Annotated in this window: 189 protein-coding genes, 1 tRNA gene, 3 pseudogenes and 3 riboswitches (2 of these 196 only partly in view); of the genes and pseudogenes, 113 read left to right on the forward strand and 80 right to left on the reverse strand. The window is 64.9% G+C overall.

The window, feature by feature from the left end; translation table 11 throughout:
- Positions 1–1258, forward strand: partial view of an AMP-binding protein gene (locus BLV92_RS01270; RefSeq protein ID WP_090541540.1) — the 3' portion only. 494 nt of this gene lie to the left of the window's left edge; the window shows 1258 of its 1752 coding nt (coding positions 495–1752); its start codon lies beyond the left edge, outside the window; its stop codon occupies positions 1256–1258.
- A 694-nt stretch (positions 1259–1952) separates the two neighbouring features.
- Here BLV92_RS01270 and BLV92_RS01280 read toward each other — a convergent pair.
- Positions 1953–2765, reverse strand: coding sequence for a transporter substrate-binding domain-containing protein (locus BLV92_RS01280; protein WP_090541542.1), 813 nt, complete (start codon positions 2763–2765; stop codon positions 1953–1955).
- A gap of 200 nt (positions 2766–2965) precedes the next feature.
- On the opposite strand from BLV92_RS01280, the gene hemE reads away from it, so the two are divergent.
- The 4 genes from hemE (at position 2966) to BLV92_RS01300 (ending at position 8809) form a co-directional block, all read left to right on the forward strand.
- Positions 2966–4057, forward strand: coding sequence for a uroporphyrinogen decarboxylase (gene hemE, locus BLV92_RS01285; RefSeq protein WP_090541544.1), 1092 nt, complete (start codon positions 2966–2968; stop codon positions 4055–4057).
- A gap of 418 nt (positions 4058–4475) precedes the next feature.
- Complete coding sequence (locus BLV92_RS01290) at positions 4476–6749, forward strand: primosomal protein N' (RefSeq protein WP_090546743.1); 2274 nt, start codon at positions 4476–4478, stop codon at positions 6747–6749.
- Between the two features lie 372 nt (positions 6750–7121).
- Positions 7122–8549, forward strand: coding sequence for a YeiH family protein (locus BLV92_RS01295; RefSeq protein ID WP_090541546.1), 1428 nt, complete (start codon positions 7122–7124; stop codon positions 8547–8549).
- Positions 8549–8809 (forward strand): hypothetical protein, encoded by a 261-nt coding sequence (locus BLV92_RS01300; RefSeq protein WP_090541548.1) that lies wholly within the window; start codon positions 8549–8551, stop codon positions 8807–8809. Before BLV92_RS01295 ends, BLV92_RS01300 begins: the two co-directional genes overlap by 1 nt.
- Before the next feature lie 80 nt (positions 8810–8889).
- On the opposite strand, the gene BLV92_RS31955 is transcribed toward BLV92_RS01300, so the two are convergent.
- The gene (locus BLV92_RS31955) at positions 8890–9045 is read right to left on the reverse strand and encodes a hypothetical protein (protein ID WP_166676666.1); all 156 of its coding nucleotides are present in this window, start codon (positions 9043–9045) and stop codon (positions 8890–8892) included.
- A 285-nt stretch (positions 9046–9330) separates the two neighbouring features.
- Between BLV92_RS31955 and putA the strand changes: the two genes are divergently transcribed.
- Both putA and BLV92_RS01310 read left to right on the forward strand, forming a co-directional pair.
- Entirely contained in the window at positions 9331–13260 is a 3930-nt protein-coding gene (gene putA, locus BLV92_RS01305; RefSeq protein WP_090541550.1) for a trifunctional transcriptional regulator/proline dehydrogenase/L-glutamate gamma-semialdehyde dehydrogenase, read from the forward strand.
- Between the two features lie 87 nt (positions 13261–13347).
- The gene (locus BLV92_RS01310; RefSeq protein WP_090541552.1) at positions 13348–14496 is read left to right on the forward strand and encodes a branched-chain amino acid ABC transporter substrate-binding protein; all 1149 of its coding nucleotides are present in this window, start codon (positions 13348–13350) and stop codon (positions 14494–14496) included.
- A gap of 163 nt (positions 14497–14659) precedes the next feature.
- Here the strand turns inward: BLV92_RS01310 and BLV92_RS01315 are convergent, their stop codons facing one another.
- The 6 genes from BLV92_RS01315 to gcvT form a co-directional block, all read right to left on the reverse strand.
- On the reverse strand, positions 14660–16402 hold the full coding sequence (locus tag BLV92_RS01315; protein WP_090541554.1) for a thiamine pyrophosphate-binding protein: 1743 nt from the start codon (positions 16400–16402) through the stop codon (positions 14660–14662).
- A 58-nt stretch (positions 16403–16460) separates the two neighbouring features.
- The gene (locus tag BLV92_RS01320) at positions 16461–17849 is read right to left on the reverse strand and encodes an L-serine ammonia-lyase (RefSeq protein ID WP_090541556.1); all 1389 of its coding nucleotides are present in this window, start codon (positions 17847–17849) and stop codon (positions 16461–16463) included.
- Positions 17850–17884: 35 nt separating this feature from the next.
- Entirely contained in the window at positions 17885–19027 is a 1143-nt protein-coding gene (locus BLV92_RS01325) for an alginate lyase family protein (protein ID WP_244283728.1), read from the reverse strand.
- Positions 19028–19139: 112 nt separating this feature from the next.
- Positions 19140–22076: an aminomethyl-transferring glycine dehydrogenase gene (gcvP, locus tag BLV92_RS01330; protein ID WP_090541558.1), complete on the reverse strand. Its 2937-nt coding sequence runs from the start codon at positions 22074–22076 to the stop codon at positions 19140–19142.
- 67 nt (positions 22077–22143) lie between these two features.
- Positions 22144–22524, reverse strand: a complete 381-nt coding sequence (gcvH, locus tag BLV92_RS01335; RefSeq protein ID WP_090541560.1) for a glycine cleavage system protein GcvH — start codon at positions 22522–22524, stop codon at positions 22144–22146.
- A 60-nt stretch (positions 22525–22584) separates the two neighbouring features.
- Positions 22585–23703, reverse strand: coding sequence for a glycine cleavage system aminomethyltransferase GcvT (gcvT, locus tag BLV92_RS01340; RefSeq protein ID WP_090541562.1), 1119 nt, complete (start codon positions 23701–23703; stop codon positions 22585–22587).
- Positions 23704–23793: 90 nt separating this feature from the next.
- Positions 23794–23942, reverse strand: a riboswitch (glycine riboswitch).
- A 59-nt stretch (positions 23943–24001) separates the two neighbouring features.
- Positions 24002–24087, reverse strand: a riboswitch (glycine riboswitch).
- Positions 24088–24488: 401 nt separating this feature from the next.
- Between gcvT and BLV92_RS31315 the strand changes: the two genes are divergently transcribed.
- Positions 24489–24731, forward strand: a complete 243-nt coding sequence (locus tag BLV92_RS31315; RefSeq protein WP_143040630.1) for a hypothetical protein — start codon at positions 24489–24491, stop codon at positions 24729–24731.
- On the opposite strand, the gene BLV92_RS01345 is transcribed toward BLV92_RS31315, so the two are convergent.
- The 4 genes from BLV92_RS01345 to BLV92_RS01360 all read right to left on the reverse strand — a co-directional run bounded on the left by BLV92_RS01345 (position 24712) and on the right by BLV92_RS01360 (position 27878).
- Positions 24712–24942 carry a hypothetical protein gene (locus tag BLV92_RS01345; protein WP_090541564.1) on the reverse strand — a complete coding sequence of 77 codons (231 nt, stop codon included), beginning with the start codon at positions 24940–24942 and terminating at the stop codon, positions 24712–24714. The genes BLV92_RS31315 and BLV92_RS01345 overlap by 20 nt on opposite strands.
- Before the next feature lie 11 nt (positions 24943–24953).
- A complete protein-coding gene (locus BLV92_RS01350; protein ID WP_090541566.1) occupies positions 24954–25901 on the reverse strand; it encodes a hypothetical protein in 948 nt (315 codons plus the stop codon).
- Positions 25902–26298: 397 nt separating this feature from the next.
- Entirely contained in the window at positions 26299–26640 is a 342-nt protein-coding gene (locus tag BLV92_RS01355; protein ID WP_090546746.1) for a hypothetical protein, read from the reverse strand.
- Positions 26641–26828: 188 nt separating this feature from the next.
- Positions 26829–27878 (reverse strand): oxidoreductase, encoded by a 1050-nt coding sequence (locus tag BLV92_RS01360; protein WP_090541568.1) that lies wholly within the window; start codon positions 27876–27878, stop codon positions 26829–26831.
- 316 nt (positions 27879–28194) lie between these two features.
- Between BLV92_RS01360 and BLV92_RS01365 the strand changes: the two genes are divergently transcribed.
- Positions 28195–30285 (forward strand): UvrD-helicase domain-containing protein, encoded by a 2091-nt coding sequence (locus BLV92_RS01365; protein ID WP_090541570.1) that lies wholly within the window; start codon positions 28195–28197, stop codon positions 30283–30285.
- A 28-nt stretch (positions 30286–30313) separates the two neighbouring features.
- Here the strand turns inward: BLV92_RS01365 and BLV92_RS01370 are convergent, their stop codons facing one another.
- Entirely contained in the window at positions 30314–31216 is a 903-nt protein-coding gene (locus BLV92_RS01370) for a c-type cytochrome (protein ID WP_090541572.1), read from the reverse strand.
- A 329-nt stretch (positions 31217–31545) separates the two neighbouring features.
- Between BLV92_RS01370 and BLV92_RS01375 the strand changes: the two genes are divergently transcribed.
- A tRNA-Arg gene (locus BLV92_RS01375) sits at positions 31546–31621 on the forward strand.
- A gap of 444 nt (positions 31622–32065) precedes the next feature.
- On the opposite strand, the gene BLV92_RS01380 is transcribed toward BLV92_RS01375, so the two are convergent.
- From BLV92_RS01380 to BLV92_RS31320, 4 genes are all read right to left on the reverse strand, one after another.
- Complete coding sequence (locus BLV92_RS01380) at positions 32066–33172, reverse strand: CBS domain-containing anti-phage protein (protein ID WP_090541574.1); 1107 nt, start codon at positions 33170–33172, stop codon at positions 32066–32068.
- A 227-nt stretch (positions 33173–33399) separates the two neighbouring features.
- On the reverse strand, positions 33400–34497 hold the full coding sequence (locus BLV92_RS01385; RefSeq protein ID WP_143040631.1) for an OmpA family protein: 1098 nt from the start codon (positions 34495–34497) through the stop codon (positions 33400–33402).
- 14 nt (positions 34498–34511) lie between these two features.
- Positions 34512–35051: a hypothetical protein gene (locus BLV92_RS01390; protein ID WP_090541580.1), complete on the reverse strand. Its 540-nt coding sequence runs from the start codon at positions 35049–35051 to the stop codon at positions 34512–34514.
- A gap of 164 nt (positions 35052–35215) precedes the next feature.
- Positions 35216–36226, reverse strand: coding sequence for a hypothetical protein (locus tag BLV92_RS31320; protein ID WP_143040632.1), 1011 nt, complete (start codon positions 36224–36226; stop codon positions 35216–35218).
- Between the two features lie 165 nt (positions 36227–36391).
- Between BLV92_RS31320 and BLV92_RS01395 the strand changes: the two genes are divergently transcribed.
- The gene (locus BLV92_RS01395) at positions 36392–36958 is read left to right on the forward strand and encodes a papain-like cysteine protease family protein (protein ID WP_090541581.1); all 567 of its coding nucleotides are present in this window, start codon (positions 36392–36394) and stop codon (positions 36956–36958) included.
- 11 nt (positions 36959–36969) lie between these two features.
- Complete coding sequence (locus BLV92_RS31325; RefSeq protein WP_143040633.1) at positions 36970–37515, forward strand: hypothetical protein; 546 nt, start codon at positions 36970–36972, stop codon at positions 37513–37515.
- 298 nt (positions 37516–37813) lie between these two features.
- Here the strand turns inward: BLV92_RS31325 and BLV92_RS31330 are convergent, their stop codons facing one another.
- On the reverse strand, positions 37814–38383 hold the full coding sequence (locus BLV92_RS31330) for a hypothetical protein (protein WP_143040634.1): 570 nt from the start codon (positions 38381–38383) through the stop codon (positions 37814–37816).
- Between the two features lie 440 nt (positions 38384–38823).
- Positions 38824–40275: pseudogene (locus tag BLV92_RS01400) on the reverse strand (IS1182 family transposase).
- 977 nt (positions 40276–41252) lie between these two features.
- On the opposite strand from BLV92_RS01400, the gene BLV92_RS01410 reads away from it, so the two are divergent.
- From BLV92_RS01410 to BLV92_RS31340, 5 genes are all read left to right on the forward strand, one after another.
- Positions 41253–41567 (forward strand): helix-turn-helix transcriptional regulator, encoded by a 315-nt coding sequence (locus BLV92_RS01410; protein ID WP_208862113.1) that lies wholly within the window; start codon positions 41253–41255, stop codon positions 41565–41567.
- 367 nt (positions 41568–41934) lie between these two features.
- Positions 41935–42309, forward strand: a complete 375-nt coding sequence (locus BLV92_RS31335; protein WP_143040635.1) for a hypothetical protein — start codon at positions 41935–41937, stop codon at positions 42307–42309.
- Positions 42306–42680, forward strand: a complete 375-nt coding sequence (locus BLV92_RS01415) for a hypothetical protein (protein ID WP_090541585.1) — start codon at positions 42306–42308, stop codon at positions 42678–42680. Before BLV92_RS31335 ends, BLV92_RS01415 begins: the two co-directional genes overlap by 4 nt.
- A complete protein-coding gene (locus tag BLV92_RS01420) occupies positions 42677–44413 on the forward strand; it encodes a YfjI family protein (protein WP_090541587.1) in 1737 nt (578 codons plus the stop codon). The genes BLV92_RS01415 and BLV92_RS01420 overlap by 4 nt, the downstream gene beginning before the upstream one ends.
- A 738-nt stretch (positions 44414–45151) precedes the next feature.
- Positions 45152–45781: a hypothetical protein gene (locus tag BLV92_RS31340; protein WP_143040636.1), complete on the forward strand. Its 630-nt coding sequence runs from the start codon at positions 45152–45154 to the stop codon at positions 45779–45781.
- A 257-nt stretch (positions 45782–46038) separates the two neighbouring features.
- On the opposite strand, the gene BLV92_RS33050 is transcribed toward BLV92_RS31340, so the two are convergent.
- Positions 46039–46206, reverse strand: coding sequence for a transporter substrate-binding domain-containing protein (locus tag BLV92_RS33050; protein ID WP_090541589.1), 168 nt, complete (start codon positions 46204–46206; stop codon positions 46039–46041).
- Between the two features lie 16 nt (positions 46207–46222).
- On the opposite strand from BLV92_RS33050, the gene BLV92_RS01430 reads away from it, so the two are divergent.
- Positions 46223–47524, forward strand: coding sequence for a hypothetical protein (locus BLV92_RS01430; protein WP_090541591.1), 1302 nt, complete (start codon positions 46223–46225; stop codon positions 47522–47524).
- A gap of 181 nt (positions 47525–47705) precedes the next feature.
- Here the strand turns inward: BLV92_RS01430 and BLV92_RS01435 are convergent, their stop codons facing one another.
- Both BLV92_RS01435 and BLV92_RS01440 read right to left on the reverse strand, forming a co-directional pair.
- Positions 47706–48545, reverse strand: a complete 840-nt coding sequence (locus tag BLV92_RS01435) for a hypothetical protein (RefSeq protein ID WP_090541593.1) — start codon at positions 48543–48545, stop codon at positions 47706–47708.
- A 149-nt stretch (positions 48546–48694) separates the two neighbouring features.
- Complete coding sequence (locus BLV92_RS01440) at positions 48695–50038, reverse strand: hypothetical protein (protein ID WP_090729882.1); 1344 nt, start codon at positions 50036–50038, stop codon at positions 48695–48697.
- A gap of 172 nt (positions 50039–50210) precedes the next feature.
- Here BLV92_RS01440 and BLV92_RS01450 point away from each other — a divergent pair, with 172 nt between their 5' ends.
- Complete coding sequence (locus BLV92_RS01450) at positions 50211–50552, forward strand: helix-turn-helix domain-containing protein (protein WP_090541598.1); 342 nt, start codon at positions 50211–50213, stop codon at positions 50550–50552.
- Positions 50553–50608: 56 nt separating this feature from the next.
- On the opposite strand, the gene BLV92_RS01455 is transcribed toward BLV92_RS01450, so the two are convergent.
- The 7 genes from BLV92_RS01455 to BLV92_RS01485 form a co-directional block, all read right to left on the reverse strand.
- Positions 50609–50899, reverse strand: coding sequence for a hypothetical protein (locus BLV92_RS01455; RefSeq protein WP_090541600.1), 291 nt, complete (start codon positions 50897–50899; stop codon positions 50609–50611).
- Complete coding sequence (locus BLV92_RS01460; RefSeq protein WP_090541602.1) at positions 50896–51279, reverse strand: hypothetical protein; 384 nt, start codon at positions 51277–51279, stop codon at positions 50896–50898. Before BLV92_RS01460 ends, BLV92_RS01455 begins: the two co-directional genes overlap by 4 nt.
- 262 nt (positions 51280–51541) lie before the next feature.
- Entirely contained in the window at positions 51542–52609 is a 1068-nt protein-coding gene (locus BLV92_RS01465) for a hypothetical protein (RefSeq protein ID WP_090541604.1), read from the reverse strand.
- On the reverse strand, positions 52606–53529 hold the full coding sequence (locus BLV92_RS01470; protein ID WP_090541605.1) for a recombination directionality factor: 924 nt from the start codon (positions 53527–53529) through the stop codon (positions 52606–52608). Before BLV92_RS01470 ends, BLV92_RS01465 begins: the two co-directional genes overlap by 4 nt.
- 42 nt (positions 53530–53571) lie before the next feature.
- On the reverse strand, positions 53572–54567 hold the full coding sequence (locus tag BLV92_RS01475) for a YqaJ viral recombinase family nuclease (protein WP_090541607.1): 996 nt from the start codon (positions 54565–54567) through the stop codon (positions 53572–53574).
- 74 nt (positions 54568–54641) lie between these two features.
- Entirely contained in the window at positions 54642–55607 is a 966-nt protein-coding gene (locus BLV92_RS01480; protein WP_090541609.1) for a DUF932 domain-containing protein, read from the reverse strand.
- Positions 55608–55716: 109 nt separating this feature from the next.
- On the reverse strand, positions 55717–56058 hold the full coding sequence (locus BLV92_RS01485; RefSeq protein ID WP_090541611.1) for a hypothetical protein: 342 nt from the start codon (positions 56056–56058) through the stop codon (positions 55717–55719).
- A gap of 275 nt (positions 56059–56333) precedes the next feature.
- On the opposite strand from BLV92_RS01485, the gene BLV92_RS32455 reads away from it, so the two are divergent.
- Positions 56334–57047 (forward strand): hypothetical protein, encoded by a 714-nt coding sequence (locus tag BLV92_RS32455; RefSeq protein WP_244283729.1) that lies wholly within the window; start codon positions 56334–56336, stop codon positions 57045–57047.
- 202 nt (positions 57048–57249) lie between these two features.
- Here the strand turns inward: BLV92_RS32455 and BLV92_RS01495 are convergent, their stop codons facing one another.
- The 3 genes from BLV92_RS01495 to BLV92_RS01505 all read right to left on the reverse strand — a co-directional run bounded on the left by BLV92_RS01495 (position 57250) and on the right by BLV92_RS01505 (position 60444).
- Complete coding sequence (locus tag BLV92_RS01495; protein WP_090541613.1) at positions 57250–58071, reverse strand: hypothetical protein; 822 nt, start codon at positions 58069–58071, stop codon at positions 57250–57252.
- A gap of 328 nt (positions 58072–58399) precedes the next feature.
- Positions 58400–59191 carry a DUF6602 domain-containing protein gene (locus tag BLV92_RS01500; protein ID WP_143040637.1) on the reverse strand — a complete coding sequence of 264 codons (792 nt, stop codon included), beginning with the start codon at positions 59189–59191 and terminating at the stop codon, positions 58400–58402.
- 200 nt (positions 59192–59391) lie between these two features.
- Positions 59392–60444: a hypothetical protein gene (locus tag BLV92_RS01505; protein WP_208862114.1), complete on the reverse strand. Its 1053-nt coding sequence runs from the start codon at positions 60442–60444 to the stop codon at positions 59392–59394.
- A 775-nt stretch (positions 60445–61219) separates the two neighbouring features.
- On the opposite strand from BLV92_RS01505, the gene zorA (BLV92_RS01510) reads away from it, so the two are divergent.
- The 6 genes from zorA (BLV92_RS01510) (at position 61220) to BLV92_RS01535 (ending at position 72893) form a co-directional block, all read left to right on the forward strand.
- Positions 61220–63223 carry an anti-phage ZorAB system protein ZorA gene (zorA, locus tag BLV92_RS01510; RefSeq protein WP_090541619.1) on the forward strand — a complete coding sequence of 668 codons (2004 nt, stop codon included), beginning with the start codon at positions 61220–61222 and terminating at the stop codon, positions 63221–63223.
- Between the two features lie 6 nt (positions 63224–63229).
- Positions 63230–63949 carry a flagellar motor protein MotB gene (locus tag BLV92_RS01515; protein WP_090541621.1) on the forward strand — a complete coding sequence of 240 codons (720 nt, stop codon included), beginning with the start codon at positions 63230–63232 and terminating at the stop codon, positions 63947–63949.
- On the forward strand, positions 63946–65580 hold the full coding sequence (locus BLV92_RS01520) for an EH signature domain-containing protein (protein ID WP_167626993.1): 1635 nt from the start codon (positions 63946–63948) through the stop codon (positions 65578–65580). The genes BLV92_RS01515 and BLV92_RS01520 overlap by 4 nt, the downstream gene beginning before the upstream one ends.
- A 3-nt stretch (positions 65581–65583) precedes the next feature.
- Complete coding sequence (locus tag BLV92_RS01525) at positions 65584–69357, forward strand: SNF2-related protein (protein WP_244283730.1); 3774 nt, start codon at positions 65584–65586, stop codon at positions 69355–69357.
- 183 nt (positions 69358–69540) lie between these two features.
- Positions 69541–70539: an AAA family ATPase gene (locus tag BLV92_RS01530; protein WP_090541625.1), complete on the forward strand. Its 999-nt coding sequence runs from the start codon at positions 69541–69543 to the stop codon at positions 70537–70539.
- Positions 70540–70553: 14 nt separating this feature from the next.
- Entirely contained in the window at positions 70554–72893 is a 2340-nt protein-coding gene (locus BLV92_RS01535) for a S8 family peptidase (protein ID WP_090541627.1), read from the forward strand.
- Between the two features lie 10 nt (positions 72894–72903).
- On the opposite strand, the gene BLV92_RS01540 is transcribed toward BLV92_RS01535, so the two are convergent.
- Both BLV92_RS01540 and BLV92_RS31350 read right to left on the reverse strand, forming a co-directional pair.
- Entirely contained in the window at positions 72904–74043 is a 1140-nt protein-coding gene (locus tag BLV92_RS01540; protein ID WP_090541629.1) for a tyrosine-type recombinase/integrase, read from the reverse strand.
- 41 nt (positions 74044–74084) lie between these two features.
- A complete protein-coding gene (locus tag BLV92_RS31350) occupies positions 74085–74339 on the reverse strand; it encodes a hypothetical protein (protein WP_143040638.1) in 255 nt (84 codons plus the stop codon).
- A gap of 57 nt (positions 74340–74396) precedes the next feature.
- Here BLV92_RS31350 and BLV92_RS01545 point away from each other — a divergent pair, with 57 nt between their 5' ends.
- From BLV92_RS01545 to BLV92_RS01560, 3 genes are all read left to right on the forward strand, one after another.
- Positions 74397–74849, forward strand: coding sequence for a tyrosine-type recombinase/integrase (locus tag BLV92_RS01545; protein WP_090541631.1), 453 nt, complete (start codon positions 74397–74399; stop codon positions 74847–74849).
- A 30-nt stretch (positions 74850–74879) separates the two neighbouring features.
- A protein-coding gene (locus BLV92_RS01550) for an IS3 family transposase (protein WP_090541632.1) occupies positions 74880–75991 on the forward strand; the annotation gives its coding sequence in 2 pieces (ribosomal slippage) (positions 74880–75129 and positions 75129–75991; 1113 coding nt in all).
- Between the two features lie 872 nt (positions 75992–76863).
- Positions 76864–77619, forward strand: a complete 756-nt coding sequence (locus BLV92_RS01560; protein WP_090541635.1) for an FkbM family methyltransferase — start codon at positions 76864–76866, stop codon at positions 77617–77619.
- A gap of 187 nt (positions 77620–77806) precedes the next feature.
- Here BLV92_RS01560 and BLV92_RS01565 read toward each other — a convergent pair whose 3' ends face one another.
- From BLV92_RS01565 to BLV92_RS01575, 3 genes are all read right to left on the reverse strand, one after another.
- Complete coding sequence (locus tag BLV92_RS01565; protein WP_090541637.1) at positions 77807–79867, reverse strand: tetratricopeptide repeat protein; 2061 nt, start codon at positions 79865–79867, stop codon at positions 77807–77809.
- Positions 79868–80005: 138 nt separating this feature from the next.
- Entirely contained in the window at positions 80006–80722 is a 717-nt protein-coding gene (locus BLV92_RS01570; protein ID WP_090541639.1) for a glycosyltransferase family 32 protein, read from the reverse strand.
- Positions 80723–80792: 70 nt separating this feature from the next.
- Positions 80793–81596 carry a glycosyltransferase family 2 protein gene (locus tag BLV92_RS01575; RefSeq protein ID WP_090541641.1) on the reverse strand — a complete coding sequence of 268 codons (804 nt, stop codon included), beginning with the start codon at positions 81594–81596 and terminating at the stop codon, positions 80793–80795.
- A 327-nt stretch (positions 81597–81923) separates the two neighbouring features.
- Here BLV92_RS01575 and BLV92_RS01580 point away from each other — a divergent pair, with 327 nt between their 5' ends.
- Positions 81924–86519, forward strand: a complete 4596-nt coding sequence (locus BLV92_RS01580) for a beta strand repeat-containing protein (RefSeq protein ID WP_110332504.1) — start codon at positions 81924–81926, stop codon at positions 86517–86519.
- 221 nt (positions 86520–86740) lie between these two features.
- A complete protein-coding gene (locus BLV92_RS01585) occupies positions 86741–88558 on the forward strand; it encodes an O-linked N-acetylglucosamine transferase, SPINDLY family protein (RefSeq protein ID WP_090541645.1) in 1818 nt (605 codons plus the stop codon).
- A 134-nt stretch (positions 88559–88692) separates the two neighbouring features.
- Here the strand turns inward: BLV92_RS01585 and BLV92_RS01590 are convergent, their stop codons facing one another.
- Both BLV92_RS01590 and BLV92_RS01595 read right to left on the reverse strand, forming a co-directional pair.
- Positions 88693–89562 carry an FkbM family methyltransferase gene (locus BLV92_RS01590; protein WP_090541647.1) on the reverse strand — a complete coding sequence of 290 codons (870 nt, stop codon included), beginning with the start codon at positions 89560–89562 and terminating at the stop codon, positions 88693–88695.
- A 30-nt stretch (positions 89563–89592) separates the two neighbouring features.
- Positions 89593–90906, reverse strand: coding sequence for a glycosyltransferase domain-containing protein (locus BLV92_RS01595; protein ID WP_090730049.1), 1314 nt, complete (start codon positions 90904–90906; stop codon positions 89593–89595).
- A 471-nt stretch (positions 90907–91377) separates the two neighbouring features.
- On the opposite strand from BLV92_RS01595, the gene BLV92_RS01600 reads away from it, so the two are divergent.
- Positions 91378–93195 (forward strand): O-linked N-acetylglucosamine transferase, SPINDLY family protein, encoded by a 1818-nt coding sequence (locus BLV92_RS01600; RefSeq protein WP_090541651.1) that lies wholly within the window; start codon positions 91378–91380, stop codon positions 93193–93195.
- A gap of 4 nt (positions 93196–93199) precedes the next feature.
- Positions 93200–95692: a tetratricopeptide repeat protein gene (locus BLV92_RS01605; RefSeq protein ID WP_090541653.1), complete on the forward strand. Its 2493-nt coding sequence runs from the start codon at positions 93200–93202 to the stop codon at positions 95690–95692.
- Between the two features lie 111 nt (positions 95693–95803).
- Here the strand turns inward: BLV92_RS01605 and fliT are convergent, their stop codons facing one another.
- From fliT to BLV92_RS01620, 3 genes are all read right to left on the reverse strand, one after another.
- Positions 95804–96106 (reverse strand): flagellar protein FliT, encoded by a 303-nt coding sequence (gene fliT, locus BLV92_RS01610; protein WP_090541655.1) that lies wholly within the window; start codon positions 96104–96106, stop codon positions 95804–95806.
- 31 nt (positions 96107–96137) lie between these two features.
- Positions 96138–97589: a flagellar filament capping protein FliD gene (gene fliD / locus BLV92_RS01615; protein ID WP_090541657.1), complete on the reverse strand. Its 1452-nt coding sequence runs from the start codon at positions 97587–97589 to the stop codon at positions 96138–96140.
- 165 nt (positions 97590–97754) lie between these two features.
- A complete protein-coding gene (locus tag BLV92_RS01620) occupies positions 97755–98573 on the reverse strand; it encodes a flagellin domain-containing protein (protein WP_090541659.1) in 819 nt (272 codons plus the stop codon).
- A gap of 762 nt (positions 98574–99335) precedes the next feature.
- Here BLV92_RS01620 and rpsU point away from each other — a divergent pair.
- Complete coding sequence (rpsU, locus tag BLV92_RS01625) at positions 99336–99548, forward strand: 30S ribosomal protein S21 (RefSeq protein WP_006401410.1); 213 nt, start codon at positions 99336–99338, stop codon at positions 99546–99548.
- Between the two features lie 135 nt (positions 99549–99683).
- Here the strand turns inward: rpsU and BLV92_RS01630 are convergent, their stop codons facing one another.
- Both BLV92_RS01630 and BLV92_RS01635 read right to left on the reverse strand, forming a co-directional pair.
- Positions 99684–100124: a hypothetical protein gene (locus BLV92_RS01630; protein ID WP_090541661.1), complete on the reverse strand. Its 441-nt coding sequence runs from the start codon at positions 100122–100124 to the stop codon at positions 99684–99686.
- Positions 100125–100476: 352 nt separating this feature from the next.
- Positions 100477–101073 (reverse strand): DNA-3-methyladenine glycosylase I, encoded by a 597-nt coding sequence (locus tag BLV92_RS01635; RefSeq protein ID WP_090541663.1) that lies wholly within the window; start codon positions 101071–101073, stop codon positions 100477–100479.
- 154 nt (positions 101074–101227) lie between these two features.
- On the opposite strand from BLV92_RS01635, the gene BLV92_RS01640 reads away from it, so the two are divergent.
- Both BLV92_RS01640 and BLV92_RS01645 read left to right on the forward strand, forming a co-directional pair.
- Positions 101228–102127 (forward strand): glucosamine kinase nucleotide-binding domain-containing protein, encoded by a 900-nt coding sequence (locus BLV92_RS01640; protein WP_090541665.1) that lies wholly within the window; start codon positions 101228–101230, stop codon positions 102125–102127.
- A gap of 87 nt (positions 102128–102214) precedes the next feature.
- Positions 102215–103039 carry a Cof-type HAD-IIB family hydrolase gene (locus BLV92_RS01645; protein WP_090541666.1) on the forward strand — a complete coding sequence of 275 codons (825 nt, stop codon included), beginning with the start codon at positions 102215–102217 and terminating at the stop codon, positions 103037–103039.
- Between the two features lie 41 nt (positions 103040–103080).
- On the opposite strand, the gene BLV92_RS01650 is transcribed toward BLV92_RS01645, so the two are convergent.
- Both BLV92_RS01650 and aqpZ read right to left on the reverse strand, forming a co-directional pair.
- The gene (locus BLV92_RS01650; protein ID WP_243844025.1) at positions 103081–103689 is read right to left on the reverse strand and encodes a histidine phosphatase family protein; all 609 of its coding nucleotides are present in this window, start codon (positions 103687–103689) and stop codon (positions 103081–103083) included.
- Between the two features lie 198 nt (positions 103690–103887).
- The gene (aqpZ, locus tag BLV92_RS01655; RefSeq protein WP_090541668.1) at positions 103888–104598 is read right to left on the reverse strand and encodes an aquaporin Z; all 711 of its coding nucleotides are present in this window, start codon (positions 104596–104598) and stop codon (positions 103888–103890) included.
- 285 nt (positions 104599–104883) lie between these two features.
- Here aqpZ and BLV92_RS01660 point away from each other — a divergent pair, with 285 nt between their 5' ends.
- Entirely contained in the window at positions 104884–105180 is a 297-nt protein-coding gene (locus BLV92_RS01660; protein ID WP_090541670.1) for an H-NS histone family protein, read from the forward strand.
- Between the two features lie 214 nt (positions 105181–105394).
- On the opposite strand, the gene BLV92_RS01665 is transcribed toward BLV92_RS01660, so the two are convergent.
- A complete protein-coding gene (locus tag BLV92_RS01665; protein ID WP_090541672.1) occupies positions 105395–106459 on the reverse strand; it encodes a glycosyltransferase family 4 protein in 1065 nt (354 codons plus the stop codon).
- Between the two features lie 590 nt (positions 106460–107049).
- Here BLV92_RS01665 and flhD point away from each other — a divergent pair.
- The 20 genes and pseudogenes from flhD to BLV92_RS01765 all read left to right on the forward strand — a co-directional run bounded on the left by flhD (position 107050) and on the right by BLV92_RS01765 (position 129990).
- Entirely contained in the window at positions 107050–107376 is a 327-nt protein-coding gene (gene flhD, locus BLV92_RS01670; RefSeq protein ID WP_090541674.1) for a flagellar transcriptional regulator FlhD, read from the forward strand.
- A gap of 140 nt (positions 107377–107516) precedes the next feature.
- Positions 107517–108089: a flagellar transcriptional regulator FlhC gene (gene flhC, locus BLV92_RS01675; RefSeq protein ID WP_090541676.1), complete on the forward strand. Its 573-nt coding sequence runs from the start codon at positions 107517–107519 to the stop codon at positions 108087–108089.
- A gap of 309 nt (positions 108090–108398) precedes the next feature.
- Positions 108399–109259 carry a flagellar motor stator protein MotA gene (motA, locus tag BLV92_RS01680; RefSeq protein ID WP_090541678.1) on the forward strand — a complete coding sequence of 287 codons (861 nt, stop codon included), beginning with the start codon at positions 108399–108401 and terminating at the stop codon, positions 109257–109259.
- A 31-nt stretch (positions 109260–109290) separates the two neighbouring features.
- A complete protein-coding gene (gene motB, locus BLV92_RS01685; RefSeq protein ID WP_090541680.1) occupies positions 109291–110331 on the forward strand; it encodes a flagellar motor protein MotB in 1041 nt (346 codons plus the stop codon).
- 41 nt (positions 110332–110372) lie between these two features.
- The gene (locus BLV92_RS01690; protein WP_090541681.1) at positions 110373–110747 is read left to right on the forward strand and encodes a response regulator; all 375 of its coding nucleotides are present in this window, start codon (positions 110373–110375) and stop codon (positions 110745–110747) included.
- A gap of 70 nt (positions 110748–110817) precedes the next feature.
- Positions 110818–113088, forward strand: coding sequence for a chemotaxis protein CheA (gene cheA, locus BLV92_RS01695; protein ID WP_090541683.1), 2271 nt, complete (start codon positions 110818–110820; stop codon positions 113086–113088).
- A gap of 57 nt (positions 113089–113145) precedes the next feature.
- The gene (locus BLV92_RS01700; RefSeq protein WP_090541685.1) at positions 113146–113685 is read left to right on the forward strand and encodes a chemotaxis protein CheW; all 540 of its coding nucleotides are present in this window, start codon (positions 113146–113148) and stop codon (positions 113683–113685) included.
- Positions 113686–113938: 253 nt separating this feature from the next.
- Positions 113939–115876 (forward strand): methyl-accepting chemotaxis protein, encoded by a 1938-nt coding sequence (locus tag BLV92_RS01705; RefSeq protein WP_090541687.1) that lies wholly within the window; start codon positions 113939–113941, stop codon positions 115874–115876.
- Positions 115877–116058: 182 nt separating this feature from the next.
- Positions 116059–117000, forward strand: a complete 942-nt coding sequence (locus BLV92_RS01710) for a CheR family methyltransferase (RefSeq protein WP_167626994.1) — start codon at positions 116059–116061, stop codon at positions 116998–117000.
- On the forward strand, positions 116997–117782 hold the full coding sequence (cheD, locus tag BLV92_RS01715; RefSeq protein WP_090541691.1) for a chemoreceptor glutamine deamidase CheD: 786 nt from the start codon (positions 116997–116999) through the stop codon (positions 117780–117782). The genes BLV92_RS01710 and cheD overlap by 4 nt, the downstream gene beginning before the upstream one ends.
- A 5-nt stretch (positions 117783–117787) precedes the next feature.
- Complete coding sequence (locus BLV92_RS01720) at positions 117788–118900, forward strand: protein-glutamate methylesterase/protein-glutamine glutaminase (protein WP_166676714.1); 1113 nt, start codon at positions 117788–117790, stop codon at positions 118898–118900.
- Between the two features lie 98 nt (positions 118901–118998).
- Positions 118999–119394 carry a chemotaxis response regulator CheY gene (cheY, locus tag BLV92_RS01725; protein ID WP_090541695.1) on the forward strand — a complete coding sequence of 132 codons (396 nt, stop codon included), beginning with the start codon at positions 118999–119001 and terminating at the stop codon, positions 119392–119394.
- A 67-nt stretch (positions 119395–119461) separates the two neighbouring features.
- Positions 119462–120127, forward strand: coding sequence for a protein phosphatase CheZ (cheZ, locus tag BLV92_RS01730; protein WP_090546754.1), 666 nt, complete (start codon positions 119462–119464; stop codon positions 120125–120127).
- 222 nt (positions 120128–120349) lie between these two features.
- The gene (locus BLV92_RS01735) at positions 120350–120946 is read left to right on the forward strand and encodes a DUF2844 domain-containing protein (RefSeq protein WP_090541697.1); all 597 of its coding nucleotides are present in this window, start codon (positions 120350–120352) and stop codon (positions 120944–120946) included.
- Positions 120947–120963: 17 nt separating this feature from the next.
- Positions 120964–122229, forward strand: a complete 1266-nt coding sequence (locus BLV92_RS01740) for a DUF3443 domain-containing protein (RefSeq protein WP_090541699.1) — start codon at positions 120964–120966, stop codon at positions 122227–122229.
- Between the two features lie 335 nt (positions 122230–122564).
- Complete coding sequence (gene flhB / locus BLV92_RS01745; RefSeq protein ID WP_090541702.1) at positions 122565–123791, forward strand: flagellar biosynthesis protein FlhB; 1227 nt, start codon at positions 122565–122567, stop codon at positions 123789–123791.
- Positions 123788–125884, forward strand: coding sequence for a flagellar biosynthesis protein FlhA (gene flhA, locus BLV92_RS01750; RefSeq protein ID WP_090541704.1), 2097 nt, complete (start codon positions 123788–123790; stop codon positions 125882–125884). Before flhB ends, flhA begins: the two co-directional genes overlap by 4 nt.
- A 436-nt stretch (positions 125885–126320) precedes the next feature.
- Positions 126321–128213: a flagellar biosynthesis GTPase FlhF gene (gene flhF, locus BLV92_RS01755; protein WP_090541706.1), complete on the forward strand. Its 1893-nt coding sequence runs from the start codon at positions 126321–126323 to the stop codon at positions 128211–128213.
- Positions 128206–129042 (forward strand): annotated as a pseudogene (locus BLV92_RS01760) (MinD/ParA family ATP-binding protein); the annotation flags it as partial. The gene flhF and the pseudogene BLV92_RS01760, both read left to right, overlap by 8 nt.
- A 216-nt stretch (positions 129043–129258) precedes the next feature.
- A complete protein-coding gene (locus BLV92_RS01765; RefSeq protein WP_090541708.1) occupies positions 129259–129990 on the forward strand; it encodes an RNA polymerase sigma factor FliA in 732 nt (243 codons plus the stop codon).
- A 139-nt stretch (positions 129991–130129) separates the two neighbouring features.
- Here BLV92_RS01765 and BLV92_RS01770 read toward each other — a convergent pair whose 3' ends face one another.
- The 3 genes from BLV92_RS01770 to flgA all read right to left on the reverse strand — a co-directional run bounded on the left by BLV92_RS01770 (position 130130) and on the right by flgA (position 132411).
- Positions 130130–130579 (reverse strand): flagella synthesis protein FlgN, encoded by a 450-nt coding sequence (locus BLV92_RS01770; RefSeq protein ID WP_090541710.1) that lies wholly within the window; start codon positions 130577–130579, stop codon positions 130130–130132.
- A gap of 43 nt (positions 130580–130622) precedes the next feature.
- Positions 130623–130955, reverse strand: a complete 333-nt coding sequence (gene flgM, locus BLV92_RS01775) for a flagellar biosynthesis anti-sigma factor FlgM (protein WP_090541712.1) — start codon at positions 130953–130955, stop codon at positions 130623–130625.
- 100 nt (positions 130956–131055) lie between these two features.
- The gene (gene flgA, locus BLV92_RS01780; protein ID WP_090541714.1) at positions 131056–132411 is read right to left on the reverse strand and encodes a flagellar basal body P-ring formation chaperone FlgA; all 1356 of its coding nucleotides are present in this window, start codon (positions 132409–132411) and stop codon (positions 131056–131058) included.
- Positions 132412–132627: 216 nt separating this feature from the next.
- Here flgA and BLV92_RS01785 point away from each other — a divergent pair, with 216 nt between their 5' ends.
- From BLV92_RS01785 to flgL, 12 genes are all read left to right on the forward strand, one after another.
- Positions 132628–133131 carry a flagellar basal body protein gene (locus tag BLV92_RS01785; protein WP_090541716.1) on the forward strand — a complete coding sequence of 168 codons (504 nt, stop codon included), beginning with the start codon at positions 132628–132630 and terminating at the stop codon, positions 133129–133131.
- A gap of 98 nt (positions 133132–133229) precedes the next feature.
- Complete coding sequence (gene flgC, locus BLV92_RS01790; RefSeq protein WP_090541717.1) at positions 133230–133655, forward strand: flagellar basal body rod protein FlgC; 426 nt, start codon at positions 133230–133232, stop codon at positions 133653–133655.
- A 21-nt stretch (positions 133656–133676) separates the two neighbouring features.
- Positions 133677–134381, forward strand: a complete 705-nt coding sequence (locus BLV92_RS01795; RefSeq protein WP_090541719.1) for a flagellar hook assembly protein FlgD — start codon at positions 133677–133679, stop codon at positions 134379–134381.
- 19 nt (positions 134382–134400) lie between these two features.
- On the forward strand, positions 134401–135609 hold the full coding sequence (gene flgE / locus BLV92_RS01800; RefSeq protein WP_090541721.1) for a flagellar hook protein FlgE: 1209 nt from the start codon (positions 134401–134403) through the stop codon (positions 135607–135609).
- A gap of 26 nt (positions 135610–135635) precedes the next feature.
- Positions 135636–136394, forward strand: a complete 759-nt coding sequence (flgF, locus tag BLV92_RS01805) for a flagellar basal-body rod protein FlgF (RefSeq protein ID WP_090541723.1) — start codon at positions 135636–135638, stop codon at positions 136392–136394.
- A gap of 57 nt (positions 136395–136451) precedes the next feature.
- On the forward strand, positions 136452–137240 hold the full coding sequence (gene flgG, locus BLV92_RS01810; protein WP_090541725.1) for a flagellar basal-body rod protein FlgG: 789 nt from the start codon (positions 136452–136454) through the stop codon (positions 137238–137240).
- Between the two features lie 39 nt (positions 137241–137279).
- Entirely contained in the window at positions 137280–137984 is a 705-nt protein-coding gene (gene flgH / locus BLV92_RS01815; protein WP_090541727.1) for a flagellar basal body L-ring protein FlgH, read from the forward strand.
- Positions 137978–139180, forward strand: coding sequence for a flagellar basal body P-ring protein FlgI (locus BLV92_RS01820; RefSeq protein ID WP_090541729.1), 1203 nt, complete (start codon positions 137978–137980; stop codon positions 139178–139180). Before flgH ends, BLV92_RS01820 begins: the two co-directional genes overlap by 7 nt.
- Positions 139181–139192: 12 nt before the next feature.
- Positions 139193–140134, forward strand: coding sequence for a flagellar assembly peptidoglycan hydrolase FlgJ (gene flgJ / locus BLV92_RS01825; protein WP_090541731.1), 942 nt, complete (start codon positions 139193–139195; stop codon positions 140132–140134).
- Between the two features lie 221 nt (positions 140135–140355).
- Positions 140356–141111: a flagellar brake protein gene (locus BLV92_RS01830; RefSeq protein WP_090541734.1), complete on the forward strand. Its 756-nt coding sequence runs from the start codon at positions 140356–140358 to the stop codon at positions 141109–141111.
- Between the two features lie 190 nt (positions 141112–141301).
- Positions 141302–143311, forward strand: a complete 2010-nt coding sequence (gene flgK, locus BLV92_RS01835; RefSeq protein ID WP_090541736.1) for a flagellar hook-associated protein FlgK — start codon at positions 141302–141304, stop codon at positions 143309–143311.
- Positions 143312–143322: 11 nt separating this feature from the next.
- Positions 143323–144564, forward strand: coding sequence for a flagellar hook-associated protein FlgL (gene flgL, locus BLV92_RS01840; RefSeq protein WP_090541738.1), 1242 nt, complete (start codon positions 143323–143325; stop codon positions 144562–144564).
- Positions 144565–144636: 72 nt separating this feature from the next.
- Here flgL and fliR read toward each other — a convergent pair whose 3' ends face one another.
- The 12 genes from fliR to fliF all read right to left on the reverse strand — a co-directional run bounded on the left by fliR (position 144637) and on the right by fliF (position 155914).
- The gene (gene fliR / locus BLV92_RS01845; protein ID WP_090541740.1) at positions 144637–145428 is read right to left on the reverse strand and encodes a flagellar biosynthetic protein FliR; all 792 of its coding nucleotides are present in this window, start codon (positions 145426–145428) and stop codon (positions 144637–144639) included.
- Positions 145429–145480: 52 nt separating this feature from the next.
- A complete protein-coding gene (fliQ, locus tag BLV92_RS01850; protein WP_090541742.1) occupies positions 145481–145750 on the reverse strand; it encodes a flagellar biosynthesis protein FliQ in 270 nt (89 codons plus the stop codon).
- Positions 145751–145778: 28 nt separating this feature from the next.
- Positions 145779–146603: a flagellar type III secretion system pore protein FliP gene (gene fliP / locus BLV92_RS01855; protein ID WP_090541744.1), complete on the reverse strand. Its 825-nt coding sequence runs from the start codon at positions 146601–146603 to the stop codon at positions 145779–145781.
- A gap of 2 nt (positions 146604–146605) precedes the next feature.
- Entirely contained in the window at positions 146606–147220 is a 615-nt protein-coding gene (fliO, locus tag BLV92_RS01860; protein WP_090541747.1) for a flagellar biosynthetic protein FliO, read from the reverse strand.
- Complete coding sequence (fliN, locus tag BLV92_RS01865; RefSeq protein WP_090541749.1) at positions 147217–147681, reverse strand: flagellar motor switch protein FliN; 465 nt, start codon at positions 147679–147681, stop codon at positions 147217–147219. The genes fliO and fliN overlap by 4 nt, the downstream gene beginning before the upstream one ends.
- Positions 147674–148672: a flagellar motor switch protein FliM gene (gene fliM, locus BLV92_RS01870; protein WP_090541751.1), complete on the reverse strand. Its 999-nt coding sequence runs from the start codon at positions 148670–148672 to the stop codon at positions 147674–147676. Before fliM ends, fliN begins: the two co-directional genes overlap by 8 nt.
- A 61-nt stretch (positions 148673–148733) precedes the next feature.
- Positions 148734–149240 carry a flagellar basal body-associated protein FliL gene (gene fliL / locus BLV92_RS01875; protein WP_090541753.1) on the reverse strand — a complete coding sequence of 169 codons (507 nt, stop codon included), beginning with the start codon at positions 149238–149240 and terminating at the stop codon, positions 148734–148736.
- A 376-nt stretch (positions 149241–149616) separates the two neighbouring features.
- The gene (locus BLV92_RS01880; RefSeq protein WP_090541755.1) at positions 149617–151131 is read right to left on the reverse strand and encodes a flagellar hook-length control protein FliK; all 1515 of its coding nucleotides are present in this window, start codon (positions 151129–151131) and stop codon (positions 149617–149619) included.
- A 25-nt stretch (positions 151132–151156) separates the two neighbouring features.
- A complete protein-coding gene (fliJ, locus tag BLV92_RS01885; protein ID WP_090541757.1) occupies positions 151157–151606 on the reverse strand; it encodes a flagellar export protein FliJ in 450 nt (149 codons plus the stop codon).
- Positions 151603–153375 (reverse strand): flagellar protein export ATPase FliI, encoded by a 1773-nt coding sequence (gene fliI, locus BLV92_RS01890; RefSeq protein WP_090541759.1) that lies wholly within the window; start codon positions 153373–153375, stop codon positions 151603–151605. The genes fliJ and fliI overlap by 4 nt, the downstream gene beginning before the upstream one ends.
- A complete protein-coding gene (gene fliH / locus BLV92_RS01895; RefSeq protein WP_090541761.1) occupies positions 153369–154052 on the reverse strand; it encodes a flagellar assembly protein FliH in 684 nt (227 codons plus the stop codon). The genes fliI and fliH overlap by 7 nt, the downstream gene beginning before the upstream one ends.
- A 92-nt stretch (positions 154053–154144) precedes the next feature.
- On the reverse strand, positions 154145–155914 hold the full coding sequence (gene fliF / locus BLV92_RS01900) for a flagellar basal-body MS-ring/collar protein FliF (RefSeq protein ID WP_090541763.1): 1770 nt from the start codon (positions 155912–155914) through the stop codon (positions 154145–154147).
- A 404-nt stretch (positions 155915–156318) separates the two neighbouring features.
- On the opposite strand from fliF, the gene fliE reads away from it, so the two are divergent.
- The 5 genes from fliE (at position 156319) to BLV92_RS01925 (ending at position 159458) form a co-directional block, all read left to right on the forward strand.
- Positions 156319–156654: a flagellar hook-basal body complex protein FliE gene (fliE, locus tag BLV92_RS01905; protein WP_090541765.1), complete on the forward strand. Its 336-nt coding sequence runs from the start codon at positions 156319–156321 to the stop codon at positions 156652–156654.
- A 146-nt stretch (positions 156655–156800) separates the two neighbouring features.
- The gene (gene fliS / locus BLV92_RS01910) at positions 156801–157247 is read left to right on the forward strand and encodes a flagellar export chaperone FliS (protein ID WP_090541767.1); all 447 of its coding nucleotides are present in this window, start codon (positions 156801–156803) and stop codon (positions 157245–157247) included.
- A complete protein-coding gene (locus tag BLV92_RS01915; RefSeq protein ID WP_090541769.1) occupies positions 157244–157576 on the forward strand; it encodes a flagellar protein FliT in 333 nt (110 codons plus the stop codon). The genes fliS and BLV92_RS01915 overlap by 4 nt, the downstream gene beginning before the upstream one ends.
- A 74-nt stretch (positions 157577–157650) precedes the next feature.
- Positions 157651–159123, forward strand: coding sequence for a flagellar hook-length control protein FliK (gene fliK, locus BLV92_RS01920; protein WP_090541771.1), 1473 nt, complete (start codon positions 157651–157653; stop codon positions 159121–159123).
- On the forward strand, positions 159120–159458 hold the full coding sequence (locus BLV92_RS01925; RefSeq protein ID WP_090541773.1) for an EscU/YscU/HrcU family type III secretion system export apparatus switch protein: 339 nt from the start codon (positions 159120–159122) through the stop codon (positions 159456–159458). The genes fliK and BLV92_RS01925 overlap by 4 nt, the downstream gene beginning before the upstream one ends.
- Here the strand turns inward: BLV92_RS01925 and BLV92_RS01930 are convergent.
- On the reverse strand, positions 159436–160854 hold the full coding sequence (locus BLV92_RS01930; protein ID WP_090541775.1) for a coniferyl aldehyde dehydrogenase: 1419 nt from the start codon (positions 160852–160854) through the stop codon (positions 159436–159438). The genes BLV92_RS01925 and BLV92_RS01930 overlap by 23 nt on opposite strands.
- A gap of 184 nt (positions 160855–161038) precedes the next feature.
- A complete protein-coding gene (locus tag BLV92_RS01935) occupies positions 161039–162727 on the reverse strand; it encodes an isovaleryl-CoA dehydrogenase (RefSeq protein ID WP_090541777.1) in 1689 nt (562 codons plus the stop codon).
- A gap of 450 nt (positions 162728–163177) precedes the next feature.
- Between BLV92_RS01935 and BLV92_RS01940 the strand changes: the two genes are divergently transcribed.
- Positions 163178–164821, forward strand: coding sequence for a GMC family oxidoreductase (locus BLV92_RS01940; RefSeq protein WP_090546756.1), 1644 nt, complete (start codon positions 163178–163180; stop codon positions 164819–164821).
- Positions 164822–164944: 123 nt separating this feature from the next.
- Here BLV92_RS01940 and BLV92_RS01945 read toward each other — a convergent pair whose 3' ends face one another.
- Positions 164945–165883 carry a LysR family transcriptional regulator gene (locus BLV92_RS01945; protein WP_090541779.1) on the reverse strand — a complete coding sequence of 313 codons (939 nt, stop codon included), beginning with the start codon at positions 165881–165883 and terminating at the stop codon, positions 164945–164947.
- Between the two features lie 110 nt (positions 165884–165993).
- Here BLV92_RS01945 and BLV92_RS01950 point away from each other — a divergent pair, with 110 nt between their 5' ends.
- From BLV92_RS01950 to BLV92_RS02005, 12 genes are all read left to right on the forward strand, one after another.
- The gene (locus BLV92_RS01950; RefSeq protein WP_090541781.1) at positions 165994–166428 is read left to right on the forward strand and encodes a CidA/LrgA family protein; all 435 of its coding nucleotides are present in this window, start codon (positions 165994–165996) and stop codon (positions 166426–166428) included.
- Positions 166429–166553: 125 nt separating this feature from the next.
- Positions 166554–167276 carry an LrgB family protein gene (locus BLV92_RS01955; RefSeq protein ID WP_090541783.1) on the forward strand — a complete coding sequence of 241 codons (723 nt, stop codon included), beginning with the start codon at positions 166554–166556 and terminating at the stop codon, positions 167274–167276.
- 250 nt (positions 167277–167526) lie between these two features.
- Positions 167527–167652: riboswitch (S-adenosyl-L-homocysteine riboswitch) on the forward strand.
- A 30-nt stretch (positions 167653–167682) separates the two neighbouring features.
- Positions 167683–169104, forward strand: coding sequence for an adenosylhomocysteinase (gene ahcY, locus BLV92_RS01960; protein WP_090541785.1), 1422 nt, complete (start codon positions 167683–167685; stop codon positions 169102–169104).
- Positions 169105–169253: 149 nt separating this feature from the next.
- A complete protein-coding gene (locus BLV92_RS01965) occupies positions 169254–169607 on the forward strand; it encodes a phage holin family protein (RefSeq protein ID WP_090541787.1) in 354 nt (117 codons plus the stop codon).
- Positions 169608–169623: 16 nt separating this feature from the next.
- Positions 169624–170454 (forward strand): methylenetetrahydrofolate reductase [NAD(P)H], encoded by an 831-nt coding sequence (gene metF / locus BLV92_RS01970; RefSeq protein ID WP_090541789.1) that lies wholly within the window; start codon positions 169624–169626, stop codon positions 170452–170454.
- Between the two features lie 377 nt (positions 170455–170831).
- Entirely contained in the window at positions 170832–172619 is a 1788-nt protein-coding gene (locus BLV92_RS01975) for a methyl-accepting chemotaxis protein (protein WP_090541791.1), read from the forward strand.
- Positions 172620–173138: 519 nt separating this feature from the next.
- Positions 173139–174773, forward strand: a complete 1635-nt coding sequence (locus BLV92_RS01980) for an ABC transporter substrate-binding protein (RefSeq protein ID WP_090541793.1) — start codon at positions 173139–173141, stop codon at positions 174771–174773.
- A 116-nt stretch (positions 174774–174889) separates the two neighbouring features.
- Positions 174890–175903: an ABC transporter permease subunit gene (locus tag BLV92_RS01985; protein ID WP_090546758.1), complete on the forward strand. Its 1014-nt coding sequence runs from the start codon at positions 174890–174892 to the stop codon at positions 175901–175903.
- Between the two features lie 43 nt (positions 175904–175946).
- Complete coding sequence (locus BLV92_RS01990) at positions 175947–176864, forward strand: ABC transporter permease subunit (RefSeq protein ID WP_090541795.1); 918 nt, start codon at positions 175947–175949, stop codon at positions 176862–176864.
- A gap of 1 nt (position 176865) precedes the next feature.
- Positions 176866–177861 carry an ABC transporter ATP-binding protein gene (locus BLV92_RS01995; RefSeq protein ID WP_090541797.1) on the forward strand — a complete coding sequence of 332 codons (996 nt, stop codon included), beginning with the start codon at positions 176866–176868 and terminating at the stop codon, positions 177859–177861.
- Positions 177858–178871: a peptide ABC transporter ATP-binding protein gene (locus BLV92_RS02000; RefSeq protein ID WP_090541799.1), complete on the forward strand. Its 1014-nt coding sequence runs from the start codon at positions 177858–177860 to the stop codon at positions 178869–178871. Before BLV92_RS01995 ends, BLV92_RS02000 begins: the two co-directional genes overlap by 4 nt.
- Complete coding sequence (locus BLV92_RS02005) at positions 178864–180105, forward strand: TraB/GumN family protein (RefSeq protein WP_090541801.1); 1242 nt, start codon at positions 178864–178866, stop codon at positions 180103–180105. Before BLV92_RS02000 ends, BLV92_RS02005 begins: the two co-directional genes overlap by 8 nt.
- A 198-nt stretch (positions 180106–180303) precedes the next feature.
- Here BLV92_RS02005 and BLV92_RS02010 read toward each other — a convergent pair whose 3' ends face one another.
- The 5 genes from BLV92_RS02010 to pxpB form a co-directional block, all read right to left on the reverse strand.
- The gene (locus BLV92_RS02010) at positions 180304–181257 is read right to left on the reverse strand and encodes a DUF979 domain-containing protein (RefSeq protein ID WP_090541803.1); all 954 of its coding nucleotides are present in this window, start codon (positions 181255–181257) and stop codon (positions 180304–180306) included.
- Positions 181254–182006, reverse strand: a complete 753-nt coding sequence (locus BLV92_RS02015; RefSeq protein WP_090541805.1) for a DUF969 domain-containing protein — start codon at positions 182004–182006, stop codon at positions 181254–181256. Before BLV92_RS02015 ends, BLV92_RS02010 begins: the two co-directional genes overlap by 4 nt.
- Before the next feature lie 442 nt (positions 182007–182448).
- Positions 182449–183201, reverse strand: coding sequence for a 5-oxoprolinase subunit PxpA (pxpA, locus tag BLV92_RS02020; protein ID WP_090541807.1), 753 nt, complete (start codon positions 183199–183201; stop codon positions 182449–182451).
- A gap of 44 nt (positions 183202–183245) precedes the next feature.
- On the reverse strand, positions 183246–184301 hold the full coding sequence (locus tag BLV92_RS02025; protein WP_090541809.1) for a 5-oxoprolinase subunit C family protein: 1056 nt from the start codon (positions 184299–184301) through the stop codon (positions 183246–183248).
- On the reverse strand, positions 184298–184957 hold the full coding sequence (pxpB, locus tag BLV92_RS02030; RefSeq protein WP_090541811.1) for a 5-oxoprolinase subunit PxpB: 660 nt from the start codon (positions 184955–184957) through the stop codon (positions 184298–184300). Before pxpB ends, BLV92_RS02025 begins: the two co-directional genes overlap by 4 nt.
- Before the next feature lie 179 nt (positions 184958–185136).
- Between pxpB and BLV92_RS02035 the strand changes: the two genes are divergently transcribed.
- Positions 185137–185649, forward strand: coding sequence for a winged helix DNA-binding protein (locus BLV92_RS02035; protein WP_090541813.1), 513 nt, complete (start codon positions 185137–185139; stop codon positions 185647–185649).
- Between the two features lie 69 nt (positions 185650–185718).
- Here the strand turns inward: BLV92_RS02035 and BLV92_RS02040 are convergent, their stop codons facing one another.
- On the reverse strand, positions 185719–186342 hold the full coding sequence (locus BLV92_RS02040; RefSeq protein ID WP_373681889.1) for a 5-formyltetrahydrofolate cyclo-ligase: 624 nt from the start codon (positions 186340–186342) through the stop codon (positions 185719–185721).
- 20 nt (positions 186343–186362) lie between these two features.
- Between BLV92_RS02040 and BLV92_RS02045 the strand changes: the two genes are divergently transcribed.
- The 4 genes from BLV92_RS02045 (at position 186363) to BLV92_RS02060 (ending at position 191348) form a co-directional block, all read left to right on the forward strand.
- Positions 186363–188339, forward strand: a complete 1977-nt coding sequence (locus BLV92_RS02045) for a lytic transglycosylase domain-containing protein (protein WP_090541815.1) — start codon at positions 186363–186365, stop codon at positions 188337–188339.
- 109 nt (positions 188340–188448) lie between these two features.
- A complete protein-coding gene (locus BLV92_RS02050) occupies positions 188449–189405 on the forward strand; it encodes a complex I NDUFA9 subunit family protein (RefSeq protein ID WP_090541817.1) in 957 nt (318 codons plus the stop codon).
- Between the two features lie 60 nt (positions 189406–189465).
- Positions 189466–190113 carry a glutathione S-transferase family protein gene (locus BLV92_RS02055; RefSeq protein ID WP_090541819.1) on the forward strand — a complete coding sequence of 216 codons (648 nt, stop codon included), beginning with the start codon at positions 189466–189468 and terminating at the stop codon, positions 190111–190113.
- Positions 190110–191348, forward strand: coding sequence for a multifunctional CCA addition/repair protein (locus BLV92_RS02060; RefSeq protein ID WP_090541821.1), 1239 nt, complete (start codon positions 190110–190112; stop codon positions 191346–191348). Before BLV92_RS02055 ends, BLV92_RS02060 begins: the two co-directional genes overlap by 4 nt.
- Before the next feature lie 42 nt (positions 191349–191390).
- On the opposite strand, the gene BLV92_RS02065 is transcribed toward BLV92_RS02060, so the two are convergent.
- Both BLV92_RS02065 and BLV92_RS02070 read right to left on the reverse strand, forming a co-directional pair.
- Complete coding sequence (locus tag BLV92_RS02065; protein ID WP_090541823.1) at positions 191391–191585, reverse strand: DUF2905 domain-containing protein; 195 nt, start codon at positions 191583–191585, stop codon at positions 191391–191393.
- Positions 191585–192796, reverse strand: coding sequence for a class I SAM-dependent methyltransferase (locus BLV92_RS02070; RefSeq protein WP_090546761.1), 1212 nt, complete (start codon positions 192794–192796; stop codon positions 191585–191587). The genes BLV92_RS02065 and BLV92_RS02070 overlap by 1 nt, the downstream gene beginning before the upstream one ends.
- 13 nt (positions 192797–192809) lie before the next feature.
- Here BLV92_RS02070 and BLV92_RS02075 point away from each other — a divergent pair, with 13 nt between their 5' ends.
- The 5 genes from BLV92_RS02075 to glmS all read left to right on the forward strand — a co-directional run bounded on the left by BLV92_RS02075 (position 192810) and on the right by glmS (position 198791).
- Positions 192810–193685 carry an SDR family oxidoreductase gene (locus BLV92_RS02075; protein WP_090541824.1) on the forward strand — a complete coding sequence of 292 codons (876 nt, stop codon included), beginning with the start codon at positions 192810–192812 and terminating at the stop codon, positions 193683–193685.
- A 174-nt stretch (positions 193686–193859) separates the two neighbouring features.
- A complete protein-coding gene (locus BLV92_RS02080; protein WP_090541826.1) occupies positions 193860–194255 on the forward strand; it encodes a dihydroneopterin aldolase in 396 nt (131 codons plus the stop codon).
- 3 nt (positions 194256–194258) lie between these two features.
- On the forward strand, positions 194259–195302 hold the full coding sequence (ttcA, locus tag BLV92_RS02085; RefSeq protein WP_090541828.1) for a tRNA 2-thiocytidine(32) synthetase TtcA: 1044 nt from the start codon (positions 194259–194261) through the stop codon (positions 195300–195302).
- A 231-nt stretch (positions 195303–195533) separates the two neighbouring features.
- Positions 195534–196895, forward strand: coding sequence for a bifunctional UDP-N-acetylglucosamine diphosphorylase/glucosamine-1-phosphate N-acetyltransferase GlmU (glmU, locus tag BLV92_RS02090; protein ID WP_090541830.1), 1362 nt, complete (start codon positions 195534–195536; stop codon positions 196893–196895).
- A 78-nt stretch (positions 196896–196973) separates the two neighbouring features.
- A complete protein-coding gene (gene glmS, locus BLV92_RS02095) occupies positions 196974–198791 on the forward strand; it encodes a glutamine--fructose-6-phosphate transaminase (isomerizing) (RefSeq protein WP_090541832.1) in 1818 nt (605 codons plus the stop codon).
- A 490-nt stretch (positions 198792–199281) separates the two neighbouring features.
- Here glmS and BLV92_RS32460 read toward each other — a convergent pair whose 3' ends face one another.
- Positions 199282–200256 carry an HNH endonuclease gene (locus BLV92_RS32460; RefSeq protein WP_244283731.1) on the reverse strand — a complete coding sequence of 325 codons (975 nt, stop codon included), beginning with the start codon at positions 200254–200256 and terminating at the stop codon, positions 199282–199284.
- Between the two features lie 197 nt (positions 200257–200453).
- On the opposite strand from BLV92_RS32460, the gene BLV92_RS02105 reads away from it, so the two are divergent.
- The 4 genes from BLV92_RS02105 (at position 200454) to BLV92_RS02120 (ending at position 206591) form a co-directional block, all read left to right on the forward strand.
- Complete coding sequence (locus tag BLV92_RS02105; protein ID WP_090546763.1) at positions 200454–201383, forward strand: sce7726 family protein; 930 nt, start codon at positions 200454–200456, stop codon at positions 201381–201383.
- A 26-nt stretch (positions 201384–201409) separates the two neighbouring features.
- Entirely contained in the window at positions 201410–202375 is a 966-nt protein-coding gene (locus BLV92_RS02110; protein WP_090541837.1) for a sce7725 family protein, read from the forward strand.
- A 344-nt stretch (positions 202376–202719) separates the two neighbouring features.
- A complete protein-coding gene (locus tag BLV92_RS02115; RefSeq protein ID WP_090541839.1) occupies positions 202720–204705 on the forward strand; it encodes an ATP-dependent nuclease in 1986 nt (661 codons plus the stop codon).
- On the forward strand, positions 204702–206591 hold the full coding sequence (locus BLV92_RS02120; protein ID WP_167626995.1) for a UvrD-helicase domain-containing protein: 1890 nt from the start codon (positions 204702–204704) through the stop codon (positions 206589–206591). Before BLV92_RS02115 ends, BLV92_RS02120 begins: the two co-directional genes overlap by 4 nt.
- Positions 206592–206699: 108 nt before the next feature.
- On the opposite strand, the gene BLV92_RS32465 is transcribed toward BLV92_RS02120, so the two are convergent.
- The 3 genes from BLV92_RS32465 to BLV92_RS02130 form a co-directional block, all read right to left on the reverse strand.
- Positions 206700–206918 carry a hypothetical protein gene (locus tag BLV92_RS32465; protein WP_090541843.1) on the reverse strand — a complete coding sequence of 73 codons (219 nt, stop codon included), beginning with the start codon at positions 206916–206918 and terminating at the stop codon, positions 206700–206702.
- A 34-nt stretch (positions 206919–206952) separates the two neighbouring features.
- The gene (locus BLV92_RS31355; protein WP_134169760.1) at positions 206953–207231 is read right to left on the reverse strand and encodes a hypothetical protein; all 279 of its coding nucleotides are present in this window, start codon (positions 207229–207231) and stop codon (positions 206953–206955) included.
- Between the two features lie 130 nt (positions 207232–207361).
- Positions 207362–207583 carry a hypothetical protein gene (locus tag BLV92_RS02130; RefSeq protein WP_243844022.1) on the reverse strand — a complete coding sequence of 74 codons (222 nt, stop codon included), beginning with the start codon at positions 207581–207583 and terminating at the stop codon, positions 207362–207364.
- Positions 207584–208240: 657 nt separating this feature from the next.
- On the opposite strand from BLV92_RS02130, the gene zorA (BLV92_RS02145) reads away from it, so the two are divergent.
- From zorA (BLV92_RS02145) to BLV92_RS02170, 6 genes and pseudogenes are all read left to right on the forward strand, one after another.
- Positions 208241–210244, forward strand: coding sequence for an anti-phage ZorAB system protein ZorA (gene zorA / locus BLV92_RS02145; protein ID WP_090541850.1), 2004 nt, complete (start codon positions 208241–208243; stop codon positions 210242–210244).
- 1 nt (position 210245) lies between these two features.
- Entirely contained in the window at positions 210246–210950 is a 705-nt protein-coding gene (locus BLV92_RS02150; protein ID WP_090541852.1) for an OmpA/MotB family protein, read from the forward strand.
- A gap of 329 nt (positions 210951–211279) precedes the next feature.
- A pseudogene (locus tag BLV92_RS02155) lies at positions 211280–212665 on the forward strand (EH signature domain-containing protein); the annotation flags it as partial.
- Positions 212665–216525, forward strand: coding sequence for an SNF2-related protein (locus BLV92_RS02160; protein WP_090541854.1), 3861 nt, complete (start codon positions 212665–212667; stop codon positions 216523–216525). The pseudogene BLV92_RS02155 and the gene BLV92_RS02160, both read left to right, overlap by 1 nt.
- A 127-nt stretch (positions 216526–216652) precedes the next feature.
- Positions 216653–217909, forward strand: a complete 1257-nt coding sequence (locus BLV92_RS02165; protein WP_090541856.1) for a metallophosphoesterase family protein — start codon at positions 216653–216655, stop codon at positions 217907–217909.
- A gap of 5 nt (positions 217910–217914) precedes the next feature.
- Positions 217915–221373 (forward strand): YhaN family protein, encoded by a 3459-nt coding sequence (locus BLV92_RS02170; RefSeq protein WP_090541858.1) that lies wholly within the window; start codon positions 217915–217917, stop codon positions 221371–221373.
- A gap of 210 nt (positions 221374–221583) precedes the next feature.
- On the opposite strand, the gene BLV92_RS02175 is transcribed toward BLV92_RS02170, so the two are convergent.
- The 3 genes from BLV92_RS02175 to BLV92_RS02195 all read right to left on the reverse strand — a co-directional run bounded on the left by BLV92_RS02175 (position 221584) and on the right by BLV92_RS02195 (position 223976).
- The gene (locus BLV92_RS02175; protein WP_090541860.1) at positions 221584–222246 is read right to left on the reverse strand and encodes a hypothetical protein; all 663 of its coding nucleotides are present in this window, start codon (positions 222244–222246) and stop codon (positions 221584–221586) included.
- Positions 222247–222266: 20 nt separating this feature from the next.
- The gene (locus BLV92_RS33005; protein ID WP_342029103.1) at positions 222267–222539 is read right to left on the reverse strand and encodes a BPSL0761 family protein; all 273 of its coding nucleotides are present in this window, start codon (positions 222537–222539) and stop codon (positions 222267–222269) included.
- 921 nt (positions 222540–223460) lie between these two features.
- Positions 223461–223976, reverse strand: a complete 516-nt coding sequence (locus tag BLV92_RS02195) for a DUF6471 domain-containing protein (protein ID WP_090541862.1) — start codon at positions 223974–223976, stop codon at positions 223461–223463.
- Between the two features lie 265 nt (positions 223977–224241).
- Here BLV92_RS02195 and BLV92_RS31960 point away from each other — a divergent pair, with 265 nt between their 5' ends.
- The 6 genes from BLV92_RS31960 to BLV92_RS02220 all read left to right on the forward strand — a co-directional run.
- A complete protein-coding gene (locus tag BLV92_RS31960) occupies positions 224242–224385 on the forward strand; it encodes a hypothetical protein (RefSeq protein ID WP_167626996.1) in 144 nt (47 codons plus the stop codon).
- 519 nt (positions 224386–224904) lie between these two features.
- Positions 224905–226311 (forward strand): hypothetical protein, encoded by a 1407-nt coding sequence (locus BLV92_RS02200; RefSeq protein WP_090541864.1) that lies wholly within the window; start codon positions 224905–224907, stop codon positions 226309–226311.
- A complete protein-coding gene (locus BLV92_RS02205; RefSeq protein WP_090541866.1) occupies positions 226308–227717 on the forward strand; it encodes a TnsD family Tn7-like transposition protein in 1410 nt (469 codons plus the stop codon). Before BLV92_RS02200 ends, BLV92_RS02205 begins: the two co-directional genes overlap by 4 nt.
- A 22-nt stretch (positions 227718–227739) precedes the next feature.
- A complete protein-coding gene (locus tag BLV92_RS31365) occupies positions 227740–229335 on the forward strand; it encodes a hypothetical protein (protein ID WP_143040639.1) in 1596 nt (531 codons plus the stop codon).
- Positions 229336–229346: 11 nt separating this feature from the next.
- Positions 229347–230333, forward strand: coding sequence for a PDDEXK family nuclease (locus BLV92_RS02215; RefSeq protein ID WP_134169751.1), 987 nt, complete (start codon positions 229347–229349; stop codon positions 230331–230333).
- 51 nt (positions 230334–230384) lie between these two features.
- Positions 230385–230686: the start of a hypothetical protein gene (locus BLV92_RS02220; RefSeq protein ID WP_090730043.1), read on the forward strand. Its footprint extends 2107 nt past the window's final position; only the first 302 of its 2409 coding nucleotides appear in the window; the start codon lies at positions 230385–230387; the stop codon falls past the right edge of the window.

Below are 230686 nucleotides of genomic sequence, written 5' to 3' on the forward strand. Positions count from 1 at the left end.
GCCGGGCGATCTGCACGCGGCGCGGCTGCCCGCGCTGCGCAGCGTGATCCGCATGTGCGATACGCCGACGCCCGGCATGCTGACGTTCTCCGATGTGATCGAGATGGGCCGCGCATGGCTCGAACGGCACGGCCCCGCGGCGCTGGACGAGATCGCGTCCACGCTCGCGGCCGACGAGCCGATCAACATCCAGTTCACCAGCGGCACGACCGGCAACCCGAAGGGCGCGACGCTCACGCATCGCAACGTGCTGAACAACGGCCGCTTCATTGCAATGGCGATGCGGTTGTCGGAGCAGGACTCGCTGTGCATTCCGGTGCCGCTCTATCACTGCTTCGGGATGGTGCTGGCGGTGCTCGCGTGCGTGTCGGTCGGCGCGACGATGGTGTTCCCCGGCGAAGCGTTCGATCCGCGCGCGACGCTCGCCGCGGTTGCCGAGGAACGCTGCACCGCGCTGCACGGCGTGCCGACGATGTTCATCGCGGAACTCGATCATCCTGACTTCGCGAGCTTCGACCTGTCGCGGCTGCGCACCGGCATCATGGCGGGTTCGCCGTGCCCGATCGAGACGATGAAGCGCGTCGTGTCGAAGATGCATCTGTCCGAGATCACGATTGCGTATGGGATGACGGAAACGAGCCCGGTGTCGTTCCAGAGTTCGACGGCCGATCCGCTCGACAAGCGCACGACGACGGTCGGCCGCATCCAGCCGCATCTCGAAGTGAAGATCGTCGATGCGCTCGGCAACGTCGTGCCGGTCGGCGAGACCGGCGAACTGTGCACGAAGGGCTACTCGGTGATGCGCGGCTACTGGGACGACGATGCGAAGACCGCCGAGTCGATCGTCGATGGCTGGATGCATACCGGCGACCTCGCGACAATCGATGCGGAGGGTTACTGCAACATCGTCGGCCGCCTGAAGGACATGCTGATTCGCGGCGGCGAGAACATCTATCCGCGCGAGATCGAGGAATTCCTGTTTCGGCATCCGAAGATCCAGAGCGTGCAGGTGTTCGGCGTGCCGGATGCGAAATACGGCGAGGAAGTGTGCGCGTGGGTCGTGCTGCGTCCGGGCGAGCAGGCGACGGCGGAGGACATTCAGGCGTTCTGCAACGGGCAGATTGCGCACTACAAGGTGCCGAAGTACATCCGCTTCGTCGACGAACTGCCGATGACGGTGACCGGCAAGGTGCAGAAGTTCGTGATGCGCGCGAGGATGATCGAGGAACTGCGCGTCAACGAGCAAAAGACCGCGTGATGCAAACGAAGGGGGACCGGTTCGCGAAGCGGGCCGGTGAGAGGCGGCTCGCGCCCGACGCATCGCATATCGAACAGCGAATGCGAGCGTCGAGAGGGGTGCCAGTGGAGTCGCGCGGCAGGAAGGCCAAACGACAGACGAAAAAAAAGCGGGCCTGGAGCCCGCTAAAAACCACACGCTACGGGGTTAGCGCGAGGAGACCAAAGGAGGAGCCGGGTGTGATGACGTCCACAGCGCCGGTTACGGCTCCAGCAAGGATGCCCCTGCGAAGGGCTTCGGCATGAAGCCGACCGGCCGGTGTTTAGTGTCCGCTCACACTCGATACCGAACCACATCCGTGTTGAAACCGTTGAACGCATTGTGGGCGAATTGAGATAGGTGCGCGGTAACAAAGTGTTTCAGGTTGTAACGCCCGCCAGACAAGGCTCCGGGGGATTTTTTGCCATCCTGATCATTAAATGAAAGTCAGATTTACCGTATTCGTTCGACCATTGAAGCGTTAAAAGCCGCGTCGCAATTCGCATTGCATCGACGGAATACGCTGCATCAGGGACCTGCGTAAAACGCCAGTCGGCCGGACGGCCAGTCGAACGTGCGATGCGGTCCGCATCGCACGCCGCATCGCTTGCATGCAGTGCAACACCGGCGGATACATCTGCGGCCGGTTACCGCTGTAATGGGCGGTGAGCCGCGCTCACTTCAGCCACTTGTCCGAGATCGTCTGGTACTCGCCGGTGGCCCGCGCGAGATGCAGCCATTGATCGACGTACTGCTGGAACACCACGTCGCCGCGCGGCACCATCCATGCCTTCTCGCCGTACTGGAACGGCTGCTCCGGATGAACCGCGCATAGACCCGGATTCAGCTTCTGCTGAAGCAGTGTTTCCGATGCGTCGGTCACCATCACGTCGGCGTTGCCGGTGAGGATCTGCTTGAACACCGTCACGTTGTCCGGGTACACGGTGAGATTCGCGTGCGGGAAATACTGGCGCGCGAAGCGTTCGTTCGTGCCGCCGGGATTCACGATCACGCGCGTCGACGGCTGGTCGATCTGCGCGACCGTCTGATATTTGCCGACATCCGTGCAACGCACGATCGGCGTCTTGCCGTCCACCTGATACGCGTCGGTGAAGAACGCGCGCTTTTGCCGGTCGAGCGTCGTCGAGACGCCGCCGACCGCGACGTCGCACTTCGCGACGAAGTCGTTCAGCAGATTCGACCACGACGTCTTCACGAACTCGGCCTTCACGCCGAGCGACTTCGCGAGCGACTCGGTCATGTCGATGTCGATGCCTTCGAATCCGCCGTCGCGGTAATACGAGTACGGCTTGTAGTCGCCGGTCGTGCACGCGCGCAGCGTGCCGCGCGCGATCACTTCGTCGAGCCGCGACGGCGTCGCGGCGGGTTGCGTCGCCGCGGCGGCTGCCTGCGCGGTTTGCGCCGACGCGGCGCCCGCCGCCCCCAGCATGCCGGCTACGGCGATTGCGACGGTTACGGCCTTCTTCATCGAGTCTCCTCCGTGATGTGTCATTGGTTTGCAAACGGAACGGCAAACGCCGTCGATGATAGCCCGCGCATGCTGCGCGGTTAACGCGCATCGACCCCAATCCGTGCGCGCGCATGCATCGACGGCGCCCGCCGCGCGGCTTCGCGCGCCCGCTCCGGTAAAATGCCGCTTTGCCCTGACGCGCCTTCGCGACCCAGAACGTGGCTCACACTCTCCTGAACGACACCTTCCTGCGCGCGCTGCTGCGCGAGCCGACCGAGTACACGCCGATCTGGCTGATGCGCCAGGCCGGGCGTTATCTGCCCGAGTACAACGCGACGCGCAGCCGTGCCGGCAGTTTTCTCGGTCTCGCGAAGAATCCGGACTACGCGACCGAAGTCACGTTGCAGCCGCTCGACCGCTTCCCGCTCGACGCCGCGATCCTGTTCTCGGACATCCTGACGGTGCCCGATGCGATGGGGCTCGGCCTCGATTTCGTGGCCGGCGAAGGGCCCAAATTCGCGCGCCCGGTGCGCACCGAAGAGGACGTTGCACGCCTCGCGGTGCCGGACATCGACGCGACGCTGCGCTACGTGACCGACGCGGTGCGGCAGATCCGCCGCGCGCTGACCGATGGCGAAGGCCGCCAGCGCGTGCCGCTGATCGGCTTCTCGGGCAGCCCGTGGACGCTCGCGTGCTACATGGTCGAAGGCGGCGGCTCGGACGACTTCCGCACGGTGAAGTCGATGCTGTACGCGCGCCCCGATCTGATGGAGCGGATTCTCGACGTGAACGCGCAGTCGGTCGCCGCGTACCTGAACGCGCAGATCGACGCGGGCGCGCAGGCGGTGATGATCTTCGACACGTGGGGCGGCGCGCTCGCGGACGGCGCGTACCAGCGTTTCTCGCTGCGCTACACCGCGCAGGTCGTCGCGGCGCTGAAGCGCGAGCACGACGGCGTGCGCGTGCCGGTGATCACGTTCACGAAGGGCGGCGGACTGTGGCTGGACGAGATCGCGGCGACCGGCGTCGACGCGGTGGGTGTCGACTGGACCGTGAACCTGTCGAAAGCGCGTGAGCGAGTCGGCGGCCGCGTCGCATTGCAGGGCAATCTGGATCCGACCGTGCTGTTCGCGCCGCAGGACGCGATCCGCGCGGAAGCGCGCGCGGTGCTCGACAGCTTCGGCCCGCATCCGGGCCACGTATTCAACCTTGGCCACGGCATTTCGCAGTTCACGCCGCCCGATAGCGTCGCCGCGCTCGTGGATGAAGTGCACCGTTACAGCCGTGTGTTGCGCGCCCCCGGAGCGTGACAGTCTTGTTGCAATGCAGCGGACTGGGCTCTGCGCATCAGGGTCCGGACAGGCCTTCAAGGCCATCCAGACGCCATCCCACGGTTGTCAAGACTTGACTTATGCACACTTGTCTCGTTGCGGCGCGCAAGACCGATTTTTGTCCGCAACCCGGTTCCGGAATTGACTTCGAATCAATCGGACCCTTGACAGGTAAGGCTTTCGCCGCTCCAGCCCGCAGTGTGCGGTATCCCACGAAGCGCCGCCGCGCCGCCGTTTGCGGCGCGTCTGGCGGAAGTTCTCAACAAAGTTATCCACAGAGGGACAGGTTGAGGGACGGATTGTTCTGCGGAATCCAAAACTTAGCGGCGAAAGTGAAGTTTTACTTTAAGTGCGCGCGTATGAGGTATACCGCACCGACCCGACGATGGACGCGCGCATGACCGGCCTGTTCGTGCGGGTCGCGCTCGACCATCCGCTGCCCGCCCTCTACGACTACCGCTACCCGGCCGACGCCGCGCCGCCGTCGCCCGGCATGCTGGTGCGCGTGCCATTCGGCCGGCGCGACGCGGTAGGGCTGATCTGCGAAGTGACCGCTCACAGCGACGTGCCGGCCGAACGGCTGAAGTCGGTCGAGGCGGTGTGCACCGCGTGTCCGCCGTTGTCCGAACCCTGGCTCGCGCTCGCGGCGTTCGCGGCCGACTACTACCAGCGCGGGCTCGGCGAAGTCGCGTTGCCCGCGTTGCCGCAGGCGCTGCGCGATCCGTCGCGCTGGGCGCGGCTGCTCGCGCCGCAGGAGCGCTACCGGCTGCTCGCGGCGGGCCGCGACGCGCTGCCCGACGCGCTGCCGGCGCGCGCGCAGGCGCTGCGGCGTCTCGCGGCGGCGCTCGTGGAAACCGGCGAACTTGATCTCGCGGACGCGCGCGCGCTGCATCCGAAAGCAGTCGCGACGCTCGACGCGTGGCGCGAAGCGGGCTGGGTCGAGCATCGAGTGATCGAATTCGGCGCGGCGGCGGGCTCGCCAGCCGCCAATGCAGCCGGTGCGGCCGACGACGCTGACGGCATCGCCGTCAGCGTGCCGACGCTCAGCGACGAACAGGCGGACGCCGTCGAGGCGATCGCCGCCGCGCGCGGCTTCGCGCCGTTCCTGCTGCACGGCGTGACCGGCAGCGGCAAGACCGAGGTGTATCTGCGCGCGCTGGCCCGGCTGCTCGATCGCGAGCCGGATGCGCAGGCGCTGGTGCTCGTCCCCGAAATCAACCTGACGCCGCAGTTCGAAGCCGCGTTCCGCGCGCGCTTCGCGTCGCTCGCCGACGACACGATCGTCACGCTGCACAGTGGCCTCGCGGAAGGCGAGCGCGCGCGCAGCTGGCTTGCCGCGCACACCGGGCGCGCGCGGATCGTGCTCGGCACGCGGCTCGCGGTGCTCGCGTCGCTGCCGCGCCTCGCGATGATCGTCGTCGACGAGGAGCACGACCCCGCGTACAAGCAGCAGGAAGGGCTGCGCTATTCGGCGCGGGACCTCGCGGTGTGGCGCGCGAAGCAACTCGGCCTGCCGGTCGTGCTCGGCTCCGCGACACCGTCGCTCGAAAGCTGGTGGCAGTCCGAGCAGGGCCGTTACCGGCGGCTCACGCTGTCGCGCCGCGCGGTCGCGGATGCCGTGCTGCCGGCCGTGCGGCTGATCGATCTCGAAGAGGAACGGCGGCGCGGCCGCGCGTCGTTCGAAGGGTTGTCCGGACCGCTGGTCGCCGCGTTGAAGGCGCGCGTCGAGCGCGGCGAGCAGAGTCTCGTGTTCCTGAACCGGCGCGGTTACGCGCCGGTGCTGTCGTGCGACGCGTGCGGCTGGGTCGCCGGCTGCCCGCGATGCAGCGCGTACGTGGTGCTGCACAAGCCCGAACGCACGCTGCGCTGCCACCACTGCGGATGGGAGTCGCGGATTCCGCGCGCGTGTCCGGATTGCGGCAATGTCGATATCGCGCCGATGGGGCGCGGCACCCAGCGCGTCGAGGAGGCGCTCGCGACCGCGGTGCCGGGCGCGCGGGTGCTGCGCATCGACGCGGACAGCACGCGCCGCAAGGGCAGCGCGCAGGCGCTGTTCTCCGACGTGCATGCGGGCGAGGTCGATATCCTGGTCGGCACGCAGATGATCGCGAAAGGACACGACTTCCAGCGCGTGTCGCTGGTCGGCGTGCTGAACGCCGACAACGCGCTGTTCTCGCACGACTTCCGCGCGGGCGAGCGGCTGTTCGCGCAGTTGATGCAGGTGAGCGGCCGCGCGGGCCGCGCCGGGCTGCCGGGCGAGGTGCTGGTGCAGACGCGTTATCCGCGTCATGCGCTGTATCACGCGCTCGCGCGGCACGACTACATCGGCTTCGCGAACGCGCAACTGGCCGAGCGGCGCGACGCGCACCTGCCGCCGTTCGTCTATCAGGCGCTGCTGCGCGCCGAGGGACGCACGCTGGAAGCGGCGCTCGCGTTTCTGCAGCAGGCCGCCGACGCGCTGGCGGGCATTCCCGCGGCGGAGCGCGTCACCGCCTACGACGCGGTGCCGATGACGATCGTGAAGGTGATGAACGTGCATCGCGCGCAACTGCTGGTTGAAAGCGCGTCGCGCGCCGCGTTGCAGGCGACGCTGCGCGAATGGCAGCCTGCCTTGCGCGCGCTGCGCGGCGTGCTGCGCTGGAACCTCGAAGTCGATCCGCTCGACATCTAGCCGGCTTTTGCGGCGAACCGCGCGCAACCTGCGGCGATATGGGCGGTTCGGCCGGCCTGTGCCCGGCATGACGCGACGACCTGCGGCCCGCCGCCCCGCGCTGTCCAACCGGCTCGGAATACGATGCCCGCGCAACGTACTGCGTGCGGCCGCCGAAGCCCGCTCGCACTCGTTTTCGCAGCTTCAGTCAGCAACCTGAGTCCAACCCGCCACGAATTCCCGCCAAATCCGCCGCATCACTTTCGGTCATATTGATAGAGCGAAAGATCGTTTCGCGTCGCAAAGTCACTCGACTATATTTCGCCGGATCGGCGCACACCCAACAACAATCTCCGTGCGCCGGCATTTCAACCTCTCGGGGGGGCTTCTGCGATGAGCGACACCAACCACAGCCTGCCGGCGGGCGCCGCACCGGCCAATGCTCCGACGACGCGCACCACGCGCGGCGGCGGACTCTTTTCCACCGAAGACTGGTGGGCCGTCTGGATCGGCCTCTTCGTGATCGTCGTCGCGTGGGCGTTGTTCGCGTCGGGCAGCAGCATCAAATGGCTCGCGGTCGCGCCCGCGAAATGGACCACGCCCGGCGAAGCCGGCGCGAACCTCGCCGCGCATCTGCCGGCGTATGCCGCGCTTTTCGTCGTGTTCGCGGTGCTGTTCGGCGTCAGCGTCGTCGCGCTCGGCCAGCGGCTCGCGCACTTCCTGCCCGCGTTCCTGATCCTGTTCGTCGGCTCTGCGCTGATCTTCACCGTCGGCGCATGGGCGCAGGCGTCGCGCTTCAACCTGGAGCCGCCGCTCGTCGCGCTCGCGGTCGGCCTCGTGATCTCGAACGTGTTCCGCCTGCCCGAATGGTTCCACGCGGGATTGCGCGTCGAGTTTTACATCAAGGTCGGCATCGTGCTGCTCGGCGCGACGCTGCCGTTCACGCTGCTTGTCTGGGCGGGGCCGGTCGCGGTCGGCCAGGCGACCATCGTGTCGCTCGTCACGTTCTTCGTGATCTTCTTCGCCGGCCGCGCGCTCGGGCTCGACAAACGGTTCGCCGCGGTGCTCGGCGTCGGCGGCGCGGTGTGCGGCGTGTCGGCGGCGATCGCGATCGCCGGCGCGGTGCGCGCGAAGCGCGAGCAGGCGTCGGTCGCAATCTCGCTCGTCGTGCTGTGGGCGATCGTGATGATCTTCGCGCTGCCGTTCGTGTCGCGCTCGCTCGGCTTGTCCACCGGCGTCGCCGGCGCGTGGATCGGCACGTCCGAATTCGCGGACGCCGCCGGCATCGCGGCCGCGCAGGCGTTCGGCGACCTGGCGCGGCACGCGAACGGCGCGATCGCCGGCGCGCCGGACGCGTCGCTTCAGGCGTTCACGTTGATGAAGGTGGTCGGCCGCGACATCTGGATCGGCATCTGGGCGTTCCTGCTCGCGATCGTCGCGACGACGCGCTGGGAGCGCGACGAAAGCGGCGTGACGGCGAAGAAGGCGGACGTCGGCGAAATCTGGGCGCGTTTCCCGAAGTTCGTGATCGGCTTTGTGATCGCGTCGGCGCTCGTCACGTGGATCGCGAGCCACTATTCGCTCGCGGACTACCGCAAGGTCGTGACGCCGGAATTCGTCGCGCCGATCACCGTGCTGCGCACGTGGGCGTTCACGTTCTGCTTCTTCAGCATCGGGCTGACGACGCGCGTGCGGTCGTTGTCCGCGACCGGCGCGAAGCCGTTCCTCGCGTTCACGGCCGGCGTGGTCGTGAACGTCGTGCTCGGCTACGTGCTGTCCGCGCACGTGTTCGCGCACTACTGGGACAGCCTGGGTTCGTGATGAGCAAGGTGGCGCGGCGGCGCGCGATGGGGGACGAGGCCGCTTCGGCGGCTTCGTTCGCGTTACCGGAGCAGGCGGCGTGCGAGCATTGCGCGCACCGCGCGGACGACCGGCAGACGCTGGAGCAGCGCGTCGCCGGCCTGATCGTGTTCAGTTCGGGATTCGGTGCGAGCGTCGCGCACAGCCGGCTGTGCACGCTGCACGACCAGCTGGTCTCGCCGGGCGATTCATGCAGCGCGTTTCGCCCGCGCCAACGCTGACCGGCCACGCGCGCCGGCCGGCATCTTCAGCATGACCTCGAAGCGGGCGGCGGCGCACCCGGTCTTTGCGCACGCGGGCCTCACTCGGCGCGCTGCGTGACGCTCAACTCTTCGTCGCGGGCCTGATGGCCCGCCGGCAGGCGCCGTTGCGCCGGCCCCGTCGCGCCGCGGATGAACAGCACCGCGCACAGCGCGCACATCGTCCAGATCCCCGCGATCACCACCATCTTTTCCATTTTCGGCCTCCTTCCCAACCGGCGTCGCCGGCGAACTTCCATGGGCTGTATAACGGCGCGCCGCGCATTTCGATAAGGGCTGTCAAAAAAGATTCTTCCCAGGGAAAACACCGAGTACAACCGCTGCCCCGACGGCGCGGCGCGACCCGCCGCAAACCCGCACGATACAAGGCTCGACGCGTGGTGCAACCAAGGCTCCCGGGAGGTTGCACCTTTTTATTTGGAGGGGTAGGATTCGCCAACTTTTTAGTCAAGGCCGCGCTCATTGCCGGCATGGAAGGAACCATGGCTAGCACCACCCTCGGCGTCAAGGTCGACGACCTGTTGCGCTCCCGGCTGAAAGAAGCCGCCGCGCGCCTCGAACGCACCCCGCACTGGCTGATCAAGCAGGCGATCTTCGCGTACCTCGAAAAGATCGAGCACGGCCAGCTGCCGCCGGAACTCGCCGGCCACGCCGGCACAACCGAGTTCGCGGACGCCGCGGTCGAAAGCGACGACGAAGCCGTCTCGCACCCGTTCCTCGAATTCGCGCAGAACGTGCAGCCCCAGTCGGTGCTGCGCGCGGCGATCACCGCCGCGTACCGGCGGCCCGAGCCGGAATGCGTGCCGTTCCTGATCGGCGAGGCGCGGCTGCCCGCGAACCTCGCGGCCGACGTCGAGAAGATGGCAGCCGGCCTCGTGACCACGCTGCGCACGAAGCGCACCGGCGGCGGCGTCGACGGGCTGATCCACGAGTTTTCGCTGTCGAGCCAGGAAGGCGTCGCGCTGATGTGCCTCGCGGAGGCGCTGCTGCGCATTCCGGACCGCGCGACCCGCGACGCGCTGATCCGCGACAAGATCAGCAAGGGCGACTGGAAATCGCACGTCGGCCACGCGCCGTCGCTGTTCGTGAACGCGGCGACCTGGGGCTTGATGATTACCGGCAAGCTCGTGACGACGAACAGCGAGACCGGCCTGTCGTCGGCGCTGACGCGCCTGATCGGCAAGGGCGGCGAGCCGCTGATCCGCAAGGGCGTCGACATGGCGATGCGCCTGATGGGCGAGCAGTTCGTGACCGGCGAGAACATCTCCGAGGCGCTCGCGAACAGCCGCAAGTTCGAGGCGCGCGGCTTTCGCTACTCGTACGACATGCTCGGCGAGGCGGCGACCACCGAGGCCGATGCGCTGCGCTACTACGCGTCGTACGAACAGGCGATCCACGCGATCGGCAAGGCCGCGGGCGGGCGCGGCATCTACGAAGGGCCGGGCATCTCGATCAAGCTGTCCGCGCTGCACCCGCGCTACTCGCGCGCGCAGCAGGAACGCACGATGAACGAACTGCTGCCGCGCGTGCGCGCGCTCGCGATCCTCGCGCGCCGCTACGACATCGGCCTGAACATCGACGCCGAGGAAGCGGACCGCCTCGAACTGTCGCTCGACCTGCTCGAAGCGCTGTGCTTCGATCCGGAGCTGGCGGGCTGGAACGGCATCGGCTTCGTCGTGCAGGGTTACCAGAAGCGCTGCCCGTTCGTGATCGACTACCTGATCGACCTCGCGCGCCGCAGCCGTCACCGCATCATGGTGCGGCTCGTGAAGGGCGCGTACTGGGACAGCGAAATCAAGCGCGCGCAGGTGGACGGCCTCGAAGGTTATCCGGTGTACACGCGCAAGATCTACACCGACGTGTCGTACCTCGCGTGCGCGAAGAAGCTGCTCGGCGCGCCGGACGCGGTGTATCCGCAGTTCGCGACCCACAACGCGTACACGCTGTCGGCGATCTATCACCTCGCGGGCCAGAACTACTATCCGGGCCAGTACGAGTTCCAGTGCCTGCACGGGATGGGCGAGCCGCTGTACGAGGAAGTGACCGGTCGTGACAAGCTGAACCGTCCGTGCCGCGTGTACGCGCCGGTCGGCACGCACGAAACGCTGCTCGCGTACCTCGTGCGCCGGCTGCTGGAGAACGGCGCGAACACGTCGTTCGTGAACCGCATCGCGGATGAAAGCGTGCCGGTCAGCGAACTGGTCGCAAGCCCGGTCGACGAGGCCGCGAAGGTCGTGCCGCCGGGCGCGCCGCATCCGAAGATTCCGCTGCCGCGCGACCTGTACGGCAAGGAGCGGCTCAACTCGATGGGCCTCGACCTGTCGAACGAGCACCGGCTCGCGTCGCTGTCGTCGGCGCTGCTCGCGAGCGCGCATCATCCGTGGCGCGCCGCGCCGATGCTGGAGAGCACCGACGCCGTCGAAGGCGCCGCGCGCGATGTGCGCAACCCGTCCGATCATCGCGACATCGTGGGCACGGTGGTCGAGGCGACGCCGGAGCACGTGAGCACCGCGCTGATGAACGCGGTCGCCGCCGCGCCGATCTGGCAGGCGACGCCGGTCGACGCGCGCGCGGACTGCCTCGCGCGCGCCGCCGACCTGCTCGAAGCGCAGATGCACACGCTGATGGGCCTGATCGTGCGCGAGGCGGGCAAGTCGCTGCCGAACGCGGTGTCGGAGATCCGCGAGGCGATCGACTTCCTGCGCTACTACTCGCAGCAGATCCGCGACGAGTTCTCGAACGACACGCATCGCCCGCTCGGGCCGGTGGTCTGCATCAGCCCGTGGAACTTCCCGCTCGCGATCTTCATGGGCCAGGTGGCCGCCGCGCTCGCGGCCGGCAACACGGTGCTCGCGAAACCCGCCGAGCAGACCCCGCTGATTGCCGCGCAGGCGGTGCGCATCCTGCGCGAGGCCGGCGTGCCGGCCGGCGCGGTGCAACTGCTGCCGGGCGACGGCGAGACGGTCGGCGCGGCGCTCGTCGCCGATGCGCGCACGCGCGCGGTGATGTTCACCGGCTCGACCGAGGTCGCGCGCCTGATCAACCGCACGCTGTCCGAACGGCTCGACTCGGACGGCCGGCCGATTCCGCTGATCGCGGAGACCGGCGGCCAGAACGCGATGATCGTCGATTCGTCGGCGCTCGCCGAACAGGTGGTCGCGGACGTGCTGCAGTCGGCGTTCGATTCCGCCGGCCAGCGCTGCTCGGCGCTGCGCGTGCTGTGCCTGCAGGACGACGTCGCGGAGCGCACGCTCGACATGCTGACCGGCGCGATGAAGGAACTGTCGGTCGGCAATCCGGACCGCCTGTCGACCGACGTCGGCCCGGTGATCGACGCGGACGCGAAGCGCGGCATCGACGCGCACGTCGCGGCGATGCGCGAGAAGGGCCGCAAGGTCGTGCAGATGCCGCTGCCGGACGGCGCCGCGCAGGGCACCTTCGTGCCGCCGACGCTGATCGAGATCGACAGCCTCGACGAACTGAAGCGCGAAGTGTTCGGCCCGGTGCTGCATGTGGTCCGCTATCGCCGCAGCCAGCTTGACCGCCTGCTCGACCAGATCCGGGCGACCGGCTACGGCCTGACGCTCGGCATTCACACGCGGATCGACGAGACGATCGCGCACGTGATCGGTCGCGCGCACGTCGGCAACATCTACGTGAACCGCAACGTGATCGGCGCGGTGGTCGGCGTGCAGCCGTTCGGCGGCGAAGGGCTGTCCGGCACGGGTCCGAAGGCGGGCGGCGCGCTGTATCTGTCGCGTCTGCTCGCGAAGCGGCCGGCCGGTTTGCCGAAGTCGCTCGCGCAGTCGCTGATAGTGGATGCGCCGGCCGAAAAGGGCGACAATCCGCAGTCCGCCCAGGCTGCGCTGACCGCGCTGCGCGACTGGCTGATCGCTGAGCGCGAGCCGGCGCTCGCCGCGCGCTGCGACGGTTATCTGGAGCACGTGCTGGCCGGCGCGACCGCGGTGCTGCCCGGCCCGACCGGCGAGCGCAACACGTACTCGCTGTCCGCGCGCGGCACGGTGCTGTGCGTGCCGGCGACGGCGACCGGCGCGCGCGCGCAGTTCGCGGCCGCGCTCGCGACCGGCAACCGCGCGCTGTTCTCCGGCCCGGCCGGCGAGCAGCTGGTCGGCGCGCTGCCGGCGTCGCTGAAGCCGTATGCGGCGCTGAAAAAGGGTGCGGATGCGGCGTTCGACGCGGTGCTGTTCGAAGGCGACAGCGACGAACTGCTCGCGCTCGTGAAGGAGGTCGCGAAGCGGCCCGGGCCGATCGTGTCGGTGCAGGGCGTCGCGGCGCACGCGCTGGCGAACGGCGACGAGGATTACGCACCCGAACGGCTGCTGACGGAACGTTCGGTGAGCGTGAACACCGCGGCGGCGGGCGGCAACGCGAATTTGATGACGATCGGCTGAGCCATCCTTCCGGTCGGCTCAATAAAGGAAGCGGCAGGGCCTTTCTCGCCGAAGCCGCTCCATTCATACCTGTACCAAGGAGAAGCTATGCAACACACGATGAAACAGTTGGCAGGCGCGACGCTCGTCGCGGCCATGTCGCTGGCGGGGGCCGCGCACGCGCAGCAGGCGGAGGACGTGAAGATCGGTTTCGCCGGTCCGATGACGGGTGCGCAGGCGCACTACGGCAAGGATTTCCAGAACGGCATCGTGCTCGCGGTCGAGGAGACGAACGCGGCGAAGCCGGTGATCGGCGGCAAGCCGGTTCATTTCGTGCTCGATTCGGCCGACGACCAGGCCGACCCGCGCACCGGCACGACCGTCGCGCAGAAGCTTGTCGACGACGGCATCAAGGGCATGCTCGGCCACTTCAATTCGGGCACGACGATTCCGGCTTCGCGCATCTACGCGAACGCGGGCATCCCGCAGATCGCGATGGCGACCGCGCCGGAATACACGCAGCAGGGCTTCAAGACGACGTTCCGCATGATGACGTCGGACACGCAGCAGGGTTCGGTCGCGGGTACGTTCGCGGTGAAGAACCTCGGCATGAAGAAGATCGCGATCGTCGATGACCGCACGGCCTACGGCCAGGGTCTCGCCGACCAGTTCGAGAAGGCCGCGAAGGCGGCGGGCGGCACGATCGTCGACCGCGAGTTCACGAACGACAAGGCGGTGGACTTCAAGTCGATCCTGACGAAGCTGAAGGCCGCGAACCCGGACCTGATCTACTACGGCGGCGCGGATTCGCAGGCGGCGCCGATGGTCAAGCAGATGAAGACGCTCGGCGTGAAGGCGCCGCTGATGGGCGGCGAAATGGTGCACACGCCGACGTTCCTGAAGCTCGCCGGCGACGCGGCGAACGGCACGGTCGCGTCGCTCGCGGGCCTGCCGCTCGAACAGATGCCGGGCGGCAAGGACTACGTCGCGCGCTACAAGAAGCGTTTCGGCGAAGACGTGCAGACGTACTCGCCGTACGCGTACGACGGCGCGATGGCGATGTTCGCGGCGATGAAGGCGGCGAACTCGACCGACCCGGCGAAGTACCTGCCGTACCTCGCGAAGACCAGCATGCCGGCCGTCACGACGAAGGACCTCGCGTACGACTCGCGCGGCGACCTGAAGAACGGCGGCATCACGCTGTACAAGGTGGTCGACGGTCAATGGGCGACGCTCGAAAGCATCGGCGGCAAGTAAGCCGAACGCTGTTCGTTGTCCCGAAGTAAAAAGCCCCACGGCCTCGCGGCCGTGGGGCTTTTTTGTCGAGGCGTCCGGGGCGTGTTGCGGCTCGTGTTGCGGCGGGTGCTGCTGCGTAATCTGTTTGAACGAAGCGCCCACGGCCACGGCGCCGCGCGGTGCGTTACGCCTCGCCGCGCAGCTTGCGCCCTTGCTCCTGAACCTGCGCGAGCGTCGCGGCCGGCGTGCTCGCTTCCTTCGGCACGCGCAGTTCGATCAGCGCCGGACCGCCGGCCGCGAGCGCGCGGTCGAGCGCGGGCAGGAAACCGGCAGTCTGCGTGACCGTTTCGCCGTGCGCGCCGAACGCCCGCGCGAACGCGGCGAAGTCCGGATTGGTCAGTTGGGTGCCGTGCACGCGGCCCGGATAGTGGCGTTCCTGATGCATCCGGATCGTGCCGTAGTGGCCGTTGTTCACGACGATGAACACGACTGCGAGCCCGTACTGCACGGCGGTCGCGATCTCCTGGCCGGACATCAGGAAACAGCCGTCGCCGGCGAGTGCGACCACCGCGCGCTGCGGATACAGCGACTTCGCGGCGATCGCGGCCGGCACGCCGTAGCCCATCGCGCCGCTCGTCGGCGCGAGTTGCGAGCGGAAGCCGCGATACGCGAAGTGGCGGTGCAGCCATGTCGCGTAGTTGCCCGCGCCGTTCGCGACGATCGCGTCGTCGGGTAGCCGCGCGCGCAGTTGTTCGATGATTTCGCCAAGCTGAACGTCGCCGGGCATCGGGCGCGGCTTGCGCCATTCGAGATACGCGCGATGCGCTTCGTCGGCCGTGCCGGTCCACGCGAACGAAGCGAACGCAGCGGACGAAGCGGGCGGCGCAAGCGCGGCCAGTTGCGCGGCGAACTCCGGCAGGCCCGACACGATCGGCAGGTCGGCCGCATACACGCGGCCCAGTTCCTCCGCGCCCTGGTGCACGTGGATCAGCGTCTGCTTCGTCTTCGGGATGTCGAGCAGCGTGTAGCCGGCGGTCGTCGCCTCGCCGAGACGCGGCCCGAGCGCGAGCAGCACGTCCGCGTCGCGGATGCGTGCTCCAAGCGCCGGATTGATGCCGAGCCCGACGTCGCCCGCATAGTTCGGATGCTCGTTGTCGAACGTGTCCTGGAAGCGGAACGCGACGCCGACCGGCAGTTGCCAGTTCTCCGCGAAGCGCCGCAGGTCGTCGCACGCGGCGCGCGTCCAGCCGCTGCCGCCCGCGATCACGAACGGTTTTTGCGCGCCGGCCAGCAGTTCGCGCACGCGCTCCATCTGCGCGGCGGACGGCGACGCCTGCACGCGCTGCGCCGCCGGCGCGACCGGCATCGGCTCGCATGCGTCGCTCAGCACGTCCTCGGGCAGCGCGAGCACGACCGGCCCCGGACGGCCGGACATCGCGAGGTGGAACGCATGGCTCAGGTATTCGGGCACGCGGCGCGGATCGTCGATCTGCGCGACCCACTTCGCCATCTGCCCGAACATGCGCCGGTAATCGACTTCCTGGAACGCCTCGCGGTCCATCTGGTCGCGCGCGACCTGGCCGATCAGCAGGATCATCGGCGTCGAATCCTGGAACGCGGTGTGCACGCCGATCGACGCGTGCGTCGCGCCCGGCCCGCGCGTGACGATCGCGACGCCGGGACGGCCGGTCAGCTTGCCGGTCGCCTCGGCCATGTTCGCGGCGGCCGCCTCGTGGCGGCACACGATCGTCTCGATGCGCGCGGTTTCGTCGTGCAGCGCGTCGAGCACGGCGAGAAAACTCTCGCCGGGCACGCAGTACACGCGCTCGACGCCCTGTGCGACGAGCGTATCGACGACGAGCCGCGCGCCGGTGGTCGCGTGCTTCGCGCGGTCGGCGGCGTTGGCGGATTCGTTCGGATGCGGCATTGCGTTCAAGTCTCCAGTCGGTTGTTTCGTTGCGAGCGACGCGCGCACGGCGCGGACCTCAGCACTCGACGATGTTCACCGCGAGGCCGCCGCGCGACGTCTCCTTGTACTTCGTCTTCATGTCCGCGCCGGTCTCGCGCATCGTCTTGATGACCGAATCGAGCGACACGTAGTGCGCGCCGTCGCCGCGCAGCGCCATGCGCGCCGCGTTGACGGCCTTCACCGACGCCATCGCGTTGCGCTCGATGCACGGGATCTGCACCATCCCGCCGACCGGGTCGCAGGTGAGGCCGAGGTTGTGCTCCATGCCGATCTCGGCCGCGTTTTCGACCTGCTGCGGCGTGCCGCCCATCACGGCGGCGAGCGCGCCGGCCGCCATCGAGCACGCGACGCCGACCTCGCCCTGGCAGCCGACCTCCGCGCCGGAGATCGACGCGTTCAGCTTGTACAGGATGCCGATCGCGGCGGCGGTCAGCAGGAAGTCGATCACGCCCTGTTCGTTCGCGCCGGGCGTGAAGCGCGTGTAGTAGTGCAGCACGGCGGGCACGATGCCGGCCGCGCCGTTCGTCGGCGCGGTGACGACCCGGCCGCCGGCCGCGTTTTCCTCGTTGACCGCGATCGCGTACAGGTTGATCCAGTCGATCATCGACAGCGGGTCCTGCAACGCGCGCTCCGGGTTGCCGGTCAGCGCGCGATACAGCTGCGGCGCGCGGCGCTTCACGTTGAACGGGCCGGGCAGCGTGCCGTCGGCGGACGGGTTGCCGATCCCGCAGCCGCGCGCGACGCACGACTGCATCACGTCCCAGATCCGCAGCAGGCCCGAGCGGATCGCATCGTCGTCGCGCCATACGCGTTCGTTGTCGAGCATCAGCTGCGCGATCGACTTGCCGGTCGCCGCGCACGTCGCGAGCAGTTCCGCGCCGGTGCTGAACGGATGCGGCAACTGTTCCACCGCCGCGAGCACCTTCGTGTTCGGCGCGCCGGCGGTCACGACGAACCCGCCGCCGACCGACAGATACGTCGATTCGCGCAGCGTCGCGCTGTTGCTGTCGAGCGCGCGCAGCTTCATCCCGTTCGGATGCTCGGGCAGCGCCTGCCGATAGAACGCGATGTGCTCCTTCGGCACGAACGGCACCGGATGGCGGCCGAGCAGCGCGAGCGTGCGCGTCGTGCGGATCGCGTCGAGCCGTTCAGCGATCGTGTCCGGGTTCACGGTGTCCGGCGCGTCGCCGAGCAGGCCGAGCATCACGCCGCGATCCGTGCCGTGACCCTTGCCGGTCGCGCCGAGCGAGCCGTACAGCTCGACCTTCACCGCTGTCGTCGAAGCGAGCAGGCCGTCGCGTTCGAGTCCTTCCGCGAACATCAGCGCCGCGCGCATCGGTCCGACCGTGTGCGAACTCGACGGCCCGATGCCGATCTTGAAAAGGTCGAAGACGCTGACTGCCATGAGAAGCTTGCTCCTGAGGGAACGGGGGGAACGGATCAGCGCGCCGGCAGCGGCAGGCACACCGCGAGCCATGCGGGCGGCGTCGGGGCGAGCTTCAGCGCGACGGGCATATAACGGCCGTCGAGGCGCGCGGCGAGGTGGAACAGTTCGGCGGCGTTCTTCGGGTCCCATGCGCCGGTGTAGCCGGGCAGGCCCGCTTCGCGCCGCCGCACGTCGAACGGCTCGGTCGAGCGCACGAATTCGTCGTGCGTCTTCTGGCCGAGCGCATAAGGCGTGAGCCAGTCGAGCGCGCGCGCGAGCGTCGCGCCGTTGCGCGCGCGTTCGTTCAGCCAGTTGCGGTTGTGGCGGCGCGCGGCGAGCGCGGCCGTCACGAGCGGCTGAAGGTCGTACGTCACGTAGTGCAGCGCGTCGCGTTCGGTGAAGTCGAGCGTCGAGCCGTCCGGCGCGATGTTGTCGCCGATGTGCTCGACGAACAGGCGCTGCGCGGTCGCGATCATCCGCCGGTTGTCGAGCGTGAACGCGGCCATCGCGATCAGCTTGATCCGGTGGCTCTGCCAGTTGTTCGCGAACGTGCCGGTGAGCGGGCGCGGCTGCCCGTCGATCGCCGCGATGTAGCCGTTCGCGAGCTTGTTGATGAACGTCATCGCCGCGTTGCGCGTCTTCACCGGCAGCGCGCTGGCGGTCATGTCGTACGCGAGGATCAGCCCTTCGAAACGCGTTTCGTCGATCGGATTGAAGCTCGGCTGATAGGTGGTGACCCACGCGTACAGGAACCGGTCGACGAGCCGCAGGTAACGGTCGTCGCTCGTCGCGCGCCAGGCGAGCGCCGCGTTGCGCATCAGGTCGAGGTCTTTCTGCGCATCCACGCTCTGGTCGTAGATGCCTTCGTGCGGCAGCGTGCCTTCGGTGTGCAGCCGCGCGAGCGGACGCGGCGCGTCGTTCAGCCGGGCCTGCACCTCGGCGACCAGCGCCTTCACGCCGGGATCGGCGTTCGTGCGCTCGCTCGATTGCAGCGCGGGCGCCGCGCAGAAGTTCATCGCCGCGTGAGCGGCGGGCAGCGCCGCGAGCCATGCGCCCGCCGCGACCAGCGCCGCCGCGAGCGTCGCGCCGGCGGGGCGCGCGCGGCCGTCCCTCGCGGACGCCGCTTCGATTGTTTCCGTTCGCACCATCCGCACCATGCGGGACTCCTTGGTCAGGGCTGACAGGTGTGTGATGGTAACGGTTTGCGGCAGCCCGCGTGAAGCGGATGCCTGCCGCACGGCCGGGTGCGGCAGGACTCAGTGCCGGGACTCAGTGTGACTCGTACTCGGACACCGGCACGCACGAACAGAACAGGTTCCGGTCGCCGTACACGTTGTCCGCGCGGCCGACGGGGGGCCAGTACTTGCGCGCGACGAGCGACGGCAGCGGATACGCGGCCGCCTCGCGCGAGTACGCATGCTTCCAGTCGTTTGCGACGACCACGGCCGCGGTGTGCGGCGCGTGCTTCAGCGGGTTGTCGTCGCGGTCGGCGCGGCCTTCCTCGACCGCGCGGATCTCGTCGCGGATCGCGATCATCGCGTCGATGAAGCGGTCGAGTTCTTCCTTCGGCTCCGACTCGGTCGGCTCGACCATCAGCGTGCCCGGCACCGGGAAGCTCATCGTCGGCGCGTGGAAGCCGAAGTCGATCAGGCGCTTCGCGACGTCGTCGACGGTGATGCCGCTCGCGTCCTTCAGCGGACGCAGATCGAGAATGCACTCGTGCGCGACGAGGCCGCCGGGGCCGCTGTACAGCACCGGATAGTGCGGCGCGAGTTTCTTCGCGATGTAGTTCGCGTTCAGGATCGCCGCCTCGGTCGCGGCCGTGAGGTTCGCCGCGCCCATCATCGCGATGTACATCCACGAGATCGGCAGGATCGCGGCCGAGCCGTAAGGCGCCGCGCTGACCGCGCCGATGCCGTGCGGGTCGCGCTCGTAGCCGGACGAGGTCTGGTTCGGCAGGAACTGCGCGAGGTGCGCGCCGACCGCGACCGGACCGACGCCCGGTCCGCCGCCGCCGTGCGGAATGCAGAAGGTCTTGTGCAGGTTCAGGTGCGAGACGTCGCCGCCGAACTGGCCCGGCGCGGCGAGGCCGACCATCGCGTTCATGTTCGCGCCGTCCACGTACACCTGGCCGCCGTGCGCGTGCACGATCTCGCAGACTTCGCGGACGTTCTGCTCGAACACGCCATGCGTCGACGGATAGGTAATCATGATCGCGGCGAGCTTGTCCGCATGCTGCGCGGCCTTCGCCTTCAGGTCCGCGAGATCGACGTTGCCCTGCGCGTCGCACGCGACGACGACCACCTGCATGCCGGCCATCTGCGCGGACGCCGGGTTCGTGCCGTGCGCGGACGCCGGGATCAGGCACACGTTGCGATGCGCTTCGCCGCGCGACGCGTGATACGCGTGAATGATCAGGAGGCCCGCGTACTCGCCCTGCGAGCCCGCGTTCGGTTGCAGCGACACGGCCGCATAGCCGGTCGCGGCGACCAGCATCTGTTCGAGCTGGTCGATCATCTCGCGATAACCGACGGTCTGGTCGGCCGGCGCGAACGGGTGGATCTGGCCGAACTCGGGCCACGTGACCGGCAGCATTTCCGACGTCGCGTTCAGTTTCATCGTGCACGAGCCGAGCGGGATCATCGAGCGGTCGAGCGCGAGGTCCTTGTCGGCCAGGCTGCGCAGGTAGCGCAGCATTTCCGTTTCCGAGTGATGGCGGTTGAACACCGGATGCGTGAGGTACGCGCTTTCGCGCAGCAGCGCGGAAGGCAGCGTTGCGTCGGCGGGCAGCGCCGCGTCGAGCGCGTCGATCGACGGCACGTCGCTCGCGGACGCGACTTCCGCGAAGATCGCGAGCAGGTCCGCGAGGTCCGCGCGGGTCGTCGTTTCGTCGATCGAGATGCCGACCCGCGTCGGGCTCACGCGGCGCAGGTTGATGCGGCGCGCGGCGGCCGCTTCGTGCAATGCCGGCGTGCGGGTGCCGGTTTCGAACGTCAGCGTGTCGAAGAACGTGTCGTTCACGAGCGCGTAACCGAGCTGCTTCGCGCCGGCCGCGAGCAGCGCCGCGATCCGGTTCGTGCGTTGCGCGATCGTCTTGAGGCCGTGCGGGCCGTGATAAACCGCGTACATGCTCGCCATGATCGCGAGCAGCGCCTGCGCGGTGCACACGTTCGACGTCGCCTTCTCGCGGCGGATGTGCTGTTCGCGCGTTTGCAGCGCGAGCCGCAGCGCCGGGTTGCCCTGCGCGTCGACGGTCACGCCGACCAGCCGGCCCGGCATCTGCCGCTTGAATTCGTCGCGCACCGCGAGGTACGCGGCGTGCGGGCCGCCGAAGCCCATCGGCACGCCGAAGCGCTGCGAGTTGCCGACCGCGACGTCCGCGCCCCATTCGCCAGGGGGCGTCAGCACGGTCAGCGCGAGCAGGTCCGCCGCGACGACGACGTGGCCGCCCGCCGCGTGGATCGCTTCGGTCAGCGCGCGGTAGTCGCGCACGTCGCCGTTCACGCCCGGATATTGCAGCAGCACGCCGAACGCGTCCGCGTTCGCGGCGTCCGCGGCCGGGCCGACCCGCACGTCGATGCCGGCCGGCTTCGCGCGGGTTTTCACGACTTCGATCGTCTGCGGCAGCACGTCGTCGGCGACGTAGAACACGTTCGACTTCGGCTTGCCGATGCGTTGCAGCAGCGTCATCGCCTCGGCGGCGGCGGTCGCCTCGTCGAGCAGCGACGCGTTCGAGATCGCGAGGCCGGTCAGGTCGACGATCATCTGCTGGAAGTTCAGCAGCGCCTCCAGGCGGCCCTGCGAGATTTCCGGCTGATACGGCGTGTACGCGGTGTACCACGCCGGGTTTTCGAGCACGTTGCGCAGGATGACGGCCGGCGTATGCGTGTCGTAATAGCCCTGCCCGATGTACGAGCGGAAAACCTGGTTCTTGTCCGCGAGCTTGCGCAGTTCGGCGAGCGCTTCCGCCTCCGAGCGCGGCTGGGCGAACGGGCCGAGCGGCAGCGCGTCGTCGCGGCGGATCGCGGGCGGAATCACCGCGTCGATCAGCGCGGCGCGCGACGCGAAGCCGAGCGCCCCGAGCATCGCCTGCTGGTCGGCCGTATCGGGACCGATGTGGCGGGCGGCGAAGGCGTCGTGCGCTTCGAGCGCGGCGAGCGAAAGAGGGGTGCGGTTCATCAAGTGTTCCGGGTGTTCGGGCTTCATGGAATTTCCTGCCGGCGCGCGCGGGCCTGTCTCGGACGACGGCCGCGCGGCGCGCCTGTGATGGGGATCAGGCGCCGATCGCCTTTTCGTAGCCGGCGGCGTCGAGCAGCTTGTCGAGCGACGCGTCCGCAGCCGGTTTGATCTTGAATAGCCACGACGTGTACGGCGCGCCGTTCACCTGGTCGGGCGTATCGACGAGCGACGCGTTCGATTCGACGATCTCGCCGCTGACCGGCGCGTAGATGTCGGACGCGGCCTTCACCGATTCGATCACCGCGACCGCGTCGCCGGCCGTCACGGTCTTGCCCGCCGCGGGCAGTTCGAGGAAGACGATGTCGCCGAGGGCTTCCTGCGCGTGGTCGGTGATGCCGACGGTCAGCGTGCCGTCGGCTTCGGTGCGGACCCATTCGTGCGATTCGGTGTATTTCAGATCTGCCGGGATGCTCATTGGATGCTCCTGTGCGTGGTTCGGTGTGGCTTCAGGGAAAGGGCGTGCGCGACGCGCGAATCAGGCGGCGAGCACCTTGCCGTTGCGCACGAACGGCAGTTTTACCACGCTTGCGGGAAGGGCCTTGTCACGGATCTGCACCTGCACGACGTCGCCCGGCTGGACGCCCTGCGGCACGCGCGCGAACGCGATCGACTCCTGCATCGTCGGCGAGAACGTGCCGCTCGTGATCTCGCCTTCGCCGTGCGGGGTCAGCACCTTCTGGTGCGCGCGCAGCACGCCGCCCGCCTTGCCGTTTTCCTTCTGCAGGATCAGGCCGACGAACGCGGCGCGGCAGCCGTTCGCTTCCAGCGCGGCGCGGCCGACGAAGTCGCGCGGCTCCTTCAGGTCGACGGTCCATGCGAGGCCGGCGTCGAGCGGCGACACCGTGTCGTCCATGTCCTGGCCGTACAGGTTCATGCCGGCTTCGAGGCGCAGCGTGTCGCGCGCGCCGAGGCCGCACGGCTTCACGCCCTGGCGTTGCAGCGCGTCCCAGAATTCGCCGACCGCGATGGCCGGCAGCACGACTTCGAAGCCGTCCTCGCCGGTGTAGCCGGTGCGCGCGATCATCAATTCGCCGAACGGCGTCGCGTCGATCTTCGCTGCGTTGAACGGCTTCAGCGTTTCGCTCGCGCTGCGAGTGGACGGCGCGACCTGCCACACGCGGTCGCGCGCGTTCGGGCCTTGCACCGCGACGATCGCGAGGTCGCGGCGCGGCGTGATCGCGAGGCCGAAGCCGCCTTCGTCGTTCAGCTTCTGGAACCACGCGATGTCTTTCTCGGCGGTGCCCGCGTTGACGACCGCGCGGAAGCTGTCTTCCGCGAAGTAATAGACGATCAGGTCGTCGATCACGCCGCCTTGCGGGTTCAGCATGCAGCTGTACAGCGCGCGGCCGGGCGTTTGCAGCTTCGCGACGTTGTTCGCGACCACGTGCGAGAAGAACGCGCGCGCGTTCGCGCCGCTGAAGTCGACGACGCACATGTGCGACACGTCGAACATGCCGGCGTCGGTGCGGACCGCGCGGTGCTCGTCGATCTGCGAGCCGTAGTTGACGGGCATGTCCCAGCCGCCGAAATCGACCATGCGCGCGTTGAGCGCCTGGTGAGCGGCGTGGAGCGGGGTTTTCCTGAGTTCGGTCATGGGGCCTCGGCATCTCCGGAACAGGTCCGGCGAAAACAAAAAGGGCCATGCAGGACGCGCCGCAGGCGGGATGCCTGTGGACGCCTCGTGCATGGCCCCTCTGTCCTCGGTACCTGAGAGATTGCGCCGCGGTTCGCTCGAACCGGACGACGCGCGCCCCTTCGGTGGGCAGCCTGCGTGCCGCGTGGTTCGTTTGGACCGCGCCGGGTACGCTACTGCCGCTCTCCAGAGTGCGGACCTTCGCGCGTTTCCGTCCGCATCCTGTGGATGCATGGGCAGATCAGCGGTCCGGCGCGCACGGTCCTTTTGCCTGAGAGTTTGTGGGTTGCCCCTTCGGCGGCGCCGGCGGGATGCGCTGTGCGCATCGGCCGGCGCGCTCTCCCGGCGCGCGTGGCGATTGTGCGCGACGCCCGGGGGCTGTGTCAATGCGAGAAAAAACGGGAGGGGTGGGGTGGGGCTGTTGCAGGGCGTGTGCTGGGGGGTATGAGGTCGGCGTGCAGAAGGACGCGGCGGGCCGTGGGCGATGGCTGGCCACCCGGCCGAATGAAGCGTGTGCTGAATGCGCGAGGCGGGAAAGAGGCCGCTTCGAGTCGTGTGTCGCGTCGGCCGGGCAGCGGAATCGCGACGGAGATGAGGCTGCACCGGAAAACCTGGTGGGTTCGCGTGTTGCTGTACCACCCCGGGGCGGCGTGGAGAATAAGAACGCAGTTCAAAAAGGCTCATCGGAGCGTTGAAGAGTGAGCCAGCAAATCAGGCAACAGGCCAGCTTGAGGAGCCCTTCGTGAATGTCGGCTCGTCGTTGCGGTGTGGCGTTCGACACCGCGCATGAGCACAATGCTGAGGATACGGTCAGCGGCGCACAGATCGTTCCGGGCGAGTGCGCAGGAAGTCGAACAGGGCATGCGATGGAGCCGGAATGGGACGGTTATGGCTTCGATCCCATGCTGCCGCTGGTGTGGCAAACGCGAACCGGTCTGACGCCGACCACAGCGGGCATTCATCTGGAAATCAGGCTCCGGGAGCGATGATGGAATCGATCAATTCCGCTCCCCCCTCGATGTCTTCGTTGCCAACGAAGCGGGATACATCCATGTGACCATCGGCAAACACATCGATCTCAATGCGCTGTCCGACAATGGTGATCAGAACCTGAACCGTTTCGGGGCGATGGCGCGAAAGGGTATAACTGATCTTCGCTTCGTCGAGTCGTGCCAGAAGGTCAAACAGTGGGTGATTCATCACCGAGGCCCCTATTTTTTAAATCGGTTGTCGTTGAGGAGTTTCAACGCTTTCCGAGCGTCTTTCATGCCGCTCTGCGCATCCCCCTGGATTTCATTTAACGTCGAATTCAGATACTGGCTGGGGAACTCACGTAGTACCGAGCCCTTGCATTCCGCCGACAGGATGTCGCAAGCATATATGCCGCCCCGGTCGTTTGCAGCCAGGTCAAACACGCCGCCGCTGATCGGATCCGGATGATACTCAAACGGATGCGCGTCCCCGAAAGACATTGATTCGCCGGGGGTGCTCGCGCCATGCGTCAAGCTATCGGCCATACCCAGTGTCCTGCCGCCGCGTAACGCGCCCATCACCTCTTCGACCGCGTGAGGCCAGTCAGTCCCACTGCTGGAACGAGTGGCGTTTTTCAAGGATGCCACAACCGGTACGTATGGCGTGTGGTCGATAAAGTACCCATTGTCATCGAGCGGTACGAACTCACCGTTACGCACACCGTAGACGGTCGGCTTCGGTTCTGGTGCTCGCTTCGGCCAGCTCTGTGGCGCGTAGAATCGGATGACCTGTCGGCCACCTCGCCAGGCTCGGTCAATCGCGGGAACGAGCCAGCCATCGCGTACCGCGTTGTGAAGTATGCGCGTCACGCTTTCACCGTCGACCGGCGTATCCCATCCCGAGATGCGCAGATGTTCTCCGATGAACGCGGCATAAGCGGCGAAGTCGCGGCAGGTGCGCGCATCGCGTCGACCGATGGAAACCCGGAACAGCCGGGCGAAGTCTCGCCGGTCCTGCTCAATCTGTTTCTGGCGCTCCCTGCGCGCCTCCTGGCGCTCCTCGTAAGAGAGCGTCAAGCCACGGTCAACGTCTTGCACATCGCGGACAGGCACAAGCGAGCATTGCCAGTCGTTCGTCAGTGGCACGTACAGCGCGTTGTATGAATTCCCCCATTCGGGAAACGACATCTCCCCTCCGCATCGGTCCGAGGCGGTATACCTAACACGCCGGCCATGCCGTGCGCCTTGCGCTGCGTTAACCACGAAAACGGTGATGCGGAGCGCATTGGGGACATGCGCCAGGGTTCTCCCGCGACCGCCACGAAGGCCGATTTGCGGTCGAAGCGTGGCGTCGTTGCAATGGGCGCCCGCCGGGATGACTGCGGCCGGCGTGCCGTTGGCATCGGTGGCGACGGGGTGTTTGGACCCGGTCGCGCACGATCCGTGCGGTTTGGGCCTGTTTTTCACCTGCCAGAGCGGCCCGAACCGAAGAGGCAGTTCAGCCTTTTGAAACATCCTTTTCGACGATGGCGGTCGCGGTGAACGACCGGCGGCGCGGTGTCCCGTGCCGCCAGCATTACGACGATTACTCGATCGCGTGCGCGGCCGTATCGAGTTCCTCGTTCAGCACGCGCTGTTCGTCCGGCGACAGCCCGCCGCCGTGCTGCGCGGCCATGTTGTGCGCCTCGCCGCGGATCACGTCGAGTCGGTGGTGCAGCGCGTCGCCTTGCGGCGGCGGATAGCGGCCGTCTGCGACGTGCGCGTCGACGCGGCGGCTCAGGTTCCCGATCCGGCCGTCCACCTGATGCAGCCGCTGCGCGGCGATCTCGTGCGGACTCGGGCCGGGACGTTCCGGCGGGGTGACGACGCAGGCGGCGAGCGTCGAAAGCAGCGCGCCGGCCACCAGCGCGCGAGTGATGCGGGACATCGGAAACTCCTTGTTGTCGTTGTCGCTTTTTTGCGTTGTACCGTCGGCAAACGCTTCGTCCGCGCAGCGCGATGACCGCGCGCCCGGACGCACTTGTAACAGTTCGTTTGCGCCTTTCGGCGCCGTCGGCGAAAGGCAGGCGCGCGCGTAACCGGACGGTCAGGCGCGCGCCGCGTGACGGCGGTTCGTCAGGACGCGTGCGCGAACGCGAGCGTGCGGCCCGACGCGGCGCTCTGCATCGCCAGCTCGATCACGGTCATCACGTCGATCGCGTCTTGCGGACTGACCGGGAACGGCACGCCAGCGCGGATCGACGCGGCCAGCGCGCGGTAGAAACCGGTGTAGTCGCCGTCGGCGGTCGGCAGCGTGCGTTCGGTTTCGTGCCCGTCGTCGAGCAGCACATGCAGACGTCCCGGCTCGTTGCCGCCGCCGAAGCCGGCGTCGCCGGGACGCAGGCCGGCCTTCAACTGGTCCTCCTGCGTGTCGAGCCCGTTCTTCAGATAACTGCCGCGCGTGCCGTGGATCACGAAGCGCGGCGCGAACGCGGCGAGCGCGCTCGCGTGCAACACCGCTTCGTGCTGCGGATAACCGAGCACCAGATGCGCGTAGTCCGGCGCGCTGCCGTCGTCGCGGCGCGTGTGCACGAACGCGGTGACGGTGTCCGGCGCGCCGAACAGCGCGAGCGCCTGGTCGATCAGGTGCGGGCCGAGGTCGTACAGCAGGCCGCCGCCGCGCGCGGCGTCCTCGCGCCAGCGTTGGCGCACGAGCGGCCGGAAGCGGTCGAAGTGCGATTCGAAATGCGTGACGCGGCCGAGCGTGCCCGCGTCCAGCAGTTCGCGGACCGTCGCGAAGTCGCCGTCCCAGCGGCGGTTGTGAAACGGCGCGAACACCAGCCCGCGCTGCTGCGCGAGGTCCGCGAGCGTGCGGGCTTCGGCGGCGGTCAGCGTGACCGGCTTGTCGACGACCACGTGCTTGCCGCTGGCGAGCGTGCGGCGCGCGAGGTCGAAGTGCGTGTCGTTTGGCGTCGCGATCACGACGCATTCGACGTCCGTGAGCGCGACGAGCGCGTCGAGGTCGGCGACGAGCGTCGCGTCCGGATAGTCGGCGCGCGCGCGGTCGGGCTGGCCGGTCGCGATCGCGGCGACCACGGCGTGGCCGCAGTGCGCGATCACCGGCGCGTGAAACGTCTGGCCGGCAAAGCCGTAGCCCATCAAGCCGATTTTCAGCGGCGAGGTCATCTGCAAACTTCCTCCATGTGGCGCGCCGCGAGTCGCGGCGGCGGTGGGCCGGAACACAGGATTCTGGCACAGCGGCTGGTGTCGGCGCGAGGGCCGCCTGCGCCGCGCGATCGTCGGGTCGCCGCCGGCTCTTCGTCGGGTCGTCGTCGGGTCGTCGTGTTAACATCGCAGCTCCCGCGCGCTGGCGGCCGAACGGATTGCCCGGAAATTGCATCCCGGAGCGATACCCCGCCGCCGCCTCGCGCCGTGCCGGCCGCCGTGATGCGCGGCCGCACGCCTTCCAGTCGTATCACCTGTTTTTTCCCATCCAGCAACGATGTCCGCAGGTCTGAATCCCGCCCAAAGCGAAGCGGTGCGCTATCTCGACGGTCCGTGTCTCGTGCTCGCCGGCGCGGGCAGCGGCAAGACGCGCGTGATCACGCAGAAAATCGCGCACCTGATCGAGGCGAAAGGCTTCGAGCCGCGCCACATCGCGGCCGTCACGTTCACGAACAAGGCCGCCGCCGAAATGCGCGAGCGCGTCGGCAAGCTGCTCGAAGGCAAGACGCTCACCACGCCCGGCAAGGAAGGCCGCAAGGTGCCGGTGAACCAGTTGACCGTCTGCACGTTCCACTCGCTCGGCGTGCAGATCCTGCGCCAGGAGGCCGAGCACGTCGGGCTGAAGCCGCAGTTCTCGATCATGGATTCGGACGACTGCTTCGCGATGATCCAGGAGCAGGTCGGCTCGACCGACAAGGGTTTCATCCGCAAGATCCAGTCGATCATTTCGCTGTGGAAGAACGGCCTCGTGATGCCCGAGGAGGCGATGGCGATCGCGTCGAACGAGGACGAGCACCAGGCCGCGATCGTCTATCGCAACTACGTCGCGACGCTGCACGCTTACCAGGCGGTCGATTTCGACGACCTGATCCGCCTGCCGGCCGAACTGTTCGCGAACAACGAGCCAGTGCGCGACAAGTGGCAGAACCGGCTGCGCTACCTGCTGATCGACGAGTACCAGGACACCAACGCGTGCCAGTACGAACTGCTGAAGCGGCTGGCCGGCCCGCGCGCGGCGTTCACCGCGGTCGGCGACGACGACCAGGCGATCTACGGCTGGCGCGGCGCGACGCTCGAAAACCTCGCGCAGCTCGGCAAGGACTTCCCGAAGCTGCACGTGGTCAAGCTCGAACAGAACTACCGTTCGACGGTGCGGATCCTGACCGCCGCGAACAACGTGATCGCGAATAACCCGAAGCTGTTCGAGAAGAAGCTGTGGTCCGAACACGGGATGGGCGACACGATCACCGTGACGCCGTGCAACGACGAGGAGCACGAGGCCGAGTCGGTCGTGTTTCGCCTCTCCGCGCACAAGTTCGAGCGGCGCGCGCAGTTCCGCGACTACGCGATCCTGTATCGCGGCAACTTTCAGGCGCGGATCTTCGAGCAGGTGCTGCGGCGCGAGCGGATTCCGTACGTGCTGTCCGGCGGCCAGTCGTTTTTCGACAAGGCCGAGATCAAGGACCTGTGCGCGTACCTGCGGCTGATCGCGAACCCGGACGACGACCCCGCGTTCATCCGCGCGATCACGACGCCGCGGCGCGGCATCGGCAACACGACGCTGGAGGCGCTCGGTGCGTTCGCGGGGCAGGCGAAGGTGTCGCTGTTCGAGGCGGTGTACATGGGCGGCATCGAGGCGCGGCTGTCCGCGCGGCAGATCGAGCCGATGCGCACGTTCTGCGATTTCATGCAGCGGCTGACCGAGCGCGCGGACAAGGACCCGGCGACCACCGTGCTTGACGACCTGATGGAAGCGATCCACTACGAGGCGTACCTGTACGACGCGTTCGACGAACGCCAGGCGCAGACGAAGTGGCAGAACGTGCTCGAATTCCTCGAATGGCTGAAGCGCAAGGGCACGAAGCCGGAGAAGGAGATTAGCGAGGACAGCGAGGCCACCGGCTACGACAACGCGGATGGCCTCGGCGACACCGGCAAGAACCTGCTCGGCCTCATTCAGACCGTCGCGCTGATGTCGATGCTCGAAGGCAAGGAGGAGGACCCGGACGCCGTGCGGCTGTCGACCGTGCATGCGTCGAAGGGACTCGAATATCCGCACGTGTTTCTCGTCGGCGTCGAGGAGGGGATCATGCCGCACCGCGGCGGCGCGGACGACGAACCGGTCGACGACGCGCGGATCGAGGAAGAGCGCCGGCTGATGTACGTCGCGATCACGCGCGCGCAGCGCAGCCTGCATCTGAACTGGTGCAAGAAGCGCAAGCGCGCGCGGGAGACGGTCGTCTGCGAAGCGTCGCGCTTCATCAAGGAGATGAGCCTCGAAGACGCGCCGCCGCCGACCGCCGACGAAGCGCCGATGTCGCCGAAAGACCGGCTCGCGAGCCTGAAGGCGCTGCTGCAGAAGGGGTGACGGCGCGCCTTCGCGTTTTGCCCGTTAGTTATCTGGCCGCGCCGACCATGTAGTCGACCGCGGCCTTCACGTCCGCGTCCGACGCGTTCGAGCCGCCTTTCGGCGGCATCGCGCCCTTGCCGTGCAGCGCGTAGTTGTAGACCGTGTCGATCGGATCTTTCAGGCGCGGCGCCCAGTCGTCCTTGTTGCCGAACTTCGGCGCGCCGAGCACGCCCGCCGCGTGACACGCCTGACACACCTGCTGATACAGCGCCTTGCCGGCCTGCGACGCGTCCGCGCTCGGCTGCGCGCCGCCGCCCGCAGCGGGCGCGGCGGCCTGTTGCGGTGCGCTTGCGATCGCGGCGATGGCCGCCGCGGCCTGGGTGGCGGCGGCCTGCGCGGACGTATCGGCGCCGGAGGCCGGCGCGGCGCCCGCCGGCGGGTTCGCGGCCGGCTGCGGCGGGTCCTGGAACTGCGCGCCGCCGTGATTCGCCATGTACGCGACCGCGAGGCCGATTTCGTAGTCGCTGTAGTCGTCGGGGCTGGTGCCGCCGCGCGCGGGCATCGCGCCTTTGCCGGTCAGCGCGGTGTGCCACAGCGTGTCGAAACCCTGGGAGATGCGCGGCGCCCAGTCGGCCGCGTTGCCGAACTTCGGCGCGCCGGCTGCGCCGCTCGCATGGCACGCTGAGCAGACCGCCTGGAATACCTGCTCGCCGGTCTTGTACGCGCGCGGCGCGTTCGCGTCGCGGATGGTGACCTGCGCGATCGGCGCGATGCGGGCGGAAACCGCCGCGCTGGACAACTCGTCGGTGCCGGCGCCGGTGCGCGTCGTGTTGTCGACGTAATACGCGAGCAGCACGATGATCGCGATGGGGACGGCGAACCCGGCGATGATCGCCGCGATGAGCTGGCCGGGTGTCTTGATCGGGGCTCCGTGGGGGGCTTCGCTCATGCTTGTCTCGTCTCCGTTGGTCTTGTGAGCCGCTACGGCAGGACGGTAACGATCGGGGGAAAGTCGGACAGGGACGATTATAGACGGAAGGTTTTGCGCCGACAGCGCGTCGGCGGCGGTGTTCAGCGGACGTTTACCCTTAGCTGGCGTGGCGTTGGGACCCGGCCCTGATTGTTGCGGGTGGTTGGAGTGGGGTTCGGATAGGGTTCGGCGGGCGGGTTGCCGGAGCGAGCCGCCGCGCGGTGGACGGCACCGGCGAAACCGGGTATTCTCTCGGTCTCACTGCGGCGCTGCTATCCGGTACGGTGGCAGCGCTTTCGCGTTGTGAAGCGCCCGTAGCTCAATGGATAGAGTACTGCCCTCCGAAGGCAGGGGTTGCTGGTTCGATCCCAGCCGGGCGCACCAAGAATATGATAAAAATCAAGGGGTTGGTGTCGCGCCGTTAGCGCTAGGCAAGTTCGTACGGAAATCATACGGAAATGCGCGGTGCACCAAGGCGCGTCAGTCGAGGTCCTCTGCCTTGCTCCCTGTTCTCTACAGCTGCTACGCGTTATCCTGCCGAAATTCTCCCGGCTCTAAACTGGCGACTCCCGATGTTCGTAGCAAGGCGGCTGCTCGTAGACAATCTCCCCCTTTTTCGCGGCTCTGAGCGATCTGATCTGACGACGTCCAACGTTGGAAAATGGCATCCGGCGGTCGGCTCTTTCCGGACCCTGAAGCGACGTTCGGTATTCGATCTCGAAGGGGCTCTTATTGAATTACAGCAGCCGCTCATTCGCGGCTTTGCGACGGTAATCTACACGATCCGGTAGCCCAATAGCATCTATCAGAACAGGCGGCCTGTGATTGCTAGTTCAATCGCTGAATCTGATGCAGAAATTGGACAAAGGCTCGTAACGATTGATGATCTTCGGCTGAGATAGGGTCTGGGTCAAAGTGCATCACGTCGTTTCTAATTAGTCGCACCCGGTCCAGCTCCTTCTTGAAAATCACACGGTCGATTTGCAGCCCAATTCGCTGCCAACGCTCTGGATTTTCCATCAATCTTATAATTTCCCCTAGGGTCAAATCTGCGACCGAATCTACCGGACGCCCCTCATCGGCCCCATCGCGAACCTCCAGAAGCTGCTCACCCGTGAACTTTCCATCAATCAACGATCGCACGAAATTTTCGATTTCGCCTAACAGTAAAAAAGGCTCAGAAAGTTGCTGAAACTGCAAGTTCAGATCTGTCGATGTAACAATACCTTTGATGCGATTGTCTGCCGCTCGAACCAGTACATACGACTCGGCGGCAATCAACCGAATCACATCGAATAGGGAATCCGATTCCTTTACTTCCACTCCTTGGTCCATGCACTGTCTCACGGTGGTGGGGCGTTCCGCGTCAAACTGCAAATGCCGAGCTATCGATTCCCAACTCACAACGCCCTTAAGATCGCGCTCGTTCGTCATGACAGGAAGCTGGGAGAAGTCACGCAAGAGCATAGTCGTCACAGCTTCTGCGAGACTGCAGTCGGGACGAACGCTTAGCGGCTGCTTATTTGCAGCGTCAAGACGGCTAATCCGAAAAGCCGGTTCCAATGGGGCGCCGCCGAGATACGGCGGCTGCTCGGCGACACCCTCAGCAGCCGCGACCGGCCGTGCCTGAACCGCGTCGCCGGCGCCGACGATCGGCGCGGGTTCGGCGTCAGCCGGAACAACGTTGTCCGGCGGAACTGGCAGATCTAGTCGAAAAGCCAACTCAGTATCGAGGCTCGCATGATTGAAGTTGGGATCGGTATCAACTCCTGCATTGCGAAGCGTTTGTCGGATTGCGTAAGCGACGTTCGAGCCGCGTCGCTCCGCACCACCCCAGCGTAGCAACTCCCGAACTGATATTCGAGTAGGCTGCTCGCCCGCATTCAGTTCCTCGCGAACGCGACCTAGTTGTTCTTGCAATGCAGCAAGGTTCATGTGTGTGGTTCAGCCGGGGGAAAGTCCGATTATAAATCGGAGGGGCGAAAGTCGACCCGTTGCTGTCAGTCGAACCGGCGCAGTTCTAAGGACGGTACCGTGACACCAAACCCGATACGATCGAAGCGGAAGGGACGGAATCATCGGCTATGCAGGCTTAGGCCTGCTGCAGATGCGGATGATGCAGCCTATCTCGGCGACCAGAGACAACCGCGCCCTTCACCGGCTCAGCGTCCGCGCACGGGCAGCGTCAGCAGCATGAGATGCACGCTGCGGTTGCTCTGGCTGTCAACGGCCTGACCCGTAAGCGTCGGGAGGTCGGTCTGTGGCAACTCAGCGACGAAGAGGCGCGAAGCGGCAATCCCACCTTCGGCAATCAGGGCACTGCGTACTGCCTCAGCACGCCGCGCCGCGAGCGCGCGATTGAACATGCGGCCGCCGCGCGTGTCTGTGTAGGCAAGGGCCAACAATCCCGTTTCGGGATGGCCGCGCAGGTAGTCGCGCGCCTTCGCGAGCTCTGCCAAACCATCGACTAACAACTCTGCCTTGCCAGTTTCGAAGAGGATCGGTCGCAGGTCCGGCAGCGCCGCTACGGGTGGCAAAACCGGAGGCGATGGCGGTGGCACAGGAACTGGCGGAACGACAAATATTTGTGGTGGAGCGTCTTTCTTTTGTCCGATCGCCCAAGAGAAGACGCCGATAGCGAGCAACGCGAGAAAACCCAATACAAATGCTTCATTACAGCCCTTGACGACCCGATAGTGCATGCGGGTGAACGCCGCCCAGTCGTTCACACTCTGGAGGCTACTCGCTCTATCATCGTAAGCTTGCCGGTCGCCGGCGACCCGGCCATCGATGTTGGCCGGTGCATTATCCTGGCGTTGCACCTCGCGCGAATTCTCCCATTTGTTATATGCGCTATCGGCCTTCTTCTCGAGATCGTCAAGGGTCGGCGCGTCGTCCGGCAGCACATCCTTGCGGTGGAGTTTGAATTCGGCGCGAAGCCACCCGACCTCTTCGAGATCGGCAGGAGCATAACCCGTCAGGTCAACATGCTCGCGAAGTACGCTCGCGTAAACCAGGTCAGGCTTCAACAGGCGCAAAAGGAGAACCATCGACCTGCCGATGAGAAGGACAGCTGCGATAAGCCCCACGGTCGCGATCAGCCAGCGGATAGGAGCTCGCGTGGGGTCTAGGCTGCCGTAGCCGTTGAATGGCGTACCGGCGAGCAGCAAGCCGGCGATACCGCCGAAGACTCCGAGCAGCGTCTTGACATTGTCACGCAGGCTCGCCTTCGGGGTCGCGTATGAGTCGGTCGAGTCCACCTCGCACACCCGACTTAATTGCTGTCGGGAAGCCGGAAAAGTCGCACCGCATCTACGGGGATCGAGGGGTCCTCGACGATGCTGCGCAAGTTTTCCAGTTGCTCTGGAGTCGTTCCGCTCCAAGGCTTCACGCCAACGTCGACGAATTTCAGCTTGTCGCCTGCGTTACCGGTGAACGTCTCGAATACACGCTGCGAAAGGTGCCGCGCCAGCTCATCTTTGGACATGTTAGCGTTGCCGTCCAGACTGAGCATTGACTCCGACAAATCCATCTGGGTCCAGTCGAAAGTAACGCCTGTCCTGGTGATAAGCCCCATCGCCCGCGTGACCTGCTTGGGACGCCCTGATGATGGTTGCGGGCCCGACGCGATCACGCCGCCGCGAGCCCCTTCCGACTTCGACGACGAAGAACCCATAGTCGTTCCGTCAACGTCGACATTCCCACTTGCCGCGTCCCCGGACGAAACGGAAGTCGGCAAGGGGACTTCGATTACATCGAAGTCGCATGCGATTCGGATGGTATCGCGCCCGGTGAATTCGTACTGGATCGACATGTCACCTCCTCTGTTCGCTGTAGACGGTTCGCGACTGGCCGGCAAGTGCCGGCGCGGCAGGACTCGTAGAAGCGTCGTGGTTTCGTCACCACGTAGTCGCTTGGGTTCCCCACTCACTGGGTTATATCGCGTTGCTTGTAAATTGGTTTGTGTGGCCTGATTCGCTATTTGGCAGGCTTCGTATGCGAAGCGTCGTATGCGCTCTTTGCTTGCTTAATAACGTCCGCCGCCACTTCCCATCCACTCGAAGTGCCCGCAGGCTGACTTGTAACTTCGGCGCCACAGTCGCTCCTTAACGAAACGGTCCCTTTGTCTGGCAGCATAGTTGATTCGAGAAAATTCGGATCCGCCACTCGGACCGTCATAGACATTGACGCGCGCGAGACCGCAGGTCTGGACGGCATGATTGGGGCCATTGGCGGCGGTGGATTATCAATCGGCTTTGGGGTATTCGCTGCAACCTTCAACATGGCGGAGTTCCGATATAGTTCGGGCGCACGACTCAACGTAGGAATTGTCTCGTCACGTTTGCTCATGCCAATCTCGTTCATACCAAGATTCGATTCGGCTTGCGCGCCGATCGGAGAAAATCTCACCATTGCCTCTCGGCATGAAGAGTAAAAAACGGCTGTTTCGTTCGATCCCAAGTGGTTAGCTGCAAATTCGCTGAAAGAAATGGCGCCCGGCGACGGAGGGTAAAACGTGATTGAGATACGCCACTGTGGAGTCTCAGATCCTGCCGGGCCATCGTATTGACAAACGCGGACGTCATCTGATTCCTGACAAACAGTTGGAATGCTTGCAGACAGAAATTGATCAACCGCAATTGAAATGGGAAACTGGATAGGACCCGGCGTCGGAGGGGCGCTGCCTCCTTTTATCAAGGAGCCGACAATACCCGCTGCTGCGTCAATGTACTTTATGCGGTTGTCTTCGACCGAGACGTCGACAGAATCCATCAACATCGTACCGGGTTTGTACTTCATTGACAGGTGCGTCTTCACACCCCAAAACATGCTTGAACCAACGGCCGTGAAGAAGGGATCGGCCGCCCCATCAACAAGAACAGAGGTAGCGGTATAGCCGGAGTCCTTGGCATCAATATTGATAACGGTGTGCGCGAATTTGAATTTTGGAGCGCTTGCCGACATCGAGGTATCGCCTTTCTTGAGCATCGAATAGTTTATCGTCGGCGACGCACATCCTGCCAACGCACAAAGAAATGAGGCTGCGACCAATCGAGTCAGCACCATGGTATACCCTCTCTGCGGTTCTACTCTGTTGATCTATTTTGGAGAATAGTGGGAAACCTTCTAAGTTCAACGCCAATTGAGCCCCTTATGCCGCCATTCGACGATCTGCCACATTTGACAGTCAGCCTGGGCAGTGGAGGTTTCGCCGCGCTGAGGCAAGTTCCAAACGTCGGAATTCAGTTTCCACTGGTTACGCAACAGAAGGAATTCTGGTGTTGGGCCGCTGTGAGTTTAAGTATGCGAATTTTCTACCAGCGCAACGGCGACGGTATGCAGCAATGTCAACTTGCCCAAGCGGTTTTTCCAGGGAAGGCCTGCTGCTCTCCAGGATATGCGTGCGATGAGCCAGCAGAACTTGAAGTCGCCATGGAGCGCGCGGGAATAAACGCAACCAGGCTCGATAGGGCCCTCAACCAAGCGGAGATTACAGAACAGATTAATAACTCGCGGCCGGTCGGCGTGCGCGTCGCTTGGGACCCGCTCCACGGCCACTTCGTTTCTATTTACGGGATATATGGGGGATCAGCCGGTGACGTTTGGATTGAAGTCGCGGACCCTGACCCAGATGTTGGCGAAAAATCGACATTACTGACGTCGCTAACTTCTTGTTATCGAGGGACGGGGTATTGGAGTAATAGCTATCTTACCGGCTAGCAGATACGGCCATGAAACTGACTTTCGAAACGGCACCTGACGCGGTCAATCACGTTTTATGCAGCAAGATACCAGACGTTCTAAGAAAATCTAGCGCCGGCAGGAACGCATTTGATGTGTCTGCTGTCTCTATCGGCGCCCTGGGACCGTTTCCGCTTTATGTCGCGGATATCTCTGCGAGCGGGGCAATGTCAAAGCCGAAATTTTTTGCGTGGCGATTCTTGCTCCTGAATGGAGAGTTCGCGATCAGCGCCGCTGACGTCTCAAATGTGGAAAAAGATCACTTGGTGCTGTCGTCCGTTCATTTTGGGCGCGGAGCTAGAAAAACTCAAGAGGGCATCCGATTCGCTCAATCGGTCGCAGGCGGATCCGCCAGGATGAGGCTTCTTTCGATTCCAAGGATGCATATGCTTGTCATCTGGCTGTTAGCAAGAAAAACTATCTTCGTTATAACTGACGCTTCCGAAAATATAATTAAGCTTTCGAGATCAGAATTTATCGCAAATTTATCTGAAAGGCACGAAAATCAGCGCCGTCGGCGACGGCTTACGAACTAGCGGTATGACCGTGGGCCAACGATGGACGGTGGTTGCTCGCGCGCTGTCTAACCTTGAAGACGTGGAGTGGCGGCTGAAAATCTACTCCCAAGGAAACGTTGTGGCTCAACTATCGCACCGATGTGTGAATATATTCGCAGACAACTCAATGCCGTGGCGAGACAATTGAACGAGCGTCCGAGAGAGACCCCGGACTACCAAACTCAAGCCGATCGGTTCCGGCAAACTATTGCATCCACCGGTCGAATCCGCCACTTTACGTGTCAGTCGCTAGCCTCGCATTTGAGGGCCGTTTTTGTCATCGACGCGGGGCGACGTCTTCGGATCGAAGCAGGTCGACGTAAACCGCGTCACTTAGGTTCGCAATGGAATACTTATGCGTTACTACTTCACCGCCTAGCGAGAAATTGAATTGTTCTGATATGCCATCGGGACGAAAGTAAAGCCTGTTCGTTACGACGGTTAGAAGAGCTAAAAGCGCGGTCGCGACAAACAACCCCACTTTGATCCACGAATCCACTCGTGGTTTCTTCTCGTCGAACATGCTCGCTTCAATGAAACGATCAAACTTGCTCAGCGCATATCCGGAGATAAATACGGACGCCAGTTGTCCCATCTGTGCGAAGGCGGTTTGATCCTGAGCCCCGTACGGTGCCAAAAACATTCCTAATCCCCATCCAAGTAACGCCCCCAAACAAAAAATCAAGTAGTTTTGAAATCTGGAGTTCAAATCAGGTGCGAGCTTTGAGCACAATCTAATTAGTAGTGCGGCGAACAACGCAGCGAAAAAATTAGTGAAAAGTACCGTTGCCGCGTTTTTCCCGAAGTTACTTTCCATCCAGGGCCAGAACCAGCTGATCGACTCCATATACAGTTCTCCCTTTTATCCGCACAGTGGGCCTATCAGCCACCGCGATTTCGCTGCAAGTGGCATTCATGCCTCTTGAATGCAAGCTATAAGACGCGGTTGCAGTATAGGATCGCTTAGACGATAGCCAGCAGCCACCTATCCTTGTACGTGTGCTGACGAACACGGCCACACTCAGAGGCATAGCCAACTGATAATAGACCAGTGAACGGGCATTCGTCTTATAACAATCGGGGGGCCGGTCATGCGGCGGTGCCGACGTCTGAATGTCCGATCGACGACGTATGTCAACGGCCGCTTGTGGCCGAGGCCGTGTAAAAACGCGTGAGCCGGCGGTCTGTCGAGCGACTGGTGAGGCCGCGCCTTCGCAGCTTCCTGTCTTCCTGTTGTCTACGACTGAACTGATTTCGCCACGCCAACAAGCAAAGGCAGGCGTGAGATTACGCGCCTGCGAGCTTCATCGCTCGCAGTGTCTTTGCAAATCCGAGGATCTTCATGACGCGTTTGAGGTTGTACGCCAGCACATGCAAGCTCATTTCAGTCGAAACGTTCCCAAGCCTGCGCATCTGGAAGTGGGTTGAGCCCATCCAGTGCTTCAGCGTGCCAAACACGTGTTCGACCGTTCGTCGCCGTATTGTCATCGCGTCAAGCTGACGATCCAGTCTGCGTTGCATTCTGTCGAGTACCGCTTCGTGTTCCCATCGGCGAATGCGCCGATACGGCGCCGGCGTGCACTGCTTTCTGAGCGGACAGTGTGGGCAGGCAGTGCTCCAGTAGGTCCGCAGTTTCAGCAGATTGGCACTCTCCAACGAGGTGTAGCGGTATATCGCGCGTTGCCCTGCCGGACACAGATACTGGTCGTCTCTGGCGATTTAAATGAAGTCGGCCCGGTCGAAGCGACCGTCAGCCTTTGCACCGGAGGTTTGTGATTTGGGCACCAATGCCGTAATGCCCGCGTCGTCGCATGCCTTGATCTCTGGTGCGCTGAAGTATCCACGGTCTGCCAGTGCCTTGATTTTCTTCTTGCCCATCGCGTCGCGCGCCGCTTTGGCCATTGGGCTCAACTGCGTCCGGTCGTTGCCGACATTCGTGACTTCGTGGGTAACGATGAGATGGTGCCGGGCGTCGACGGCGACCTGAACGTTATAGCCAACCACGCCCGTACCCTTGGCTTGAGAGACCATTGAGCGTGAGTCGGGACCGGTCAGCGAGACCTGCTTTTCCGGCAGGTCGTTTAGAAGCTCCGCTGCGCGATCCAGATCGCGCATCTGTTCACGCAGCGTCTCAATCTTCTCCCGTAGGCGTTCAGTCTTCGCTTCTACCTCGGCTGGTTGAGTGCGATCGGCGGTCTCCAGTGCGTCCAGATAACGCTGGATGCTTTGCTCGATCTGCTCCTGACGTCGTGCAATCTTGTTGGGCGTGAAGTTGTTGTCGCGGCTGTTGACCGCCTTGAACTTGCTACCGTCGATGGCTACGACCGCTTGTGTGAACAGCTTCAGCTCCCGGCTTATCATCACGAAGCGACGGCACACGTTGCGAATGCCCTCACCATTGTTCCGCCTGAACTCGGCAATCGTCTTGAAGTCTGGCGCAAGCCGGCCGGTCAGCCACATCAATTCGACATTGCGCTGGCACTCCCGCTCCAGGCGTCGGCTAGACTGCACGCGATTGAGATAGCCGTAGATATAGATCTTGAGCAGCACGGCCGGGTGGTAAGAAGGTCGCCCGGTGCTTGCCGGCGTGGTGCCTTCGAATCCGAGGGATGCCAGTTCGAGTTCTTCGACGAAGGCGTCGACAATCCGCACAGGATTATCTTCAGCGATAAAGTCATCGAGACACTCCGGCAGGAGTGTCGTCTGACTGCGTTCCGCACCTTCGATAAATCGCCCCATCTGCGCCTCTTGTTTCAGCGGGTTGATTTAGTCTAGGTGATCACGCGCGTTTTTACACGGCCTCGGCCGCTAACGGCAGCGGTTCGGCTGACCTACTCGTATTCCTTGCCGGCGATAAGCATGTCGGCGAAACGGCGCCACGGGTTCGATGGGACATCGTAGAAGCGGAGTCCGTTTTTGGACGTTTCGGCCCACGTGGCAACCGCATCGAGGAACGCGCCAATCGACCCATTTTCCTAGCCTGGCGTGCTAGACGCCGCGGACCAGTCGCAAGCAAGGGCATGCAAGAAACTAATAAGCGACCGTTCATCGACAACGCGATCCAACGCCTCGCGTAAGTCGCTGGTTTTCTTCTCTTCTCGGTTGCCGCTCATCTTTCGCCGTCGACAGGATGTCATTTGCTTCGATTGTCAGCTATCCAAGCGACGTCGTCGACCGGCCGTTGATGGCCGACTTGAGGCAGATGGACATCCTCAATGGCGGCGCCGTCCGCGAGGCCCGCACCGGCCTTGCACTAGGTGACGGCCACTAAAGATTTGCGGTTGCGACTGGACCCGCGGTCGTCTTTGCGAAAACCTGGCCTGGAAGCGGAAGCCGCTGAGGCCTGTTCTGCTCCAGGACCGAATCCGCAAGCGGTGTTGGGCAAAAATCGATTGATTTTTCGTGTCGCTGATGATCCAATAGCGTCCATCGTAGGGTATGACTCCACTTTCCTGCGGTGGTTTGACTTGGTGCCCCGTAGTGGCGCACCCTCCAAAAGACGTAGCCCACCTACGTTGTGAGTATCCCCATCGAGGGACACTCCATATAAGCCCATCACGGGTAATACACAAAGACTTCCAGTTCAGACGCAACCTGTTTCGATCAACGATCGAAGGTTCCGCTCTGCCTAATCGCGCCGTGTTTTTTGGCCGCGCGAATTTCACTTTCCAAACATCTAGTGTTCAACGATTCCGCAATGGCGGAAGGGAGTGGGCGTGAATCACGTATCTTCAGGGCTGTCTGCTGCCCAATTGAAAGCAGAAGCCGGTGTTGTATCAATTTGTAGTCCTATTGACTGCCGCTGCGATCGCCTTATCGATATCAACGAGTTGATCAAGCTCACGGGGGATAGTCGCAGCGGTGCGTATGAAAAAATGAACCAGACATCCATCGCCTATGACGCGGAGCACCCGGTGGGTGTTCGGCTGGGACGGAAGTCGGTACGCTACCGGCTCAGTGAGGTTTTGGCCTATATCGCATCGCGTCCTCGCGTGCGAGACACAAGCGGCTTTAAGCGGGAGGGCGAATAATGGTTCTCCGCGCATCCTCGCCATCTGCTTTACCGAAAAGAGACGTTCCGCTGCTCTGGCAGGCGATGACGGACGAACTTTCGCCCGGCGGCGCGCGCTATCAGGCCGGTTCCCGAGAATCGCGACTTCCTCTCCACGGAAGAGTGCGCGGCGGTGAAACGCAGCTGCGCACAGGGTTGTCGCGAAGTTCGGTGTATGCCCGCATGAATTCCGCCGACGCTGCGTATGCCAGCAGTTTTCCCTTGCCCGCCGCTGTTTCCGCAAAGGGCAGTTCCGTGAGCAACCGGTGGATTGGGGCTGAGGTAGATCCGTGGATTGCCAATCGTCCTCGCACCCGCGCGATTGTCGGCCTGAAGGGAGACCAGGAATGAATGTTCGTACTCGAAAAATCTTGTCGCCTCATGATCGACTCGCGCTTATCAACCTGGAATCGCTTTCTCTGACGAAACGATGCGTGCGTGACGACAAGGGCTGTGTATTCACAACCGGCGTGGTTGCACATTCCTTGGGCGTTGACGAAGCGCAGGTTCGAGCCTTCACTGACAAGCGAAGCGCGGATTACGATCCCGAGTTCCCTACCCCGCGTGGTGGTTCTTTCAAATATCGCGGCAAGGTTCATCACTTCTGGTTCGCGCGAGATCTATTGGATTACTGCCAGTCGCTCATGAACGGCCTTAGCGAGGTGCAGACCAAGCCCAATTTTGATGTGCGCTGCTGGTCTGAAAAGGGGGCGCGGTCATGATTGGCAAAATACACAGCGATAAGAAAAGAGTAATCGTGTTCGATGAGCAGGCGGCATTGGCCGCGCTCGCGCACGTGAAAAGTGCTGATGACGAAAAGCGTGAGGCTTTCCCGCCGTGCGTCAACTTCGTCCAGAAGGCCCGTGAGAAGGAGGTCTCGTGGGACAAGATCGCCAAAGCGATATTCGAGCACGGGGGGCCGAAGCTCACGGGCATCGAGGTCAGTAGATTTTTTCAGGAGGATGGCCGGGTGGATCCGTCATCGCGTGCAATACGCAAGGCCAAAAAACGCAAACCGGACAGCCTTGTGCAAGCAGCTCTTGCAACGCTCTCCGCGCAGTCACCGCAGAAGCCGCAGGGAGGTGGCGCATGAGCGACAATATCGACTTCAATGTGCCGCTTTTGCTCGCACCCGAACCTGTTGCCGGGCATTGTGAGAAACCGCCGTTCCCTGATTTTGACCCCGAAGACGAAACCTATCCTTGGGAAGCCTTGCCGCAGACCATGAGAGGTGCCGTTATCGAAATTTGCAAGAATGACGGACTGGCGGTGCCCATTGCGGCACAGGCAGTGTTGTCTGCCATTTCGGTGGCATGCCAAGACCTGATTTGGATGAATCGCGGCATAGCGAACGACCACAAATCGGTTTGTTCGCTTTTCCTCCTGACCGTGGCGGATACGGGGGCGCGCAAGTCCCGCGCGGACCAACTGGTTGTCAAACCGATTGAGGCATACGACCTTATCAGGCGCTCGGTGTTCGAGGCGGAGACGACTGCCTACGAACTCGACCGGGCCGCATCGCAACGAAAAATCCGTGAACTGGAAAAGGCCGAAGGGCAACTGCTTCGCAAATCCAAAACGCTGTCTATAAGTGAAGACGCAGAGACAAAGAGACTCGCGAAGAAGGCGGGCGACAAGGCAGAGGAGGTGACGCGGGAGCTTGCCGAACTCAACCGGGAAGTAATCCAACGCCGTCCGCCGCGATTGCAGCGGGTCTTGTATTCGAAAATTCCGATACGCCAGCTTGAACAGAGCCTAGCGCAGAATTGGCCGGCTGTCGGACTGTTTTCGGACGAAGCCGCCGGGATTCTCAATTCGAAAGGCGAATCCGACATGGCGAGCCTAGATCGCCTGTGGGATGGCGGCTCGATTGATGTCGTCGGCCGCACGAAACAGGAAAGCTTTTTCGTCCATGACCCGCGGCTAACCCTATCGCTCATGGTGCAGCCAATCGTATTTGACCGCTTCGTGGAGCAAAAAGGGGAGCTCGCAAAAGGCATCGGGTTAATGTCCAGAGTACTTTTATCGAGGCCGGATACGCCCTATGGAACGCGCATTTTTAAAAGGCCAGAAGACCGTTCGACTGTGTGGATCGACCGCTTTAATAAGCGGGTTCAGGCGTTTCTTTCGCACTCCCACGCGAGCATCGAAGAGCGGGCGGAAAACAGAGAGACGTTGTACTTCGAGCCTGATGCTCAAAAATTCTGGGAGGAGATGTACAACGGTATTGAAGTTGGTATGGCAACGAAAGGGAAATTTGAAAATGAGCGAGAGTTTGCCAATCGTTTCGCTGAGCACGTCGCAAGATTGTCAGCACTCTTTCACTTTTTCGAATGTGGTGATATGGACAACCCGGCTGGCGCTGGCTTGGCAATTCCGAAGTCAACGGTCGAAGCAGCCTTCAAGGTAGCGGAATGGTATCTCAATGAATTCAGGCGGGTGTTCAACCAGGAAACCCGGATGCGCGAGATGGCCGGGTACGTGCTAACGAAGTTCAGGGACATGCTGGAAAGCGTAAATGGTGGCCCTCTGGAGGATCTGCCTGGCGATGTCAGGATGGTTTGTGACGTGCCCGTGCAAGATCTGCGCGCCAATTGTTCACGATATGGACTGAAGAAGATCGAGAATTTCAGGCCGGTGCTGGACTGGCTTCACGCTAGAGGAAATGTGCTCGTCCGGGAAGCCGAATCCCGCGCGACAAGCAGGGCGTCTGCCCCGCCGAAGAGGAAGCCAGAGTCGGTCGAAATTAGGTACCGCGTGGGCGGCGACAAGTACGAGTTCTTTTTTGATCTAGATAACCGTTGGCTCCGTTCCCGCTCCCGGTAGTGGATTGAAGATCTTTTTTTGAATCAGAACGCACGAAAACATCGCCTTTTTCGCCTTTCCGGGGTGAGAAAGGCGATTTTCTATGCCATGCGGCCTCGAATTTTTCGGGAGCGCCCCGTCACGGCATTGCACTCGACTATCGGTCGGGCCACCTGCATGGGTGCGGAACGGACGGCTTTCTTCAGGCGCTTGCTCATGCATCACACTGTTTGAAGGCCAAGAGTTGCCTCGAAAGTTGCTCAGGAAATGCCTTGACTGTTGCTGCTCGCGACGAAATTATCCGATCTGGAAGTTGGTGTGCATGGCGATATTGATGCTGCGCGGTGCGACACAGCTCCCTTCTTTTTTGCTCTCGACTTGTTGCACATTTGGCGGAGTGGAAAATCAGACTGAATCGCTTTGTTTATCGGTGATGCGAATGTTGTCCATGCAAAAAGTATTGCTCGTGCATCCATGTCGCCGTTCATCTGAAATTGCAGTGCCTATGTAATAGGGTTTTAAAAGGAAATAGCTTTTAAAAGAAATTCCGCAGACTAAAAAAAATATATTCGATACACCGTCTGCAAGCAACATTCATCGACAGCAAAAATATTTACAAAAAAAGACCATCTATCAAGAGAAAAGTTAATTAATGCATGTTGCATGCGGCATCGAGTATCATTAATTCGGAAAAAACTAAATCAATAATTTTCTACCATATGGCTTGATCAGTTGATGTAACAACCAACGAGGTCAACCATGTCTGATAGAACGAAAAAATATTGGCTCGATAGAGACGATGATTCCAATACCCAGAGACGCAAGAAGCAACGCTTCGATAGATGCAGAATCAGGAACTTGAATTTTGAGTTGGAGATGCTTGATCGCCGTAAGAGCTATCAGATCCTATTCATCACGCTGGTTGTCAAGAAATATCTTCGTGACGATGTAAACTTCGAAACGATGCAGATACTTCGTCGTAAATTGTTTCAGCGTATCAAGGATGCGACTCGTGGAATCCTGTCTGAGATTCATGGTCTGATATGGCGGCAGGAGAGCGGTGGTAACGGCGATGAAAATCATCACCTACATCTGGTCGTTTTCGTTTCAGCCAGTCGTCGTGACCACGTAACGGCTTGCGATGAGTTGGGAGAGTATTGGGTAGCGTTCACGCGTGGCTGGGGCGACTACGACAACGGCAATCGCTATGCGCATTCCTACAAGAACAAATGGGGCGTAGCTGTGGGCTATCTTCACCGCGATGACGAGGAAAAGCGTGAATCGCTGCGTAAGGTCATTGGTCTGTACATGAGCAAGGTGACGCAGGCTCCTCTGGATCGAGACGAGGACGACAAATTGAGTGGGAGACGGAAGTTCGGTGCTGACTGAGGGGAGTCTGTGACCTTGACTGGATTGTCCTGCCCAATGTAGTTGTCGACGCATTCGGGCAGTAGTGCAACCTGCTTGCGGTCATCACCTTCAGCGAATCGCTTGATGTGTAGAGGTCGGGGCTCGATATGACAGTCACCGTCAGATCAGGTCCCGCGCAACCGAGGCAAGGGGCGGTATCCGACCCCGATGCGGACATCTGAAGTTGCGAGGAGCGGGCACTCACGTATTGCCTGTAGGCCAGGAATGATGCCGCCCTACGCCTGCGCGGTGATTTGGCAGGTCATCTTCATTTCAGCGCACAGTGCGCTTGCAATATCGATGTCGAAGCCGTTCAGTTGGCCAGATGCGTCCTTGAACGATCCCGGAGGATGCTTTCGTTCGGTTGGTGTTTGGTAGAATTCTCGGTCCAATTGTGGGCGCAACCGTCAACGTGAAATCATGAGCAGAACCGTTTTTTGGTCGTGGCAGAGCGACCTTCCCGCAGCAACTACCAAAGACTTCATCAAGGATGCGCTCGCTCAGGCCATAGAAAAGGTTGCCGAGGAGCTTCAGCTAGAGGTGGCGGACCGTCTCGAGTTAGACCATGACACCAAGGGCGAAGCAGGACTGGTTGAAATCGTGGCCACGATTTTCCGGAAGATAGACGACTGTCAAATATTTGTTGCCGATGTCACTCCGGTTGCCGAGGTCAAGAAAGATACGGCGACGAAGAAGATTCCAAATCCCAATGTCATGATTGAGCTGGGCTATGCCATCCGTGAAGTAGGCCCGCAGCGCGTTATTACCGTTGCTAACCTAGCGTTTGGCGGCAAACCAGAGGAACTGCCGTTCGACTTGCGGCACAGGCGTGGGGCTATCACCTATCACCTCGACAGTAAAAAGAACCCTGCTATCGAAAAGATTCGAAATGGTCTTGTTGGACAGCTTGTTGCAGCGCTTAGGACGAATTTGGCAGCGCCGAGAGAAGACCAGTTGATTCGCAATCCAATGCCGTCGCTGTCGGTTGAGGTAGCCGACGATATCCCGAAAGTCTTTGTCGTTCGGCAAGATGTACAACTGACCGATGTGCCGTCGCTAGCTGACGTCATGGCCAAGACACCGTTGAGAACAAAGGCTCAACAGGATGAGCCCGAGTCGCCGTTTGAAATGCTTCGTTCGGGGGCGTTGATTCCGTTCGGGGGGCCGCGCGTTAAGCGATTTGGAGAATGGACAGAGGAGGAACTCGAGGGATACAACATGCGCGTGAAATGGTACTACAACAGCTATGGGAAGTACCTCGATAAGCTCAAGGAGCACAGGTTGCTTCTACAGCGCACCGTGCATATCCAGCTCGCTGTTGTAAACCGAGGAACACGGCCTGCAACAGATGTATGGGCAGGAGTTACATTCCCGGACGGTGTTCTGGTCTACGAAGACGATGATTTACCAAAGGGCCCAGAACTACCGGAACCTCCGCCTCTGGCGCCCCATGGATTCATAAGCTCGACGACAGTACACTCCCCGCAGCTCGATAGTTCGTATTTGAGGGAAGGGCCACGGATCGGCGACGACCATAAAGCCATCGCTTTCCGAGCGGGAAAGATTCAACATGGGTTTCGGAAGATTTTCAAATCGTTCACGATTGTGATGAGCACCCAGGCGGATATCCATTCGTTCGAGGTTGGCTATCGAGTCGGAGCAGATGAACTGCCACGGCAAACAACTGGCAATTTGTACTTCGAAGTGCAACAAGCCGAGTAGGCCCCGTCGCCTCACACTCCAAGATATACAGGAAGAGCGGACTGCCACCGACATGAAGCCTCGCTGATTGGTGCGCTCTTGGCCGACTCCAGCCGGTATTGCCCCCACGGGAATCCGCGAAGAACCAAAAAAAATGCCGCCTATACTGGCGCGGCACGTTGTTCTGGTTCAGCCGGTTTGATCAGGATGCCGACGGCTGCTGACCGGGGACGATGTTGTCCGGGATGTTGAGCACGGCGTGAACGTGATCGTTGCCACGGTGGCTGAGCAAATCGCCCATCGTCTGGTTCCAGTTTCGGTCAAGACGCGAGGTGCTGCCGTCCTGCTTCGCCAGCTCGACGCCCGACCACGCGGGCACGACGTCATCGTCACGCACGTACCACTGGAACACTTCGCTCACCCCGGTTACGCCGCCGTATGTTTTGTCGATCTGCGCGAGCGTATCCTTTTCCTGCTGCTCGAAACGAGCGCGCTCCTGCTGCACTCCGGTCTGGTTGCTCCTAGCATCGTCTAGTTCCCGCTGCGCCCGCTCGACGGCGGACTGAGCCGCGTCCATTTCGCTTGCGCGATTGACGAGCCCCTGTTTTAGCGCTTCCGGCGTATCTGCCGGCGGCGTGCCGTTGGCCTGCAACCGCGCGAGTTGGCTCTGAGTGTCGGCAAGCTGTTTCTCTAGAGCCTCGGGATTCTGGATGCTCCCGGCGGTCTGATCCAGACCGTTGTAATAACCCTGGAAATCGTGCTGCGTATCGCCGATCTTCTGCTGACGGAATGCAGCAAGCAGCGCCGCGCCGTTCTTCAGCTCACAGCGGTATTCCACGACCGTGCGGTTCGTGTCGTCCTTGAACTTGCGCCAGTTCTCCTTTTCGCAAGAGGCCCGGTTCGAGAGCGCTGTCTTGTAGGTATGGGTTGAGTCCTGCGGAATGGTTGTTGCGTTGACTGTATCGATCTCGGAATGACCGCAACCGGCCAGGGCCGCGCTCAGGCACGCCGCCGCAGCAAGCGTGGTGAAATTCGTTTTCATCGGTAAATGTGAAGAGAAAATGAAGAGCGCGGCTCATGGAATCGCGTTCGTCAGATAGAGAAAAGCGCAGCAGGCTCGAACAAGCAGCCGCTGCGCCGGGAAGATGCCGCCGTACCCGCCGAAACATCGGAGCACGGCTAACCAAAGGCTTATTGCGATATGCTCAAAATGACGTTGTTGAGGTCTTTGGTCGGGTCGTAGGCCAGATCGGTCGAATCCTTATCGCTGCTGGTTTCTACGGTGGCGTAAGTCGTTTTGCGGCTGTTCGGGTCGGTGTATTTGTAGAGCCTGCTACGGGCGACGGAAGTGCCAATTGCGACGCCGCTGGCAGTCTGGCGAGCTTCTACATTGCCGGCCTCGCTAAAATCTGCGTCGGCAACAGCGTCGCTTGATCCATCGCTATAGGTCACGATGAGGCCGGTCGCGGTTGTCGTGTAGGTGATGCTGTCCTTCGTGCAATCCTCGTAGGTCTCCCAGCTGTTGTTCAGCAGCGCGCTCTTGATTTCTGCGAGATCGGTGACTTGCGTGAAGTCCGGCGACACGTAGATGTAGAGCGAGTGCTGCGCGTTGCTGGCCTGCCCCTTGCCCGACACGCAAAGCGTGCCGACGCGATTGCCGAGCAGACTGACGATGCCGGTGAACGGCGTAGTGCCAACCAGTGTGAGATTGCCGGTCGTCGCGTCGGCGCTGACCTCCGCCGACAATGCGCCGCGCAGCGGATCGGGGATCGACAGCACCGTTTTGCCGTCGAGATTATTCGACCAGCCGGCACTGAAGGACGTATAAGGCGTGGTGAACGCCGTGGTGCTAAAGGCTGCTAGCGTCAGTTCTTGGCCACCGGCGGTGTGCGTGACCGCATCGGCTTGCGTCAAGCCGGCAGCATTCAGCGCCGCCGCATACTGGTCAAGCAGCGCGTCATTGGCATCGCCCACGCCGAATTGCGAGTTCAGCGGATTGAAGCCGCTCGCAATCGTCAGCTTGCCCGGCAGCGTTGCAATTGCCGTCTGGACCTTCGTGAGTGCGCTCGCCAGATTTTCGGCCGTGATCGTGCTCGACAGCGTGCTCGACGTAGCGCCATCTAGCGCCGCTGCATTGCCATTCCCCAGCACGCCGACAATCAGATCAGTCAGCGGGGTAACGTTTGTTGTGCCGGGAGCGGAGGCGACGGAGTGCAGCGCCGACGCGAGTGCTGCACCGTTCGCCTGCCCGCCCGACACCTGGGCGACGCACGGGTAGTCTGCCGACTTCAAGGTAACGGAATATGTGCCATCAGCGGCGGTCGTCGCCGACGCCGTTGCACCCGACGCGCATTTGAGCGAAACGGTGCCTCCAACGATCGCCGAGCCGACCGCGGCCGTACCGTTCGTTGTGACGCTTGGGCTACTGGTGCCCGAATTGCTGCTGTTGCCCCCGCCACAGGCGACGAGCGCCGCGCACATGGACGCGCCGAGCGCGAATTTCGTGATCCCCGTATTGAGCTTGTTTTTCTGCACGGCGTAGCTTCCTCAAGTGGTTAAATGTAGTGTTTACTCGACAAAGATGGGTGCGGGATAGCTTGGATGCGAGCCCACAACCCTCAGTATCGGCTATATGCGGAAAAAATGAAGTGTATACACGACATTAAGTGTAGAGTTTAGAGCGTCGTGAATCAGTCGACGGGCGGGCATCCTGCACGCCATGACTGCGAAGCGCCCAACTCCTCCTGTAGCCCGGCCCGCCCCGATCTCGATTGCCCTCGGCAGGCGGGTCAAGGAATGCCGGCATGCGGCCGGGAAGTCGCAGGAAACGCTTGCCTTTGAAGCGCACGTTGATCGGACATACATCTCGGCGATCGAGAGGGGTATTGCCAATCCGTCCGTCGAGACCCTGGCGAACATCTGCCATTCATTGAACGTCACGCTGGCGTCGCTGTTTGCGCCGCTGGACGGTGTGTCGCTGGCACCGACCGGCGAACGCCGGGCGAATGCGGCGACGCCGCCAGAGATCAAGCGCAGCAGGCTCCGGTAAGCATTAGCCGCTTTTCCGGGATGCAGCCGGGCCCAGTTTCTGGACGAGGACAGGCGTCAATAGTCCTCCGGTAGCAGTATCGTCGTGACCGAACGGTCGGCTTCGGTGATCAGCCAGACCTTGGTGCCGCCCGGTATCGCATAGCTCGAAAGCAGCCGCCTGCCGGAGAGCAGCGCGAGTTCATTGGCGGCCCGGTCTTCGGCGGAGAGTTCGCCCCAGTCGCCGTGAATATGGCGCGCCAGAAGCCGTACCGGATGAATGTCGGCGGCATCGAGGGCGGCTTCGGCCGCAGGCGTGATGGCAGGACGACCCATCGGGAAGCGTGGTCCGTTTTCGTAGCAGCTCATGCGCGTACCTCCTGCACGTAACCCAAAGAAGGCCAGACCGGATAGCGACGAGTCGCGGGCGCGTCCTTGCGTGCCGCGCTGTCGGGCACGACATCATCAAGATGTTCGATGGTCGTGTTCGAGCGATCCCACTCGGTGATGACGAGAATGCGGGTCTGGTCTGGCAGACGGTAGAGCGAGATCAGGCGCAGGCCTGCCGCAACTGACAGGTCGTTCTGCTGGCAGTCCTCGTCTGACACTGAGCCCCAGTCGCCCGCCACATGCCTGAGTAAAACACTGACGACGGGGATGCCGTTCGCACGGAGTGCCGTGAGCACGTCCGGCGCGACGAGCAGGCGTCCCGGACGGAAAAGCGGTTTGAGTCGGGTAGGCTGATTCATGACGAATTCTCCAGAAGACGGACGAGTACAGGCCTCCGGATCGACCGGATAGCGTGTCGCTGAAAGTGAGAAAAAAAGTAAGCCGGGCGCAGGACGCGTCCGGTGACGGGAGCTACCGCGCCTCGGAGGTGAGCGCGTTCGGGTAGTGCATCGCGAGGATGCGGTTCATCTGGTCAACCAAATCGATGCGGCTGAACGTCAGATGCTCGTTAACGTTCCTGTACTAGCGCAGATGGAAATAGCTGTTCGCGGCTTCGGTCTTCTATGCCGTTACGTCGGGTTCGATGAGCTGGCGACGCAGGGCGACCGCCTTCGCCTGGGAGCAACCCAGATGACGGCGGATATCAGCGACGGTCGGTCGGACGATCCCGGCTGCAACGTCGCGATCGAGTTGCGCCAGGTGCACGTCCGTGGATTCGGAGGTCGATGATGACAATCGCCGATCGTTTCGCTGGACGCGACTGTTCCTCATGCCGCTGCGACGGGGTGAGGCAGTTTTGCGACTAACGGCCGCATCGGTGTGACTTACCGTGACCGGCGCGACGACTGGATCGGGCGGGGGCGTCCCGTTTGCGACTGCCGCGACCGTCGGCGCAGTTGTGTCGGAAGAACCCGTTACCGTCGCGACTTCTGTTACGACGAGCAACGACGATGGCCGCAGTGCCAGCGTCCACAGCAGGCAGGCGACGCCCTCCAGTACCGCTGCGAAGAGCGCCCCGAACAGCAGGTCGATGCCTGCGACGGGTATGCCGAGTAACGCAGCGAGTCGCGACGTGACCGGATCGGCGCGTACCGCGTCGCGACGGGCTGTGGTCCGGTCGTCGTCGGCTTGCTGGCGTCGAATGTCGTCCGCTTCGGCGTTCAACGCCTCCACCCTGGCCGCGAGCGTCGTGCGACGGGCTTCCAGCGTCGCGCAGTTCCCAACGCAGTAACGGGCATGAGCCGTGGCGAGTTGTGCCGTCGCATTCGCCTGTTCCGACATGACTGTCGTGAGACTACGACTGGATACCGGAACGGGAGGTGCGGGGACAGCCGACACCCGCAGTTCCCCCGCATGCTGCTGGGCAGTCACGAAGAAAACCGCATGGCCGATACACGCGGTGATCAGGGATGCTCCCCATAGCACGCTACCTATGCTGCGGACGAGGAACGACGATTCCCGAAGTAGTGCCGGTAACAGGTGCGCGCTCGTGACGAGCACCAGGCCGATCGCCACCCAGGCGACTCGCTCCGCCAGTGATCCGCCACGCTGCCAGCCGGCCAGAACGGACAGGCTGAGCGCGGTTGCCGTCGCTACAACTCCCAGGGCGAGCGCAGTGCGACGCGTCATGCTGCCTTGCCGCCGAGCTGCGCGGCCCTGCGTTCCATCTTGTCGCGCAGCGTTGACGGCGGCGGCCCGCTTGCCGCTGCGGGGGATGCGGGGGCTTCGTGCGGCGCGTCACCCGGCGTTTCCTGTGGGTAGAACTCGTCCACGGCTGCGCCGCCATCCTCGATACTCTCCTCGAATGCGCCGTTACTGAGCCCGGCGTGCGCGGCGGTATCGAGTGCCTGTTGGTCGAAGCCAGCGGCCTTGCGCCGGGCGTCGAGTTCGCGCGCTTCGGTAATTGCCGCTTCGAGCCTGCTACCCGTGCGCACGCCGAGGTCGACGTAGTAGATCGCGGAGCGGTAGCTTTGAGTCGTACTTTTTCCCCTCAACTTAAGTTCGAGCGGCAGGCAGGCGAGCAGGTTGCGCGAGACTGCGGAAAAGTAGTGCAGCCGTGCCGCTAATGTGCGGATCGAGTTGAAGCTCGTGGTCCTGAACACGAAAGACCCGAGTTCGTCTTCCTCGCCAATCAGCACATTGAGCCGCCCGTAGGGCTTGCAAGCTCCGGCCTGACCGAACGCACAGGCATCTGGCGACGGGCACGGCAATTCTTCGATACCTGAATCACCGGCACGACGGCAGGTTTCGCCATTGCCAACGCAGACAGGGCGTCCTGTCTCGCGGTCGAAGCACGAATAGTCGGCCCGAAGGTTCAGATCGGGATCGTTGAACAACATCCGGACGGGAATCGCGCGGAGCTTGCCGGGAACAGCCTTTCGCAGTTCCTCATTCAGCGGGTGCAACAGCCACTCCCCCCTATTTTGCACTTGGGTCGTGAGGGTGAACTGGTCGTCGGCAGCGGGCAGGCGCTTGCCGTTCTTCTCGACAATGCGTCCGATACTGATGCGGCCCAAAACTGGCGGCGTTAGGGCAAGGCCCTTGAGCATGTCTGGCTCCTGGAGATTAAGTAGAGGGAATGGAAAAGCGGATCAGGTCGATACGAGAAACCGGCGCGAACCCGGTTTCGTGATCGCGTACTGCGTAGCAAACTCGGGGTGATCGGCGAGCAGGCGCTTGAGATCGACGCCAGAGCCGTCCTTGCTGCGTTTGAACGACACGGAACCCGTCTCGAACTGCGCCCGATCGGCCTCGGCCATGGCCTGCTGGATCTGCTGCTTGAGCTGCGACTCGATGGCTTGACGCGTTTCGATATCGGCCCGTACGGCGACCAGATCGGCGAACGTGGCTGATAGCGTCCGGTCGTCCGTGAAATCGACCGTGCCACCCGCGCCCGGATACAGGCAGCGGAGCGCGCGATCCGCCGATTCGGAGCCATCGGCGGGTGGCGGCGTATCGCATTCGACGTACTTCCAGAACGCGGCTTCTAGTTCGATCAAGCGAGCGATCAGCGCGTCGTCGCGCTCGATGCGGTGCACGTCGAGCTTCTGGCCGCAGAGCAGCACAGCAACGTCGGCGGCTTGCTTGCCAGACACGGCAAGCTGATGCTGAACCTGCAACTGCACGTATTCGGGCACACCGTCGCGCCAGAGCCGCGCACCGAATTCGCCTGCCGTCTTGCATTCGAGAATTTGAACGTCCGGCACGCTGACGACTTCGCGGTCGAGATTGGCGAGCATCCATGGAATCGTTGGATGGCGGAGCACGGCATTGATGCGCCTGACACGATTGCCGGTCTGCCTCGTATAGGAAGCGGCGACGATGGGTTCAAGCAGCGTGCCCCAGTACACGGGTTCGGTTGTGTCGTCGGGATTGGGCTTCGGCAGGTTCGCGTCTCGGCCCGTTTTTTCCATCCAGAGTTCGAGTTGCGATTTGTACGGTGAAAGCCCCACGGCAGCGGCCGCATCGGAGCCACCGACCCCGGATTTCCTCACTTCCAGCCAGTCCTCGCGCGCGAGGTCTTTCGTTTCGACAAGCCGTAGCGCCGGCCGATGCCGGCCGCGCCCGACCAATTCAGGCAAAGGCATTTTTCAACCTCCAGAAATGACGATGCCCGGCAGGAACGATCCCGGCCGGGCATGACATGAGTGATGGATGGGACTCATGCGATCATCTTCATGGCTTCGTCCCATGCGCGCTGCTTGATCGTGGCCCCCGTACCGAACCACGCAGCATCGCGTCGGTGGTCATCGCTGCGAGCGCGGCGCTGGTGATCCACGTACTCGGTGATGGAGTTCACCAGTCCCCATGCCGTCCCGGATGCCGAGGCCAGCGCCGCACCCATGCCTTTGCCAGCATAGAGCGACTGCACGGCCTTGATGGCGGAATCGTTGGTGGCGGGCACCGGCTGGCCCGAACCGACCGCGTAGGTCAGCACACGGCGGAAGAACGTTTCGACGGCGGCATCGTTTACCTTGCATTCGGACAGAGCTTTCATGCGGACCATGAAGCCGTCCCACGAAGAGATCGCGATGCCGAGCTGGCGCTTCACAGCGGCGGCATCGAATTGCGAACGGTGCGGCACCTTCACGGCTCCCGCTGAATCGCCAAGCGCGATTTGCAGGGTGTTATTGCACACGACCCTCACCGACGTGAATTGCGCCGTCGTGGCGAGCGTGCCGTCGCACGAGGTCGAGAGCAGCAGATAGCCGTTCACCGTATCCTTGCCCTTGAGCGACACGGATTGGCCGGTACGTGCCAACGCCCAGAGCTTTCTGCCATCGCGCAGTACGCCAGCAGTCTCCAGTTGGTAGCCGCCCGCCTCGACGAGATCGCGGTAGAACTCGATCAGTGCAATAGGCTGCACGACCTGATAGCGCGACGAGACGACGGACAGTGGCGCTTTCGTATCCGAGCGATAAAGCACCTTCTGTTCAGGGAAGGCGTGGATCGAACCGAGGTTGGTACCGGCACTGCCCGACACGTAGCGCACGTCGGCGGATTCGATCGTAAAGTCCATGCCGGCCTGTTTAGCCCAGACTTCCATGGGTTGGTTGGGGGCGAGCGGGTTGCCGAGGCCGTGCCACGGGGTCTCGTTGACGTAAGCCATGCTGGTGACGAGGTGCATTTGAAAATATCCTCATAGATAACGGGAAACAGAAAGCAAAAATGCCGATAGCCCCAGAGGGCTATCGGCATTGCCCATAAAAAGGGAACAGCGAAAACGTTGAGGTAGGTCAGGTCGTGCTTTGCTGGCTGAAGGCATAGCCACACGCCGAGCACTCGTAGTTGTCGAGTACGTGGGTGTCGATCTGCTCGCCGACGGCGGAACCGGCAGCACAGCCCGCCGCTCCTCCGAACAGCGCCCCCATCAGGGCACCGGCTAGTCCGCCGAAGATCGAGCCGACAGGGCCAGCGACTAGGCCGAGGGCAGCGCCGGCTTCGGCGCCACCGAGTGCGGCAGCGGCACTACCGGCAGCGCCAGCCGCAGCGCCCACGGCACCACCGGCTTTGCGAGCGTAGTCGCGCGTTGCAATGCGCGGCGAGTTACAGCGGGGACAGAAAAGAGAATGGTTCATGTATCAGCCTCGTGAGGGGTCAGGGAAAACGGCGTTGCCCAGGCATTCCGAATGGATGCTCAACGAGGTGATATATGTGTGAGATTTTTTGCGATTCGGGTACTGTGTCGGTCTGGTCTTGACCATAACCTGCCTCTTGTCACGAATGCCCGCATGACTGCCTGCTGCCGGGTATTCCGGGGTATCCAGCGAAGCACGAAGACCCCGTAGAGCTGATCCAACTTCGGCGAAGCGCGCGAGATCGCTCCGAAGCGTCAGCCTCGTAATTACCTGTCATGAAATCGACGATCTTGAATGCCGCCGAAAGCTTGCGGAGCCCTGACACCGCAGCCAAACCAGACCCACGCACGACGATGTTCGCCGGGGAGACTCTGCCTTCCCTCGCGGCGCACCACCGCGACATCGAAGCTATTCAGCTCACCATCGGCGTGCCGGAGGCCGTGGCCACCCAGTTCGAGAATGCTCGCAACCTCTATCTGTATGCATGGCACGTGTACCGCTTCTTTCCGGTGGCTCAAAGCCAGGCGCTTTTCTCACTGGAGCTTGGGCTCAGAGCCCGGCTTCCCGATCGACTACCTGAGCCGTATCAGCGTCCGTGGCAGCGGCAACCGATGCTTGCTGGCCTGCTCGGTTATGCGATAGACCAAGGTCTCGTCCGAAACGAAGGTTTTCGTCGTTGGCATCAGGCTGCAGAAGGCCGCGCGCGGCAGCGCCGATCAATGGAGATTTTCCAAGCTATGATCGACCAACAACTTGAAAGCGTGGAGATCGACGAGGAAGAGTCGATCAACATCACCCCGGACGATCAGAGTTGGGATCTGGTAAAGATATTGCGAAAGAGCCTTCCTGGTTTGCGGAACGAATTGGCCCATGGCTCGTCGATGTTGACGAACCAAGTGCTCGGAACCATGGAACTGGTCGCGGAGATCCTGTCCCAGATTTATGCGTTGGATTCGGGTACAACGGTCTCTGAGGCCGGCCAGGACTAACAGTGCGGCTGAACGGTATGTCGTCCGTGCATAACGGCGTCGCTTCCCATTTTCTGTCGGGCTCAACGTCGCTGAAAGAGACTGAGTTTTCCCCGAGCTACAGTTTCCGGGCCGCGCCTTAATTGGTCGGCTCGCGACGAGATGGAGCCGCTGCGTAACACGCAGACCATCGTCGCGTCTGATGCTGAGCGAGATGGTGAGATCATACTCCGGCGGGACGTGCGTGACGTTGCGCCTTCTTGAGGACGTTTCCACACGCGTCAACACGCTGAAATAGCGGATCGCGCCATTCGATCTTCGCAAGATGCGAGAGCGGGGTGTCCAGTTGCCCCTGGAAGCTTGGACCATTCTCGGTGACGACCCCAAAGATCTTCGCAGGACCTTCCCGATAGATTCCGACCAGTTGCGGCTCGCCACCCGAATAAGGGTCCTTGCCATTCCTGAGCGAATCACAGAACGCGCTGAACATCGTTCGGCTGGTATTGCCTTGATCGGACGCGTCCCAGATCTTTTTCATCTCGCCCAGGGCGTCGCTACCGGTGCCTGAGATCTTCAGGACCGCGGAACACACTGGCATCGGGATGCAGGCATGCGCGAGCTGCTTGAGCTTCGAGTCCCATGCGTAAGTGTTGAGATGAAAGGAGGAACGACCGGGCATGCCATGCCCGATACGGACGCCGTAGAAAATGGTGAAGTCTTCGTCCTTGATCTTAGGGTGCTTCTCAGCCTCCCGCAGAACCAGTATGCGCAACCAGTCGGCTCGCCCTTCGATCGACTTCTCGTCGTTGGGCGATCGAAGGCCCTTGTCGACCAGTTGGCACGCCTTGCTGATAATGCTCTGCGGTATTACAGCGTAGCCGGTGAATCCGAAAATCTCTGGCGCTACGCTTGATGCGTAGACCTTCTGCCCGCAATCCCAAGCGTTCTTCTTGTCCTTGTCCCACGACAAGCGGCTATCGCTTGCGAAGTACATTGAGGTCATGCCGCGGGAATCTGCCCCGACCCAAGCGACGAAAGTGGTCATGAAATTTTTACTGAGATTCTGAATTTTGCTATTATGCATTCGCGAACCCGCAACCCTCCACCATGAGCGCTCTGGCTCTAGAACTTTCATGATGGGGGGTATGGCTTGTCAGTGACCACCCCCCGGACTCCGGTCCGGGGGACGGCGGTTTCTGGCGTTGGGTGACTCCGGCTGTATCGCGTGCTTCCTAGGACGGGAAGCACGCCCCTCCCGCCATATGGGGTGCCGCTTTTCTGCGGATTTTCCCACTCAATGATTTCCGCCGCGATTTCGTGTCTAGCTACACGGCTAAAGTATCGGCAGTCGGCGGACATTCACGAAACAGACATTATCGCGGGATCGATTCGAGGTAGGGCGGCGGCGTGTCCCTTGTGGAAAAGAATACTTCAGCGGTCCAGTCCCCCATCCGATGCAGGTATGCGGTGTAGGGCAAGTTTGCGACGGCTGTAACTTCGATCGCGCGTGCGAGTAACAAGTAGAAGCGCATTACCAGATCCTGCTGACCATCCGCTGGCTGCGAAGCTACCCCGCGGGCGTGCATTGGATTTGGACAAACTCCCTCATCGCAGCAGTAGGTTAGCAGCCATTGGTCCATGGCAAGGGCTACGTTGGGCCAAAGATGAGCGTCTCGCTCGAGAACGAACTCCATCATCGTTTCAGTCGCTATCATGCGCGACAGCGACTTTCCCGTCACAAGGACAAACGTAAAAATTTGATGAAGATGATTCGCGAGTTGTTCAATTGGTTCACGCGTCGCCTGATCACGAGCACGTCCTCCGCCAGACCGATCCAGTTCCTTGACGGACTCGAGATTGAGCAGTGCGGCTCTGAATTGCTCGGTAGACGTTAAGGATGACTTGACCTGACCAACGGCGACGACTGATTCGCATGGAAAGTACCGAGTACCACCCACCGTTTCGAACCTCGGGCAACGAAAAGAATCCGCGATGATGATATCGACCTGCTCGCTGACTTTTTCATGGGCGTCGAAGACGAAACCGGTTGCGATCTCGAAGCGCTTAGGTAAATACTTTCTCAAGAACTCCCTTACGACCTCTTCGCGCTCACGACCCAGTTCTCCCGGATGGCTGACCAACTGTTGAGCAAGGTCTAATCGCATTCGCTCGGACGCTGAGGATAGTAGCTCCTGTAGCCGAAAGTTCCTAAGGCGTATTTTCTCACGCATTACTGGTTACCCAAAAGGGAAGCTGGTTGGCTTCCATTATTTTAAGTCGATTGGACTCTGTATGGCACTGGGCGTAGAGAGTTCTGGCCCATGCTGGACTCAATTTCGCTAATCTCTCTGCGATTGCACTTCCGCTATCGCTTGACGACCATATCGACGCTCCCGAAGCCTATTCCGCCATCAGCCGTCCGCGTTATTTGGACGGTGAGCTTCGAGAGGTATTTCGCAGGCGTCGCAATCCATCGCATGACCATCGCTTTTTCATCACCGCCTGGGATATCCTCCCCCCTCTCGTTCTGCAGTAACAAATCCTGTACGACGCCCGCGGCCAAATCCGGCACGCTGAGCAGATCGTCCAGGTGGCTTTTCTTGTCGAAGGACTTCGCAAACCCGACGACGTCGAGCTTATGCGACAGGTACATGCCAAGCACGCGGACTAGTATCTGCTGCGTATGCGTGAAGTCCCACTTCTTGCCGTCCTCGTTTATCAGATCTCTATCGCTGTACCAGAGTAACCTTTGGTTTTCGTGAGTCAGCAAGGATGCGAACGCCGCGATGATGTTGGCTACGCGAAGAACCTTTTCTGCTCCCGGGCCATGCCATTCTCCGAGGCCTTCTTCTTGCAGATGCTTAACCATGACCGGATGAGCCTGTTTCTTTTGCGCACCGAATACGGTCTCGATCCGCTTATCGATCGCGATGGTAATGATCGCGCCATGGATGAAACTATCGATCAACTGCAGATACTCGGGAAGCGCTCGTGCCTTGGCACCCGACGCAAGCTTTTTGTATGCGAACTCGCTGTAGTGTTCGAGCAGGCCGTACTTCTTTCGCAGTTCCCTCACCTTCTCTTCGAATGGCCCGACCTTGTTGTAGGCGAGGAAAAGGAACGAGTAGGTATAAAACCGCGCGCTCGCATGTTCGCCACCGAAATCGGACATGACGGCGATCTTGCTGTCGTCGGAGAAGTCCGGGAGCTCTCGAATCGATTGTTGAACGATCTGGTTCAAGAGATCTGAGAAGTATGGGTACTCGTCGGTGACCTTCGACAGCTTAAACGGCCCGCGCTTGTTGATTTTCTGCTCGAAGGGGGTGATCACGACGGAGAACTTCGACGGACCGGGCAAACCTGCTTCCGACAATTCCGCAGCTGCACCAATTATTGTCTTTTTGAATGGGGGCTTCATTGATCCCTTCCGCGCGCTCGGATTTTGGGGAACTGGCATCCAAGGATGCTGAAAGTCGTATCCTGTTGCGCAGTGTAGCGCAGCCTTAACGCCGACCTGGCATTCCCGGCTTGGCCCTCGGGGTGTTGTCCATGCCCTTCTTGCATGCGTTCACCCGAGCCTCTGCGTCCGACGTCAGCAAGTCGTAAATTCGGTTCGCCTTCGACATGCTGCTCCCTGCCCTGGGTATAGGGGTCGTTCTGGATCAGATTGCCCGTCGTTTAGTCAAGAACCCGGACGCGTCCGCGATACGGGCTGGCACCGTCGCTCGACGTCTGGTGGCCGGCTTGGCCGCCCGAACAACTCGTGGGCTGCGCGGTGACGACGGCTGGCGAAGGGGGCAAACTCGCGCCGCAAGCGGTCTTGTCGCCCTCGAATGCTGGGGACTTTTGTAGAGTTGGAAAGGAGAACGCGCGAGGTTCTTATCCGCTACGCATATATGGAGCAAGGGCCATGGTTTCCGCAACGCCCGTCCGCTTAAATTCGGCGGCCTATTTCGCGAGTTGAGCGAACTTGATATAAGGTGTGGACTGCGCTTAGTTCGCGCCGGGGTTAGTGCCCGCTCGTTCGCAGAAAGCTTTCGCGTGAGTCTCCGTTCGACTTTTGCATTCACACGTGGAGAGGGTTAGACGGTTGGCAGCGCTCGCTTCCATTTAATGCTGGCAGTGGGCGTGTTTCGGCTTTTTGCATCGGGCGGCGCTAGACAAGATCAAAAATGAATTAGAGGAAGTCCAATATGGGAGGCGTCGATCTCCAAGGGCTAGCCAGGGACTATTGGCACATCGGCTTGGTGGCCGTATTTCTGGTCATCATCACGATCGATTTCGTGGTCCGCTTTGTCGGTCAGTCGAACAAGTTGTCGCGAGAGCTCAAGCAGTCATTGACGGCGCTCTTGGCGATCCGCTCCAATATCAAGGGCGATATCACCGAGCTCGACGAGATCGGCGAGAAAGCGATGTCGGGGCCGGCGCTCAGCCATTTGTGGAGCGAATACCGTAAAACGCTGCACCCTCAAAAGAGAGCCGATGAGCACGGGCAGATCCTGCTTGTGCGTTGGCGCTCGACCGCCTTAGCCGAGAGCTTCTTCACCGAGCAAGCCGTCGTGGAGAGCCGCCTCAAGACGGAGTATTTCAAGCACCTTCCGGGAATTTTGACTGGTTTAGGGATCATCGGCACCTTCTTGGGCTTGATCAAAGGGCTGATTCACTTCGATGTGTCGATCGACCCGGCCAAGGCGCAAGAACAGCTCCGCGGTCTTGTGAACTCAGTGGGACATGCCTTCTTTGTCTCCGCTTCCGCGATTGGTTTGGCAATGCTGTTCACTTGGATCGAAAAGTCCTTGGTCACGGCGCGTTGTCGTCAAGTAGAGCAGTTGCGCGAAGTGATCGACAGTCTGTTTCAAGGCGGCGCGGGGGAAGAGTATCTCGAACGGCTCGCCATCTCGTCAGAAAACGCTGCCACCCAGTCTGCCCAGATCAAGGATGCGCTGGTCGCCGACCTCAAAGAAATATTGACGACGCTGGCCACCAAACAGATGGAAGCGCAGGCGCAGAACGTCGGGCAGATGTCGGTCGACATGGGCAAGGTGATTGCAGAGAGTCTCAGCGGCCCCATGGACGCGATCACCAAGGCCGTTCAGGGCGTGAGCTCAAACCAAGGCGAGGCCGTCAACAAGATGCTGACGGACGTTCTGGCGAGCTTCGCCTCGCAAATGCGCGAGATGTTTGGCGGGCAGATGGCGGGCATGTCTGAATTGATGGTCAAGGCAAGTGAATCCATGCAGGCCACTGCGATCCAGTTTGGGCAGCTCGCCGCGAACATGAACGCGGCAGGGACCAACACGGTCGACGCCATGGGCGAGCGTCTGGGCAAGGCGTTGGAGGCTATGGATGCCCGCCAGACGGCGATGAATGCCCAGATGGGGGCGTTCGTCGAGCAGATAAAAGCCTTGGTGTCAGAATCGCAGACCGAGTCGTCACAGAAGCTCAAAGACACGCTGACGGTGGTGGGTGACCAGGTCGCCGGAGTCGTTGAGCAACTCAGAAAACAGGCCGAGCAGGCCGCGGAATCTCAAGGCGAGCGTCATATGCGTTTTGAGCAGACGACGGGGCAGGCCATCGGCTCGCTGTCGAGCCAGGTCGAGAAGTTGCTAGCCCAATCGATGGAGACCAACAAATCGCTGCAAAACACGGTGGCAAGCCTCGCGCAAGCCACCGATAAAGCGATTTCTGGCATGAATTCCGGCGCCGAAACGCTCTATGTCGCCGCCACCGATTTCGCAAAGGCCGGTCAGGGCGTGTCTGAGACCATGCAGGCGTCGGTTGTCGCGACGGAGGCGATCAAAGCCGCCTCGGCCCAGCTCACCACTTCCACCGATGGAGCGCGTGCGATCTTTGCCGACTACGCAAAAACGCGCGACACCTTTGCGCTGATGGTCGCGGAGTTGGAGCGCACTTTCGAGAACGCCAAGCGCGACGCGTCGATGACGTCCGAAATCATAGGGCGCATCGAAACCGCAGCCCAGCAACTTGCCATCGCGCAGAAGCAATCCGAGGAATATCTCCAAGGCGTCAGCGAGGTCTTGGTCAAGGCGCATGAATCGTTCCGAGAAAATGTCGAGCGCACTTTGCGAGATGGAAACCGTCAGTTCCAGAGCGAGTTGTCGAGTTCGGTCCAGTTGCTGTCCGGGGCGATCAAGAACTTGGGCGACGTGGTCGACGACATTCCCGCTCGGAGGTGATAGGCCATGCTTGGAATCAAAGCTCCCAGGCGGCGCGGCTCCCGAGATGATGGCGAGAAGCCATTCTGGATTTCGTTCTCGGATTTGATGACGGCGTTGATGGTGCTGTTTCTGGTGGCTATGGCTGTGGCCCTGATGGCGGTCACGCAGGGCTTGCAGCAGATCAAGAAGGCGACAGAGGAGCGCGACAAGACCATTGAGAGCTGCGTCGCCGATGTGGATGCGTTGACGAAACTTGATGTATTCAAGGGCGTCACCGTGCGCGGCCACTCCATCGACTTCGGCACCTTGGTCCAGTTCCAGGACAATGCGCACAAGTTCGAGAATCCTGACGACGAGCACTTCGTCCGCAAGTTCGTCCCACGCGTGCTGGACGTGGCCCGATCGGCCAAGTGCGACAAGTGGTTGAAGCGAGTTGTGGTCGAGGGCTTCGCGAGCAAGACGGGCGATTACCTGTTCAATCTGAATTTAAGCTATCTGCGCTCGCAGCGGGTGCTCTGCGCCTTGCTGAGCACGCAGCCACCGGACGCACTGTCGGCGGCTGACCGCGCGCTGATCCAAACGCTATTCTTGGCGGGCGGCTCGTCCTTCAATACGACATCGAGCAGCGCGGCCCAAATGCGGCGCGTCGAAATTAAGCTGGAATTTCGCGATTTGGGCTCAGCCAAGGAGCCGCCACCCGATATTCCATTGGACCCCGGGCTGAGATGCCCCAACGACCGATGATCGACGCCCTCGCCATCCTTAAAACTGCGCTCACGCGATCCTTCGCGGGCAGCTTGGTGTCGCCCGAAACATGGTCGGACCCGGAGGAGATGGCCCGCGCGCGCAAGCGCGTCCAGCACGACCATGGCGGGGCGGCCATCGCCGCCGATTCTCGCTCGATCTTGGCCGCGATCGCGGATTTCAAGAGATCAGGTCAGATCGGCGGATTCCGTGATCTCAAATATGTTTGCCTTGGCATCGGGGCATTGGACAGCAAAGGTTGGTCTGTGCTGGCGGACGAGGTGCTGCGGGGCACTGTCGCCCGCATGGCCGAGCAGCAGTCGCAGGCGCATCGGCGACTGCGATGCTTCCAAGCTCTGCTGTCGACTTATTTCTCATTTCCCTTCAACAGCAAGGATGCAAGTCTCGAATCGAAGACGGGGTGGCGCGGCCTGCGCGGATGGCTTCGGGCCGAGCGCGACCGCATAGGAAAGCTCCTCGACTTCGAGCCCCCTTGGTTCGAAACGCTGTTGCGCCATCCAGAATTGCTGACCAACCAGCCATGTGACAAGTTTGGCTCCGATCTTCTCCGGGGCGACGCGTCGAGTTTCAATGACGCTCGGGATGGGTTGTCGATCCCGGAGACTTCATGGGTGATCGACGAGGCGGTGTTCGCCCAAATGAAAGCCGCCGCGGACCTTAGAGATCCGCTGTTCAAATCTGCGTTGCCCGATTTGCTTGCGATCGCTATGGGACGCTCGGGCGTTTCTATCAGCGAGTCCTTGAGAATTCGATGCGTCGCCCATCTGGTATCGCGCTATGCGCGATGCGACGATCGGCCCGAGCAGCCTGCGTTGCGGGACGCCGCCACATCGACGATTGGCAACCCATGGCTTCGACGGACCCATTGGGACGCGTATGTCCGTGTTGGCGACAAGGCTGATGATCAGGCGCGGGAGATGGTGTTCTTTTGGCTCAAAGAGCGGCTGGTCGCCGACTTCTTCGAGCTTCTCAGCGTCGATGGAATCAACGACAAGAGGCGAGTGGCTTACTGGCTGAGGTTTGTGCCGTTTGTGGAGGACATGTGGTTCGCGCTGGGCTCTTCGGCGTCGAGCCGACGAGGGGGGAAATTTGGCGAGTTCCGCGAGAGGGCAAAGGGGCGCTTGCTGAATCTTGAAGGCACCACGGCCGACAACAACGCGTTTGTTATGCGAATCGGCGCCTACTTGGCCGTCGAGTTTGGCGCAGGCGGGAATGCCTTCTATCTGTTTCGATGGGATTCGCTGAGCCCCTCACTTTTGCAATCCCTCAACTCCGGGCGGGCGAGCGAAGGGGTCCACATCACCGAGCTCAAGGGTGATGACAATGAAGACACGATCCGCCACCGCGACTCGCCGGTCGCATTGAAGAGCTGGGAGCAGAAGTTCGACGACAAGTTGACTAAGCTCATCGGGAAAAAGCCGGAAACACGGCCCGCATGTGTGCCGGACCTTGAAACCTTGGTCGCTGATGGGCGCGTCGAGGTGAAGGATCTTCGAGGCGCTGGCGGCGCTCTTTGGGTTTACGAAACCGAGCGCTCGTCGCATCTCGCTAGGAAACTGCAAACCATGGGATTTTCCTTCAGGGCCGGCCGTGGCTGGTTTAAGGAGTAGGCAATGGTCTGGTCGCCTTTCAAATCAAAAGACAAAGCCGCGGCAAGCCTTCCGGCAAAGAGACCCGCCACGCTGTTGGTTTCTTGGGACCGCGACGGAGCATATTTCCGTCCCGAGCCGGTGTTCGATAATTGGCTTTCGCAGCCGATGTCCTTTGCGGTGGGCGCCGAGCTTGTGCTTCTGCTTCGCCAGCTAGAAGAGGAGGGGTTCACTGAATTGCATGCCGATGGCGCCAGCCTCTCGTGGTCGAACTACTACACGCTGCTGGAATCTCCGGAGCACTGCGACGCTCTCGGTCTTTTGGGGTTGCCGGGGCAGAAGGCGTGGAAGCCGATCCTGTCAAGCAACGGCACGCTCACGGATGCCAATTTTTCGGTCAGCATTCAAGGGTGGCTCGATCCCCATGGGCAGCGACCAAATGGAAACGTAGGCATCGAGGGCGCCGTGCTGACTGCGGGGGGCAAGCCTGCGATCCTGCCAGAGGCGGCTTGGCGAATGGCGCAGGCTATCGCTGAGCAGCGAAACCGCAAGGCTGAGGATCGCACGCCGGATGTCAACAAGCGGGATTGGTCGACCATCCGGGGCCATGCTTCTCGCGCGGGCGCTGACCTGACCGACTATCTGCGCAAGACAGTGGTCCTGACGCCCGAGCGTTTGCGAATCGACCTCCGCAAGGGCGACGTGATTGGCGACAAACTGGTGGAGGTGATGCCGGGATTCGATGGCGCGCCACCGCGCTGGCTCGAATTGTTCGATCGCTTCGACGCAGTGCCGGAGCGCTATGAAATTCCAGACGGCAACGGCCTGATGCATGTGCTGTTGTCGGAGGAGGCGCGGACGGTGCTGCGGGAAATCAGACGCATGCCTGGCCGGCGCATCGCAGGGGAGCGCGCCGAGGCTTTTGTCCGCAACCCATTCGCCACCTTGGGGCCGGATGCCGCCAAGGTTATTGACCCCGAGCAGTTCGAGCGCGCGAGAGAGGATGCCGGCATCGTGTTCGCACGCTTCACCGCCAAGGTGTCACGCGACGATAAAGGTCATCCGTACGAGGTGTCGCTTGTCGTCGAGGAGACACTTCGGGGCGCAGTCCGAGCTGAACAATTGAAGTTCGAAGGCCCGGTCGCGTTAGACGCATTTCTCAAAAAACTCGACGGCAAAATAGCGGCTGGTGCGCAGTGCTGTCACTGGCAGGGCTTCGACCTCGAGATCTTGGGCGACACGCCAGCTCAGGTGGCTTTGTTGCGCGGCGCGCTGAACGACTGGCGACGCCCAGGCCTCATAAGCGCGGCCGACATCTTCGACCTTTCGAAATACTCCGAGCGCGTGGGCGGCTTTGGGGTCGAGAAGCCCTATTACTCGCCTTTCATCGCCAAGAAGAGCGAGGACGCCGGGTGGTTTCCCGAAAATGTCGATTTGGGTTTGTGCTTTGAGCCTGAGGGCGGTGGTGAGACGGTTGCCATCGCGCTGGACGACAGGAATCTGAAAAGCTTTCGAGAAGAGCTCAACAAGGCTCGCCAAGAAAAGCGCGAGACTTTCGAGTTTCCGGGTTGCCCCAAGCCGGTGCCGGTTACATGGGCGGTCGACGCCCTGGAAACCTTGGGGCAGGTTCGTGAAGATGTTTCGAAGGGAACATTCGACCCGAAGAAGCCGACCGCCAAGGGGCGTGCCTCCGAGCGCAAGGGGCTGGTCGTCAAGCCCAACGTCGACGCTCTGGATTACGAGGAACGGCGCGGAATCCTTGCTCTCCCCGTCGAGCCCGCCGCGTTGCCATCCGCCATGCTCAGCCACATTGAGCTCAAAGAGCACCAGCTTGATGGCGTCGCGTGGCTTCAGCATTTGTGGCGGCACTCGCCCACCGCTTGCCGGGGCGCTCTGCTCGCCGACGACATGGGGCTTGGCAAGACCATCCAACTACTCACGTTCATGGCCGCAGCCATCGAACGAGAGACCGGCATCGATCCATTTCTGGTTGTGGCGCCGGTTTCGCTGCTCGAGAACTGGAAGGAGGAGATCGCCAAGTTTTTTGCGCCGGGCGCAATGAAGGTCCTGACGCTGTATGGCCCGGACCTGGCGTCCAAGAGGGTGCCCAAGTCAGCGCTCGACGAAGGGCTTGTCGAGGCGGGGTCGCCCAAGCTGCTGTCGTCGGGATGGCTCGGCTCCGCGAACGTGGTCCTGACGACCTACGAGACGCTTCGCGATCTAGAGTTTTCGTTGGCGGCGCAGCGTTGGTCGGCCATGATTTGCGATGAAGCGCAGAAGATCAAGAATCCCAACGCGTTGGTGACTCGCGCTGCCAAAAAGCAAAACGCCAGGCTGAAAATCGCCTGCACAGGAACGCCCGTGGAGAACACCCTCACTGACATCTGGTGTCTCTTCGACTTCATTCAGCCGGGGCTGCTCGGCGCGTTGAAGGACTTCGGCTCTAAATATCGTAGGCCAATCGAGTCCGAGACCGACGAGGAAAAGGCCCGCCTCGAAGAGCTGCGGGGCTTGATCGAACCGCAAAAACTCAGGCGTACCAAGGCGGAAGTCGCCAAGGACCTGCCCAAGAAGATCGAATTCGAGGGGTGCCGCGCATTGCCCCTGTCTCAGCGCCAGCGCGCGCTCTATGCAGACGCCGTTGCGCAGTTTAGGTCGAGGTCGGGCGGGCGCCAGGCGACAGGGATGCAATCTCCGTTGGGGCTTTTGCAATACTTGCGCCGGCTCTGTTCCGATCCCAGATCGCCCGGCCATCTTTCCACCGAGTCGGAGCCGCTCGCTGACGTCGAGCGGAACTCGCCCAAGATGGCGTGGATGCTGGGACATCTGCAAGAGATCAAGAAGGCGGGGGAGAAGGCCATTGTGTTCTGCGAGTTCAGGGATTTGCAACGGACATTGCAGCGGGCCATATCGGATCGCTTCGGCTTCGTCCCCGACGTGATCAACGGCGACACATCGGCGGACTCTGCCAACGCCAACAATCGTCAAAGGCGGATCAAGGCGTTTCAGGAGACGCCGGGCTTCGGCGTGATTGTGCTTTCACCGCTTGCGGTGGGGTTTGGCGTGAACATCCAGGCGGCCAACCACGTCATCCACTTCACCCGGACGTGGAATCCGGCTAAGGAGGACCAAGCAACGGACCGCGCCTATCGCATTGGCCAAGAGCGCAATGTCCATGTCTATTACCCTGTGGTGGTGGCTCACGATTTTCTGACGTTCGACGCAAAACTCGACACACTGCTCAACAAGAAGCGAGCGCTTTCGACCGACATGCTTAACGGGGCAGGGGATGTGAGCCCTGCTGACTTTGGAGATTTGGAGGCTCCCGATGGTGGCAATGCGTTCAGCAATGAGCCTCTCACGGCCGACGACGTCGGCGCACTCGATGGCGACGCCTTCGAAGCTTTCTGCGCGTTGTTGTGGACCAAGATGGGCTATGCGCGGACCATCAAGACTAAGCGTGTGGGCGACGGCGGTGTCGATGTAGTCGCCATTAAGCGCAGCGAAGGCGCGTTGATCCAGTGCAAAAGCTCGACCGTCGAAGATAAGGAGCTTGGGTGGGAGGGGGTCCGAGATGTTTCTGCTGGACGGGCCTCATACGCGGCTCGCTACCCTGGAATCACTTTCTCGATGGTGGCCGTTACCAACCGACGCTTCAATCAGGCCGCGAGACACCAAGCGGGAGTTTTGAACGTGGAGTTGATCGAGGGCAACCATCTCGCGGAAATGCTCGCACTCCATCCAATGAAGCGCGGCGAGCTTGAGAGGTTTCTGCTCGCTGGTTGGGGCGCCGTGTGACCGGATTGCCATCGTCTAAGCAGGCGTCGTTACCAAAGCGAAGTTCGGCGGCAGATACGATGTCTAGGCAATGGCCGCTGCCGATCAACAATGGATGGGTTCGGCGCGAGCCCCGACGGCGATCGGGTTGACCGCGGCAATCGCGTATAATTCTGGCGGGAACAAAAACGTTGAGGATCTGAAATGGCACGCGGCGAACTGATGAAAAAGTTGCTCGCGAGTTACGGGCAGGACGACGAGTTCCGAGCCGTCGCCGAGCAGATCATCCTGGAAGAAGAGCAGAAGAACAATCGGGTGCTCGCTCGCTCGCTGCGCCGCACCCTCGACAACGCGTCTGCAGTCGCCAAGGAAACGAAGACGCCTAAAACGCTGGCGCCGCTGATACCGTTTCCGGATGCGGCCGGCGAATTCGTCGAGAAAATTGAGCCGAACCGGACCCACAAGGACATTGCTCTCGCACCTGCCAACGTCCGAGTATTCCTCGGTTTGATGAAGGAGTTTCGACGTTCGGACGAAATCCTCAGGAAGGGGCTGCCGGTCCGCTCCAAGCTGTTGTTTTGTGGACCGCCCGGCTGCGGAAAGACACTGTGTGCTGAGGTTTTTGCGAGTGAACTCGGACTGCCCCTCTATATCGTCAAGCTTGATCGGCTGATTTCGTCTTATCTGGGCGAGACGGCATCGAACGTCCGCAAGATTTTCGATTTCGCGCGCAAGCATCCGTGCGTGCTGTTCCTCGACGAGTTCGATGCACTCGCTCGTTCGCGCGACGACACGTCCGAACACAACGAACTGCGTCGGGTTGTCAATAGTCTGCTCATCTTTATCGATAGGATCGAGCCGAAGGGATTCCTCGTCGCGGCCACGAATCTCGGTCAGGCACTAGACCCAGCAATCTGGCGACGTTTTGACGAGGTGATCTGGTTCGACCGGCCGGATACCCGCATGATCCGGCAGTTCTTGCGAATGAAATTCAAGAACGTCGAAATTACGTTCGATCCGATCTCATTTGGCCCGAAGCTGTCTGGGTACTCATACGCCGAAATCGAAAGGATATGCGTCCAGGCGATCAAAGCAGGCGTCATAGACCGCAGGAAAGAGGTGAGCGAGCGTGACTTCAGGATTGCGCTCGACGACGAGCGCCGTCGCAAGGCGGGGCGTGAGCGGATGAACGAAACTACATAACGGCATCCGCACAGATGCCCCACTACGAACACTTGCGTCTGGTTCGCCTGCCCGAGCAATTCGAGCGCAGAAAGCATGGGGGCGGCGGACCTCCTCCGCAGCGCGACCCGCGCACCCACAGTGCGCGTCTATCAGTTGAACTCGATAACACGATCGCTGCGCAGCGTGCGCGGCGTCGACCGGAGTTCGTTGATCCGGCGCTGATTCTGCGCGTCCGAATGGCTGGTGCGCTGCAAGAAGGCGCTTGGGAAGGGCTGGGACTCACGGTGTTGTCTTCTGACGCCGATCGCTCCCTTGTTCTTTTCGCCGATACCGACGACCTGCGTGATTTTCGACAGCGACTGAATCTTTACGCGCAGGGCGTACCGGCGGGACAAATTAACCCTGCCTACGCTGCGTTTGTTGCAAACATCGAATCCATCGGAGGCGTAGAGCCTCGCGACAGGATTGGAGTCAAGTTGCGAGAAGACGGATTCGCAGTCGAAACAGACTTTGTTGACGGGCAGCGGTATACGCTCGACCTTGAGCTGTGGGATTTCGGCCGGCGCGATCTACGGGAGCGGAAGCTTGATGAGATCGGCGCGTACATCGCTGCCCGTGGTGGCGAGGTGCTAGATCGCTACATCGGCCCGTCAATCTCGATGTTGAGAATGGTCGTCGAGGGTCCGGTAGTCAGGGCGCTGCTGGGTATCGACGTCGTCGCAAACATCGACCTCCCGCCACAGCCAGACATGGGCATGGCGGAGGCCTTGGCTTTAGACCTCGCTGGCATTCCCGATCTGAACCGCCTGGACGCTGATGCGCCGCTGATCGGTGTTATAGACAGTGGCATTAATGATCACCCGCTCATCGAAGACATTCTGGTGGGAGCGATTGGAGTCCCTGAGACCCTCGGTACCGCGGATGTATGGGGTCATGGAACTCGCGTCGGCGGCATTGCCGTTTTTGGCGACATCAAGGGGCAACTCGCGGCGGGGACGTTGAACCGCGGAGCGCGCTTGTGTTCCGCCAAAGTAGTCAATGACCAAGGTGGCTTCGACAATCGGCGCTTGGTTCCGTCCCAAATGCGCGAAGCGATCACGACACTGCATCGCCGTTTCGGCTGCAGGATCTTCGTCATCGCGTTGGGAGACAAGCGGCTTCATTACGACGGCGGTAAGGTCGGGGCGTGGGCGGCCACGCTGGACGAGCTGGTTCGTGAGCTTGACCTGGTGATCGTCGTTTCGGCAGGCAACCGGTATCCTCGTGGCGGCAATCGTGTCGAGCAGGCGGTAACCGAATATCCGGACTATCTTGTCGAAGCTGCTAACCGGTTTCTTGAACCCGCAGGTGCGATGAATGTAGTGACTGTGGGCGCGCTGTCGCACGGTACAGGCATCGCGCCGGAACTGGCTGATGACGTTCGTGTACGTCCGATCACGGGCGCACTTGAGCCTTCACCGTTCACACGGGTGGGACCCGGGATCGCTGGGTCGGTCAAGCCGGATCTCGTTGACTTTGGCGGCACGATGGTGTTCGACGCCGTTACCGCAAGTCTGCGCAATGGTGACGACCTTCCGAGTGCTGGCGTAGTCTCCCTGCACCATCTGCCGATTGAACAGCTGTTTACAGCGCGTTCGGGTACCTCATACGCAGCCCCTACTGTTGCATTCAAGGCAAGCCAGATTCTTTCGCTTTTGCCGAACGCCTCAGCTAACCTCGTGCGTGCACTTCTGGTTGGGGCCGCTCGAGTTCCGACTGAAGCGTCGGATCGTCTCGGCCTGCTGGGTGCCGACGCTATTGACCAAGTGTGTGGGCATGGGCTTGTGGATCTGGAGCGCGCTGCGTATTCAGACGACGCAAGGGTTGTTCTCTACGCCGAGGATGAGCTTGCGATTGATCATTTCGCCGTTTACGAAGTACCGATTCCAGCTGATTTTCAACAAACCCCCGGACGACGCACGGTTAAGGTGAGCCTAGCCTTTGACCCACCGGTGAGGCATACACGCACGGACTATGCGGGAATCGGAATGAGTTTTCGCCTGATCAGGGGGTGCGATGCTGAGGAGGTGTTCGAGCACTATCGACGGCGGAATGTGGCTGTCGAAGGTGCCGTGCCAGAAATGGCAGCTCGCTATGCTTGCAAGCTTGAGCCGGGTCCTCAAACCCGTGAAAAGGCAACCCTTCAGTGCGCCTCGGTTACCTTTCAGCGCGACGTCTCGGTCTATGGTGATCGCTACTATCTAGTGGTGCGCTGCGAAAGTGGGTGGGCTCAGGAGCTCGTGCAGAGCCAACGCTTCGCGGTGGTTGTCGAAATTAGTCACGAGCAGGACATTCGGCTCTACCAACAAATTCGCGTGCGCGTGCGGGCATGAGGGCTTGTTTTTACAAGATCCCAATCGCATCCAGCTTCGCCCGCATTCTGTCATGCCGAAGATGTCCGTAGTGTTTGTCGATCATCTCCGTTGACGTACCCGCCATGCGCGCAACTTCAAAACTATCGATGCCATTCGCAATCATCTCGCTGATTGCGGTGTGTCGAAGAGAGTACATTACGATCGTGGGTGGAAGCTTGGCAGCCTTGGCCGCTTCCTTGATGGGCTTTTTCCACGAATCCTTGTTCCAGCGTTGACCATACTCGGTTGTGAAAATCGAAGCGTCGGCGATCTTGTCCTTGGTTTGTTCTTTGAAGAACTGGATGGCGGACGACGAAAGGGACACGATTCGATGGCCGGTTTTACCGTCAAGGGCGAGGGTCCCTTGTTGCCGGTCGAAGTGTTTGACGCTGGCTTTGGCAAGCTCTCCAGGCCGAGCTGCGGTAAAGAGCATTGCCTTGACTAGCTGCCGGATGTCTGCGGCGCACGCTTCAATCAGCGCGCTTCGCTGATCTGCTGGTAGGAACGACTGCCTACGCCGCCCGACGTCTTTGAACTTCGTGACCGTTTTCCATCCCGCGTCGGTCGCAACGAGGCGATCATGTAGCGCAAGATTCAGGGCTGCTTTCAACGACGCAAGGTTGCGATTTGCCGAATCCTTGGCACGCCGGAGGTCGTCTTCGTCCTCGGCAGATTCTTCGATTGCGTTGATTTGCTCGGCGAGCCAGTCCTTCACGTGCGAGGTACGCAGCTTTGATAGATCGATGCGCCCGAGCTTGCTGTCGTAGACCAACCGTTTGAAACGGCCCTCGGCGTCCGATTTGCTGGAGGCGCCTTTGTGCAGCCCGAGATGCTTGACGTAGTGTTCGCAGGCATCCTTGACGGTCGTGGTCTTGGTGGACACCCCGGCGTCTGCCGCCTTCGACCATTCGAGGGTAGCCTTCGCCGCATCATCGAAGCTCGGGAGGGTGCCGAGCGCTTTGTATTCTTGCTTGCCCGCCTCGTTGCGTCTGCGAGCAACCCAGGTTCCATCTCCCTCGGCGAGCTTACGGAACCCGACGTAGAGACCGGATTGAACCCGAGCAAAGTAGGGTTCCCGGCGCGGGGGAAGCTTGTCGCGTGAGGTCTTGCTGACGATAGAGGTAGCCATGATTTTCGTACGGAAATGGTACGGAAATTTTAAGCTGGATCTCATTGGACGGCAATGTTCATATTTTCGAATAAAATCAATAGATTGGGGTGGCGTTCTGGATGTTCGTGGATGGCCGTGGACCCATATTCCCGCCCTCCGAAGGCAGGGGTTGCTGGTTCGATCCCAGCCGGGCGCACCATCCCTATTTCCGCAGACATCCCCTGAAATCCTGAAAAGCCCCGCCGGATAAGGCGTTGCGGGATTTTTGCGTCCGGGGAAAGCCGAGCTGATCCGAAGAAATCCGGCGTTTGCATGTGCCCTTCGGTGTACCCCAAAATGGTTTTTCCTCGACTTCGATTCTGGGGTACACCATGGGCCAGCTCACCGAGTTGCAGATCAAGCACGCGGAGCCTCGCGAGAAGGAATATTTCCTGCCAGATGGCGATGGGCTGTACCTTCGGATTCGACAGACGCGTAAGGTCTGGATCTACCGCTACAAACGCGACGGAAGAGAGATCAAGTTAGGGCTCGGCCGATACCCGATTATTTCGCTTGCGGAGGCTCGTAGAAAAGCCCGTGAGGAAATGAAGCGGCGAGAAGACGGGATCGACCCTCAAAAAGTTCGGCGCGAGAAGCGCGAGCAAGAGAAGGCAGCTCGGCTCAATACGTTTGAATTGGTGGCCCGAGAATGGCATAAGGCGTCGGAAAAGGATCGCCAGTGGTCTGCCAATTACGCCGAGAAAATCATCCGTTATCTGGAGCTGCACGTGTTTCCCTGGGTAGGGTTGACCTGCCGGGCGATTTTCGGACCAGTTGAAAGTTGAGAGAATGGCTTCCAACGGAGAAAGGAAGTCATGAAGAAGAGCCGGTTCACGGAAGAGCAGATGGTCACGATCCTGCGCGACGCTGACAAGGCGCCGGTCGCCGAGGTGGCGAAGAAGCACGGGATCAGCGAGCAGACGATCTACAACTGGCGTCAGCATTTCGGCGGGATGGAGGCAGCCGATGTGAAGCGACTAAAGCAGCTTGAGCAGGAAAATGCGCGACTGAAGAAGATGCTGGCGGAGCGTGATCTCGAACTCGATGTGATGAAGGAGATCAACGCAAAAAAGTGGTGAGCGCGCCCGCTCGCCGTCAGCAGGTTGCCTACGCGAAAGCGCGGGGCCTGTCGGAGCGGCGAGCGTGCGCGCTGATGTCGGTCGCGAGGTCGGCGCTGCATTACGAGTCGAAGCTGGCCGGGCGTGATGCGCCGGTGCTGGCGGCGATGTGTGTTCTGTCGGCACAGTATCCGCGTTACGGTTACCGTCGCATCCAGATTTTTCTGGATCGGCAAGGCCATCCGATGAGCGCCGACCGGGCTTGGCGACTGTGGCGGCTCGCGGGCTTGCAGGTGCCCCGCAAGCGCCCACGCAGGCGGGTGTCTGTGCACCGCCCTCGGCCTCAGCCGGCCACGGCGGCACGGCACGTCTGGGCCTATGACTTTGTGTTCGATGCCTGCGCCAACGGTCAGCAATTGAAGTGTCTGACGGTGATCGACGAATACACGCGCGAATGCCTGGCCATCGATGTGGCAGGGTCGATTCGCTCGGGACGGGTGATCGAAGTGTTGTCACGGCTGGTCAGCCTGCATGGTGCACCGCGTTATCTGCGTTCGGACAACGGGCCGGAGTTCGTGTCACGCGCCATTCTGAAATGGGCTGCCCAGAACGGCATGGATATGGCGTTGAGCGATCCCGGCAAGCCATGGCAGAACGGCGCTGACGAGAGCTTCAACGGCAAGTTCAGGGACGAATGTCTGAGCCAGGAATGGTTTCGGACACGGGTCGAAGCCAAGGTCGTAATTGAGCAATGGCGGCGTCACTACAATGCAATCCGGCCGCATTCGAGCCTGGCCTACCTGACGCCCAACGAGTTTAAGCAGCGACATTGTTCAACTAAAGCAACCGAGGCCGTTCTCCAAGATTGAAACGGTCCGAAGAAATCAGGCAGGTCAGGGTGACTTTCGGTGGAGGAGATCAAACCGACCGAGGTTGTGCGTTGCCTGCACCGCATCAAAGAGCGCGGTAATCTTGAAACCGCGATGCCGGTATCCGTCAAAATGGATGCTTAAAAGATGAAGTGTGTGCCCGCCTGATGAGCTAGTACTTCAAGGACGATTCGTTTCCGCTGAACGTCTTTCTTTCTGCGCCGAAAGGCGCGGGAGTCTTCGCCTGCTCCGTGCGTCCATCCCCCACACGTTGCTGGGGGATGCTAAAAAAGCGTCAATGTCGGCGACGCGCCATCCGGTTGAACCCGGGCCGAGCTTTAGTGGGGCGGGAAAGGCACCATCTTTCACACGCTTCGCAATGCGAAGGTCGGTAGTTCGACCCTCCACCGCTCCCATAATAATTTTTTGCAAAAAACTACAGCGAAAAGATCGTTACCTCCCACGTCGTACCCGCAAGAAGGTGGCGCCCCTCAATGCCTTGTCTAACGGGCCTCTCGCAGTTTTTTTCGATCCCCGCTGAGCCCTGTTTGTGTCGCGACACCCGCCGCGTTCACCCGAGCGATCGGCGCTGCATGGCTACCCGTTGTGTCGTCTTGGTTGAACCGGAGCGGCGCGTGAAATCGCCGAACACGACGCACCATGCCACCGACCCGATCCACGCAACGGGCGGTAAGCGATCCGAACCCCGGGCACCAAGCCCACCATCAAACAGCACCGTCTTTTGGAGGATGTTCGGGAGTTTGAATTTGCACCCGCTTGCCATAATGGCTGTCACCGTCACCCATAACGACCCGGGTACGCGCATCCGCAGGTGTCCCTGAGCGTCGCTTTATCCAATCAATGAGACAGCCGTGAAGCTTCCCTACACAATCGTATTGCCTACGGTCTATGGTCAGATGCTCGTCAACAGGCACGACATCAACCAGAGCAATGCCTTGATAAAGACCGGGGCGGCATATGACGTCCGCCAGATCGAGATAGCCTCGTTTCTATGCGAGCGGGCGCCCAGTGGAAGCGTAATGCTCGACATCGGCGCTAATTTCGGGGCGTACTCGTTGAGTTGCGCAAGGGCGCTCATGCCAAACGGAGGGAGCGTTCACGCATTCGAGGGGCAGCGCATGCTCGCCTATATGATTTGCGGTTCGGCCGCGATCAACAGCATCGAGAACCTTTATGTTCACCACGCCTGCGTGGGGAACGGCGTCGAGGACATTCCGATCCCGCATTTCGATTACCACAGCGAAATGAACTTCGGCAGCGTCGAATTCGGCGCCAACCAGACCGAGAGGCTTCATCAGCCACGCCTGCCGTCCACCGAAAACGTGCCGCAAATCAGAATCGACGACATGGACTATCGGCAGATCTGCTTCGCGAAGATCGACGTCGAGGGGATGGAGTACGACGTGCTCGTCGGCGCGAGCAAAACCTTCGAGCGTGAACGACCGGTGGCCCTTATCGAGTACATCAAATCCGATAAGGCTCAACTGGCCAACTTTTTCCTGCAGCTGGATTACAAGGTCTGGACCTGGGGAAGCGACCTGTTTTGCGTGCCCAGGGAAAAAGAAGCAAGTCTCGGCATCGAATTGCCGGCTATCGAAGGTCAGTGAATCCCGGAGCAGGACGGGCTGCCGCCTGAAGGCGGCGGACCGTAACTGCTGCGCGAACTTATCGTGCGGGACAGGACATCAACCCTGTCCCGCCTCGAATCAGTGTTTTGCGAAGTGGCCGGTTTCATGCCCCGGCCCTCGCTGAAAAACGAATCGCGCGGAACACACCTTTCCGTATGGCGGGCAATCACCCCACCGCCGCCGCTTCCCGCTGATTCACCAGCGTCACCAGCGTCGTCGCGACGACCGCCAGCACCGTCGCCCAGTCCTCCGGGCTCTGCTGACGGAACTGCGTCAGCGTCGGGTACCACGGGCTGTCCGGACGCTCTTCCATCCAGCGCCAGCAACTGTCGAACCGGTTCAGCAGCCAGACCGGGCGGCCGAGCGCGCCGGCGAGGTGCGCAACGGCCGAATCCACCGAAATCACCAGATCCAGGTTCTGGATCAGCGCGGCGGTCGCGGCCATGTCCGTGAAGTCGGCCGACCAGTCGTGCAGGCCCGGCGCGGCCAGCGCCCCGTCCTTCTGCAGCGAAACGAACGAAATCCCCGGCAGGTCGAGCAGCGGCAGGATCTGCTCGACCGGAATCGAGCGGCTCCGGTTGCGCCAGTGCTGCGGACTGCCGGCCCAGCACAGGCCGACGCGCAGGCCGGGCAGCGGCTCGACCCGCTTGCGCCACGCGTCGGCTTCTTCGGCGTCCGCGTGCAGGTACGGCACGGCGTTCGGCAGGTTGTCCGGCGTCGAGCGGAACGCGCCGATGAGGTTGTGCAGCGGCACCCGCACGTCGCCGGTGTCGGTCAGTTGTCCGAGCGGCACGACCTTGTCGACGCCCTCCGCGTTGTGCAGCAGCCGCACGAGTTCGTTCTGGCATTCGAGCACGACGCTCGCGCCGAGCGCGCGCAGAAGCTGCGCGTAGCGCACGAACTGCAGCGTGTCGCCGAGTCCGCTGTCGGCGGACAGCACGATGGTCCGTCCGTCCTGGCGGATGAGCCGGCCGTCCTCGTCCGCGAACAGGCCGACCTGCTGGCAGAACTCCGGCGCGCGGCCGTGCCAGATCCAGCTCAGTTCGGTTGCGCCTCTGTCGTAGCGGCCCTTCTTCAGATGCTGGCGACCGGCGAGGATGTGCGCTTCGGCGTGTTCCGGATTGATGCTGATCGCGCGTTCGAGGTAACGCAGCGCATCGTCGGTCCGGTTCGCGCTTTCGCAGTATTTGCCCAGCTGGCAGTACGTGCCGGCCGGATCGTCGAAATGCGCGAGGCGGCTTTCGAGCAGCGCGATCGCCGAATCCAGCTCGCCGAGCCCTTCGTAGGTTTCGCACAGGCCCGCGATCACGCGGCGGTCGTTCGGCGAAACGGCGAGCGCGTTCAGATACGCATCCCTGGCTTCGGCGAGGCGGTGAGTGCTGCCGAGGTGCGCGGCGAGGTTCAGCAGCGCGTCCGGGTCGTCGGCCTTGAATTCCAGCGCGCGGCGCAGCAGGCTCTCGCGGATCTCGCCGGGAAACAGCAGCGACAGGTTGTTCAGCGCCGGCACGTGTCCCGGCTCGCTCGCGAGCACGGCCTTGTAATTCTCCAGCGCCTCTTCGAGGCGGCCGGCCTCATGGAGTTCGAGCGCGCGCGCGAAATGGGCGTTCGTGTCGAGCGCGGGCGCGGCCACCGTCGACGACCGGGGCCGCTTGTACAGCACGAACTCGATCGCCGATTCGGCGAGGCCGTACAGCGTCTGGTCGTAGCGGGGGCGGTTGTAGTCGAACGTCGAATCGAGCTTTTCGAGCTTCAGGATCTCGACGTCGTCGGCGAACATCGCGAGCAGCTCGACGAGATTGATCGAGCGCGGCGACCAGCTTTCCTTCTTCAGGATCGTGAAGGTCCACTTGTGGTCTTCGTTGAAGGTCGACGGCCACACGCCCTGTTCGTACAGGTCCTCGTCCGGGATCGTGATGACCAGATGGCCGCCCGGCTTGCAGATGCGGATCCAGTTCCGGAGCGCGGTCACCGGATCGACGAGGTGTTCGAGGCAATGGCTCGAATGGACGAAGTCGAACGAACCGTCGGCGACGGTTTCCATCAGCATCGCGTCGCCGTCGGGCAAGTCCCAGCCGCGCACGGAGCGCATCAGCGGAAAGAAGTCCGACAGGTTGGACAGCGGGTCCGGGCCGCAACCCACGTCGATGCCGTCGCCGACGAGCCAGCGCGTGAAATACCGCCTGTCGCTGCTACGCCGGAACATCTGCTTGCTGGTTTCGTTCGCCATAAAAAGCTCTTTCGGTGCGATGAGTCTGCGGGATCCGCGTGCGTGGTTCGTGCGGCCACAGGCACAGTGCGAGATATCGGCCGGTTTGCGTGAAAACTTGAGACGGCGCGGGCGGCCGTCAGCCGCCGTCAGCCGCCGTCACCGATACGAGCCGAAATAGGGCGCGATTGGCGCGTGCATCAGCTCGGCGCGGTATTCGTACATCAGCGGGTGGAGGATCTCGCCGAGTATTTCGGCCCATCGCAGCGGGTACGACGACTTCGTCCCGTCGGGCAGGATCACGCCGGCCTGGTCCTGCGGATGCGACGCCGGGAACCGTTGCAGGTCGTCCAGCTTGCGGTCGAGGACGTCGTGGACCTGATTCAGCCACTTCTCCGTCAGCGGCGACTGTTTCTCGAAAATGAACGCGCACAGGCCGATCAGTTCGTGATGAGACCTGCGCAGCAGGTCGCCGAATTCACCCTGGACGTGCGGCAGCCCGTGCGCGAGTTCGGTATAACCGAGTGCGAGTTTGCCCGAATGTTCGAGCGTTTCAAAAAACCGCGGCCATTTTGTGGTCGTGATTTTAATGTCGGTATAACCGCCGCCGTAATGGTGCATCAGATAACAGCGCAGATAATCCGATTTATGCGTGGAACTGAGATACGGATAAGCCGGATGCAGCGGGTAATCCTTTTTGACCCAGTCCTCGACGCAATGCTGATTGACCAGCGCGACCGGACACGCGACCTGATTAAAGATGCTCCAGAGCGCCTGGATCCGGTTCGCGGACATCACTTCCGGGCCGGTCCACAGGCAGAAGACGGTGCGGCTGCTGATTCCGTCGAATTCGTGAGAGAGGGGCGGCGTGTTCATCGGTGCGTTGGGAAAGGTGTCGCAAAAAGGGGGGGCGCCCGGCCGGGCGGCGCTGAGCCTGCGGGGAGCGTCAGAGCAGATCCGCCGGCAGCGCCATGCCGACCTGCTGCATCAGGCTCTGCCTGTGCAGCCGCAGCGTCTCGCTGCGCGCGGGATGGCGGCGGTACACATAGAGATAGTCCATCACCGCATTGAAGTTGTTCGCGTCCTCGCTGTTGCCCCGGCGGTCGGACGACGCGTCGGCGACTTCGTACACGATCGAGCCTTGTATCGGCAGATGCACCGGCATTTCCTTGTCGAAAATGGCGAGCAGAAAATCCCAATCCTCGTATGCGCGCATATGCGGATCGAAGCGGGTATTGCCGATCAGCCGGCGCGGAAAGGCAAAGCAGGACATATGAACCTGGTTTTTCACATAAACGAGTTCATTGAGCTGATGCGTTAAATCGAGTTTCTGCTCCGCGATGAAAACGGGCTGCGGCGCGGCCCGGCTTTCGGTGACGACCGCGCAGTCGAAATAGACGAACCGGCCGGCGGCGACTTCCGGGCGGGCGGCGAGCTGTTCGAGCAGGCCGGGCTGCCACGCGTCGTCGTCGTCCAGAAACATCACGTAGCGGCCGGACGCGAGGTCGAGGCCGAGATTGCGGCTCGCCGCCGGGCCGCGCTCGCCGTTGCGTTTGATCTTGATGTCGTCCGGCCCGAGCAGCCGGCTGCACACCTCGTCGTCGGCGGGATTCCACTCGTCGGCGACCACGATGACTTCATGGGAAAGCGGACCCGCCTGCGCCTTGATCGACGCGAGCGCGCGCTCCAGCAGCACCGGGCGCTTGTGCGTCGGAATGATGACAGAAAGAAAGGGTGCGGCGGACGGCATCGTTGCTCCGTGGCGGGAACCGGCGCCGCTGCGGAACGAGGGCTGACCGGGGCAGGTTTTTCGCGAGTATATCCGGCGCCCCGGCGGTGGCGCGAGGTTCGAAAGGTTCGAAATGCCTTTCTAAAGTCGGCCGAATTGCTGCCGATAACACTTCTGTCGTCGGCTCTTGCCTTTGAGTCATGTTCTGGCTGGCCGAGTGTGTTCGTTCTGTACGCCAAACGGGGGGCGGGCAGGCTGCGCGGACCGTTTTTCGGTACGACTGGGTGGCAGGTATGGCGCTGAACAATTAAAAGGACCAAACGGATCATGGTATCAATCATCTCGTCAATGACAGCCGCCCAGGTGCAGGCGCTGACAACGTCGCAGTTCGCGGCGTTGGGCACTGCCGACGTCGCGGCCCTGACCGCAGCGGACATCAAGGGCTTGAACACAAGCCAGCTTGACGCAATCCAATCCTCGGCAATCGTTTCTCTCAGCAAGGCCGCGATCGCCGCGCTCAGCTCCGCCCAATTGCAGGGGCTGGCGACCGCGCAGGTCCGCTCGCTGACCACCGGACAGCTCGGCTCGCTGGACGTCTCCGCCATCGTGGGGCTCACGACGAGCCAGATCGGCGTGTTGCAGACGTTCCAGATCAAGAGCCTGACGGCTACCCAACTGTCGCATCTGACGACGAGCGACGTCGCGGCGCTGGGCTCGGACCAGATCGGCGCGCTGTCGGCGGCCCAGATCGGCGCGTTCGGCACGGCCGGCGTGCAGGCGCTGGGCTCGGCGGGCATCAAGGCGCTGAACACGGCGCAGATTTCGGGCCTCAGCGTCGCCGAAGTGGCGAGCCTGACGACCTCCGAAGTGGCCGCGCTCGGCACGGCGCAGGTTCAGAAGCTGTCGGCCGCGCAGATCGGCGCGCTCGGCACGGCGGGTGTCGCGGCACTCGGCACGGCGGGCGTCAACGCGCTGACGGCGACGCAGATCGCCGCGCTGAGCACGGCGGAAGTCGCGAACCTGACCACGTCGGAAGTGGCGTCGCTGGGTACGGCGCAGGTGCAGACGCTGTCGGCCGCGCAACTCGGCGCGCTGGGCACGGCGGGTGTTGTCGCGCTGGGCACGGCGGGCGTCGGCGCCTTGAAGGCGACCCAGATTGCCGGCCTGAGCACGGCGCAGATCGCCAACCTGACGACGGCCGAAGTGTCGGCGCTGGGCACGGCACAGGTGCAGAAGCTGTCGGTCGCGCAGGTCGGCGCGTTGAGCACGGCGGGTGTCGCCGCGCTGGGTACGGCGCAGATCCAGAAGCTGACGGCGGCGCAGATCGGCGCGCTGGGCACGGCGGGCGTCGTGGCGCTGGGTACCGCGGGGGTCGGCGCGCTGCTGGCGACGCAGGTGTCCGGCCTGAGCACGGCCGAGGTGGCCAACCTGACGACGGCGGAAGTGGCCGCGCTGGGTACGGCGCAGGTCCAGAAGCTGACGGTTGCCCAGATCGGCGCACTGAGCACGGCAGGCGTGGCCGCGCTGGGCACCGCGCAGATCCGCTCGCTGTCGGCGTCGCAACTCGGCGCCCTGGGGACGGCGGGCGTGGTGGCGCTCGGCACCGCGGGCGTAAGCGCGCTGACGACTGCGCAGATCTCCGGCCTCAGCGTCGCTGAAGTATCGAGCCTGACGACGTCGGAAGTGGCGGCGCTGGGTACGGCGCAGGTGGCGAAGCTGTCGGTTGCGCAGGTCGGCGCGCTGGGTACGGCGGGCGTCGTGGCGCTGGGTACCGCCGGGGTCGGCGCGCTGCTGGCGACGCAGGTGTCCGGCCTGAGCACGGCCGAGGTGGCAAACCTGACGACGGCGGAAGTGGCCGCGCTGGGTACGGCGCAGGTCCAGAAGCTGACGGCTGCGCAGATCGGCGCACTGAGCACGGCGGGTATCGCGTCGCTGGGTACGGCCCAGGTACAGACGCTGTCGGCCGCGCAACTCGGCGCACTGGGTACGGCCGGCGTGGTGGCGCTGGGTACGGCGGGCGTCCATGCGCTGACGGCGACGCAGGTCGCCGGCCTGAGCACGGCGGAAGTCGCGAACCTGACGACGGCGGAAGTCGCGTCGCTGGGTACCGCGCAGGTGCAGAAACTGACGGTCGCGCAGATCGGCGCGCTGGGTACGGCGGGCGTGGTGGCGCTGGGTACGGCGGGCGTGGGCGCGCTGACGGCGGCGCAGGTCGCCGGCCTGAACACGGCGGAAGTGGCGAACCTGACGACGTCGGAAGTGGCCGCACTGAATACGGCGCAGGTGCAGAAGCTGACGGCTGCGCAGGTCGGCGCGTTGAGCACGGCGGGCGTCGCCGCGCTGGGCACGGCGGAAGTGCAGAAGCTGTCGGCGTCGCAACTTGGCGCACTGGGTACGGCCGGTGTGGTGGCGCTGGGTACGGCTGGCGTCGGCGCGCTGCTGGCGACGCAGGTGTCCGGCCTGAGCACGGCGGAGGTGGCAAACCTGACGACGGCGGAAGTGGCCGCGCTGGGTACGGCGCAAGTGCAGAAGCTGACGGCTGCGCAGATCGGCGCACTGAGCACGGCGGGCGTGGCTGCGCTCGGCACCGCGCAGGTGCAGACGCTGTCCGCCGCGCAGGTCGGCGCGCTGGGTACGGCCGGTGTGGTGGCGCTCGGCACGGCTGGCGTTCACGCGCTGACGACCGCACAGGTCGCCGGGCTGAGCACGGCTGAAGTCGCGAACCTGACGACGGCGGAAGTGGCGTCGCTGGGTACGGCGCAGGTGGCGAAGCTGACGGCCGCGCAGGTCGGCGCGCTGGGTACGGCGGGCGTCGTGGCGCTCGGTACGGCAGGTGCTGCCGCGCTGACGGCGACGCAGGTCGCGGGCCTGAGCACGGCCGAAGTGGCGAACCTGACGACGTCGGAAGTGGCGGCGCTGGGTACGGCGCAGGTGGCGAAGCTGACGGTCGCGCAGATCGGCGCGCTGAGCACGGCGGCTGTCGCCGCGCTGGGTACGGCCCAGGTACAGACGCTGTCGGTCGCTCAACTCGGCGCGCTGGGTACGGCCGGCGTGGTCGCGCTCGGAACGGCGGGCGTCCACGCGCTGACGGCGACGCAGGTCGCCGGCCTGAGCACGGCGGAAGTCGCGAACCTGACGACGGCGGAAGTGGCGTCGCTGGGCACGGCACAGGTGCAGAAGCTGACGGCGGCGCAACTGGGCGCACTGGGTACGTCGGGCGTCGTGGCGCTCGGCACGGCGGGCGTGAGCGCGCTGACGGCGACGCAGGTCGCGGGTCTGAGTACGGCTGAAGTCGCGAACCTGACGACGTCGGAAGTGGCCGCGCTGAATACGGCGCAGGTGCAGAAGCTGACGGCCGCGCAACTGGGCGCGCTGAGCACGGCGGGTGTGGCTGCGCTGGGTACGGCGCAGGTGGCGGCACTGTCGGCCACGCAAGTCGCCGCGCTGGGCACGGCGGGCGTCGTGGCGCTGGGTACGGCGGGCGTCCATGCACTGACGGCGACGCAGGTCGCGGGCCTGAGCACGGCCGAAGTGGCGAACCTGACGACGGCGGAAGTGGCCGCGCTGAACACGGCGCAGGTGGCGAAGCTGACGGCCGCACAGGTCGGCGCGCTGAGCACGGCAGGCGTCGCGGCGCTGGGTACGGCGGAAGTGGCGTCGTTGTCGGTCACGCAGGTCGGCGCACTGGGTACGGCGGGCGTGGTGGCGCTGGGCACGGCGGGCGTCCATGCACTGACGGCCGCGCAGATCGCCGGCCTGAGCACGGCTGAAGTGGCGAACCTGACGACGGCGGAAGTCGCGTCGCTGGGTACGGCGCAGGTGGCGAAGCTGACGGCTGCACAGGTCGGCGCACTGGGTACGGCGGGTGTCGTGGCGCTCGGTACGGCGGGTGTGGGCGCGCTGACGGCGACGCAGGTCGCGGGCCTGAGCACGGCCGAAGTGGCGAACCTGACGACGGCGGAAGTGGCCGCGCTGAACACGGCGCAGGCGGCGAAGCTGACGGCCGCGCAACTGGGCGCCCTGAGCACGGCGGGTGTCGCCGCGCTGGGTACGGCGCAGGTGCAGGCGCTGTCGGCCGCGCAACTGACCGCGCTGGGCACGGCGGGCATGGTGGCGCTGGGTACGGCGGGCGTGAACGCGCTGACGGCCACGCAGATCGCAGGCCTGAACACGGCCGAAGTGTCGAGCCTGACGACGGCGGAAGTCGCCGCGCTGGGTACGGCGCAGGTGGCGAAGCTGACGGTCGCGCAACTCGGCGCGCTGAGCACCGCGGGCGTCGCGGCACTCGGCACGGCGCAGGTGCAGACGCTGTCGGCCACGCAAGTCGCCGCACTGGGTACGGCCGGCGTGGTCGCGCTCGGCACGGCTGGCGTCCATGCGCTGACGACCGCGCAGATCTCCGGCCTGAGCGCAGCCGAGCTGTCGAACCTGACGACGGCGCAGGTCGCGTCGCTGGGTACGGCACAGGTGCAGAAGCTGTCGGCCGCGCAGATCGGCGCCCTGAGCACGGCGGGCGTCGCCGCGCTGGGCACGGCGCAGGTGCAGGCGCTGTCGGCTACGCAGATCGGCGCGCTCGGCTCGGCCGGCGTGGCGGCGCTGGGTACCGCAGGCGTCGGCGCACTGACGACCGCGCAGATCTCCGGTCTGACCGCGACCGAAGTGTCGGGTCTGACGACGTCGGAAGTCGCATCGCTGGGTACGGCGCAGGTACAGGCGCTGACGGCGACGCAGATCGGCGCGCTGGGTACGTCGGGCGTCGTGGCGCTCGGCACGTCCGGCATCAGCGCACTGACGACCGGCCAGATCGGCGGCCTGAGCACGGCTGAAGTGTCGAGCCTGACCACCAGCCAGCTGCACGCGCTGACGACCGACCAGTCGCACGCGCTGACGGCGGACCAGGTGCATGCGCTGTCGACGGATCAGGTGCAGGCACTGCCGATCTAAGCAGCACGCAGTCGCAGTAACGAAGCAGCAGTAACAGCAGCAAGCAGTTCCCCGTTCCCCGATGGCGGGCCGCGCGAGTGGCCAGTCGTCGGGGAATCGGGCGATACTGGGCGAGTGCGCCCATCACTGGTCTTGCCCGTCGCGCGAGACGCCAGCGATGGGCGCGTTCGTCTACCCGGAAGTCAGAAGGAGTCGGGTGCGCTCCTGCACTCAAGCATCAAGTGACCAATCACGCTGAGACAGAGTACGCAAGCAGGATTTCGGCCGCCTGGCGAGGCAGCCTCGCGCTGGGCGAACTGATCGACTACGGCAACCTGCTGAGCGACGCCGGCAAGCCCGAACTGGCGATCGTGCTGTTCCAGACGTGGCTCGACCACAACGAGACGCAGTTCAACCATCTCGTCCTGTTCAATCTCGGCGCGACCTGTAACCTGATCGGCCGCCTCGACGACGCGAAGCACGCGTACCGGCGCGCGATCGAACTGTCGCCGTCGTTCGTCCAGCCGCACTTCAACCTCGGCATGATCCACGAGCGGCTCAAGCAGCCGCAGTCCGCGCTGGCGGAATGGCTGTGGGTCGCGCATACCGTGTCGCCGCGCGACGAAGCCAACGCCGGGCTGCGGCTGATGGCGATGAAGAACCTCGGGCGTCTATACGAGGCCGAGCGGCAGTTCGGCGACGCGCTCGACTGGCTCGGCAAGTGCCTCGCGGTCGATCCGAACCAGCCCGACGTGCTGCAGCACTGGATCTTCCTGCGCGCGAAGACGTGCGAATGGCCGGTGTACATACCCGTGCCCGGCGTGAGCCCGGAGCTGATGCGCGATTCGACGTCGGCGCTCGCGATGATTTCGCAGTCCGACGACCCCGACGCGCAGCTGGCCGCGGCGGTCCGCTACGTCGAGGAGAAGGTCGATGCGTCGTTGCCCGCGCTGTCGGATGGCGGCGGCTACGGACACAGGAAGCTGCGCATCGGTTATCTGTCGTCGGACTTCTGCCTGCATCCGGTGTCGATGCTGACGGTCGAGATGTTCGAACTGCACGACCGCGAGCGCTTCGAGGTGTTCGGCTATTGCTGGTCGCCGGAGGACGGCACCCCGTTGCGCGATCGCGTGATCGCGTCGATGGATCACTTCGAGCGCATCAACCAGCTCGACGACGACGCGGCGGCGCGCCTGATCCGCGCGCACGAGATCGACATCCTCGTCGACCTGCACGGCCAGACCTTCGGCGCGCGGCCGAACATCCTCGCGGCGCGGCCGGCGCCGGTGCAGATCACCTACCTCGGCCTGCCGGCGACCACCGCGTTTCCGTTCATCGATTACGTGATCGCGGACCGCTACCTGATCCCGGAAACGCTCGCGCACTGCTACACCGAGAAGATGCTGTACATGCCGGACGTGTACCAGGTGAGCGACCGCCAGCGGGTGATCGCGCAAGCGCCGTCGCGCGAGAGTTGCGGCCTGCCCGGGCAGGGTTTCGTGTTCTGCTCGTTCAACAACAACTACAAGTTCAACCCGGAGATGTTCGACACATGGATGAACATCCTGAAGCGGGTGCCGGGCAGCGTGCTGTGGCTGCTCGCTGACAACCGGTGGGCCGAGGCCAACCTGCGCAAGGAGGCGGCCGCGCGCGGCGTGGACGGGCAGCGTCTCGTGTTCGCGCCGCGGGCGGCGCCCGACGTGTTTCTCGCGCGGCTCGGCATTGCCGATCTGTTTCTCGATTCGTTCCCGTTCAACGCCGGGACGACCGCCAACGACGCGCTGTGGGCCGGCCTGCCGCTGCTGACCTGTTCGGGGCGCGCGTTCGCGTCGCGGATGGCCGGCGCATTGCTGACGGCCGCCGGCCTCGCGGAACTGACCACGACCAATTTCAGCGATTACGAGGAAAAGGCCGTGGCGCTTGCCAGCACGCCGCATGCGCTGGAGCAGGTGCGCGCAGTGCTCCGGAGCGCGAAGGAAAGCGGCCCGCTGTTCGATACGCCGCGTTTCGTGCGCAATCTCGAAGAGCGGCTCTGGCAGCTTGCCGATATGCCGGCGTGATGCGTGCGGCTGGGTGCGCAGCCGGGTGGGGCGTCGAGCCGGCCGGCTACGAAAGCCGGCTCGGCGGCGGGGCCGGTGATCGCAAAAAGCGGCGGGCCGGTTTCCCGCGAAGGTCGGCCGCGAAGGTCGGCTGCTTAAGCCGCCGGCCGCGCGCCCGACAGCTCCACGCTCAGATCGAACGCGCAGGCCTGCGCGGCAGAGAACCGCCGATGCGCGTCAGACTGCGCGAGCCGCAGCCCGCTGCGCGGACTCACGAGCACCGCGTCCTGCGGATACAGCCACGTATGCGAGCCCAGTTCCGCGAGCATGTCCGGATCGACGCGGACGAACGCATGGGTGCGGCGGCTCATCAGGTACAGCCGCCAGCTCGTGCAGATTGAGCGGATCACTTTCGCGTCGAGGTGCGCGATCTCCATCATCACCGTGCAGTTCTCGCGCCGCGCGAAGAACAGTTCGCCGCCCCTCAGCACCAGTTGCTCGGCGCCTTCGACGTCGATCTTGACGCACGCGTTGCGCGCGGTCTCCGACGCGAAATAGTTGTCCAGCGTCGTCGCGGGCACTTCGATGCTGCGGATCGCATGGCCGCGCGCCGTTTCCGGCACCGCGACGATCGACGACGTGCCCGACCACGTTTCGTCCAGATTGAACGTCACCGTGCCTTCGCTGTTCGAAAGCGCCACCGGCTCGACCTTCGCGTTCCGGCCGGCATCGCTCAAGGTCCGGGTCAGATACGGGATCAGCGTCGGGTTCGCTTCGAACGCGATCACCGTCGCCGGATTCGACGGCGCGATTTCGAGCAGCATTTCGCCGTAGTTGCTGCCGACGTCGACGATCAGATCCCAGCGCAGGGCGGCGAGCAGCCGCTTCCAGATGACGGCCGACAGCGGATTGAACGTGCCGCCGGAGCGCAGCAGTTGCTGCGCGCGCGTGTCGGACGGGTTCACGTACATCCGCTGCCCGTTGATCGCGACGTAGGCGCTCGGGCTGACCGTGCTGCTTTCCATGGTGTTTCTTCTCCGCCGGCGGGGTCTGCTTCAGGTTTCCTGCTTCTGCGCCGCTTCGGCGGACGTCTGGCTGAACTTCTGGATGGCCCGGTCGCGCTCGGCCAGCGCGGCGGACAGGCTCAGCACCTTGCGGTCGCGCTCCGCGATCTGCTGCTTCGCGACCTGAAGGTCCATCTCGGCCGAGCGGATCTGCGAGCGCAGCGGCTCGCCCGACATCGACAGGCTGCGATTGCGCTTCACGTTGTCGCGATTCGACGCCGCCGGCCACTTGTGGAACCACGACTTGTAGTTGTCGATCACGATCGGCTGCACCGCGACGCTCGCGTCGTGCAGCGCGATGTTGAACGAAAGCTGGTCGCGGCGCGAGTAGCGCATCACGTGGTTGTACCAGCTCACCATCGCGTCGCGGACGCCCGGCCGATGATGATGGCGCAGCAGGATCGCGGTCCAGTACGGACGCTCTTCGAGCGCGTTCGATTCGAGCATCTGATAGTGATTCAACTGCTCGAACACGCGGGCCGGATCGTCGAGCCCGGCCTTCGCGACCACCACGAATTCGTCGAACACGTTCGCGCGGAAGCTGTGATACGGCACCGCCATGTCCGCGTTGCGCAGGTACTGGCGGAACAGCGTCTCGGGTTTCGCGTGCAGCACGACGGTGTTGTCGATGTACAGCGACGTCTCGACGTCCGGCGGCAGATATTCGTGCGCGAGGATCTTCACGCGGCGCTGGCTGCGCACCGAATCCATCGGGAACGCGGGTTTGACGAGGCGAATCGTCCAGCTATCGCTGGTCAATTCGGGGTTGTCGGTGAAGCAGATGCGCTGGATCCGGCTGTCGATCCCGTCCGGGAATTCGTTCAGTTGTTCGTAGTTTCCGAACAGGCACGTATAGACGCAGGTTTTCGCGAGATCGGGCGCCCAGTCGTCGTCCTGCGCGGCGGGCGACGGCGGCGCGGCTTCGGCCGCCGCGTTTTGCGGCGCGCCGCCGCCGCTGGCCTGCGCCTCGCGCGCGAGGGCCTGCATGCCCGCGTCCTTCCAGCCGGCCGCCAGCAGCGCGCCGATGATCTGCGCGGCCGCGTCGATCTTGCCGCTGCCCAGCAGGCTCTCGGCCAGCTGCTTTGCCTTGTGCAGTTCGTTCAGCTTGCCGAACCACGTCTGCGCTTCCTGATCGTCGGGCAGGCACGACACGACGAGGCCGAACGTCGTCCGCGCTTCGGCGAAGCTGCCCTTCTGGATCATCTCCAGCGCGAGCGCCTTCCATTTCCTGCCGTCTTCCGGGCTGGCGCCAGCGGTTTCCCCGCCGGCGGCGGAGAGCGGGTCGTCTCGATTCAGGTCTGTCACGGTGTTCGGTCGGTTGGGTGGCGCGACGCGCGGGCCGGCGCGCGGGCCGCGCCTTCCGGCGTGGCGGGCGCGTTGACCATGCTGTGTCGCGCGCGGGCCTGCCGGAACGATTCGGCGCGGCGTGCGGCCGCCGCGAGGCGTCGAGCCACCATTTCGTATCGCACGCAGTCTAGGGGCTGCCTGTCCAGTCCGAAGCCCGGAACAGCAGACGTTTTTGCCGCCAATTCATGCCGCCGCGGCGGCGCGGCTGCCCCCACGATGCGGCTGCGAGGGTGTCGCGGGGGAGTCGCGGGGGCGTCGTGCGGGCGCCGCGGCGTCGCGCCATCGCCTGAAATGCACCCGTTTGCCGCGCTTGATCCACGGATTGTCAACCGGGGGAGCGCGCCACAATGGCGGCTCAACATGCGTCAGTGCGTGCGCGGACTGACGCTTCCCTTGTCGGGGCAGCGCCCTAGCCGGAAGCATTCATCCATGAGCGAATTGAAGTCCACCGAACCGAGCCTCGAAACCGCCGACACGCTGCTGGCACGCGCCGATACGCTGTGCCGCGCCGAACGGTTCGACGAAGCCGAAGAACTGTGCCGCACGGTGCTCGACGCCGAGCCGGGGAATGCGGCGGCGATCCATCTGCACGGCATCGTCGCGTATCGGCGCGGCGACTACGACCTGGCCGTCGAGCGGCTGATGGACGCGATCACGCGCGCGCCGCGCCCGGACTACTATTTCACGCTCGGCAACGTGATGGCGACCAACAACCGGCCCGCCGCCGCCGCCGAATGCTTCAGCCTCGCGACGCAGTTGCAGCCCGATTACGCGGATGCCTACAACAACCTCGGCACCGCGCAGCGCGCGCTGAAGCAGTATCACGACGCCGTGCAGTCGTTCTGCAAGGTGCTGGAACTGCAGCCGCAGAACGGCCGCGCGTACAACAACCTCGCGAACGCCTTGCTCGAACTGAACGAACTGCCGGCCGCGCTCGAAGCATGGGCGATCGCGCACCAGCTCGCGCCGGATTATCCGGAGCCGCTCAGCAACCGGCTGTTCGCGCTGCACTACGAAAACCAGATGTCGCCGGAGCAGTATCTGGCCGATGCGCGTTATTTCGGCGATCTGGTCGGCCGCGCCGCGCAGCCGTTCCGTAGCTGGCTCGTCACGACGACGCCGCGCACGGACCGGCCGCTGCGCGTCGGCATCGTGTCCGGCGACCTGCGCCGCCATCCGGTCGGTTATTTCCTCGCGAGCGTGGTCGGCGCGCTGGACAAGCAGCGCATCGAACTGTTCGGCTACCCGACCCGCATGAACGAGGACGAGCTGACCGAGTCGATCAAGCCGCATTTCAGCCAGTGGCAGAGCATCGCGACGATGAGCGACATCGCCGCCGCGCAGCAGGTTCGCGGCGACCAGATCGACATCCTGATCGACGCGTCCGGCCACACGACGAGCAACCGCCTGTCGCTGTTCGCGTGGAAGCCCGCGCCGATTCAGGTGAGCTGGCCCGGCTACTTCGCGAGCACGGGGCTCGCGACGATGGACTACGTGCTCGGCGACCCGCACGTGCTGCCGGAAGGCGAGGAGGCGCATTTCGTCGAGAAGCCGTGGCGTCTGCCGGACAGCTACCTGTGCTTCACGCCGCCGCAGGAGGCGCCGGAAGTCGGCCCGCTGCCGATGACGAAAAACGGCTTCATCACGTTCGGTTATTTCGGCCGTCTGACGAAGGTGACCGACAGCGTGATCGCGGCGTGGGCCGAGATCCTGCGCCGCGTGCCGGGCGCCCAGCTGTTCATCAAGTCCGCGCAGCTCGACTTCGAGGACGTGCGCGACATGACGGTCGCGCGGTTCGCCGCGCAGGGCATCGGCGCCGACCGCCTGCTGCTCGAAGGGTTCTCGGGCCGCGACCTGTATCTGGACGCGTACAACCGCGTGGACGTCACGCTGAGCCCGTTCCCGTATCCGTCCGGCACGACCGCCGCCGAAAGCCTGTGGATGGGCGTGCCGGTGCTGTGCCGCAAGGGCGACCGGTTCTCGTCGCACATCGCGGAGAGCATCCTGCATACCGCCGGGCTCGGCGACGCGTGGATCGCCAACGATCAGCAGGATTACATCGGGAAGGCGGTGGCGCTCGCCTCGGACGCGAGCCGTCTCGCGGTGCTGCGCGCGAGCCTGCGGGCGCAGACGCTCGCCTCGCCGCTGTGCGACGCGCCGCGCTTCGCGCGCAACCTCGAAAGCGCGCTGCACGCGATGTGGGACGACTACATCGCGAAACGCCGGCTGACGAAGCGCGAGGCGTGAACGGATGAACGGCGTGGTACATGGAAGCAACGTCGCGCAGACGCTGCGCGACGCGCTCGCGCACCATCGCGCCGGCCAGCTCGACGCGGCGCGCGAACTGTACGAAGCGATCCTTCGCGTCGATCCGAACCAGCATGACGCGCTGCACTTCCTCGGGCTGCTCGCATGCCAGGTGCGGCGTCACGACGTTGGCGTCGCGCTGATCGAGCGGTCGCTGGCCGTGCGGCCGGACGCGATCTACTACAACAATTTCGGCAACGTGCTGATGGACCTGCGCCGCTTCGGCGACGCGATCGACAGCTACCGGCACGCGTTGAGCCTGAAGGCCGATTACCCCGAGGCGCACAACAACCTCGCGAACGCGCTGCGCGAGACGAAGCAGTACGACGCGTCGATGCGCGAATGCGTGGAGGCGATCCGCCTGCGGCCCGCTTATGCCGAGGCGTACAACAACCTCGGCAACGCGCTGAAGGGCATGGGTGAACTGGACGAGGCCGTCGCGAGCTACTGCAAGGCGATCGAGCTGAAGGCCGACTACGCGCTCGCGTACAGCAATCTCGCCAACGTGCTGCTCGCGCAGGGCAACGCGGACATGGCGATCGACTGCTTCCGCAAGGCGGTCGCGTTTCAGCCCGATCTGCGCAGCGCGCACCACGGCCTCGGCGGCCTGCTGCTCGCGCGCGGCGAGACGGCGGCCGCGATCGAAAGCCTCGAAAAGGCGCTCGACCCGGCCGACGCCGAAGTGCACAACACGCTCGGCTGCGCGCTGCGCGACCTCAACGATCTGGAAGGCGCGGAGCAGCGTTTCCGCGACGCGATCCGGATCGACCCGACGTTCGCGGTCGCGTACTGCAATCTCGCGGGCGTGCTGCGCAAGCAGGACCGCAACGACGAAGCGGTGGAGGCGAGCAGCCGCGCGATCGAACTCGATCCGAAGTTCAGCCCCGCCTATCGGGAGCTGAGCGTCGCGTATTACATGCTCGGCAAGCGGCCGGCGGCGATCATGGGCTTTCGCCACGCGCTCGAACTCGATCCCGAGGACGACCAGTGCTGGTACGGGCTGTCGACCGCGCTGCGCGACGACCAGCAACTGGACGAGGCGATGGACGCCATCCAGAAGGCGCTGTCGATCGGCGTGCAGACCGGGCAGAAATACCTCGCGCTCGGCGACATCCTGATCGCGCGCGGCGCGACGGAAGAGGGGCTCGACGCGATCCTGAAGGCGCTGGAACTCGGCAGCGAGCCGGTCCAGACGTACAACCGGCTGCTGTTCGTGATGCCGGGCTCGCCGCGTTATTCGCCGCGCGACGTGTACGAGCACGCGGTGCGCTTCGGCCAGCTGGTCGAGAAGGCCGTGAAGCCGTTCGATCCCGCGCCGCTCGTGTACGACGGCAAGCGGCCGTTGCGGATCGGCTTCGTGTCCGGCGATCTGCGCACGCATCCGGTCGGCATCTTCCTCGAAAGCATCCTGAGCCATCTGGACCGCTCGCGCGTCGATCTGGTCGCGTACGTCACGTACAGCAAGGACGACGACGTGACCGAGCGGCTGAAGCCGCATTTTTCGGAATGGTGCCTGCTCGAAGGGATGAGCGCGCGGCAGGCGGCGCAGAAGATCCGCGACGACCAGATCGACATCCTGGTCGATCTCGCCGGCCATACCGCGTACACGGGGCTCGCGATTTTCGCGTGGCGACCCGCGCCGGTGCAGATCAGCTGGCTCGGCTTCTTTGCGACGACGGGCTGCGAGTTCATCGACTACTTCGTCGGCGACCGCTACGTGCTGCCCGAGAGCGAGGAGCAGTATTTCGTCGAGAAGCCGTGGCGGCTGCCGGACAGCTATCTGTGCTTCACGCCGCCGCCGGGCGCGCCGGACGTCGGTCCGCTGCCGATGGCGAAAAACGGTTTCGTCACGTTCGGTTATTTCGGCAAGCTGGTGAAGCTGACCGACGAGGTCGTCGAACTGTGGTGCCGGCTATTGCATCGCGTGCCGAACGCGAAGCTGTTCCTGAAGGGGATCGGGCTCGGCGCGGACTATTCGCAGTTCCGCACGATCGAGCGCTTCGCCGCGCACGGCATCGACGCGGACCGGCTGATACTCGAAGGCGAGTCGCCGCGCCTCGAATACTTCAACGCGTACAACCGCGTCGACATCATGCTGAGCCCGTTCCCGTATCCGGGCGGCACGACGACGGCCGAGGCGTTGTGGATGGGCGCGCCGGTGCTGGGCCTGAAGGGCGACCGGTTCCTCGCGCACATCTGCGAGAGCCTCGTGCACGCGGCCGGCCTCGGCGAATGGATCGCCGACGACCAGCAGCAGTATCTGGACAAGGCGATCGCGTTCGCGTCGCAGCCGGAGCAGCTTGCCGCGTTGCGCGCCGGGCTGCGCGAACACGCGCGCGGGTCGCCGATGTGCGATGCGCCGCGCTTCGCGCGCAATCTCGTGGATGCGTTCCACCAGATGTGGTCGAAGCACGTCGACGCGCAGCAGCACGCGTAAGGGCAGGCCGTAAAAAACCGATGCCCCCGTTCGACGCCTCCTCTCGCGAGGCGTTCGAACGGGGGCATCTTTTTTCGTGAGCCGGCGGCAGTCGCGCTGCCGGCGCGGGCGTTACCGTTGCAGCATGCCGATTGCGTGGTACTGGCTCACCGAGTTGATCCGCTGGCGCGCCTGCACGTTTTCTTCGGTCAGCCGGTCGAGACCGACCCGCGCCGCGGCGCTGATCTGCTCGTCCAGCGTCTGGATTTCGCGGATCAGCGCGAGCGCCTTCGGCGGCTGTTCCCGCTTCAGCGACATCAGCAGCGGCGAGCGTTCCGCGATCAGCGTCTCGGCGCGCAGCCAGTCGCGTTGCAGGACGGCAGCGTGAATCTCGTGCGTCAGCTGCGCGGCACGGGTAAGCGCTTCGGTCGTCATGACGGTTCTCCCGCGCCGCGCGATGCGGCGGTTACTTGTTGGAGGCGAGGGTACCCGCGCTGTCCTTGCCGCCGAACAACTGCGTCAGATACTGCGTGTTGTTCTGCATCTGCGTCATCAGGTTGTTCAGCGCGGTGAATTGCGCATTGTACTGCGCGGTCAGCGCATTCTGATAATCGGTCAGTTGCGTCGACTGGTCCTGCAGATCGCTCAAATCGGCGTTCAGCGTGCTCGTGCGCTGGTCGATCATGCCGCTCGCCTGGGTGTAGGGCGTCATGAACAGGTCGAGTTTCGCGCCGATCCCGTTGAGGGGGTTGAAGACCGCCGTCAGCGCGGAACTGTTCGTCGACAGCGCGTTCTGCAGCGTGTCGTCGTCCACCGAGATCGTGCCGTCCGGCTGCAGGTTCAGCCCGATCGACGAAAGGCTGTACGTCTTGCCGCCGCTCGTGATGCCGCTGCTGATCAGCGACGCGAGGCCGTTGGTGATGCCGTTCGTCATCGAGTCGCCGAGCAGCGGGCCGGCGGTCGACGTGCTCTGGTTGTACGACGACAGGCTCGCGGCCGTCGTCACGTAGTTGTTGTACGCCGACACGAAGTTGTTGATCGCGGTCGTGGACGCCGACGTGTCGTTCACCAGCGTCAGCGTCTGCGTAACCGGGGTCGACGGCGTCGCGCCGTTCACGCCCGAGATGTCCAGCGTGACGCCGGTCAGCGCGTTGGTCACCGTGTTGCTCGCGCTCGTGACCTGCAGGCCGTTGATGCTGAGCTGCGCGTCCTGGCCGGCGACGACGCCCTGCGAGAACAGCGCGGTGCTGTTGCCCGACGAGTCCGTCGCGGTGACGTTGCTCGTCAGCGTGATCGTGTTGGCCTGGCCAGTCTGCTTCGAGGTGAGCAGCAAGTGCTGACCGTCGGTCGCGTTCACGACGGTCGCGCTGACGCCCGGATTGCCCGCGGAGTTGTTGATGGCCGTCGCGATCGCCGACAGCGATTCGCCCGACGTCACCGACACGTTCATCGACGAGCTGCCGACCTGCAGCGTCATCGTGCCGGCGTTCAGCGTGGACGTGGACGGCAAGGCGATCGACTGCGCCGAGCTGGCCGTCGCCAGTTGCGAGACGCTGACGGAGTAGCTGCCGGTGACGGCGCCCGTCGTGGTGCTCGCGGTGATGCCGGTGCCGTTCAGCGAGGCTTTCACCTGCGACAGCGCCGTGCCGTCGAGGAAGCCGGACAGCGCGTCGTCGAGCGACGACAGCGCGGACTGGATCTTGCCGATCGCCGACAGCTCGGTGTTGTCGGACGATTGCTGGGTCGCGATCGCGCTCGCCTGCGCAGAGGTCTTCGAGGTGACCATTGCCTGCACGAGCGAGTTGATGTCCAGCGTCGAGCCGGTTGCGCCGTCGATGATCGACTGCGCTGCCTGGGCCAGTTGCGAGTTAAGGTCGGCCGCTGTCGTGCCGCTCGTGGTCGTGACGGTTGAGGTCATGCCGAATTCTCCGCGCGCCTGGCCGCATGCCAGAGCGGTATCGGTTGAAATACCGACAGGAAGGCAAGCCTTCCTGTCGTTTGTATGGGGTAAGCCGGCGCGGGTGGGCGGGCGTGGCCGCCGTCCGCGCCGGGGTGGCGCGCATCATCGCGCGCCGGGTGCATCTTACTGGAGAAGCTTCAGGATCTGTTGCGGCAGCGAGTTCGCTTGCGCCAGCACCGAGATACCTGCTTGTTGCAGCACCTGCGCCTTGCTCAGGTTCGCCGTTTCCTGCGCGAAGTCCGCGTCGGTGATCTGCGATTCGGCGGCGCTCAGGTTCGTCGATTCCGTTTGCGTGCTCGTGACGGTTTCCTGCAGCGTGTTTTGCTGCGCGCCGAGCTGCGCCTGATACACGTTGATCTGCGTGAGCGCGTTGTCGATCGTGGTCATCGCCGTTTGCGCGCCGGCCGACGTCGAGATGTTGATGCCGTCGACGCCGAGGCCCGCAGCGTTGAACACCGTGCCGCCGAAGTTGATGCTGACGAACTGGCCCGAGAACGCGCCGACCTGGAAGTTCAGCGTGCCGGCAGCCGACAGGATGTTGATGCCGTTGAACGACGTTTGTTGCGCAACGCGGCTGATTTCGCCCAGACGGGTCGTGACTTCCGATTGCAGATCCTGCAGCGCCGACGAGTCGAGCGAGCCGTCACCTGCCTGCACTGCCAGCTGGCGGATACGTTGCAGGTTGTCGATCGTCGATTGCAGCGCGCCGTTCGCCGTTTGCACGAGCGAGATCGCGTCGTTCGCGTTCGCAACGCCCTGGTTCAGCGCGTTGATCGACTTCGTTTGCGACGTGGCGATCGCGTAACCTGCTGCGTCGTCCGCGGCGGTGTTGATACGCTTGCCCGACGACAGGCGGTTGATTGCCTGCGACAGCGCGTTTTGCGAACCCGACAGGTTCGTCTGCGCCGTCAGGGACATGATGTTGGTGTTGATATTCAGCATTTGCGTCCTCGTTTGTAAAACGCCTTAGAGTTGGCTCTTTATTGCTTCGGCGTCGCGCTGTCGCTTGGTTTCTTCGGGTCGCGCTGACTGCCTTACCCTGGTTGACGGCGCGTGGAGAACAAACTTTAGGTGCCCGATTGTTACGAATTGATAGATCTGCTTCGCCGCGGTGAGCGCCGCCCCGCTGCCGGCGGGGGCGATGCGGTATCGGCGCGCGATGGGTTGAGACGTTGCATCGCATGGTCGGCTCCGGCTCACCGCATGCCGGAAAATGCGCGATGCATGGCGCGGTTTGCCTCGCGGAGCGGGCTGCGCCGATGGCTGTGCTGCGGCGGCATCGGGGCCCCCACAAACGCCGAAACGTCGCTCGCACCGGGGTTTACGGACGGTGAACGGGGCCGGTCAGCGGCTCGACGGCAGCCGGGGATTCGGCAAGTCCCTGACCGGACACAAGAAACGGTGGTTTGCCGATACATTTCCTGATATCATGTCGGGCGAATTGAGATCCTTGCCTGGTTTTGCCGCCGTAATCCGTTACTGTCGACGGGGGCGAACCGGCGGTTGGACGCGATGCAGCAGGGTGCGTCCGGCCGCGTTCCGCAGTGAACCCCCTACTTCTCTTTTCCGGCCTCCGTGGCCGCCTTGCCTCTCGTTTCGGGCTCCGTGGCCAGTTGCCCGCCGGAACGATCGGAGGGGCCGGCGTGCGAGCAGCTTTGCGCTCGCGCGATTGAAACCATATCAAGCGATTGAGTTAGGAATTACATGACGACGATTCTTCTGAAGGAAAACGAGCCGTTTGAAGTGGCGATCCGCCGCTTCCGCCGTGCGATCGAAAAAAACGGCCTGATCGCCGAACTGCGTGAGCGCCAGTCTTACGAGAAGCCGACCGCCGTGCGCAAGCGCAAGAAGGCCGCTGCGGTCAAGCGTCTGCACAAGCGCCTGCGCAGCCAGATGCTGCCGAAGAAGCTGCACTAAGCCGCTTTTTTCGCAGGTCCGCCGGACGGCGGTGCATGCTTCGCAAGAAGCAGCACCGCCGTCTGCGTTTGGGGTGATGCCGAAAGCGGGGCGCGTTTATTTCGCCGGCGGCCCGGCCGTGTGCCCGATAACTATTCAGGCTGCATGCCGGACGCCGTCCGACGACAGGCCGAACTGCGCGGCAATTGCGGTCAGCCGGCCGCGCCATTCCCATGCGCCGAATACGTCGTGGACGTTCTGCAGGCAGCCGAGCAGATCGACGGTCGCCGGATCGTAGATGTTGATGCGCGCGCGCAGCAGCGCCTTCTTCAGCGCGGCGACGCCGACGTCCATATAGAGCGGCACTTCGCTCGCCGGTTTGCCGATATAACGGACCGGGATGCCTTCCATCGCGCTCACGTAGTCGCGCGGCCGGATCAGGTTGCCGATCGGACAGCCCCCATAACTGAGGCTGCTGCAACTGCCGCGATAGGCGCCGCCGCCGCGGGGCAGCAGCGCCGCGCGCCCCTGGCCCAGAAGATGGGCGACGGCCCGGTCGAAGATCTCCTGATGGGTCAGGAAGTGGACGTTTTTCATTGCAGCCCCCTGCGCGACGCACAGCGGATGTCTCCCCATCGAGCGCGGCGCATGCGTCGATGCGCGTTCCCGCGGCGCGCCTGCACTCGCTGACAGTTATAACGGCGCGCGGCGGGAAAAGCGTTATGCGCCGCACGCTTCGCGGGCGATTGAGCAGCGATGCGAAACGTGCGCGGCGTGGGGCGAAGCTCGCGCAGCCTTATGGGGTAATGCTTTGCGGGGTGCCGCGAAGGCCGCCAGGGACTTTCCCGCATAGAGGGCAATAGAGCGGCCGGCCGTTGCCAAAACGCGTCATGCCGATGCGGCTTCACGCGCGCAGGCCGAGCGGCGATGGTCCGGCCGACGGGCTCGTTCAGTGTGCCGCGCGCGCCCGTCGCTTCTTGCCCAGCGCGGCGCATGCGGCGCGGCAATCGCAATTGCGCTCGTGGTCGTTGACCATCCCGACGGCCTGCATGAACGCATAGCAGATCGTCGTGCCGACGAACTTGCAGCCGTACTGCTTCAGCGCCTTGCTGAGCGCGTCCGATACCTCGGTCGATGCGGGCGCGTCGCGATACGTCGCCCAGTCGTTCTGGAGCGGCGTGCCGCCGACGAACGACCAGACGAACTGCGCGAGCGAGCCGTGCTCGTCGCGAATCTGCTGCACCGCGCGCGCATTCAGGATCGCCGCTTCGATCTTGTTGCGGTTGCGGACGATCGATGCGTCCTGCAACAGCATTTCGACCTGCTTCGGCGTGAAGCGGGCGACCTTGTCCACGTCGAAGTTCGCGAATGCGCGGCGATAGCCTTCGCGCTTGTTCAGGATCGTCGACCATGACAGCCCGGCCTGTGCGCCCTCCAGCACGAGCATCTCGAACAGGTGGCGGTCGTCGTGCGACGGCACTCCCCATTCGGTGTCGTGGTAGTGCGCGAGCGAGTCGGTGGTCGCCCAGTTGCAGCGGTGAGTCACGGTCGATGCCTCCTCTTCGGATGTTTCAGGACGACGCCAGCATAGCGGATCGCGCCCGCTCGGCCACCCTGGCCATCCGGCCAATTGTGCGATCGCGGCAGACCCGTTAGTCTCTGCGGCACGACCTATTTCGCGTATCGCGCGGGCAATCATCATGGACAACTTCTCGTATCTGATCGGCATCGACGGCGGCGGCACCGGCACGCGCGTCGTGCTCGGCGACGCGCGCGGCGCCGAACTCGCGCAGGCGACGGCCGGGCCGTCCGGACTCGGGCTCGGCATCGCGCGCGCGTGGCAGTCGATCGAAGACGGGTGCCGCGCGGCGTTCGCCGATGTGGGCATTGCGCTCGACTGGCCGCGCTGCGTGCTCGGTTGCGGCCTCGCCGGCGTGAACAACCGCGACTGGCTCGCGGCGTTCCGCGCCGCCGCGCCGAATGTCGCCGGTCTTGCGATCGAGACCGATGCCTATACGACGCTGCTCGGCGCGCATGGCGGCGAACCCGGCGTGATCGTCGCGCTGGGCACCGGCAGCATCGCGGCGGTGCTCGATGCGGACGGCGCGTCGCGCATCGCGGGCGGCTTCGGCTTTCCGTCCGGCGACGAGGCGAGCGGCGCATGGTTCGGTCTGCGAGCGATCGTGTATGCGCAACAGACCCTCGACGGCCGCGCGCCTGCCGACGCGTTCGCGCAGGCCCTGCTCGCGCACACCGGCGCAACGGATCGCGACAGCCTGATCGTGTGGCTGTGCGCGGCGAACCAGACCGCTTACGCGAGCCTCGCGCCGGCCGTACTCGCGCATCGCGACCACCCGTTTGTCGCGAAGCTGCTCGCCGAAGCCGGTGCGGAGATCGCGAAGATGGTCGTCGCGCTCGATCCGTCCGGCACGCTGCCCGCCGCGCTCTGCGGCGGTCTCGGCAAGCCGCTGCTCGACTGGGTGCCGGACGCGGTGCGCGCCCGGCTGCGCGCGCCGCTCGCGGATTCGGCGCACGGCGCGCTGCGGCTCGCGTTGCGCGAGGCCGCGCGGCTTCGCGACGAAGCGGCCTCGCGCGCGTGACGGCGCTGCGCCGGGCGCCAACGGCCTGCGCGGCGTCGCTTGCGCGGATGCTACGATTCGACGTTTGATTCTCTTCGCCTGCCTGCCATGTACAAGGTCATCGCCACCGATCTCGACGGAACGCTGCTCAACGCCGACCACCAGGTCGATCCGTTCACGGTCGCGACCGTCGGCGCGCTGGAGGCGCGGGGGCTGCCGTTCGTGATCGCGACGGGCCGGCACTATCGCGACGTCGCCGGCATTCGCGACGTGCTCGGCATCCGGCCGTATCTGATCACGTCGAACGGCGCGCGCGTGCATGCGCCGGACGACACGCTGATTCACGCGCGCAACCTGTCCGCGCAAGCGGTGCGCCGGATCGTGCATCCGCAGATCACCGGCGAGCATGGCCGCGTGATCGTCAGCCTGTTCTCCGACGACTCGTGGCTGATCGACCGCGACGCGCCGCAACTGCTCGCGCTGCATCAGGATTCGGGGTTCGGCTATCAGGTGACCGACCTGCACGCGCATCACGGCGAGGAGATCGGCAAGGTGCTGTACATCGGCGACCCGGCCGATCTCGCGCACGTCGCCGCGAATCTCGCGCGCGAATTCGGCGACGCGCTTTATGTGACCTACTCGCTGCCGGATTGCCTCGAAGTGATGACGTCGGACGTGTCGAAGGGGCGCGCGCTGCGCGTCGTGCTGGAACGACTCGGCCTCGACGCGTCGGGCTGCGTCGCGTTCGGCGACAACATGAACGACATCGACCTGCTCGAAACCGCCGGCCATCCGTTCATGATGAACAACGCGAACCCGGACCTGATCGCGCGGCTGCCGTCGGTGCCGCGCATCGGCAACAACTTCGAAGCGGGCGTTGCGCATCATCTGCGCAGGCTGTTTCGGATGAACGACGAAATCGCGGCGTCCTGAGCTTTTTTCGAACGGCTGCGTGCCGCGCGCTCAGGGCATCGTCATTGAGCGGCCGGCAGCGCGGCGCACGGGCAGTCGGTCGAGCGGCCGTCGAGGCCTTCGTGATCGTGCGTGAACGTCGCGGTCGGCCGGTCCGCGCTCCAGTCGATGCGCACTACATAGATGCTGTCGAAATCCGAACCGGGCCATGTCGGCACGTCGGCATCGTTGCTGCCGTAGGTCGTCACGATCTTGCGGACCAGTTCCTCGACGTCGCGATGCTCCCACGCGATCAGCGCGGTGCGGCCCCGCCATTCGGGCGCGACGAGCGTGCGTTCGAGCGCGCCGATCTGCGAACGGCCATACGGCGTCTGCACCGGCATTCCGAACTGGATCGCGGTCGGCTCGATCGTCGCAAGCGGGCGCACGTAGTAATACGGATGTCCGCGGTCGTCCTTCTTCTCGCCCGGGTCCGGCGCGTAGATCGCGTCGGGTTTGCCGAATTTCGCGGCGATCACCGCCGGCAAGGCGAGCGCGCGATTCAATCCCTGGCAGTTCAACTGCCCGAGTCCTTCAGGCGGTTTCTCGGCGTGGCGGACGAACACCAGCGTTTCGATGTCGGTCGGCGCGGCTCGCGTCGTCGGCGCGAACAGCACAGCCGTCGCGCTCACGCAAAGCGAAGCAGCGGTCCGCAAGGACAAGCGGAACGGGAAGGTTGAAAAGGAAAGCGGGCGCATGGCGGCGCGCATCGGCGGCAAGGGAAAGGGGAATCGGATGACGGTCGCCCGATTCTAGCAGCGGCGTCATCCGGCCACGCTCGAATCGGGCGGCTCCGCGCACGCTCGATGGCGTCGCGCGGACCTGGCGGATCAGCGCCGTTGCGCGACCGCCGGATAGACGACGCCAGCGATGACCGCGCCGATCATCGGCGCGAGCCAGAACAGCCACAGTTGCGAGATCGCTTCGCCGCCGACGAACAGCGCCGGGCCGGTCGAGCGCGCCGGGTTCACCGACGTGTTGGTGACCGGAATCGAGATCAGGTGGATCAGCGTCAGGCACAGGCCGATCGCGATCGGCGCGAAGCCGGCCGGCGCGCGTTCGTCGGTCGCGCCGAGGATCACGAACACGAAGAAGCCGGTCAGCACCGTTTCGCAGATGAACGCGGCGGCCATCGAATAGTGGCCCGGCGAGTGGTCGCCGTAGCCGTTCGTCGCGAAGCCGCTCGCGACCAGATCGAAGCCCGGCTTGCCGGTCGCGATCAGCGACAGCACGAACGCGCCGAGCGCCGCGCCGATCACCTGCGCGACGATGTACGGCACGAGGTCGCGCACCGGGAAGCGGCCGGCGACGGTGAGCCCGACGCTGACCGCCGGGTTCAGGTGGCAGCCGGAGATATGGCCGATCGCGAACGCCATCGTCAGCACGGTCAGGCCGAACGCGAATGCGACGCCGACGAAGCCGATGCCGAGGCCATGAACCGGGCCGGCGAAGCTCGCCGCGAGCACCGCGCTGCCGCAGCCGCCCAGCACCAGCCAGAAGGTGCCGAACAGTTCGGCAATTAGTCTTTGGGATAAGCGCATCGTATGACACCTCGAAAAGTCGATTTGAAGGAGACGGAAAAGCCCGGCTTTCGATAAGTGCCAGATTCTAGGCAGTCCCTCGACTCAACGGGTGTCAACAATTGTCAATTCGGCAGTTATTGATCCCATTATTGACAGGCGTTCCGCGTTCGAATTGCGCGTTCGAGCCGATCGTTAAATATTCCGCATATCCGTCATAAAGCGGATTAGCGGCGATTGCTAATTTCCCTATTTACGTCTAATCTGCGTTGCAGTTGCAGCATCCACAAATGTGGGGGGAACGAAATGTCGCAATATTCGGAACTCAAGGCTCAGATCGCCAGACTGACGGAGCAGGCGGAAGAGGCGCGGCGCACCGAGATCGCCGACGTGATCGCGGCTATCCGCGAGAAGATCGCCGAATACGGCCTGAGCGCGCAGGATCTGGGTTTCGCCACCGCGGCGAAGCGCGGGCGCCCGCCGAAAAAGGCGCCGCTGCCGCCGCGCTATCAGGATCCGAAGACCGGTGCGACGTGGAGCGGGCGGGGCAAGCCGCCGAAATGGATCGCCGGCAAGAATCGCGAACGTTATCTGATCGGTTAGCGAGCCGGCGCTTAGGTCCTGTTTCGGTCCTGTTTCGGTCCTTCTTCGCCGTTCTTTACCGAAACGCCCGCGCAATGTCCGGCCGTCAGCGTAAAAAAAGCCGCATGGAACCCATGCGGCTTTTGTACGTAAACTCTTCGATCGGCCTAATCGCAGCGCGCCGCCGATTAGCGACGCGCATTCGCCGGCTTTATCGCACCGGCGCGGCCCTGGCTTAACCAGCGGCGACCCGACGCAGAACCGGACGCTGTGCCGATTCGACGAGCGTCGCATAGCTGTCGAGGTAATTGCGCGCCATCGTCTTCGAGCTGAAGCGGCGTTCGAATTGCGCGCGGATCGCTTCGCGGGACAGCGAATCGATGTTCTGCAACGCGGCGACCGCACCCTGCACGTCCTCGACGATGTAGCCGGTCAAGCCGTTGTCGATCACCTCCGGCACCGAGCCGCGGTTGAACGCGATCACCGGCGTGCCGCACGCCATCGACTCGATCATCACGAGGCCAAACGGCTCCGACCAGTCGATCGGAAACAGCAGCGCCTTCGCGCCGGACAGGAATGCGGGCTTCTGCGTCTCGTCGATCTCGCCGACGAATTCGACGTGCGCCTGCGAAAGCAGCGGCTCGATTTCCGTCCTGAAGTAATCGCGGTCGACCTTGTCCACCTTCGCGGCGATCTTCAGCGGCAGCCCGCTTTGCGCGGCGATCTTGATCGCGGTGTCCACGCGCTTTTCCGGGCAGATGCGGCCGAGGAACGCCAGATATTCCGGCTTGCGATCGGTCTGCGGCGTCAGCAGGTTCTCCGGCAGCCCGTGATAGATCGTGCTCAGCCAGTTCGCCTGCGGCAGCGGCTGGCGCTGCGAGTTCGAGATCGACACCACCGGCGCGTCCGGGAACGACTCGAACACCGGCTGCAGTTCCGGCAGGTCGAGCCGGCCGTGCAGCGTGGTCACGAACGGCGTGTCGAGCGTGGTGAACAGCGGGAACGGCAGGTAGTCGAGGTGAAAATGCAGCACGTCGAATTCGTGCGCGACGCGGCGCACGCGCTCCAGCAGCACGATGTGCGGGGCAAGCGCGTCGCGGATCGTCGGATCGAGGCGCAGGGCGCGCGGCCACGCGGCTTCGAGCTTCGCCGAGGTCACCGAATCGCCGCTGGCGAACAGCGTCACGTCGTGGCCGAGTTCGACCAGCGCTTCGGTCAGATAGGACACAACGCGCTCGGTGCCGCCGTAGAACTTCGGCGGAACGGCTTCGTACAGCGGCGCGATTTGTGCGATTCGCATTGGGTGATCTCCATGAACTGAGGGCAGCGTGCAATACGTTCCCGGTGGCTCGGCAGCCGCTGCGATCGGCGCATGCGGCGCTTTCGGGTTATCCCTGATTCCCATTATCGGGATGCAGGGAATCGATTCCGAGCTGTTTTGCAAACACTTAACGTTGTTACAGCGAGAAACAGCACTGTAGCGGGTTTCGGGGGAACGGAGTCGCGACGGTCGCTCGCATGCGCAATTACCGGACCCGCTGTCGTGGCGGGTTTTGGGGTTTTTGTTACGCAGTAATGAAAAGATCCTATAATTCGCCGCGCGTTTCCTTTTCGACGATATCGACGACATCGCCGATGCGGGGCGCTCCTCCCGAATCTCCGCCCAGCAGCCCCGCCGGCTGGCTTTGTCAGAAAAATTCCTACACAAATAGACGGTATTGCCTCACAGGCGGTTGGGGTGTCTGTCCGATTTCCATTTGTCCCTGCCCTGGACACAATGCCTATACGGCCACCTGCGGGCCGATTGAACCAGCTTTCGCTGGATATGAGTAGGCAAACGTTTTCGCAAGCGGCCTGACCAGCCAATAGCTTCAAGTTTCGGGGGAATCCATGAGCGCGACCACGCACAGTGACATGCTCAGCGAGATCAAGGAAGTGAACCTGTCGTACCTGCTGCTCGCGCAACGGCTGCTGCGCGAGGACCGGGCGGCGGGCATGTTCCGTATGGGGATCTCGGAGCGGCTGGCCGACGTGCTGGCCAGTCTTTCGCTCGCGCAGACCGTGCGGCTCGCCGCATCGAACCAGGTGTTATGCCGGTTCCGCTTCGACGACCACGCGATCCTCACGTCGCTCGCCGACAAGGGCAAATCCGCCGCCGCCGCGCAGACGCATTCCGCCATCCTGATGGCGAGCCAGCCGACCGAACAGCTCGACTGACGCGTCCGGGGCGCAGCGCGTCCCGCCCGTTCGTCCGCCCTGTCCGCCCTGTCCGCCGCGCCGTCCGCGTGCGGCGATGCGCGGCAGCGGTGCATCCGGCGCCGGCGCGGTGCGCCTGCCGCCGTTCTTTCTCACCTTTCATGGCCACCAGAAGCGTCGTACTCGAAGTCCGGCAGATTGCGCTCGCGACCGAACTGATCTCGCTCGGCGCGCGGCTGCCGCTGCTCGAAGCGGAGACGTCGCTGTCGCGCGACCGGCTGACGAGGCTCTACAAGGAAGTGCGCGGCGAGTCGCCGCCGAAGGGCATGCTGCCGTTCTCCGCCGACTGGTTCATGAGCTGGCAGGCGAACGCGCATTCGTCGCTGTTCTACAACATCTTCCGGGTGATCCGCGGCCACGACGGCGCGCCGATCCAGTCGATCGTGAAGAGCTACCGGCTGTATCTGGAGCACGTGCAGCTTCACGCGGTCGAGCCGGTGCTGAGCATCACGCGCGCATGGACCCTCGTGCGTTATTTCGCGGCGGGCCTGCTGGAAGGCGTCGCGTGCACGCGTTGCGGCGGTCACTTCGTCGCCCATGCGCATGACCCGAAGAGCGGTTTCGTCTGCGGGCTGTGCCGGCCGCCGGCGCGCGCCGGCAAGCGCGGCCGCCGCGCCGGCGCGGCGCGCGAAACCGGCCTGCCGGAGCACAACGACGCGCCGGCGCGCGGCTAGCGCGAACGGCCGGGACGGGCGGCCGCGGCCGCCTTCGTTGCCGCCTTTCGGGGTTGCGGGCGGGGGTGAAGCGCGCGCGGACCAGCCCGTAAGCTTCGCCGCGCCGGGTGTTTTTCGCGCCCGGACGACCAGGGGCAAACACCGACAAGCCGCGCGGGCCGCCGCGCCTTGCCCGGCGGCCCGCAGACGGCCGCCGCTGCGCGTTCGCGCCGCAGTTCGCATGGACCAAAGTTTTTCCCGACTGTGCCGTAAACCAGCTATTGACGCCAACCACGGAGGTCGGCGGCGCATTCTTGTGAGGACCCGGCTGTGCTGATTTTTGTGGGAACACTCGTGACGATCGCGTCCGTCTTCGGCGGTTATGCGCTGGAAGGCGGCCATCTCGCCGCGCTGCTGCAGCCGGTCGAAGTGCTGATGATCGCCGGCGCGGGTGTCGGCGCATTCATCCTCGGCAACGGAATCAAGACGATCAAGTCGACCCTCGGCGTGCTGCCGAAGCTGTTCAAGGGGTCGAAGTACAACAAGGACGTCTACATGGAGCTGATGGCGCTCCTGTACGTGCTGCTCGCGAAGGCGCGCAAGGAAGGCACGCTGACGCTCGAAGCCGACATCGACGATCCGCAGAAGAGCCCGCTCTTCACGCAGTATCCGAAGATCCTCGCGGACGATCACATCATCGAGTTTCTCACCGACTATCTGCGGCTGATGGTCGGCGGCAACATGAACGCTTTCGAAATCGAAAGCCTGATGGACGAGGAAATCGAGACGCACCATGCCGAGAGCGAAGCGCCCGCGCATGCGCTGTCGAAGGTCGGCGACGCGATGCCGGCATTCGGTATCGTCGCGGCGGTGATGGGCGTCGTGCACACGATGGCGTCGGCGGACAAGCCGCCCGCGGTGCTCGGCGAGATGATCGCGCAGGCGCTGGTCGGCACGTTCCTCGGGATCCTGCTGTCGTACGGCCTGATCAGCCCGCTCGCGAGCCTCGCGGAGCAGCGCGCGGCCGAGGAAACGAAGATGTTCCAGTGCATCAAGGTGACGATCCTCGCCAGCCTGAACGGCTACGCGCCGGCGATCGCCGTCGAGTTCGGCCGCAAGGTGCTGTACTCGACCGAGCGCCCGTCGTTCTCCGAGCTGGAAGAACACGTGCGCCGCGTGAAGGCGAAGTGAGCGCGGCCATGGTCAGCACAGGGAGCAGCCGGTGAGCAACGACAAGGACCGCGCGATCGTCGTGAAGCGGATCACGCCCGCGCGCAAGGGCCACCATGGCGGCGCATGGAAGCTCGCGTACGCGGACTTCATGACCGCGATGATGGCGTTCTTCCTGCTGATGTGGCTGCTGAGTTCGGTGACGACGACGCAGTTGCACGGCATCGCGGAGTACTTCAACCAGCCGCTGAAGATCACGCTGTGGGGCGGCGACCGCAGCGCCGAGGATTCGAGCATCCTGAAGGGCGGCGGACGCGACGTGTCGACCGAGGATCAGGGCATCACGCGCCGCAGCGACGGCCAGGACATACGCACCGCGCAGCGCAGCCAGACGCACAACGACGACCAGGCGATGAAGCAGTTGCAGGGCTCGATGGAGCGCCGCGAGCAGGAGCGCCTGCACGACCTGCAGGTGAAGCTGATGGCCGCGATCGAGGCGAACCCGGTGCTGCGCCAGTTCAAGCAGCAGATCCGCATCGATTCCACGCTCACCGGCCTGCGCATCGAGATCGTCGATTCGCAGAAGCGGCCGATGTTCGCGACCGCGCGCGACACCGTCGAGCCGTACATGCGCGACATCCTGCGTGCGATCGGCAAGACGCTGAACGACGTGCCGAACCGCATCGTCGTGCAGGGCCACACCGACGCCGTCCCGTACGCGGGCGGCGAAAAGGGTTACAGCAACTGGGAGTTGTCCGCCGACCGCGCGAACGCGTCGCGCCGCGAGCTGATCGCGGGCGGGATGGACGAATCGAAGGTGCTGCGCGTGCTCGGTCTCGCATCGACGCAGAACCTGAACAAGGCTGATCCGCTGGATCCGGAGAATCGCCGGATCAGCATCATCGTGCTGAACCACAAGTCCGAAGAGGCGCTGACGCGCGACGACACGACGACCACCACGCTGTCCGACGACGCCGCCGGTTCCGCGAAGGCGTTGCTGCCGTCGATCGCGCCCGGGGCCGCCGCCGAGCCGCCGCATCTGGCGCCGGTCGCGGGCGCCGGCGTCGCGCCGGCCAATGCGGCGGGGCACTGATGCGCAGCGGCCACGGCAATCCTGCGTGAAGCGAGGTCTGGATGATCACGAACATTCTGGTAATCGACGATTCGGCGTCCATGCGGGCGATCCTGCAGGCGGCGCTCGCGTCGTCGGGCTATACGGTAACGCTCGCGGCGGACGGCGACGAGGGGCTCGAACACGCGCTCGCGCAGCGGTTCGATCTCGTGCTGACCGATCAGTACATGCCGCACGTGAGCGGGCTCGACCTGATCAAGCAGCTGCGCGCGAACCAGTCGTACGCGCAAACGCCGATTCTCGTGCTGACGACGGAATCGGACGAGACGTTCAAGGCGGAAGTGCGCGACGCGGGCGCGACCGGCTGGATCGAAAAACCGGTGGACCCCGAGATGCTCGTCGACCTGGTCGGCGCGCTCGGCGACGCGCCGGGTTGAAGGTCCGTCCGAACCCGGCGACAACACGAACACATAAAAGCGACTCACGCTCTTTTGCGGTGACCCACGCATGACACTCGACATCACTCAGTTCTATCAGACGTTTTTCGACGAAGCGGACGAACTGCTCGCGCAGATGGAGCAGCTTTTGCTGAATCTGGACGTGGGCCGTCCGGACCCCGAGGACCTCGCGGCGATCTTCCGCGCGGCGCACTCGATCAAGGGCGGCGCGGCGACGTTCGGGTTCACCGCCCTCACCGAGACGACGCACATCCTCGAATCGCTGCTCGACCGCGCGCGCAACAACGAACTCGTGCTGCGCAAGGACATGATCGACACGTTCCTCGAAACGAAGGACGTGCTGTCCGGCCAGCTCGCCGCGTACCGCGCGAGCGAGGAGCCGGACGCGGCCGCGGCCGCCGCGGTGTGCGCGAAGCTCGAGCGCCTGTACGCGGAAAGCCGCGGGCTGCCGGTCGAGGAACCGGCGGCTGCGCCGGCCGCCGCGCCTGCTGCCGCCGCACCCGCTGAAGCGGCTGCCGTGCCGTCGGCGGCGAACGACGGCGGTCCGGACGTGCCGGAGCATGTGGTCGAAGAGGCGATGGACGCGATGGGCTCCGCGGATCAGGCAGCCGGCGCGGCCGACGACGCGAACGGCCCGCATCTGCGCATCACGCTGCGCAACGTCAACGCGAAGGACCAGGAACTGCTCACCGAGGAACTGGGCAACCTCGGCCAGATCGTCGGCCAGACGAAGGCCGGCGATGACCTGACGCTGTGGCTCGACACCGACGTGTCGTCGGCCGACATCATCGCGGTCTGCTGCTTCGTGATCGACGAAAGCCAGATCACGATCGGCCACGGCGCCGCGCCGCAGGCCGGCGCGCCGCAGGCCGCCGAGCCGGCGCCGGTCGAGGCCGCGCCCGCACCGGCCGCCGCCGCACCCGCACCCGCACCCACGCCCGCACCCGCCGCAGCGGCGCCCGCGCCGCAACCGGCCGCCGAGCCGGCCGCATCGCCTGCCGCCGACGAGCAGCACGCGTCCGCGCAGCCGGCGGTGCCGGCCGTCGCCGCGAAGGGCGCCGGCGGCGCCGAAGCCGAACGCAAGGCGGCCGCGCGTCCGGCCGCCGCGGCGAGCAGCGAAGGCGGCTCGATCCGCGTCGGCGTCGAGAAGGTCGACCAGCTCATCAACCTCGTCGGCGAACTGGTCATCACGCAGGCGATGCTCGCGGAAACGACCAGCACGTTCGACCCGGCGCTGCACGACCGCCTGTTCAACGGCATGGCGCAGCTCGAACGCAACGCGCGCGACCTGCAGGAAGCGGTGATGTCGATCCGCATGATGCCGATGGACTACGTGTTCAGCCGCTTCCCGCGTCTCGTGCGCGACCTCGCGGCGAAGCTCGGCAAGCAGGTCGAACTGGTCACGTTCGGTCAGGCGACCGAACTCGACAAGAGCCTGATCGAGCGGATCATCGACCCGCTTACCCACCTCGTGCGCAACAGCCTCGACCACGGCATCGAAACGGTCGAAGTGCGCCGCGCGGCCGGCAAGGACGACACCGGCCAGCTCGTGCTCGCGGCCGCGCATCACGGCGGCAACATCGTGATCGAGGTCAGCGACGACGGCGCGGGCCTGCGCCGCGACAAGATTCTCGCGAAGGCGCTGAAGCAGGGCATGCCGGTCAGCGAGTCGATGTCCGACGACGAGGTGTGGAACCTGATCTTCATGCCGGGCTTCTCGACCGCCGAGCAGGTGACCGACGTGTCGGGTCGCGGCGTCGGCATGGACGTCGTGAAGCGCAACATCCAGGCGATGGGCGGCCACGTCGAGATCACGTCGCACGCGGGCAAGGGTACGACCACGCGGATCGTGCTGCCGCTCACGCTCGCGATCCTCGACGGCATGTCGGTGAAGGTCGGCAACGAGATCTTCATCCTGCCGCTGAACTTCGTGATGGAGTCGCTGCAGCCGCGCGAAGAGGACATCTACACGGTCGCCAACGGCGAGCGCGTGGTGCGCGTGCGCGGCGAATACCTGCCGCTCGTCGCGCTGCACTCGGTGTTCTCGGTCGACGGCGCGCGCACCGAGCCGACCCAGGGCATCGTGACGATCATGGAGACCGAGGGCCGGCGCTTCGCGATGCTGATCGACGAACTGGTCGGCCAGCAGCAGGTCGTCGTGAAGAATCTCGAAACGAATTACCGCAAGGTGCGCGGCATCTCGGCGGCGACGATTCTCGGCGACGGCAGCGTCGCGCTGATCGTCGACGTCGCCGCGCTGAACCGCGAGTCGCGCGTGCAGCACGGCATGCCGCAAGGCGCGCTCGCCGCTATCGCCTGACCGGCATGAGCATCCCCGCAACCACTTCAACCCATCTCCAACCGTTCAGGGGCTAACGTGACAGAAGTCCAAACCATTCAAGGCAACGGCGCGGGCAGCGCCGCCCCGGGCGCGCGCCGCCGCGATCTCCAGCAGGCCGAAGCAGGCGGTCAGGAATTCCTCGTCTTTACGCTCGGCGCGGAAGAGTACGGCATCGACATCCTGAAGGTGCAGGAAATCCGCGGCTACGACAGCGTGACGCGCATCGCGAACGCGCCCGAGTTCATCAAGGGCGTCATCAACCTGCGCGGCATCATCGTGCCGATCGTCGACATGCGGATCAAGTTTCACCTCGGCCGCGTCGAGTACGACCACCAGACCGTCGTGATCATCCTGAACGTCGCGCACCGCGTCGTCGGGATGGTGGTGGACGGCGTGTCCGACGTGCTGACGCTGCAGCTGGACCAGATGATGCCGGCGCCGGAATTCGGCGCGACGCTGACGACCGAGTACCTGACCGGACTCGGCACCGTCGACGGCCGCATGCTGATCCTGATGGACATCGAGAAGCTGATGACGAGCCGCGAAATGGCGCTGATCGAGGAACTGGCGGGCTAACCGGTCAAAACGGGGGGCGTCGGCGCAGCCGGCACGCGAGAGAGGGGGAAGCCGACCGCAAGAAGCGGCAAACCGCCCCGGCGAACGGCGACGACGCGACGACGCGGCGTCGGGCCAGCCGCCTGCGACCCCGCGCGGAACGTTCCGCGCGGCGAGCGTCGCGCGCGGCGGCCGGCGCGGAAACGGACGCACCCATACGGACGCACCCATACGGACGGACCCACACGGACCGCACAGGACAGGGAGCAACACGATGCTGCACAAATGGTCGATCCGCACGACGCTGACGTCCGCCGGGATTATTCAGCTCGCGCTCGCGATCGTCGTCGGCGTGCTGGCCGTCATCGCGCTGAGCCGCGCGCACGACGCGCTCGCGGAAATTTCGGAAGGCGATCTGGTCGCGACGCAGGCGCTGTCGGACGCGTCGTCGATGCTGCTGCGCTCGCGCGTCGCGCTCGAACGTGTAAGCGCGCTGACCGCCGCCGGCAACACCGACGAGGCGAACAAGGCGCTGTCGCGCGCGGACGAACTGCTCGGCAAGGGGAACGACGCGTGGAAGACGTTCCAGTCGATGCCGAAGCAGGCCGTCGATGCGGCGATGCTGGATTCGCTCGTGGCGAAGCACGACGCGCTGATGCATGACGGCGTCGAGCCGGAGTTCGCCGCGCTGCGCGCGAACGACGTCAACGCGTACCACGCGATCGCCGACACGAAGATCAGCCCGATGTTCGTCGCGTATGACAACGTCGCCGCGCCGGTCGCGCAGGCGCTGCGCGAGCACGCGAAGTCGAGCGAGACCGACGCGCAGTCGCAGATCGCGCTGATGCGCACGCTGATCATCGCGGCGATCGTCGTCGCGCTGATCCTGCTGGTCGTGATCCGCTTCGCGCTGCGCGGCCTGATCGTGCAGCCGCTCGACCAAGCGGCCGCGTGTTTCGAGCGCATCGCCGGCGGCGACCTCACGCAGTCGGTCGAGGTGCGCGGCAACAACGAGATCGGCCGGCTGTTCGGCGCGGTCCGCCGCACCCAGGAAAGCATCGCCGGGCTCGTGAACGCGGTGCATTCGGGCGCGGAGTCGATCGACGTCGGCGCGCACGAGATCGCGATGGGCAACACCGACCTGTCGCAGCGCACCGAGGAACAGGCCGCGTCGCTGCAGGAAACCGCGACCAGCATGGACCACCTGACCGGCACCGTGCGGCAGAACGCGGAGAACGCGCGCCAGGCGAGCCAGCTCGCGGTCAACGCGTCGGACATCGCGACGCGCGGCGGTTCGGTCGTCGGCGAAGTCGTCCACACGATGCAGGACATCGCGGCCAGCTCGTCGAAGATCGTCGACATCATCAGCGTGATCGAAGGGATCGCGTTCCAGACCAACATCCTCGCGCTGAACGCGGCGGTCGAAGCGGCGCGCGCGGGCGAGCAGGGCCGCGGTTTCGCGGTCGTCGCGGGCGAGGTGCGCAGCCTCGCGCAACGCAGCGCGGGGGCGGCGAAGGAAATCAAGGAACTCATCAACGACTCGGCCGAGAAGGTGCAGAGCGGCTCGCAGCTCGTCGGCCGTGCGGGCGCGACGATGGACGAGATCCTTCAGGCCGTGCGTCGCGTGACCGACATCATGGGCGAGATCAGCGCGGCGTCCGAGGAGCAGTCGGGCGGCATCGAGCAGGTGAACCGCGCGATCACGCAGATGGATACGGTCACGCAGCAGAACGCCGCGCTCGTCGAGGAGGCGGCCGCCGCGGCGGCGTCGCTCGAAGAGCAGACGTCGCAACTGAAGGCGGTCATGGGCCGCTGGCGCACCGGCGGCGCGCAGGGCCGCGCCGAACCGGCGCGCGCCGCCGCATTGCCGTCCGCCGCGCCGAAGGCGGTGGTGAAGCGTGCGCCGCCGCCGGCCGTGACGCATGCGGCGCCGGCGCACGGCAGCGCCGCCGCGCCGCAGGCGTCGTCTGCACACGCCGCGGCTTCGACGTCCGCTTCTTCGTCCGCTTCTTCGTCCGCTTCTTCGTCCGCCACGGCGGCCGCGCAGCCGGGCCAGCAGACGCCGGCTGCGAAGCCCGCCGCCACGGTCAAGCCGGCCGCGACAGCGAAACCGGCGGCGCGCGCCACGGCGACGAAGCCGGGCGGCGCGCCGCGCGAACCGGCGCTCGCGTCGACGTCGGGCACATCCGACAGCGACTGGGAAACGTTCTAACCGACGTGCTTGCATCACCAGACCGACCGACACACGCAATGCAATGAAGGGACCGCGATGCATCCGGACGCAACCGCAACGAGCGAAGCACGCGGCATCACTGCCGCGACCGGCGACGCCCGCGCGTTTGGCCCGTCGCGGATGAACGGGCGCTTCGCCATGGAGTAGGGGCAGGAACCATCATGATGGCTACGCGCACTTCCCGGGTCGACCGGGGCGAACCGGCAGCAGCCGGTCCGATGGCCGAAGGCGGCCGCGATTTCGACTTCACGTCGGCGGATTTCGAGCGCATCCGCGCGCTGATTCACCGGCGCGCGGGCATCGCGCTGTCCGACCACAAACGCGACATGGCGTACAGCCGGCTCGCGCGACGGTTGCGCGCGCTCGGACTCGACAGCTTCCGCGATTATCTCGACCAGCTCGAATCGCGCAACGACGCGGACGAGTGGGAAGCGTTCACGAACGCGCTGACGACCAACCTGACCGCGTTTTTCCGCGAGGCGCATCACTTCCCGATCCTCGCGGAGTTCGTGAAGCGCCGGCCGCAGCCGGTGTCGGTCTGGTGCTCGGCCGCGTCCACCGGCGAGGAGCCCTATTCGATCGCGATGACGCTCATCGAGGCGCTCGGCGACCACGCCGCGCGCCAGGCGACGGTGCTCGCGACCGACCTCGACACCCAGGTGCTCGCGAAGGGCCAGGCGGGCGTGTACGCCTACGACCAGGTGAAGCACCTGTCGCCGGAGCGGCTGAAACGCTTTTTCCTGCGCGGCACCGGCCAGAACTCGGGGCTCGTGAAGGTGCGCCCCGAACTGCGCGCGATGATCCGCTTCGAGCAACTGAATCTCACCGATGCGGACTACGGGTTGCGCACGCAGTTCGACGCGATCTTCTGCCGCAACGTGATGATCTACTTCGACAAGCCGACCCAGGGGCAGGTGCTCGCGCGCTTCGAGCCGCTGATGAAGCCGGACGGCCTGCTGTTCGCCGGCCATTCGGAGAATTTCACGTACGTGACGCAGGCGTTCCGGCTGCGCGGGCAGACCGTGTACGAGCTGACCGGCGCGCGCGCGAGCCGGCCGGCGACGACGGCGCGCGCGCATGACGCGAGCGGGGTGACCGCATGAGCGCCACGCTGCCGATCGCGACGAACCTGTATTTCGATACGCACTTCCACCGGCAGGGCGTGAAGCTGCTGCCGAACGAGTTCTACACGACGAAGGAAGACATGGTGCTCGTCACCGTGCTCGGTTCGTGCGTGGCCGCGTGCATTCAGGACCGCACGGCGGGCATCGGCGGGATGAACCACTTCATGCTGCCGGACGACGGCGCGGACGTCGGCCACGCGGCCGCCGATTCGATGCGCTACGGCGCGTACGCGATGGAAGTGCTGATCAACGAACTGATCAAGGCCGGCGGCCGCCGCGACCGCTTCGAGGCGAAGGTGTTCGGCGGCGCGGCGGTGCTCGCGGGCATGACGACGATGAACATCGGCGACCGCAATTCCGCGTTCGTGCGCCGGTATCTCGCGACCGAAAACATTCGCATCATCGCCGAGGACCTGCAGGGCTCGCATCCGCGCAAGGTCGCGTACCTGCCGCGCACGGGCCAGGTGATGGTGAAGAAACTGCGGCTGCAGCAGGACCCGAGCGTCGCCGAGCGCGAACGCGCGCTTGCGAGCCAGGACGCGAACGCGCGCGCCGAGCGGCTCGCGAAGGCGCGCGAGCGCGTCGAGCTGTTCGGGCTCAAGCCGGGCGGCGGCAACGCGGCCGGCCTGCGCGCGGGCGCCAACGCCGGCGCGGCTGCCGGCACGCCCGCCGCGGCTGCCCCCGCGCGGGCGCGCATCGAACTGTTCGGCCCGACCGGAGGGCGGCCGCTCAACCAGGACAAGACGGTAGAGGAGACGTGAACGCCGTGCAAAAAATCAAGGTTCTCTGTGTCGACGATTCGGCGCTGATCCGCAGCCTGATGATGGAGATCATCAACAGCCAGCCGGACATGACCGTCGTCGCGACCGCGCCCGACCCGCTCGTCGCGCGCGAGCTGATCAAGCAGCACAACCCGGACGTGCTGACGCTCGACGTCGAAATGCCCCGCATGGACGGCCTCGACTTCCTCGAAAAGCTGATGCGGCTGCGGCCGATGCCGGTCGTGATGGTGTCGTCGCTGACCGAGCGCGGTTCGGAAATCACGCTGCGCGCGCTGGAACTCGGCGCGGTGGATTTCGTGACGAAGCCGCGCGTCGGCATCCGCGATGGCATGCTCGACTACGCGGAAAAGCTCGCGGACAAGGTGCGCGCGGCGGCGCGCGCCCGCGTGCGGCAGACGCCGCACGTGCATCACCCGGCGACGCCGGGCGGCGCGCATCCGCATCATCCGCACGGGCCGGCGCCGGTCGCGCCCGCGCCGATGGTCAACAATCCGCTCGTCAGCACCGAGAAGCTGATCATCGTCGGCGCGTCGACGGGCGGCACCGAGGCGATCCGCGAAGTGCTGACGCCGCTGCCGCCGGATGCGCCCGCGGTGCTGATCGCGCAGCACATGCCGCCGGGCTTCACGAAGTCGTTCGCGCAGCGGCTCGATACGTTGTGCCGGATCTCCGTGAAGGAAGCCGAGCACGGCGAACGGGTGCTGCCGGGCCACGCGTACATCGCGCCGGGCCACGCGCACCTGCTGCTCGCGAGGAGCGGCGCGAACTACGTCGCGCACCTGTCCGACGAGCCGCCGGTGAACCGGCACCGTCCGTCGGTCGACGTGCTGTTCCGCTCGGCCGCGCAGTACGCGGGCAAGAACGCGATCGGCGTGATCCTGACCGGCATGGGCAAGGACGGCGCGGCCGGCCTGCTCGACATGCGCCACGCGGGCGCGTACACGCTCGCGCAGGACGAGGCGAGCTGCATCGTGTTCGGGATGCCGCGCGAGGCGATCGCGATGGGCGCGGCCGACGAGATCGCGCCGCTGTCCGAAATGAGCCGCCGCGTGATGGCGCGGCTGGCGTCGATGGGCGAACGCGTGCAGCGCGTGTAATGATAAATAAGCGGTGCGTGTGCGACGATGCGACGCGCGCCATGTTATTGACTGGATAATATCTGCCGAGGAATCAGCCTCGAGGAATGGAACGACAGATGGACAAGGGAATGAAGATTCTGGTGGTGGACGACTTTCCGACGATGCGCCGGATCGTCCGCAACCTGCTGAAAGAGCTGGGCTACGCGAACGTCGACGAAGCGGAGGACGGCGCGGTCGGGCTGTCGCGTCTGCGCAGCGGCGGCTACGACTTCGTGATCTCGGACTGGAACATGCCGAATCTCGACGGCCTCGCGATGCTGAAGGAAATCCGCGCGGACGCGGCGCTGTCGCACCTGCCGGTGCTGATGGTGACGGCGGAGTCGAAGAAGGAGAACATCATCGCCGCGGCGCAGGCCGGCGCGAGCGGCTACGTCGTCAAGCCGTTCACGGCGGCCACGCTGGACGAGAAGCTGACCAAGATTCTCGAAAAGATGTCGAAGACCGGGGGCTGAAGTGAACGAGCCGACCAGTGTGCAGCCCGAAGCGCCGAACGACGGCGCGCGCGCAGATCATGGCGAAATGGACGAACTCGCCACCGACCGCATCCTCGCGCGAATTGGCCAACTGACGCGCACGCTGCGCGATTCGATGCGCGAGCTGGGTCTCGACAAGCACGTCGAGCGCGCGGCGGAGGCGGTGCCGGATGCGCGCGACCGTCTGCGTTACGTCGCGAACATGACCGAGCAGGCCGCCGAGCGCGTGCTGTCCGCGATCGAGATCGCGAAGCCGCGCCAGGAACAGCTGGAGCGCGACGCGAACGCGCTCGGCGAGCGTTGGGCCGCGTGGTACGACGCGCCGATCGGCCGCGACGACGCGCGCGTGCTGCTCGACGAGACGCACACGTTCCTGCAGAGCAAGGTGCCGGAAACGACGATGGCGACCAACCAGCAACTGCTGGAGATCATGCTCGCGCAGGACTTTCAGGATCTGACCGGCCAGGTGATCAAGAAGATCATGGACGTCGTCTACCTGATCGAGCAGCAACTGCTCGGCGTGCTGGTCGAGAACATCGCGCCGGAGCGGCGCGAGCAGTTCGCGGCGACCGCCGCGGCGCTCGCGGCCGAGTCGCCGACCGGCAGCCCCGAGGCGCTGCTGAACGGGCCGCAGGTGAACCCGGAAGGCAAGACCGACGTGGTGCAGGACCAGCAGCAGGTCGACGACCTGCTCGCGAGCCTCGGCTTCTAGACCCGCGGCGGCGGGCGGTAACGAAGCGCGACACGGAAAACGGCGGGGCCGACGCTCCGCCGTTTCCATGTCCGGTTTCGTGTAATAAAGCACGGGCATACTGTTGCGGCAAACGCATCCGTCCGTCGCGGCGGATATCGGCGCGATAGGCTTTAGCAGCCAGCGCCGGCCGGCGCGACGCCTGCCCGTGTCGTGGCACGGATTGCCGATTCGCGGAGAGTCATGACTACAACCAGACCGTTGGTTCGCCGTCCGGCGAACCTGGCGGCGCTCGGCTGCGCCGCCGCCTTCGTCGCGTGGGCCGCGCTGCCCGGCGTCGCCTGCGCGGGCCTCGGCGGCGCGCCGATGGCGACGCCGTCCGGCGCTGCCGTTTCCGATCTCGGCCGCGGGCCGGTGGCGGCCGTGCCGTCGCGGGTCGCGCCGGTCGCGCGCGCTGCGAGCGAGGCGAGCGAGGCGGTCCAGCCGGCCGCCGGCGCTCCGTCGTCCTCGTCTTCCGCCGCCGCGCCCTACACCGTCCGGCAGACCACGCTCGCGAGCGGCACCGTCGTGCGCGAGTATCTGGCGCTGAACGGCACCGTGTTCGGCGTCGCGTGGAGCGGCCCGCGGCTGCCGAACCTGTCGGTGCTGCTCGGCGACTACTTCCCGCAATACGTGTCCACCGTGCAGGCGAACCGCCGCGCGGGGATCGCGCGCGGCAAGGGGATCGTCCAGCAGGATGCGCTGGTCGTGCGCTCGGGCGGCCACATGGGCGCGTTCGCCGGCGTGGCGTGGCTGCCGCAGGCGCTGCCTGCCGGCGTCGCTGCGTCCGACATCCGATGATGGACAGGGGACAACGGATGCAAACCCATCGAACGAATCCGACGTTCGCGCGCTGGCTGCGGCGCGCGGCGTTCGTCGTCGCGGCCGCCGTGCTCGGCGCGTGCGGCGGCGGAGGCGGCAGCGACAGCGGCTCGACCGGCAACGCCAACAGCCCCAACGGGGACGGGGGGCCGTCCACGCAGCAGCCGACCGCCCCGAACGCCGTCACGGTGACGGTCACGCGCGGCGTGCAGGGCGTGCCGAACATCCCGGCGGTCAGCGTGACCGTCTGCGTGCCGGGCACCAGCACCTGCCAGATCGTCGGCAACGTGCAGGTCGACACGGAGTCGTCCGGGCTGCGCCTGCTCGCGTCCGCGATGCCGGCGGTCGCCGGCGCGCTGCCGGCCGGCCACGGCGACGTCAGCGGCACGCTCGCCGAGTGCGAGCAGTTCGCGGACGGCTACACGTGGGGCTCGATCCGGAGCGCCGACGTGACGATCGGCGGCAAAACCGCGGGCGCAGTCCCGATCCAGGTGATCGGCGACCTGCCCGCGTCGACCGTGCCGACCGACTGCCAGGGCGCCGGCCCCGCGGAGAACACGCAGAGCGACCTCGGCGTGAACGGGATCCTCGGCATCGGCGTCGCGCCGACCGACTGCGCGCAATGCGCGCAGAGCACGTCGATGCAGCTTTATTACGCATGCCCGAACGGCGCGAACTGCGGCGACACGACCGTGCCGCTCGCGCAGCAGGCCGCAAATCCGGCCGCGCGGTTCACGACCGACAACAACGGCGTGATCCTGCAACTGCCGGCGATCGACGCGGGCGGCGCGCCGTCGGCAACCGGCACGCTGTGGTTCGGCATCGGCACGCAGACGAACAACACGCTGACCGCGACGCAGCGATTCGCGACCGACGGCGCCGGCGACTTCGTCGCGAATTTCAACGGCGCGCGGCTCGTGACGTTCCTCGACTCCGGGTCGAACGGGCTGTACTTCGACGACGGCGCGCTGCCGCTGTGCGGCGGCAACAGCGGGCTCCAGGGCTTCTACTGTCCGTCGTCGCCGCAGACGCTCGGCGCGACGCTGACCGGCATCGACGGCGCGACGTCCGCCAGCGTGAGCTTCAACGTCGGGAATGCGGCGACGCTGATCCATAGCGGGAATTTCGCGCTCGACAACCTCGCCGGCACGCTCGGGCTGGGCGCGCTCGATCTCGGTCTGCCGTTCTTCTACGGGCGGACCGTGGCCTACGGGTTCGATCAGCGCGCGTCGGGCGGGCCGGCGCCGTTCGTCGCGTTCTGAAGCGCGGCGGGTGAAGCGGCGGCCGGACGCGGTTCGGCTGCGCCGCCGCTTCGGAGCCCCGCGTTCACGACCGGTGCATGAGCCATGACGCCGCGCGCCGCCCGCGCCTCCGGCAACGGCCGGACCGCTGCCGCCCGTTCTCCCCGCTGTTTCCGCCCGCCGGTCGCGGCGATCCTCCATCGCCGCGACCGGCCGACACGCTTTGCCCCCACGCCCCGCTATCCGCCGAACTACCCCGGTTTCTCCGCCCTTATCCGCCGATCGGCCGTTGCGCGGCGCGGCAATAATCGCTGTCACTGAAAAAGGGCGGCGCGCCGCCATCGACCGGAGCCGTTGTGGCAGAGGATAGCGACCTCGAAAAAACCGAACCAGCCACTCCCAAGCGCATCGAAAAGGCGCGGGAGGAGGGGCAGGTTGCGCGCTCGCGGGAGTTGTCGACGTTCGCGCTGCTGTCGGCCGGCTTTTTCGGGGCGTGGATGATGTCCGGGATGATCGGCGACCACCTGCGCACGATGCTGCACGGCGCGTTCACGTTCGACCACTCGACCGCGTTCGACACCACGAAGATGCTCGCCGGCGCGGGCGTCGCCGCGCGCGAGGGGCTGTATGCGCTCGCGCCGCTGCTCGCGCTGACCGGCGTGGCCGCGATTCTCTCGCCGCTCGCGCTCGGCGGCTGGCTTTTTTCCACCAAATCGCTCGAAGCGAATTTCAGCCGGCTCGATCCGATCGCCGGCCTCGGCCGGGTCTTTTCGGTGAACGGGCTGGTGCAGCTCGGCATATCGTTCGCGAAGACGCTCGTCGTCGGCGTGATCGGCACGCTCGCGATCTGGCAGCGGCGCGACGAGATCCTGAGCCTCGCGATGCAGCCCGCGCACCGCGCGTTCGCGGACGCGCTGCATCTCGTCGCGGTCTGCTGCGGGATGACGGTCGCGGGCCTGTTCGTCATCGCCGCGCTCGACGTGCCGTACCAGGTCTGGTCGTACCACCGCAAGCTGCGGATGACGAAGGAAGAAGTGAAGCGCGAGGCGCGCGAAAACGAAGGCGATCCGCTGGTGAAGGGCCGCCTGCGCGCGCAGCAGCGCGCGATGGCGCGCCGCCGGATGATGACCCAGGTGCCGAAGGCGGACGTCGTCGTGACGAACCCGACGCACTTCGCGGTCGCGCTGCAATACACGGACGGCGAGATGCGCGCGCCGAAGGTGATCGCGAAGGGCGTGAACCTCGTCGCCGCGCGCATCCGCGAGATCGCGACCGAGCACAACATTCCGCTCCTCGAAGCGCCGCCGCTCGCGCGCGCGCTTTATCACAACGTCGAGCTGGAGCGCGAGATTCCGGGCGCGCTGTACGGCGCGGTCGCGGAAGTGCTCGCGTGGGTCTATCAACTGAAACGCTTCCGCGCGGAAGGCGGCGCGGTGCCGATGGCGCCGACGTCGCTCGACGTGCCGTCCGAGCTGGACCAGGGCGCCGTGCCCGACGAAGAGGCCGACGAGGAAGCCGCCGATGCGCTGGGCGCCGACGGCAAACGCAGGCCGCGCCGCGGCGCTGAAGGAGAATCTGCATGAACGCCCGCACCGGGTTCCTCGCGCGCCGCGCCGACGTGCTGCAAGGCACGAATCTGCGCGCGCTCGCCGGCCCGATCCTGATCTGCATGATCCTCGGCATGATGATCCTGCCGTTGCCGCCGTTCCTGCTGGATCTGCTGTTCACGTTCAACATCGCGCTGTCGGTGATGGTGCTGCTCGTCAGCATGTACACGATGAAGCCGCTCGACTTTGCCGCGTTCCCGAGCGTGCTGCTGTTCTCGACGCTGCTGCGGCTGTCGCTGAACGTCGCGTCCACCCGGGTCGTGCTGCTCGAAGGCCACACCGGCCCGGCGGCGGCGGGCCGCGTGATCGAGTCGTTCGGGCACTTCCTCGTCGGCGGCAACTTCGCGGTCGGCATCGTCGTGTTCGTGATCCTGATGGTCATCAACTTCATGGTGATCACGAAGGGCGCGGGCCGGATCGCGGAAGTGGGCGCGCGCTTCACGCTCGATGCGATGCCCGGCAAGCAGATGGCGATCGACGCCGACCTGAACGCCGGCATGATCAACGAGGACCAGGCGCGCAAGCGCCGGCTGGAGATCGCGCAGGAAGCCGAGTTCTACGGCTCGATGGACGGCGCGAGCAAGTTCGTGCGCGGCGACGCGATCGCGGGCCTGCTGATCATGGTGATCAACATCGTCGGCGGGCTGATCGTCGGCGTCGTGCAGCACGGGATGGACTTCGCCGACGCGGGCAAGACCTATACGCTGCTGACGATCGGCGACGGCCTCGTCGCGCAGATCCCGTCGCTCGTGATCTCGACCGCGGCCGGCGTGATCGTGTCGCGCGTCGCGACCAACGAGGACATCGGCACGCAGCTGACGAGCCAGCTGTTCACGAACCCGCGCGTGCTGATGATCACCGGCACGATCCTCGTGATGATGGGCCTGATTCCGGGGATGCCGCACTTCGCGTTCTTGCTGCTCGGCGGCGGTTTGATCCAGCTGGGCCGCGTGACGAAGAAGTCCGCGGAGCAGAAGAAGACCGACGCGACGCTCGTCGACGTCGCGCCGGCCGCTTCGTCGCCGACGGAAAGCACCGAGGCGACGTGGGACGACGTCGCGCTGATCGACACGCTCGGCCTCGAAGTCGGCTACCGGCTGATCCCGCTCGTGGACCGCAACTCGGACGGCGAGCTGCTGAAGCGGATCAAGAGCATCCGCAAGAAGTTCGCGCAGGAAATCGGCTTCCTGCCGCCGGTGATCCACATCCGCGACAACCTGGAGCTGCGCCCGAACGCCTACCGGATCGCGCTGAAGGGCGTCGAGGTGGGCACCGGCGAGGCGTATCCGGGCCAGTGGCTCGCGATCAACCCGGGCCAGGTGAGCGCCGCGCTGCCGGGCACCCCGACCCAGGACCCGGCGTTCGGCCTGCCGGCGATCTGGATCGACACGAACCTGCGCGAGCAGGCGCAGGTGTACGGCTACACGGTCGTCGATTCGAGCACCGTCGTCGCGACCCACCTGAACCACCTCGTCGTGATGCACGCGTCCGAGCTGCTCGGCCGCCGCGAGGTGCAGGCGCTGATCGAGCGGGTGCAGAAGGACACGCCGTCGCTGGTGGACGACCTGGTGCCGAAGGCGCTGTCGGTCACGGTGCTGCAGAAGGTGCTGCAGAACCTGCTCGAAGAGGGCGTGCCGATCCGCGACATGCGCACGATCATGGAGGCGCTCGCCGAAAACGCGCCGAAGCTCACCGATCCGTACGACCTGACCGCGGTGGTGCGGCTCGCGCTCGGCCGCGCGATCACGCAGCAGTGGTTCCCCGGCAACGGCGAGATGCAGGTGATGGGCCTCGACGCGAACCTGGAGCGGGTGCTCACGCAGACGCTGACGTCCGGCCCGAACCCGGGCCTCGAACCGGGCCTCGCGCACACGCTGCTCACGCAGACCGAGAAGGCGATGACGAGGCAGCAGAACATCGGCCTCGCGCCGGTGCTGCTCGTGCAGCACTCGCTGCGCGCGATGCTGTCGCGGTTCCTGCGGCGCAGCCTGCCGCAGCTGAAGGTGCTGTCGTATGCGGAAGTGCCCGATACGCGCACGGTGAAGGTCGTGAACGTGGTCGGGACCTGACGCGGGCGGGGTGCGCCGCCGGTTCGCTATCGCCGCCTATCCCGGCTCGCGTGCATCGGCTGGCGCCTTGCCGGCCGGCGCATGGTTTGCATGGAATCCATGCGGCGGCGTCGCTACGCGATGTTCCGCTTGCGGCGGCCCGCGCGGCGGGTGCTCCATGGCCCCTGCCCGTGGGTCAGCCGCGTCGCCGCCGTGCCGTTGCCGGCTTCGTCCGCGCTTCGTTTCGCCGCCCGCCCGTCCCCCCGCCTCCGGACGGTCCGCGCGAATTCCCCGAATTGCCCGCATTTCCCCGCGTTGATCCCTCGATCATGACGCGCGCTCCTTCGAAATAATCTCAACATCGGCAAAGGCCCGACGCGCGCATCCGGCGCGCGCGGCCCCGCCTCGCAGCAAACGACCGGCGGCGGATACGTCGCCTACCTCACCGGAGGTCAGCTTGAACATTCGCAAATTCATCGGCGCCACCAGCCGCGAAGCGCTGCGCCTCGTGCGCGAGGCACTGGGCGCGGACGCCGTGGTGCTGTCGAACCGTACGCTCGACGACGGCAGCGTCGAGATCGTCGCGCTCGCGGACAGCGACCTCGCGGCGATCGCGAAGACCGACGGCGCGGCGGCGGCGAATGGCGCGGCCCCGGCTCCGAAGACGCCGCGCACGGTCGCGCCGGCCGTCGGCTCGACGCCGGCTCCCGTGCCGAATCCGTATGCGAGCGGAATGCCCGATGTGTTCTCGTCGGTGTTCGGCGCAAGCCCGGAAGTCGGCGCGGACGGTTCGCCCGCATCGGCCGGGCTGGATGCCGACACGTTCGCGGACGCGCAGATCTCGCTCGCGCGCGACGCCGCGCCGATCCCGCGTCCGGCGCTGCGCCTGCAGGACGACGCCGCGCAAAACAACCCGGCCGCACGGCGCGCGCCGGCGGCCCCGACGGCCGCGCTTTCGCAGCAGCCGCAGCAAGACCCGGCCGACGCGCTCGCCGCCGCCGCGATGAAGCCGTTCACCGACACGCCGGTTCCGCCGCTGACGATGGCCGAATCGAATCCGTGGCTGCTCGATCACGCGCGCCGCATCGCGGGCAAGGAAGCGACGCGCGCGGGCATCACGCCGTCCGATGCGATGGCGAAGGGCCTCGGCTCGACCGCCGACCCGCGCGACGAGCCGGCCGACGGCGCCGCGCCGGACTGGGCGCGCGAAGCCGCGCAACTGGCCGCGCGCCGCGCGGCGCAGCGGCTCGGGCAGAGCCTCGAAGGCGACGAGCCGGGCGCGAATGTGAACCCGGGCGCGCAGCCCGCGCAGTCCACCCAGTCGGCGGCCGCGAGCGTCGGCGAGGCGGTGCGCGCGCGCATCGAGCAGGTCGTCAACGAAACGGTGATGAACGAACTCGCGGCGATGCGCGGGATGATGGAAGAGCAGTTCGCCGGCCTGCTGTGGGGCGAGCGGCAGCGCCGCAGCCCGATCCACGGCGCGCTGACGAAGCAGTTGTTCGCGGCCGGTTTCTCCGCGCAGCTCGTGAAGATGGTGATCGACCGGCTGCCCGAATGCGAAACCGCCGAGGCCGGCATGGAGTGGATCCAGTCGGTGCTCGAATCGAACCTGCCGGTCCTCGAAAACGAGGAAGCGCTGATGGAGCGCGGCGGCGTGTTCGCGCTGATGGGGCCGACCGGGGTCGGCAAGACGACCACCACCGCGAAGCTCGCCGCGCGCTGCGTGATGCGCTTCGGCGCGAGCCGCGTCGCGCTCCTGACGACCGACAGCTACCGGATCGGCGGCCACGAGCAGTTGCGCATCTTCGGCCGGATTCTCGGCGTGTCGGTGCACGCGGTGCGCGACGGCGCGGACCTGCAACTCGCGCTGAACGAACTGAAGAACAAGCACATCGTGCTGGTCGACACGATCGGCATGAGCCAGCGCGACCGCGCGGTCGCCGACCAGATCGCGATGCTGTGCAGCGCGGGCCGCCCGGTGCAGCGCCTGCTGCTGCTGTCCGCGACGAGCCACGGCGACACGCTGAACGAAGTCGTGCAGGCCTACGAAAGCTCGCCGGACAAGGCGCCGCTCAGCGGCTGCGTGCTGACCAAGCTGGACGAGGCGACCAATCTCGGCGGCGCGCTCGACACCGTGCTGCGCTACAAGCTGCCGGTCTATTACGTCTCGACCGGCCAGAAGGTGCCGGAGAACCTGTACGTCGCGACGCGGCGCTTCCTGATCCGCAGCGCGTTCTGCGTGCCGCGCGACAACTCGCCGTTCGTCCCGCACGAGGACGACATCCCGGCGCTGCTGTCGGCGCTGTCCGCGCGCTCGAACGCGCAGGCTCACGAGGTCCGGTTTGGATAAGTTCGTCACCGATCAGGCAGAGGGGCTGCGCCGGCTGCTTGCATACGAAGGTCCGCGCGTGATCGCGGTGACCGGCGGACCCGGCGCGCAGGGGGCCACGACGACCGTCGTGAACCTCGCGGCGGCGTTGACCGGTCTCGGCAAGAACGTGCTGGTGATCGACGAAACCGCGGGCGGCCAGTCGGTCGCCGCGACGCTCGGCGCCGTGCGCGCGGCGGACGGCTTCGACGCGCTGATGCGCGACGAGCTGTCGTTCGACGACGCGGTGACCCGTCACGCGCCGGGCTTCGGCGTGCTCGCCGCGCCGCGCGGCAATGCCGCCCGCTACTCCGCCGAACAGCTCGGCAGGGTGCTGAACGGCCCCGCCGACATCGTGCTGATCGACGCGCAGCTCGACGAAGACGGCGCGCTGTCACCGCTCGCGCTGCATGCGCACGACGTGCTGATCGTCACGCGGATCACCGCGCAGGAGATCACCGTCACCTACGCGTGCATCAAGCGCCTGCATTTCGCGCACGCGATCGGCCAGTTCCACGTCGTCGCGAACCACGTGCAGAGCCAGGCCGACGCGCAGGTGGTGCTGGACAACCTCGTCGGCGTCGCGAGCCGTTATCTGTCCGTGTCGCTCGACAGCGCCGGCTGCATCGCCGCCGACCCGCACATGCCGCGCGCGGTCGAGCTGGCGCGCTGCATCGTCGACGCGTTCCCGTCCACGGCCGCCGCGCGCGACTACCGGCGCCTCGCGTCCGAATTGCCGCACTGGCCGATGCGCCCGGCGCTGGCCGCGCGCTCGTCCGCGTCGATCGCCGAGGCGTCCGCCGCGTTCGCGGAACGCACGGGTCCGCTGTCGTCCGCCGACGGGCTCGGCGGCGCGCGCGTCGAAGGCCTGCCCGACGTTCCGGAAGTTTCCACCGATGCCAGGGTCACGGAGGCCGCGCCGGCCTACGCGAGCTGGCAGACCGGGCCGACCGCGCCGCGGCGTCCCACGCATCACGCGTGAGCGCCGGCAGCGCAACGGCTCCGGACCAGTAAGCAGGAGAGCACGATGTACAACGCTCAGGGAAAGATTTCGCAGGCCGATGTGCTGGCCAGATATGCACCGCTGGTGCGGCGGCTCGGGCTTCAGCTCGTCGCCAAGATGCCGGCGAGCGTTGACCTCGACGACCTGATCCAGGCCGGCATGATCGGCCTGCTGGACGCGGCGAGCCGCTACAAGGAAGACCAGGGCGCGCAGTTCGAGACCTACGCGAGCCAGCGCATCCGCGGCGCGATGCTCGACGAGCTGCGCAGCAACGACTGGCTGCCGCGCAGCCTGCGGCGCACGTCGCGCGAAGTGGAGACGGCGGTGCATCAGGTCGAGCAGCGGCTCGGCCGTTCGGCCACCGAGACGGAGATCGCCGATCACCTGAAGATGCCGCTCGACGAATACCAGTCCATGTTGCAGGACCTGCACGGCAGCCAGTTGATCTACTACGAGGACTTCGACCGCTCGGCGGACGACGAGCCGTTTCTCGACCGCTACTGCGTCGATCACTCGGACCCGCTGTCCGCGCTGCTCGACGACAGCCTGCGCGGCGCGCTGGTCGAGGCGATCGAGCGGCTGCCGGAGCGCGAGAAGCTGCTGATGTCGCTGTACTACGAGCGCGGGATGAACCTGCGGGAGATCGGCGCGGTGATGGAAGTCAGCGAATCGCGCGTGTGCCAGTTGCACAGCCAGGCGGTCGCGCGGCTGCGCACGCGGCTGCGCGAGATGGCGTGGGCCGAGACGGCAAACTGAGGCAGGCGGCGGCACACAGGCGCGGCGCGCATGAATGAAAAAGGCCGGATTCGTGAGAATCCGGCCTTTTTCTTTGCGCCGGGCAGCGCCGGTTATCCGGGCTGCCCGACGAAGGCGGGGGTTTTAAGCGTTACAAGCGTTACGCGCCGAATGCCGGCAGACGCCCGTCCGGACCGTACAGCATCGAGTTGCCGCCGCCGCGGCTCTCGCTGCGCAGGATCGCGAGCGCGCGGCGGTTGTGCTCCATCCGCGTGTTGACCATCATGCCGACCAGCAGGTTCGCGCGGCGCGCGCGGTCGGTCGAGCCCTTCAGCAGCGCCCACTGGCCCGACAGCCGCGCGTCGCCCGCGCACGCCATTTCGATGCCCTTGCGGCCGCGCGGCAGGCCGAGACCGGTCAATTGCGCGTCGCGCACCTTTTCCAGTTGCGCGAGCCGCTGCGTCAGTTCGGTCTTCTGCTCGACGATCGACGGCAGCGACGCGAGCGCGTCGTTCGACGCCAGCGCCTTTTCTTCGTAGGCGAGCAGCGAGGCGAATGCCTCGACGGTGGCGTGTTCGTCGATCAGCGTGGCGAGCAGGGCGTCTTTCATGGCGAACCCGGGTCAGCGGTCAATGTGTCAATGGGTCGTCGGTTCAGTTGTCCGACGGTTGAAGCAGGCTGCGCGCCGTTTCCAGCACGCCGTCAGCGATCTTGCCGGTGTCGATCTGCAACGTGCCGTTGCGGATCGCGTCCTTGATCGACTCGACGTGGGCCGTGTCGATGTCCGCGGCGCCGGACGCCGCGAGCGAACGAAGTTGCGACGACAGCGACGACAGGCTGACGCTCGCGTCGCCGCCGCCGGATGCCGTGGCGCTCGCGCCGCCGGTCGACGCACTGCCGGCCTGGCCGGCGGAACCGCCTTGCTGGGTGCGCGCTACGCCGTCTTGTGCCGACCGCGCACGGGACTGACTCGAATCAATTTTCACGATGGGCTTTCCTGATCGATTTGAACGAGATAACGGCATCGACCGGCCCGAACTTTAGCACTGAAGCCCCGGCGTTACACCCTGTTACGTGTGCTGGCGCTCATATCTGCACTTCCACCGTCGCCGCGTCCTTCACGACGCCGGTGACGATCTGGCCCCCGCTTGTCCGCACCTGCACCTGCTGGCCCGGCGCCGCGTTGTTCAGCACGCTGCCCTCGGTCGAAATCGTGAAACTCGGGCCGACGGCGACGAGCTTCACGGTCTGCCCGATCACGACCGACGACGCGCTGCGCAGCATGTCGGTGCGCAGCGGCAGGCCGGCCGCGATGCGCGCGAGCGACACCGCGCCGAGCGCCTGCGACGGATCGGTGATCACGGTCTGCGGCAGGCTCGCGAGGTCGCCCTCGCGCGGCAGCAGGTCGGTGGCGGCGAGCGAGTCGCCGGGCGCGATCGGGCGCGCCGCGGTGTAGTAGGTCACCTGGACCGCGACGCGCGCCTGCACGTACAGCGTCCACGGCCGCTCGCCGACGCAGCGGATGCCGACCGTCGTGCGGCCCCACATCCGCGCGCCCGGCGGCAGGAACGGCTCCAGCGACGTGCACGCGGCGAGGCCGCGCGGAAACACCTGTGCGACGGTGATGCTGACGCGGCCTGGCAGGCCGGCCGACTGCTGTTGCAGGAACGCGAGCGCGGCCGCGCGGACCGATTCGCCGTCCTGCTGGCCCGGCGGCGCCGGTTGCGCGGCCGCGGCCGGCGAGTTGTTCATGGTGCCTGCGGCATTGGCGGCGTTTGCGTTCGCCATGGCCGGCGCGCTTGCGGCATTCAGCGCAGTCCTCGGCATGGCGACGGCGACCGCCGGCAGCCGGGCGGGTTGCTGCGCGTCGACGGTGACCGGCACGACGCGGTTCGCGGCCGGCGCGACGCTTACGCGTTGCAGCGCGGCCGGCGCGCGTTGCGCGGCCATCGGGACGGCAGGCCCGTTCGCCGCCGGCGGCACCGCGCGCTGGCCGGGACCGGGGATCGTGACGATCTGCGGCGCGGACGTATCGGCGCCCGCGTCGGCCGCCGCGCGCTCGCCCGGTCCGGGAATCGTGATCGTGCCGGGCGGCGTGGCCGGGCGCGACGGCGCGGCGATCGCGGCAGGCGTCGGCAGCGGCGCGTTCGCGGCGGCGCGCGCGTTCGCGTTCGCCTGAAGCATCGCGTTCATCGCCGCCGCGTCCGCGCCGGAGCGGTCGCCGGGGCCGGCGATGTAGACCGGCCCGCCTTCCTGCTGCTGCGCCTGCGCGTTCGCGGCGAGCGCCCAGCCCACGCAGCCCAATGCGCAGCCGAGCATGCCACTGAGCACGGCACCCGCGAGCGTTCGGCCGGACGATGCGCGCGCCGTCATCCGGCGGGGGCCGGACGGGACCCGCGCGCCGCGCTCGGCGGGGGCGCGGGATCGGACTGGCTGCGACATCGTCGTTCTCCATCGAATGCACTGGTACGCATCGCATTCTAGGCGGCGGCCCCCTCGCCCTAATGTCGAATAGAGGGGGGCTTACCCGGCTATTCGTCCGATTGGTTGTTGCACTGCGCCCCTAACATTCCTCTCCATGCGAAAAGGTGCGCGAGTCTCGTCCGCGCGCCGTCGCCGCCCTCATTGTCGCCGTAACGGCGTAACGGAGAGATCCCGATGCTGGACAAACTCGACGCGGAATTTGCCTTCGGCCGCGAAGCGCTCGACGTGCGCTCGACGCGCCAGACGCTGCTGTCGTCGAACATCGCGAACGCGGACACGCCGGGTTACCAGGCGCGCGACGTCGATTTCAACGCATCGCTCGCGGGCGCGCTGAAGCGCGTCGGCGCGAGCGGGCCGTCCGGCATGGCGGCGGGCAACGGCCGGCCGCTCGCGATGGCGCAGCCGGTCAGCGTGTCGAGCGGGATGACGCTCGCGGCGACCGAAGCCGGACACATGGCGGGCAACACGCGGCTGGAGCCGACGGGCGGCCCGTCCGACAACTACACGAGTCCGCTGATGTACCGCGTGCCGGTGCAGCCGGCGCTCGACGGCAACACGGTCGATCTCGACACCGAGCGCGTGCAGTTCGCGGACAACTCGCTGCACTTCGAGAGCGGGATGACCGTGCTGTCGCAGCAGATCAAGACGATGCTGTCCGCGATCACGTCGGGCAGCTGAGCGCGGCAGCGAATGCGCGCATAGCGACACAGCAGCAAAGCAGCAAACCACACGCAACGTAGAGACCAACGCAAAACGTCCACTGAGGTGAACGAGCCATGCCATCCCTGATGAACATCTTCAACGTTGCCGGCTCCGCGATGTCCGCGGAGTCGCAGCGTCTGAACGTGACGGCGTCCAATCTGGCGAACGCCGACAGCACGACCGGGCCGGACGGCCAGCCGTACCGCGCGAAGCAGGTCGTGTTCGCGGTGAACCCGCTCGGCGGCGCGCATACCGCGTCCGGCCAGCAGGTCGGCGGCGTGAAGGTGACCGGCGTGGTCGACGACCCGACGCCGATGAAGACCGTCTACGACCCGGAGAATCCGGCCGCGAACGGCGACGGCTACGTGACGATGCCGAACGTCGATCCGGTGCAGGAAATGGTGAACATGATCTCGGCATCGCGCTCGTACCAGGCCAACGTCGAGACGCTGAACACGGCGAAGCAGCTGATGCTCAAGACGCTGACGATCGGCACCTGATACGGATAAAAGGAGAAAGCGTTGACCACCAACACCAGCATCGGCGGCAATTCCGCCACCGTGTCGCAGCAGTTGCTCGACACGATGAACGGCACGAATTCGTCGTCGTCGTCCGCGAGCGGCACGAGCGGCGCCGATCTTCAGCAGACGTTCCTGCAACTGCTCGTCGCGCAGCTTCAGAACCAGGATCCGACCGATCCGATGGACAGCTCGCAGATGACCTCGCAGCTCGCGCAGATCAACACGGTGTCCGGCATCCAGTCGCTGAACGACTCGCTGTCGTCGCTGTCGACGCAGCTGTCCGCCGGCCAGAACGCACAGGCCGCGCTGCTGATCGGCTCGACCGTGCTCGCGCCGTCGTCGAGCGTCAGCGTGTCCGACGGCGCCGCGACCGCGATCGGCGTGTCGCTGCCGGCCGACGTGTCGGACGTCACGGTGACGATCACGAACAGCGCCGGCAAGGTCGTCAACACGGTCGACCTCGGCCCGCAGTCGGCGGGCAACGTGCCGCTCACGTGGACGCCGAAGGACGCGCAGGGCAACGTGCTGCCGGACGGCACGTACACGATCTCCGCGACGCAGACCATCAACGGCAAGACCTCGTCGGCGACGACGCTCGCCGCGAGCCAGGTGCAGAGCGTGATCCAGCAGGCGGACGGCTCGGCGGGCCTCGCCCTTTCGAACGGCAACACGGTCCCGCTTTCGAGCGTCGCGGCCATCCTCTGATTCAGGAACGGAGAAATCCATGGGCTATCAGCAAGGCTTGAGCGGTCTCGCCGCGGCGTCGAACGACCTCGACGTGATCGGCAACAACATCGCGAACGCGAACACTGTCGGCTTCAAGCAAAGCACCGCGCAGTTCCAGGACGTGTACGCGAACACGCTCGCATCGTCGGTCAACACGCAGATCGGTCTCGGCGCGTCGCTGTCCGAAGTGCAGCAGGACTTCTCGCAGGGCACGATCACGACGACCGGCCAGTCGCTCGACGTCGCGATCAACGGCAGCGGCTTCTTCCAGATGTCGGATAACGGCTCGATCACGTATTCGCGCAACGGCGTGTTCCAGCTCGACCCGAACGGCGACATCGTGAACGCGCAGGGCCTGCAGCTGATGGGCTACGCGGCGAACGCGAGCGGCGTCATCAACACGGCGTCCACCGTGCCGCTGCAGGTGCCGACGACGAACCTCGCGCCGCAGCCGACCGCGAACGTGGACGCGTCGGTGAACCTGAACGCGCAGCAGTCGCCGCCGGCCACGACGCCGTTCAGCGAGAGCGATTCGACCTCGTACAACTACTCGACGTCGGCCGTGGTCTACGACTCGCTCGGCGGCAAGCAGACGCTCAACGTCTACTACGTGATGAATTCGACCGGCAACTGGGACGTGTACGCGGGCACCGCGGGCAACGCGACCCAGGTCGGCTCGATGCAGTTCGACCAGGGCGGCAACCTGACGTCGCCGACGAACGGCGAGATGACGGTCACCGTGGACCCGACCGACGGCGCCGCGACGAACCAGCAGATCACGATCAACGTGACCGGCACGACCCAGTACGGCTCCGCCAACGGCCCGTACAACGTGCAGCCGGACGGCTACGCGACCGGCCAGCTGACGGGCTTCACGGTCGGCGCGGACGGCACGCTGACCGGCCAGTATTCGAACGGCCAGACCCAGGCGCTCGGCCAGATCGTGCTCGCGACCTTCAACAACCCGAACGGGCTGCACGACCTCGGCGGCAACGAGTACGCGCAGACCTCGGAGTCGGGCGCGCCGCAGGTGTCGACACCGGGCAGCACGAACCACGGCTCGCTGACGGGCGGCGCGATCGAGGCGTCGAACGTGAACCTGACGAACCAGCTCGTCGACCTGATCACCGCGCAGCGCAACTACCAGGCGAACGCGCAGACGATCAAGACGCAGCAGACCGTCGACCAGACGCTGCTGAACCTGTAACGCGGCACTCGCGATCCGGGCACATCATGGACCGACTGATCTATACGGCGATGACGGGTGCGAGCCAGGCGCTCGAACAGCAAACCGTCGTCGCGAACAATCTGGCGAACGTGTCGACCACGGGTTTTCGCGCGCAGCTCGCGAACTTCCGCTCGGTGCCGATGGCGTTCGGCGACGGCTCGTCCGTCAACAACGACACGACCCGCACGTTCGTGCTGTCCGCGACGCCGGGTTCGGACATGACCCCGGGCGCGATCACGCACACCGGCAACCCGCTCGACGTCGCGGTGCAGGGCCAGGGCTGGCTCGCGGTGCAGACGCCGGACGGCAACGAGGCGTACACGCGCGGCGGCAACCTGCACGTGGACGAGAACGGTCAGCTGATGACCGCGAACAACCTGCCGGTGCTCGGCGGGCAGGGGCCGATCGCGGTGCCGCCCGGCTCGGAAGTGACGATCGGCTCGGACGGCACGGTGTCGGCGCTCGCGCCGGGCAACCCGCCGAACACGGTCGCGATGATCGACCAGCTGAAGCTCGTGAACCCGCCCGCGGGTTCGATGCAGCGCGGCGACGACGGCCTGTTCCGGACCGCGGACGGCAATCCCGCGGACCCGGACCCGACCGTGCAGGTCGCGACCGAATCGCTCGAAAGCAGCAACGTCAATCCGGTCGCGGCGATGGTGTCGATGATTACGAACGCGCGGCAGTTCCAGCTGCAGACCAAGATGCTGCAAACCGCCGACCAGAACGAGCAGAGCGCCAACCAGCTGCTCAATTTCAGCTAAGTTTGACGACCCGCCGGCCGCGCGACGCGCGGCCGATGGACGAAAAGAGGATTCACCGTGAACCGTTCGCTCTATATCGCCGCCACCGGCATGAATGCGCAGCAGGCGCAGATGGACGTCATCTCGAACAACCTCGCGAACGTGAGCACCAATGGCTTCAAGGGCTCGCGCGCCGTGTTCGAGGATCTGATGTACCAGACGCTGCGTCAGCCCGGCGCGAACTCGACGCAGGAAACCGAACTGCCGTCCGGCAGCCAGGTCGGCACCGGCGTGCAGCAGGTCGCGACCGAGCGCCTGTTCACGCAGGGCAACCTGCAGCAGACCGGCAACTCGAAGGACGTGGCGATCAACGGCCAGGGCTTCTTCCAGGTGCAGATGCCCGACGGCACGACGCAATACACGCGCGACGGCTCGTTCCAGACCAACCAGCAGGGCCAGCTCGTCACGTCGAGCGGCTACCAGGTGATCCCGGCGATCACGGTGCCGGCGAACGCGCTGTCGCTGACGGTCGGCAGCGACGGCGTCGTCACGGTGACGACGCCCGGTTCGAGCAACAACACGACGATCGGCTCGCTGCAACTGGCGATGTTCATCAACCCGACCGGCCTGCAGTCGAACGGCGAGAACCTGTACTCGGAAACCGCGTCGTCCGGCGCGCCGACGATCACGACGCCGGGCCTGAACGGCTCCGGCACGCTGAATCAGGGTTACGTCGAGTCGTCGAACGTGAACGTCGTGCAGGAACTGGTGAACATGATCCAGACCCAGCGCGCGTACGAGATCAACAGCAAGGCGGTCACGACGTCCGACCAGATGCTGCAGACCCTGAGCCAGATGTCGGTGTGAAGCCGCTGTCGCAATCGAGCTAGTCCGTTGGTGAAACGCATGGCGCACTCCGTCCGTATCCATTCCCGCAAGCGCGTCCCGTCGCTCGCCGCCGTCGCGGCGGGCGCTGCGCTGGCCGTGCTCGCGGGCTGCGCGATGGTGCCGAAGCAGCCCATCACGCAGCAGCCGATGACGGCCGCGCCGCCGATGCCGCCCGTCAACTCGTCGCCCGGCGCGATCTTCAATCCGGGTTACGCGGGCCGTCCGCTGTTCGAGGACCAGCGTCCGCGCAACATCGGCGACATCCTGACGATCGTGATTGCGGAAAACATCAACGCGACGAAGTCGTCCGGCGCGAACACGAAGCGCGCCGGCTCGTCGTCGTTCTCGGTGCCGACCGCGGGTTTTCTGAGCGGCCTGTTCTCCCGCACGAACCTGAACGCCCAGGGCGCGAACCAGTTCGACGCGACCGGCGGCGCGAACGCGTCGAACACGTTCAACGGCGTGCTCACCGTGACCGTGACGAACGTGCTGCCGAACGGCAACCTCGTCGTGTCCGGCGAGAAGCAGATGCTGATCAACCAGGGCAACGAGTTCGTGCGCTTCTCCGGCGTCGTGAACCCGAACACCGTCGCCGGCGACAACTCCGTGGCGTCCACCGAAGTCGCCGACGCGAAAATCGAATACTCGGCGAAGGGCTACATCGACGAAGCGGAAACGATGGGCTGGCTGCAACGCTTTTTCCTGAACGTCGCGCCATGGTGAAGATCCGCTTCCACGGCCGCCGCCGTTCGTCGTTCAAGGACGCGCTCGTCGCGCTCGGCGCGGCGGTCAGCCTCGTGTTCGCGTGCGGCGTGCTGCTCGCGTATTCGGGCAGCGCGCGCGCGGAGCGCGTGAAGGACCTCGTGTCGTTCCAGGGCGTGCGCGACAACCCGCTGATCGGCTACGGCCTCGTGGTCGGCCTCGACGGCACCGGCGACCAGACCACCCAGGCGCCGTTCACGACGCAGACGCTCGCGAACATGCTCGCGAACCTCGGCATCTCGATCAACAACACGTCGGGCGCGAACGGCGGCGGCAGTTCGGCGCTGACGAACATGCAGCTGAAGAACGTCGCCGCGGTGATGGTGACGGCGACGCTGCCGCCGTTCGCGCGGCCCGGCGAAGCGATCGACGTGACCGTGTCGTCGCTCGCGAACGCGAAGAGCCTGCGCGGCGGCACGCTGCTGCTGACGCCGCTGAAGGGCGCGGACGGCCAGGTGTACGCGCTCGCCCAGGGCAACGTGGCGGTCGGCGGCGCGGGCGCGTCCGCGAACGGCAGCCGCGTGCAGGTGAACCAGCTCGCGGCGGGCCGCGTCGCGGCCGGCGCGATCGTCGAGCGCTCGGTGCCGGCGCCGGTCGCGCAGGCGACGGGCCTGCTGCAGATGGCCGTCAACGACATGGACTACGACACGACGCAGCGCATCGTCGCGGCGATCAACAACATGTTCGGCGCGGGCACCGCGACGCCGCTCGACGGCCGCACGATCCAGGTGCACGGGCCGACCGATCCCGGCCAGCAGGTCGGTTTCATCGCGCAGATCCAGGACCTCGACGTGCGCCCGGCGCAGCCGGCCGCGAAGGTGATCCTGAATGCGCGCACCGGCTCGATCGTGATGAACCAGATGGTCACGCTGCAAAGCTGCGCGGTCGCGCACGGCAATCTGTCGGTGGTCGTCAACACCCAGACGGTCGTGAGCCAGCCGGGCGCGTTCTCGAACGGCAACACCGTCGCCGCGCGGCAGTCGCAGATCCAGCTGAAGCAGGACAACGGCTCGCTGAAGCTCGTGACCGCCGGCGCGAACCTCGCCGACGTCGTGAAGGCGCTGAACGCGCTCGGCGCGACGCCCGCGGATCTGATGTCGATCCTGCAGGCGATGAAGGCGGCAGGCGCACTGCGCGCAGACCTCGAAATCATTTAAGGACTTGCGACGATGGACAACTCGAAAGTCACTTCCAGTCTCGACCTGACGAACCGCTTCGCGCTCGACGTGCAGGGCTTCGACGCGCTGCGCGCGGCCGCGAACGCCGCGCCGCAGCAAGGCGTGAAGATGGCCGCGAAGCAGTTCGACGCGGTGTTCACGCAGATGATGCTGAAGAGCATGCGCGACGCGACGCCGAGCGACAGCCCGTTCGATTCGCACGACGGCGACACGTTTACGTCGATGCTCGACCAGCAGATGTCGCAGCAGATGTCGTCGAAGGGCATCGGCGTCGCGGACGCGATGATCAAGCAGTTGACCCGCAGCATGGGCGGCGGCGCGGACGGCATGGGCGGCGGCGCGAGCGCGGGCAACCTGAAGATGCTCGACGCGCTCGGCCGCGCATACGGCAATTCGGCCGCGAACGGCGCGCTCGCGAGCGGTTCGGGGTACGGCGCGAACAGCGCGCTCACGCCGCCGCTGCGCGGCAACGGCGATTCGCCGGACACCGACGCGTTCGTCGACAAGCTCGCCGGCGCGGCGCAGCAGGCGAGCGCCTCGACCGGCATTCCGGCGCGTTTCATCGTCGGCCAGGCGGCGCTCGAATCCGGCTGGGGCAAGCGCGAGATCCGGCACGCGGACGGCTCGACGAGCCACAACGTGTTCGGCATCAAGGCGACCCGGGGCTGGACCGGCAAGACCGTGACCGCGACGACGACCGAGTACGTGAACGGCCAGGCGCATCGCGTGCAGGCGAAGTTCCGCGCGTACGATTCGTACGACGACGCAATGGCCGACTACGCGAGCATGCTGAAGAACAACCCGCGCTACGCGTCGGTGATCACCGGCTCGCGCAGCGCGGAAGGCTTCGCGCAGGGAATGCAGCGCGCCGGCTACGCGACCGACCCGCACTACGCGAAGAAGCTGATGTCCATCATGCAGCAGATGGTGTGACGTCCGCCGGGCGCGGACGCGTTCGGCGCGGATCGCGCGGGTGTTCTGCGGGTGGGGCTTCCCGGCAGGCGGCGCGAAAACTTTTTGCAGAGCGGCCCTAAACTTTCGGGACGCTTTGCCGCTATTGCAGATGAGCAAGCAGAGGGCGGCCATCCGCCCGGCGGCGCGCGCGACCGAAGACGGACGCAGCGCCCGCAAGTCCACGAAATTCCGGCAAGCCCATGAATACCGTAGAGTCGAACCACACGGAGTCGGATGAAGACGACGGCCACGATTATGGACGTCGCAATCCGCTCGAAGTCGGCGTTCAGCTGCGTAATCTTCTCAACCGCGGCGATTTTCTGACGCTCCATTACCGGAACGGCCAGCTCGTCACGCGCATCCTCGACGTGGACGTGCGCGGTCGCACGTTCGTGTTCGACTGGGGCGCGCTGCCCGAGCAGAACCGCGATCTGCTCAACGTCGAGTTTTGCCAGTTCCGCGCGTCGCCGGACGGCGTGAGCGTCGATTTCAGAACGCCCGCGCCGCAGCAAACCCAGTTCGAAGGGCGGCCGGCGTTCGTCGCGCCGTTTCCCGAAGTGCTGTTCTACCGGCAGCGGCGCGAGTATTTCCGCGTCGACACGCCGGTGTTCGAGCCGTGCATGTGCAGCGGCGAGCTGCCCCACGAGGGCGGCCACTTCGACTACGAAGTGCGCGACCTGTCGCTCGGCGGCGTCGGCCTGCGCACGACCGACGAACGCGTGGCCTCGCTCGTGGTCGGCTCGGAGATTCCGGGCGCGACGCTCGAACTGCGCACCGTCGGCAAGCTGTCCGTCGATCTGTGCCTCGTCGCGCTGCGCGTGATCGACCAGCCCGACGGCGTGCGCCGCTATCACCTCGGGTTCCGCTTCGACTCGCTGCCCGGCACCGCCGAAAACACGCTGCAACGCTACATCACGCAGCTCGAAATGAAGCGCCGCGCGCTCGCGCGCACCTGAACCCAGCGGGGTGTCCCCCGGGCGCGATGCCGCGCGCGGCGTCCGTTCGCTGTCCGAAAGCTACGCAGAAAACCCGCGCCGCGCGCGCGGGAAGGTGCCGCCGACGCTCAATTTTCCCGTCGCGCGGCCGTTATACGGGATGTTCACCAACGCGGCCGTCTGAAGCGATTCCGGCCATACAGGATGACGCATGAGCGACATTTTATCGATCGGTTTGAGCGGTCTGCAGGCAGCCCAGCTGGGGCTCGCGACCAGCAGCGAGAACATCAGCAACTCGTCCACGCCCGGCTACGTGCTCGAACGGCCGGTGTACCAGGAAGCGGACGGCCAGTACTCGGGCTCGGGTTACGTCGGCGGCGGCGTGCAGACGGCGACCATCCAGCGCGCGTACAGCCAGTATCTGACGAGCGCGCTGAACAACGCGCAGTCGACGAACAGCTCGCTCAACGCGTCGTACCAGCTCGCGACGCAGCTTAACAACCTGATCGGCAGCCCGACGGGCGGCATCGCGTCGGCGATCACCGCGGTGTTCACCGGCCTGCAGGCGATCTCGACCAACGCGGCCGACGTCGCGACGCGGCAGTCCGCGATCAGCGACGCGCAGACGCTCGTCGACCAGATCAACCAGGCGGGCCAGCAGTACTCGTCGATCCGCGCGAGCATCAACACGCAGCTGCAGTCGACGGTGTCGCAGGTCAACCAGTATTCGCAGCAGATCGCGCAGCTGAACACGGAGATCGCGTCCGCGACCGCGCAGGGCCAGCCGCCGAACCAGCTGCTCGACACCCGCGACCAGGTGGTCGCGAACCTGTCGCAGCTCGTCGGCGTGCAGGTGGTGCAGAACAGCAACGGTTATAGCCTGTTCCTCGGCAACGGCCAGCCGCTCGTGGTCGGTTCGCAGAACTTCAACCTGACGACGGAAGTCTCGGCGTCGGACCCGAGCGAAATGGACGTCGCGTATCAGGGGCTGCCGGGCGCGACCACGCCGCCGCAGCAACTGTCCAGCGCGGCGCTGACGGGCGGCACGATCGGCGGCCTGCTGTCGTTTCGCAGCGGCACGCTCGACCCGGCCGAAGCGCAGCTCGGCGCGATCGCGACCAGCTTCGCCGCGCAGCTGAACGCGCAGAACGCGCTCGGCCTCACGCTCGGCGGCACCGAGGGCGGCGACCTGATCTCGGTCGGCGCGCCGAACGTGATCAACAACGCGAAGAACACCGGCGACGCGACGCTCGACGTGTCGCTGACGGACCCCGAGTCGCCGCCGAGCGACGACTACACGCTGTCGTTCGACGGCACGAACTACACGCTGACCGACAAGACGACCGGCCAGGCCGTCGGCAGCGGCACGTCGATCGACGACGCGCTGTCCGGCAGCGGCCTGTCCGCGACGGTCAACGGCACGATGAACGCCGGCGACTCGTTCACGATCCAGCCGACGCGCGGCGCGCTCGACTCGTTCGCGCTGGTGACTTCCGACCCGTCCGCGATCGCGGCGGCGTCGCCGATCGTCGGCACGGCCGCGACGACCAACACCGGCAGCGCGACCATCACGCAGTCGGTCGGCAGCGCGCCGGGTTTCGTCGTGCCGTCCACGCCGACGACCATCTCGTACCAGGCGCCCGCGTCGCCCGGCCAGCCCGGCACGCTGTCCGGCTTCGCGCCGGGCTCGACGGTCACGGTGACGGTGCCGGGCTCGAACACGCCGGTCACGTCGACGATCGACGGCTCCGGCAACGCGACGCCGCCGGTCCAGTACGACCCGTCGCTCGGCGCGACGGTCTCGATCACGAACCCGGACGGCAGCGACCTGAGCGGCGTGAGCTTCACGCTGTCGGGCAAGCCGGACGACGGCGACTCGTTCACGCTCGCGTCGAACGTCGGCGGCACGAAGGACGGCACGAACGCGCTGGCGATGTCGAACCTGACGTCGAGCACGGCGATGTCGAGCAGCACGCTGACGAACGCGTACGCGAACTACATCAACGGCGTCGGCAACACGGTGGGGCAGCTGAAGGCGTCGACGACGTCGCAGGCGTCGCTCGTGAGCCAGCTGACGTCGCAGCAGCAGTCGGTGCAGGGCGTCAACCTCGACGAGGAAGCCGCGAACCTGATGCAGTACCAGCAGCTCTACCAGGCCAACAGCAAGGTCATCCAGACGGCAGCGACGTTGTTCCAGACGCTGCTCGGCATCTTCCAGTGAGGCATTGAACGATGCGAATCGCTACCTCCCAGCTCTTTTCGTCCACGATGCAGACGATGGAGGACCAGCAATCCCAGCTTCTCGAACTCCAGCAGCAGGTATCGAGCGGCGTGGCCCTGCAGACGGCCGGCGACAATCCGGTCGCGGCCGCGCAGGCCGTGCAGCTCAGTTCCACGTCCGCGACGCTCGCGCAGTACGCGACGAACCAGAATCTCGCGCTGTCGTCGCTGGGCCAGGAAGACTCGACGCTCGGCAACGTGCTGAGCACGCTCACGTCGATCAACACGTCGCTCGTGCATGCCGGCGACGCGTCGCTGTCCGACGCGAACCGCGCGGCGATCGCGCAGGAACTCGAAGGCGAACGCAACCAGCTGCTGTCGCTCGCGAACGCGCGAAACGGTGACGGCTCGTATGTGTTCGGCGGCTTCCAGGGCAGCGCGCAGCCGTTCACGACCGATTCGTCGGGAGCGGTCACGTATGCCGGCGACAACGGCGTGCAGCTCGTGCAGGTCAGCGACAACCGGCAGATCCAGACCAACGATCCGGGCTCGGCGGTGTTCCTGACCGCGCCGGCGGTCGGCTCGTCGCCGGTCTCGGCGGGTTCGGCGGGCAACACCGGCACCGGCATCATCACGGCCGCGACCGTCAACGACCCGTCGGCGGCCAGCAACGACACGCCGTACGGCATCGTGTTCTCGACCGCGACCGGCTCGCTGACCTACAGCGTGATGGACAACTCGACCACGCCGCCGACCGCGCTCGCCAGCGACCAGACGTACACCGCGGGGCAGCCGATCCAGCTCGGCACCGGCATGTCGCTGTCGATCTCCGGCACGCCGGCGGACGGCGACTCGTTCACCGTGACGCAGCCGAACACGCAGGGCAACGCGGACATCTTCGCGGCGATCGACAACGCGATCGCGGCGCTGAACCAGCCGGTCGCGAACAATGCGACGGGCGCGGCGGCGCTGCAGAACTCGATGACGACTGCGATGACCCAGCTGCAGAACACGATCGACAACGTGACGACGGTGCAGGCGGGCGTCGGCGGCCGCGAGCAGGAATTGCAGGCGCTGCAGACGGTCACGACGACCAACTCGACGCAGGTGCAGAGCAACCTCGCGGACCTGACCGGCACCGACATGGTCGCGGCGCTGAGCCAGTTCGTGCAGCTTCAGAACGCGCTGAGCGCGTCGCAGCAGAGCTTCTCGCAGGTGCAGGGGATGTCGCTGTTCAAGTACCTGAACTCGTAATCCACGCCGTCCGCGCCGGCGCGCGGCGGCGGGCCTCGATGCCTCGCCGCCGCGCGCCGCGCCGCAGTCCGGTCAGTGCGGCGGACGCAGCGCCGCCGCCATCCGTCCCATCTCCTCGATCCCGTTGTCGAACAGCCGTGCGAAGTACGGAATCATGTTCGGCATCATCATCTGGATCAGCAGCATTCCGACCAGCATCGTGATCGCGAAGCCGATCTGGAAAATCCCGATCTGAGGCGCCGCGCGGTTCAGCATGCCGAGCGACAGGTTCGCGATCAAAAGCGCGATCACGACCGGCAGCGACAGCAGCAGCCCGGCGGACATCGCCATCGCGGTCCAGTCCGACAGCAGGCGCCAGCCGGGCGCAGCGAGCACGTTCGCGTCCACCGGCACGAGGCGGAACGTCTCGACGAGCGCCGCGATCATCTGCAGGTGGCCGTCGAGCGCGAGGAACGTGAGCACCGCGATCGCGTTCAGCCACGTGGACAGCGCGGCCGAGTTGCTCTGCGCCTGCGGATCGAAGAAGGTCGCGAAACCGATCCCCATGCCGAGCCCCATCAGGTCGCCGGCCGTCGTCACCGCGGCGAACACCACCTGCATCACGAAGCCGAGCGCGACGCCGATCAGGAACTGGTTCACGAGGATCCACACGCCGTCGGCGGAAAACACCGTCGCCTGCGGCAGCGGGCCGAGCGTCGGCGCGACGATCAGCGTGACGCACGCGGCAAGGCCGATCTTCACGCGCGCGGGAATCGCGCGATGGCCGAGGAACGGCGCGCTCGTGACGAGCGCGAGGATCCGCGCGAACGGCCACAGGAACGCGGTGAGCCAGACGTTCAGCTGCGCGTAGGTGACCGAGAACATCGGAGCGAAACCGGGGCGGGGGACAAGAAGCGGGCGCGGGCGGCCGGGCGGCCTAGCCGGCGAGCGACGGGATGCTGTTGAACATGTGGCGCATGTAGTCGAGCAGCGTCGACAGCATCCACGGGCCGGCGATCACGAGCGTCACCGCGACCGCGACGAGCTTCGGGATGAACGACAGCGTCGTTTCGTTGATCTGCGTGGCCGCCTGGAACAGGCTGACGATGAGGCCGACCACGAGCGACACGAGCAGCAGCGGGGCGGCGAGCAGCAGCGCGACGTACATCGCCTCGTGCGCGAGCGTCATTACGGTTTCGGGCGTCATCGCGTGAATCCTCCTGCGTGGGCCGGCATTACGTGAAGCTCTGCGCGAGCGAGCCGATCAGCATCTGCCAGCCGTCGACCATCACGAACAGCATCAGCTTGAACGGCAGCGAGATCGTCGCCGGCGACATCATCATCATACCCATCGACATCAGCACGCTCGCGACCACCATGTCGATGATCAGGAACGGGATGAAGATGGTGAAGCCGATCTGGAAGCCGGTTTTCAGCTCGCTCGTGACGAACGCCGGCACGAGCAGCGACAGCGGCACGTCCTCCGGCCCCTGCATCGGCTCCGCGTGCGAGATCCGCGCGAACAGCGCGAGGTCGGATTCGCGGGTCTGCCGCAGCATGAAGGTCTTGAACGGCGCGACGCCGCGCTGCACCGCGTCGTCCATCGACAGCGTGCCGGCCGCGAACGGCTTGTAGCCGTCCTGATACGCCTTGTCGAGCACCGGCGACATCACGAACAGCGTGAGGAACAGCGCGAGCCCGACCAGCACCTGGTTCGGCGGCGTCGTCGTCGTGCCCATCGCCTGGCGCAGCAGCGACAGCACGATGATGATGCGCGTGAAGCTCGTCATCATCAGCACCATCGCCGGCAGAAACGTCAGCATCGTGAGCAGCAGCATCGTCTGCACGCTCAGCGTGTAGGTGGTGCCGCCGTTCGGGCCGGGGGTCGAGGTCAGCGCGGGAAGGCCGGCCGCCTGCGCGTGCGCGAGATGCGGCACGAAGCTCAGTGCGGCGGCCGCGAGCGGGAGTGCGTAGCGCGCGGCGGACGAGGCGCGCGCGGCGGCGGGCCGCGCGGGGCGGGCGTCGCCGTGCGGCGACGGAAGAACGGAACTGCACTGCATGATTACTTCGCTCCGCCGTCGGGACGGCCGAAACGTTTGCCGACTTCGCCTTTCAGCGCGTCGCGAAAGCGTTGTCCGAAGGTGCCCGGCAGCGCGCCGGGCGTGACCGCGCCGGCGTCCGGCAGCGCGCCGGCCGGCATCGTGTGAAGGAGCCGCACGTTGCCGGGCGCCGCGCCGAGCACGAGCCACGTGTCGCCGACCTCGACGACCGCGACGCGCTCCTTGCCGCCGAGCGACGCGCCGCCGACCGTTTTGACGAGCGCGTTGCGGTGCGCCGGCTGAAGGCCGAGCCGGCGCGCGAGCCATGCGCAGCCGAACACGACCGCGAGCACGACCGCGAGACCGAGAACCGATTGCAGCAGCGCGCCGAAGCCGAGCGACGGCACCGCCGTGCCCGCGCCGACCGCCGACGCGACGCTCGCCGCGCGGCTGGCCTGGTTCACGGCCTGGAGATCGGCCGCGTGCGCGCCGAACGGCGCGGCCAGCGCGGCGAGTATCGCCGCCGCATGTCGCGCGGCCCGCAGGCGGCTGCGAAGGCTGTTACGAATGCACACGCGGACCGCCGCGGCGCCGCGGCGCGCGATCACGATCGCGCCGCGTGCTGCGGCGGATTTCATCGGTTCAGCTTCCTGATGCGCTCGGCCGGCGTGATGATGTCGGTCAGGCGGATGCCGAACTTGTCGTTCACGACGACGACTTCGCCCTGCGCGATCAGGCAGCCGTTCACGAGCACGTCCATCGGCTCGCCGGCGAGGCCGTCGAGTTCGACGACCGAGCCCTGCGCCAGCTGCAGCAGGTTGCGGATCGCGATCTTCGTGCGGCCCAGCTCGACCGTCATCTGGACGGGGATGTCCAGGATCATGTCGATGTCGTTGTGCGTCGTGGTCGGCACGACCTTCGACAGCGGCTGGAACACGCCGGCCGACCCGGCCGCCGACACTTCCGACTCGTGGCCGTTCTGCTCCGCGAGGGCGCTGGCCCAGTCGTCCATCTCGTCGCTCGCCGCAGCCTGGGCCACGACTTCCGGGACGGGCTCCTTCACGGGCTCGCTTGCAGGCGTCGCGTTGACGTCACTCATATCCACCTTCCTTCATCGTGTCCGCTGCGCTGATCATCTTCTGGACCCGCAACGCGTATTGACCATTGAAAATTCCGTAGCCGCATTCCATCACCGGCACGCCGTCGACCTTCGCGACGATCTGCTCGGGGATGTTGATCGGCAGCACGTCGCCCGCCTTCATGTTCAGGATCTGCTCGAAAGTCGCGCGGATCTGCGCGAGGTCGGCGGTCAGCTCGACCTCGGCGGCCTGCACCTGCTGCGACAGCACGCGCACCCAGCGGCGGTCCACGTCGAGCACTTCGCCCTGGATCGGCGACGACAGCACGTCGCGGATCGGCTCGATCATCGAGTACGGCATGCAGATGTGCAGCGTGCCGCCCGTGGTGCCGAACTCGATCGAGAACTGCGTGACGAGCACGATTTCGTTCGGCGTCGCGACGTTCGCGAACTGCGTGTGCATTTCCGAGCGCACGAACTCGAACTGCAGCTGGCGCACGCTCTTCCACGCGTTCGTGTAGTGCTCGAACACCAGTTGCAGCAGCTTCGAGATGATGCGCTGCTCGGTCTGCGTGAAGTCGCGGCCCTCGACGCGCGTATGGAAGCGCCCGTCGCCGCCGAACAGGTTGTCGACCACGTAGAACACGAGGTTCGGATCGAACACGAACAGCGACGTGCCGCGCAGCGGCTTCACGTGCACGAGGTTCAGGTTCGTCGGGATCGGCAGGTTGCGGGTGAACTCGCTGTACTTCTGCACGCGCACCGGGCCGACCGAGATTTCGGCGGTGCGCCGCATGAAGTTGAAGATGCCGACCCGCAACAGGCGCGCGAAACGTTCGTTGATGATTTCGAGGCCGGGCATCCGGCCGCGAACGATCCTTTCCTGCGTCGCGATGTTGTACGGGCGAACGCCGGCCTGCTCCGACTGGCTGGATTCCTGGTCGGTTTCGCCGGTGACGCCTTTGAGGAGGGCATCGACCTCCTCCTGCGACATGAATTCGTCGTGACCCATGCTCATGATGCGGACGGCTCCGGTCGGGACGGACGGTTGTTGCGCGGCGCGTTCATCGCGGTCACTGAACGACGAATTCGGTGAACAGCACTTCGTCGATGCGCACCGGCTTGCTGTGCGGATCGGACGGCTGCGAGATCAGCGCCGCGAGTTCGGTCGCGAGCGCGCGCTTGCCTTCGAGCGGCGCGAGGTCGGCCGGATGCTTGTTCGACAGCGCGAGCAGCACGCGGCTGCGGATCTCCGGCATGTGCTGGGTCAGGTAGTCCTGGGTCTCCTGATCGCTGAGGCGCAGCGTGAGGCCGATGCGCAGGTAGTGCGTCTCGCCGTCCTCGGACAGCAGGTTCACCGTCATCGGGTCGAGCACGAAGAACACCGGCGTGGTCTGCTGCGGCAGCGCGATCGCGCTCGCCGGCGCCCTCGTCTGGTGGCGCGACAGGAAGTACCAGGTGCCGCCCGCGGCGGCGCCCGCCGCGAGGATCGCGATCAGCGCGATCAGCAGCAGACGCTTGATCGGGCCAGGGTTGGCGGGCGGTGCTACGGGTTGCTGCTGTGCGGTCGGAGTCGCCATTTCGGTCGTAAGCCTGCGTTAATGCCGGTAGCGTGCATTGTTCTGGCTTTTGGCCCGCCGCGATGGGGGGAATAGAAGGGGGATTTGCGGCTATCTCGCGGATTTGTCGCGGCGGGCGGGATAGGCGATGCGCGAAGGCGCTTCTGGCAGCGGCGATGCGCGATGCGATGCGCGGGCCAGCGACGCGCGCCGTCGCGGGTGATGAGCACCGCTGGCGATGGGCGTTGCGCGGTCCGGGGAGGGCGCGACGATGCTACAGGGCGGGTGGTCCGCGCATCGCGCGCAACGACAGGGACCTCGGCGCGCGAGCCGAGGTCCTTCTTCGTGACGAAGCGCGAGATGCCGCCGACGCCATGCGGCGTCCCGCGCCGAATGCTTAAGCGAACGTATCGACGAGGCCGACCGTGCGGCGCGTCGGCGTCGCGAGCGTCGTCGCATCGACGCCGTCGCCGGACGCGCCATCCGCATCGCCGGACGACGAGCCCGAGCGGCCCGACCCGTAACCCCGGCTGTCCTGCTGCGCCTGCTGGTTCGTCTGCCGCGCGAAGCCGTCGCTGACGCTCGCGCTGCCGAGCCCGATGCCGCCCGCTTCCATCGCCTCGCGCAGCTTCGGCAGCGCGGCTTCGACCGCCTCGCGCACCTGCTGATGCTGCGATACGAAGAGCGCGTGCGCATGGTTGTCCGACACCTGCAACACGACCTGCAACGGGCCGAGATCCTTCGGGTTCAGCGTCAGTTCGGCGGTCTGCTGATGCGCGTTCGACAGGAACACGACCTTCTGGCCGAGTTCGTCCTCCCAGTCCGGCGTGCCGACATGCGACGCGAGCGCCGGGTTGCTCGCGTTCGCGACGGCGGCCGCAGTCGGCGTCTGCGTCGCCTGGGCCTGCGCGGCGGCTGCCGCGGCGGCTTCGGCGGCCGCGAGCGTCGCGTCCGCCGTTGCGCCGCTGACGTTCTGCGTCGCGGTGGCCGGCTGCGTCGCGGCGGCGAGCGCGTCGGCCGCCGACTTGCCGGTGTCGGCGACCGGGTTCGTCGTCGTGGCCGCGTGCGTGTCGGCGGTCTTGCCCGCATCGGCGTCGGTCGCGTGGCGGCCGTCGGTCATCGACGTGAGGTCCTTCGTGTCCGCGCCCTTCGCCTGGTTGCGCGCGGCGAGGTGGGTTGCGAAGCCGCTGGTCGCGGCCGACGCCGCGTTGCCCGGCGCGGCGCCGCCGGTGCGCGCGCCGGACAGCCCGACGCCGCCCTGGCCGTTCTGCAGCGACGCGAGCGCGGCCTGCAATGCGTCGCGCACCGACTTCGGATCGCCGGACGCCGCATCGCCGGCCGCGCCGTTCGCGGCCTGCGCGAGCGCGGCGGTCGAAGTCGCGTCCGCGTCGGTCTGGGTGCCGGCGTTGGCCGCGGCCTGCGCGGCCGCCTGCTGCGCCTGCACCGCCGCGGCGGCGGCCTGTGCGCCGGCTGCTTCGGCCTGCTTCGCGTCGACTTTCCCGCCGTCGCCGTGGCCGTGGTGGTGGTGATCGTTCGAGGTCTGCTTCGTGCCGCTGCTGTCGCTCGCGCTGCCCGACGACCCCGACGACGAATCGCTGCCCGACGACGCCTGGTTCGAGCCGCTCGCCGGATGCTGCGCGCCCGACGACGATCCCGACGCCGGGCTGCCCGCATGCTGCGCCGGCGCGCCGCCGCCCGACGATCCGGAGGACGACGCGGACGACGACTGCGGCGGCGGGCTCGACGGCGCCGGCGTCTGGGTCGGCTGCGGCGTCTGCGCGTCGAGGCTCTGCTGAAGGGTTTGCGCGAACGACTGCGCGCCGAGCGCGGCGGCTGTCGCCGCGCCGCCGGTCAGGCCCGCGGCGTCCGCGGCGCCGCCGAGGAGGGAATTGATGCCGGAAAGGAGCGACATACCGTTTCTCCGTGAAGAGCGGTGATCAGGGGTTCGACGCGCGCATGCGGAGCACGCGCGCGGCGTGCTCGTCGGCGTCGCGCTGCTCGCGGCGCGCGGACTTGCGCGCCTCGGTGGCCTCGCTGCGCGCCTGCAGCACTTCGTACGAACCGAGTTTCTGTTTCTGGCGACGCCACTCGGGCTTCGCCGCTTCGAGCCGCGCGTCGGCCTGTTCGAGCATCCGCTGCTGCTGCCCGATCGCGGCGTCGAGCGTGTCGATGAACGCCTGGAAATTGCGCACGCTGCCGGCCGCCATCCCTGCGCGCGCCGACTCGGTGAAGCGCGCATGGTATTCGTCGCGGTACGTGATGAGCGCCTGCAACTGCGCTTCGGCCTCGCCGCGTTCGCGCTGCAGACGCCCCAGCCGCTGCGCGGCCGTGTCGACGTCGTCCTGCGCGAGACCGATCAGGGTCTTCAGCGGTGACTCTTTCGTCATGATCTGGCTCCTGGCCCGATGAGATCGCCGAGCATCGCCACGCTCGACTCGTAGCTCGCGCTTTCGCGGAAGCCCTGCTGCAGGAACGCCTCGATGCGCGGGTACAGCGCGATCGCGCGGTCGAGCAGCGCGTCGCGGCCGCTCGCGTATGCGCCGACGTTGATCAGGTCGCGGTTGCGCTGGTAGCGCGACAGCATCTGCTTGAACTGCCGGGTGCGGTCGAGGTGCGCGTCGTCGATCAGCGAGGTCATCGCGCGGCTGATCGACGCTTCGATGTCGATCGCCGGGTAGTGGCCGCTCTCCGCGAGCGCGCGCGACAGCACGATGTGGCCGTCGAGGATCGCGCGCGCCGCGTCGGCGATCGGATCCTGCTGGTCGTCGCCCTCGGTCAGCACAGTATAGAACGCCGTAATCGAACCGCCGCCGGCCGGGCCGTTGCCGGTGCGCTCGACGAGCGCCGGCAGCCGCGCGAACACCGAAGGCGGGTAGCCTTTCGTCGCCGGCGGCTCGCCGATCGCGAGCGCGATCTCGCGCTGCGCCATCGCATAACGCGTCAGCGAGTCCATCAGCAGCAGCACGTGCTTGCCCTGGTCGCGGAAATATTCGGCGAGCGTCGTCGCATACGCCGCGCCCTGCATCCGCAACAGCGGCGACACGTCGGCCGGCGCGGCGACGACGACCGAGCGCGCGAGCCCGTCCTCGCCGAGGATCTGTTCGATGAATTCCTTCACTTCGCGGCCGCGCTCGCCGATCAGCCCGATCACGATCACCTCGGCGCTGGTCGCGCGCGCCATCGTGCCGAGCAGCACCGACTTGCCGACGCCGGAGCCCGCGAACAGGCCCATCCGCTGGCCGCGGCCGACGGTCAGCAACGCGTTGATCGCGCGCACGCCGACGTCGAGCACCTGATGGATCGGCTCGCGGTTCAGCGGGTTGATCGTCGTCGCGGTGAGCGGCGCGTCGGCGCTTGCGGTCAGCGGGCCGAGGCCGTCGAGCGGTCGGCCGGATGCGTCGAGCACGCGGCCGAGCAGTTCCCAGCCGACCGGCAGGCGCTTCGCGCCGGCCATCGGGTCCGCGATCGGCACCGTTTCGAGCGGATACACGCGTGCGCCGGGCAGCAGGCCCGACACTTCGGTGGTCGGCATCAGGAACAGGCGGTCGGCGGCGAAACCGACGACTTCCGCCTCGGCCATCGGCAGCGTGCTGCCGGGCGGCAGTTCGATCATCACTTCGGAGCCGACCGCGAGCCGCAGGCCGACCGCTTCGAGCACGAGGCCGGCCGCGCGCGTCAGGCGTCCGCACGCGCGCAGCGGCAGCGCGCGGGCGTTTTTCGCGCGCACGCCGTCGAAGTGCGTTTTCCACCCGATCAGATGCGGATTGGCCGGGTCGAACTCGGGCGGCGGCGGCTCGGCCGGCGCGGCGGGGCTGGCGGCTTCGGGCGGGGGGGCTTCGGCGGGCGCTTCGTCGGCGGCGGGGGTGTCTGTGGCGGTTGCGGCGGGGGAGGCTTCTTTCCCGGCGTCGGCGGCGGCTGGGGCGGCGGATTCCGCGTGAGCGTCGTCCGCGTCGTCGCGGGCCGTGTCCGCGCGCTCGGCCGTGGCTGTGGCCGGCGCGGCGTCGGTTTCGTCGTCCGGCGCGTCGTCGACCAGCAGCGCGGCCACTTCGTCCGGGTCCTGCGCGGCCGGTCCGAGCGACGCGAGCGCCAGCTCCTGTTCGAGCGGCGTCAGGCCGCGCGTATGGATCGGACCGCCCGGATGCGCGTGCGTCACCATGGCCGGCTCTTGCCCAGCGCGGCGGTCACGCGCTCCCAGCGCGTGCCGATGCGGGCGTCCACTTCGCCGGTCGCGGCCTGCGCGCGGCAGCCGCCGCGCTCGATCGACGGATCGGCGAGCACCGACCAGCCGCGCGCCTGCAATTCTTCGAGCAGATACGCCTCGACGACCGGCACGTCCGCCGGGCTCACGACGAGCTGCGGCGAGCCGGTCAGCGCCGGTTCCGCCGCGAGCACCTCGCGCGCGGCGGCGAGCAGCGCGGTGGGGTCGTGCTGCACGTGCTGGCGCACGACCTGGTGCGCGATGTCGAGCGCCAGTTCGACCAGCGAGTCGGCGACGCCGGCGTGCGCGCTCGTCAGCGCGGTCGAGAAGCGCTCCGCGAGCGCCGCGAGCTGCATCGCCTGCGCGTGCGCAACCGCGACGCCGTGCTCGAAACCCTGCTTGTGACCCTGTTCGTAACCCGCCTGATAACCGAGCGCCTGGCCGGCGACGTGGCCCGACGCGAGCCCTTCCGAATGCGCGCTGTCGCGCAGCCGCTGAAGCTCCGCCGCGAACGCGGCTTCCTCGTCCGGACTGGGCGGCGGCGGCGGCGGCGGCGCCGGATCGAACGACGCCATCTCCCAACGCTGGTACGCCGACATGGCTTCGCGCGTGGTGGTCTCGTCACTCATCGGCATGCTCCCGGTAGTGCTTCGGGTCGTACTTCCGGCCAGACGCGCGCGCCGCGGCCCCGCGACGGCGGGCCGGTTGCGGCGGCGTCAGGGCGTCGTCAGCGGTCATCGTTCACCCACGTCTTCACGACCGTCGCGATGATCTTCGGATCCTGGTGCGCGAGCTGGCGGATGTAGTCGAGATTGCGCTGATAGCGCATCTTCTCGTTTTCGAGCGCGAGCAGCGCCTCGTCGTCGGCGTTCGCGGCCCTGTCGGCGGCGGTCGGCAGCCCGTCGAGCAGCAGCGGCTCGTCCGGACCCTGCACCGCCTCGACGACCGGCTCCGGCGGCGGGAACGCGCGGCGGATCGCCGGCTTCACCATCACGAAATACAGGAACAGCGCGACCGCTCCGATGCCGACCCACGTCGCGACCTGCTTCGCGAGCGCGACGATGTCCGGCTGGCGCCACCACGGCAGGTTTGCGTTCGGATCGACTTCCGTCATGAACGCGGCGTTCACCACGTTCACCGAGTCGCCGCGCTTCGCGTCGTAGCCCATCGCGTCCTTCACCAGCTGCTCCACCTGCGCGAGCTTGTCGGCGGTGAGCGGCTTCATCGTTGCGTGGCCCTTCGCGTCGACCTGCGGCTGATAGTTGACGACGACCGCGACCGACAGGCGCTTGATGTCGCCCGGCGACTGCTGGTAGTGGCGGACCGTCTTGTCGAGTTCGTAGTTGGTCGTCGAATCGCGGCGGTCGCTGACCGGCGTTCCGCCCGGCTGGCCCGGCGCGCCGTTGCCGGCGACCACCGGAGCCGACGCGGGCTGCGGCGGCTGGTTCGACAGCGCGCCCGGCACGCCCGACGCGCCGCCCTGCGACAGTTCCGTCGCCGTGCTCGACTGCTGGCTGCGGATCGCCGCCTGCTGCGGATTGCCGTTCGGGCCGTAGCTTTCGGCGGTCTGTTCGAGCTTCGAGAAATCCACGTCGGCGCTGACCTGCGAGCGCGCGTTGCCGCCGCCGAACAGCGGCGCCAGGATCGAGTCGATCCGCGCCTGGGTGTCGTGCTCGATCTGGCGCACGTACTTGAGCTGCGACGCGTCGAGGCCGGCGCCGGTCGACGACTGCGTGAGCAGGTTGCCGTCCTGGTCGACGATCGTCACGTTGCGCACCGGCAGGTCCGGCACCGCCGACGAGACCATGTGCGTGATCGCCGAAACCTGGCCCTCGTCGAGCGCGCGGCCCGGGTACAGGTTCACCATCACCGACGCGGACGGCGCTTCGCGCTCGCGCACGAACACGGACGGCTTCGGAATCGCGAGGTGCACGCGCGCGGACCGCACGGTGCCGATCGATTCGATCGTCTGCTGAAGCTCGCCTTCGAGCGCGCGCTGGTAGTTGATCTGCTCGGCGAACTGGCTGATGCCGAATTTCTGGTTGTCCATCAGCTCGAAGCCGACCGAGCCGTTCTTCGGCAGGCCCTGCGACGCGAGCCGCAGCCGCATTTCGTTCACTTCCTCGGACGGCACGAGGATCGCGCCGCCGCCGTCGGACAGCCGGTACGGCACGTTCGCCGCCTGCAGCGCGGTGATGATCGCGCCGCCGTCGCGGTCGGACAGATTGCTGTACAGCACCTTGTAGTCGGGCGCGCGCGACCACAGCACGAGGCCGGCGATCACCGCGATCAGCGCTGCGACCGCGATGATCAGCGGCGCGCGCGGGTTGCCGCGCATCTGGCGCAGCGCCGGCAGCGAGCCGAACCGTTGAGCGAAACCGCCGCTGCCGTCGAAATCCTCCGCCGCGCCGGGCGAGGCGGCGCCCGCGGCGTTGGCGCCGGCGGGCAGCCCCGCGCGTGCGTCGGGGGTAATCAAAGAATTGGCAGACGAATCCATGCGTCGGGTTTCTCCGGGAGGCCTTGCTGACCCTGCCGCCGGACCGCGCGGCGCGCCTTCGGCGGCGTCCTTGCCCGCGCATCGTTCGCCGCACCGTCATGGCGGGGGCGAAAAGCGCGGCGCGCGGGCGGCTGCCGGGTTCGGGCGCTGCTTGCGTCGGCGCGGCTCGCGCGGCTTCGGGGCCGGCGCGGCGCGTGAACGGCAGAGACTTTCACGCCAGCGATTATCCGGACCGCCATGCAACCCGATTGTCCGAATAGAGCCGGGTTTTCCCCCTACTTTGGGCGCTCCCGCGCAGGGGCCGCTGCTATCCTGCATCCACTCTCGGCGTACTGTCCGGGCGGACGGCGTATGGCCGGCCGCAGCGAGTCGTCCGGGACCTTTTTTCCCCTCGTGGAGCAATCATGACGATCCCAGTATCCCCGCTCGCTTCCGCCCTGGCGCAGATGCAGGCAATGTCGGCGCAGGCGGCCGGCAGCGCGGCCGAGGCCAGCGAGACGTCCGGCGCGGCGACGGCCGGCGGATTCGCGGCGGCGCTCAAGGCGTCGATCGACAAGATCAGCGACGACCAGAAAAGCGCGGTCAACGAATCGCAGGCGTTCGAACTGGGCGCGTCGAACGTTTCGCTGAACGACGTGATGGTCGACATGCAGAAGGCCAACATCGGCTTCCAGTTCGGCCTCCAGGTTCGCAACAAGCTGGTGTCCGCGTACACGGACCTGATGCAGACGGCGGTTTGACGTTTCTCGTAAGACGTTTCGCTCCGGCACGCTAAAGCTTCTTCCGACAATTCCGATAACCAGGATACGCCATGCGTGCGTCGCCGGCATCGACAGATGCGGTGCACACGTGTAACAACAGACGCCCGTATCGAGGAGGAGCGCCGATGTTTTCCCCTGCACACTCTGGAGCCAACGCGTATGCCCGCGTGGGCGTGGAAACTGGGGTGATGAGCGCGAGTCCGCATCGGCTGATCGCGATGCTGTACCAGGGCGCGCGCACCGCAGTGGCGCGCGCGCGGATGCATCAGCAGGGCGGCAACGTCGCCGGGCGCGGCGAGGCGATCGGCAAGGCGATCCGGATCATCCAGAGCGGCCTCCAGCAGTCGCTGAACCTGGAAGTCGGCGGCGAGATCGCCGCGCGCCTGAATTCCCTGTACGACTACATGGCGCGACGCCTGCTGGAAGCCAACATTCAACAGAGCGAGCCGATGTTGATCGAAGTGGACGGCCTGCTTGCAACGCTCGAAGAAGCGTGGCTCGGCATCGGTCCGACGGTCGAGCAGGCAGCGCAGCAACCGGGTGCTCCGGCGGGCGGGTTGGCGACGAGATGAACCCGACTGCGGAGTATTTCGCTCGCTACGAGGCGATCGTGGCGATTTCCGGACGCATGCTGTCCGCGGCGCGCAAATCGCTTTGGGCCGATCTGATCGGACTCGAAGAAGAATATCGCCAGCTCGTGGACGGGCTGAAGGAAGCGGAAGTCGGCATCCGGCTTTCCGCGGCGGAACGGGCGCGCAAATACGACCTGATCCGCCGGATCCTCGCGGACGACGCGGCGATTCGCGATCTTGCGAGCCCGCGGATGGCGCGGCTGTCCGCGCTGTTCTCCGGCTCGTCGCAGTCGGCGCGGGTATTGCAGCAACTGTACGGCGCGCGTTGAGCGCGCCTTTTCACATCGACAAGAGCAACGGACGACGCGTCACCGGCTGACGGCGAGGCGGATTCGGGGAGCGCATGAACGGAATCGACACGAGCGCCGCCGCGCTGCTGGCGAGCCGGCTGGATGCGTTGCTGCCGGTCGGCGCGCATGGCAGCGCGGGGCCGATGCAGGCGGGCGTGTCCGCGCTCGCGGGCGGCGCCGCGCAACTGCCGGACGCGCAGTATCCCGGCGCGCCGCAGCCGTCCACGCAGACGGTGCTGTCGGCCGTTGCGCTCGCACTCGATGCGATCGTGCGCTCCGGCGGCGACGCGACGTCGGCCGTGGTCGGCACCGCGCCGGTGTGGGCGAATCCCGAAACGGACGCGGTGCAGGCCGCCGCGCAGGCGGTGGCCAACGTGCTCGACGCGATGGCCGACGCGCTGTCCGCGACGAATCCCGGCGCGCTGCTCGCCGCCGATGCGGACGCCGCCGCTGGCGGCGAAGCCGCGCACGGTGCGGGGGCCGGCGCGAACGGAGCCGGCGGCGCGAACGGTGCGGCGGGTGGCAATGCCGCGACCCAGACGACCGCCGCGCAGGCCGCGGCCGCGCACAACGGCGGCCCGGTGGCGGCGCTTGCCGCCGCGCTGCAACGGACGGTGTCCAGCAGCGGTCTTTTCTACGAATCCCATATCGCGCAGTGGCTCGCGGGCCAGCGTTCGCCGGCGGAACTCGCGGCCGAGCCGCAGAACCGCCTGATCGCGGCCGCCGCCGCGCAACTGCCGCCCGACTGGAGCACCAACGCCGGTGCGGCCGACGACGTGCTGTGGTCCGATCCGCACGCGGCCGACCTGCCGGCGCAGCCCGGCGGCCCGCACGCGGACCCGACGCGCGGCGTGCCGGACCGGATGGCCAGCGCGATGCAGGCGGCGCAGTTCGACGACAGTCTGCTCGACGGCCCGGTGCAGCATGCGCTGGTGCCGCGCTCCGCGCTCGGCGGCGCAACCGGCGACGCGGTGCTGCCGTCCGCGAACCCGCAGGGGCAGGCGGTGGCCGTGCATCCGGCGGTGATTCCGCTGCTGCGCCAGCAGCTCGACCTGCTCGCGACCGGCGAATTCCGCTGGACCGGCGAGGCGTGGCCCGGCGTGCGGCTCGACTGGTCGATCCGCCAGGAAGGCGACGACCCGCGCCGCAGCCGCGGCGCGATCGATCCCGACGACATGCCGTGGCGCACGCGGCTCACGCTGTCGCTGCCGTCGCTCGGCATCGTCGATGCGGACCTGACGCTCGTCGGCGCGACGCTCTCGGTGCGCGTGCAGGCGAACTCCGACGGCGCCGCGCGGCTCTCCGCGCACGGCGACGCGCTGCGCAGCCGGATGGCGGCGGCCGGCATCGAACTGGGCGGCCTGTCGATCCGCGAGGTCGGCGGCGCGACGCACGGCGGCTCGACGGCGGACGCGGCGCGCGCCGCGCACGCGTATGCGCAGGCGGCCTCCGCGCCGGAGCCGGAAGCGCCGCCCGCGCCGATCTCGCCGATCGCCGCCGACGCATTCGACTGGGAGCGCCGATGAGCGGATCGCCGTCGCGCCGGAGCGCCGCCGCGCTCGTGTACGACACGCCGGCTGGCGATACCGCGCCGCGCGTCGTCGCGAAGGGTTACGGGCTCGTCGCGGACATGATCGTGCAGCGCGCGAAGGAAGCCGGCCTGTACGTGCACGAGGCGCCGGAGATGGTGTCGATGCTGATGCAGGTCGATCTCGACTCGCGGATTCCGCCGCGTCTTTATCAGGCGGTCGCGGAACTGCTCGCGTGGCTGCACCGGCTGGAGACGGCCGGTCCCGACGGCGACGCGCCCCAGGCGCCGCCGCCCCCGAGGCCGCCGGTCAAAACTTCATCATCGCGCTGACGAGCGCATCGAACAGCCGGCCGTACGGCGGCGCGACCAGGTTGCGCGCATTGAAGCGCGACTGGACGAACACCGGCTTCATCTGCGAGAACGTGACGAAGCCGTCGTAGCCGTGGTACGCGCCCATCCCGCTCGCGCCGACGCCGCCGAACGGCAGCCCCTCGCATGCGACGTGCATCAGCGTTTCGTTGATCGCCATCCCGCCGGCGACCGTCTCGCGCGTCACGCGCTCCACCGTCGCGGAATCGTCCGCGTACAGGTACAGCGCCAGCGGACGCGGGCGCGCGTTTACGTAGCGCAGCGCGTCGTCGAGCGTGTCGTACGGCACGAGCGGTAACAGCGGCCCGAAAATTTCCTCCTGCATCAGCGCGACGTGCGCGGGCGCGTTCGTCACGAGCGTCGGCGCGAAGCGGCGCGCGGCCGCGTCGCTGTCCGCGAGCGGATGCAGCTGCGCGCCCGCGTCGCGCGCCTCGTCCGCGAGCCGCACCAGCCGCGCGTAGTGGCGCTCGGACACGATCGACGTGTAGTCGCGGTTATGCGCGAAGTCCGGATACAACTGCGCGACGCGCCGGCGCGCGCGGGCGATGAACGCGTTCTCGCTGCCGCGCGGCAGCAGCACGTAGTCGGGCGCGATGCAGGTCTGTCCGGCGTTCAGCGTTTTGCCGGCGATCAGGCTGTCCACGGCGTAGTCGAAACGCGCGCGCCCGCCGACGATCGCCGGCGACTTGCCGCCGAGTTCTAGCGTGACCGGCGTCAGGTTCGCGGCGGCCGCCAGCATCACGTCGCGGCCGACGCGCGTCGAGCCGGTGAACAGCAGGTGATCGAACGGCAGCGCGGCGAACGCCGCGCCGACCGACGCGTCGCCGTTGACGACCGCGACGTGATCGCGCGCGAACGCGCCGCCGATCAGGGCTTCGAGCAGCGCGGACGTGCGCGGCGTCAGTTCGGACACCTTGAGCATCGCGCGGTTGCCGGCCGCGAGCGCGCCGACGAGCGGGCCGGCCGCGAGCAGCAGCGGATAGTTCCACGGCGACACGATCCCGACGACGCCGAGCGGCTGCGGCACGACCTTCGCGCGCGCTGGCCGCAGCCACTTGCCGGTGCGGCGGCGCTGCGGCTTCATCCAGCGGCGGCCGTGCGCGAGCGCGGCGTCGATCTCCTGCTTCAGCAGCACGAATTCCGCGAGCATCACCTCGGCTTTCGCGCGCTGGCCGAAGTCCGTGTTTATCGCGTTGGCGAGCGCGTCGCGGTTTTCGAGCAGCAGTTCGTTCAACGTGCGGAGGTGGCGCGCGCGCGTTTCCCACGGCGGGTAGGGCTCGCGCTGGCAGGCGTCGCGTTGTGCGGCGAGCAGCGCGTCCAGTGTGCCGGACGGCGCGGCGGGGGCTTCCTGCTTCATGGTGGGTGCTTCCGTGTTCGTGGCGCGTGGGTTGCGGTGGCCGGCGCGGGCGTCATGCGACGAACGCGCTGTCGGTGATCGTCGCGCGGTCGAACATCGAGGGCTGGGTGCGCCGGGGCTTTCCGCTTCGTGGGGCTGACATTCCTTGCTGCCTGCGTGCGGGTTGCGGCAATCGGCGCGGGCGTCATGCGGGGAACGCGCGTTCGACGATCGCCGCGTGGTCGAACGTCGAAGGCAGCGCGCCCGCGACGCGGCCGCAATCGCCGCCACAGTCGCCAGCCGCGCCGAGCCGCGTCGCGACGAACGCATCGGCGACGTCGGCGGGACCGTCGTGCACGAGCAGCACCGCCTGCGCGATCAGCGCGATCTGTTGCGCGATGCGCCGCGCGGACGCCTCGCGGGTGCCCGGCGCGCCGTTCAGCGTCGCGGACAGCCGGTCGAGCGCCGCCGCCAACGCCGGATGCCCGCTCGCGTCGCGCCGCCACGCGAGGAACAGCGCCTGCGCGGCATCCGCCTCGCGCTCCAGGGCGCGCAGCACGTCGAGACACATCACGTTGCCCGAGCCTTCCCAGATCGAATTCACCGGCGCCTCGCGATAGAAGCGCGCCATCGGCCCCTCCTCGACGTAGCCGTTGCCGCCCCACACCTCCATCGCCTCGCCGGCGAACGCAAGCGCGCGCTTGCAAACCCAGAACTTCGCGGCCGGCGTCACGATGCGCCGCCACGCGCGCGCTTCCGGCGCGTTCGCATGGCTCTCCTCGAACGCGCGCGCGAGCTGCATGAACAGCACGGTCGCCGCTTCGGATTCGAGCGCGAGATCCGCAAGCACGTTCTGCATCAGCGGCTGCGCGATCAGCGGACGGCCGAACGCGCTGCGGTGCCGCGCATGATGGATCGCCTGCACGAGCGCCGCGCGCATCAGCGCGGCGCTGCCGATCACGCAGTCGAGCCGCGTGTGGTTCGCCATCTCGATGATCGTCGGCACGCCGCGCCCTTCGTCGCCGATCATCACGCCGTACGCGTCGAAGAACTCGACCTCGCTGCTCGCGTTCGAGCGGTTGCCGAGCTTGTCCTTCAGCCGCTGCACGTGGATCGCGTTCTTCGCGCCGTCCGGCGCGAAGCGCGGCACGAAGAAACACGACAGTCCGTCGTGGTCGCCGGTGCGCGCGAGCACCAGATGCGCGTCGCACTGCGGCGCGGAGAAGAACCACTTGTGGCCGGTCAGCCGGTACGCGGCGCCGCGGCCGGCGCCCGCGTCGAGCGGCTGCGCGTCGGTGCGGTTGCTGCGCACGTCGGAGCCGCCTTGCTTCTCGGTCATCCCCATGCCGATCATCATCGACGTCTTCTGCGGATACGGCAGGTCGCGCGGATCGTGGTCGCGCGAATAGAGCCGCTCGCGCAGCGTGGCGAACAGCGCGGGCTCGCGTTGCAGCACCGGGATGCTCGCGAACGTCATCGTCGTCGGGCACAGCGAGCCGGATTCCAGTTGCGCGTGCAGGAAGTAGCCGGCGCAGCGCGCGGCCATCGCGCCGTCGCGCGGGTCGGAGAACGGCAGCGCGTGCAGCCCCTGCGCGCGCAGCAGCGCGAGCAGCCGATGCCACGCCGGATGGAATTCGAGCGCGTCGATCCGCTCGCCGCGCGGGCTGTGCGTGAAGAGTTCCGGCGCGTGGCGGTTCGCGAGGTCCGCGAGCGCGAGCGTGTCGGGCGTCGTCAGCGCGGCGCCGTCGCGCGCGAGCGCTTCGCGATGCCAGCCGGCGCCCGCGCGCCCGACCGCCGCGACGAGCGCCGCGTCCGACGCGAACAGGTTGTAGTCCGCGAGCGGCGGGACCTGGTTCGTGACCTCATGGGTGGTGCCGGGGCGATGCGGTTGCATCTGTCGTCTCCTTGGGCCGGGGCGCGCGGCCGCTTTTTGCGGCGTTCGCGGCGTTCGCGATGGGCTTCCGGCTCGTTCGTCGCGGGTTCGGCTTGGGTTCGTCCGCGCTGGTCCGTGTGCAGGTCGGGTCCGTCGCGCAGCGGCGGCTCGTCCACTGATTGCTTGCCGACGATCCGCCGCGTTGGCGCGGTTCGCCGCTGCCGCCCGATTCGCGGCGTCGCCGCTTCGGTCGGCGGGGCGGCATCTCATCGCACCGCGGCTCGGCCACGCAGCGTCCCCCATGATAGGGGCGCATCGGCGGCGCGCGGTGCGAGGACCTTAGAGGAATCGTCCTGGCCGGCGGCCGCCGGTTGCGGCGCGGCGCTTTCTACAATGAGCCGCGGTCAGCATACCGCGAACGAACGACGATCACGCGGCACGGCGGCGACGCACGTGCGGCCGGAGGAGACGATGCAATACGACTACATCATCGTGGGAGGCGGCTCGGGCGGCGCATCGCTCGCGGCGCGCCTCGCCGAACGCTGCCCGGACGCGACCGTCGCGCTCGTCGAAGCGGGGCCGCACACCGCGCGCAGCGCGCTGGTCGAGATGCCGGCCGGCGTCGCCGCGCTGGTGCCGTGGCGCTCGCGGCACAACTACGGCTACGAGACGACGCCGCAGCCCGGCCTCGCGGGCCGCCGCGGCTACCAGCCGCGCGGGCGCGGCTTCGGCGGATCGAGCGCGATCAACGCGATGATCTACACGCGCGGCCATCCGCTCGACTACGACGACTGGGCGCGGCTCGGCTGCGACGGCTGGGGATGGGGCGACGTGCTGCCGTATTTCCTGCGCGCGGAGGGCAACGCACGCGGCGCGAGCGCGTGGCACGGCGCGGACGGCCCGCTGTCGGTGGGCGACGTGCGTTCGCCGAATCCGTTTTCCGCGCGCTTCGTCGACGCCGCGGTCGAGGCCGGCTTCACGCTCAACGACGACTTCAACGGGCCGCGCCAGGAGGGTGTCGGTTTCTATCAGGTGACGCAGCGCGACGGCCGGCGATGCAGCGTCGCGCGCGCGTACCTGTACGGCCGCGAACGGCCGAACCTGCACCTGATCGCGGACGCGACCGTGCTGCGCGTGACGTTCGACGGCCGCCGCGCGAACGGCGTGCAGGTCGCGCGCGGCGGCCAGATCGACACGCTCGGCGCGCGCGCCGAAGTCGTGCTGGCGGCTGGCGCGTTCAACTCGCCGCAACTGCTGATGTGCTCGGGGATCGGCCCGGCCGCGCAACTGCATGCGCTCGGCGTGGCGGTGCTGCGCGAGGCGCCGGACGTCGGCCGCCATCTGGCCGATCACATCGACTTCACGTTCAACCGGAAGGTCCGTTCCAGCGAGCCGATCGGCTATTCGCTGCGCGGCTTCGCGAAGGCGGCGCCGGCGCTCGCGCGTTATCTGCGCGACGGGCGCGGGATGCTGACCAGCAACGTCGCGGAGGCGGGCGGTTTCGTGAAGAGCCGCGCGGACCTCGACCGGGCGGACCTGCAACTGCATTTCTGCTGCGCGCTGGTCGACGATCACAGCCGGCGGCTGCACTGGGGACACGGTTATTCGCTGCACGTGTGCGTGCTGCGTCCGGCGAGTCGCGGCACGGTGACGCTCGCGAGCGCGGACGCGCGCACCGCGCCGCTGATCGATCCGCGTTTTCTGTCCGACCCGCGCGATCTCGACCTGCTGGCCGAAGGCGCGCGGATCGCGCGGCGGATTCTCGACGCGCCGCCGCTCGCGCGCTTCGGTGGCCGCGAGCTTTACACGCATCCCGCGCAGACCGACGCCGAATTGCGCGACACGATCGTGCGGCGCGCGGACACGATCTATCACCCGATGGGCACCTGCCGGATGGGCGCGGACGACGCGGCGGTCGTCGATCCGCAGTTGCGCGTGCGCGGCGTCGCGGGGCTGCGGATCGCGGATGCGTCGGTGATGCCGCTGCCGGTCGGCGGCAATACGAACGCGCCGACGGTGATGATCGGGGAGCGCGCGGCCGATCTGGTCGCGAATGCGTGGCGGGCGCGGCGCGAGGCCGAGGTCGCGGGGGCGGCGATGGGGGCGGCCGGATGACCGGCGTGTCTGTCCGCGATTGGCGCGAGCCGCCGGCCGCTCCGGAAATCCGCTGGCGCTCACGCGGGCCGAGACGGCCATCGCCGCGCCCCCGGACTCATCCGGCCCGCCAGCCCCGCCGCGTCACTTCATCTGCGGCCCCAGCACCTGCGCGAGCATGAAGTCGTCGAGGTTCTCCGCCGGCTTTCCGTACACCGTGCGCGCGACGTCGAGCCACGCGCGCGCCGCGTGCGACAGATAGCTGTTGCGCCGCCAGCCGATCCCCATGTCCCACGTGATCGGCGGCGCGCCGACCGGCAGGCACGTGAAGCGCGCCGCGTCGAGCCGCCGGCAGTACGGCGCGGGCAAGAGCGCGATCCCGACGCCGGCCAGCACCAGCGCCGCCATGAAGTCCCAGTGGCCGCTGCGGCCGACGATCGTCGGCGCGAATCCGGCGTCGCGGCACGCGTTCATCACGACGTCGTTCAGCGCGAGGCTCTCGCCGTAGAACACGAACGGCTCGGCCGCGAGATCCGCGAGCGGCACGTCGGCCGCGCCGTCCCAGCGCGAGCCCTTGCGCGCGACGAGCCACAGCAGTTCGCGCGAGACCGGCAGCATGTCGATCTGCGCGGGGTCCACCGGCTGCAGCACGCCGCCGAGTTCCAGTTCGCCGGAGATCAGCGCCGCCTCGATGGTGCGCGAACCCTGCTCGAACAGCTTCAGCTCGATCTTCGGATAACGCTGCCGGAACGCGGCGATCGCCGGCGTGAACAGCGAGCCGCCCATCGGCGGAATGCCGATCGTCAACTGGCCGTGGCCGAGCGTGCCGAGGTCGTCCAGTTCGGCCTGCAACTGCGCCTGCGCGGCGAGCACGTCCTGGCCGCGCTGATAGACGATGCGGCCGGCGTCGGTCAGCACCATCTGGCGGCCGTCGCGCAGCAGCAGCGGCGAGCCGATCTCGTCTTCGAGCGCCTTCACCATCTTGCTGATCGTCGGCTGCGTGACGAACATCCGCTCGGCCGCGACGGTGAAGCTCTGCTGCCGGACCACCTCGACGAAGTAGCGAAGCGCGCGCAATTCCACGATGCAGCTCCCGATTCCAGATTGGAATAAAAATGATGATTCTAAGTCATTATATTTATGTTGCACCGCACCCTATACTCGTTTTCATTATTCGTCAGCCAGGGTTTGCCATGACTCGTTCCGCCAGTTCGTCGCCGGTGTCGCGTCCGTTGAGCGGAGTCGCGCGCGTGGGCCGCATCGCGGCGCAGTCGGCGCTGCTCGCCGGCGTGTGGCTTGCCGCCGATTTCGTCGTGCGCGCGCTCGGGCTGCCGGTTCCGGGCGGCGTCGTGGGTCTCGTCGCGCTGCTGGCGCTGCTGTTCTGCGGCGGCGTCGCGCCGCGCTGGGTGAAGGCCGGCGCGGACTGGCTGCTGTCCGACATGCTGCTGTTCTTCATCCCGGCCGCCGTTGCGGCGGTGCAGTACGGCGGGCTGTTCCGCTCGGACGGCTGGCGGCTCGCGCTCGTCGTCGCGGGCGGCACGCTGATGGTGATGGTCGCCGTCGCGGTCGCGGTCGATCTGGCCGCGCGGCTCGAACGCCATCTCGCGCTGCGCCGCGTGCGGGTCTGACGGTTCCGGCCGACGTCGCCGTTTCGTTTCGCCGGCTCGTTTCAAGTCGTGTTTCACGGCCGCGCTTCACGGCCGCGCTTCACGGCCCTATTTCACAGTCCCGTTCCGTCGCGGATGACGCCGTCATGAGTTCGTTCTACGCCACGCTGTTCGCCGACGACGCGTCGCGCCTGATCGCCGCCGGCTGTTTCGTGCTGACCATCGCGCTGTATTTCGCGTCGAAGAAGCTGTACGCGCGCTACCGGTCGCCATGGCTCACGCCGCTCCTCGCGGTGCCGGCGGTGCTCGCGGTGCTCGTGCTCGCGCTGCATATCCCGTATCCGGTCTACTTCCAGGACACCCGCTGGCTGATGTGGCTGCTCGGGCCGGCGACCGTCGCGTTCGCGGTGCCGATTCACGAGTATCGCGACCTGCTGAAGCGTCACTGGATCTCGCTCGCGGTCGGCGTGACGGTCGGCATCGTCGTCGCGGTCGGCGGCTCGCTCGCGCTCGCGAAACTGCTGCACCTGTCGCCGGACCTGCAACGCAGCCTGATGACCCGCTCGGTGTCGACGCCGTTCGCGCTCGCCGTGTCGGACAAGATCCACGCGCCGCGCGAGTTGACCGCGCTGTTCGTGATCGCGACCGGCGTCTGCGGGATGCTGTTCGGCGAACTGGTGCTCGCGCTCGTGCCGCTGCGCACGCGACTCGCGCGCGGCGCGCTGTTCGGCGCGGCCGCGCACGGCGTCGGCACCGCGAAGGCGCGCGAACTCGGCAGCGAGGAGGGCGTCGTCGCGAGCCTGACGATGATGATCGCGGGCGTCGTGATGGTGCTGCTCGCGCCGGCGCTCGGCGGGTTGCCGATCTGAAAACCGCGGTTCGCGCGGCGCGCCCGCGGTTGCCGGCGCGGCGCGCTCATGCCGGGGGTGGACGATCGAACCCGGCTGGAACTTCAGGGTCTTGCGCGGTCGCGACGGCAGACTGAAGCCAGCGCCGCTTATCGCTCACCGCGACATCCGGCGAACCCTTCCACGCATTCCCCGCCGCGTCATCAATCACGCCTCGAAACCCCGCCAAGCGCCGCACCGCGCGTTATCCCGATTTGCTACAATCACGCCTCGTCTCCGAGGAGCGTTGCGACAGGCCATCAGCGCCTGCCAGGCTCGGGACGATCAATCCGGTACTCGCGCGTCACGGGAAGCAACCGCGCCGCGAGCCACCGCATCGAAACGGCGCTCACGTCTATTTCTAGTCACTTTTAGAAAGGAGGGCGTGATGAACGCCGCAGTCCAGGATTCCAACGTTGCCAACGATTTCGTCGTCGCCGATCTGGCGCTTGCCGGCTGGGGCCGCAAGGAACTCGACATCGCCGAAACCGAAATGCCCGGTCTCGTGCAGATCCGCGAGGAATACAAGGCGCAGCAGCCGCTGAAAGGCGCGCGCATCGCCGGCTCGCTGCACATGACGATTCAGACCGGCGTGCTGATCGAGACGCTGAAGGCGCTCGGCGCGGACGTCCGCTGGGCGTCGTGCAACATCTTCTCGACCCAGGACCACGCCGCCGCCGCGATCGCGCAGGGCGGCACGCCGGTGTTCGCGTTCAAGGGCGAATCGCTCGACGAATACTGGGAATACACGCACCGCATCTTCGAATGGCCGAACGGCGAATTCGCGAACATGATCCTCGACGACGGCGGCGACGCAACGCTGCTGCTGATCCTCGGCTCGAAGGCGGAGAAGGACCGCTCGGTGATCGCGAAGCCGACGAACGAGGAAGAAGTCGCGCTGTACAAGGCGATCGCGAAGCACCTCGACGTCGATGCGACGTGGTACTCGACGCGCCTCGCGCAGATCCAGGGCGTCACCGAGGAAACGACGACCGGCGTGCACCGCCTGTACCAGATGGAGAAGGAAGGCCGTCTGCCGTTCCCGGCGATCAACGTGAACGACTCGGTCACGAAGTCGAAGTTCGACAACCTGTACGGCTGCCGCGAGTCGCTCGTCGACGGCATCAAGCGCGCGACCGACGTGATGATCGCGGGCAAGATCGCGGTCGTCGCGGGTTACGGCGACGTGGGCAAGGGCTGCGCGCAGTCGCTGCGCGGCCTCGGCGCGACCGTGTGGGTCACTGAAATCGATCCGATCTGCGCGCTGCAGGCGGCGATGGAAGGCTACCGCGTCGTCACGATGGAATACGCGGCCGACAAGGCCGACATCTTCGTCACGGCGACCGGCAACTACCACGTGATCGGCCATGACCACATGAAGGCGATGCGCCACAACGCGATCGTCTGCAACATCGGCCACTTCGACTCGGAAATCGATGTCGCGTCGACCCGCCAGTACCAGTGGGACAACATCAAGCCGCAGGTCGACCACATCATCTTCCCGGACGGCAAGCGCGTGATCCTGCTGGCCGAAGGCCGCCTCGTGAACCTCGGCTGCGCGACCGGCCACCCGTCGTTCGTGATGTCGAACTCGTTCACGAACCAGACGCTCGCGCAGATCGAACTGTTCACGCGCGGCGACCAGTACGAGAGCAAGGTGTACGTGCTGCCGAAGCATCTGGACGAGAAGGTCGCGCGCCTGCACCTCGCGCGCATCGGCGCGAACCTGACCGTGCTGTCGGACGACCAGGCCGGCTACATCGGCGTGGACAAGAACGGCCCGTTCAAGCCGAACCACTACCGCTACTAAGCGGACCGCGCGGCGCGCCGCATGCAGTTCGTGCAGGCGGCGCGCCGCGCGCCGGTTCGCGAAGCGCCGCGCCGCCGCTACGGCGGTTGCCGTAGCGCGGGCTTCGGCGGCGCAACCTCGTTACGCAATCCAACCACAAGGAGCTTCCGATGACCGTGCTGCTGACCTGGCTCATCAACGCGCTCGCCCTGCTGATCATCACGTGGCTCGTGCCGTCCATCCACATCCGCAGCTTCGGCACCGCGCTGATCGTGGCGATCGTGCTCGGCCTCATCAACGCGGTGCTGCGCCCGGTGCTGATCCTGCTGACGCTGCCGGTGACGATCCTGACGCTTGGCCTCTTCATCCTCGTCGTGAACGCGCTGTGTTTCTGGCTCGCCGCGTCGCTGCTGAAGGGCTTCGAGGTGTCCGGGTTCTGGTCGGCGTTCTTCGGCTCGATCCTGTACAGCATCGTGTCGTGGCTGCTGTCGGCGCTGATCTTCGGTCATCGCAACCTGGTCTGACGGCGGCATCTGCATCATGAAACCGATCGAACTTTCATTCGAATTCTTTCCGCCCAAGACGCAGGACGGCATGGACAAGCTGCGCGCGACGCGTGCGCAGCTCGCGTTGCTGAAGCCGAAGTTCGTCTCGGTGACGTTCGGCGCGGGCGGTTCGACGCAGCAGGGCACGCTCGACACGGTGCTCGACATCGCGAAGGAAGGCGTCGAAGCGGCGCCGCATCTGTCGTGCATCGGCTCGTCGAAGGAGAGCCTGCGCGCGATCCTCGCGCGCTACCGCTCGCACGGCATCCGCCACATCGTCGCGCTGCGCGGCGACCTGCCGTCCGGCATGGGCGAGGTCGGCGAACTGCGCTACGCGTCCGAACTCGTCGCGTTCATCCGCGAGGAAACCGGCGACGCGTTCCACATCGAAGTGGCCGCGTATCCGGAATACCATCCGCAGGCGCGCTCGCCGCGCCACGACCTCGAAGCGTTCGCGCGCAAGGTGAAGGCCGGCGCGGATTCGGCGATCACGCAGTATTTCTTCAACGCGGACGCGTATTTCCGCTTCGTCGACGACGCGCGCAAGCTCGGCGTCGACGTGCCGATCGTGCCGGGCATCATGCCGATCACGAACTACTCGCAGCTGATGCGCTTTTCGGAGATGTGCGGCGCGGAAGTGCCGCGCTGGATCGCGAAGCGGCTGGAGAGCTACGGCGACGACCGCGAGTCGATCCGCGCGTTCGGCGTCGACGTCGTGGCGGACCTGTGCCGCCGGCTGGCGGACGCCGACGCGCCGGGGCTGCACTTCTACACGCTGAACAATGCGGCCGCGACGGCTGCGATCTGCGAACGCATCGGCGGTTGATGCGGTTGCGCCACCGTCGCCGGCGAGGCGGCGGGTGTTCCAGCGGTCCTCGACGGTCCGCTTTCGTTCCGATGCAAAGAGGTAGGGAGCGGAAGCGGACCGTTTTTCGTTTGCTGCTTTCCTTCGGTTTTCAGGCGGTTTTCCGCGTTCCCGCGCCGCTTTCGCTCCTTTCGCGCCCGCCCCGATCGCTTTGCCGCGCCCGCATGCGCGTCTCGCGCGTCACACGGCTTTCACGCGATCCATGACCCCGTCAGCCACATTCAAGTTTTGGCCGGACTACCCGATAAACGTTGCATGCGCACGCTGTCAACGCAACGGGTCCGATCGGACCGGGGCGAGCGGCGAATGAGGCAATACACGTCGGAGAAAGCGTCGAAATGAGCAGGATGAGTCTGAACCGGAAACTATGGCTGGCGCTTGCGCTCGTGTGGCTCGGCGTGATCGGCGTCGGCGTGCTCGGCGCGGTCGAGGCGCGCAATACGATGCTCGCGGAGCGCAAGGCGGGCGTCGTGAACCTCGTCGAGTCGGCGCAGGGCATCGTGAAGAGTTATTACGCGCTGTCGCAGGCCGGCAGGATGAGCGTCGAGGACGCGAAGCGCGAGGCGCTCGCGCGGCTCGCGTCGATGCGCTACGGCGGCAACGGCTACGTGTTCGTGGAAGACTCGCGGCCGGTCGTGCTGATGCACCCGACGCTGCCGCAGATGGTCGGCAACGATTCGGCGCAGACGTTCCGCGATCCGGACGGCAAGCTGCTCTACGTCGCGATTGCCGACGCCACGAAGGCGAACGGCCACGGCTTCGTCGAATACCGGTCGCGCGTGCCGAACAGCCAGGAAACCGCGGTGCCGAAGATCAGCTACGTATCGCGCTTCGAGCCGTGGGACTGGAACATCGCGAGCGGCGTGTTCGTCCGCGACATCGACACGACGTATCACGACACGCTGTTGAGCCACCTGCTGATCGTGCTGGTGATCGGCGGCGCGATCTCGCTCGCGATGGGGCTCATCATCCGCAACGTGCGCCGCACGCTCGGCGGCGAACCGGGCGAGGCGGCGAGCGTCGCGGCGGGCATCGCGAACGGCGACCTGACGCTGGTCGTGCCGGTGCGCGCGAACGACTCCACGAGCATGATGGCCGCGATGGCGTCGATGCAGGCGCGGCTGCAACGCGCGATCGGCGAGATCCGCCAGGCGGCCGGGTCGATCGCGACCGCGACGCGCGAGATCGCGTCCGGCAACTCGGACCTGTCGCAGCGCACCGAACAGCAGGCCGCATCGCTGGAGGAAACGGCCGCCAGCATGGAACAGCTGACCGCGACGGTGAAGCAGAACGCGGACAACGCGCGGCAGGCGAGCGGCCTCGCGGCGAACGCGTCCGGGATCGCCGCGAAGGGCAGCGACGTGGTGAGCCGCGTCGTCGACACGATGGGGCAGATCAACGAAAGCTCGCAGCAGATCTCGGACATCGTGAACATGATCGAAGGGATCGCGTTCCAGACCAACATCCTCGCGCTGAATGCGGCGGTCGAGGCGGCGCGCGCGGGCGAGCAGGGCCGCGGTTTCGCGGTGGTCGCGGGCGAGGTGCGCAGCCTCGCGCAGCGCTCGGCGTCGGCGGCGCGCGAGATCAAGCAGTTGATCGACGCATCGGTCGAGCGGGTCGGCAACGGCACGACGCTCGTGTCGCAGGCGGGCACGACGATGGCCGAGATCGTGCAGGCGATCAACCGCGTGACCGACATCATGGGCGAGATCGCGGCGGCGTCGGCGGAGCAGAGCGACGGCATCACGCAGGTCGGCCGCGCGGTCACGCAGATGGACGAGGTCACGCAGCAGAACGCGGCGCTCGTCGAGCAGGCGACGGCGGCGGCGGCCTCGCTGCAGGGGCAGGCCGCGCGGCTGCATGAGGCGGTCGGCGCGTTCCGCGTGAACGCGGGCGACGAATTGCGCGCGGCCGCGCCGCGTGTTGGCGGGCCGGTCACGCCGGGCGTGGCGAAGCCGGTTGCGGAGCTTAACGCGCCGGCCGCAGCGACGGCCGTCGCTGCGAAACCGGTGGTGCGGCCGGCGCCGAAGGCGCGGCTGCTGAAACCGTCGGCGAAAACCACGGCGAAGGCATCGACGCCCGCCGTCCCGGCGACCGCGCCGGACGACGACTGGACGACGTTCTAGTTTCGGTTTCGGCCGCATGGCGGCTTCGACCGTACGGCGCGCGGGCATGGGTAGTTGGCTGGCGCGCCCGCCGCCTCTTTCCGCGCAGGCGGAGTTTCGTCGAACGAAGCGTCATGCGATGCGATCGCGTATCGGGGCGACGCGCTTCGGCGACACACACACACACCGATCCGGCGCAAGCCCCCTCGTTCGCATCGGCCCGTCCGCATCGACACGCGGAAACAACGCGACGCGAAGCCGCGTATCGGGTATCGCGGATCGCGTATCGCGTATCGGGAACAAACCCCCACGAGTCCCGCTGTTGACCCAACGGGCATGATCCTTCAGCACTCGCGAGCGGTTTCACACCGCCGTCATCGGGTCTCGCTCGCCGTTTGCGCCCAACACCCGCGCCGCCCGCGCTGTCAACCCGCCGTCCGGTATCGGGCTACGCGCTTTTTTGCTCGCTTGTGACTGCCGCGCAAGCTCAAGTAATATGCCGCCTACGCTGGCCCCGGCCGGCGCTGAACTGGAGGAAACATGAAAGAAAACAATCTGTTGCGAGTCATGCGCTTGACCTCGGTCGCCGCGCTCGCAGCGGCGTCGATTGCAGGCTCCCCGCTCGCGCGCGCAGCCGGCGGCATTCCGGACAAGACGCTCGTCTATTGTTCCGAAGGCAGCCCGGCCGGCTTCGACCCGGCGTTGTACACGACCGGCGTCGACTTCACCGCGAACACGTTCACGGTCTACAACCGCCTCGTCGAATTCGAGCGCGGCAGCACGAAGATCGAACCGGGTCTCGCGCAGTCGTGGGATGTTTCTTCCGATGGCAAGGTGTACACGTTCCATCTGCGTCACGGCGTGAAGTTCCAGACGACCGCGTATTTCAAGCCGAGCCGCGAATTCAGCGCGGACGACGTGCTGTTCACGTTCAACCGGATGCTCGATCCGAACCAGCCGTTCCGCAAGGCGTATCCGGTGCAATTTCCGTACTTCACCGACATGGGCCTCGACAAGCTGATCGCGAAGATCGAAAAGGTCGATCCGTACACGGTGCGCTTCACGCTGAACGAGCCGAACGCGCCGTTCATCGCGAACATGGCGATGGAGTTCGCGTCGATCCAGTCCGCTGAATACGCGGACCAGTTGCTGAAGGCAGGCAAGGCCGCCGACATCAACCAGTTCCCGGTCGGCACTGGCCCGTTCATCTTCAAGAGCTACACGAAGGACGCGACGATCCGCTTCGACGGCAATCCCGATTACTGGAAGCCGGGCGCGGTGAAGGTCTCGAAGCTGATCTTCTCGATCACGCCGGATGCGAGCGTGCGCGTGCAGAAGATCAAGCGCGACGAATGCCAGGTGATGAGCTACCCGCGCCCGGCGGACATCGAGCCGCTGAAGGCGCAGCCGACCATCGCGATGCCGTCGCAATCGGGCTTCAACCTCGGCTACCTGTCGTACAACGTGCAGCACAAGCCGCTCGACAACGTCGACGTGCGCCACGCGCTCGACATGGCGATCAACAAGAAGGCGATCATCGATTCGGTGTACCAGGGCGCGGGCCAGCTCGCGACGAACCCGATGCCGCCGACGCAATGGTCGTTCGACAAGACGCTGACCGGCAACGCGTACGACCCGGCCAAGGCGAAGGCGCTGCTGACGAAGGCGGGCCTCGCGAACGGCTTCGAGATCACGCTGTGGGCGATGCCGGTGCAGCGTCCGTACAACCCGAACGCGCGGCTGATGGCCGAGATGATCCAGGCGGACTGGGCGAAGATCGGCGTGAAGGCGAAGATCGTCACGTACGAGTGGGGCGAATACATCAAGCGCGCGCACGCGGGCGAGGACGATACGATGCTGATCGGCTGGACGGGCGACAACGGCGATCCGGACAACTGGCTCGGCACGCTGCTCGGCTGCGAGGCGATCAACGGCAACAACTTCAGCAAATGGTGTTATAAGCCGTTCGACGATCTGATCCAGAAAGGCCGCGTGACGGCCGATCAGGCGCAGCGCACGAAGTACTATGTGGACGCGCAGCGGATCTTCGCGCAGCAACTGCCGTTCTCGCCGATCGCGCACTCGACCGTCTATCAGCCGGTCAGCAAGAAGGTGACCGACATGCGCATCGATCCGCTCGGCTTCGCGCGCTTCGACGGCGTCGGTTTGCAATAACGCGAAAGCCGAATCGGCAAAGCGGTCGGAAAACTGTCGAAATCAGGTCCGGCGACCGGGGTCACGCACCCCTGTCGCCGGTTGCGTTTCAATCCATGCTTTCGGGGGAACACTTCATGTTCCGCTTCGTTCTGCGCCGCGTCGGCATGGTGATACCCACGTTCATCGGCATCACCATCCTCGCGTTCGCGCTGATCCATCTGATTCCCGGCGACCCCATCGAAGTGATGATGGGCGAGCGCGGCGTCGATCCGCAGATGCACGCGGACGCGATGCACCGCCTCGGGCTCGACGAGCCGCTGCCGGTCCAGTATCTGCACTATGTCTGGCACGCGTTGCAGGGCAACCTCGGCGTGTCCGTCATCACGAACACCAGCGTGATGGACGAGTTCCTCGCGCGTTTTCCGGCGACGGTCGAACTGTCGATCTGCGCGCTGATCTTCGCGCTCGCGATCGGCCTGCCGGCCGGCGTGGTCGCCGCGTTGAAGCGCGGCACGCTCGTCGATCACGGCGTGATGGGCACCGCGCTGACCGGCTATTCGATGCCGATCTTCTGGTGGGGGCTCATCCTCATCATGGTGTTCTCGGCGCAGCTCGGCTGGACGCCGGTGTCGGGCCGCATCGCGGTCGAATACGACATCCCGCGCGTGACCGGCTTCCTGCTGATCGACTCGCTCCTGCCCGGCACCGACGAAGGCGCGTTCCGCTCGGCGGTGAGCCACCTGATCCTGCCGGCCATCGTGCTCGGCACCATCCCGCTCGCGGTGGTCGCGCGGATGACCCGTTCGTCGATGCTCGAAGTGCTGCGCGAGGACTATATCCGCACGGCGCGCGCGAAAGGGCTGTCGCCCGCGCGCGTGATCGTCGTGCACGCGCTGCGCAACGCGCTGATCCCGGTCGTCACCGTGATCGGGTTGCAGGTCGGCACGCTGCTTGCGGGCGCGGTGCTGACCGAGACGCTGTTCTCGTGGCCCGGCATCGGCAAATGGCTGATCGACGCGATCAGCCGGCGCGACTATCCGGTCGTGCAGGGCGGCATCCTGATGATCGCGACGCTCGTGATCGTCGTGAACCTGTGCGTCGATCTGCTGTACGGCGTGCTCAACCCGCGCATCCGGCACACGAGGTAACACGCATGTTTCGATATCCCCCCATACACCGACGGGAGGCGTGATGGCCGACATCCACAACGCCTCCCCGCAAGCCGTCACGCCGCCGGGCGGCCGCGCGCTCGCCGCGCGCGAATTCTGGTCCAACTTCTCGCGCAACCGGGGCGCGGTCGGCGCGGCGTTCATCGTGCTGGCGCTGATCGTCGTCGCGATCTTCGCGCCGCTGATCGCGCCGCACAGCCCGATCGAGCAGTACCGCGACTACGTGAAGATTCCGCCCGCGTGGCTCGACGGCGGCCACTGGAAGTTCGTGCTCGGCACCGACGAAGCGGGCCGCGACATCCTCTCGCGGCTGATGTACGGCGCGCGGCTGTCGCTGTGGATCGGCTGCGTGTCGGTCGTGCTCGCGCTGATTCCGGGCGTCGTGCTCGGCCTCGTCGCCGCATTCTTCGACCGCTGGGCCGACACCCCGATCATGAGGCTGATGGACGTGCTGCTCGCGCTGCCGTCGCTGCTGCTCGCGGTCGCGGTCGTCGCGATCATCGGGCCGGGCCTCGCGAACACGATGCTCGCGATCGCGATCGTCGCGCTGCCGGGTTACGTGCGGCTCGCGCGCAGCTCCGCGCTCGGCGAGCTGCACAAGGAGTACGTCACCGCGTCGCGCGTCGCGGGCGCGAGCACGGCGCGCCTGATGTTCTCGCAGGTGCTGCCGAACTGCACCGCGCCGCTGATCGTGCAGGCGACGCTCGGCTTCTCGTCCGCGATTCTCGACGCGGCCGCGCTTGGTTTCCTCGGCCTCGGCGTGCAGCCGCCCGCCGCCGAGTGGGGCGCGATGCTCGCGTCGGCGCGCGACTACATCGACAGCGCGTGGTGGATCGTCACGATGCCGGGCCTGTCGATCCTGATCTCGGTGCTCGCGATCAACCTGCTCGGCGACGGGCTGCGCGACGCACTCGACCCGAAACTGAAACGGATGGCATGAAATGGGTGATCTGCTAACCATCCGCAATCTGGCGGTGGATTTCGGCGGCCTCGCGGCCGTCGATGGAATCGACCTGTCGGTCGCGCCGGGCGAGGTGCTCGGCATCGTCGGCGAGTCCGGCTCCGGCAAGAGCGTCACGATGATGGCGCTGATGGGGCTGATCGATGCGCCGGGCCGCGTGAGCGCGGACGGCGTCGAATTCGACGGCCGCGACCTGCTGAACGCGTCGCCGCGGGAGCGGCGCCGGATCGTCGGCAAGGACATCGCGATGGTGTTCCAGGACGCGCTGACGAGCCTGAACCCGAGCTACACGGTCGGCTACCAGATCCGCGAAGTGCTGAGGCAGCACGAAGGGCTGCGCGGCGCGGCGCTGGCGCGGCGCACGCTCGAACTGCTCGACCAGGTCGGCATTCCGGACGCGAAGAATCGCATGGAGTCGTTTCCGCACCAGATGTCCGGCGGGATGAACCAGCGCGTGATGATCGCGATGGCGATCGCGTGCAACCCGAAGCTGCTGATCGCCGACGAGCCGACCACCGCGCTCGACGTGACGATCCAGGCGCAGATCATGGAACTGCTGGTGCGTCTGCAACGCGAGCGCGGGATGGCGCTCGTGCTGATCTCGCACGACCTCGCGGTCGTGTCCGAGGTCGCGCAGCGCGTCGCGGTGATGTACGCCGGCCAGATCATCGAGACGAACCGGGTGCCGGACATCTTCGCCGCGCCGCACCATCCGTACACCGAGGCGCTGCTCGCCGCGATTCCGGAGCACAACGTCGGCGCGCGCCGGCTCGCCGCGCTGCCCGGCATGGTGCCGGGGCGCGACGACCGCCCGCACGGGTGCCTGTTCGCCCCGCGCTGCAAATACGCGGTGGACGACTGCCGCAAGGCCCGGCCGGCGCTCGCGCCGGTGCCGCGCGCCGGCGACGCGGCGCGCGCCCGCTGCATCAAGCCGCTGAATCTCGCGGCGGTCGCACCGACAGGAGGCGCACGATGAGCACGCCCGCACAGACGGCCGAGAGCCGCGCCGGCGACACCGTGCTGGTCGCCGACGATCTGAAGAAGCACTACCCGGTGCGCCGCGGGATGTTCGGCCAGGGCGTCGTGAAGGCGCTGAACGGCGTGTCGTTCTCGCTCGAACGCGGCCGCACGCTCGCGGTGGTCGGCGAGTCCGGTTGCGGCAAATCGACGCTCGCACGGCAACTGACGATGATCGAGGCGCCGACCTCCGGCCGGCTCGCGATCGACGGCGAGGACGTCGCGGACGCGGACCGCGCGCGGATCGCCGCGCTCAGGCGGCGCGTGCAGATGGTGTTCCAGAACCCGTATGCGTCGCTGAATCCGCGCAAGACGGTCGAGGACACGCTCGGCGAGCCGCTCGTCATCAACACGAAGCTGTCGGCGCCGGAACGCGCGGACCGCATCGCGCACATGATGCGGATCGTCGGGCTGCGGCCCGAGCACGCGAAGCGGTATCCGCACATGTTCTCCGGCGGCCAGCGCCAGCGCGTCGCGATCGCGCGCGCGATGATCCTCGACCCGCAGATCGTCGTCGCCGACGAGCCGGTGTCCGCGCTCGACGTGTCGATCCAGGCGCAGATCCTGAACCTGTTCATGGACCTGCAGGACCAGTTCCGCACGAGCTACGTGTTCATCTCGCACAACCTCGCCGTGGTCGAGCACGTCGCCGACGACGTGATGGTGATGTACCTCGGCGGCGTGGTCGAACTGGGCGACCGGCGCACGGTGATCGGCCGGCCGCGCCATCCGTACACGCGCGCGCTGCTGTCCGCGACGCCGGCGATCTTCGAGGCCGACCGGCGCACCAAGATCCGGCTCCAGGGCGAACTGCCGTCGCCGCTCAATCCGCCGTCCGGCTGCACGTTTCATCAGCGTTGTCCATATGCCGTCGAACGCTGCCGAAATGAGGTGCCGATGCTGCGCGAAGTGGAGGGACGTCAGGTATCCTGCCATCGTGCTGAGGAGGTAGGGGAATCGGATGCCTGAAGCGACGGCGGCGCGTCGTTTTGCGCGCCGCTTGCGGACAAGCGGCCGTCGTGCCGCTTTTCTGCCGCGCTCGTGGGCGCGCGCCGCAACGGGCGCCGCGCTCGCGCTGGCCATCGCGTTCGGGCCGCCGCTCGACCGGTGGCCCGAACGTGCATCCGAAACCTCGACCGGCGACGGGGCCGGCCCCGCCGGTCGCGCTGATTACGCCGGCGACGGCTGGCTGCCGGCCGCCCATGCGGCCGGCGCGGCCGCGAACACATCGACCGCCACCGCGCGCGGGCCGGCGCTGTCGCCGCCCGGCGGCGGGATCCCGGGCTTCCATGCGCCGCCCGCCACGGCGCCGGCCGTGCCGAACTACGCGTCGGGCACCACCGCCGGCGGCGCGATCCGCCGGCCGCCGACGCGCATGCCGTTCTACGTCGCGACGCGCGGCACCACGACTCTCTATCTGCTCGGCACGCTGCACGTCGGCGATCCGTCCGACTTTCCGCCGAACCAGCCGTTTCGCCCGTCGATCATGGCGGCGCTGAATGCGTCGCAGATCCTCGCGCTCGAACTGTCGCCGGACGAACTGCTCGTGTCGCAGGACGACGTGTCGAAGTTCGGCGTGTGCCGCCGCCCGTGTTTGCAGCAGATGCTGTCCGAGCCGCTGTGGCAGAAGCTCGAAGCGCGGATGCGCGGCAACCCCGACGCGCTCGCGGAAATCCGCAAGATGCGGCCGTGGCTCGCGTCGCTGCTGGTCGAAACCTACGATTCGCTGAGCGCTGGGCTTCAGACCGAATACGGCACCGAGGCGCAGTTGCAGAACGTGTTCCTGAAGCTGAAGGGCCGCAGGGTGGTCGGGCTCGAAACGCTCGCCGAACAGATGCGCGCGTTCACCGGACTGTCGCTCGCGCAGCAGCGCGAGATGCTCGCGCAGGACCTCGCGCAGACGCCGGCGCAGAACGTCGCCGACGTCGACGCGCTGCTGCGGCTGTGGCGGGTCGGCGACGCGGATGCGATCGCCGCGTGGGAGGTCGCGCGTTCGGAGCGGCTCGCGCGCAACCAGAGCGTGTCCGACTCGATCGACAACCGGATCGTGTACGAGCGCAACCGCCGCTTCGTGTCGCGGATGATGCAGATCGCCGCGCCGAACCGGCCGATCTTCGTCGCGATCGGCGCGCTGCATCTCGGCGGGCGCAGCGGCGTGCTCGCGCTGCTGCGGCAGCGCGGGTTCACGGTCGATCCGGGTTGAGCGGTTCGGGCGGGCGTTGGCCGTATGTATCGCTTGCGGCGGACGGCTCGTTCAGCCCCGCGCGGCAATCGCGCGGTTCGCAGCCTGCGGTTCACGATCTGCGAACCGCGATCCTCCGGCACGCGAAACATCCGCTCCGCGCCCGCGAACCGTCCACCATCCACGAACCGCCGCCCGCGCCCGCGCGCCTTCCCGCCGTCAGAACCCGAACACGTTCAGCAGCACGATGTTCGCCGCGAGCACGCCGAGCGCGGTCGGCACCTGCACGCGGATCACCGCGTTGCGGTCCGGCAGTTCGAGCAGCGCCGCCGGCACCATGTTGAAGTTCGCGGCCATCGGCGTCATCAGCGTGCCGCAGTAGCCGGAGAACATGCCGATCGCGGCCATCATCGCCGGGTTCACATGGAACACGCCGAGCAGCACCGGGATGCCGACGCCGCCCGTCATCACCGGGAATGCCGCGAAGCCGTTGCCCATGATCATCGTGAAGAGCGCCATCCCGATGCAGTAGACGGCCACCGCGACGAAGCGCAGCTCCATGTCGATGTACGCGGTGCTCAGATGCGCGACCGCCTTGCCGACGCCGGCGTCCGAGAACACGAGGCCGAGCATCCCGAGCATCTGCGGCAGCACCGCCGCCCACGACAGCGCGTCGACGAGCCGGCGCGTCTCCTGCATCGACTGGCCGACGCTGTCGCGCGTGAGCACGCACGCGATGCCGAGCGCGATCACGCAGCCGACGCCGAAGCCGATCAGCGTGACGTTCTTCGGATCGATCAGCGGCCGGCCGCCGAACACGAGATAACCCGCGCCCAGCGTCAGCACGACGGTGACCACGGGAATCGTCAGCGCCGGCACGAACAGACGGTTGCCGAGCCGCTTCGCGCTGTCGATGCGGGCCGCCTCGGGCAGCAGCTTCGGCTTCGCGGCGGTCACGCCGCCGAAGCCAGCGATCAGCGCCATCGCGATCACCAGCACGCCGACCACTTCGGGCGGCAGCCGGTCGCCGGCGAGGAACACCAGCGCGTACAGCAGCCAGAAGCCGCCGGCCGTGAAGCGGCGCGGATGCGCGCGGTCCGTCACGATCATGCCGCCGACGACGAGCAGCACGATGCCGGTCAGCCAGAACAGGTAGTCGAGCGTGAGCGTCATGCTTCGTCTCCCGCGCGGGCCGCGCCGGTTTGCGCGCCGTTCGCGGCCGGCTCGGCCTGCGCGCCGCCGAGTTCGCGTTCCAGCCAGCGGTCGAGCAGCCACAGCCGCGTGCTGTGGATCAGGAACGCGCAGATCGCGGTCGGGATGCCCCACAGCGCGACGTGGATCGGCTCGACCGACACGCCCGCTTCCTTCAGCAGCGTGACCATCAGCACGATCGCGCCGAACGCGACGAAGATGTCCTCGCCGAAGAACAGGCCGACGTTGTCGGTCGCGGCCGCGAACGCGCGCAGCCGGAAGCGGATCGCATCGGGCAGCTTGCCGAAGCGGTTCTCGGTCGCGCCTTCGGCCATCGGCGCGATCAGCGGACGCACCATCTGCGGATGGCCGCCGAGGCCGGTCAGCCCGACCGCGGCGGTCAGCTCGCGCACGAGCAGGTAGACGATCAGCAGACGCCCGGCCGTCGCGGCCTTGATGTTGCCGATCCAGAGCTGCGCGCGCTCGCGCAGCCCGTGCCGTTCGAGCAGGCCGATCACCGCGAGCGGCAGCAGGATGATGAGCGGGATGTTGCGGGTCTTGACGAAGCCGGTGCCGATCGCGGCGAGGATGTGCTGCGGCGTGAAGCCGGCTGCGAGGCCGGTCGCGATCGCGGCCGCCGCGACGATCAGCATCGGGTTGAACCGCAAGACGAAGCCCGCGACGATGACGGCCACCCCGATCAGTGGCCACAGGTTGACGGCGGTCTGCATGTTTCGTTTCTCCAAACGTTGTTGTGTCGATACCGCTCGTGCGGCGACGGGAAGGGCGCCGGACTCTGCCGGCCGGCTGCCCGGATGCGGCGGCTCGTGGCCGCCGCATCGTGATTCTGATTTTTGACGCGCGAGTTGTCTTGTCGCGTGGAGCAGGGGGGGCGGACTGCCCGATGGGCCGTGCTGTTCGCGGCCGGGCCGTTTGCACTGCGATGCGTGTTTTTTGTCGCGCGTGGGGGGCGATGGGCGCGGGCGGGCGGCGGCGATACGCGCGGACCGGCTGCGTGGTGACTCGTACCTGCTGTTCGCGTTGGCGCTCACCGCGCACCGGCTGCGCGGCAACCGGGCGCTCAGGCGTTTCGTTGCCGCCCTGGCGGACGCGGACGGCCTCGCGCGCCGGCGGCCCTCCGCCGGCACGAGGGCCGCGCCGCCGCGGCAACGCTCAACCCGCCGCCGTCCCGCCCGCGCGCACCTCGATCCCCGCTTCGTCGAGCGCCGCGCGGATGCGCTTCGCGAACGCGATCGCATGCGGTCCGTCGCCATGCAGGCAGACCGTCTGCGCGTTGATCGGCACCCACTGGCCGTCGATTGCCTGCACGCGCTGCTCGCGGATCATCGCGAGCGTGCGCGCGAGCACCACGTCGTCGTCGTCGAGCAGCGCGCCCGGCTCGCTGCGCGGCACGAGCGAGCCGTCCGGACGATAACCGCGGTCCGCGAACACCTCCTCGACCGCCACCAGCCCCCCGTTGCGCGCGGCCGTCACGAGCCCGCTGCCCGCGAGCGCGAACACGGCGACCGACGGATCGAAGTCGTGCACCGCGGACACGATCGCGTCCGCGACCTGCGGATCGCGCGCCGCCTGGTTGTACAGCGCGCCGTGCGGCTTCACGTGCGCGATCCGGCCGCCCTCGGCCTGCGCGATCGCGGACAGCGCGCCGAGCTGGTACAGCACGCCCGCGTAGATTTCGTCGGGCGGCAGGTTCATCTCCTTGCGGCCGAAGTTCTCCGGGTCGTTGAAGCTCGGATGCGCGCCGATCGACACGCCCTTGCGCACGGCCCAGCGCACGCATTCGCGCATCGCGTTCGCGCCGCCCGCGTGCCAGCCGCACGCGATGTTCGCGGAGCTGACCAGATCGAGCAGCGCCTCGTCGGCGCCGCAGCCTTCGCCGAGATCGGCGTTCAGATCGATAGACATCGTGTCGTTCCTCGTTCCTTTTGCATGGCGTAATGCGGCCTGCTTCATGCGGTGAGCGCCGCCCGGGTGCGGGCCGCCAGGCGTTCGTCGTGCATCGCGATCGCGGCATCGATCTGCCGCAGATACGCGCGTTCCTCGGCGAGCGCCGCGCGCGCGCCGTCCGGCGTCGTCTCGACGAAGCGCACGCCGCCGTTCAGCCGGACCTGTGCGAGCTTCCACAGGTCCGCGCGGATTACCGAGCCGATCCGCGGATAACCGCCGGTCGTCTGCGCATCGCTCATCAGCACGATCGGCTGGCCGTTCGGCGGCACCTGGATCGTGCCGGGCAGCACCGCGTGCGACAGCAGGTCCGCGCGCGACTCGCGTTCGAGCGCCGTGCCGGACAGCCGGTAGCCCATCCGGTTGCTGTTCGGCGTGACGAGCCACTCGTCGGACCACAGCGCGCGCTGCGCGTCCGGCGCGAAGCCGTCGTAGTCGGGGCCGCGCAGCACCCGCACCGGCACCGCCCACGGCAGGCCGCCCGGATGGCGGCCGCGCCGGTGGTGCGGCTCGTCGACCAGCGTGAAGTTGCACCAGACGGGCGCCTTCACGCCGAACTCCGGCGCGTCGGGCGCGAACGACGCGCGCTCGCGGCTCGGCACGCCGACCGCGAGCCGGTCGCCGTCCTTCAGCGCGCGGCCCGCGACGCCGCCGAAACCCGCGCCGAGGTCGGTGCTGCGCGAGCCGAGCATCGGCAGCACGTCGATGCCGCCCGCCACGCACAGATAACCGCGCATCCCGAGTTTCGCGCCCTGCAGCACCAGTTCGTCGCCGGCCGCGACCGGCAGGCTCCACCACGACCACACCGGCTTGCCGGCGAGCGTCGCGCCGAAGTCGGTGCCGACGATCGCGATGCGGGTCGCGCGCGAGAAGCGCAGCACGACCGGGCCGAACGTCATTTCGAGACCGGCGGCGTCGGGCCGGTTGCCGACGAGCCGGTTGCCGACTTCGAGCGCGAGCGCGTCGAGCGCGCCGCCCGACGCGACGCCGAGATGCCGGTAGCCGCAGCGGCCGAGGTCCTGGACCGTGGTCAGCAGTCCCGCGCGGACGACTTCGATCATGAATGAATCCCCGCAATCGTGAAGCGCACGCGGTCGCCGGGCAGCAGCAGCGTCGGCGGATTATGGGCCGGGTCGAACAGCGCGAGCGACGTGCGGCCGATCAGTTGCCAGCCGCCCGGCGACGCGGCCGGATAGATGCCGGTCTGCTCGCCGCCGATGCCGACCGAGCCGGCCGGCACCGCGAGGCGCGGCTCGCGGCGGCGCGGCGTGTGCAGCGCGGCTTCGAGGCCGCCCATGTACGCGAAACCCGGCTGGAAGCCGACGAAGAACACGACATACGCGCCCGCCGCGTGGCGCTCGACCACCTCGCGCGCGGCAAGGCCGGTGTGCTTCGCGACGACGTCGAGGTCGGGGCCGAACGCGCCGCCGTATTCGACCGGGATGTCGACGTCGCGGCCGGCGGCCGGCGCGTCGTCGGCCTCGCGCCATGCGGCGGCGAGCTGCGCGGCGAGCGCGTCCACGTCGGCGGCGAGCGGATCGAACGTGATCGTCAGGTTGTTCATGCCGGGCACGACGTCGCGGACCGGCGGCCAGCCGCGCGCGAGCGCGGCGACCGCCCAGACGCGGCGTTGCACGTCGAGCGTGGCGGGCGGCGGCGATTCGCAGACGAGGGCCTCGTCGCCGAGCGGATAGATGCGGATGGAGCGGGTCGTCATGGCGGCTGGACGGAAGGGGCGGCGCTGCGCGGCGGCGAGCGGTCGGCCCGTGTTTCGACAGGGTAGATTCTCAATAATTTATCAGCAAATTATCAATAAGCGTTTCCGCCAGGCACGCACGGCGGCCGGCCCGACGTACACTCTCGACACGATTCATCTTTCTGCAACAGGTTTTCGTCATGTCGCGTGCGCCGACCAAGATCGTTTCGTCCGAGCATCTCGTCTCCGACCGCAGCGCGGAGCTGTCCGAGTTCGAGTACGCGCTGATCATGGCCGGCAATGCGTTCAACCGCTGGATGGTGCGCTGCATGTCGGCCGCGGGCGTGAAGGACATGACCGCGATCGAAGTGTCGCTGCTGCATCACGTGAACCATCGCGAGCGGCGCAAGAAGCTCGCCGACATCTGCTTCGTGCTGAACATCGAGGACACGCACGTCGCGACCTATGCGCTGAAGAAGCTCGTGTCCAGAGGGTATGTAAAAAGCGAGAAGGCCGGCAAGGAGGTGTTCTTCTCTGCGACGCCGGAAGGCCGCGACCTGTGCGCGCGTTATCGCGAAGTCCGCGAAAGCTGCCTGATCGAGACGCTGAAGGAAAGCGGCCTTTCGAACCAGCAGATCGGCGACGCCGCGCAACTGCTGCGCAATGCGTCCGGACTGTACGACACGGCGGCGCGCGCGGCGGCTTCGCTGTAGCGCCTCGTTTCCCTGACGCTACCTTTCGCTTCGTTCGGGCGGGGCGGCAGGGCCGCGCTCAATCCGCGCTCAATCCGAGCGAAGCCGCTCCGTTTGCTTCGCCAGATGGCATGACGCGTCGGTGACGATCGCATCGAGCGGCAGGTCGTGCGCCTCGCGTTCGAGCAGCCCGGTCGCGATCCGGCATGCGTCGTATGCGATGCCGATCGTGACCGGCGGCGTCGCGCCGGACCACGCGGCGAGCGTACGGTCGTAGTAGCCGCCGCCGTAGCCGAGCCGGTAGCCGTCGGCGTCGAAACCGACGCACGGCACGAGCAGCAGGTCCGGCAAAACGCGTGCTGCCGATGCGGGTTCCGGGATCCGGTGATGACCTTCGCGCATCGGCGTCGCAGGCGTCCACGCATGAAACTCCAGCGCGGTATGACGCTCGCGGATCACCGGCAGCGCCGCGCTGCGCCGTTGATCGTCCGCAAGCCACGACGCGATCAGCGCGCGTGCGTCGAACTCGCCGCGCAGCGGCCAGTAAAAGCCGATGCAGCGCGGCTCGAAACGCCCGAGCAGCGCGGCGAGACGGGCCGCGAGCGCGTCGTTCAGCACGGGGTCCGAGGCCGCTGCGACACGCACCGCGAGCAGCCTTGCGCGCAGCGCCTTTTTGGATTCCGCGGGGGGGTTGCGTGCTATCCTTGGGCTCACTTCGCGCTCCAGAAACAACGATGTCCAAAAGCCTTGTCCGAGTATATCGCGCGGCCAGTCTGGTGCTGGCCGCCGCGGCACTCGTCGCGTGCAGCACGGCGTCCGCCGTGCGGCCCGCCGCACTACCCGACGCGGGGGCGCTGACGCCGGATGACCAGACCTTCATCCAGCTTCGCGAGGCCGCCCGCAACAACGATCCGGTCCGCGCCGCGCAACTCGCCGCGATGATCCCCGACTATCCGGCGCCGTCGTATCTCGAATACTTCCAGCTGAAGCCGCAACTGTTCGACTCGCAGGGCCATGCGCGCGTCGACGCGCCCGATGCGCAGATCCTGTCGTTCCTGAGCCGCCACGACGGCGAGGCGCTTGCCGACCGTCTGCGCAACGACTATCTGCTCGTGCTCGGCGCGCGTCACGACTGGCGCGGCTTCGATCAGCAGTATCCGAAGTTCGTGCTGAACGACGACACGCAGGTGAAGTGTTATGCGCTCGAATCGCGCGCGTCGCGCGGCGAGAACGTCGCGGGCGATGCGCGCGCGCTGCTTGTCGAGCCGCGTTATTACGGCGACGGCTGCGTCGATCTGATCACCGCGCTCGGCATCAACGGCCAGTTCAGCGCCGACGACGTGTGGCAGCAGATCCGTCTCGCTTACGAACAGAACCAGACCTCGACCGGCGCGAAGCTGCTCGACGCGCTCGGCCCGCAGCGGCCCGACCCGGCGCTGTTCAGCCAGGCGGTGAGCACGCCGCCGCTGATGCTCGCGCGCGGCGTCGGCCCCGACGCGTCGTCGCATCAGCTCGCGCTGCTCGCGATCACGGTGATGGCCCGCAACGATCCGGCGATGGCCGCGTCGACGTTCGCCGCCGTCGCGCCGTCGCTCGCGTTGCCCGAGCGCGCGATCGGCTGGGGGACCATCGGTTATCAGGCGGCGTTGAAGCGCATGCCCGCCGCGCTCGACTGGTATCGGCTGTCCGCGAATGCGCCGCTGTCGAATCCCGCTTACGAATGGCGTACGCGCGCGGCGCTGCTCGGCGGCGACTGGACAATGGTGCGCTGGTCCACCGAGCAGATGCCGGCCGGCCTGCGCTCGCAGCCCGCGTGGGTGTACTGGCATGCGCGCGCGGCGAAGCAGGGCGGCGACGCCGCGCAGGCGGCGCAGGAGTTCCAGCAGATCGCGCCGGGCTTCAACTTCTACGGTCAACTGGCGGCCGAGGAACTGGGTCAAAAGACGACGATTCCGCCGAAAACCGACGTCACCGACGCCGAAGTCGCACAGGCCGGCAACACGCCGGGCTTCGCGCTCGCGCGGCGCTTCTACGCGCTGAACCTGCGGCTCGAAGGCAATCGCGAATGGAACTGGCCGCTGCGCGGGATGACCGACCGGCAACTGCTCGCGGTCGCCGAATACGCGCGCCGCATCCAGTTGTACGACCGCACGGTGAACACCGCCGACCGCACGCAGACCGAGCATGACTTCTCGCTGCGCTACCTGTCGCCGTACCGCGACATCGTCGAGCGCAACGCGCAGACCACCGGCCTCGACGTCGAATGGGCTTACGGTTTGATTCGCCAGGAGTCGCGTTTCATCCTCAATGCGCGCTCGGGCGTCGGCGCAAGCGGGCTGATGCAGCTGATGCCCGCGACCGCGCAGATGGTCGCGAAGAAGATCGGCGTCGGCCCGCTGTCGCGCGACCAGTTGAACGACATCGACACGAACATCCTGCTCGGCACGAACTATCTGTCGATGATCTACAATCAGTTCGACGGTTCCGCGGTGCTCGCCACCGCAGGCTACAACGCCGGTCCGGGCCGTCCGCGCGCATGGCGGCAGACGTTGGCGCAGCCGGTCGAAGGCGCGATCTTCGCGGAGACCATTCCGTTCCAGGAAACCCGCGACTACGTGAAGAATGTGTTGTCGAACACGGTCTACTATGCGGCGCTGTTCGAAGGCCGTCCGCAATCGCTGAAAGCGCGCCTCGGCTACATCGCGCCATAACGCGCACCGCCGCCGCCGTCCATGCGGACGCGGCGGCTTTCGTCGCAACGTCCGGGCGCAACGCAACATCCGGGCACGAGCGAAACGCCGCTTCACGAGGGAGTCCGACATGCGACATCAGGCCATCGCGGTTATCGGCGGCTCGGGATTCATCGGCAGCCATCTCGTCAACGCACTCGTCGAAGCGGGCAAGCACGTGCGGCTTGCGACGCGCCGCCGCCAGAACGCGCGCCATCTGACGCTGCTGCCGATCGACGTGATCGAAGCGGACGTGCTCGACCCGGTGCAGCTCGCGAGTTTCGTCGAAGGCGCGGATGCGGTGATCAACCTCGTCGGAACGCTGCATGGCGGCCGCGGCGATCCGTACGGCCCCGGCTTCGCGAAGCTGCATGTCGAACTGCCGACGAAGATCGTCGCCGCGTGCGAAGGCAAGGGCGTGCATCGGCTGATTCACGTGAGCGCGATCGGCGCGGACCCGCGCGGCCCGAGCATGTACCTGCGCTCGAAGGGCGACGGCGAGAAGGCGGTTCATGCGTCGGCGTCGCTCGCGGCGACGATCTTCCGGCCGTCGGTCGTGTTCGGTCCGGAGGACTCGTTCCTGAACCGCTTCGCGGTGTTGCAGAAGCTCGCGCCGGTGATCCCGCTCGCGATGCCCGATGCGAAGTTCCAGCCGGTGTTCGTCGGCGACGTATCGAAGGCGATCGTCAACGTGCTCGACCTCGACGCGGCGAGCGGCCATACGTACGAACTCGGCGGCCCGTCGGTCTATACGCTCGAACAGTTGCTCGCGTATTGCGGCGACGTGGTCGGCCGCCATGCGCGGATCGTGCGGCTGCCCGACGCGCTCGCGCGTTTGCAGGCGCTGTCGTTCGAGATGGCGCCCGGCGTGCCGATGCTGACGCGCGACAATCTCGACTCGATGAAGGTCGACAGCGTGTTGAGCGGGCCGCTCGCGCCGGAACTCGGCATCGATCCCGCGAGCATCGAGACGATCGCGCCGCTTTATCTCGGCAATGCGTCGCTGCGTTCGAAGCTCGATCTGTTCAGGGCGAGCGCGGGCCGTTAGGCGCTTGCAGCGCGGGCCTGGCTTTTTCCTTCTTTTCAACCATTTCCCGTCGTGGCAGTGATGAGACTCGTAATCGCAGACAAAAACTATTCGTCGTGGTCGATGCGCCCGTGGGTGCTGCTCAAGCATTTCGGCATCCCGTTCGACGAGACGCTGATCGAACTGGACGAGCCGGGCACGAAGGCCGCGATCCTCGCGCATTCGGCGTCGGGCAAGGTGCCGTGCCTCGTGACCGACGACGGCTTCGCGGTATGGGATTCGCTCGCGATCGCGGAGACGCTGGCCGAGCGCCATCCGCAGCACGCGATGTGGCCGCGCGACCCGAATGCGCGCGCGCGGGCGCGCAGCGTCAGCGCCGAGATGCACTCGGGCTTCGGCGCGTTGCGCGGCGCGATGCCGATGAACATCCGCACGTCGAAGCCGGGCGTCGGCGCGACGCCGGACGTGCTGGCGGACGTCGCGCGGATCGACGCGCTGTGGCGCGAATGCGTCGCCGCGAGCGGCGGCCCGTTCCTGTTCGGCGACTTCACGATTGCCGATGCAATGTATGCGCCGGTCGTGATGCGCTTCAACAGCTACCGGCCGGCGCTGTCGGCGGAAGCGGCCGCCTATGCCGCGCGCGTGACCGCGCTGCCCGCGGTCGCCGCCTGGATCGAAGCCGCGCGGCGCGAGACGCACGTCGTGCCGAGCGACGAAGTGGACGCATGAAGATCTACGTCGTAGGCGGCGCGATTCGCGACGAGATGCTCGGCCTGCCGGTGCGCGACCGCGATTACGTGGTGGTCGGCGCGACGCCGGAGCAGATGGCCGCGCAGGGTTTTCGTCCGGTCGGCAAGGACTTCCCGGTGTTCCTGCATCCGCAGACCCACGAGGAATACGCGCTCGCGCGCACCGAGCGCAAGACCGCGGCCGGTTATCACGGCTTCCAGTTCTACTATTCGCCGGACGTGACGCTCGAACAGGATCTCGCGCGCCGCGACCTGACGGTCAACGCGATGGCGCGCGAGGTGCAGCCGGGCGGCGTGCTGACCGGCCCGCTGATCGACCCGTTTAACGGCGCGGCCGATCTGACTGCGCGCGTGTTCCGTCACGTGAGCGATGCGTTCGTCGAGGACCCGGTGCGGATTCTGCGCGTCGCGCGTTTTGCCGCGCGTTTCGCGGACTTCGGCATCGCGCCGGAGACGGTCGCGCTGATGTCGAAGATGGTCGAAGCCGGCGAGGCCGACGCGCTGGTGCCGGAGCGCGTGTGGCAGGAAGTGTCGCGCGGGCTGATGGAAACGAAGCCGTCGCGGATGTTCGACGTGCTGCGCGAGTGCGGCGCGCTCGCGCGCGTGCTGCCGGAGGTGGACAGCCTGTACGGCGTGCCGCAGCGCGCGGACTATCACCCGGAAGTCGATACCGGCGTGCACGTGATGATGGTGATCGACCATGCGGCCGCGCAGGGTTATACGCTGCCGGTGCGCTTCGCGGCGCTGACGCACGACCTCGGCAAGGCGACGACGCCCGAGGACGTGCTGCCGCGCCACATCGGCCACGAAGGCCGCAGCGTCGATCTGCTGAAGCCGCTGTGCGACCGGCTGCGCGTGCCGAACGAATGCCGCGATCTCGCGGTGCTGGTCGCGCGCGAGCACGGCAACGTGCATCGCGTGATGGACATGGGCGCGGCGGCGCTGGTGCGGATGCTCGAACGCTGCGACGCGCTGCGCAAGCCCGCGCGGTTCGCGGAGGCATTGCAGGCGTGCGAATGCGATCTGCGCGGGCGGCTCGGCTGGGAGCATGCGCCATATCCGCAGGCGGAGCGGCTGCGCGTCGCGCTCGTCGCGGCGCGCGGCGTCGATGCGGGCGCGATCGCGCGCGACTGCGGCGGCGGCCCGGAGAAGATCAAGGAAGCCGTGCATCGCGCACGGATCAAGGCGGTCGAGGACGCGCTGGCGGCGGCTTAAGCTCGCCGCCGCGACGCGCGGCTGCGTGGCTCCCAAGCCGCGTCAAAGCATCCGCACGAGCAGCGACAGCAGCATCGACAGCACGAGCGTCGACATGAACGGCAGCGGATATTCGCGGCCGAACAGCCGCAGCGTGACGTCGCCGGGCAGCCGGCCGATGCCGAGCTTGCGCAGCCACGGCGCCGCGCTGGACAGGATCGCGACCGCGATGAACGTGGTGAGCAGCCAGCGGATCATCAGAGCGTATGCGAGCGGTCGCCGCGCGCGAACGCGGCGAGCGGGGCCGACACGGCGTCGAAGCCGCGCGCGAACGCGATCACCTTGAACAACTCGCCCATCTCCGCTTCGGAGACGAGTTTCTGCACCGCGTTCGCGGCCGGCAGGAAGCGTTCGGGATCGCGCGGATCGAGTTCCGCGAGCACGTCGGTGATGCCGGCGTTCATCAGGAAACGCGCCTGCGACGTGTAGCCGAGCAGTTCCGCGCCCGCCTCCACGCCCGCTTCGGCGATGCCGGTGAATTCGACGTGCGAGGTGATGTCCTGCAAGCCGGGGTACAGGAACGGGTCGCCGTGCGCGCGGTGCCGGTAGTGGCACATCAGCGTGCCTTGCGCGCGCTGCGCGTGGTAGAACTCGTGGCGCGGAAAACCGTAGTCGATGAAGATCGCGACGCCGCGCGCGAGCATCGCGCAGACGGTCCGCGTGAACGCGAGCGCCGCATCGTGCGTTTCGGTCACGTAGTCGTCGCCGCCTTCGATGGCCGCCAGCACGCTGCCGCTCCATGCGGCGTCGTGCGCGGTGTTCAACGCCCGGTCCGAGAACGCGAAGCCGCCGGCGTCCGTCACCGCGACGCCGCGCTCGTGCCACACCGCGTCGCGGCGCGCGAACAGGCGCACCGGCATCGCGTCGAGCACCTCGTTGCCGACCACGACGCCCTCGAACCGGTCGGGCAGCGCGTCGAGCCAGCGCACGCGCGCGGCGAGCGCCGGCGCATGCGCTTCGATCGTCTCGCGCTGGCGCTCGCGCAGTTCGCCGGACAGTTCGACGATCGAATACGACTCGACCGGCGCGCCGGCCGCGTCGAGCGCCGCGAGCAGGCCGGCCGCGAGCTTGCCGGTGCCGGCCCCGAACTCCATCAGATGCCGCGTGCCGCTCGCGGCGAGCGCGTCGCCGACCACGCGCGCGAGCGTGGCCGCGAAGAGCGGCGACAACTCGGGCGCGGTCACGAAATCGCTGCCGTCGTCGCCGCGCCACCCGAATTTCTGCGCGCCGCCGCTGTAATAGCCGAGGCCCGGCGCGTACAGGACCCGCTCCATGTAACGGTCGAACGGCAGCCAGCCGCCGGCCGACGCGATTTCCGCGCGGAGCGTCGCCGCGAGCGCCTCGGACTGCGCGAGCGCGGTTGGCCCTGGAACGGGTAAACTAGCGGGTTCGTGAGCTTTCGGGTTCATCCCGGCATTGTAAATGAGCGCCTTGTCCGGCACGCAGCGCGGTTCCGCGCCCGCTTCCGCCCCTGCCTCCGCTTCCGGTCTGCGTCCCGGCGACGCCGGCCGCGCCGGCGCGCCGGCGCGCGTGGTGCTGGTGACCGGCGGCGCGCGCCGGATCGGCCGCGCGCTCGCGCTCGGGTTCGCTGCGGGCGGCTGGGACGTCGCGGTCCACTACGGCGCATCGCGCGACGAAGCCGCCGACGTGGTCGCGCGGATCGAATCGCTTGGCCGCCGCGCGGTCGCGCTGCATGCGGACCTCGCGGTCGAGGCGCAGGTCGCGGAACTGGTGCCGGCGTGCACGGCCGCGCTCGGGCGGCCGTCGTGCGTGGTGAACAACGCATCGCGCTTCGACGAGGACACCGCGCGCGACGTCGGTTACGACCGGCTGCTGCATCTGACCGCCGTGAACGTCGGCGCGCCGCTGGTGCTCGCGCGCACGCTGCACGCGGCGACGCCGGACGCGGCGGTGGACGACGAGGCGCTGCGCGGCGTCGTCATCAACGTGCTGGACCAGAAGCTGTACAACATGAACCCGGACTACCTGTCGTACACGCTGACGAAAGCCGCGTTGCAGAACGCGACCGTCGCGCTCGCGCAGGCGCTCGCGCCGAAGGTGCGGGTGGTCGGGCTCGCGCCGGGGCTGACGTTGCAGTCCGCGGACCAGACCGAGGACGGCTTCGCGGCCGCGCATCGCGTGACGCCGCTCGGCCGCGCGTCGCGCCCCGAGGACCTGGTGGACGCGGCGCTGTATCTGGCCGGCGCGGCCGGCGTGACCGGCACGACGCTCGTCGTCGACGGCGGCCAGCATCTGGTGCCGCTGCCGCGCGACGTGATGTTTTTGACCGGCGCCTGAGTCGCGCGCGGCTCTACGTTGACCGCCGCGCGCGGTTCGGCGTTGACCGCCGCGCCGCCGCTTCGAACGCCGCGTGCGATGTCCACAGCAGCGCGCGCAAACATGGAACACCGACGGGCGCGCCGCGCCCGCCATCGTGCGGCTGACGCACGCTTTTGAACGACTGGAACGAACATGCTCGCCGCCTTATCGCATCCCCGGCTCGCCGACTGCCGCCGGCTCTTTCTGCGCAACTACGAAGTGCACATCAACATCGGCGTGCACGACTTCGAGAAGCGCGGCGAGCAGCGCGTCGTCATCAACGTCGACCTGTACGTGCCGCTCGCGGAATCGACGCCGCAGGAAGACAAGCTGCGCGAAGTCGTCGATTACGACTTCATGCGCGCGACCGTCGCCGAGCGCGTCGGCCGCGGCCACATCCATCTGCAGGAGACGCTTTGCGACGACCTCGCGGGCGCGCTGCTCGCGCATCCGCAGGTGCGCGCGGTGCGCGTGTCGACCGAGAAGCCCGACGTCTATCCGGACTGCGACGCGGTGGGCGTCGAAGTCTTTTGCATCAAGGAGGACTGAGCGATGAACGCCCCCGAAACGCTGCCGCTCGACGGCGCTCCCGCGACCGCCGAACCCGTGGCGGCTCCCGCCGGCGCCGCGTCGGATGCATCCGATGCATCCGATGCATCCGACGCCGCCGGCGGCCGCCGCACGCTCACGCGCCGCGAGCAGAAGGAGGCCTACGAGAACAACAAGCTGTACAAGCGCCTCGTGCGCCAGGTCGGCCAGGCGATCGGCGACTACAACATGATCGAGCACGGCGACAAGGTGATGGTCTGCCTGTCCGGCGGCAAGGACAGCTATGCGATGCTCGACATCCTGCTGCGATTGCGCGAACGCGCGCCGATCGACTTCGACATCGTCGCGGTGAACCTCGACCAGAAGCAGCCGGGTTTCCCCGAACACGTGCTGCCCGAGTACCTGACCCGGCTCGGCGTGCCGTTCCACATCGAGAACCAGGACACGTACAGCATCGTGAAGCGCCTCGTGCCCGAGGGCAAGACGACGTGCTCGCTGTGCTCGCGGCTGCGGCGCGGGATCCTGTACCGCGTCGCCGGCGAACTCGGCGCGACGAAGATCGCGCTCGGCCACCATCGCGACGACATCCTGCAGACGCTGCTGCTGAACCTGTTCTACGGCGGCAAGCTGAAGGGGATGCCGCCGAAGCTGCAATCCGACGACGGCCGCAACGTCGTGATCCGTCCGCTCGCGTACGTGAAGGAGACCGATCTGGAGAAGTACGCGGAACTGCGCGAATTCCCGATCATCCCGTGCAACCTGTGCGGCAGCCAGCCGAACCTGAAGCGCGCGGAAATGAAGGCGCTGATCCGCGACTGGGACAAGCGTTTCCCGGGGCGCGTCGACAACATGTTCAACGCGCTCGGCAATGTCGTGCCTTCGCACCTGATGGATGCAAACCTGTTCGGCTTCGCGGGGCTGCGCGCGAGCGGCGTCGCGGACCCGCAGGGCGACATCGCGTTCGACGACGAGCCGTGCGCGACCGACGCGGCGCTGGCGGCCGGCGCGAAGCCGATTTCGATCGTCCCGCTCGACGATCTCGACTGACGCGGCTTGACGCGCACGCCGCGATTTCCGCGTAACGATGCGCGTCGTCTGGCGACGGTTTCGAAACCTGCGGCCGCGTGCGTACCGGGGCCGCTCGCGGCGGCCCGGTACCCAGCCGCCAAAGCCCCATCCGGCGCGGTCTTGCGGCCATTGCGGCCGCCGCGCGAAGCGGGTCGCGACAGGCCCGCGTGCTAGAATTCACCGCTTCTTTCCTGTCTTTTCACCGATGCCATGAACATCGTGATTCTGGCCGCGGGCGCCGGCAAGCGGATGCATTCCGCGCTGCCCAAGGTGCTGCATCCTCTGGCTGGCCGGCCGCTTCTCTCCCACGTTCTCGATACCGCCCGCACGCTGAAGCCGACCCGGCTCGTCGTCGTGATCGGCCACGGCGGCGATCAGGTTCGCGAGGCCGTCGCCGCGCCGGACGTGCAGTTCGCGCTCCAGCAGCAGCAGCTCGGCACCGGCCACGCGTTGCAGCAGGCGTTGCCGCTCATCGACCCGTCGGTGCCGACGCTCGTGCTGTACGGCGACGTGCCGCTCACGCGCGCGTCCACGCTGCAACGGTTGGCCGATGCGGCCGGCCCCGGCGGCTACGGCGTGCTGACCGTCACGCTCGCGGACCCGACCGGCTACGGCCGCATCGTGCGCGACGCGGCGGGCAACGTCACGCGGATCGTCGAGCAGAAGGACGCGACCGAGGAACAGCGGCGCATCGCGGAGATCAACACCGGCATCGTCGTCGTGCCGAGCGGGCCGCTCGCCGGCTGGCTCGCCGCGCTGAAGAACGAGAACGCGCAGGGCGAGTTCTATCTGACCGACGTCGTCGAGCACGCGATCGGGGCCGGCGTGCGGGTCGTCACCGCGCAGCCGGACGACGAATGGGAAACGCTCGGCGTGAACAGCAAGCAGCAGCTCGCGCAGCTCGAACGCATCCATCAGCGCAACGTCGCGGACGCGCTGCTCGTCGCGGGCGTCACGCTCGCGGACCCGGCGCGCATCGACGTGCGCGGCGCGCTGGCGTGCGGGCGCGACGTGTCGATCGACGTGAACTGCGTGTTCGAGGGCGACGTGACGCTCGCGGACGGCGTGCGCGTCGGCCCGAACTGCGTGATCCGCAACGCCGCGATCGGCGCGGGCACCCGCATCGACGCGTACACCCACATCGAGGACGCGACGGTCGGCGCGCACGCGGTGCTCGGGCCGTACGCGCGGCTGCGGCCGGGCGCGAAACTCGCGGACGAAGTGCACGTCGGCAACTTCGTCGAGGTGAAGAATTCGGTCATCGGGCACGGCTCGAAGGCGAACCACCTGACCTATGTCGGCGACTCGGACGTCGGCGCGCGCGTGAACCTCGGCGCGGGCACGATCACCTGCAACTACGACGGCGCGAACAAGCACCGCACGGTGATCGAGGACGACGTGTTCGTCGGCTCGGACACGCAACTGGTCGCGCCGGTGCACGTCGGCCGCGGCGTGACGATCGCGGCCGGGACGACGGTCTGGAAGGACGTCTCCGCCGACGCGCTGGTGCTCAACGACAAGACGCAGATCGCGAAGCCCGGCTACGTGCGGCCGGTCAAGCAGAAGAAATGAACGGCCGCCGGCCGCGCGCGTTTTGCGCCGTCGCGGCCGGCCGACCCCGCTCCCCCTCATTGCAAAGGATCACCACTCATGTGCGGCATCGTCGGCGCGGTTGCGCAGCGTAACATCGTCCCGGTTCTGGTCGAAGGACTGCGACGCCTCGAATACCGCGGCTACGACTCGTGCGGCGTCGCGGTGCTGGGCGCGGAAGGGCCGCGCCGCGTGCGCGGCACCGAACGCGTCGCGGACCTCGACGCGCAGACGCAGGAAATGCACTTCGAGGGCGTGACCGGCATCTCGCACACGCGCTGGGCGACGCACGGCGCGCCGACCATCGACAACGCGCACCCGATCTTCTCGAACAATGCGCTCGCGATCGTGCACAACGGGATCATCGAGAACTACGAGTCGCTGCGCGACGCGCTGCGCGCGAAGGGCTACCAGTTCGCGTCGCAGACCGACACCGAGGTGATCGCGCACCTGATCCACAGCCTGTACCGCGGCGACCTGTTCGCGGCCGTGCAGGGCGCGGTGCGCGAACTGCACGGCGCGTATGCGATCGCGGTGATCCACAAGGACCAGCCGCATACGGTCGTCGGCGCGCGCGCCGGTTCGCCGCTCGTGGTCGGCTACGGCAAAGGCGAGAACTTCCTCGCGTCGGACGCGCTCGCGGTCGCCGGCAACACCGACCGCTTCGCGTATCTGGAAGAGGGCGACGTGTGCGAGATCACGCTCGACGGCGTGCGGATCGCGGATCGCGACGGCCATGCGGCGCAGCGCGCAGTGCACGCGGTGCAGGCGTATGGCGGCGCGGTCGAACTCGGCCCGTATCGCCACTACATGCAGAAGGAAATCTTCGAGCAGCCGCGCGCGATCGGCGACACGATCCCGGCCGCCGATCCGTTCGGCGCCGACCTGTTCGGCGCGAACGCGCGGGAAGTGTTCGACGGCATCGACAGCCTGCTGATCCTCGCGTGCGGCACCAGCTATTACGCGGGGCTCACCGCGAAGTACTGGATCGAGTCGATCGCGAAGATCCGCACCGACGTCGAGATCGCGAGCGAATACCGTTACCGCGACTCGGTGCCGAACCCGCGCTCGCTGGTCGTCACGATCTCGCAATCCGGCGAGACCGCCGACACGATCGCCGCGCTCAAGCATGCGCAGTCGCTCGGCATGAAGCACACGCTCGCGGTGTGCAACGTCGCGACGAGCGCGATGGTGCAACTGACCGAACTGAAATTTCTGACGCATGCGGGCCGCGAGATCGGCGTCGCGTCGACGAAGGCGTTCACGACGCAACTGGTCGCGCTGTTCATCCTCGCGGTGACGCTCGGCAAGCTGCGCGGCCACGTGAGCGACGCGCAGGAGGCGGAGTACCAGAAGCTGCTGCGCCACCTGCCGGCCGCGCTGAACGGCGTGCTCGCGCTGGAGCCGCAGATCATCGCGTGGGCGGACGAGTTCGCGCGCAAGGAGAACGCACTGTTCCTCGGCCGCGGGCTGCACTACCCGATCGCGCTCGAAGGCGCGCTGAAGCTGAAGGAGATTTCGTATATCCACGCGGAGGCGTATCCGGCGGGCGAACTGAAGCACGGGCCGCTCGCGCTGGTGACCGAGGCGATGCCGGTCGTGACCGTCGCGCCGAACGACGCGCTGCTCGAAAAGCTGAAGTCGAACATGCAGGAGGTGCGCGCGCGCGGCGGCAAGCTGTACGTGTTCGCGGATGCGGACTCGCACATCGTCAGCGACGACGGCATCCAGGTGATCCGGATGCCGGAGCACTACGGGCTGCTGTCGCCGATCCTTCACGTGGTGCCGCTGCAACTGCTGGCGTATCACACGGCGTGCAAGCGCGGGACCGACGTGGACAAGCCGCGCAATCTCGCGAAGTCGGTGACAGTCGAGTGAGGTAGGGCGTCACGCGGTGGTATGTGGCAGGTTCTAATAGTTTTACTTAAAGCTCGCTGCAAAAGTTTTCCTTAAGTCCCTCGGACCGCCCGCAAACCCTGGCAGGACGGGGCTTAAGGGAAACTAATAGAACTAAAGCGCAGCACCCCGGAAATGCCTCAAACGCGGGGAAACCTCCACCTCCGTTGGCTCCCGGGGCTTCGACCCCGGCCCGCTCCCCCGTTTCCGCTTCTCTCCGACCAGCATCACCTTCCCAATCAGGTTCCCGTGGCGCCTTCAACGCTTAAGCGCACTCTCAACCCAGCGCCGCGACGGCCTTCCGAAGGTCGGTTCCTTGGTGCTCATGGCTGCATGGCTGGACGTGGCGCGGCGTGAGGAAGCGTACCGTGTGAGGTGCGTGTTTCGGTGCTTTCGCAAAGGGCCTACCCCAATATCTCCGGATATTCTATGGGCGGCTGCGCAAACTAATAGTCATTTTCGGGTCTAGGCGTCAACCGTTGGCGTGGTTGATTCCGAAGTGCCGTTCGCGATGACAGTTCGGACACAAAGCCATCGCGTTCTCGACGCTGTCTTCGCCCCCGTCTGCCAAACGTCTGCGATGGTGCACCTCAAGGTACGGGCTCCCGTCTGAGCGCTGAAACGGTGCCGACTGCCCACATCCTTCGCACGTCCCATCAGCTCGCAGCAGGACCTCCGCAATGACGTCCGGATTGCGCCTGAATGCGCGGGTCAGCACGACGACTTGCCCGGGTTGCCTGTTTGCACTGGCGAGACGCTCTCTACGTTCATCCGTAGAAGACTTCAGGGACTTCTGGACGGCGGCGTCCAGATTCTCAACGACCGTCTCGTGGACGGCCATCCCCTTCAGCACCCCAACGAACTCATCGTGCACCTGGTGCAGTGGAGCTTCCGGACCCTTCGCTTTGCTCTGGATATAGACGATATGGGACAAGAACGTGTCCAGCGCGACCGAGAGCGGGCCGGCGCCGTCTTGCGCAATATCCTCGAGGTAGAGCTTCCAAGCGTTGGCCGCGATAGTCGTCGCGAAGCAATTCGCGCCGCGGCGCATTGCAACGTAACTTCCGATGTAGCCCTTCGCAGCCCGAGGCGACATTTCAGGATAGGAATCGCGCAATGCTCGTTCGGCCTGCGGCAATTGCAGGCCTCCAGCGACAACCGCCCGCGCCAATTCGAGCGCAAGTTGAAATGCAGATGATGGAACAAGGTATCGAGGCATGTCCTGATTCTCGAAAGACAGCGATGCGTTGTGCATTGCGATGCACGAATCCAGCGGAGGCGCGCGTTGGCGCCGCCGGCATAGGAGAGAGAGATTCAGCACGGTGACAAGGACATGTGCGAATGACCGAAGGGCATTCTGTTCAAACGTACGGCCACACCGCGCTGAAATTATGACGGCACGAACCGTCGTGTGGGTCGGTTCGTTGGCCATGAGCGACTTTTTCATCGCGGGACTGGCGTAGAGGCGTAGCTTTGTTCGAGCGACCGGTGCAGGGTCGAAGCGCGGGGGAAAAGTCTCGCGGTCGAGGCAACCCGGAAGGAAGCTGGCACTGATTTCTGCGACCTGGCAATGAAAACGGCGCCGGGCTTACAATGGCGACCGACTTATACGGCAGGTACCCCGCTGACCACAATCCAGACCAAATGGCTGCTTTGCAATCCGTCGCTCCACTCGCGAAATCACGCGCACCGCGCCGAACCTTGAGTTCGGCAGAGCGGTTGCGGCTGCTCGCGCGGATGTTCACGCGGCCGGTATTTGCAGATATTGCGCGGTCTGGAAACTGGGAGGTAGCGCTCGGGTTCCTGGCGGAGCATGGACTGTTGACGGCCGCCAAGGGCCAGCCGTTGGCATCATTATTTGAGTCTGCGTGGCTCGAGATTCGACGCGCGTACCGCAACGAGTTCGTCTACAAGACGGAAATCGCCGGCCGGATAGTCTTTGGAAGGCACAGTCCGAACACTGCGTCGCTGCATGTGGAGCTTCCCGTCGGGCGCTCAATCGTCGACGTTGCGGTCTTCAACGGCACGTCGACGGCCTACGAAATCAAAACTGAATTCGACACACCGCGGCGCCTCACTACACAGACATCGGACTACCTGGCTGCGTTTGACCGCGTTTGTTTGGTGACTCATCCCCGCTGCGCGGAAAGCTACGCTGAAATCGTTGACCCGCGCGTTGGTGTCCTTGTCCTGACCGACCGGGGCTCCCTGCGACAGATTCGCGAGCCTTTGACCAACCGCAATAACGTATCACCCCAAACCATATTCAGCTGCCTTCAGAAAGCCGAATATATCGATGCTGTTTCGCTGAAAACCGGCGCGCCGGTAGTGAAACCATCCGGGATTATTCAAGCCTATTGCGGTGAGATTTTCAGGGAGTTTACGCCCCTGGAGGCGCATGCTATCTTCGTCCACGCATTAAGAAAAAGGAAAACCGACGGGGAAACCGTGCGCTTTGTGACCGCGCTGCCGGAGAGCTTGCGCGTACTTGGCTACGCCACTCCGTTGTCAGGGCGCCAGAGAGAAACCGCACTCTCTGCATTGAAAGAGAACGTCGGCTTCCAGCTCGCCTGAGGCTCTCTCTCCGCCTGCATGGCGGAATGCGAGAGGGCCAAACTTTGTACTTTCCTTATCTCTACGCTCGGCAGTCGGAGATGTTGGCATTACGTTCGTTGCGTGGTAACTACCCGCTTCGAGACACCATTATTCCAATACTCGAGCCGGTCAATCGCGCGCATGCGCCCCTGCAGCGACTGCTGAATGATTTCGGGGAGGCTGATGACAATCTGATTGTCGTTACGAACCCCTACCAGCACGAGTTCCATGGCCGCGGCCTCGACGGCTGGATTGAACCTATCAAAGCTGCTATCGACACGCACGATTCGCTTATTCCTGGCCTGCAGTGCTCGCAAGCGACGACCACGGACCAAATCAGAGATTTCCTCGCGCAATATCGCGACCGCGACGTTGCACTGCTGTACATGAATGCCCGGCTGTCGGACGCTCAGGTACAACGGCTGGCCGAAAGGGCGAACATTCGATTCCATATCAACCTGCACGAGCGGATGAGCGCGGCGCATCGAGCGATGCTTCCTCGTGAAAAGGTTGTGGACGTACGCGACGACTTCCAACGCAAAGCGCGCAACGCCGACTACGTCGGCATCGAATTCTTCACCGACCGAAACCTGAACTATCAGCAAGGAGCAGTCGGATTCGGCGATTACACAATCCTCGGGGCAACGTTTGAAGCGGGTGGCGGGCCTGCCGCCGCAGTGGCGATACACGGCACGTTCAAGGAGCGAGGTGGAGACGTGTGGGTTGAACACTTCGTTTCCGACGACGTTGAACTCAACGTTGGCACAGTCGGCGAAAAATTCCTCCAGGCCGCGGGGAAACTTGTCGCGCGCGCTCGGCAGTTTCCGCGAAAGTTCGGCAACGACCAAGCGTTGCAGGATTACGCTGACGACGTCGCGGCACAGCACTACCCGGGGTTGGGGAAGAGCAAAGAACGGCAGATTTATCACCATGTCGCTCTGATGCATCAATTGCTCACGGGCCGGCTCTAAGCGACGCGAGCCCCCATGCCATTGATGGTCGCGCTGCGGAACCTGAGCAGCGCGGCCGCTGTGGTCATGCCGCGCCCGCGCGTGGTATCCCGACTTACGCGCGCATGTTGAAGCGCTCGTGCTCGTCGCGCAGCGGCAAGGGGCGACATCCGTCACCCACCGTAACTCAATCAGCCTCACGCTGGGTCTGCATCGGTCCTTCACCACCGCGGTCAATGTCTAGTGTCGGCCGCAACGCGCGTGACATATCGGAACGGAAGACTCTCGCGCAGGTGCGGAATCGTAAGACGGGCTGCGTTAGAAGAAGCGGTCCGAGAAAATATATCTACGCGAAGAGAAAGAACGTGTACCTACATCGAATCAGCGGTGAAAACTTCCGTGTGTTTGGCTCCAAGGAGAGCGGCACGGATTTGCAACTCGAGTTCGCTTCGGGTCTCAATGTTCTCGTCGGGGAGAACGATGCAGGCAAAACGTCGGTCATCGATGCAATTCGGCATGTGCTGCTGACCACGAGCTATGAATTCCTGAGAATTCAAGAGCACGACTTCCATATCGAAGGGGACACTCGCGCGAAAACACTTTGGCTCGAAGCCGAGTTCCGCGACTTGTCGAAGGAGCAACGGGCGACGGTCGTTGAATGGCTGACCTACCCGAGTTCAGGCGACCCCTATCTTGTAGTCCACGTAACCGCAAAATTCGGCAAACCGATTGGCCGTAACCGCGGGAACGTCGTCACCGTCGTGATGTCCGGGCATGACGGCTCGGGTATCGAAATTGGCAGCGCAGTTCGGGACCTCATTCGCGCTACCTATCTGAGACCGCTGCGTGACGCGGAAGCCGAATTGCGCGCGGGTCGCCAGTCACGACTTTCGCAAATCTTGCAGGCTCACAAGAACATTGTTGGCCAGGAGCATGACGATTTCGACCGTGACGACGCGTCGAAGCAACCGACGACGCTCGTCGGATTCATGCAGCAGGCTCAGCATCGAATCTCGTCAAGCGAAGTTATCAAGGCTGTACAGCAAGAGGTTAACGAAAAGCACCTTGCTCGGGTCTCGTTTTCTGGCGACCAGCTGTCGTCGCGCATTGGCATCTCATCGAGGATGTCACTGGTCCAAATCCTGGAGAAGCTGGAACTTGCTCTGTTGCCACCAATCGGAGTCTCGGAGTTCGAGCAATGTGCGCGCGGTCTTGGCTACAACAATGTCCTCTTCATGTCGGCGGAGCTTGTTCTCCTTAGCGAAGGCGAGGAGCTGGCTCTTCTGCTGATTGAAGAGCCCGAAGCGCACATCCATCCCCAGCTACAAGGCCGCGTCCTTGAGTTATTCCGTGAGCACGCGGAGCGCAAGGAGCAGCCCGTCCAGGTGCTGATAAGTACCCACAGCCCCACGCTCGCATCAGCGGCGCCTGTCGAAAGCACGATTCTGATGGTTAAAGGTAAGCCTTACCCCTTGAGGAAAGGTTTCACCAAACTCGAAGACGGGGACTACGCGTTCCTTCAGCGCTTCCTCGACAGCACGAAGGCGAACCTTTTCTTTGCTCGGTCCGTCGTCATCGTCGAAGGCCCAGCCGAAGCCATTCTGCTGCCGACGCTAGCCGCTCAGTGCGGACTGTCGTTCTCGGAACATGGCGTATCCATCGTCAATGTCGGCACGGTCGGCCTGTTCAGATACGCGCGCATCCTTCAGCGTAAGAACGATGACATCCTTCCTATCCCGGTCGCGTGCATTACTGACCGCGACATCGTACCGACGCATATCGACTATGTTGAACGACCGGCGAAAGGAAAGCGCTTCTTTGACCAGTACACGGCCCCCGAGATTGTTGACCACGTGAAACGGAAAGAGAAACGTGCCGAGGGCGGTTCCACCCAGGTTTTCGTCTCAGACGCCTGGACGTTGGAATACGACATGGCCGCGTCGGGGTGCGCAAAGCTACTTCACGATGCGGTCGCGTTGGCGAAGAAGGCCGGCGACGATGGCTTTCTGACTCAAACCGAAATTGACGCTGAGCTCACGTCGGCTAAGGTGGTCTGGGACGGCTACGTCAAAGACGGAAAGGCCGCGCACGAAATCGCTGCGAACGTCTACAAGCCGCTTCAGATTAAACAAGCGTCGAAAGCCATCGCCGCTCAATTCTGCGCTCATCTGCTCAAGACTGGAAATTACGGCTCGGGTCCGAGCCTTTTGGCGGCGCTTCCGACTTATCTCCAAAATGCTCTTCGCTACGTGACTACAGACAGCGTGAAGACCCCCGCCACACCCACGGCACTCGGCGCCGCGTCCGCCGCGAGTGCGAGCGTTGTAGCTTCGCCGGGAGCGACGTCGTGAGCATCCCCGCGATTACGCAGGCAGACGTCGACGAACTGAAGGTTGAGTACCCCTCGCTGGACTTTACGCATCCAGAGCGTCAAGCCGTTCTGTTGGCGGGTGGCAGCGTAGACGTCCAAGCTGCGCCAGGAAGTGGGAAGACGACACTCTTGGCTGCGAAGTTATCCATTCTGGCGAAGAAATGGCAGCACGCGAACCGAGGTATTTGTGTCGTCTCGCATACGAACGTGGCTCGCGAGGAAATCGAAGCTAGGCTCCGTGAAAGCCGCTACGGGGCGCTCCTTTTCTCGCACCCGCACTTTATCGGGACAATCCAGACGTTCATTCACAAATTCGTGTCGTTACCGCTACTTCGCAGCTGCGGCGTCGAGGTGCGGGTGATTGACGACAATGAGTGTCGAAGGATTTCCGAGCTACGAATCCATGCAGACTACAAGCTGAGGGCTTTGGCCAAAAATTCGCCGTTCAAGTTCGCTCCGGCGTTACGGTCGCTGCGCTACATCGGTCCAGAGCTGGAGCTATCGTGCGCGGATGGAACTCTACCGGGCAGGACTGCGGCCACCTATCCCCTTATTGAAGACCTCAAACAGTCACTGACCAAGGACGGAATTTTTCGTTACGACGACATGTTCGCCTTTGCTCAGCACGCTTTGGCGAACTATCCCGCGCTCTCCGAGGCCTTGGGGTATAGATTTCCGCTCGTATTTGTTGACGAAATGCAGGACACGAGCGACGCGCAAGATGAGCTTCTCAAAAGCGCGATGGGTGCGCAGAGCATCTTCCAGCGCTTTGGGGACGTGAACCAGCGCATATTGCGGATTGGTGACAAGACGGCCGCAACTTTCCCCCTGCCTGATTCGCTGCCGGTATCGACGAGTAAGCGCTTCGGTGCCAGCATCGCGAGCGTTGCGAACAGCTTGCGCGAGTTTGGCCAGGACATCGTCGGGGACAATCTCGAGAGCAATCTCCCCGTCACGCTTTTCACGTTCAGTAACGAAAGCGTGAAGTCCGTCATTCCAGCCTTTGCAGAGAGAGCCGCCCAACTAGTGCCGCCGGCCGAAATCGAGCGGTACGGTATGAAGGCCGTGGGACAACGGAAGGACGAGACGACGACGGAGGGCTGTGGACGATTCCTCGGGGACTACGCTGCTATCGATGCTCCCGCGGCCGGAAAAGCCTCATACTTAGTGAACTTGCATAGGTCCCTGGAGATAGCGGCGGCCGCGCGTGCGGAGGCTCGCAATCTCGCGGAGGCGGCGTCGCGCACGCGAGTTGCCCTTCTTCACCTTTTGCGCGACCTCGACTGGTTACCAGCGAAGGAAGCAAAGACTTGGCGCCAGTTGGAAGCCTACGCTGAAGAGACTGCTTTTCGCGCGTCCAACGCGATGGTCGAGAGCCTGCTGCATATGCCTACGCCGTCCGCCGTTGAGAGCGACTGGGATGTCGTTCTGACCGGCTTGGCAGTGCGGTTGTCGTCGATTACTGGACAAGTCATTAGGCTTGAAGACCTGCGCGAGCGAGAAATCAGTCGTTTCAGTGAGTCGCAGCCAGCCCCCCTAAGCCTCACTCAACCGGAAACTGGCGCCCACGGTCTGTCTGTGGAAACTATCGCAGCGGCGAAAGGCGAGACCCATGCGGCAACATTGGTCCTCGAATGCATCTATCAACGTAAGTACGACGTCCAGGCATCACTCCCGTTTCTCTGCGGAGAAAAGTCGAGCCTTACCGAAAAGGACGACAACACGAAAAGCCGCCTCAACAATCTTTTCGTGGCGGCGACTCGCCCGCGACACTTCTTGGCGTTCGCTGTCCATGAATCAAGGTTGGCCGACGCGCATCGGAGTCGTCTGGAAGCATTGGGATGGGTCGTGATAGATGTGACGTAATTCGTAAACTGCTTGTTGAATCGTATCGCCGGCGCGGCAACGTCTACGAACTCGGCGTGCTGGGCCGGTGGCTACGATTCAATAATTCTGACTTCGGGGAGCAGAGCTCTATCCGTGCGAGTCGACCCAAGCACGCGCCCATGAGAGTCCGGCATCCTGCGCTTCTTCCTGGGTGTCAAAAACGCCAAGGACTCGCGAGGCTTCGATGAATTTCCGCTCTCGGGTAATTGTTCCGCTCGCGGCGTATCGCCCGGGTGCGAGAACCTCTTCCTGCTGCTCGATGGCGTGACCCCATAGCACGTAACCTTTATAGGTTGCCTGCTGCATCGTCTTCGTGTTCCTATGAGGGTGCTTCGACTTGTCAGGCGCCGAACATGGTCGAAATGAATCGTTTCGCTTCTTCGCGGCTCACGTGCTCGAACGGCGCTGCATGGTGAGCGTACAGAAATTGTGTGCCTTCACGGTCAGTCAGCTTCACCGAGAGCCGGAACAGCGAGCCCGCTGGATACTGTCGCCGCATGGCACGACTGCACTCGACTTTGAGCTTTGGGTCTACCCCCTGCCCAGGAAGCGGTCTCACGCGCAGGCCTGCCGACGAAGGTTCGCCAGAGGGCACATACGTCTCAACGATGATTTCCATTCGATGACCCCACTCAGGTAGGCGTCTGTCGGCGCGGCCGTCGCACAACCCGCAATTGAGGGACGAGCGCACTCGCTGTCTGTTTGCCTGTCGGCATCTCGACGCGTCGGCGTAGCTACCCTGGTTGCGCTCAGGCAAAAAGGTCGCGCACGCGTTCGAAGGGGAGCCCCGATTCTGCGGCGCGTCGAACCTTCCGTTCGAGCACATGGTTCAAGGGAAGCTGTCTGTCCGGTGCGTCAAAGAGGTCGAGGCCATCCATGCAGATGACGCGCTTGCCTCGACCGAAAGCAGCCAGGCCGTCAGCAGTGAACCCACTGTTGCTCACAACCCCGTCCGGAACCTTGCCGAACATTGTCCGTCGAAATAGCTGCATCGTTGTCTGATGCGGAGCAGCCGGTCGCACATAGTCGGGCTGGTGTCGGCTTCAATCTCGCCAAGGGTTCATTTGTTCGACACTGACCGTAGCATCCGACTTCAGGATTGCAGCTAGCTCACGAATAGACCCCGATTCCGCGCGCACCACAACACAACCGTCCGGCATGGGCAACCAGGTCAGTCTAGTGCCAGGCTTCGCCCGAAGAGCTTTTCTGACTGCAGCCGGTACGGTGGTAATGCCTCTTGCATTAACTCTCGACTCCACCGCAATCCTCCCAAGAATCCGGGCCCATCATCAGGCAAGACATGATGGCATCGACGTTGCTGCGTTGTGGTTGCGCTTAACCGTGGCAGATTACAAGCGGTTTTGGGGCAACTTGCGCAAACATGTCCCCCGATGTATTGTGAAACACAATACATAAAAATGCGCTATGAGACCAGAGAAAACAGTCGGCTTGACATTCCGTGTCACGCCGCAGACAAAACGCATGCTTGAAGCTGCGGCGATTCACGAACATAGAAGTTTGACCAACATGTTCGAAATCCTCGTAGAGGACTATTGTCGTCGACAGGGAATTGGAACGGAACATCATACTAATCCCAATAACGATGTCGACACAGCGACGGGGGCTGCATGAATGCCATATCGGGGGTGCTGGGGAGAATCTATCCCTCGCTCGGCACTTTGCAGGGAATTCCACTTTATATTTTCCTGGCGGTCATTGTACTGACCAGCGCGTTTATGCTCGGATACCTAGTTCAGGGAACTAGGGTCTGGTGGCAACTTAAATCCGTCGTCCGAGCTATTCGGTCGCATTTAAATGACAAGACACCACCCTTGCCAGCGGACATTGAAGGGGCTTTTAAGTGGGAGCCGCTCAAGCACCTCTGGGAGGAATATGCGGACACGCTCCATGAATTGAGAAAGGCCAGTTTCGGGGACACAGTTCTGTCGGAAGTGCGCGCCACGGTGTCCGCAGACACGATGTTCACGCGAGAGGCGTTGGTCGACGGTCGGCTCTTCGATGACTTTACCCGTCACCTCCCTGGCGTACTCACTGGGTTAGGTATCATCGGGACCTTCTCCGGGCTCCTCGCGGGACTGAGCAAGTTTAAGCCCACTCCCATTGAAACCGCTGTCAATGGCCTCGGCCCACTGCTGCAGGGAGTTCAGCACGCATTTATTGCGTCAGGCTTTGCCATTGCCTGTGCGATGGCCGTGGTCTTTATCAGTCGTCTCGTACTGGCTTATTTTTATCGTCTTGTCGAAGAATTGACTCGAGGCATCGACAGCTTATATGCCACCGGTGCGGGAGAAGAATACCTTGCTCGCCTCGTCAAATCTTCCGAACAAAATTCGGCAAATACAGCCCAATTGAAGGATGCCCTTGTTGAGGACCTCAACAAGATGATGACGAACTTGGTCGAAAGGCAGATTGCGGCCCAGGACGCCTCGGTCGCGGCCCTTGGCCAGCACATTGGGGAAAGTATTTCTGCTGCAATTGCGGAGCCTATGAGACGCGTGGGTGAAGTGATGGAGATGACGAGCAGAGGCAACGGTGAGCAGGTCAACTCCATGCTTGAAACCTTGCTGACTGGCTTCATGGCGAAACTGGAAGATACGTTCGGTGGACAGATGCGGGGCATCAATGAGCAGATGCAACGGTCCATGGAGGCTATGGGTTCGGTCCAGTCTTCGCTGCAGGGCTTGCTGGCTGATATCAAGCGGACGAACGAACAAGCGGCGACCAGTATGAGCGGAACGCTTGAGGAGGCTATGAAGAAGGCCGCCGATAATCAGCAGCTTCTCACGGACCAGATGCGCGAATTTGTTCAGGACTTCCGCCGATTAGTGACCGAGGAACAGAACAAATCCAAAGCGGTAATGCAAGAGACCGTAATGCAGGTTCTCGGGGATGTAACCACCGCGATGAATAATTTGGAAGGACTACGCCAAGCCGCGGCTGTAGACGAGGCGGAGCGCACGGACAGGCTCGCGAATCAAGCTACGCAACTCGTGGGTGGACTAACGGGCCAAGTGGAGTCGCTTCTTGGAGCAGTCTCCGACCAAGTATCAAAGACTCAACAGAATGTTGATGCTTTGAGTCAGGTGTCCCTGCGCGCCATTGACGGTATGAATCAAGGCGCGGTGACCATGGGTACCGCCGCCCAGCGATTCGAGACCGCTGGAGGCGCAGTCACCACTGTGTTCGAGCGTTCGACCAAGGTCGCCGAAACGTTGGGTGGTGCGTCCTCGGCCTTGCAGGCGGCGTCCACTGCTGTTCAACGAGGATTTGAGCAGTATGACTCTACGCGCAGGGCGGTTGAGGGGCACGTTGCAGCGCTTACGACGCTAATTGAGTCTGCCAAGAGAGAAGCTGGTGTGTCCCAAGAACTTGTTGCTAGCATTAAGGCAAGTGCAGAAGCCATGCGCGCGTCGGAAGTTGCGAGTCGTGCCCATCTGGACCAAGTCAATTCAGCGCTCGTTAAGGCGTTCGCCGACTTCGGGAATGCACTCGTTAGCCAGGTTAAATCCACCATCGCGGAGACCGACCGTCACCTCGCTCAAGGTACCGGTCACCTTAACGGGGTAGTTCAAGAGCTTGCTAGTGCGGTTCAACGCATGAAGAGGGCGTGAGATGTTTTCTCGTATTGTCCTCAAGCGGGGGGCGAAACATGAGGGCGAAAGTCCCTTCTGGATTTCGTTCTCGGACCTCATGTCCGCGCTTATGGTGCTGTTCCTTGTGGTAATGGCAGTCACATTGGTGTCGGTCACCCAGAGTATTGATGCAGCGACACGCGCGAACATCGAACGAAGCGCAGCGATTAACAAGATAATGGCGATGATTGCGGATGACCCCAAGAGTGTCGGGGTAGGTGTCGACCAACAGAATTATCGAATTGACCTCGGCAAGGAGGTTCGATTTGATAGTGGAAGCTATACCATCAGTGTTCCTGCTGCGCAGTTCTTGCGAAGCTACATCCCTGTACTTCTGAACGCCAAAGATACTCCGGAGGGGCAGCGCTGGATGCGCGACGTAGTCGTTGAAGGCTTCACCGACGAGGACGGAACGTACCTATATAACCTGCAATTGAGTTTGGACCGAAGTCGCAGCGTGGTCTGCTCTCTGTTCCAAAATGCGTCAGGAGGCGATTCGCTGTCACCTGAGCAACTCCAGAAAGTACAGAAGCTATTTCTCGTTGGCGGCTATTCATTCAACTCCATTAAGAAGGACAAGGCAGAGAGCCGTCGCGTGGAGTTCAAAATCGATTTCTGGGGGCTTGACGAAAATAGGCCGGCGCCGAACGACGTGTTGAACGGAAAGGAGTTTGGCAAGTGCTAGCCACAAGAGCATTGGAGACGCTCGGTCGCGACCTGGCAGTCGCTATAGGGGCCATGGGTCTGCACACCGGTGAATTCGGCAAGCCGGAACTGGTTGAAAAGCCAGTCATGGATGCCGAACGCATTTTCCAAGGCTATGCCAAAGCAAGGCCGAGTAAGGAGGATGCATATGATGCAGCTAGAGCTTTCCTACGTGGTCACGAGCTCAGCTCTTGGCAGCGCGACCTCGTCGCTTCCGCGCTGGCAGTGCCAGTCCGCGAGCAGAACGGCGCCACGGTCCTGGGGTCCCGGTGATTCGCAGCCCTACTCGCTACTTACGCGCACGAGGCTGAACGTGGCGAGCTATGGCGCTTGACATGGCACGGTCTGCTCTACTCGTATTTCGAATTTAATCCGACTATTACCGAAGACGAAGTAACGCACAATGGCTGGAGAGCTCTTCGGTCGTTCCTGGCGCAGACTTGGCCATTAATCGACCGTGAAACCGGCAACACGCTGGTTCCGGACTGGATTCAAGTACTTCGCAATGAGCCCGATGTCCTCACGGCCAAGCCGGTAGAAAAATACGCGTCCGCCTATCTTAGAGGAGACACGGCTGCGACCGACCGCCTTTCAGCCGACCTAGGTATTCCTCCGTCCAGTTGGTTCTGGCATGCACTTGTGCTTGGTACGGTCAAGCTCGCGGCTTCGAACCGAGACGATGAGCAGTTTCGGCGGCAGATACCGTTACTCCTGCGCTTAGTCGACAGCAAGCCGGCCTTTCGCGACGAGGCGCTGGAAGTCATTCTGATTCGATATCACGCGTGTGCAGGCGCTCGACAGGACGAGCAACTGCGTGACTATGTTTGCCAGCCTACCGTATGGAAGAATCCGAAACTCCGGGCCGCTGGTATTGCCACTGCCTGGACCCGGGTTCCGGACTCGGTTTGGCACATGGTGCTTAGCTGGGTCAACGAGCGAAATCTTAAGGATTTTTTCGATATTCTCGCTGCGCGAAATAAGGCCGATGAAGGGCGTCTGGCATTCTGGTCGAAGTATCTGAAGCAAATCACGTGGACCCGACTTGTGTTCGGGGCCGACACAATGGCGCTCAAGCGGACGAATTTGGAAATTCGCGACCTCATCGCACGTGAGGAAGGTGCCTACGCCCAGCTAACTGGGAAGAGAGAGGTTGATGCTTTCATGATGCAGATTGGAGCATATCTCATCATCGAATTCAGCCGGAAGCCCAATGCCTGTTATGTGTACAAGTCCGACGCTGTGCCGTTCGACCGCCATGGCAAGTACTACATCGGCGGGACGGATGACCTCGGTGCCGGCTTCCATCAACGCTGTGCAGCTCGTATTGTGCATACCCCCGGATGGGAGAAGCGGGCGGCTATCGAGCTTGGCAGCCTAGGTATCAGACCAGACCGCGCCGGTGCCCAACAAGTACTGTCGACGGGAGGCACTCAGGCAGCTTCCGGACAGAGTCGCTGGACAAGTGCGCCTACGAATCAGAGCGATGTGGGTCAGCGCGCACCCAATATGTTGGCGCTCAAAGCACTAATGGCGCAATTTCCGGGTGCCTCAATTGAAGACCTGCGGAATGGTTCGGGTGGGGGGCGTCTTTGGGTCAAAGACTCACTACATCGGACCTTGTTAGCGACCGAGCTCAGCGTCATGGGCTTCAAATGGGCGGACAGAAGACAAGCTTGGTACTTTCCGGAGGCTTGATGGGTTTCTTTGATTTCTTCAAACGTGCAACAACCGCGAAGACCCATGAGCCGACTCTAAAAATTGTCTGGACCGGTGAAGGTGCTTGGGTCGAGTTTGCCCGAGATTTGCCCGAGCCGACCGCCGAAGCGCTGCTTGAGGCCATCCATACGGCAGGTCCGGAGGATACCGTCCTCGGTGCCTATCTGGCGCAGCTTGCTGCGGAAGAGCGATGTGTACTCGAAGAAAGCGGTGCATTGATTCCTTGGCTGGACCTGTATGAATTGCAAGGGGCCGTGGAACACGTCGGCGCGCTGCGCCTTCTTGCGTTGCCTCCACAGGGGCCGTTGCGCCCAATTCTCGATTGCTCGGGTTCGCTGTCTTCACCTGAATTTGAGCTTGATGTAGTGGGTTGGACGGACGGCATACGCCAGATTCAGCCCGACGGCTTGATTGGCGCCATCGCTACAATCGATAACGAACAACAGATGCTCGCAGCTGCTGCTTGGGCGACCGTGAGCGAGGTGGCTCGGTTTCGCACGCGCAGTCCAAACGAAAGAAACCAGCACTTTCATGAGCTGGCGTGGGGCCGGATTCGTCGGGTGGCAGACCAGGCTGGCGCACTATTCGCCAATCCGTATCTGGAAACGACGTTTGTCCTTACTCCCGAAACTCTCCGACTCCCACTTTTGAAGGACGAAACGCCGTTCGGCCGAGTGCTTACAGTCTCCCCGACATTCGACGGTGCTCCCGACGGATGGTTGACCGCGTTTGACGGCTTTAACTCGGTTCAACTGCACTATGACCTTACGCGAGGTGCAGGCCGCGTTCGGGTTGTCATATCGGAGCCCGTGCGCAAAGTTCTTGAGGTCATCAAACGGGAGATGCCTGGACGGAAAGTTGCTGGGTCGAAGGCCCAGAAGTTCGTGCACAACCCCTTCGCATTTCTCGGTGAGACTGCCTATGAAGTTCTCAAAGAAGATGAATTTGAACGAGACCGTGCCGATGCGGGACCAGTCGCAGCTCTATTCAGCATTGTGGGGCGTTTTGACGCGGGCAGAATAACCGTGGTCGACCTCCTCGTAACCGAGCATTATGGAGACGGTGGCGCGAGAACAGACGTCACGGGGTTTAACACACCCGAGCAACTGGATGAGTTCCTTGTTCGGCTAAAAAATGCTTTGGAGTTGGAGCGTGAGTTCCTTCCCTGGGATGAATTCGACCTAACGTTGGATGCTGAATCGACACTACAGCTTGAGCAGGGTTTGTTGCTTTGCCATATGTGGCGGACACAGCCGGATGAGCGTATCGACTTTGAGGATGTCTATCAGCTTGACGGCTATAGCAGTCGGATTGAAGGAATTGGAGCGGTAAAGCCCATCTACGTCCCTGTGTTCCAAAAGGACAAGAAGGAAGCCGAAGGGGACGAAGGATGGTTACCTTCGGACCTCACGCCGATGGTGAAGGTCACCCTTCAGGGGCATGAAGGTGACGTCCTGATTCCATTAACGAAAGAGTGGGCTCAGGAGTTCGACAAGCAGGTTAGCGAGGCTGAAGCCACTGGCCAGCCTGAAGTGCGAAACGGCAGCTTGCCGACGGCCATCGCAACACCGCAAGCACGAACCCTCGCGGACAGCTTTTTAAGTATGGTTGGCGCACAGGACCAGATAAAGGGCGAAAAAGGTAGACAGACGAGGGAGGCGAAGAAAGCCAAACAGACGCTGCTCGTTAAGACAAATTTTCATGGCGTCGACTATTTCGAAGAGCGACGAGCGTCTCTGGCACTGCCAGTAGACTGGATGACGCAATTGCCGCGTTGCCTAAGCTCTGGCATTGAGCTTAAGAAACACCAGCTTCATGGAGTCGCTTGGTTCCAGCATCTCGTGTCAAAAGCACCCGCCGAGTGCCGCGGAGCATTGCTGGCCGATGACATGGGACTGGGAAAAACGCTGCAATTGCTCTCGCTCTTGGCGTGGTACTACGAGATTAACCCAAGTGCTGCTCCCTCTATCGTCGTTGCGCCAAAGAGCTTGCTTGAGAACTGGGAGAACGAAACGCGCAAGTTTTTCACGCCGTCGTTTCCCGAGACTCTTGTCCTGTACGGAGAAAGCCTGCAGGAGCGTAAACAACCTAGAGCACTTATCGATAGTCAATTACAGCAAGTCGGCATCGTGGACCTCCTCAAGCCAGGGTGGGCTGGTTCAGCGAAAGTCATCGTCACGACGTATGAGGTTCTGACCTCTTATGAATTCTCGCTGGCCAAACAGCCCTTCGCTCTCGTCATCTACGACGAGGCGCAGCGAATAAAGACGCCGGGCACTTTGGTTACTTTGGCAGCGAAGAAGCTGAAGGCTGACTTCCGCGTCGCGTGTACAGGCACACCGGTCGAGAACTCGCTTGCAGACCTATGGTGTCTTTTCGACCTTGTACAACCAGGTTTGCTCGGAGCTCTTGAGGAGTTCGGCAAAGTGTACCGTCGCCCAATTGAGTGTGATACGGACGAGCAGAAGGAGGCTCTAACGCGTCTGCAAGCCGCGATAGCTCCGCAGACACTGCGTCGTACAAAGGCGGGCATCGCTTCTGAACTTCCCACGAAGTATTTCGCGACGCAACATCTTGGCCAACAATCATTAGAGTTCAAACCGGTCCTTGATGACGGCGAGCGGCTGGAAATCGCCATGAGCGAACATCAGCGCATTCTGTACAAAGGGGGGCTGAAAAAACTTAAGGACGCAGTCGCAGAGTCCAATGGTCGTCGACGGGCAGCGCTCTCTTTCGGTGCGCTGCATCTGATGAAGGCCGTATGTGCTGAACCGTACTGCCTGCCTGGTTCAAAGTTCCTAGTCGACCAGTCGGGGCGCAAGGTACACCTAGAGAATTCGCCGAAGTTACGTTGGCTTCTAGAGCGACTTGAAGATGTCGAGAAGGCTGGAGAGAAGGCCATCGTCTTTACTGAGCTGCGCGAAGTTCAAGCCGCGCTCTACTATTTCCTGAAAGAAGCCTTTGGGATTCGTCCGTTCATTATCAATGGCGAATCCCAAGGGCGGCAGCGCTACATCGACAAGTTTTCGGAACGGCCCGGGTTTGATGTGATTATCCTGTCCACTCTTGCAGCAGGGGCTGGGCTAAACGTAACTGCAGCAAACCACGTGTTCCATTTCACACGTGCCTGGAATCCCTCAAAGGAGTCGCAGGCTACGGACCGTGCGTTCCGTATTGGCCAAGAGCGAGACGTCTTTGTCTATTGCCCCACAGTAGTGGCGGAGGATTTTTGTACCTTTGAAGCGCGACTGGACCAGCTATTGAAGCAGAAGGCCATTCTGGCGGGGTCGACGCTCAACGATGGCGAGTTGGCAGCGATGCTCAACGGCACAGGCAAAGATGCTTCGTTTACCGAGCTCGTGGGTGACGGCAACGACGGGGAAATGGTCCCGAAACGTTATCTGACCATGGACGACGTTGACCGTATGGATGGAGATGGCTTTGAAGCCTTTTGTTGTCTGTTGTGGCACAAGCAGGGTTTCCAGGCCAGCGTGACCCCGAAACAGAGGGGCGATGGCGGAATTGATGTCGTTGCCCTCAGAGGACGCGAGGGCGTACTTCTCCAGTGCAAGAGTTCGAAGTCGAGTGATTTGGGATGGGACGCAATCAAGGAGGTCACGGCGGGAGCTGCGATATACCAGGCACGATTCCGACGAACCCGGTTCACCAAGATTGCTGTCACCAACCAGCAATTTACGTCAGGTGCCGTTGAGCAGGCCAAGGCTAACCACGTCGAACTCGTAACAAGGCCGCAGCTAGAAGAACTTCTGGCCCGGCATCCTGTGAGTAATCACGAATTCGACGAAGCCTTACAGGAAGAAATGCTGTCCCCGAACTAGCGTCATGAGACCAAGAACGAAGGACCTCGAAGTGAATCGATTACTGGCCATCGGATTTGAGTGCGTGGGGCATCCTGCACCAAATGAGTTGAATCCGATTATCGAAAAAGCCTAAACGGAGAAGATATTGAGATTCATCCATGCGGCAGACATACATCTCGACAGTCCCCTCATCGGCCTGAGCGCTTATCAGGATGCCCCGGCAGACCTGCTGCGAGGCGCAACTCGCGCCGCGTTTACCAATCTGGTCAGTGAGGCTATCGAGCTGCAGGTCGACTTCATGATTATTGCAGGCGATTTATACGACGGACCGTGGAAAGACCACAACACAGGCATCTACTTTTCCAAGGAAATGGGACGCCTGAAGAAAGTGAATATTCCGGTGTATCTCCTCTACGGCAATCACGACGCCGAAAGCGAGATGACCAAGCAACTGCGGTTACCGGACAATGTCTACGGATTTGGGACCAGGAAGTGTTCGACCTTCCGCATCGAGCATCTCAAGGTGGCATTGCACGGTCGAAGCTTCAAAGACGCGGCGACGTATGAAAACCTGGTCACGACCTATCCCGCGCCCGAACCCGGCATGTTCAACATTGGGGTGCTGCATACGGCACTTGAAGGCAATACGGCACATGCCCCCTATGCTCCCTGCAGTTTGGATGAGTTGCATGCCACGAGCTACGACTACTGGGCCCTGGGTCATGTTCACGAGCATCGTGTCTGGGATGGACCTTCGACTATCGTGTTTCCTGGCAATCTCCAGGGGCGGCACATTCGGGAAACGGGGGCCAAGGGTGCTGTTCTGGTGAGTGTGGATAGCACAGGCCAGCGAACGCTTGAACGCCTGTATGTTGACGTTTTACGGTGGCACGACCTAGTCGTGGATGTCTCCGCATGCGAATCGCTGGTCGCGGCCGTCCGAGCTGTCGAAAGCGAGCTGACCCAATTTCTGGATGACGCCAGCGGCAGCCTAACCTATGCCATGAGGGTGACGTTGGTCGGCAAATCGGTGGCGCACGGAGACCTGTTCGGGGAAGAGGCTCAACTACGCCAGGAGGTGCTGGGGCTCGCCGCAGCGCTGGCACCCGAACGATTGTGGATTGAAAAGGTGCGGGTTCGAACCGCCATGAAAGACGATGGGGAGACCATTAAAGCGCGGCACGACGCGCTGTCTGACCTCAGTGAATTGCTGGCGACTGCCGAGGGCGACGAAGATTTCTTGAAAGCGCTTCAGGAGGAACTGCTTGGCTTGGTGACCAAGGCCCCGCCTGAGCTGCAACAGATGGTTGCTTATTTTCCCGACATCAAAACTAGGAGTCTGAGCACACTGGTCAATGAGGCGCGTGCAGGTTTGCTGGCCCATCTTGAGAGGACGGAGTGACGGCTATGCGCTTCCAACGACTCGACCTGCTTAAGTTCGGCAAGTTCTCCGAACGGTCTCTCGAACTCCCTGACTCGACAACTGATTTTCATCTTATCGTCGGTCCGAATGAGGCCGGCAAATCGACGCTGAGAGCGGCGATTCTCGACCTACTCTTTGGCATTCCCGTGCGTTCACCGCACGGATTTTTGCATCCATTGAACGAACTCAAGTTGGGCGCGTCCGTCAGTAATGGCGAGACGTCACTGGACTTCGTCCGAATCAAGGCCCAACGGCAGACGCTTAGAACCCCCGCAGACGGCGTGCTGCCTGATTTGGCACTTGAGCCATTTTTGGGTGGTATCGACAGAGACTTCTTTGACCGCATGTTCGGGCTTGACCACTTCCGACTGGTTGAAGGCGGCAACGACATCCTGAATGCGGAAAGTGACATCGGCAGAATCCTGTTCCAATCAGCGGCTGGGGTGGCGAGCCTGGGAACAGTGCGAGACCAACTGGCCGCAGAAGCCGACAAGCTCTGGGCGCCCCGAAAATCGACTGAACGCGCTTACTATGCCGCTGCGGACCAACTTGAGCTTGCGAATGGCGCCCTCAAGAAGGCCTCAGTTCGCACGAAGGTATGGGCCGACGCAAACAGCGCTGTCGAGACGTTACGAGAATCGCTGGAGGCAGCGCGGACGAGTTGGCGCGAACTCGATATGCGTCGAGCGCGGCTCGAACGTGTGCGTCGGCTGGCGCCGCTTATTGACGCGCTCAGCCAAAACGATGCCGCTCTGGAACTCCTTAAAGAATCGATAGACCTGCCGGAAGATGCAGCTCAAGCACTGAGCCAGGCAGAACGCGACATCGCTCGCGCGGAAGCCGGGTTGAAGATTCGCAAGGGCGAAGTGGATGCGGCCAAGGAGTCTCTGTCGGCCATTTCGGTGGATGAACCCCTGTTGAGCGCCGAGCCGCGCATTGCCGCACTGGAGGCGCGTCGCGTCCGGTACGAGCCGTACGCAAGGGACATCGAACGACGAAAAAGCGAAATTCAGGCTCTTCAAGGGGATATTCGTCGCGCATGTCTCGACTTGAAATGGGCCTACGAATCCGAAGCAGACTTGCTGCTCAATCTGCCCTCGTTGTTGATTCGTCGTAAGCTCAGCGACCTTGCGAGGAAAGCCAGCGGGATTGAGCAAACTCTCAAGGCAGCCGAGGCCTCTGAGCGGGCAAAGAAATCCGATATTGGGTCGCTTGAAGCCCAGTTGGACTGCTTGTCCGAGGTCAAGGTCACTGCTGGTCTGCGGGCCGCTTTGCGCAAGGCCCAATCCTTGGGCGACCCCGCACAGGTTCCGGAAAAGCAACGTGCCCTAGCCGAAAAAGCTGAGGCCGGGCTTGACGCAGCCATGCGAGCGCTAGGCGTTTGGCGCATGAACCTCGAGGACCTGTCAAAGCTCCAACTCCCCTCCGGTGAGGCACTCTCACGCCGACTGCGTGAGCGACAGAATCTCGATGCACAGGTCAAATCGCTGTCTGAGGACCTGTCTGAACAGATTTCTGCTGTCGGGGAAGCCGAGCTTCGGGTCAATCAATTCACGGAATTGAGACATCCGACCACCTACGCAATGGTGGAGCAAGCGCGAGCTGAGCGCGATGAGAAATGGGCGTCCGTCAAACAACGGACAGACGATTTTGAGGTCGATGCCGAACAGTTCGAATCGGCGATGCAGGACGCGGATACGCTGGCGGACACGCATTTGAGTAACGTCGAAGATGTGACAGAACTTCAATCGCGCAAAGATGAACTCGAAAGGCAGCAACATGCCCAAACCCGCCTTGAGCACCAGTTGGAGACAGCCAAGGAGCAGCTGGAAACTTTCTCTGCAGAATGGAGCGCGCTAACCACGGCAGCGGGCCTCGACGGTTTGCCGCTCGAAGATGCTTCAGACTGGATTCGCAAGAAAGACGGCGCGCTTGACCGCGGCCACGCTCTTCTTGAAGTCCAGACGGATGCTCAGTCCGCGTTGAACGCCCTGGCAAGCGCGACTCAGGAGCTGCGCGCCGTCCTTGAGGAGAACGGCGTTGCTCAGGTGAGCGATGAGAACTTGAGCGCATTGTGCATTCAAGCGGAACATCTCATTTCTGAAGCCGATGGCGTCAAAGGACGTCGAGAGGCGCTGAATGGCCAGTTGGTCACGGCTCGCCAAGTCTACGCGGCGCTCCAAGATGACTTAACCGAGGCCAGAAAGGAATTGGCCTCGTGGGCAGCCGATTGGGCTGCCACGCTGTCGGATGCCGGACTGGACGCTGCCTACGACACCGGAACTGTCGAAGGTGCCCTGGAACTGATTGGCGAAATCGAGGAAAAGGCACGCAAGGCTTGCGGGATTCAGGCAGAGCGTATCGATACGATGAAAGCAGACCTCGCCTTGTTTGCCGAGGACGTTGAAGCGTTGTGCGGCACTATTGCTGTGCCCCTCGGCGACCAGGAACCTGCTGAGGCTGTGCAGCAGCTTGTCATCAAGGTGCGGCTGGCCAATGAGGCGCGAGGTGAACGAGAGCGGCTAACCGCTGCGCTGAGAGCGGCGGAGCAGCACGTCGCTGAGTTGGAAACCGCCAAGCAAGAGGCAGAAGCCATTATTGAGCCTTTGAAGGCGCGGGCCGGCGTATCTACGCGCGAGGCTTTGGCTGAATGCATCGCTCAATCCGATGAAAAGCGTCGATTGCTGGAGGAAGCCTCCCGACTAAGGCGCGACCTGACGGCAGGCGGAGATGGCCAATCGAGACAAGACGTTGAGGCTGAGATTGCAGCGGCCAACTTGCCGGAGATTGCCACGGAGATTGCCGCGCTGTCCGGCGACCTCAAGACTGTCGTCGAGCGCCAGGGAGCGCTATCCGCAGAACTGGCGACCGCAGAGTCCACATTGACGGCCATTGGCGGCTCGGACGCGGCGGCGCAGGCAGAGGGTCAGCGGCAAGAAGCGTTGTCGAAGATGGCCGATGCGGCCGAGCGCTACGTGAAGGTGTTCACTGCTGCCCGATTGTTGCGCTGGTCCATTGACCGCTATCGTCAGGATAAGCAAGGCCCGATGCTGGCCAAGGCCAGCGCAATATTTGCGGAACTGACCCAGGGTTCCTTTGAGCGCTTGGTCGTGGACTTCGACAAGCAACCCATGGTGCTGGAGGGGCGCCGGCCCGACGGCAAGCATGTTGGTATCTCGGGCATGAGCGACGGCACCCGAGACCAGCTATTCCTGGCGCTACGCTTGGCCGCTTTGGAAATTCGCCTGGAACAGGCGTCCAAGCTGCCCTTCATAGCAGACGACCTGTTCATCAACTATGACGATGCGCGGTCGGCTGCGGGCCTGCGGGCATTGGCGTCCCTTGCCAAACAGACCCAGGTGATTTTTCTGACCCACCACCATCACATAGAGGCACTCGCTCGAGACACATTGGGCGATGCCATCAATGTCGTGCACCTGTAATCAAGAACTATCATCGGCCAACGAACCAAGGGACCTCGCAATGTCGCAAATCACATTGGATGAACAGCGTGCGCAAATCGTGGCAGCTGCAGAAAAGGGCAACACGTTAGTGGCGGCCGCACCGCTCATTGCGCCGCGAACGCGACTGCCGCTTTCAGCGCAGCGCTGCCCCCCGACTCCCAGAGACTTTGCCAACAACGCGAGCGTCTCTCACATCTCTAGAAAACCTTCAGCCGCACGCAACGTCTGCTTCACTTCGCCATGCATCAGTGCCTGTAGCGGCGTAAGATTGCCAAGCGCCCCGTTCGGCTCTGTAAAAAAGTCCCACTTGCGCCAGCCACTCAAATCACCGAGCTTCCGCACTACCTTAACCAAGTCCTTGCGGTTAATCTCGTTTGCAAGGAAAAACGCCGGGTAGTAAGGGACGGCCTCAAGGTCAACGCTGAAGATGCGCCCAGTTGCGCCGTCCTTGCTCAGTCTCTGCTCTGTGATACCCAGGGCTTTGCAGACATCCACCGCACGGAGCAACCGGCCTTCAGCAACGAGGTGGTGACGCGCTGCGTTAGCCACCGAGGCATCAAGATGCTCGGATGCCGACGTCCGGCGCTTCGAGCCACGATTGCTGTGACTGCGTTGCTTCTCGCCTTCCTCACGAATCGAAGGGAGGTCCAACTTCAACGCTGTAGACAGACCGGCGATTTGCATGAGACGGATTTTAAAAAGTCGCCCAAGCTCCGCATCGGGGAGCTCGAGAAGCGCTAGAGTCGCTGCGAAGTCGAGCAGGATTGCCGCCACGGCGGCGATGCGGACCGCCTGTAGCACCCGGGCGTCGTGGACCGAAGAATGGTCCTTGTCGCGTGCAGACCGTGGCATCGTTGCTCCTTTTGAAACTCCTATTTCCGGTCAGTCGATGTCCTAAAAGTGGCACGAAGCGCGCGTGCGACTCCCTTTTCATCTCGTTCAAGAGTCAAGGGAGAAGCCCAAATTGAGGGAAGCACAGACGCTGATATATCCAGGTCGACAACGAGGGGGTAGTGCCGAAGAAGAGACGTCGCAACCGATTGGACGAGGCCTGGAATTGTGACCTCCTCAGCATTCGAGAGTATCTTCAGGAAGTCGCGCGTATCTAGCACCGCCTTCGTTCGCTCGGTTGGTATGGTCATCATTCCTTCTCCGCGAGTAGCTTGCCAGTGACGTCCGCATAGGAGGCTATGCCGTTGAAACTGCACCAGCGTTCCCAAATATATCTGCCATCCCCGGAACAACCGCGGGGGCCAACCAACTGATAGACGCGACCAGATGAAGTTACGCCTCGTAAAGCAGTCGGGTCGAACCGTTGAATAGCAATGCTAATCCTCATATGCGTGACCGGTGCTGAAGAGCGTCAAGACCGACACCTTGGAAATCGCGTACTTCGAGCGTGGTCCAAGCGAAGGTTGGCCGGTCATTCTCTCGCACGGCTTCTCTAAAAGCATCTTGCTTGCTCGACATCTCTGTTCCATAGGCTCTGCGTAGTGGGTGGCATGATTAGTAGTGCAAATTGGTTTGGGCGTGCGAACACCTGTCGGCGTTCCAGTCAATCAGGTTCACGTCCGGCGAGCACATCTCTAGCGCCAGCGACTACACATTGAGTCACGTCCTCGAATGCTCGTACGCTATTTACCGCACACCACCTGTCCCAGACATAGGTCGCCTGTTCAGAATCGCCGGGGTTGCCTAGCAGTTGGTACACACGACCAGATTGAGTGACCCCGCGCATTGCGACGGCGTCGAACTCGACGACTGCGGAGCTGACTCGCCCTGTGAAATCTAACGAGTCGACGCCAACGAAGTGACATGCGCTTTCCTCGACCTGAAAGATTTTCCATCGTAAGAGCTCGACGCTTGGCTCCGCTTCGACCGACCCGATAGTCCAGATTGGCATATCCGCCTCCATGGCCTCTTCAATTTTGCGAACCCCCTCAGCCAACCTTCGGTCCAGCCGGCGATGCGGATTCCAGCGTGGCTAAGGTAATGAGATGCAAATACTTCCGTTTTATTTTAGGTGGGGAAGTGGAAAAAGCAAGCGGATAGTTGTCGAGCGCTCACTATGAGCGCTCACCGACCGCAGAGCGACCTACCGCAATGAGGTCGTCATAGTCGATATAGCGGTCAAGGCTCAGGCTGCCGAGCGCAAGAACGCATTGAAGGAATTCAGGGAGGGAGATGGTGCCTTGGTCGATGTGCGAGGCCAGTGTCTTCTCGCTCAGGCTGGCACCCAGCTGGACCATCCGTAACGTGAGGTCGTCGACCGAAACAGCAGGATGTCGGGATAACTCAGCCTCCAAAATCGCCGTGGCCCGGGCTTCCCAGCTATCCGAGCGGGAAATGGCGTCGAGCCAGAGTCGAGGTATCGTGGAGTGAGTGACATGCAGAATCTGCAGCAGCATCGACAGCTTTACTCGCCCTCGCATCACACGAAGCGCAAGTGACCGCTCACTTTCAGTGACGCCGACGGCTTGCAGCGCCGTTGCGAGTTCGGCATATCCCATCCCCTTTCGCGCGAGGATGACGCGTACGACACGCGCGGCCATATCCGCCCAACGGGTGTCGACCTGGCTCACAAGGCTCCTTGCAATCGTGCAATGTCGGGCTAAACTGAAGCGAAGTAAAAGTCACCAGATTCGTTGCCGCACGGAGTAAATCTCTACTAGCGGATGGCAAAAAAAGAAGGGTGACATCGAATGATTGTACTGTGCTCCAGCTCTGCAATTAGAACGAGAATATGGAGGGCGTGCTGACAAGGTATCCGCGTGTTCCGAGCCGGTAGCCGAAGAGCTGTGCAGCATCCGCCACACCGGGCGGCGAGACAAACGAGAGGAAACGAAGATGGAAAAGCGGGAACTGCCAGAAATGGCGAATGAAGCGACGGACGAGCTGAAACGCGCACCAATGTTGCTGCGCGCGCACTCTAAAGGTACAATATGCGAATGTACCGCTAATTTAGCGTGGAATATCGTTTTTGTCAAGTGACACAACCTGACAACGCGTCACGTGACATGTACACGGCCCCTCTGACCACAGTTGTGGGGCGACATCAGATTTAAGATTCTGGAGGTCGTAGCGCTGAACCTACCTCGCAAATAAAAACGGGGCAAAGAGAGTACCAGTCCCCTTGCCCCGCTTCCGGCGAACCCAAAAACAGCCCAACCGCAACTACATGCGCGCGTAAGGTCTCACATTGGGTTCGCGTTGTCAACCCCTGCCTGCTCGCTTTGCAGGCTCAGGGGGAGAACACTCGCCCCTGATTTTGTGTGAGAACCGTATGAAAACGCCCCTCAGCAGCGGCGGCGCCGGCGCTCGTCTGGCGCCCTGTGTTCATTGCGCCCGCGCTGCGCTGAGCTTCGACGCCCAGCCTTTTCGACTAACGCGCCACGCTCTTCTATCTGCCCGCGCCGGTTCCATTGACCTGGGCGCAGGTCACTGCGATGGCGAGCGTGCGCATTCCAGTGAGTCTCTCTCCGGCCGATTCAGCGTCGATGGAGGACTCGCGTGAGCACCGAAATCACATCGACGGCGGAAAATCATGAGCCGCCTCTGCAACTGACCACATACTTTGCGCAGTTGGGAGAGAATCCGGCACTTACTCGCGTCCCAGTGCTCAAAACGAGTGCCCAAGCAGCGGCAGCAGCTCAATTCCTGCCAGACCTCTCGCCTGGTGGTGACATCTCGGCTGACGACCGGATTCTGATACCCACGAGCGTCCATCGCCGTCTGTTTCTGGACCTCGCGCAGTCCGTGACCGCAAGCGCCATCGAGCGCGACCTCTCCAACCCCGGGTATCGTGCCAAGGTAATCACGGCGCACCGATTCATCAACCATCGGCGAGACACGCACGGGCACTCGGTGTTCAGCACGGACGTTGCCATTCCGAAGGTGTCGACAAAAGTCCATTTTGCCGTCGTGCCGAACGGTGTTGGCCAACATGCGCTCATCAACGCCTGCCAGCGCGTTTTTCAAACCGAAAACATGCTCTTCGAGGTTCCGCTCGAAGGTCGCCCCCGTGGCATCCGGTTCGCTCGAATGGACACCGTCGTTGTTCCATTTCCGCCGAACGGTAGCCCGGGCACGTTTGGTCGTGCGCTCGTAAAGCAGGTCTCGCCCATCTTCGACGCGAGGCACGCGTTGCAAGCCATGAGAGACGATGAGGTCGCCACTGCGGTGCAATCCCTGCTTCTCTCGCTGAATGTCGGCCTGGTCGTCGTCGGCCCCGTATCGAACCACATGTCCAAATCCAGGAGGGCGGCAGAGATGTGGTCAATGCTGGGACAAGTCGCAACCGCGACGGGCATCCCGTTTGTCATCGTCGGAACCCCCGGGGCCGCATTGAACCTTCTCGAACAAGGCGACGCTGAGGCTGCACTGACATCGCGAGGCGTTTACTGCATCGAGCCGTTTTCTCTCACCTCCGGCATGTGGATGAACACTGCCCAAATGGTTTGGCTGAAATACCTCATTGCCGCCGGCAAAACGCCGCCTCCGTGGTTTTCGGCCGCGCTCCATGCGGTGACTCTCGGACGGATTGAGCTTGCGGTGAAGGTCGGCGCTTTCATTGCGTCAACGTGGCTTGGTGGCGCCAAAGTCGTGCTGTCCAAAGAAATCTTCATCGCTTACGCCCATCAGGCGCTTCAGTTGCAACAACTGATGCTGGACGCGGTGCGTCGTGCGCGGGCCGGCGGCACGTTCACGCTCGGCCGTATCAGGTGGTACAGCGATTGGCTCCTGCTTTCGACGGTCGTGCACTCGCTCCTTCGCCTTGACGACGGCAATGACTTTTCACAAACCCGGGCTATCAAGGCCGCAGCCAACATCGTCAACACACTAAGGGCGGGCCCGAACCGCAAAGTACACCTGCCCAGCGAGCACACCGACGAGAAGCCCGAGGAGGCCGAAGCGTGAGCACGTTCACATTCTTCGCCGCGGCCGAAGGCGAGAGCGCCTGTTCCATCCTCAAAATGGTTGCTCAAACGACCCATTCTCGAGATGCGAAGAAGGCCTACGTGTCGTTTTGTCAGCACGCGAGTCCTCTAGCGAATTCGCTTCCCTGCAGAGCCACCAGATTTTGCGCGATAACCGACAACTCATACGGCCCGCCGGCCGCCGTCCTGGTGGCCAACAGTCTCGCGGAATGGAACGCCATCGGCATGACTGCTCCGTCACGTGAGGCCCTCATGCGCGCACTGACCGACGGCCGGTTCCGTACTCCATGCCCGATGCTCGATGCGCTCTGCCAATGCGGCAACCGTACCGAGCTACAGTGCCCAGAATGCGCGCGAATCGACCTGAGCAACCTTGGCAGGCTGGCAAACCATACCGCTCATTGCATCGATTACGTCACGCGATGTATTTATCACGACGCGTTGCTCGAGTGCGCGGGCGACGGGAGCAGACTTGAGGCGCTACTCATACATCCGAATTCCGAGCCGGCCCATCGTAACTCTGCGAGGTATGCGCGCCTGGCTACAGCGCTCGCGACAGGCAGTCAAGCGACCTGGTCGGAAATCACGCGGCTTCTCACCGAGCGCCGCTACCTCCATGAATCCGGCCGCTGGAATCTGGGAAGCCTGCGGAGTGATTTCCAACGATTCTTCTCCTCTGGATTCGAAGACCCACGGCTCAGCTCCATCACCGACAACGGAGACTACATCGAGTCTGCCATACGAAAAGCAGCACGAGGTCGCCCCATCCATCCGACCATCGTTGTTCTGCTTGCGATGTTCGGAAGCGAGGTCGATGCTCTTCCGGCGCGAGTGCGAGGCGCACGACAGACATTGTCGACCTCGACGAACGACTGGATAGAGGTGGAGACGCACCGCTCAGCGTGGCTCAAGACCTGTGCGCAAAACTCGGGAGCGTCGCGCACATCGATTCGTCGCCTCGCGCCCGCAGCATGGGCATGGCTGTATCGCAATGACCAGGCGTGGTTGATGGGCAACCAGGTGCCGAAGATTCGTCGGCATGGACGGAAGAAAATGAAGGTGCCACCTGCTGCGGTCGAGTGCTCTATTGCATCCACGAGTAAAGACTTTCGGCCATCGAAAAAAGGCATCCCGCCACTTCCTTCTGCGTATCAGACCCGACTCGCTTTTGGAATGCGTGACCACGCCTTCGCTCGAATCGTCGAGCGGCTTGGAGGGACGGGAGCCCATGCCCAGCTTCCAGGCAGGAAGCGCATCTTCGTTGCTCGCCGAGAGGCGCATGCATTGAGCACCGTCGGCCCAGGGGCTCGCGTTCAAGCCGAGACCACTGTCGCGCGCATCGCAAACCTTCGCCCGGAAACGCTCCGCGCACACTCCAAACGCTAACAGGCCGTGCGCCCAACAGTCCATGAAAAATTTCCAACTCCCCAGCGCCTACTTCCCGATTGAAGAGGGCGAACTTCTGCCGAAGTATTTTTCGAGAACCAGTGCCAACGCTGAGCACGATATTTTGACCGCTGCCTGGTATGCACCGAGCGGTCTCGAGCGCTACATCGAACCGTTTAAAGACCTCATCGGCACGTTTGACGACCTTATCGGCCGGAACACCTTTTTGCCTCTGAAACTTAGGACGACGACGCCAGAACAAACCGAGATGATACTTAAGCATACCCGGGACCAGTATGCCGGTGGAATCCTCGCACCGTTGGGTATGAATGGTCCGAAGGGCGCTAGGTTCAGGGTACTTCCAACCATGTGCCCCGAGTGCGCACAGACGAACATTGCCTCATGCGATACGCCATTCTGGAACCGAGCCAATATGGTCCCTGGACTGTTGTTCTGCTCCGTGCATGAACGCCCGCTTGAGGTCGGGTGCGAAGAGTGCGCGGTCATACAAGACCACAACAAGCTCGTTTGGCCTGGTCAGCATTGTGGCTGTGGACTCAAGCCGCTTGACGAAGTGTTTGGCATGTCCTCCGCGCAGCAGGAACATGAAATGGAACTGCATCGGGTGTCGAAGCTGTTGCTTGACCCCGAGTACATGCCGGGCTTCACGCGCGATGCGATTGGAGAAGCCGTTCGACGTCGTAGCCGCGAACTGGGTCTTCTCGATACGGCGGCTAACGGGACAGAGTTCGCACACCATTTCTTCGCCGAGCACCCGATGAGGAGGCTCCTTGAAAGAGCTGGCGTCGTATCGAGCGCTGGTGCTTCATCGGACCACCTCGCGGGAAAGCTTGTATACCTAAATCCACTACAAAGCTCGGCTCTGCTCATGTCGCTCTTCGACGATTGGTCTGCAGTCGAATTGAAGGTGGAGGCAATCAATGCAGGGGAAACTGAATGCACGCCTGCTCACGAAGAGCCACCAGAGTCAAAAGACTTTCGCCCTCAATCGCTGGCCACGAAGCGATACGTGGAACAGAATCGTGCGCGGCTTCTGAAACCGGAAATCTCCAAATACATCGCCCTGCGCGACAGTATGCCCTTTCTCTCCCATAGCGAGCTACGCATAAGGGTGGGAAGTTACGGCGAGCACCTTCTAACCAAGGAAACGCTTAGGTCCTGTGGAGTCGAACTGCCGGCGGTCAGCAATAATGCCGAGAAAAACAAGGCGATTGACCGACTGTTGTCGGAGCACATAGCCAGTACCGCCCGCGAACAAGTTCGCACTATCGACCGGAAGCAAGTTACTGCCCGCCGACTTCTGAAGGGCACCGTCCTCGCTCGGAATTCTGAGAGTAGGCATCTCTTCCCGCTAACAAATGCAGTTCTGAACGAATTTACCGAGAGCCGCGCCGAGTGGTGCGCACGCGTGGGACCGCCGCTCCCCAAAAATGCTGCGAGCGAAACGCGCGAGCACAAAAAGAGGCACACAACGACGCCGCGCATACGAAAGCAGCCGAGGGTTCCGAACAAGACCTCGGCGGCACCTCTTGTCGACTTCCTGTTGCCCAGCGATGGGGAGCAAGACGCACCCGAGACGACGCTGGCTTTTGAATGATGGAGGTGGTCATGCGCAATTTTCTGGAGCAGCAACCTCAGTTCGACGCCACACTCGACGATTACGAAGAGCCTCGCCGCAAGCCCCGAGCGTCGGGCTACCGACGTCAGCCGTACATTCGAGAGACGGCGAGCGTCGCGCCAAAGGCTGCGGTTGGGCAAATCGACCTTGGTCGCTCACCCGAGCATGCCAAACTGATACAGCAGACCGACTTTCAAATCTTTGATTTGCCGCGTCCGTTCGCGATGCCTCCTGGACTCGAAGTATCGCCCTTTGATGAATACGACTGGGAAACTGGGCAACAGTACGAGTCAATACTCGAAGCGCGGACGCCATCACTCGCGACCCGAGGGGTGTTCCCGAGCCTCAAGGACGACCGCGTGCTCCAAGCTCTTTCGATGGGTGAATTCGCAATCCAGTTTGCGTTGATGTTTCATCCGTACGTGGTCGATATTCGTGAGCAGTATCCGTACTACACCGACGAAGCGTATCAACGAGCGCTGCTTGCCGGCAAAAAGATGAATCGCTCGGACCTTCTCACGTTCGACCTGGTGCTCACGTATTGGAATCCGATGTTGCGAGCGCTGCGCTACCACGTCGTGAGCGTTAAGCATGTCAGCCATGTTCTTGAGAAGAAGGATAGGGACCGCGAAATCAAGGAGCGCACGCTTGGCTCTGGCCGAGACTGGACGTGGGAGATGCTGCGCTCTAACGCGACCCCGATGAGAGAACTCGGGAACTACGCCGCGCTGTGGTCAATGGCAAAAAGTGAGAAGGTTCGTCATCTGTATGAACCTTCTCGAAGGCTTGCAGACGGGCTTATGACTCACAGCGTTCGGGGAAGCATGGAATCTGTACTCGAGCGCCGTGCACGCAGCATGGGCATCAGCACAGACACGTCCATTCATCTGTTTGTGTCGGCCGTATCACACGGATTCGTGCCCCTTGACCATTCGAAGCGCGTCGACGCGCGACTCCCGATTCCGCTCGCAGCCTAAATCTGGCCATGAAGGCCGTTGCGTAAGCCGGCTTGCTTCACGGAGAAGTTCATGCGCTCACACATCATGCCTCCCGCGCCGAGGGGAACCTCGCTCGTCCCTCCGCCTCGCGTCATTACGGACGAAGCCTTCGCCGCGCGCGTCATTGACAGCTACCATCAGCGAGCTTGGCCCTCAGGCTTGGTCCCGCTCAAATTGTTTGCCCGCAAAAGAGATAAAGGCGAATGCTTCTACAGAGCGGTAACGTGGGACGCGCATAGTCGCGACCTCTACGTGCTCCGACTCGTCGCTGGAAGCGGCACGCTTTACGGCGGTGGGGATTGGGAGCGCTGGAATATCGACGGTGCTGATGA

The organism is Paraburkholderia caballeronis, assembly GCF_900104845.1.
Lineage (GTDB): Bacteria > Pseudomonadota > Gammaproteobacteria > Burkholderiales > Burkholderiaceae > Paraburkholderia > Paraburkholderia caballeronis.

Coding starts and splice junctions, on each gene's coding strand:
- BLV92_RS01280 (WP_090541542.1), bottom strand. CDS start 2,765: ATGAAGAAGGCCGTAACCGTCGCAATCGCCGTAGCCGGCATGCTGGGG.
- BLV92_RS01290 (WP_090546743.1), top strand. CDS start 4,476: ATGACCGGCCTGTTCGTGCGGGTCGCGCTCGACCATCCGCTGCCCGCC.
- BLV92_RS01295 (WP_090541546.1), top strand. CDS start 7,122: ATGAGCGACACCAACCACAGCCTGCCGGCGGGCGCCGCACCGGCCAAT.
- BLV92_RS01300 (WP_090541548.1), top strand. CDS start 8,549: ATGAGCAAGGTGGCGCGGCGGCGCGCGATGGGGGACGAGGCCGCTTCG.
- BLV92_RS31955 (WP_166676666.1), bottom strand. CDS start 9,045: ATGGAAAAGATGGTGGTGATCGCGGGGATCTGGACGATGTGCGCGCTG.
- putA (WP_090541550.1), top strand. CDS start 9,331: ATGGCTAGCACCACCCTCGGCGTCAAGGTCGACGACCTGTTGCGCTCC.
- BLV92_RS01310 (WP_090541552.1), top strand. CDS start 13,348: ATGCAACACACGATGAAACAGTTGGCAGGCGCGACGCTCGTCGCGGCC.
- BLV92_RS01315 (WP_090541554.1), bottom strand. CDS start 16,402: ATGCCGCATCCGAACGAATCCGCCAACGCCGCCGACCGCGCGAAGCAC.
- BLV92_RS01320 (WP_090541556.1), bottom strand. CDS start 17,849: ATGGCAGTCAGCGTCTTCGACCTTTTCAAGATCGGCATCGGGCCGTCG.
- BLV92_RS01325 (WP_244283728.1), bottom strand. CDS start 19,027: ATGGTGCGGATGGTGCGAACGGAAACAATCGAAGCGGCGTCCGCGAGG.
- gcvP (WP_090541558.1), bottom strand. CDS start 22,076: ATGAAGCCCGAACACCCGGAACACTTGATGAACCGCACCCCTCTTTCG.
- gcvH (WP_090541560.1), bottom strand. CDS start 22,524: ATGAGCATCCCGGCAGATCTGAAATACACCGAATCGCACGAATGGGTC.
- gcvT (WP_090541562.1), bottom strand. CDS start 23,703: ATGACCGAACTCAGGAAAACCCCGCTCCACGCCGCTCACCAGGCGCTC.
- BLV92_RS31315 (WP_143040630.1), top strand. CDS start 24,489: ATGTCGGCTCGTCGTTGCGGTGTGGCGTTCGACACCGCGCATGAGCAC.
- BLV92_RS01345 (WP_090541564.1), bottom strand. CDS start 24,942: ATGAATCACCCACTGTTTGACCTTCTGGCACGACTCGACGAAGCGAAG.
- BLV92_RS01350 (WP_090541566.1), bottom strand. CDS start 25,901: ATGTCGTTTCCCGAATGGGGGAATTCATACAACGCGCTGTACGTGCCA.
- BLV92_RS01355 (WP_090546746.1), bottom strand. CDS start 26,640: ATGTCCCGCATCACTCGCGCGCTGGTGGCCGGCGCGCTGCTTTCGACG.
- BLV92_RS01360 (WP_090541568.1), bottom strand. CDS start 27,878: ATGACCTCGCCGCTGAAAATCGGCTTGATGGGCTACGGCTTTGCCGGC.
- BLV92_RS01365 (WP_090541570.1), top strand. CDS start 28,195: ATGTCCGCAGGTCTGAATCCCGCCCAAAGCGAAGCGGTGCGCTATCTC.
- BLV92_RS01370 (WP_090541572.1), bottom strand. CDS start 31,216: ATGAGCGAAGCCCCCCACGGAGCCCCGATCAAGACACCCGGCCAGCTC.
- BLV92_RS01380 (WP_090541574.1), bottom strand. CDS start 33,172: ATGAACCTTGCTGCATTGCAAGAACAACTAGGTCGCGTTCGCGAGGAA.
- BLV92_RS01390 (WP_090541580.1), bottom strand. CDS start 35,051: ATGTCGATCCAGTACGAATTCACCGGGCGCGATACCATCCGAATCGCA.
- BLV92_RS31320 (WP_143040632.1), bottom strand. CDS start 36,226: ATGCTCAAGAAAGGCGATACCTCGATGTCGGCAAGCGCTCCAAAATTC.
- BLV92_RS01395 (WP_090541581.1), top strand. CDS start 36,392: ATGCCGCCATTCGACGATCTGCCACATTTGACAGTCAGCCTGGGCAGT.
- BLV92_RS31325 (WP_143040633.1), top strand. CDS start 36,970: ATGAAACTGACTTTCGAAACGGCACCTGACGCGGTCAATCACGTTTTA.
- BLV92_RS31330 (WP_143040634.1), bottom strand. CDS start 38,383: ATGGAGTCGATCAGCTGGTTCTGGCCCTGGATGGAAAGTAACTTCGGG.
- BLV92_RS31335 (WP_143040635.1), top strand. CDS start 41,935: ATGAATGTTCGTACTCGAAAAATCTTGTCGCCTCATGATCGACTCGCG.
- BLV92_RS01415 (WP_090541585.1), top strand. CDS start 42,306: ATGATTGGCAAAATACACAGCGATAAGAAAAGAGTAATCGTGTTCGAT.
- BLV92_RS01420 (WP_090541587.1), top strand. CDS start 42,677: ATGAGCGACAATATCGACTTCAATGTGCCGCTTTTGCTCGCACCCGAA.
- BLV92_RS31340 (WP_143040636.1), top strand. CDS start 45,152: ATGTCTGATAGAACGAAAAAATATTGGCTCGATAGAGACGATGATTCC.
- BLV92_RS01430 (WP_090541591.1), top strand. CDS start 46,223: ATGAGCAGAACCGTTTTTTGGTCGTGGCAGAGCGACCTTCCCGCAGCA.
- BLV92_RS01435 (WP_090541593.1), bottom strand. CDS start 48,545: ATGAAAACGAATTTCACCACGCTTGCTGCGGCGGCGTGCCTGAGCGCG.
- BLV92_RS01455 (WP_090541600.1), bottom strand. CDS start 50,899: ATGAGCTGCTACGAAAACGGACCACGCTTCCCGATGGGTCGTCCTGCC.
- BLV92_RS01460 (WP_090541602.1), bottom strand. CDS start 51,279: ATGAATCAGCCTACCCGACTCAAACCGCTTTTCCGTCCGGGACGCCTG.
- BLV92_RS01465 (WP_090541604.1), bottom strand. CDS start 52,609: ATGACGCGTCGCACTGCGCTCGCCCTGGGAGTTGTAGCGACGGCAACC.
- BLV92_RS01470 (WP_090541605.1), bottom strand. CDS start 53,529: ATGCTCAAGGGCCTTGCCCTAACGCCGCCAGTTTTGGGCCGCATCAGT.
- BLV92_RS01475 (WP_090541607.1), bottom strand. CDS start 54,567: ATGCCTTTGCCTGAATTGGTCGGGCGCGGCCGGCATCGGCCGGCGCTA.
- BLV92_RS01480 (WP_090541609.1), bottom strand. CDS start 55,607: ATGCACCTCGTCACCAGCATGGCTTACGTCAACGAGACCCCGTGGCAC.
- BLV92_RS01485 (WP_090541611.1), bottom strand. CDS start 56,058: ATGAACCATTCTCTTTTCTGTCCCCGCTGTAACTCGCCGCGCATTGCA.
- BLV92_RS32455 (WP_244283729.1), top strand. CDS start 56,334: ATGAAATCGACGATCTTGAATGCCGCCGAAAGCTTGCGGAGCCCTGAC.
- BLV92_RS01495 (WP_090541613.1), bottom strand. CDS start 58,071: ATGACCACTTTCGTCGCTTGGGTCGGGGCAGATTCCCGCGGCATGACC.
- BLV92_RS01500 (WP_143040637.1), bottom strand. CDS start 59,191: ATGCGATTAGACCTTGCTCAACAGTTGGTCAGCCATCCGGGAGAACTG.
- BLV92_RS01505 (WP_208862114.1), bottom strand. CDS start 60,444: ATGAAGCCCCCATTCAAAAAGACAATAATTGGTGCAGCTGCGGAATTG.
- zorA (WP_090541619.1), top strand. CDS start 61,220: ATGGGAGGCGTCGATCTCCAAGGGCTAGCCAGGGACTATTGGCACATC.
- BLV92_RS01515 (WP_090541621.1), top strand. CDS start 63,230: ATGCTTGGAATCAAAGCTCCCAGGCGGCGCGGCTCCCGAGATGATGGC.
- BLV92_RS01520 (WP_167626993.1), top strand. CDS start 63,946: ATGATCGACGCCCTCGCCATCCTTAAAACTGCGCTCACGCGATCCTTC.
- BLV92_RS01525 (WP_244283730.1), top strand. CDS start 65,584: ATGGTCTGGTCGCCTTTCAAATCAAAAGACAAAGCCGCGGCAAGCCTT.
- BLV92_RS01530 (WP_090541625.1), top strand. CDS start 69,541: ATGGCACGCGGCGAACTGATGAAAAAGTTGCTCGCGAGTTACGGGCAG.
- BLV92_RS01535 (WP_090541627.1), top strand. CDS start 70,554: ATGCCCCACTACGAACACTTGCGTCTGGTTCGCCTGCCCGAGCAATTC.
- BLV92_RS01540 (WP_090541629.1), bottom strand. CDS start 74,043: ATGGCTACCTCTATCGTCAGCAAGACCTCACGCGACAAGCTTCCCCCG.
- BLV92_RS31350 (WP_143040638.1), bottom strand. CDS start 74,339: ATGCAAACGCCGGATTTCTTCGGATCAGCTCGGCTTTCCCCGGACGCA.
- BLV92_RS01545 (WP_090541631.1), top strand. CDS start 74,397: ATGGGCCAGCTCACCGAGTTGCAGATCAAGCACGCGGAGCCTCGCGAG.
- BLV92_RS01565 (WP_090541637.1), bottom strand. CDS start 79,867: ATGGCGAACGAAACCAGCAAGCAGATGTTCCGGCGTAGCAGCGACAGG.
- BLV92_RS01570 (WP_090541639.1), bottom strand. CDS start 80,722: ATGAACACGCCGCCCCTCTCTCACGAATTCGACGGAATCAGCAGCCGC.
- BLV92_RS01575 (WP_090541641.1), bottom strand. CDS start 81,596: ATGCCGTCCGCCGCACCCTTTCTTTCTGTCATCATTCCGACGCACAAG.
- BLV92_RS01580 (WP_110332504.1), top strand. CDS start 81,924: ATGACAGCCGCCCAGGTGCAGGCGCTGACAACGTCGCAGTTCGCGGCG.
- BLV92_RS01590 (WP_090541647.1), bottom strand. CDS start 89,562: ATGGAAAGCAGCACGGTCAGCCCGAGCGCCTACGTCGCGATCAACGGG.
- BLV92_RS01600 (WP_090541651.1), top strand. CDS start 91,378: ATGAGCGAATTGAAGTCCACCGAACCGAGCCTCGAAACCGCCGACACG.
- BLV92_RS01605 (WP_090541653.1), top strand. CDS start 93,200: ATGAACGGCGTGGTACATGGAAGCAACGTCGCGCAGACGCTGCGCGAC.
- fliT (WP_090541655.1), bottom strand. CDS start 96,106: ATGACGACCGAAGCGCTTACCCGTGCCGCGCAGCTGACGCACGAGATT.
- fliD (WP_090541657.1), bottom strand. CDS start 97,589: ATGACCTCAACCGTCACGACCACGAGCGGCACGACAGCGGCCGACCTT.
- BLV92_RS01620 (WP_090541659.1), bottom strand. CDS start 98,573: ATGCTGAATATCAACACCAACATCATGTCCCTGACGGCGCAGACGAAC.
- rpsU (WP_006401410.1), top strand. CDS start 99,336: ATGACGACGATTCTTCTGAAGGAAAACGAGCCGTTTGAAGTGGCGATC.
- BLV92_RS01630 (WP_090541661.1), bottom strand. CDS start 100,124: ATGAAAAACGTCCACTTCCTGACCCATCAGGAGATCTTCGACCGGGCC.
- BLV92_RS01640 (WP_090541665.1), top strand. CDS start 101,228: ATGGACAACTTCTCGTATCTGATCGGCATCGACGGCGGCGGCACCGGC.
- BLV92_RS01645 (WP_090541666.1), top strand. CDS start 102,215: ATGTACAAGGTCATCGCCACCGATCTCGACGGAACGCTGCTCAACGCC.
- aqpZ (WP_090541668.1), bottom strand. CDS start 104,598: ATGCGCTTATCCCAAAGACTAATTGCCGAACTGTTCGGCACCTTCTGG.
- BLV92_RS01660 (WP_090541670.1), top strand. CDS start 104,884: ATGTCGCAATATTCGGAACTCAAGGCTCAGATCGCCAGACTGACGGAG.
- BLV92_RS01665 (WP_090541672.1), bottom strand. CDS start 106,459: ATGCGAATCGCACAAATCGCGCCGCTGTACGAAGCCGTTCCGCCGAAG.
- flhD (WP_090541674.1), top strand. CDS start 107,050: ATGAGCGCGACCACGCACAGTGACATGCTCAGCGAGATCAAGGAAGTG.
- flhC (WP_090541676.1), top strand. CDS start 107,517: ATGGCCACCAGAAGCGTCGTACTCGAAGTCCGGCAGATTGCGCTCGCG.
- BLV92_RS01690 (WP_090541681.1), top strand. CDS start 110,373: ATGATCACGAACATTCTGGTAATCGACGATTCGGCGTCCATGCGGGCG.
- cheA (WP_090541683.1), top strand. CDS start 110,818: ATGACACTCGACATCACTCAGTTCTATCAGACGTTTTTCGACGAAGCG.
- BLV92_RS01705 (WP_090541687.1), top strand. CDS start 113,939: ATGCTGCACAAATGGTCGATCCGCACGACGCTGACGTCCGCCGGGATT.
- BLV92_RS01710 (WP_167626994.1), top strand. CDS start 116,059: ATGATGGCTACGCGCACTTCCCGGGTCGACCGGGGCGAACCGGCAGCA.
- cheD (WP_090541691.1), top strand. CDS start 116,997: ATGAGCGCCACGCTGCCGATCGCGACGAACCTGTATTTCGATACGCAC.
- cheY (WP_090541695.1), top strand. CDS start 118,999: ATGGACAAGGGAATGAAGATTCTGGTGGTGGACGACTTTCCGACGATG.
- cheZ (WP_090546754.1), top strand. CDS start 119,462: ATGGACGAACTCGCCACCGACCGCATCCTCGCGCGAATTGGCCAACTG.
- BLV92_RS01735 (WP_090541697.1), top strand. CDS start 120,350: ATGACTACAACCAGACCGTTGGTTCGCCGTCCGGCGAACCTGGCGGCG.
- BLV92_RS01740 (WP_090541699.1), top strand. CDS start 120,964: ATGCAAACCCATCGAACGAATCCGACGTTCGCGCGCTGGCTGCGGCGC.
- flhA (WP_090541704.1), top strand. CDS start 123,788: ATGAACGCCCGCACCGGGTTCCTCGCGCGCCGCGCCGACGTGCTGCAA.
- BLV92_RS01765 (WP_090541708.1), top strand. CDS start 129,259: ATGTACAACGCTCAGGGAAAGATTTCGCAGGCCGATGTGCTGGCCAGA.
- BLV92_RS01770 (WP_090541710.1), bottom strand. CDS start 130,579: ATGAAAGACGCCCTGCTCGCCACGCTGATCGACGAACACGCCACCGTC.
- flgA (WP_090541714.1), bottom strand. CDS start 132,411: ATGTCGCAGCCAGTCCGATCCCGCGCCCCCGCCGAGCGCGGCGCGCGG.
- BLV92_RS01785 (WP_090541716.1), top strand. CDS start 132,628: ATGCTGGACAAACTCGACGCGGAATTTGCCTTCGGCCGCGAAGCGCTC.
- flgC (WP_090541717.1), top strand. CDS start 133,230: ATGCCATCCCTGATGAACATCTTCAACGTTGCCGGCTCCGCGATGTCC.
- flgE (WP_090541721.1), top strand. CDS start 134,401: ATGGGCTATCAGCAAGGCTTGAGCGGTCTCGCCGCGGCGTCGAACGAC.
- flgF (WP_090541723.1), top strand. CDS start 135,636: ATGGACCGACTGATCTATACGGCGATGACGGGTGCGAGCCAGGCGCTC.
- flgH (WP_090541727.1), top strand. CDS start 137,280: ATGGCGCACTCCGTCCGTATCCATTCCCGCAAGCGCGTCCCGTCGCTC.
- BLV92_RS01820 (WP_090541729.1), top strand. CDS start 137,978: ATGGTGAAGATCCGCTTCCACGGCCGCCGCCGTTCGTCGTTCAAGGAC.
- flgJ (WP_090541731.1), top strand. CDS start 139,193: ATGGACAACTCGAAAGTCACTTCCAGTCTCGACCTGACGAACCGCTTC.
- BLV92_RS01830 (WP_090541734.1), top strand. CDS start 140,356: ATGAATACCGTAGAGTCGAACCACACGGAGTCGGATGAAGACGACGGC.
- flgK (WP_090541736.1), top strand. CDS start 141,302: ATGAGCGACATTTTATCGATCGGTTTGAGCGGTCTGCAGGCAGCCCAG.
- flgL (WP_090541738.1), top strand. CDS start 143,323: ATGCGAATCGCTACCTCCCAGCTCTTTTCGTCCACGATGCAGACGATG.
- fliR (WP_090541740.1), bottom strand. CDS start 145,428: ATGTTCTCGGTCACCTACGCGCAGCTGAACGTCTGGCTCACCGCGTTC.
- fliQ (WP_090541742.1), bottom strand. CDS start 145,750: ATGACGCCCGAAACCGTAATGACGCTCGCGCACGAGGCGATGTACGTC.
- fliP (WP_090541744.1), bottom strand. CDS start 146,603: ATGCAGTGCAGTTCCGTTCTTCCGTCGCCGCACGGCGACGCCCGCCCC.
- fliO (WP_090541747.1), bottom strand. CDS start 147,220: ATGAAATCCGCCGCAGCACGCGGCGCGATCGTGATCGCGCGCCGCGGC.
- fliN (WP_090541749.1), bottom strand. CDS start 147,681: ATGAGTGACGTCAACGCGACGCCTGCAAGCGAGCCCGTGAAGGAGCCC.
- fliM (WP_090541751.1), bottom strand. CDS start 148,672: ATGGGTCACGACGAATTCATGTCGCAGGAGGAGGTCGATGCCCTCCTC.
- fliL (WP_090541753.1), bottom strand. CDS start 149,240: ATGGCGACTCCGACCGCACAGCAGCAACCCGTAGCACCGCCCGCCAAC.
- BLV92_RS01880 (WP_090541755.1), bottom strand. CDS start 151,131: ATGTCGCTCCTTTCCGGCATCAATTCCCTCCTCGGCGGCGCCGCGGAC.
- fliJ (WP_090541757.1), bottom strand. CDS start 151,606: ATGACGAAAGAGTCACCGCTGAAGACCCTGATCGGTCTCGCGCAGGAC.
- fliI (WP_090541759.1), bottom strand. CDS start 153,375: ATGGTGACGCACGCGCATCCGGGCGGTCCGATCCATACGCGCGGCCTG.
- fliH (WP_090541761.1), bottom strand. CDS start 154,052: ATGCCGATGAGTGACGAGACCACCACGCGCGAAGCCATGTCGGCGTAC.
- fliF (WP_090541763.1), bottom strand. CDS start 155,914: ATGGATTCGTCTGCCAATTCTTTGATTACCCCCGACGCACGCGCGGGG.
- fliE (WP_090541765.1), top strand. CDS start 156,319: ATGACGATCCCAGTATCCCCGCTCGCTTCCGCCCTGGCGCAGATGCAG.
- fliS (WP_090541767.1), top strand. CDS start 156,801: ATGTTTTCCCCTGCACACTCTGGAGCCAACGCGTATGCCCGCGTGGGC.
- BLV92_RS01915 (WP_090541769.1), top strand. CDS start 157,244: ATGAACCCGACTGCGGAGTATTTCGCTCGCTACGAGGCGATCGTGGCG.
- fliK (WP_090541771.1), top strand. CDS start 157,651: ATGAACGGAATCGACACGAGCGCCGCCGCGCTGCTGGCGAGCCGGCTG.
- BLV92_RS01925 (WP_090541773.1), top strand. CDS start 159,120: ATGAGCGGATCGCCGTCGCGCCGGAGCGCCGCCGCGCTCGTGTACGAC.
- BLV92_RS01930 (WP_090541775.1), bottom strand. CDS start 160,854: ATGAAGCAGGAAGCCCCCGCCGCGCCGTCCGGCACACTGGACGCGCTG.
- BLV92_RS01935 (WP_090541777.1), bottom strand. CDS start 162,727: ATGCAACCGCATCGCCCCGGCACCACCCATGAGGTCACGAACCAGGTC.
- BLV92_RS01940 (WP_090546756.1), top strand. CDS start 163,178: ATGCAATACGACTACATCATCGTGGGAGGCGGCTCGGGCGGCGCATCG.
- BLV92_RS01950 (WP_090541781.1), top strand. CDS start 165,994: ATGACTCGTTCCGCCAGTTCGTCGCCGGTGTCGCGTCCGTTGAGCGGA.
- BLV92_RS01955 (WP_090541783.1), top strand. CDS start 166,554: ATGAGTTCGTTCTACGCCACGCTGTTCGCCGACGACGCGTCGCGCCTG.
- ahcY (WP_090541785.1), top strand. CDS start 167,683: ATGAACGCCGCAGTCCAGGATTCCAACGTTGCCAACGATTTCGTCGTC.
- BLV92_RS01965 (WP_090541787.1), top strand. CDS start 169,254: ATGACCGTGCTGCTGACCTGGCTCATCAACGCGCTCGCCCTGCTGATC.
- metF (WP_090541789.1), top strand. CDS start 169,624: ATGAAACCGATCGAACTTTCATTCGAATTCTTTCCGCCCAAGACGCAG.
- BLV92_RS01975 (WP_090541791.1), top strand. CDS start 170,832: ATGAGCAGGATGAGTCTGAACCGGAAACTATGGCTGGCGCTTGCGCTC.
- BLV92_RS01980 (WP_090541793.1), top strand. CDS start 173,139: ATGAAAGAAAACAATCTGTTGCGAGTCATGCGCTTGACCTCGGTCGCC.
- BLV92_RS01985 (WP_090546758.1), top strand. CDS start 174,890: ATGTTCCGCTTCGTTCTGCGCCGCGTCGGCATGGTGATACCCACGTTC.
- BLV92_RS01990 (WP_090541795.1), top strand. CDS start 175,947: ATGGCCGACATCCACAACGCCTCCCCGCAAGCCGTCACGCCGCCGGGC.
- BLV92_RS01995 (WP_090541797.1), top strand. CDS start 176,866: ATGGGTGATCTGCTAACCATCCGCAATCTGGCGGTGGATTTCGGCGGC.
- BLV92_RS02000 (WP_090541799.1), top strand. CDS start 177,858: ATGAGCACGCCCGCACAGACGGCCGAGAGCCGCGCCGGCGACACCGTG.
- BLV92_RS02005 (WP_090541801.1), top strand. CDS start 178,864: ATGCCTGAAGCGACGGCGGCGCGTCGTTTTGCGCGCCGCTTGCGGACA.
- BLV92_RS02010 (WP_090541803.1), bottom strand. CDS start 181,257: ATGACGCTCACGCTCGACTACCTGTTCTGGCTGACCGGCATCGTGCTG.
- BLV92_RS02015 (WP_090541805.1), bottom strand. CDS start 182,006: ATGCAGACCGCCGTCAACCTGTGGCCACTGATCGGGGTGGCCGTCATC.
- pxpA (WP_090541807.1), bottom strand. CDS start 183,201: ATGTCTATCGATCTGAACGCCGATCTCGGCGAAGGCTGCGGCGCCGAC.
- BLV92_RS02025 (WP_090541809.1), bottom strand. CDS start 184,301: ATGATCGAAGTCGTCCGCGCGGGACTGCTGACCACGGTCCAGGACCTC.
- pxpB (WP_090541811.1), bottom strand. CDS start 184,957: ATGACGACCCGCTCCATCCGCATCTATCCGCTCGGCGACGAGGCCCTC.
- BLV92_RS02035 (WP_090541813.1), top strand. CDS start 185,137: ATGTCGCGTGCGCCGACCAAGATCGTTTCGTCCGAGCATCTCGTCTCC.
- BLV92_RS02045 (WP_090541815.1), top strand. CDS start 186,363: ATGTCCAAAAGCCTTGTCCGAGTATATCGCGCGGCCAGTCTGGTGCTG.
- BLV92_RS02050 (WP_090541817.1), top strand. CDS start 188,449: ATGCGACATCAGGCCATCGCGGTTATCGGCGGCTCGGGATTCATCGGC.
- BLV92_RS02055 (WP_090541819.1), top strand. CDS start 189,466: ATGAGACTCGTAATCGCAGACAAAAACTATTCGTCGTGGTCGATGCGC.
- BLV92_RS02060 (WP_090541821.1), top strand. CDS start 190,110: ATGAAGATCTACGTCGTAGGCGGCGCGATTCGCGACGAGATGCTCGGC.
- BLV92_RS02065 (WP_090541823.1), bottom strand. CDS start 191,585: ATGATCCGCTGGCTGCTCACCACGTTCATCGCGGTCGCGATCCTGTCC.
- BLV92_RS02070 (WP_090546761.1), bottom strand. CDS start 192,796: ATGAACCCGAAAGCTCACGAACCCGCTAGTTTACCCGTTCCAGGGCCA.
- BLV92_RS02075 (WP_090541824.1), top strand. CDS start 192,810: ATGAGCGCCTTGTCCGGCACGCAGCGCGGTTCCGCGCCCGCTTCCGCC.
- BLV92_RS02080 (WP_090541826.1), top strand. CDS start 193,860: ATGCTCGCCGCCTTATCGCATCCCCGGCTCGCCGACTGCCGCCGGCTC.
- ttcA (WP_090541828.1), top strand. CDS start 194,259: ATGAACGCCCCCGAAACGCTGCCGCTCGACGGCGCTCCCGCGACCGCC.
- glmU (WP_090541830.1), top strand. CDS start 195,534: ATGAACATCGTGATTCTGGCCGCGGGCGCCGGCAAGCGGATGCATTCC.
- glmS (WP_090541832.1), top strand. CDS start 196,974: ATGTGCGGCATCGTCGGCGCGGTTGCGCAGCGTAACATCGTCCCGGTT.
- BLV92_RS32460 (WP_244283731.1), bottom strand. CDS start 200,256: ATGAAAAAGTCGCTCATGGCCAACGAACCGACCCACACGACGGTTCGT.
- BLV92_RS02105 (WP_090546763.1), top strand. CDS start 200,454: ATGGCTGCTTTGCAATCCGTCGCTCCACTCGCGAAATCACGCGCACCG.
- BLV92_RS02110 (WP_090541837.1), top strand. CDS start 201,410: ATGCGAGAGGGCCAAACTTTGTACTTTCCTTATCTCTACGCTCGGCAG.
- BLV92_RS32465 (WP_090541843.1), bottom strand. CDS start 206,918: ATGCAGCAGGCAACCTATAAAGGTTACGTGCTATGGGGTCACGCCATC.
- BLV92_RS31355 (WP_134169760.1), bottom strand. CDS start 207,231: ATGGAAATCATCGTTGAGACGTATGTGCCCTCTGGCGAACCTTCGTCG.
- BLV92_RS02130 (WP_243844022.1), bottom strand. CDS start 207,583: ATGTTCGGCAAGGTTCCGGACGGGGTTGTGAGCAACAGTGGGTTCACT.
- zorA (WP_090541850.1), top strand. CDS start 208,241: ATGAATGCCATATCGGGGGTGCTGGGGAGAATCTATCCCTCGCTCGGC.
- BLV92_RS02150 (WP_090541852.1), top strand. CDS start 210,246: ATGTTTTCTCGTATTGTCCTCAAGCGGGGGGCGAAACATGAGGGCGAA.
- BLV92_RS02160 (WP_090541854.1), top strand. CDS start 212,665: ATGGGTTTCTTTGATTTCTTCAAACGTGCAACAACCGCGAAGACCCAT.
- BLV92_RS02170 (WP_090541858.1), top strand. CDS start 217,915: ATGCGCTTCCAACGACTCGACCTGCTTAAGTTCGGCAAGTTCTCCGAA.
- BLV92_RS02175 (WP_090541860.1), bottom strand. CDS start 222,246: ATGCCACGGTCTGCACGCGACAAGGACCATTCTTCGGTCCACGACGCC.
- BLV92_RS33005 (WP_342029103.1), bottom strand. CDS start 222,539: ATGATGACCATACCAACCGAGCGAACGAAGGCGGTGCTAGATACGCGC.
- BLV92_RS31960 (WP_167626996.1), top strand. CDS start 224,242: ATGGAAAAGCGGGAACTGCCAGAAATGGCGAATGAAGCGACGGACGAG.
- BLV92_RS31365 (WP_143040639.1), top strand. CDS start 227,740: ATGAAAAATTTCCAACTCCCCAGCGCCTACTTCCCGATTGAAGAGGGC.
- BLV92_RS02215 (WP_134169751.1), top strand. CDS start 229,347: ATGCGCAATTTTCTGGAGCAGCAACCTCAGTTCGACGCCACACTCGAC.